Origin of the sequence: Pseudomonas sp. CROZ-RG-20F-R04-15 (assembly GCF_022662375.1) — a bacterium.
Taxonomy (GTDB): domain Bacteria; phylum Pseudomonadota; class Gammaproteobacteria; order Pseudomonadales; family Pseudomonadaceae; genus Aquipseudomonas.
This window is the reverse complement of record NZ_JAKNQL010000003.1, coordinates 1-230,686: the sequence shown is the minus strand read 5'-3', so window position 1 is coordinate 230,686 and position 230,686 is coordinate 1. Positions and strand designations below refer to the sequence as shown.

General features: G+C 58.4%; 204 protein-coding genes, 3 pseudogenes and 1 riboswitch (1 of these 208 cut by a window edge). Of the genes and pseudogenes, 98 read left to right on the top strand and 109 right to left on the bottom strand.

Features of this window, described 5'->3' with window-relative positions; genetic code table 11:
* The 3 genes and pseudogenes from L8H52_RS07145 to L8H52_RS07135 all read left to right on the top strand — a co-directional run.
* Positions 1 to 512 (top strand): annotated as a pseudogene (locus L8H52_RS07145) (DUF2931 family protein) (it extends 149 nt beyond the left edge of the window).
* Positions 513 to 543: 31 nt separating this feature from the next.
* Positions 544 to 1,200 carry a DUF2931 family protein gene (locus tag L8H52_RS07140; protein ID WP_242206356.1) on the top strand — a complete coding sequence of 219 codons (657 nt, stop codon included), beginning with the start codon at positions 544 to 546 and terminating at the stop codon, positions 1,198 to 1,200.
* Positions 1,201 to 1,397: 197 nt separating this feature from the next.
* Positions 1,398 to 2,033 carry a hypothetical protein gene (locus L8H52_RS07135; RefSeq protein ID WP_242206354.1) on the top strand — a complete coding sequence of 212 codons (636 nt, stop codon included), beginning with the start codon at positions 1,398 to 1,400 and terminating at the stop codon, positions 2,031 to 2,033.
* A gap of 114 nt (positions 2,034 to 2,147) precedes the next feature.
* Here the strand turns inward: L8H52_RS07135 and L8H52_RS07130 are convergent, their stop codons facing one another.
* The 4 genes from L8H52_RS07130 to L8H52_RS07115 form a co-directional block, all read right to left on the bottom strand.
* Positions 2,148 to 5,291, bottom strand: coding sequence for a DEAD/DEAH box helicase (locus tag L8H52_RS07130; RefSeq protein ID WP_242206353.1), 3,144 nt, complete (start codon positions 5,289 to 5,291; stop codon positions 2,148 to 2,150).
* Positions 5,281 to 6,111, bottom strand: coding sequence for a Hachiman antiphage defense system protein HamA (locus L8H52_RS07125; protein WP_242206351.1), 831 nt, complete (start codon positions 6,109 to 6,111; stop codon positions 5,281 to 5,283). Before L8H52_RS07125 ends, L8H52_RS07130 begins: the two co-directional genes overlap by 11 nt.
* A 233-nt stretch (positions 6,112 to 6,344) precedes the next feature.
* Positions 6,345 to 7,451, bottom strand: a complete 1,107-nt coding sequence (locus tag L8H52_RS07120) for a DNA alkylation repair protein (RefSeq protein ID WP_242206350.1) — start codon at positions 7,449 to 7,451, stop codon at positions 6,345 to 6,347.
* Between the two features lie 2 nt (positions 7,452 to 7,453).
* On the bottom strand, positions 7,454 to 8,059 hold the full coding sequence (locus tag L8H52_RS07115; protein WP_242206348.1) for a glutathione S-transferase: 606 nt from the start codon (positions 8,057 to 8,059) through the stop codon (positions 7,454 to 7,456).
* Between the two features lie 366 nt (positions 8,060 to 8,425).
* On the opposite strand from L8H52_RS07115, the gene L8H52_RS07110 reads away from it, so the two are divergent.
* Positions 8,426 to 9,652 carry a hypothetical protein gene (locus L8H52_RS07110; RefSeq protein WP_242206346.1) on the top strand — a complete coding sequence of 409 codons (1,227 nt, stop codon included), beginning with the start codon at positions 8,426 to 8,428 and terminating at the stop codon, positions 9,650 to 9,652.
* A gap of 56 nt (positions 9,653 to 9,708) precedes the next feature.
* Here the strand turns inward: L8H52_RS07110 and L8H52_RS07105 are convergent, their stop codons facing one another.
* The gene (locus tag L8H52_RS07105; RefSeq protein WP_242206345.1) at positions 9,709 to 10,617 is read right to left on the bottom strand and encodes a MurR/RpiR family transcriptional regulator; all 909 of its coding nucleotides are present in this window, start codon (positions 10,615 to 10,617) and stop codon (positions 9,709 to 9,711) included.
* A 402-nt stretch (positions 10,618 to 11,019) separates the two neighbouring features.
* On the opposite strand from L8H52_RS07105, the gene L8H52_RS07100 reads away from it, so the two are divergent.
* From L8H52_RS07100 to L8H52_RS07090, 3 genes are all read left to right on the top strand, one after another.
* A complete protein-coding gene (locus L8H52_RS07100; protein ID WP_003225981.1) occupies positions 11,020 to 11,424 on the top strand; it encodes a TraR/DksA family transcriptional regulator in 405 nt (134 codons plus the stop codon).
* Positions 11,425 to 11,653: 229 nt separating this feature from the next.
* Positions 11,654 to 13,258, top strand: coding sequence for a methyl-accepting chemotaxis protein (locus L8H52_RS07095; protein ID WP_242206343.1), 1,605 nt, complete (start codon positions 11,654 to 11,656; stop codon positions 13,256 to 13,258).
* Between the two features lie 113 nt (positions 13,259 to 13,371).
* On the top strand, positions 13,372 to 13,575 hold the full coding sequence (locus L8H52_RS07090) for a hypothetical protein (protein ID WP_016982990.1): 204 nt from the start codon (positions 13,372 to 13,374) through the stop codon (positions 13,573 to 13,575).
* Positions 13,576 to 13,582: 7 nt separating this feature from the next.
* Here the strand turns inward: L8H52_RS07090 and L8H52_RS07085 are convergent, their stop codons facing one another.
* Positions 13,583 to 13,819, bottom strand: coding sequence for a DUF2789 family protein (locus tag L8H52_RS07085; RefSeq protein ID WP_242206341.1), 237 nt, complete (start codon positions 13,817 to 13,819; stop codon positions 13,583 to 13,585).
* Between the two features lie 46 nt (positions 13,820 to 13,865).
* A complete protein-coding gene (locus L8H52_RS07080) occupies positions 13,866 to 14,117 on the bottom strand; it encodes a hypothetical protein (protein WP_242206339.1) in 252 nt (83 codons plus the stop codon).
* Positions 14,118 to 14,517: 400 nt separating this feature from the next.
* Between L8H52_RS07080 and L8H52_RS07075 the strand changes: the two genes are divergently transcribed.
* The 3 genes from L8H52_RS07075 to L8H52_RS07065 all read left to right on the top strand — a co-directional run bounded on the left by L8H52_RS07075 (position 14,518) and on the right by L8H52_RS07065 (position 16,326).
* On the top strand, positions 14,518 to 14,988 hold the full coding sequence (locus L8H52_RS07075) for a hypothetical protein (protein ID WP_102902075.1): 471 nt from the start codon (positions 14,518 to 14,520) through the stop codon (positions 14,986 to 14,988).
* A complete protein-coding gene (locus L8H52_RS07070; RefSeq protein WP_242206337.1) occupies positions 14,985 to 15,182 on the top strand; it encodes a hypothetical protein in 198 nt (65 codons plus the stop codon). The genes L8H52_RS07075 and L8H52_RS07070 overlap by 4 nt, the downstream gene beginning before the upstream one ends.
* Positions 15,183 to 15,309: 127 nt before the next feature.
* Complete coding sequence (locus L8H52_RS07065) at positions 15,310 to 16,326, top strand: ABC transporter substrate-binding protein (protein WP_242206334.1); 1,017 nt, start codon at positions 15,310 to 15,312, stop codon at positions 16,324 to 16,326.
* Positions 16,327 to 16,425: 99 nt separating this feature from the next.
* Here L8H52_RS07065 and L8H52_RS07060 read toward each other — a convergent pair whose 3' ends face one another.
* Together L8H52_RS07060 and L8H52_RS07055 are read right to left on the bottom strand one after the other, a co-directional pair.
* Complete coding sequence (locus L8H52_RS07060) at positions 16,426 to 18,558, bottom strand: TonB-dependent receptor (RefSeq protein ID WP_242206332.1); 2,133 nt, start codon at positions 18,556 to 18,558, stop codon at positions 16,426 to 16,428.
* 91 nt (positions 18,559 to 18,649) lie between these two features.
* Positions 18,650 to 19,039 (bottom strand): DUF2946 domain-containing protein, encoded by a 390-nt coding sequence (locus tag L8H52_RS07055; protein ID WP_242206331.1) that lies wholly within the window; start codon positions 19,037 to 19,039, stop codon positions 18,650 to 18,652.
* 94 nt (positions 19,040 to 19,133) lie between these two features.
* Here L8H52_RS07055 and L8H52_RS07050 point away from each other — a divergent pair, with 94 nt between their 5' ends.
* Positions 19,134 to 19,574 carry a DUF3995 domain-containing protein gene (locus tag L8H52_RS07050; RefSeq protein ID WP_007910751.1) on the top strand — a complete coding sequence of 147 codons (441 nt, stop codon included), beginning with the start codon at positions 19,134 to 19,136 and terminating at the stop codon, positions 19,572 to 19,574.
* A 157-nt stretch (positions 19,575 to 19,731) separates the two neighbouring features.
* On the opposite strand, the gene L8H52_RS07045 is transcribed toward L8H52_RS07050, so the two are convergent.
* The 7 genes from L8H52_RS07045 to L8H52_RS07015 form a co-directional block, all read right to left on the bottom strand.
* Positions 19,732 to 20,094: a Na+/H+ antiporter subunit G gene (locus tag L8H52_RS07045; protein ID WP_007910752.1), complete on the bottom strand. Its 363-nt coding sequence runs from the start codon at positions 20,092 to 20,094 to the stop codon at positions 19,732 to 19,734.
* Entirely contained in the window at positions 20,091 to 20,369 is a 279-nt protein-coding gene (locus L8H52_RS07040) for a K+/H+ antiporter subunit F (protein ID WP_007910754.1), read from the bottom strand. The genes L8H52_RS07045 and L8H52_RS07040 overlap by 4 nt, the downstream gene beginning before the upstream one ends.
* Positions 20,366 to 20,854, bottom strand: a complete 489-nt coding sequence (locus L8H52_RS07035) for a Na+/H+ antiporter subunit E (protein WP_242206329.1) — start codon at positions 20,852 to 20,854, stop codon at positions 20,366 to 20,368. Before L8H52_RS07035 ends, L8H52_RS07040 begins: the two co-directional genes overlap by 4 nt.
* Positions 20,851 to 22,530: a monovalent cation/H+ antiporter subunit D gene (locus L8H52_RS07030; protein ID WP_242206326.1), complete on the bottom strand. Its 1,680-nt coding sequence runs from the start codon at positions 22,528 to 22,530 to the stop codon at positions 20,851 to 20,853. Before L8H52_RS07030 ends, L8H52_RS07035 begins: the two co-directional genes overlap by 4 nt.
* The gene (locus L8H52_RS07025; protein WP_007910763.1) at positions 22,527 to 22,871 is read right to left on the bottom strand and encodes a Na+/H+ antiporter subunit C; all 345 of its coding nucleotides are present in this window, start codon (positions 22,869 to 22,871) and stop codon (positions 22,527 to 22,529) included. Before L8H52_RS07025 ends, L8H52_RS07030 begins: the two co-directional genes overlap by 4 nt.
* Positions 22,871 to 25,789, bottom strand: a complete 2,919-nt coding sequence (locus L8H52_RS07020; RefSeq protein ID WP_242206324.1) for a monovalent cation/H+ antiporter subunit A — start codon at positions 25,787 to 25,789, stop codon at positions 22,871 to 22,873. The genes L8H52_RS07025 and L8H52_RS07020 overlap by 1 nt, the downstream gene beginning before the upstream one ends.
* 247 nt (positions 25,790 to 26,036) lie before the next feature.
* Positions 26,037 to 26,972, bottom strand: coding sequence for a DMT family transporter (locus L8H52_RS07015; RefSeq protein ID WP_242206322.1), 936 nt, complete (start codon positions 26,970 to 26,972; stop codon positions 26,037 to 26,039).
* Between the two features lie 85 nt (positions 26,973 to 27,057).
* On the opposite strand from L8H52_RS07015, the gene L8H52_RS07010 reads away from it, so the two are divergent.
* On the top strand, positions 27,058 to 27,621 hold the full coding sequence (locus L8H52_RS07010) for an XRE family transcriptional regulator (RefSeq protein WP_242206320.1): 564 nt from the start codon (positions 27,058 to 27,060) through the stop codon (positions 27,619 to 27,621).
* Positions 27,622 to 29,022 (top strand): FAD/NAD(P)-binding protein, encoded by a 1,401-nt coding sequence (locus L8H52_RS07005; protein ID WP_242206318.1) that lies wholly within the window; start codon positions 27,622 to 27,624, stop codon positions 29,020 to 29,022.
* Positions 29,023 to 29,075: 53 nt separating this feature from the next.
* Here L8H52_RS07005 and L8H52_RS07000 read toward each other — a convergent pair whose 3' ends face one another.
* Positions 29,076 to 30,017, bottom strand: coding sequence for a polyprenyl synthetase family protein (locus L8H52_RS07000; RefSeq protein ID WP_242206316.1), 942 nt, complete (start codon positions 30,015 to 30,017; stop codon positions 29,076 to 29,078).
* Between the two features lie 448 nt (positions 30,018 to 30,465).
* On the opposite strand from L8H52_RS07000, the gene L8H52_RS06995 reads away from it, so the two are divergent.
* Entirely contained in the window at positions 30,466 to 31,437 is a 972-nt protein-coding gene (locus tag L8H52_RS06995) for a hypothetical protein (RefSeq protein ID WP_242206315.1), read from the top strand.
* A gap of 58 nt (positions 31,438 to 31,495) precedes the next feature.
* Here the strand turns inward: L8H52_RS06995 and ppnN are convergent, their stop codons facing one another.
* Complete coding sequence (gene ppnN / locus L8H52_RS06990) at positions 31,496 to 32,869, bottom strand: nucleotide 5'-monophosphate nucleosidase PpnN (protein ID WP_242206313.1); 1,374 nt, start codon at positions 32,867 to 32,869, stop codon at positions 31,496 to 31,498.
* A 223-nt stretch (positions 32,870 to 33,092) separates the two neighbouring features.
* On the opposite strand from ppnN, the gene L8H52_RS06985 reads away from it, so the two are divergent.
* Positions 33,093 to 33,620: a DUF3087 domain-containing protein gene (locus L8H52_RS06985; RefSeq protein WP_242206311.1), complete on the top strand. Its 528-nt coding sequence runs from the start codon at positions 33,093 to 33,095 to the stop codon at positions 33,618 to 33,620.
* Here the strand turns inward: L8H52_RS06985 and L8H52_RS06980 are convergent, their stop codons facing one another.
* Positions 33,621 to 33,995: a DUF2784 domain-containing protein gene (locus L8H52_RS06980; protein ID WP_242206309.1), complete on the bottom strand. Its 375-nt coding sequence runs from the start codon at positions 33,993 to 33,995 to the stop codon at positions 33,621 to 33,623. It abuts the gene before it with no gap.
* Positions 33,996 to 34,047: 52 nt separating this feature from the next.
* Positions 34,048 to 34,983, bottom strand: coding sequence for a diguanylate cyclase (locus L8H52_RS06975; RefSeq protein ID WP_242206307.1), 936 nt, complete (start codon positions 34,981 to 34,983; stop codon positions 34,048 to 34,050).
* Positions 34,984 to 35,021: 38 nt separating this feature from the next.
* On the opposite strand from L8H52_RS06975, the gene L8H52_RS06970 reads away from it, so the two are divergent.
* The 4 genes from L8H52_RS06970 (at position 35,022) to L8H52_RS06955 (ending at position 36,387) form a co-directional block, all read left to right on the top strand.
* Positions 35,022 to 35,183: a hypothetical protein gene (locus L8H52_RS06970; RefSeq protein WP_242206305.1), complete on the top strand. Its 162-nt coding sequence runs from the start codon at positions 35,022 to 35,024 to the stop codon at positions 35,181 to 35,183.
* Complete coding sequence (locus L8H52_RS06965) at positions 35,168 to 35,866, top strand: AzlC family ABC transporter permease (RefSeq protein ID WP_242206303.1); 699 nt, start codon at positions 35,168 to 35,170, stop codon at positions 35,864 to 35,866. Before L8H52_RS06970 ends, L8H52_RS06965 begins: the two co-directional genes overlap by 16 nt.
* A complete protein-coding gene (locus tag L8H52_RS06960) occupies positions 35,866 to 36,177 on the top strand; it encodes an AzlD domain-containing protein (RefSeq protein WP_174244501.1) in 312 nt (103 codons plus the stop codon). Before L8H52_RS06965 ends, L8H52_RS06960 begins: the two co-directional genes overlap by 1 nt.
* A gap of 63 nt (positions 36,178 to 36,240) precedes the next feature.
* Entirely contained in the window at positions 36,241 to 36,387 is a 147-nt protein-coding gene (locus L8H52_RS06955) for a hypothetical protein (RefSeq protein ID WP_242206301.1), read from the top strand.
* 47 nt (positions 36,388 to 36,434) lie between these two features.
* On the opposite strand, the gene L8H52_RS06950 is transcribed toward L8H52_RS06955, so the two are convergent.
* The 4 genes from L8H52_RS06950 to L8H52_RS06935 all read right to left on the bottom strand — a co-directional run bounded on the left by L8H52_RS06950 (position 36,435) and on the right by L8H52_RS06935 (position 39,568).
* The gene (locus L8H52_RS06950; RefSeq protein WP_242206298.1) at positions 36,435 to 36,707 is read right to left on the bottom strand and encodes a hypothetical protein; all 273 of its coding nucleotides are present in this window, start codon (positions 36,705 to 36,707) and stop codon (positions 36,435 to 36,437) included.
* A gap of 267 nt (positions 36,708 to 36,974) precedes the next feature.
* Positions 36,975 to 37,655: an SOS response-associated peptidase family protein gene (locus L8H52_RS06945; RefSeq protein ID WP_242206296.1), complete on the bottom strand. Its 681-nt coding sequence runs from the start codon at positions 37,653 to 37,655 to the stop codon at positions 36,975 to 36,977.
* Positions 37,656 to 37,683: 28 nt separating this feature from the next.
* Entirely contained in the window at positions 37,684 to 38,526 is an 843-nt protein-coding gene (locus L8H52_RS06940; RefSeq protein WP_242206294.1) for an ABC transporter permease, read from the bottom strand.
* A gap of 61 nt (positions 38,527 to 38,587) precedes the next feature.
* Positions 38,588 to 39,568: an aliphatic sulfonate ABC transporter substrate-binding protein gene (locus tag L8H52_RS06935; RefSeq protein WP_242206291.1), complete on the bottom strand. Its 981-nt coding sequence runs from the start codon at positions 39,566 to 39,568 to the stop codon at positions 38,588 to 38,590.
* Positions 39,569 to 39,862: 294 nt separating this feature from the next.
* Here L8H52_RS06935 and L8H52_RS06930 point away from each other — a divergent pair, with 294 nt between their 5' ends.
* The 3 genes from L8H52_RS06930 (at position 39,863) to L8H52_RS06920 (ending at position 42,185) form a co-directional block, all read left to right on the top strand.
* Positions 39,863 to 40,810, top strand: a complete 948-nt coding sequence (locus tag L8H52_RS06930; protein WP_242206289.1) for an ABC transporter substrate-binding protein — start codon at positions 39,863 to 39,865, stop codon at positions 40,808 to 40,810.
* A gap of 131 nt (positions 40,811 to 40,941) precedes the next feature.
* On the top strand, positions 40,942 to 41,841 hold the full coding sequence (locus L8H52_RS06925; RefSeq protein WP_242206287.1) for a polysaccharide deacetylase family protein: 900 nt from the start codon (positions 40,942 to 40,944) through the stop codon (positions 41,839 to 41,841).
* A 101-nt stretch (positions 41,842 to 41,942) separates the two neighbouring features.
* Entirely contained in the window at positions 41,943 to 42,185 is a 243-nt protein-coding gene (locus tag L8H52_RS06920; protein WP_242206285.1) for a DUF1652 domain-containing protein, read from the top strand.
* A 4-nt stretch (positions 42,186 to 42,189) separates the two neighbouring features.
* On the opposite strand, the gene L8H52_RS06915 is transcribed toward L8H52_RS06920, so the two are convergent.
* Positions 42,190 to 42,552 carry an NUDIX hydrolase gene (locus tag L8H52_RS06915; RefSeq protein ID WP_242206284.1) on the bottom strand — a complete coding sequence of 121 codons (363 nt, stop codon included), beginning with the start codon at positions 42,550 to 42,552 and terminating at the stop codon, positions 42,190 to 42,192.
* Between the two features lie 224 nt (positions 42,553 to 42,776).
* On the opposite strand from L8H52_RS06915, the gene L8H52_RS06910 reads away from it, so the two are divergent.
* Complete coding sequence (locus tag L8H52_RS06910; RefSeq protein WP_242206282.1) at positions 42,777 to 42,974, top strand: DUF2188 domain-containing protein; 198 nt, start codon at positions 42,777 to 42,779, stop codon at positions 42,972 to 42,974.
* A 68-nt stretch (positions 42,975 to 43,042) separates the two neighbouring features.
* Here the strand turns inward: L8H52_RS06910 and L8H52_RS06905 are convergent, their stop codons facing one another.
* The gene (locus tag L8H52_RS06905) at positions 43,043 to 43,282 is read right to left on the bottom strand and encodes a hypothetical protein (RefSeq protein WP_008085812.1); all 240 of its coding nucleotides are present in this window, start codon (positions 43,280 to 43,282) and stop codon (positions 43,043 to 43,045) included.
* A 184-nt stretch (positions 43,283 to 43,466) separates the two neighbouring features.
* Here L8H52_RS06905 and L8H52_RS06900 point away from each other — a divergent pair, with 184 nt between their 5' ends.
* Positions 43,467 to 43,802, top strand: a complete 336-nt coding sequence (locus L8H52_RS06900) for a hypothetical protein (RefSeq protein ID WP_242206280.1) — start codon at positions 43,467 to 43,469, stop codon at positions 43,800 to 43,802.
* Positions 43,803 to 43,880: 78 nt separating this feature from the next.
* Here L8H52_RS06900 and L8H52_RS06895 read toward each other — a convergent pair whose 3' ends face one another.
* Complete coding sequence (locus L8H52_RS06895) at positions 43,881 to 44,429, bottom strand: Rrf2 family transcriptional regulator (RefSeq protein ID WP_242206278.1); 549 nt, start codon at positions 44,427 to 44,429, stop codon at positions 43,881 to 43,883.
* Positions 44,430 to 44,721: 292 nt separating this feature from the next.
* Between L8H52_RS06895 and L8H52_RS06890 the strand changes: the two genes are divergently transcribed.
* The 5 genes from L8H52_RS06890 to L8H52_RS06870 all read left to right on the top strand — a co-directional run bounded on the left by L8H52_RS06890 (position 44,722) and on the right by L8H52_RS06870 (position 50,661).
* Positions 44,722 to 45,927, top strand: coding sequence for an NAD(P)/FAD-dependent oxidoreductase (locus tag L8H52_RS06890; RefSeq protein ID WP_242206275.1), 1,206 nt, complete (start codon positions 44,722 to 44,724; stop codon positions 45,925 to 45,927).
* A gap of 283 nt (positions 45,928 to 46,210) precedes the next feature.
* The gene (fae, locus tag L8H52_RS06885; protein WP_093437400.1) at positions 46,211 to 46,723 is read left to right on the top strand and encodes a formaldehyde-activating enzyme; all 513 of its coding nucleotides are present in this window, start codon (positions 46,211 to 46,213) and stop codon (positions 46,721 to 46,723) included.
* 10 nt (positions 46,724 to 46,733) lie between these two features.
* Entirely contained in the window at positions 46,734 to 47,768 is a 1,035-nt protein-coding gene (locus tag L8H52_RS06880; protein ID WP_093437404.1) for an aldo/keto reductase, read from the top strand.
* The gene (locus L8H52_RS06875; protein WP_242206274.1) at positions 47,765 to 49,198 is read left to right on the top strand and encodes an NAD-dependent succinate-semialdehyde dehydrogenase; all 1,434 of its coding nucleotides are present in this window, start codon (positions 47,765 to 47,767) and stop codon (positions 49,196 to 49,198) included. Before L8H52_RS06880 ends, L8H52_RS06875 begins: the two co-directional genes overlap by 4 nt.
* A 98-nt stretch (positions 49,199 to 49,296) precedes the next feature.
* The gene (locus L8H52_RS06870) at positions 49,297 to 50,661 is read left to right on the top strand and encodes an MFS transporter (protein ID WP_242206271.1); all 1,365 of its coding nucleotides are present in this window, start codon (positions 49,297 to 49,299) and stop codon (positions 50,659 to 50,661) included.
* A gap of 189 nt (positions 50,662 to 50,850) precedes the next feature.
* Here the strand turns inward: L8H52_RS06870 and L8H52_RS06865 are convergent, their stop codons facing one another.
* Together L8H52_RS06865 and L8H52_RS06860 are read right to left on the bottom strand one after the other, a co-directional pair.
* Entirely contained in the window at positions 50,851 to 51,726 is an 876-nt protein-coding gene (locus L8H52_RS06865) for a LysR substrate-binding domain-containing protein (protein ID WP_242206270.1), read from the bottom strand.
* A 208-nt stretch (positions 51,727 to 51,934) separates the two neighbouring features.
* Complete coding sequence (locus L8H52_RS06860) at positions 51,935 to 53,113, bottom strand: hypothetical protein (protein ID WP_242206268.1); 1,179 nt, start codon at positions 53,111 to 53,113, stop codon at positions 51,935 to 51,937.
* Between the two features lie 186 nt (positions 53,114 to 53,299).
* Between L8H52_RS06860 and L8H52_RS06855 the strand changes: the two genes are divergently transcribed.
* From L8H52_RS06855 to L8H52_RS06830, 6 genes are all read left to right on the top strand, one after another.
* Complete coding sequence (locus tag L8H52_RS06855; RefSeq protein ID WP_242206266.1) at positions 53,300 to 54,232, top strand: LysR substrate-binding domain-containing protein; 933 nt, start codon at positions 53,300 to 53,302, stop codon at positions 54,230 to 54,232.
* A gap of 141 nt (positions 54,233 to 54,373) precedes the next feature.
* Positions 54,374 to 55,798, top strand: a complete 1,425-nt coding sequence (aldA, locus tag L8H52_RS06850; protein WP_242206264.1) for an aldehyde dehydrogenase — start codon at positions 54,374 to 54,376, stop codon at positions 55,796 to 55,798.
* 82 nt (positions 55,799 to 55,880) lie between these two features.
* Complete coding sequence (locus L8H52_RS06845; protein WP_242206262.1) at positions 55,881 to 57,200, top strand: MFS transporter; 1,320 nt, start codon at positions 55,881 to 55,883, stop codon at positions 57,198 to 57,200.
* Between the two features lies 1 nt (position 57,201).
* Positions 57,202 to 58,419, top strand: coding sequence for a mandelate racemase/muconate lactonizing enzyme family protein (locus L8H52_RS06840; RefSeq protein ID WP_242206260.1), 1,218 nt, complete (start codon positions 57,202 to 57,204; stop codon positions 58,417 to 58,419).
* A gap of 66 nt (positions 58,420 to 58,485) precedes the next feature.
* On the top strand, positions 58,486 to 60,099 hold the full coding sequence (locus tag L8H52_RS06835; protein ID WP_242206258.1) for a GMC family oxidoreductase N-terminal domain-containing protein: 1,614 nt from the start codon (positions 58,486 to 58,488) through the stop codon (positions 60,097 to 60,099).
* Positions 60,100 to 60,201: 102 nt separating this feature from the next.
* On the top strand, positions 60,202 to 60,807 hold the full coding sequence (locus tag L8H52_RS06830; protein WP_242206256.1) for a DUF6338 family protein: 606 nt from the start codon (positions 60,202 to 60,204) through the stop codon (positions 60,805 to 60,807).
* Positions 60,808 to 60,946: 139 nt separating this feature from the next.
* On the opposite strand, the gene L8H52_RS06825 is transcribed toward L8H52_RS06830, so the two are convergent.
* Positions 60,947 to 61,846, bottom strand: coding sequence for a LysR substrate-binding domain-containing protein (locus L8H52_RS06825; RefSeq protein ID WP_242206255.1), 900 nt, complete (start codon positions 61,844 to 61,846; stop codon positions 60,947 to 60,949).
* 119 nt (positions 61,847 to 61,965) lie between these two features.
* On the opposite strand from L8H52_RS06825, the gene L8H52_RS06820 reads away from it, so the two are divergent.
* Entirely contained in the window at positions 61,966 to 63,333 is a 1,368-nt protein-coding gene (locus L8H52_RS06820; RefSeq protein WP_242206253.1) for an MFS transporter, read from the top strand.
* A gap of 30 nt (positions 63,334 to 63,363) precedes the next feature.
* Entirely contained in the window at positions 63,364 to 64,638 is a 1,275-nt protein-coding gene (locus L8H52_RS06815) for a glucarate dehydratase family protein (protein WP_242206250.1), read from the top strand.
* Positions 64,639 to 64,750: 112 nt separating this feature from the next.
* Here the strand turns inward: L8H52_RS06815 and L8H52_RS06810 are convergent, their stop codons facing one another.
* Positions 64,751 to 65,635, bottom strand: coding sequence for a LysR substrate-binding domain-containing protein (locus L8H52_RS06810; protein ID WP_242206248.1), 885 nt, complete (start codon positions 65,633 to 65,635; stop codon positions 64,751 to 64,753).
* A 157-nt stretch (positions 65,636 to 65,792) separates the two neighbouring features.
* Here L8H52_RS06810 and L8H52_RS06805 point away from each other — a divergent pair, with 157 nt between their 5' ends.
* Complete coding sequence (locus tag L8H52_RS06805) at positions 65,793 to 68,819, top strand: FAD-binding and (Fe-S)-binding domain-containing protein (RefSeq protein ID WP_242206246.1); 3,027 nt, start codon at positions 65,793 to 65,795, stop codon at positions 68,817 to 68,819.
* On the opposite strand, the gene L8H52_RS06800 is transcribed toward L8H52_RS06805, so the two are convergent.
* Complete coding sequence (locus L8H52_RS06800) at positions 68,752 to 69,438, bottom strand: paraquat-inducible protein A (RefSeq protein ID WP_242206244.1); 687 nt, start codon at positions 69,436 to 69,438, stop codon at positions 68,752 to 68,754. The two genes, L8H52_RS06805 and L8H52_RS06800, sit on opposite strands and share 68 nt — an antisense overlap.
* A complete protein-coding gene (locus L8H52_RS06795) occupies positions 69,435 to 70,031 on the bottom strand; it encodes a paraquat-inducible protein A (protein ID WP_242206243.1) in 597 nt (198 codons plus the stop codon). The genes L8H52_RS06800 and L8H52_RS06795 overlap by 4 nt, the downstream gene beginning before the upstream one ends.
* Before the next feature lie 209 nt (positions 70,032 to 70,240).
* On the opposite strand from L8H52_RS06795, the gene L8H52_RS06790 reads away from it, so the two are divergent.
* The gene (locus L8H52_RS06790; protein WP_242206241.1) at positions 70,241 to 71,410 is read left to right on the top strand and encodes a DUF1624 domain-containing protein; all 1,170 of its coding nucleotides are present in this window, start codon (positions 70,241 to 70,243) and stop codon (positions 71,408 to 71,410) included.
* 249 nt (positions 71,411 to 71,659) lie between these two features.
* Here the strand turns inward: L8H52_RS06790 and L8H52_RS06785 are convergent, their stop codons facing one another.
* Positions 71,660 to 73,051, bottom strand: coding sequence for an aldehyde dehydrogenase family protein (locus tag L8H52_RS06785; RefSeq protein WP_242206238.1), 1,392 nt, complete (start codon positions 73,049 to 73,051; stop codon positions 71,660 to 71,662).
* Positions 73,052 to 73,154: 103 nt separating this feature from the next.
* On the opposite strand from L8H52_RS06785, the gene L8H52_RS06780 reads away from it, so the two are divergent.
* The 4 genes from L8H52_RS06780 (at position 73,155) to L8H52_RS06765 (ending at position 75,684) form a co-directional block, all read left to right on the top strand.
* Positions 73,155 to 74,033, top strand: a complete 879-nt coding sequence (locus L8H52_RS06780) for a LysR family transcriptional regulator (protein ID WP_026000443.1) — start codon at positions 73,155 to 73,157, stop codon at positions 74,031 to 74,033.
* Between the two features lie 83 nt (positions 74,034 to 74,116).
* Entirely contained in the window at positions 74,117 to 74,797 is a 681-nt protein-coding gene (locus L8H52_RS06775) for a M24 family metallopeptidase (RefSeq protein ID WP_242206236.1), read from the top strand.
* Between the two features lie 9 nt (positions 74,798 to 74,806).
* On the top strand, positions 74,807 to 75,160 hold the full coding sequence (locus L8H52_RS06770; RefSeq protein ID WP_242206234.1) for a gamma-glutamylcyclotransferase family protein: 354 nt from the start codon (positions 74,807 to 74,809) through the stop codon (positions 75,158 to 75,160).
* A 95-nt stretch (positions 75,161 to 75,255) separates the two neighbouring features.
* Entirely contained in the window at positions 75,256 to 75,684 is a 429-nt protein-coding gene (locus tag L8H52_RS06765; RefSeq protein ID WP_077573316.1) for a TOBE domain-containing protein, read from the top strand.
* Between the two features lie 58 nt (positions 75,685 to 75,742).
* Here the strand turns inward: L8H52_RS06765 and L8H52_RS06760 are convergent, their stop codons facing one another.
* Both L8H52_RS06760 and L8H52_RS06755 read right to left on the bottom strand, forming a co-directional pair.
* Positions 75,743 to 76,366 (bottom strand): glutathione S-transferase, encoded by a 624-nt coding sequence (locus L8H52_RS06760; protein WP_242206233.1) that lies wholly within the window; start codon positions 76,364 to 76,366, stop codon positions 75,743 to 75,745.
* A gap of 99 nt (positions 76,367 to 76,465) precedes the next feature.
* Positions 76,466 to 77,881 carry a cytosine permease gene (locus tag L8H52_RS06755; RefSeq protein ID WP_242206230.1) on the bottom strand — a complete coding sequence of 472 codons (1,416 nt, stop codon included), beginning with the start codon at positions 77,879 to 77,881 and terminating at the stop codon, positions 76,466 to 76,468.
* Positions 77,882 to 78,116: 235 nt separating this feature from the next.
* Between L8H52_RS06755 and L8H52_RS06750 the strand changes: the two genes are divergently transcribed.
* Positions 78,117 to 79,028, top strand: coding sequence for a LysR family transcriptional regulator (locus L8H52_RS06750; RefSeq protein WP_150773892.1), 912 nt, complete (start codon positions 78,117 to 78,119; stop codon positions 79,026 to 79,028).
* 17 nt (positions 79,029 to 79,045) lie between these two features.
* Here the strand turns inward: L8H52_RS06750 and argE are convergent, their stop codons facing one another.
* The 10 genes from argE to L8H52_RS06700 all read right to left on the bottom strand — a co-directional run bounded on the left by argE (position 79,046) and on the right by L8H52_RS06700 (position 87,612).
* Complete coding sequence (argE, locus tag L8H52_RS06745) at positions 79,046 to 80,194, bottom strand: acetylornithine deacetylase (RefSeq protein WP_242206228.1); 1,149 nt, start codon at positions 80,192 to 80,194, stop codon at positions 79,046 to 79,048.
* Positions 80,191 to 80,868 carry a DUF1028 domain-containing protein gene (locus tag L8H52_RS06740; RefSeq protein ID WP_242206226.1) on the bottom strand — a complete coding sequence of 226 codons (678 nt, stop codon included), beginning with the start codon at positions 80,866 to 80,868 and terminating at the stop codon, positions 80,191 to 80,193. The genes argE and L8H52_RS06740 overlap by 4 nt, the downstream gene beginning before the upstream one ends.
* A gap of 119 nt (positions 80,869 to 80,987) precedes the next feature.
* Positions 80,988 to 81,404, bottom strand: a complete 417-nt coding sequence (locus L8H52_RS06735; RefSeq protein WP_127926852.1) for a RidA family protein — start codon at positions 81,402 to 81,404, stop codon at positions 80,988 to 80,990.
* A gap of 59 nt (positions 81,405 to 81,463) precedes the next feature.
* Positions 81,464 to 82,783, bottom strand: a complete 1,320-nt coding sequence (locus L8H52_RS06730; protein WP_242206224.1) for an NAD(P)/FAD-dependent oxidoreductase — start codon at positions 82,781 to 82,783, stop codon at positions 81,464 to 81,466.
* Positions 82,784 to 82,990: 207 nt separating this feature from the next.
* Positions 82,991 to 83,257 carry a DUF4880 domain-containing protein gene (locus L8H52_RS06725; RefSeq protein WP_242206222.1) on the bottom strand — a complete coding sequence of 89 codons (267 nt, stop codon included), beginning with the start codon at positions 83,255 to 83,257 and terminating at the stop codon, positions 82,991 to 82,993.
* 58 nt (positions 83,258 to 83,315) lie between these two features.
* Positions 83,316 to 84,686: an ATP-binding protein gene (locus L8H52_RS06720; protein WP_242206219.1), complete on the bottom strand. Its 1,371-nt coding sequence runs from the start codon at positions 84,684 to 84,686 to the stop codon at positions 83,316 to 83,318.
* Positions 84,662 to 85,327 carry a response regulator transcription factor gene (locus tag L8H52_RS06715; RefSeq protein WP_242206217.1) on the bottom strand — a complete coding sequence of 222 codons (666 nt, stop codon included), beginning with the start codon at positions 85,325 to 85,327 and terminating at the stop codon, positions 84,662 to 84,664. The genes L8H52_RS06720 and L8H52_RS06715 overlap by 25 nt, the downstream gene beginning before the upstream one ends.
* Before the next feature lie 95 nt (positions 85,328 to 85,422).
* Positions 85,423 to 85,872, bottom strand: coding sequence for a hypothetical protein (locus L8H52_RS06710; RefSeq protein ID WP_242206216.1), 450 nt, complete (start codon positions 85,870 to 85,872; stop codon positions 85,423 to 85,425).
* Positions 85,873 to 85,899: 27 nt separating this feature from the next.
* Positions 85,900 to 86,664, bottom strand: a complete 765-nt coding sequence (locus tag L8H52_RS06705; protein WP_242206214.1) for a hypothetical protein — start codon at positions 86,662 to 86,664, stop codon at positions 85,900 to 85,902.
* Positions 86,665 to 86,793: 129 nt separating this feature from the next.
* Positions 86,794 to 87,612 carry an alpha/beta hydrolase gene (locus tag L8H52_RS06700; RefSeq protein WP_016987065.1) on the bottom strand — a complete coding sequence of 273 codons (819 nt, stop codon included), beginning with the start codon at positions 87,610 to 87,612 and terminating at the stop codon, positions 86,794 to 86,796.
* Positions 87,613 to 87,797: 185 nt separating this feature from the next.
* Here L8H52_RS06700 and L8H52_RS06695 point away from each other — a divergent pair, with 185 nt between their 5' ends.
* From L8H52_RS06695 to L8H52_RS06625, 15 genes and pseudogenes are all read left to right on the top strand, one after another.
* The gene (locus L8H52_RS06695) at positions 87,798 to 88,247 is read left to right on the top strand and encodes a helix-turn-helix domain-containing protein (protein ID WP_242206212.1); all 450 of its coding nucleotides are present in this window, start codon (positions 87,798 to 87,800) and stop codon (positions 88,245 to 88,247) included.
* Between the two features lie 97 nt (positions 88,248 to 88,344).
* Positions 88,345 to 88,893 carry a hypothetical protein gene (locus tag L8H52_RS06690; RefSeq protein WP_242206209.1) on the top strand — a complete coding sequence of 183 codons (549 nt, stop codon included), beginning with the start codon at positions 88,345 to 88,347 and terminating at the stop codon, positions 88,891 to 88,893.
* A gap of 48 nt (positions 88,894 to 88,941) precedes the next feature.
* Positions 88,942 to 89,352 carry a lipocalin family protein gene (locus L8H52_RS06685; protein WP_064117520.1) on the top strand — a complete coding sequence of 137 codons (411 nt, stop codon included), beginning with the start codon at positions 88,942 to 88,944 and terminating at the stop codon, positions 89,350 to 89,352.
* A 155-nt stretch (positions 89,353 to 89,507) separates the two neighbouring features.
* Positions 89,508 to 91,214, top strand: a complete 1,707-nt coding sequence (locus L8H52_RS06680; RefSeq protein ID WP_242206207.1) for a ShlB/FhaC/HecB family hemolysin secretion/activation protein — start codon at positions 89,508 to 89,510, stop codon at positions 91,212 to 91,214.
* 24 nt (positions 91,215 to 91,238) lie between these two features.
* Positions 91,239 to 101,666 carry a filamentous hemagglutinin N-terminal domain-containing protein gene (locus L8H52_RS06675; RefSeq protein ID WP_242206206.1) on the top strand — a complete coding sequence of 3,476 codons (10,428 nt, stop codon included), beginning with the start codon at positions 91,239 to 91,241 and terminating at the stop codon, positions 101,664 to 101,666.
* Positions 101,666 to 101,968 carry a hypothetical protein gene (locus tag L8H52_RS06670; protein WP_242206204.1) on the top strand — a complete coding sequence of 101 codons (303 nt, stop codon included), beginning with the start codon at positions 101,666 to 101,668 and terminating at the stop codon, positions 101,966 to 101,968. Before L8H52_RS06675 ends, L8H52_RS06670 begins: the two co-directional genes overlap by 1 nt.
* Positions 101,969 to 102,787: 819 nt before the next feature.
* Positions 102,788 to 103,195 carry a hypothetical protein gene (locus tag L8H52_RS06665; RefSeq protein ID WP_242206202.1) on the top strand — a complete coding sequence of 136 codons (408 nt, stop codon included), beginning with the start codon at positions 102,788 to 102,790 and terminating at the stop codon, positions 103,193 to 103,195.
* Positions 103,196 to 103,343: 148 nt separating this feature from the next.
* The gene (locus tag L8H52_RS06660) at positions 103,344 to 104,087 is read left to right on the top strand and encodes a hypothetical protein (protein ID WP_242206200.1); all 744 of its coding nucleotides are present in this window, start codon (positions 103,344 to 103,346) and stop codon (positions 104,085 to 104,087) included.
* 430 nt (positions 104,088 to 104,517) lie between these two features.
* Positions 104,518 to 114,072 carry a DUF637 domain-containing protein gene (locus L8H52_RS06655; protein WP_242206198.1) on the top strand — a complete coding sequence of 3,185 codons (9,555 nt, stop codon included), beginning with the start codon at positions 104,518 to 104,520 and terminating at the stop codon, positions 114,070 to 114,072.
* Between the two features lie 10 nt (positions 114,073 to 114,082).
* A complete protein-coding gene (locus L8H52_RS06650; protein ID WP_242206196.1) occupies positions 114,083 to 114,439 on the top strand; it encodes a hypothetical protein in 357 nt (118 codons plus the stop codon).
* 150 nt (positions 114,440 to 114,589) lie between these two features.
* Positions 114,590 to 115,003 (top strand): annotated as a pseudogene (locus L8H52_RS06645) (IS4 family transposase); the annotation flags it as partial.
* Between the two features lie 565 nt (positions 115,004 to 115,568).
* Positions 115,569 to 116,576, top strand: a complete 1,008-nt coding sequence (locus L8H52_RS06640) for a glycosyltransferase family 2 protein (RefSeq protein WP_242206194.1) — start codon at positions 115,569 to 115,571, stop codon at positions 116,574 to 116,576.
* A 288-nt stretch (positions 116,577 to 116,864) separates the two neighbouring features.
* On the top strand, positions 116,865 to 117,398 hold the full coding sequence (locus L8H52_RS06635) for a hypothetical protein (protein ID WP_242206192.1): 534 nt from the start codon (positions 116,865 to 116,867) through the stop codon (positions 117,396 to 117,398).
* A gap of 72 nt (positions 117,399 to 117,470) precedes the next feature.
* On the top strand, positions 117,471 to 117,689 hold the full coding sequence (locus L8H52_RS06630) for a hypothetical protein (RefSeq protein ID WP_242206190.1): 219 nt from the start codon (positions 117,471 to 117,473) through the stop codon (positions 117,687 to 117,689).
* 11 nt (positions 117,690 to 117,700) lie between these two features.
* On the top strand, positions 117,701 to 118,090 hold the full coding sequence (locus L8H52_RS06625) for a hypothetical protein (RefSeq protein ID WP_242206189.1): 390 nt from the start codon (positions 117,701 to 117,703) through the stop codon (positions 118,088 to 118,090).
* A gap of 467 nt (positions 118,091 to 118,557) precedes the next feature.
* Here the strand turns inward: L8H52_RS06625 and L8H52_RS06620 are convergent, their stop codons facing one another.
* Both L8H52_RS06620 and L8H52_RS06615 read right to left on the bottom strand, forming a co-directional pair.
* Positions 118,558 to 119,601, bottom strand: a complete 1,044-nt coding sequence (locus tag L8H52_RS06620; protein WP_038368014.1) for an LLM class flavin-dependent oxidoreductase — start codon at positions 119,599 to 119,601, stop codon at positions 118,558 to 118,560.
* 159 nt (positions 119,602 to 119,760) lie between these two features.
* Positions 119,761 to 120,246, bottom strand: coding sequence for a flavin reductase family protein (locus tag L8H52_RS06615; protein WP_242206188.1), 486 nt, complete (start codon positions 120,244 to 120,246; stop codon positions 119,761 to 119,763).
* Positions 120,247 to 120,570: 324 nt separating this feature from the next.
* Here L8H52_RS06615 and L8H52_RS06610 point away from each other — a divergent pair, with 324 nt between their 5' ends.
* Complete coding sequence (locus L8H52_RS06610; protein WP_242206185.1) at positions 120,571 to 121,977, top strand: cytosine permease; 1,407 nt, start codon at positions 120,571 to 120,573, stop codon at positions 121,975 to 121,977.
* 249 nt (positions 121,978 to 122,226) lie between these two features.
* Positions 122,227 to 123,327, top strand: a complete 1,101-nt coding sequence (locus L8H52_RS06605) for a polyamine ABC transporter substrate-binding protein (protein WP_242206184.1) — start codon at positions 122,227 to 122,229, stop codon at positions 123,325 to 123,327.
* Positions 123,328 to 123,347: 20 nt separating this feature from the next.
* Here the strand turns inward: L8H52_RS06605 and L8H52_RS06600 are convergent.
* Together L8H52_RS06600 and L8H52_RS06595 are read right to left on the bottom strand one after the other, a co-directional pair.
* Positions 123,348 to 123,458 (bottom strand): annotated as a pseudogene (locus tag L8H52_RS06600) (metal ABC transporter ATP-binding protein); the annotation flags it as partial.
* A complete protein-coding gene (locus tag L8H52_RS06595) occupies positions 123,451 to 124,425 on the bottom strand; it encodes a TerC family protein (RefSeq protein WP_242206182.1) in 975 nt (324 codons plus the stop codon). The pseudogene L8H52_RS06600 and the gene L8H52_RS06595, both read right to left, overlap by 8 nt.
* Positions 124,426 to 124,590: 165 nt before the next feature.
* On the opposite strand from L8H52_RS06595, the gene L8H52_RS06590 reads away from it, so the two are divergent.
* Positions 124,591 to 125,535 (top strand): Dyp-type peroxidase, encoded by a 945-nt coding sequence (locus tag L8H52_RS06590; RefSeq protein WP_242206179.1) that lies wholly within the window; start codon positions 124,591 to 124,593, stop codon positions 125,533 to 125,535.
* On the opposite strand, the gene L8H52_RS06585 is transcribed toward L8H52_RS06590, so the two are convergent.
* Entirely contained in the window at positions 125,536 to 126,324 is a 789-nt protein-coding gene (locus L8H52_RS06585; RefSeq protein ID WP_038368029.1) for a helix-turn-helix transcriptional regulator, read from the bottom strand.
* 84 nt (positions 126,325 to 126,408) lie between these two features.
* Here L8H52_RS06585 and L8H52_RS06580 point away from each other — a divergent pair, with 84 nt between their 5' ends.
* Positions 126,409 to 127,407 (top strand): bile acid:sodium symporter family protein, encoded by a 999-nt coding sequence (locus L8H52_RS06580; RefSeq protein ID WP_242206177.1) that lies wholly within the window; start codon positions 126,409 to 126,411, stop codon positions 127,405 to 127,407.
* Between the two features lie 10 nt (positions 127,408 to 127,417).
* Here the strand turns inward: L8H52_RS06580 and L8H52_RS06575 are convergent, their stop codons facing one another.
* The 12 genes from L8H52_RS06575 to L8H52_RS06520 all read right to left on the bottom strand — a co-directional run bounded on the left by L8H52_RS06575 (position 127,418) and on the right by L8H52_RS06520 (position 142,541).
* Complete coding sequence (locus L8H52_RS06575) at positions 127,418 to 128,173, bottom strand: ABC transporter ATP-binding protein (RefSeq protein ID WP_242206176.1); 756 nt, start codon at positions 128,171 to 128,173, stop codon at positions 127,418 to 127,420.
* Positions 128,167 to 129,228 carry an iron ABC transporter permease gene (locus tag L8H52_RS06570; RefSeq protein WP_242206174.1) on the bottom strand — a complete coding sequence of 354 codons (1,062 nt, stop codon included), beginning with the start codon at positions 129,226 to 129,228 and terminating at the stop codon, positions 128,167 to 128,169. Before L8H52_RS06570 ends, L8H52_RS06575 begins: the two co-directional genes overlap by 7 nt.
* Complete coding sequence (locus L8H52_RS06565; RefSeq protein WP_242206569.1) at positions 129,225 to 130,406, bottom strand: ABC transporter substrate-binding protein; 1,182 nt, start codon at positions 130,404 to 130,406, stop codon at positions 129,225 to 129,227. The genes L8H52_RS06570 and L8H52_RS06565 overlap by 4 nt, the downstream gene beginning before the upstream one ends.
* Positions 130,407 to 130,468: 62 nt before the next feature.
* Positions 130,469 to 132,883, bottom strand: a complete 2,415-nt coding sequence (locus tag L8H52_RS06560) for a TonB-dependent receptor (protein WP_242206171.1) — start codon at positions 132,881 to 132,883, stop codon at positions 130,469 to 130,471.
* Positions 132,884 to 132,980: 97 nt separating this feature from the next.
* A complete protein-coding gene (locus L8H52_RS06555; RefSeq protein WP_242206169.1) occupies positions 132,981 to 133,958 on the bottom strand; it encodes a FecR domain-containing protein in 978 nt (325 codons plus the stop codon).
* Positions 133,959 to 134,474 carry a sigma-70 family RNA polymerase sigma factor gene (locus L8H52_RS06550; RefSeq protein WP_242206167.1) on the bottom strand — a complete coding sequence of 172 codons (516 nt, stop codon included), beginning with the start codon at positions 134,472 to 134,474 and terminating at the stop codon, positions 133,959 to 133,961. It lies immediately after the preceding gene.
* Positions 134,475 to 134,559: 85 nt separating this feature from the next.
* Positions 134,560 to 135,744 (bottom strand): aminotransferase class V-fold PLP-dependent enzyme, encoded by a 1,185-nt coding sequence (locus tag L8H52_RS06545; RefSeq protein ID WP_242206165.1) that lies wholly within the window; start codon positions 135,742 to 135,744, stop codon positions 134,560 to 134,562.
* A gap of 13 nt (positions 135,745 to 135,757) precedes the next feature.
* A complete protein-coding gene (locus L8H52_RS06540) occupies positions 135,758 to 136,999 on the bottom strand; it encodes an MFS transporter (RefSeq protein ID WP_242206163.1) in 1,242 nt (413 codons plus the stop codon).
* Positions 137,000 to 137,012: 13 nt separating this feature from the next.
* A complete protein-coding gene (locus tag L8H52_RS06535) occupies positions 137,013 to 138,863 on the bottom strand; it encodes an IucA/IucC family protein (protein WP_242206161.1) in 1,851 nt (616 codons plus the stop codon).
* Between the two features lie 36 nt (positions 138,864 to 138,899).
* Entirely contained in the window at positions 138,900 to 140,060 is a 1,161-nt protein-coding gene (locus L8H52_RS06530) for an NAD/NADP-dependent octopine/nopaline dehydrogenase family protein (protein ID WP_242206158.1), read from the bottom strand.
* Between the two features lie 28 nt (positions 140,061 to 140,088).
* The gene (locus tag L8H52_RS06525) at positions 140,089 to 141,132 is read right to left on the bottom strand and encodes a cysteine synthase family protein (RefSeq protein WP_242206156.1); all 1,044 of its coding nucleotides are present in this window, start codon (positions 141,130 to 141,132) and stop codon (positions 140,089 to 140,091) included.
* A gap of 14 nt (positions 141,133 to 141,146) precedes the next feature.
* Positions 141,147 to 142,541: a Y4yA family PLP-dependent enzyme gene (locus L8H52_RS06520; RefSeq protein ID WP_242206154.1), complete on the bottom strand. Its 1,395-nt coding sequence runs from the start codon at positions 142,539 to 142,541 to the stop codon at positions 141,147 to 141,149.
* Between the two features lie 613 nt (positions 142,542 to 143,154).
* On the opposite strand from L8H52_RS06520, the gene L8H52_RS06515 reads away from it, so the two are divergent.
* The 4 genes from L8H52_RS06515 to L8H52_RS06500 all read left to right on the top strand — a co-directional run bounded on the left by L8H52_RS06515 (position 143,155) and on the right by L8H52_RS06500 (position 147,312).
* Positions 143,155 to 144,045, top strand: coding sequence for a CoA ester lyase (locus L8H52_RS06515; protein WP_242206152.1), 891 nt, complete (start codon positions 143,155 to 143,157; stop codon positions 144,043 to 144,045).
* Positions 144,035 to 144,472: a ParB N-terminal domain-containing protein gene (locus L8H52_RS06510; protein ID WP_242206149.1), complete on the top strand. Its 438-nt coding sequence runs from the start codon at positions 144,035 to 144,037 to the stop codon at positions 144,470 to 144,472. Before L8H52_RS06515 ends, L8H52_RS06510 begins: the two co-directional genes overlap by 11 nt.
* A gap of 110 nt (positions 144,473 to 144,582) precedes the next feature.
* Complete coding sequence (locus tag L8H52_RS06505) at positions 144,583 to 146,799, top strand: TonB-dependent siderophore receptor (RefSeq protein WP_242206147.1); 2,217 nt, start codon at positions 144,583 to 144,585, stop codon at positions 146,797 to 146,799.
* 132 nt (positions 146,800 to 146,931) lie between these two features.
* The gene (locus L8H52_RS06500) at positions 146,932 to 147,312 is read left to right on the top strand and encodes a fe2+ zn2+ uptake regulation protein (protein WP_242206144.1); all 381 of its coding nucleotides are present in this window, start codon (positions 146,932 to 146,934) and stop codon (positions 147,310 to 147,312) included.
* 14 nt (positions 147,313 to 147,326) lie between these two features.
* Here L8H52_RS06500 and L8H52_RS06495 read toward each other — a convergent pair whose 3' ends face one another.
* A complete protein-coding gene (locus L8H52_RS06495) occupies positions 147,327 to 147,932 on the bottom strand; it encodes a response regulator transcription factor (protein WP_242206142.1) in 606 nt (201 codons plus the stop codon).
* Positions 147,933 to 148,046: 114 nt separating this feature from the next.
* Between L8H52_RS06495 and L8H52_RS06490 the strand changes: the two genes are divergently transcribed.
* Complete coding sequence (locus L8H52_RS06490) at positions 148,047 to 149,663, top strand: hybrid sensor histidine kinase/response regulator (RefSeq protein WP_242206139.1); 1,617 nt, start codon at positions 148,047 to 148,049, stop codon at positions 149,661 to 149,663.
* Between the two features lie 102 nt (positions 149,664 to 149,765).
* On the opposite strand, the gene yecR is transcribed toward L8H52_RS06490, so the two are convergent.
* From yecR to L8H52_RS06470, 4 genes are all read right to left on the bottom strand, one after another.
* Positions 149,766 to 150,074 (bottom strand): YecR family lipoprotein, encoded by a 309-nt coding sequence (gene yecR / locus L8H52_RS06485; protein WP_242206137.1) that lies wholly within the window; start codon positions 150,072 to 150,074, stop codon positions 149,766 to 149,768.
* Between the two features lie 192 nt (positions 150,075 to 150,266).
* Positions 150,267 to 150,914, bottom strand: coding sequence for a hypothetical protein (locus L8H52_RS06480; RefSeq protein WP_242206135.1), 648 nt, complete (start codon positions 150,912 to 150,914; stop codon positions 150,267 to 150,269).
* Between the two features lie 552 nt (positions 150,915 to 151,466).
* Positions 151,467 to 152,639, bottom strand: a complete 1,173-nt coding sequence (locus L8H52_RS06475) for a cystathionine gamma-synthase (RefSeq protein WP_242206133.1) — start codon at positions 152,637 to 152,639, stop codon at positions 151,467 to 151,469.
* On the bottom strand, positions 152,636 to 154,012 hold the full coding sequence (locus L8H52_RS06470) for a pyridoxal-phosphate dependent enzyme (RefSeq protein WP_016987096.1): 1,377 nt from the start codon (positions 154,010 to 154,012) through the stop codon (positions 152,636 to 152,638). The genes L8H52_RS06475 and L8H52_RS06470 overlap by 4 nt, the downstream gene beginning before the upstream one ends.
* Before the next feature lie 423 nt (positions 154,013 to 154,435).
* On the opposite strand from L8H52_RS06470, the gene metE reads away from it, so the two are divergent.
* Both metE and L8H52_RS06460 read left to right on the top strand, forming a co-directional pair.
* Positions 154,436 to 156,724: a 5-methyltetrahydropteroyltriglutamate--homocysteine S-methyltransferase gene (gene metE, locus L8H52_RS06465; RefSeq protein ID WP_242206567.1), complete on the top strand. Its 2,289-nt coding sequence runs from the start codon at positions 154,436 to 154,438 to the stop codon at positions 156,722 to 156,724.
* A gap of 221 nt (positions 156,725 to 156,945) precedes the next feature.
* Complete coding sequence (locus L8H52_RS06460; RefSeq protein WP_242206566.1) at positions 156,946 to 157,497, top strand: GNAT family N-acetyltransferase; 552 nt, start codon at positions 156,946 to 156,948, stop codon at positions 157,495 to 157,497.
* On the opposite strand, the gene L8H52_RS06455 is transcribed toward L8H52_RS06460, so the two are convergent.
* The 11 genes from L8H52_RS06455 to phnD all read right to left on the bottom strand — a co-directional run bounded on the left by L8H52_RS06455 (position 157,436) and on the right by phnD (position 168,707).
* The gene (locus tag L8H52_RS06455) at positions 157,436 to 158,200 is read right to left on the bottom strand and encodes an ABC transporter ATP-binding protein (protein ID WP_242206131.1); all 765 of its coding nucleotides are present in this window, start codon (positions 158,198 to 158,200) and stop codon (positions 157,436 to 157,438) included. The two genes, L8H52_RS06460 and L8H52_RS06455, sit on opposite strands and share 62 nt — an antisense overlap.
* The gene (locus tag L8H52_RS06450; protein ID WP_242206563.1) at positions 158,197 to 159,201 is read right to left on the bottom strand and encodes an iron ABC transporter permease; all 1,005 of its coding nucleotides are present in this window, start codon (positions 159,199 to 159,201) and stop codon (positions 158,197 to 158,199) included. The genes L8H52_RS06455 and L8H52_RS06450 overlap by 4 nt, the downstream gene beginning before the upstream one ends.
* Positions 159,202 to 159,209: 8 nt before the next feature.
* Positions 159,210 to 160,223 (bottom strand): ABC transporter substrate-binding protein, encoded by a 1,014-nt coding sequence (locus L8H52_RS06445; RefSeq protein ID WP_242206129.1) that lies wholly within the window; start codon positions 160,221 to 160,223, stop codon positions 159,210 to 159,212.
* Between the two features lie 143 nt (positions 160,224 to 160,366).
* Positions 160,367 to 160,561: riboswitch (cobalamin riboswitch) on the bottom strand.
* 42 nt (positions 160,562 to 160,603) lie between these two features.
* The gene (locus L8H52_RS06440; protein WP_242206128.1) at positions 160,604 to 161,539 is read right to left on the bottom strand and encodes a Ppx/GppA family phosphatase; all 936 of its coding nucleotides are present in this window, start codon (positions 161,537 to 161,539) and stop codon (positions 160,604 to 160,606) included.
* 277 nt (positions 161,540 to 161,816) lie between these two features.
* Positions 161,817 to 162,644 (bottom strand): phosphonoacetaldehyde hydrolase, encoded by an 828-nt coding sequence (gene phnX, locus L8H52_RS06435; protein WP_242206125.1) that lies wholly within the window; start codon positions 162,642 to 162,644, stop codon positions 161,817 to 161,819.
* Between the two features lie 78 nt (positions 162,645 to 162,722).
* The gene (locus tag L8H52_RS06430; protein WP_242206123.1) at positions 162,723 to 163,592 is read right to left on the bottom strand and encodes a LysR substrate-binding domain-containing protein; all 870 of its coding nucleotides are present in this window, start codon (positions 163,590 to 163,592) and stop codon (positions 162,723 to 162,725) included.
* A 10-nt stretch (positions 163,593 to 163,602) separates the two neighbouring features.
* On the bottom strand, positions 163,603 to 164,898 hold the full coding sequence (locus L8H52_RS06425) for an MFS transporter (RefSeq protein ID WP_242206121.1): 1,296 nt from the start codon (positions 164,896 to 164,898) through the stop codon (positions 163,603 to 163,605).
* Positions 164,899 to 165,029: 131 nt separating this feature from the next.
* A complete protein-coding gene (gene psrA / locus L8H52_RS06420; protein WP_242206120.1) occupies positions 165,030 to 166,121 on the bottom strand; it encodes an iron-containing alcohol dehydrogenase PsrA in 1,092 nt (363 codons plus the stop codon).
* A gap of 110 nt (positions 166,122 to 166,231) precedes the next feature.
* The gene (phnE, locus tag L8H52_RS06415; protein WP_242206118.1) at positions 166,232 to 167,050 is read right to left on the bottom strand and encodes a phosphonate ABC transporter, permease protein PhnE; all 819 of its coding nucleotides are present in this window, start codon (positions 167,048 to 167,050) and stop codon (positions 166,232 to 166,234) included.
* A gap of 2 nt (positions 167,051 to 167,052) precedes the next feature.
* Positions 167,053 to 167,844 carry a phosphonate ABC transporter ATP-binding protein gene (gene phnC, locus L8H52_RS06410; protein WP_242206116.1) on the bottom strand — a complete coding sequence of 264 codons (792 nt, stop codon included), beginning with the start codon at positions 167,842 to 167,844 and terminating at the stop codon, positions 167,053 to 167,055.
* Entirely contained in the window at positions 167,841 to 168,707 is an 867-nt protein-coding gene (gene phnD, locus L8H52_RS06405; RefSeq protein WP_242206115.1) for a phosphonate ABC transporter substrate-binding protein, read from the bottom strand. Before phnD ends, phnC begins: the two co-directional genes overlap by 4 nt.
* 109 nt (positions 168,708 to 168,816) lie before the next feature.
* Between phnD and L8H52_RS06400 the strand changes: the two genes are divergently transcribed.
* The 3 genes from L8H52_RS06400 (at position 168,817) to map (ending at position 170,754) form a co-directional block, all read left to right on the top strand.
* Positions 168,817 to 169,674, top strand: a complete 858-nt coding sequence (locus tag L8H52_RS06400; protein WP_242206114.1) for a LysR substrate-binding domain-containing protein — start codon at positions 168,817 to 168,819, stop codon at positions 169,672 to 169,674.
* Positions 169,675 to 169,738: 64 nt separating this feature from the next.
* The gene (locus L8H52_RS06395; protein ID WP_003225727.1) at positions 169,739 to 169,966 is read left to right on the top strand and encodes a ParD-like family protein; all 228 of its coding nucleotides are present in this window, start codon (positions 169,739 to 169,741) and stop codon (positions 169,964 to 169,966) included.
* A complete protein-coding gene (map, locus tag L8H52_RS06390; RefSeq protein ID WP_242206113.1) occupies positions 169,963 to 170,754 on the top strand; it encodes a type I methionyl aminopeptidase in 792 nt (263 codons plus the stop codon). Before L8H52_RS06395 ends, map begins: the two co-directional genes overlap by 4 nt.
* 200 nt (positions 170,755 to 170,954) lie before the next feature.
* Here the strand turns inward: map and L8H52_RS06385 are convergent, their stop codons facing one another.
* The 5 genes from L8H52_RS06385 to ribBA form a co-directional block, all read right to left on the bottom strand.
* The gene (locus L8H52_RS06385; RefSeq protein WP_242206112.1) at positions 170,955 to 172,109 is read right to left on the bottom strand and encodes an ABC transporter ATP-binding protein; all 1,155 of its coding nucleotides are present in this window, start codon (positions 172,107 to 172,109) and stop codon (positions 170,955 to 170,957) included.
* Between the two features lie 16 nt (positions 172,110 to 172,125).
* Positions 172,126 to 172,935, bottom strand: a complete 810-nt coding sequence (locus L8H52_RS06380) for an ABC transporter permease (RefSeq protein WP_007918021.1) — start codon at positions 172,933 to 172,935, stop codon at positions 172,126 to 172,128.
* 6 nt (positions 172,936 to 172,941) lie between these two features.
* Entirely contained in the window at positions 172,942 to 173,889 is a 948-nt protein-coding gene (locus L8H52_RS06375; protein ID WP_242206562.1) for an ABC transporter permease, read from the bottom strand.
* A complete protein-coding gene (locus tag L8H52_RS06370) occupies positions 173,886 to 174,911 on the bottom strand; it encodes an ABC transporter substrate-binding protein (RefSeq protein ID WP_242206111.1) in 1,026 nt (341 codons plus the stop codon). Before L8H52_RS06370 ends, L8H52_RS06375 begins: the two co-directional genes overlap by 4 nt.
* Before the next feature lie 375 nt (positions 174,912 to 175,286).
* On the bottom strand, positions 175,287 to 176,396 hold the full coding sequence (gene ribBA, locus L8H52_RS06365) for a bifunctional 3,4-dihydroxy-2-butanone-4-phosphate synthase/GTP cyclohydrolase II (protein ID WP_242206109.1): 1,110 nt from the start codon (positions 176,394 to 176,396) through the stop codon (positions 175,287 to 175,289).
* A gap of 68 nt (positions 176,397 to 176,464) precedes the next feature.
* Here ribBA and L8H52_RS06360 point away from each other — a divergent pair, with 68 nt between their 5' ends.
* Positions 176,465 to 176,761, top strand: a complete 297-nt coding sequence (locus tag L8H52_RS06360; protein ID WP_242206108.1) for a DUF1330 domain-containing protein — start codon at positions 176,465 to 176,467, stop codon at positions 176,759 to 176,761.
* A gap of 114 nt (positions 176,762 to 176,875) precedes the next feature.
* Here the strand turns inward: L8H52_RS06360 and L8H52_RS06355 are convergent, their stop codons facing one another.
* From L8H52_RS06355 to L8H52_RS06325, 7 genes are all read right to left on the bottom strand, one after another.
* The gene (locus L8H52_RS06355) at positions 176,876 to 177,439 is read right to left on the bottom strand and encodes an NUDIX hydrolase (protein WP_242206107.1); all 564 of its coding nucleotides are present in this window, start codon (positions 177,437 to 177,439) and stop codon (positions 176,876 to 176,878) included.
* A gap of 1 nt (position 177,440) precedes the next feature.
* A complete protein-coding gene (locus L8H52_RS06350; protein WP_242206106.1) occupies positions 177,441 to 178,193 on the bottom strand; it encodes a GntR family transcriptional regulator in 753 nt (250 codons plus the stop codon).
* Between the two features lie 42 nt (positions 178,194 to 178,235).
* The gene (locus L8H52_RS06345) at positions 178,236 to 178,640 is read right to left on the bottom strand and encodes a carboxymuconolactone decarboxylase family protein (protein ID WP_034155594.1); all 405 of its coding nucleotides are present in this window, start codon (positions 178,638 to 178,640) and stop codon (positions 178,236 to 178,238) included.
* A 132-nt stretch (positions 178,641 to 178,772) separates the two neighbouring features.
* A complete protein-coding gene (locus L8H52_RS06340) occupies positions 178,773 to 179,258 on the bottom strand; it encodes a flavin reductase family protein (RefSeq protein WP_007917997.1) in 486 nt (161 codons plus the stop codon).
* Positions 179,259 to 179,270: 12 nt separating this feature from the next.
* Entirely contained in the window at positions 179,271 to 180,752 is a 1,482-nt protein-coding gene (locus L8H52_RS06335; RefSeq protein ID WP_242206103.1) for an aldehyde dehydrogenase, read from the bottom strand.
* The gene (locus L8H52_RS06330; RefSeq protein WP_008088048.1) at positions 180,749 to 181,582 is read right to left on the bottom strand and encodes an alpha/beta fold hydrolase; all 834 of its coding nucleotides are present in this window, start codon (positions 181,580 to 181,582) and stop codon (positions 180,749 to 180,751) included. The genes L8H52_RS06335 and L8H52_RS06330 overlap by 4 nt, the downstream gene beginning before the upstream one ends.
* 31 nt (positions 181,583 to 181,613) lie before the next feature.
* Entirely contained in the window at positions 181,614 to 182,204 is a 591-nt protein-coding gene (locus L8H52_RS06325) for an amino acid synthesis family protein (protein WP_242206102.1), read from the bottom strand.
* A gap of 462 nt (positions 182,205 to 182,666) precedes the next feature.
* On the opposite strand from L8H52_RS06325, the gene L8H52_RS06320 reads away from it, so the two are divergent.
* Both L8H52_RS06320 and L8H52_RS06315 read left to right on the top strand, forming a co-directional pair.
* Entirely contained in the window at positions 182,667 to 183,710 is a 1,044-nt protein-coding gene (locus L8H52_RS06320; protein ID WP_242206101.1) for a YCF48-related protein, read from the top strand.
* Positions 183,707 to 186,091, top strand: coding sequence for an RND family transporter (locus L8H52_RS06315; RefSeq protein ID WP_093437794.1), 2,385 nt, complete (start codon positions 183,707 to 183,709; stop codon positions 186,089 to 186,091). The genes L8H52_RS06320 and L8H52_RS06315 overlap by 4 nt, the downstream gene beginning before the upstream one ends.
* A gap of 411 nt (positions 186,092 to 186,502) precedes the next feature.
* On the opposite strand, the gene L8H52_RS06310 is transcribed toward L8H52_RS06315, so the two are convergent.
* Complete coding sequence (locus L8H52_RS06310; RefSeq protein WP_242206099.1) at positions 186,503 to 187,222, bottom strand: FadR/GntR family transcriptional regulator; 720 nt, start codon at positions 187,220 to 187,222, stop codon at positions 186,503 to 186,505.
* Between the two features lie 199 nt (positions 187,223 to 187,421).
* Positions 187,422 to 189,158 (bottom strand): IlvD/Edd family dehydratase, encoded by a 1,737-nt coding sequence (locus tag L8H52_RS06305; protein ID WP_242206097.1) that lies wholly within the window; start codon positions 189,156 to 189,158, stop codon positions 187,422 to 187,424.
* Between the two features lie 193 nt (positions 189,159 to 189,351).
* Between L8H52_RS06305 and L8H52_RS06300 the strand changes: the two genes are divergently transcribed.
* From L8H52_RS06300 to L8H52_RS06280, 5 genes are all read left to right on the top strand, one after another.
* Positions 189,352 to 190,674, top strand: coding sequence for an MFS transporter (locus L8H52_RS06300; protein WP_008088041.1), 1,323 nt, complete (start codon positions 189,352 to 189,354; stop codon positions 190,672 to 190,674).
* Positions 190,675 to 190,820: 146 nt separating this feature from the next.
* Positions 190,821 to 191,813, top strand: coding sequence for an AraD1 family protein (gene araD1, locus L8H52_RS06295; protein WP_242206095.1), 993 nt, complete (start codon positions 190,821 to 190,823; stop codon positions 191,811 to 191,813).
* A 9-nt stretch (positions 191,814 to 191,822) separates the two neighbouring features.
* A complete protein-coding gene (locus tag L8H52_RS06290) occupies positions 191,823 to 193,403 on the top strand; it encodes an aldehyde dehydrogenase (NADP(+)) (protein ID WP_242206093.1) in 1,581 nt (526 codons plus the stop codon).
* A 179-nt stretch (positions 193,404 to 193,582) separates the two neighbouring features.
* Positions 193,583 to 193,894, top strand: coding sequence for a DUF5629 family protein (locus tag L8H52_RS06285; RefSeq protein WP_242206091.1), 312 nt, complete (start codon positions 193,583 to 193,585; stop codon positions 193,892 to 193,894).
* Positions 193,881 to 195,056 (top strand): lactonase family protein, encoded by a 1,176-nt coding sequence (locus L8H52_RS06280; protein ID WP_242206089.1) that lies wholly within the window; start codon positions 193,881 to 193,883, stop codon positions 195,054 to 195,056. Before L8H52_RS06285 ends, L8H52_RS06280 begins: the two co-directional genes overlap by 14 nt.
* Positions 195,057 to 195,152: 96 nt before the next feature.
* Here L8H52_RS06280 and L8H52_RS06275 read toward each other — a convergent pair whose 3' ends face one another.
* Positions 195,153 to 195,821, bottom strand: a complete 669-nt coding sequence (locus tag L8H52_RS06275) for a glutathione S-transferase (RefSeq protein WP_102356529.1) — start codon at positions 195,819 to 195,821, stop codon at positions 195,153 to 195,155.
* Positions 195,822 to 196,386: 565 nt separating this feature from the next.
* On the opposite strand from L8H52_RS06275, the gene L8H52_RS06265 reads away from it, so the two are divergent.
* From L8H52_RS06265 to L8H52_RS06245, 5 genes are all read left to right on the top strand, one after another.
* Positions 196,387 to 197,427 (top strand): iron-containing redox enzyme family protein, encoded by a 1,041-nt coding sequence (locus tag L8H52_RS06265; protein WP_242206085.1) that lies wholly within the window; start codon positions 196,387 to 196,389, stop codon positions 197,425 to 197,427.
* Positions 197,428 to 197,438: 11 nt separating this feature from the next.
* Positions 197,439 to 197,720 carry a 2OG-Fe dioxygenase family protein gene (locus L8H52_RS06260; RefSeq protein WP_242206082.1) on the top strand — a complete coding sequence of 94 codons (282 nt, stop codon included), beginning with the start codon at positions 197,439 to 197,441 and terminating at the stop codon, positions 197,718 to 197,720.
* Between the two features lie 506 nt (positions 197,721 to 198,226).
* Positions 198,227 to 198,406, top strand: coding sequence for a hypothetical protein (locus tag L8H52_RS06255; protein WP_242206079.1), 180 nt, complete (start codon positions 198,227 to 198,229; stop codon positions 198,404 to 198,406).
* A gap of 348 nt (positions 198,407 to 198,754) precedes the next feature.
* Complete coding sequence (locus L8H52_RS06250) at positions 198,755 to 198,967, top strand: hypothetical protein (RefSeq protein ID WP_242206077.1); 213 nt, start codon at positions 198,755 to 198,757, stop codon at positions 198,965 to 198,967.
* Positions 198,964 to 199,221 (top strand): hypothetical protein, encoded by a 258-nt coding sequence (locus L8H52_RS06245; RefSeq protein WP_242206075.1) that lies wholly within the window; start codon positions 198,964 to 198,966, stop codon positions 199,219 to 199,221. The genes L8H52_RS06250 and L8H52_RS06245 overlap by 4 nt, the downstream gene beginning before the upstream one ends.
* A 138-nt stretch (positions 199,222 to 199,359) precedes the next feature.
* Here L8H52_RS06245 and L8H52_RS06240 read toward each other — a convergent pair whose 3' ends face one another.
* From L8H52_RS06240 to L8H52_RS06230, 3 genes are read right to left on the bottom strand one after another with little or no spacing between them, the layout of a single operon-like run.
* On the bottom strand, positions 199,360 to 199,944 hold the full coding sequence (locus L8H52_RS06240; RefSeq protein WP_242206073.1) for a glutathione S-transferase: 585 nt from the start codon (positions 199,942 to 199,944) through the stop codon (positions 199,360 to 199,362).
* Positions 199,941 to 203,582, bottom strand: coding sequence for an SbcC/MukB-like Walker B domain-containing protein (locus L8H52_RS06235; RefSeq protein WP_242206071.1), 3,642 nt, complete (start codon positions 203,580 to 203,582; stop codon positions 199,941 to 199,943). The genes L8H52_RS06240 and L8H52_RS06235 overlap by 4 nt, the downstream gene beginning before the upstream one ends.
* Positions 203,579 to 204,823 (bottom strand): exonuclease SbcCD subunit D C-terminal domain-containing protein, encoded by a 1,245-nt coding sequence (locus tag L8H52_RS06230; RefSeq protein ID WP_242206069.1) that lies wholly within the window; start codon positions 204,821 to 204,823, stop codon positions 203,579 to 203,581. The genes L8H52_RS06235 and L8H52_RS06230 overlap by 4 nt, the downstream gene beginning before the upstream one ends.
* A gap of 270 nt (positions 204,824 to 205,093) precedes the next feature.
* Here L8H52_RS06230 and L8H52_RS06225 point away from each other — a divergent pair, with 270 nt between their 5' ends.
* The 10 genes from L8H52_RS06225 to L8H52_RS06180 all read left to right on the top strand — a co-directional run bounded on the left by L8H52_RS06225 (position 205,094) and on the right by L8H52_RS06180 (position 210,715).
* Positions 205,094 to 205,591, top strand: a complete 498-nt coding sequence (locus L8H52_RS06225; protein ID WP_242206067.1) for a hypothetical protein — start codon at positions 205,094 to 205,096, stop codon at positions 205,589 to 205,591.
* 144 nt (positions 205,592 to 205,735) lie between these two features.
* On the top strand, positions 205,736 to 206,200 hold the full coding sequence (locus tag L8H52_RS06220; protein WP_242206065.1) for a hypothetical protein: 465 nt from the start codon (positions 205,736 to 205,738) through the stop codon (positions 206,198 to 206,200).
* A gap of 164 nt (positions 206,201 to 206,364) precedes the next feature.
* Positions 206,365 to 206,682: a hypothetical protein gene (locus L8H52_RS06215; protein ID WP_242206063.1), complete on the top strand. Its 318-nt coding sequence runs from the start codon at positions 206,365 to 206,367 to the stop codon at positions 206,680 to 206,682.
* A 264-nt stretch (positions 206,683 to 206,946) separates the two neighbouring features.
* The gene (locus L8H52_RS06210; protein WP_242206061.1) at positions 206,947 to 207,249 is read left to right on the top strand and encodes a hypothetical protein; all 303 of its coding nucleotides are present in this window, start codon (positions 206,947 to 206,949) and stop codon (positions 207,247 to 207,249) included.
* A gap of 61 nt (positions 207,250 to 207,310) precedes the next feature.
* The gene (locus L8H52_RS06205; RefSeq protein WP_242206059.1) at positions 207,311 to 207,679 is read left to right on the top strand and encodes a hypothetical protein; all 369 of its coding nucleotides are present in this window, start codon (positions 207,311 to 207,313) and stop codon (positions 207,677 to 207,679) included.
* A 23-nt stretch (positions 207,680 to 207,702) separates the two neighbouring features.
* Positions 207,703 to 208,101 (top strand): HEAT repeat domain-containing protein, encoded by a 399-nt coding sequence (locus L8H52_RS06200; RefSeq protein ID WP_242206057.1) that lies wholly within the window; start codon positions 207,703 to 207,705, stop codon positions 208,099 to 208,101.
* A 99-nt stretch (positions 208,102 to 208,200) separates the two neighbouring features.
* The gene (locus L8H52_RS06195; protein ID WP_242206054.1) at positions 208,201 to 208,599 is read left to right on the top strand and encodes a hypothetical protein; all 399 of its coding nucleotides are present in this window, start codon (positions 208,201 to 208,203) and stop codon (positions 208,597 to 208,599) included.
* A gap of 334 nt (positions 208,600 to 208,933) precedes the next feature.
* Positions 208,934 to 209,407: a hypothetical protein gene (locus L8H52_RS06190; protein ID WP_242206052.1), complete on the top strand. Its 474-nt coding sequence runs from the start codon at positions 208,934 to 208,936 to the stop codon at positions 209,405 to 209,407.
* Between the two features lie 71 nt (positions 209,408 to 209,478).
* Entirely contained in the window at positions 209,479 to 209,919 is a 441-nt protein-coding gene (locus L8H52_RS06185) for a hypothetical protein (RefSeq protein WP_242206051.1), read from the top strand.
* A 493-nt stretch (positions 209,920 to 210,412) separates the two neighbouring features.
* Positions 210,413 to 210,715, top strand: a complete 303-nt coding sequence (locus L8H52_RS06180; RefSeq protein ID WP_242206049.1) for a hypothetical protein — start codon at positions 210,413 to 210,415, stop codon at positions 210,713 to 210,715.
* Positions 210,716 to 210,827: 112 nt separating this feature from the next.
* Here L8H52_RS06180 and L8H52_RS06175 read toward each other — a convergent pair whose 3' ends face one another.
* The 7 genes from L8H52_RS06175 to L8H52_RS06145 all read right to left on the bottom strand — a co-directional run bounded on the left by L8H52_RS06175 (position 210,828) and on the right by L8H52_RS06145 (position 218,298).
* Positions 210,828 to 212,465, bottom strand: a complete 1,638-nt coding sequence (locus L8H52_RS06175) for a BatD family protein (protein WP_242206046.1) — start codon at positions 212,463 to 212,465, stop codon at positions 210,828 to 210,830.
* The gene (locus L8H52_RS06170) at positions 212,462 to 214,201 is read right to left on the bottom strand and encodes a tetratricopeptide repeat protein (RefSeq protein WP_242206044.1); all 1,740 of its coding nucleotides are present in this window, start codon (positions 214,199 to 214,201) and stop codon (positions 212,462 to 212,464) included. Before L8H52_RS06170 ends, L8H52_RS06175 begins: the two co-directional genes overlap by 4 nt.
* Entirely contained in the window at positions 214,198 to 215,277 is a 1,080-nt protein-coding gene (locus L8H52_RS06165; protein ID WP_242206043.1) for a VWA domain-containing protein, read from the bottom strand. Before L8H52_RS06165 ends, L8H52_RS06170 begins: the two co-directional genes overlap by 4 nt.
* Entirely contained in the window at positions 215,270 to 215,767 is a 498-nt protein-coding gene (locus L8H52_RS06160; protein WP_242206041.1) for a DUF4381 domain-containing protein, read from the bottom strand. Before L8H52_RS06160 ends, L8H52_RS06165 begins: the two co-directional genes overlap by 8 nt.
* Positions 215,764 to 216,708, bottom strand: coding sequence for a DUF58 domain-containing protein (locus L8H52_RS06155; protein ID WP_242206039.1), 945 nt, complete (start codon positions 216,706 to 216,708; stop codon positions 215,764 to 215,766). Before L8H52_RS06155 ends, L8H52_RS06160 begins: the two co-directional genes overlap by 4 nt.
* A gap of 5 nt (positions 216,709 to 216,713) precedes the next feature.
* Positions 216,714 to 217,673, bottom strand: a complete 960-nt coding sequence (locus L8H52_RS06150) for a MoxR family ATPase (protein ID WP_007913915.1) — start codon at positions 217,671 to 217,673, stop codon at positions 216,714 to 216,716.
* A 271-nt stretch (positions 217,674 to 217,944) separates the two neighbouring features.
* Positions 217,945 to 218,298 carry a hypothetical protein gene (locus L8H52_RS06145; RefSeq protein WP_007913918.1) on the bottom strand — a complete coding sequence of 118 codons (354 nt, stop codon included), beginning with the start codon at positions 218,296 to 218,298 and terminating at the stop codon, positions 217,945 to 217,947.
* A 287-nt stretch (positions 218,299 to 218,585) separates the two neighbouring features.
* On the opposite strand from L8H52_RS06145, the gene L8H52_RS06140 reads away from it, so the two are divergent.
* Positions 218,586 to 219,821, top strand: a complete 1,236-nt coding sequence (locus L8H52_RS06140; protein ID WP_242206037.1) for a hypothetical protein — start codon at positions 218,586 to 218,588, stop codon at positions 219,819 to 219,821.
* A 639-nt stretch (positions 219,822 to 220,460) separates the two neighbouring features.
* Entirely contained in the window at positions 220,461 to 225,356 is a 4,896-nt protein-coding gene (locus L8H52_RS06135; RefSeq protein ID WP_242206035.1) for an NAD-glutamate dehydrogenase, read from the top strand.
* A 61-nt stretch (positions 225,357 to 225,417) separates the two neighbouring features.
* Here the strand turns inward: L8H52_RS06135 and L8H52_RS06130 are convergent, their stop codons facing one another.
* The 5 genes from L8H52_RS06130 to L8H52_RS06110 all read right to left on the bottom strand — a co-directional run bounded on the left by L8H52_RS06130 (position 225,418) and on the right by L8H52_RS06110 (position 230,514).
* On the bottom strand, positions 225,418 to 226,716 hold the full coding sequence (locus L8H52_RS06130; protein ID WP_242206033.1) for a hypothetical protein: 1,299 nt from the start codon (positions 226,714 to 226,716) through the stop codon (positions 225,418 to 225,420).
* 365 nt (positions 226,717 to 227,081) lie between these two features.
* Complete coding sequence (locus tag L8H52_RS06125) at positions 227,082 to 227,795, bottom strand: ATPase (RefSeq protein WP_242206031.1); 714 nt, start codon at positions 227,793 to 227,795, stop codon at positions 227,082 to 227,084.
* 228 nt (positions 227,796 to 228,023) lie between these two features.
* Positions 228,024 to 228,428, bottom strand: coding sequence for a cupin domain-containing protein (locus L8H52_RS06120; RefSeq protein WP_242206029.1), 405 nt, complete (start codon positions 228,426 to 228,428; stop codon positions 228,024 to 228,026).
* Positions 228,429 to 228,663: 235 nt separating this feature from the next.
* On the bottom strand, positions 228,664 to 228,957 hold the full coding sequence (locus L8H52_RS06115) for a putative quinol monooxygenase (protein WP_016984406.1): 294 nt from the start codon (positions 228,955 to 228,957) through the stop codon (positions 228,664 to 228,666).
* Between the two features lie 123 nt (positions 228,958 to 229,080).
* Positions 229,081 to 230,514: a PLP-dependent aminotransferase family protein gene (locus L8H52_RS06110; RefSeq protein WP_242206027.1), complete on the bottom strand. Its 1,434-nt coding sequence runs from the start codon at positions 230,512 to 230,514 to the stop codon at positions 229,081 to 229,083.
* Between the last annotated feature and the right edge of the window lie 172 nt (positions 230,515 to 230,686).

Below are 230,686 nucleotides of genomic sequence, written 5' to 3'. Positions count from 1 at the left end.
TTCTGTTCAAGACATTCAACGGCAGGATTTTCTACAAAACCGGCGGCGGCACCGCTGCGGGGGGAGAGCCTGAAGATGGCACGGAGTCCGCCCGAGGTTGGACAGGTGGGGTAGGCGGCAGCGGAAGGAGAGTAGTGGGAGCAGATTTACCTGTTCGCATCTGGGTCCGTTGGCAATCGATTGTCGAACAGAAAACGTGGCAGGCATGGGTAGAAATCCCAGAGGAAGCCAGGCAGTTGATGGTGGCGTCCGTCAATCAACGTTGCCCGCAGACGCCTGATCAGGAAGCGAGATTTATGGCGTCGGTTTATTTAGGGTTGGCCCCCGGTGGTGTTGTGCAGGTTTGGGTAAGAGACTCTTGCCACCACCCGGTCAAAGTCGCTCGAGCGCAGGCAGAAATTGAGCCGCTAGGGCCGAGCCAAGGTAAGAACGAAGGGCGTTACGCTTATCCGGTGAGTGAAAAGGCAAAGCGGTATATCGACAAATATGGCATTCCGTACGGAAGTTGGTAGTCGTGACACTTAACTGAATGGATCTTTTGTAATGAAAGCAAGGATTGCGCTGCTGGGCGCTTTATTTTTGTCCGGCTGCCAAATCACAGGCCCAGAAACCGGCGAAAATGACCCTAAATATCCATGGTGGGAGTTAGTGTTCGTTGAGCCGAATTACATGAAGGTCTGGGTAGAGGACAGCTCCGTCCAAGACATCAATAACAGAATTTTCTTTCGCGCTGGCAAGAGCACTGCTGCTAGCGGCGAGCCCGATATCCGCACAGAGTCTGCTCGTGGTTGGGGGAAAGTAACGGGTACCGGGAGACCTGTGACGGGCGCTGATCTTCCAAAACAGATCTTTGTCCGCTGGCAATCCATAACAGAGCAAAAAACCTATCAAGGTTTCATCGAGATTCCGGAAGAGGGCAGGCAACTGATGGTGAAGTCAACACACCAGCGTTGCCCGGAAACACCGGAGAAAACCGCTCGGTTTATGGCGTCGCTCTACGTGGGTCTCGCTCCGGGCGGCGTACTCCAGGCATGGGTTAGAGACTCATGTCGAAATCCGATTGAGGTCGCCCGTGGTCAAGGTGAGATAGAAGTTTTGGGGCCGGAACAAGGGAAGCACGGTGGTCGTTATGCCTATCCGGTAAGTGAGAAGGCTAAGCGATATGTGGAAAAGTACGGCATTCCGTATGGAAGCTGGTAGGAGGCAGGCAGAAGATATTTCTCCTACCTAGCTTCCAGTACCGTGGTTTTGAGTAACTAGTTTTGACAGCTGCCGCGTCAATGCTGGGTTCAACCGAGGTCCGCTTTCGGCCAAAGGCGGCCACTCGGGTATCTATCAAAGAACGAACGATTCAGCTAGGCTGACCAGCTGACGTAGTATTGAAATCAGGAGTGTTTATGAAAAAGGAAAAGTTCGGGATAAAAATACGGGACCGAGACGGAAAACCTGTCTTGGAAGTCGGTTCGCATATTATTCAGGAAGCTCCAGAGTTCTCTAAAAAAATAGGTGCAATCGCTGCACTATGGGCGCAAGCAGAAGTAAACTTAAACTGTCTATTTGCAGTTTTACTTGATACCACTCCTGATGACGCTAAAAAGCAGCTTAAGAAGTACAATGGTGCTGCAAAGACTACAAATGCAGCGAGAGAACTCGCAGCCGAGTACTTAGAAGCAGAGGAGCTACAATCAGTTACAGATGTATTGACTCGTCTCGACCTGTCAAGATCAAAACGAAATAGAGTGCAGCATGATGTGTGGGCTAAAAAAGGTGACACCACTCAAACACTATTTGCAATTCACTCGAACGAGTACTTTGAGTTCACAACAAAACTTTTGGCATTAACAGAGTCAACTACTCAAGATAACGAAAATTATGAGGCAATCACAAACTTAGCAGCCGGATTTTCCGAGAAAGTCTCTGTAGGATATACCATTGCAGACTTTCTCCGTATCGAAGACGAGTTAAACTTAATAAACGGCTTACTCATGAAGGCTATGTTCTTCCGCCTTTCTCAGCGATCTGAAGGGAAGTAGCTTGAATCTAGCCGGACTTGGGGGAAACGTTCTTGTTCTGGTTACTGGACGTAATAAATAATCAGCTTTCGGCCAAAAGCAGACGTCTGCGGCGCATATGTTAGATAACGGGAACTACGACTGCGGCGCGATAATCCTTTGGAAAACATCTTCAAAATAAGAGGGATAATTGTCGAGGACTAGCTCAAATTCCGCCTGATTGTCACGTATCAAATTTCGGGCCTCATAGCTCGTCTCCGCAGTATCCAAGATCGTAAAAGCCATGCGCTGTGCTATTACTCGCTCAGAAAACCCTGCCTCGTAATACGAGATAGACTCTTCGCCAGGAAGCCCGTATTTCAAGCGTTTCTGAAGAAGATCTGCATACCATCTAAATTCATCTCCAATCTCCTCTACCGCCAGAGCTAAGAACGCCTCTTTGACAGCAGCAAGGAGCAAAGCGAACTCAAAGCCGAATGTCTGCTCACAAAGGTCTACGACCAGATCAAGATCGAATGCCCTAAAATTAGCTCCATGAGGGTACTTCGCACCTATGTCATCGAGCTGTTGCTGAAGAACTGCGAAAGAATGTCCTTCGAGCCATCCAGTAGCTAATCCATCCAATGCCACATCAGGGATGGTGTCATGAAGCCTCTTCTCGGTCGAAAGCGAAACCAACAGTGGCCAAACTCTCTCAAACAGCTCGGTTGCCGACGAGACATGCTCCAGAGATTGCACATTGGCGCGAACCCAAGTATCAATTGCCAACGCGTGATCGATTCCCAGTAGGGTGCGTCCAAAGCGATGTTGAGTCGTCGTCTCCGGCACAAGCCTTTCAATCCTGCGTGCTACAGACTCGAAAATACCCGACAGCAACATCTGCTGATCTGGAGTGGCAAGTGAATAGGCCAACGTCTCACTTGAAAGGACTTTGGCATTTGCTACAAACGTCTCTGAGTCCACATCACTTCGGTAGGTCATCAGAAAGCTTTCTACGGCTTCGACAATCTTCTTTTTTCCCTCCATTTGTGCACGAAGGGAGGCGACTGAATATCCGTTTCGAATGAGCTCCTCAGAAATGTTTCCTACGGCAGCCCACAGGCCGTCCCAATTATCGACAATCTGGGTAGCGATCTCAGACGGGCTCGGTGAAGTTATGGAATTTCTGCCTGATTCGTTCGTCATCGGATCGAACAGAGAAAGCAACGTGCTTCCTGTGGGCTCCGCAGTATCTGGCTTTATCAGATTCACCGTATCCCGCCAGCGGTACGTCTGAGTGGTACGTTCATCGTACAGTCGGTGATCTGTGAAAATTACCGTGCCCTCACCATACATTCCTGCTCGGCCCGCTCGCCCCATGAGGTTATGGAAATCTCGAACTCGAATGGACTCCCGCCCAACCATTGCACTTGTGACAAGCAGATATCGGATGGGGAGATTTACCCCTTGAGCAAGAGTGGAGGTACAGACGATCAGACGGATCAAACGCTGCCTCATTGCATGTTCTATAGCGAGGCGAACTCCTTGAGGGGTGTTTCCATGATGAGCAAAAATACCTATCGCAGCTGCCTTAGTTAAGTAGGCACCTTCGCTGAAGTTCTCAATGTATAGTCGAACGAATCGACGAATTTCTTCTGGGTCACTGTACTCCAGCGGTGAAGGGAGGGAGACTCCACGGAGAAAAGTGTCCTCGACTGCATCCTTCACAATTTTTGCGGCGGACGCTTTTTTACCTGCATAGATAGCGACACCACCATTCCTCAGAAGCAATAACGCGAGGTATAACGCAATAGAGCCGCTTTCCTTGGTAGGGAAAAATCTGTCCTTTCTCTCTCCTTTTAGGCGGGGCATTTTTTCAGCAACGATCACACGAGGCACATAAAAGCTCTGTTCACTGTCCGATAGGACGTTGAACTGCAACTGCCCATCCGTGACATTTTTAGGAATACTCGCAAAAGCGACCAGACGTCTCGATTGCATTGAGTTATCAGTCACTACCTTCGACTGATCTTCCAAGAGCCAATTAGCAACGGCGGACGCATTCTGTATTACCGCCGAAATCAACACGCTTTGCGAATCTTCCGATAGCATCCGTTTGATGGAAGTCAGCAACAATTCGTACGTCACCCCGCGAGTGCCGGTATCGAATTGATGGCCTTCGTCATAAACCACCAAACCCGCATTCGAAATGATATCTGGTTCTTGCCGTAACAAGAAAAGAAGCTTCTCCGGTGTCAAAACAACGACCTGTGGCTTTGTTTCAATCTCTAACCCGAAAATATTGAGATCAATATCGGGCTGCAACGCATCACTGACCTGATTAACGCTGTAACCGTCATCCTTAAACGCTTTATCCAGATCACTCGCTATCTCTTGGCAAAGCGCCCGAAATGGCGCAATCACTAATGCCAATTTCGTTCGAGATGAAAGGAAAGCTGATCGAATTACCAGTTCTGTTGCTCGAGACTTGCCGGTGCTGGTTGGCATCTGAACAACGCCAGACTGTCCCCTGTATAGACCTGCTTCCCCAAGCATCCGCTGAGAAGGCCACATTTCCTTAATAGACAGGGCGCGAGATAGGTAGGGTCTCCATGTTTCTGATGTCAGATCGCTATATTGAGGCATCAACGTCCACGCGGAATTAGCGATCCGAGTCACTGCCACTGCACCAAGCAAATCAGACATCAACAACTCATGAGCGGTAGCCGATGAATACGCCCAATGTCGCAATACTCTAATTTCGTTGAAGACCGTGCCACCCTCCTTTCCTGTCGCGTAATGCCTTTCAAGCGCGACCAGAATAGACCTCGCACGGAGAAGTTCTAACGCCGCTCGAGATCGGACCCATGGTTTGTCCAGGGCCAGACTCACTGCCCTAGCTAAAGGGGCAGCTTCAGACTCTGGAAGCTGGCGTAACCGAGATATCTGCACTGCGGCATTACCGGGGATATTCCCTAGATAGAAACCAGCCGCAGACAGCAAACGCAAATTGAACGAAATACTCTGATTCAGCAGGGACTCATCAAAAGCCTGAAGCACCTGGGATGCAAAGATAACCTCATCGTGGGGAGTCTCGAGGGCATCTACCGATCCAACAACGCGGCTTACTGTTTCGGATGCGAAGTCCCCCAGTGTTCCGATAGCCAAAGGAAACTGCATTTCAAGATCGAGACCTTCGGGGAACTCAAGATGGTCCTCCGCGGGAATCCCGTATTCATACATTTTGCCTTTTGAAAGAGTTATAGCAGCAGCAAAACGGGCTCGATTTTCAGGCTTCATTTGCGGCCCTTTCATAAAGAGAATGTACGAACGCCATTAATGTCTTGGCGTGCACAACGACGAGCATGAGGTTGTCGACATTCTCGTGACCTGCACAATCGGTCGTCTCAGAAATATAGGCTGAGTCGTAAATGCTTGAGCAGAAAACTGCGGCAGCGCCCGTCATTCGAATGTAGGGGATTTCTAGACCTTCTTGGAAACGCTCAATACGGTCAGCACCGTCCTCATCGCCTCGGTTAATCAGGCGCCGCTTGATAGCGTTTAAGGATTCTGAAATACGATAAACATCTTTGACGGAGTCGTTCACTGCATCTTGCAGACGTGGCATAGCCTTCTTGCCGCTAAGTTGCGCCTTAGATTCAAAAGAAACCAAAACGTCTTTACGGGAAGGGTTTGAAGGACTTGCACCATGAAACTTGAACGCCAACACATCCGTGCCTTTTGGTGACTCGTTACGAACAAGCTTATCGTCATAACGCGTTCTAGGTGCCCAGAATCCAAACTGACTTTCAAGAAGGTCAGCAATGAGGATTTCCGCAAAATCTCCGGAGCGTGTCGCTGGCCCGAAATCGTGCGATTTGTCTGGAAATACCATGTGTGTTAGGTATTCAGCGCGAGACTTACCGGTGCCCCTTCGGAGTCGGTCTATCTGCGCGTCAAGGCAGTAGTGCTCGCGAAAAGCCTTCGCCCAAGCGCTGAGAATTGGAGTCGAACTAAGCTCTACTCGAAGCTCAAAAACGTCGACAGACACACCATCTGATGTTGTGACTTTATGGCCAGCTTTTTTCAACCAAGCCGCATATGGAAGCGTTGCAGACATCTAGGCTCACTTCGCTCGTTCTTGAGCAACTGTATCCATCCATAGGATGAGTATTGTGAAATTACGGTGCCACTGAAAAAATCAGGGATTTTAGGAGACTAAACTCAATCCCTGCATTTCGACAAGAACAATGAGACGGTCTCATCCGAACGGCAACTATTGGCCGAAAGCAGCCCCATTCGTAACTCTCTATCAGTCCGAGTATTGCCAGATCAACGAATCCAAATACGGCCTCATCCGGCAACAATGTCAAACGCAACAATACCCAACACCTCCCCATTCACCATTAACCTCACCCCATGCCGCCCCACAAAATGCTTCCGCGTCGTAAAATCCCTAATCACCTGCCGCCTCCCCACAACCACACTCCCAAACCCCGCCAACTCCACCGTCTTCAACTTAAAAACCTTCCCCGAAACCCCACCATTCGCCTTCACATAGTCAATCGCATAATCAATCACCAACCGCTGCACATGCGCCGCCGTCGACTTCACCACAAACGACAACGTAATCGCTTCCCCCAACCGCACCACCGCCGGTTCAACCCGCACATCCAACAACTCAACCTCAGCCTTCGCCCCGGCACCAATCACCGTCAGCGCCCGCAAATCCCCCCGCTTAATCAAACTCCGCAACGCATGCTTCGCAATCCAGCTCGTATGCTTGTTCTCCAACGACCAACCTTCAATCGTGTCCAACACCCACCCCGGATGCACCTTCGTCACATCATTCAAATGATTCGCCACGGACTTGCGCACGTACAAACTCTCATCCGCCTTCAACCGATCCAGTATCCCCGCTGCCAACTGCGGATCGGCCTGAACCGCTTCCAACCGAAACGACCAAGGCAGGCGAGGTCGGCTGCCTTCGCTGGCGAGTCGGCGAACGTGGTGGTTTTCGTCTCGGGTCCAGTCGTGCATTAGTTCCAGCGAGCGCTCCAGGTCGCTGCGCAGAAAGTGGCGGATGGCGAATTCGGAGGAGCCGAAGGTGGTGAAGTACTTCAAGGCGTCCATGGAGGTGTCGAACGCATGCCCGCCGTAACTCGCGACGTAATGCGGCAGGCACATGCTGACGAATCCGCTGTTCAGCCTTGGCGCGAGTTCACGCAATACATCGAGGGAATCTTCGTAGTCCAGCGGCAACACGGCGTGCAGGCTTTCGCTGACACGCGCCATGCGTTGCATCACTGATAATTCAGCGAGTCCATCTTGGGCGTGTTTGAGAAACGCCTTGGCCTTGAACGCCGGGTACACGGCGCTCATTTCGCGGGCGATGTGCTGCAAGCGCTCGGCGTTGAAGATTTCCTTTAACGCCGGGGCGGCGGTGTCGGTGGTGCTCATGGTCAGGTCATCGGGGTGCTGACGAACGCTTCGAGGGTTTCGGCGTAGGCGGTGTATTGGGCGATGTGGGGGTAGCGGCGGGTGTCGATCTGGTCGGGGACGACGAGGTCGGTGAAGCTCCAAGCAACCGCGAGGCTGATGCCGGCCTGGGTGAGGGTACCGTCGGTGGGCAGGCCGGTTTTTTCCAGTTCTTGCTCTAGGGCGGTGAAGGCGGCGGCGAGTTGGCCTTCGACGCGTTCGACCCACGGTTGGTATTGAATGTCGGCTGGGCGCAGGTTGCGCTCGTAGTAGAGCTGCACGGCTTTTTCGCAGGCGGCGAGACTGAGGCCGATCAGGCGCAGGGCGTGGGCGCGTTGTTTCAGGTCGGTTGGTAGCAGGCTTTTGCCGGCACTGGCTTCGAGGTAGTCGAGGATGAGGGTCGAGTCCATCAGGACCACGCCGTCATCAAGGATCAGCGTCGGGGCTTTGACCACCGGGTTGATCTGCTGGAATTGCTCGAAGTGGCGGAACACCGAGACCGACTCGTGTTCGAGGTCGATGCCCAGGCGTTTGGCGGAGATCGCCACGCGGCGCACGTAAGGGGAGTCCAGCATGCCGATCAGTTTCATGTGCAATTCCTTGGCGTGACTGCCTGCAATCGTCGATGGATGCCGAATGTAGCTGGAAAGGTTGTCGATTGACTACTGCCTCGGCGGGCGCGCAAGCCCTGTAAGCGACTGAAGCGAAATCTGTAACGCCTGCGAAACACCTGCAAAGAAAGGCTTTCAAGGGCTTGTTGGTTGCTTGTGTGGATCTATAGTCAAATTGCCAGCACCGACCAGGGATGGAACAGTTAAGCGAGCTCAGGCCCTCTGATTCAGTACTCGTTTGTATTACTCCCTTGCAGTCCATCAACCCTAGAGCGATGAGGCACTGCCGTGCGCGCAGTAAGAGTGCGCGCCGTCGGTCACATAAAAGGGTCCGAGGGGCATGTCATGAACAATTTTCATCGTTTGACGATTTGTGCGTTGTGTATTGGGTTGGTCGCTTGCAGTAGCCGCCCGGAACGCGGGGCGGTCGTGCAGCAGTGGTCGGCCAATACGGAGCAGTTGAACTTCAAACCGATATTTCCGCCGCGTGGCAACTTTGAAGTAGGCGATTTTTATGTGGTAAGAGCCGCGAAGGCCGGTAACAAAATGAAAACCGCTGATTACTACATGAGTTCGGTCTGGTTTGATCGGATGAGGCTGGATGAGGAACTGAAGAAGGCCGCGCCTTACATCACCGCGCAGAAAACTCCGGTGGACAAGTCCGGACTTGTGACGGCGACCAGTGTTCCGGACCTTTTTGTACCGAACACCAACGTGAAAATGAATGCACTGGTGGCTTTTCCCGGCTTCACCTTTGCTTCACTGGCTGAGAGTGATATCGGGCTAGGGGTCAGCAATAGCGCGATCGGCGCATTTTTTGGGGGCGCGCGCAAGTCGGGATATTCGGTGGCGTACTCGGTGCCATTGGCGGAAACATATGGGGTGCTGTATAGCGATGCCCATCTTGCGGCCGACAAATATTTAAGCAAATACACCGACGCTCAACGCAACAAGCTGACAAATGCGGTGGTTTCGCTGAAAAACGATGCGAAGGTCAACGACAAGAATGACACGACGTCTGTGCTTGTACTGGTAACCCAGGTTTATCTGGCGCGCTCGTTGGATGTGGTGGTTTCCTCGACCGAAAGCAACGGTGCGCAATTGGCTGCGGTTACACGGGCACTGACAGATCTGGATGAGCGCAAAACGGCTATTGAGAACCAGCTTCGCGCGCTAAAGCCAACTGCCAAGGGGGATGGCGCGGGAGACGGGAAGTCCGCAGTGGCCAAGGCAGGCGATACCAAGGCGGCTGCCGACAAGCCAGCGGCCGTCGTGCCGGCGACCAATCAGGCGCTTGTTAAACAGAAAGAGGCGGAACTGGCGCAGGTCAACGCCGATATCCGTAAACGGGTGGAGTCCGTAACGCCTGCGATGCCGGGTGTGACCGGTTCAGTGGTGAAGTCCTCCGCGACGAGTCTGACGTTGCGTCAAGTTTTCGATACACCGGTGGCTATCGGTTATTCGGGCATCAACATTGATATCGACACGTTAATCAACGATCGCAAAGTCGTCGAAGCGGCGAATATTGATACCTTTCCGTTGAAACAGATCATCAAGGTCAATCTCGAGTAGGTGGCAGCAAATCACAGCGTCGATCTGTTCGGGCAGGTCGTCGCTGTATTGGGTTGTCAGTCGTCAAATCCGGCTTGTTCGTGAATCTCATCAACATTCAGCTCAAGCCGATACGCCACCGCCACAAACAACGCCTGACACAAACACAACGTCGCACTCAGCGAACGAAAGGCAAGGGCGCTGCCTTCGTTGACCAGCAATACGCTGTTGGCGAGCTTCGCCAGTGGCGAGAGGTGGCTGTCGGTGAGGATCAGGGTGTTAGCCTGTTGCTGTCGGGCGAAGCGCAGACAGTGTTGGGTTTCCTTGGCGTAGGGTATGAAGCTGATGGCGATGACCAGATCGTTGGCGCGCACGCTGCGCATTTGCTCGCGATAGCTGCCGCCTAGCCCGGACACCAGATGAATTTTTTTCTGAGTGTGTTGCAAGTTGTAAACGAGGTAGTCGGCGACGGCGAAGGAGCGGCGCACGCCGACGACATAAATGTTATCGGCGTTGACGATCAGCTCGACGGCTTTTTCGAACGCGGCATCGTCGAGTTCGCGGCCCAGGCGTTCGATGCCGGAGCGGGTGGCGTCGATGCATTCGCGGGCGAGGTCGCCGGCGCTGGCTTGCTGCGACTGGTTGGCGATCATGCTGCGGATGCGTTGCTGGTAGTTCTGCACCGGCGAGGCTTTGTGCGTGTAGGCGCTGCGGAACAAGGCCTGCATTTCGCTGAAGCCGCTGAAACCGAAGCGTTGCGAGAAACGAACTATGGCGGACGGGTGGACTTCGCACTCGCGGGCGATGTCGCTGATGCGGTCGACCATGATGCGGTCGCTCTGTTGGCTGATGTAGCTGGCGATGCGTTTGAGCTGGCGCGGCAGGGCGTCGTATTCGTCGGTGATCAGTTGCAGCAGGCGCTCGGCATTGATCGGGGGGCTGGCGAGTGAAACCTCGTCGGTGGCCGGCAGATCGGGGCGGGGCATAGGTCTTCCTTCAGGCTGTTTGATCTCACGATGGGCCTGATAGTAGGGGGGCTTTTGCGGTTCTGCTTTGCTGAAACGATGCAGTGCGTGGTAAAAAATTACGTCTGAGCGCTGCGTGGTTAGCCGTTTGTCTTCTATATACAGCCGCTCGACTGAATTTCTTGCTATAAACGCACTCCGATGGCCGGTGTGAACCCTGTGTCAGAGCAGTTTCCGGACGTTGTCGGACAAATTCCCTGTATTTACAGTTGCTGAGGCCTCGATCGGGCCTTAGACTGCCGCCCCTCGTAAATTGAGTGCCGGGTGGCATTTGCAATAAACGATGCCTTTTCGCCGACCGCACGCGGTTCGCCGAAACGCTCCCTAATTCGCCTTAATGCACGTTTTTTTATAGAGATATCAATGACAAAGGACAAGTTGCTGGCCATGCCGGCAGATGACTACATGAATGCCGAGCAGCACGCTTTCTTCACTGAGCTGTTGCAGAACATGAAAGTCGAAACCCACGAGCGCATTGAGCAAAATCGTATCGCCATCGAAAGCCTGGACACCCCGGCTGACCCGGCGGACGCGGCTTCGGTTGAAGAAGAGCGCACTTGGCTGGTGAACGCGATCGATCGCGACCAGCGTATGTTGCCGCAACTGGAACAAGCCCTTGAGCGCATCAAGGAAGACAGCTTTGGCTGGTGCGATGACAGCGGCGAGGCCATTGGCCTGAAACGCCTGCTGATCAGCCCGACCACCAAGTACTGCATCGAAGCTCAAGAGCGTCACGAGCAGATCGACAAGCACCAGCGTCAGGCCTGATTCTGTGAGGTGACCCCTTTCAATAGGGGCGCCTTGAAAAGATCGCAGCCTTCGGCAGCTCCCACACGGGCGTTGCTGAAGGCTGCGATCTTTGTTTTTGCTCGTCTTTAATAATCCCGAGCCGTTCCATTGACCTGCCACAGACCCCACGACTAACGGACCATGGATAATGGCGTTGTAGTGGCGTTTAATGCAGTCACAATAATGAGAACAAGCGTGGGGTGTTGATATGACGAGAGATGGATCTCTGGTTGGGGCTTTGCCTGCACCAGTGCTTTTGCCGAAAAACCGCTGGATCGCTCCGACCCTGCAAAGCATCGCCCTGATGCTGTTGCTGGCCGGCATGACTCTGGGTGAGTGGTCGCTGTACATTGGCATGCCGCTGGCGGTGCTGATTGTCTGGCTGCCACGCCTGCGTTCCCGAACTCTCCCCGATATACAACCTGCCGAGACTGGCAGCGCAATGTCTGAGCTGACCCGCGACCTTTCCTACACCACCAGTCATAACGCCTTGTCTGCGGCGGGTGTGGCGTTTTCGGTCAAGGAACTGGCGAGCAAACTCGAATCGCAACTCGATGCGGCGGCGCAAATCGTCAGCAATGCCGAGGTCATGATCGCCACAGAACATGCGACTTCGCAGCTCAGCCGTGCAGCGCTTGAGGCGGCCAGCCAGGCGCATCACAGCAGCGCGGCGGGGCGCACGGAACTGGTGGATTCGATCGCGCGCATGCATCAGCTCAGTCAGCGCGCCAATGCCAGCCGTGAATTGATCGAAGCCTTGAGTCTGCGCAGCGACGACATTCAGCGCGTGACGCTGGTCATTCAGTCGATTGCCAGTCAGACCAATCTGCTCGCGTTGAACGCGGCGATCGAAGCGGCGCGGGCTGGTGAGCATGGTCGCGGTTTTGCCGTGGTGGCGGATGAAGTTCGTGGGTTGGCGGCGCGTACGGCGTCGGCAACCGGTGAAGTCGGTGAGATGGTCGCTGACATTCAACAGCGCACGGCGCAGGTGGTTGAGCAGATTCGCGAGCTGTCCAGCGATCTGCAAACGGGCGTCGAGCAGGTCGAGCACACCGGCCAGCATCTGCAGAACATTGCGCGATTGGCAGCCGGGGTGGAAAGTCAGGTCGGTGAAATTGCCCAAGGTGCGGAAACCAATCGCGAACAACTCGACAGCCTGTTCAAGGCGATCGAGCAGATGCGCAGCGATCTGGCGATCAGCGATCAACAGACGCGCCGCCTCGCAGAAGCCGCCGTGCAAATGGAAGGGCAGGCGGAAACCATCAGCGAACGTCTGGCCGAAGTCGGGCTGGATGACTATCACCAGCGCATCTACGATCTGGCCCGCGAAGGCGCGAGCCAGATTGCTGCGCGGTTTGAGGCGGATGTCGAGCAGGGCCGGATCAGCCTCGAAGATCTGTTCGACCGCCAATACCAGCCGATCCCGAATACCCAGCCGGCGAAATTTCAAACCCGTTTTGACCGTTACACCGATCAGGTGCTGCCGGCGATTCAGGAGCCATTGTTGCCGCGTCACGAGGGGCTGGTGTTTGCCATCGCCTGCACGCAGCAGGGTTATGTGCCGACGCACAATCAGCTGTTCAGTCAGCCGTTGACGGGCGATGCGCAGCTCGACGCGGTGAACAATCGCACCAAGCGCAAGTTTGCCGACCGCACGGGTATTCGCTGCGGCAGCCATCAGCAACCGGTGTTGTTGCAGACCTACACCCGCGACACCGGTGAGCTGATGCATGACCTGTCGGTGCCGATCATGATCAAGGGCCGGCACTGGGGTGGTTTGCGCCTGGGCTATAAGCCGGAAAGTCCGCGCTGAGGGATTGTTACGCCCGATGCAATGAATCTGTGCACCGAGCTCGCTGTTTCCGCTCGAAAGAAACCATTAACCTGACCACTTAGTTAGGTTGCTAATGATTTCGGGAGGGCTGCATGCAGTGCAGAGTTGATGTCGCCGTGATGATCGGCAGTGGCGTGCCTGCCGGTTTGCGCGCAATGGGCCGCAGCGTCTGCTGGGTGGTGTTGCTTAATGGCGAGCGTCGCGGCACGGCGTTTGCCAGTCGCGACGAGGCCGAAGAATGCAAGGCTGCGTGGCTCGCGCAGTTGCACGCCGAGCCGGGTGACAGCCTTCACTGATCCGGGATTACTTGCCTCGGTGCAGGCGCACATTCAGTTCATCGACCATGACCGCTTCTTCACCGTCCGCCCGTAACCATTCCTTGAGCAATTGCGCCTGTTGCGGTGACCAGAAGTCAGCGTCGATCAGTTTGGTGTTGGCGTCCAGTGGATGCGCCTCGATGAAATCGTCGATCGCGTTATCTTCTGAATCTAGCCCCAGTTGATCGAACAGGGTTTTCAGATCGTATGCTGGCAATTCCATCGTGTACTCCTTCGGTGGGCGCCGGTCTGGCGTGGTAGGTCTCTCTTTATCTGAGGCAACCGCTCGCCAGGAGTTCGATTTTCGATTCAAGTGAGCGGGCGAGGGCGCAGGCTTCGTTGTGATCTTCACGGAAACCTCTTACGCGCCCGGTCGAGGTTTCCTTGATGTGGAAGAAGGCATTGCCGGCCGGTACGACTTGAAAGCGTGGGCAATGGTCGTTTATATCAGTGGCACGCAGGATCAGCGGCGATTCGATACGGGCGTCTGTGGTCATGGCAAAGTGAGTCCGAGTGCACATATGAAGTCCTTTTCATCAGTTGGCCGATATTTACAGGCCGTTTCGGGTAGTCGGAATGAGCATCGCTGCTCTAGAATCGCCAGTACCTGTTGACGACAGGGCTTATCTAAAGCAATTTTTCGCCAGCGATATGTCGGAAAAGTGCTTTTTTTCGTGAGAATTTTCCCTAAAGTTCGTAGTCAGACAGCTCTTGCCAGCGGTGAGGATTTTTCCTTCAAGCTTTGGCGAAATCTGGATGAGTTTCGCGAGTGACAATCCAGTAGTCTTGGGGGCCTCGCGCTGAATCGGCACTCTGCTCGATTCGGCTATTTATTTGAGTCAATTGGTAGTTGCATCGGCCTGGCTTTTTTTGCCGTGCGCGTTTTCCGTGTGCGGTTTTTTCAGATGTGGGGATGTTTCTTTGGCAGTCAGTAATCTCGATATGCATGCTTTGTTCGTGTTGGGTGATTTGCGTGCAAAGCTGGTCAAGCTGTTCCAGTCGCGTTTTGTTTACATCACCGAGCAGAACGCCGAAGGTATTTACGTGGCCGAAATCGACACCGAAAGTGCCTTGGTGGTCGATGACAAACCGGGGCTGAAGCTCAAGGTCGGCGATCATTTCAGTGCATCGGTCTTGCCCAGCCGTGAAGGTGGCAAGATGGATATCCGTTTCCGCGAAATCAAACTGACGGTCTATGGACTGGGCGATTACGCCTTTGTCGACACTGCCGACGGGCACGCGATCCTGTTCAAGGAAGGCCACAGCGTGGTGACCGTGTTTGCGGCCAACCAGCAATTGCAGGAAGGCCTGACCAAGACCCTCAAAGCCGTTACCGCCAAAGCCGCCAAGTGGCGCAAGGGCGAGTTGGTGACGTTCAAGGCCAGCGAGTGAGCCGCGCGGATTTCCATTCGCAGAATCTCGACACTGCACGCGAGGAGGCCCGGCGCTTGTTTACCGCCAAGGCCGAATTGCAGGGCGCCTGGCTGAACTGGGTGGCTGCGCAGATCTACCAGTTACGTCCCGCGGAATACGCCAGCATGGTCAGACGTGAGCTGCAAAGCTTGCAGGAAAAGTCTGATTCGTAACCTCGTCCGGGGCATGGCCCGGAAAAAGCAGGAACCTCGGCTACAGTCAGTTGACTGAGTATTCAGAGGCTTGCGGTCTTCTGTCAGGCCATCCTGCCATTGCTGTGAACAGCACGAGGTGCAATGCATGAACGGATTTCGACGGTTACTGGCCGCCAGCGTGGCCACGTTCGGTTTGCTGACATCAGCGCAATCGGTGACCGCTGCCCAGGCGCCGATCCATTTTGCCGACCTGAACTGGGAAAGCGGCAGTCTGATTACCGATGTGTTGCGGATCATCGTCGAGAAGGGCTACGGACTGCCGACCGATACGTTGCCCGGTACCACCATCACGCTGGAAACCGCGCTGGCCAACAATGACATCCAGGTCATTGGCGAAGAATGGGCCGGGCGCAGTCCGGTATGGGTCAAGGCCGAGGCCGAAGGCAAAGTTGTCAGCCTGGGCGATACGGTCAAGGGCGCTACCGAGGGCTGGTGGGTGCCGGAGTATGTGATCAAGGGTGATCCGGCCAAGGGCATCAAGCCGCTGGCGCCGGACCTGCGCAGTGTCAGTGATCTCAAGAAGTACAAGGACGTGTTCAAGGACCCGGAAGCTCCGAGCAAGGGGCGGTTCCTCAACAGCCCGATCGGCTGGACTTCGGAAGTGGTCAACAAGCAGAAGTTGACCGCTTATGGTCTGCAGGACGATTACACCAATTTCCGCAGTGGATCAGGCGCGGCGCTGGACGCCGAGATCAGTTCTTCGATTCGTCGCGGCAAACCGGTGCTGTTTTACTACTGGTCACCGACGCCGTTGCTCGGCAAGTTCAAACTGGTGCAACTGGAAGAGCCACTGTTTGATGCTGAAGCGTGGAAGACCCTGACTGACGCCGATAATCCCAATCCGAAACCGACGCGGTCGCTGGCCTCGAAGCTGTCGATTGGTGTGTCTACGCCATTTCAAAAGCAGTATCCGCAGATTGCCGAGTTCTTCAGCAAAGTGGATTTCCCGATCGAACCGTTGAACAAGGCGCTGGCGGAGATGAGCGAGAAGCACACGGCGCCACGGGAGGCGGCAGTGGCGTTCATGAAGGCGCACCCGGACGTTTGGCAGGCCTGGTTGCCGAAGGATGTGGCGGAGAAGGTTTCGGCTGATCTGAAATAGAGGCTGTAGCGGCCGGCCTCTTCGCGAGCAAGCTCGCTCCCACATTGGTTTTATGAACGACACATATCCACTGTGGGAGCGAGCTTGCTCGCGAAGCTTTTAGAACTTGGTAGCCACCGCCAATTCAAAGGTACGCGGTGATCCGAGGTAATACGCCGGCGAAACGTGTGCAAATTCGGCATACACCTCATTGGTCAGGTTACGCACGCGCCCGGTCACGGTGGTGTGCGAATCGACCTTGTAGCTGAGGAAGCTGCCAAACAATGTGTACGACGGCACGGTCATGGTGTTGGCCGTGTCTGCATATACCGATGCCACATATCGCGCATCAACCCCACCTTGCCATTGCGGCGAAAAGTCATACGTCAGCCACAGATTGCCGACCCGATCCGGCACGTTGGTCGGCGTGTTGCCTTTGCGCGACACCACCACACCGGCAGCATTCTTTTCAGTGAAATCATCGTACTGCGCATCGACCCAGGCGAAGTTGCCTTCGGCCAATAGCTTGTCGGTGATCCGCAAGGAGCTGGCGATCTCAACGCCTTTCGAGGTCTGCTGGCCGACCGCAATGCTGCTGGTCGGGTCTAGCGGGTCAGTCACGGCGAAGTCCTTTCGCTCAATGGTGTAGGCGGCAATCGTCGCCGAGCCGCGCCCGTTCAGATAATCGAATTTGCTGCCGATCTCCCATTGCTTGCCGGTCGAGACATCAAAGTCCTGCGTGCCGTTCGGTTGCTCGGCGGCGGTGCTGTATTGCACGTAGACGTTGGCCGAGGGAATGAACTGGTAGCTCAGGCCGGCTCGTCCGGTGACTGGCTCCCAACTGCGTTTTAGGTGCTTGGGATTGGCAGCTGTCACGGTGCGATGGTTGGTCACATCGAGGTCAATGTCGTCATAGCGCAGACCGGTGAGCAGCGACAGTTTGTCGGTCAACGCCAAACGGTTTTCCACAAACAATGCCTTGGTGGTGACCTCGTTGGTCTTGTCGCTGATCAGCTTGGGGTTGGTGCCGGGAATGTCGTAGAAGTGCCCCGGACGGTAGTTGTTCGGGTCAATCGTGCTCGCACCTTTGATGTTCAGCGGCGAGTTGGTGGTCTGGTTGACCTTGTATTCGAAGCCCCCCGACCACGTCGTGTCGAGACCGAACAGCGTGTTGTCGTGGCGCAGTTCGAACTGGTTGCCGTTCTGCTCGCCCTGATGACGCACTTGATACGCGGTGGAGCGGTTTACCGCGGTGTTGTCGGCGTTGTACTGGTAGGTTTCGAGGTTGCGGTAATCGCGTTGACTGTCGAGGTGATACAGCGTGTTGCGCAGAGTAGTGCTGTCGTTGATGCGGTAATCGATGATCGAGCGCACCCAGATCGTTCGCTGCTCGTAACGACCGTCCTCGACGTTGTAGTTGTTGAAGCGGTTGTGTTTATCGATCTTCAACTCGCCGGCCTTGGGATTGAGTACGGGTGTACCCCAGTACGGACTGTCTTCATGTTCGTCCTGATATTCCAGAGCCAGGGTGTGCGACAGGTCGGGCGTCAGGTCGCTGAGCAGCGAGAACGCCACGCTCCAGGCATCGCGCTCTTGGCGGTCGATGTAGCCGTTGCTGGTGTTGTGGCTGACGTCGAGGCGCGCGTAGTGCTGCACGTCGGCGCCTGGCTCGGTGAGGGCGTGGTTGAGGCCGAATGCGGTTTCGGTGGTGTCGTAGGTGCCGTAGCTGACCCGCCCTTCAACTGCTTGTTCATCACGGCTGGCCAGTTTGGTGACGTAGTTCAGCGAGCCGCCAACGGAGCCTGCGCCATTGATCAGCGATGACGGGCCGCCGACCAGTTCAACGCGGTCATAGATCCACGAATCGACGGGGCGGGCGAGACCGCCGGAAACGTTGATGCCGTTGAACATCTGGGTGATCTGGCTGCTGGTGAAACCACGGTAGGAAACGAACCCACCGAAGCCGGGCGGCGCGCTGGCGTTGACCCCGGGCAAGGTGTTGGCGGCGTCCTGGAAGTTTTGCGCGCCATGGCGCTCGATGTCGTTGCGATTGGCGATGGCCACCGAAGCCGGTGTGTCACGTACGCTCAAACCCAGGCGCGAGGCCATGCCGCTGGATTGGTCGAGGCTCAGCCCCGGTTCTGCGCCGGACTCGCCATCGATGGTGATCGGCGCCAGATCCACGGTGGATTGCGCCCAGACGTTAACGGACAGGCAGCCGCACAGGCTCGCCAGTAGAGTGAGTTGTTTCATCATTGAATCCTGAATGCTTGTCTAGGAGTCAGCGCACAGGCGAACGCCGCGCGTTGGCGCAGTGGGCTGACAAATCAAAAGGTAGAGACACTCAGGCGAGCGGAGGGGCGCGGGGGTTGGCCGAAGGCCAGGTGAAGCGGGCAGGGAGGTCGGCGCTGACAATGGGTGCCAGCGGTGGGCTGCGTTGTTCCGGCAGGATCGCCAGGGTCAGGCTGGAGTTGAACGCCGGGCCCATGCCACCGCCGACCGAGCACAGCGGGCAACCAAACGCTTTGGACAGCGTTGGCAGTGGTTCTTCGGTGGGGTTGCTGGCGAGCGGCGCTTGAGTGGCCGGGTCGACTGTACAGAACTGGCCGCCGATACCGTTCAGCTGCATGCCGACCATTTGTCCGTGACCGATGCTGCAGGCGAACACGTTGAACAGGACGCAGCAATAAAGCATCCAGGCCAGCAGTGAGCGATCGGAACGGGAGAATTTCATGGGGCGGCACTTTACCTTACCGCTGATCGGTCGTGCACTTGAAAAAAATCCGACTAGGATGGTTTGTTCAAATCCCTTTCCAAGGATTTCAACCATGACCTTTGTGTTGGCTCAATGGCTGGTGACAACGTTTGCGGTGATTGCTTTGATGCACGTGTATTGGGCGTTGGGTGGGCAATGGGCGGCGGCAGTAGTCGTGCCGCAGGTGCCGGTGCGCGGATTTGTCGCAACGGTGCGACCGGCGTTCAAGCCGTCGGGCTGGCTCACGTTGATCGTGGCGGCGGCGTTGCTGGTGATTGCGGCGTTGGTGTGCATGCGGGTTGGCTGGGGAATGCCGGCGGTGACGCACAAGGCGCTGCAATGGGTGATCAGCGCGATTGCGCTGTTGATGTTTGCCCGGGCGATTGGTGATTCGAATCTGGTCGGGTTTTTCAAGGAAGTGAAGGATTCGCGGTTTGCGCGGCTGGACACCTGGGTGTATTCGCCGTTGTGTGCGGTGTTGGGGGCAGGGTTGTTGGCAGTGGCGTGGGTTTGAAACAGATCTGAAATTTGCGATGACTTGGCTGGCCCCTTCGCGAGCAAGCTCGCTCCCACAGTGATTTTGGGTGTTCACAGATATGTGACTTCACCCCAACCCCTGTGGGAGCGAGCCTGCTCGCGAAAGGGCCAGTCCAGACACTGAAAACTCTGAACTAACTACCACTCTCAGTGCGGCGGCTACTGACCTCAGCCGGCACATCATCCCCAGCCATGCGCTTACGGAACAATGCCGCCCGCGCCAGCAGCAATGTGGTCACCGGTACGGTAATCGCCAGCAAAATCGGGATCAGCCAGGCATGTATGACCGGCCCGGATTTCAGCGCCGAAAAGCAGATGATCGACGCCAGTGCGACACACCAGGCGCCCAGCGTCGAAGCCAGTGCTGGCGGGTGCATGCGTTGGAAGTAATCTTTCATGCGCAATAGCCCGATCGCACCGATCAGCGCGAACAGGCCACTGAGCACCAGCAGGATCGCCACCGGAATCTCGATCCACAGAGACAGTTCAGCATTCATTCGATCACCTCGCCACGCAGCAGGAATTTCGCCAGGGCAAACGAGCCGACGAAGCCGAACAGCGCAATCAGCAGCGCCGCTTCGAAGTAAGTGTCACTGGAATAACGAATGCCCAGGGTCAGCATCATCAGCATGGCGACGATGTACAGGTAATCCAGCGCCAAGACCCGATCCTGCGCCGACGGCCCTTTGAACAGGCGTACCAGCGTCAGCACCATCGCCAGCGAGAACAGGAACAGCGTCAGCAGAATCGCGTTCGACAGTAATGGGCTCATTCGAAAATCTCCATCAACGGCCGCTCGTAGGTGCTCTTGAAGTGCTCGATGAATTGCGCTTCGTCATCCAGATCCCAAACGTGCAGCAACAGAATGCTGCGATCCAGCGCCAGTTCCGACCACACCGTGCCGGGCACCACCGTGCAGATCATCGCCAGGGTCGCCAGACCATGGGCGTCGCGCAGGTCCAGCGGCACTTTGACAAAGCCTGAACGCGGCGGGCGACGACCCGCATTGAGCACACCCCAGGCGACGATCAAGTTGGACATCACCACGTCACGACCGACGACCAGGAACAGCCGCAGGATCGTCACCGGCCGGCGAATGCGCGCGCGTTTCGGGCGCAATTTGCGCATCATCAGTGGTGCAGCAAATCCCAGTATCGCGCCGAGCAAAAGGTTGCCCGGGCTGATCGACAGGTTCAGGGTCAGCCACAGGGCGCACAGTGCCAGCGACAACAACGGTGCAGGCAACACACGGTTCATGGCTGCACCTCCAGCATCGCGGCTTTGGCTTCCGGACTCGGTACGGCACGGGTGCCGAGCACCGCCATGACGTATTGCTGCGGGTTGTTCAGCGCGTCGGCGGTGGCCTGGGTGTAGCGCAGCAGGGGTTCAGCCTTGAAGGTCAGGACCATGCTCAGCCCCAGCAGCAGGAAGATCGGCGCGCATTCAAGTTTGCGCAGCAGTGGTGAAGGGCGCTCTTCGGGTGTCCAGAAACGCTGAATGCCGAGGCGCGAGAATGCCATCAACGACGCCAGCCCGGAAAGGATCAGCAGCGCCAGCAACGCCCAGGCCGCGTTGGAAATCGGCGCGCCAGTACCCAGGCCCAGAGGGTTAAGCAAGGCGCCGATCAGGCTGAGCTTGCCGATAAAACCGGACAGCGGCGGCATGCCGATGATCAGCAGGGCGCAGGCGATGAAGCTCAGGCCGAGAAACGCCATGGTCCACGGGATGACCTGACCGACCACGGCTTTCTGCTCGTCATCAAGGTTGATGCCTTTCGGTGGTTGCAAGGATTCCTGCGGGCGCGGCAGCAATTCGCTTTCGTCTTCCAAGGGGATCTCGTTGGCCGAGCGCGAACGTTCGATCAACTCGGCCAGCAGGAAAAGCGCACTCAGTGCCAGCGTCGAGCTGACCACATAGAACAGCGCGGCGCCGATCAGGTTCGGCTGGGCGAACCCGATTGCCGACAACAGAATCCCTGCCGACACCAGAATGCTCAGGCTGGCCATGCGCTCCAGGCGTTGTGCTGCGAGAATTGCCAGCGCCGCGCAGGCCATGGTCGCCATGCCGCCGTAGATCAGCCAGTCGCCGCCAAAGAACGCGGACGCTCCAGCCTGGCCTGAGAACAGAAGGGTCCACAGGCGCAGCAGGGTGTAGACGCCGACCTTGGTCATTATCGCGAACATCGCCGCCACCGGTGCACTGGCCGAGGAGTAGGCCGGCACCAGCCAGAAGTTCAGCGGCCACATGCCAGCCTTGGCCAGGAACGCGACGGCGAGAATCCCCGCACCGGCGTGGAGCAAGCCACGGTCGGCTTCCGGCACCAGCGGAATCTTCAGCGCCAGATCGGCCATGTTCAGCGTACCTGTCACGCCATAGATCAGCGCGGCGCCAATCAGGAACAGCGATGAGGCAAGCAGGTTGATCGAAATGTAATGCAACCCCGATGACACCCGCGCCCGACCCGATCCATGCAACAACAAGCCATAGGACGCCGCCAGCAGCACTTCGAAGAACACGAACAGATTGAACAGGTCAGCGGTCAGGAACGCGCCATACAAGCCCATCAACTGAATCTGGAACAGTGCGTGGAAGCTCGACCCGGCGCCGTCCCAACGGGCCATGGCAAACAGCAAAGCGCTGACGCCGATGATCCCGGTCAGCACCAGCATCAGCGCCGACAGGCGATCGACTACCAGCACAATGCCGAACGGCGCCTGCCAGTTGCCCGGCAGGTAAACGCCGATCGAACCGGGCACGCCGGTGGTTTGCGTCCATTGCAGCAGCATCACCGAAATGAACAGGCCTACGAGGCTGGAGAACAGATTGATTTTCGCCTTCAGCGGTCGGTGCCGTTCGCCGAGCATCAACATGATGGCGGCGGTCAGCAGCGGCAGCAGAATCGGTGCGGCGATCAGGTGAGTCATCGCCATCATTCTTTAGGCTCCCGGCCGTCGACGTGGTCGGTGCCGGTCAGGCCGCGCGAGGCGAGCAGAACGACGAGGAACAGCGCGGTCATGGCGAAGCTGATGACGATCGCGGTGAGTACCAGTGCCTGTGGCAACGGGTCGGTGTAGTGCAGCAAGTCTTGCGTCACGCCATCCTTGATCACCGGCTCCTTGCCGATGAACAGGCTGCCCATGCTGAAGATGAACAGGTTGACGCCATACGACAGCAGACACAGGCCCATGACCACCTGGAACGTCCGTGGGCGCAGGATCAGCCAGACGCCGGACGCGGCGAGCACGCCGATGGCGATTGCGATGACTTCTTCCATCAGACGGCTCCTTTACTGGCGACGGATTTTGGCAGCGATGCAGTCTTGTGACCTCGCACCGATTGGTGGGCGAGGGCAGTGAGGATCAGCAGCGTCGAACCGACCACCACGCCATACACGCCAATGTCGAAGAACAGCGCGCTGGCGACGTGGATGTCACCCAGCAGCGGCAAGGTGAAATGCCAGGTGTGCGTGGTCAGGAACGGATAACCGGCGACCATCGCGCCCAGACCTGTAGCGGTGGCGAACAGTAATCCGGTGCCCATCCAGCGCAGCGGCCGCAGACTCATTTGCGCCTCGACCCACTGCGTACCGGCGACCATGTATTGCAGGATGAACGCCACCGACATCACCAGCCCGGCAACAAAACCGCCGCCCGGTTGGTTGTGCCCACGCATGAACAGGTAGAACGACACCACCAGCGCAATCGGCAACAGCAGGCGCACCAGCACGGCCGGCACCATCATGAAGCCGAGTGCGGTGTCGCTGGCCGAACGCGGGTTGACCAGGTCGGTGACCACGTCCGGCGCCAGCAAGCGTTGCTGGGCTGGCAACTGCAGGCTTTCTTTCGGCGGGCGGAAGCGGCGCAGCAGGGCGAATACGGTCAGGGCCACGGCGACCAGTACGGTGATTTCACCGAGGGTGTCGAAGCCACGGAAATCCACCAGCATCACGTTGACCACGTTGCTGCCGCCGCCCTCGGGCATGGCGCGGCTGAGATAGAACGAGGAAATGTCGTTCGGTGTCTGCCGCGTGAGCATGGCGTAAGACAGCAGCGCCATGCCGCCACCTACGGCAATCGACAGCAGCAAGTCGCGCAGACGACGAATCCGCGCCTTGCGCAGGCTGCTTGGCAGTGGCGAGACTTCTTCGATACGGCGTGGCAACCAGCGCAGACCGAGCAGGATCAGCACAGTGGTGACCACTTCGACTGCCAGTTGCGTCAGCGCCAGGTCGGGCGCGGAGAACCAGACGAAAGTTACGCAGGTCATCAAGCCGCAGACGCTGACCATGGTCAGGGCGGCGAGACGGTGATACTTGGCCTGCCACGCGGCGCCGAGGGCACAGGCAATCGCCAGTAGCCAAAGAGTCACGAAAACGATCGATCCGGGAATCTTCGGCCGGTCGCCCCAGCTCAGGCTGCTGTGCAGCATCGGAATCAGGCCGGCGAGTACCGCCGCCAATACCATCAGGAACAATTGCATCTGCAGACGCTTGGTGCCCAGACGCCGCTCGACGCGTCGGGCCATGCGCATCATCACCACCAGACTGCGCTCGAACAGGCGCTTGCCGTTGAAGCGGCCTACCAGCGGCGGGTATTTGAAACGGCCGAGTTTGAACTGGTTGCGCAGCAACAGGTAGACGACGATGCCGCCGGACATGGCGATCAGGCTCATGATCATCGGCGCGTTCAGGCCGTGCCAGATTGCCAGGCTGTATTCCGGCAGCGTGCCACCAACCACGGGCAACGCGGCGGCGGCGAGCAACGGGCCGACGATCTGCGCAGGGAAAATACCCACCAGCAAGCAAGTGAACACCAGCAATTCTACCGGTGCCCGCATCCAGCGCGGCGGTTCGTGCGGGGTGTGCGGCAGATCAGTGGCTGGCGGACCGAAGAACACATCGACGGTGAAACGCAGCGAGTAGGCAACGCTGAATGTACCGGCGATGGTCGCGACAATCGGCAGCGCCGCTTCAACCCACGCCGTGGCGTTGATGAACACGGTTTCGGCGAAGAACATCTCTTTCGACAGAAAGCCGTTAAGCAGCGGCACGCCTGCCATCGAGGCGCTGGCAACCATGGCCAGCGTCGCGGTGAACGGAATCAGTTTGATCAGGCCGCTGAGTTTGCGGATATCGCGGGTGCCGCTTTCATGGTCGATGATGCCTGCGGCCATGAACAGCGAGGCTTTGAACGTAGCGTGGTTGAGGATGTGAAACACCGCCGCCACGGCGGCCAGCGGACTGTTCAGGCCCAGCAACAGGGTGATCAAGCCGAGATGGCTGATGGTCGAGTAAGCGAGCAGACCTTTGAGATCATTCTGGAACATCGCGCAATACGCGCCGAGCAACAGCGTACACGCGCCGGCCCCGCTGACGATGTAGAACCATTCTTCACTGCCAGACAGCGATGGCCACAGACGCGCGAGCAGGAACACCCCGGCTTTGACCATGGTTGCCGAATGCAGATAGGCAGAAACCGGTGTCGGCGCCGCCATTGCGTGCGGCAACCAGAAGTGGAAAGGGAACTGCGCACTTTTGCTGAGTGCGCCGATAAGAATGAGGGGTAAAAGAATAGGGTAGAGGGCATGTGCGCGAATTAGATCGCCGGCGGCCAGGACCTTGTCGAGGTCATAGCTGCCGACGACATGGCCGAGAATCATCACCCCCGCCAGCAGGCATAATCCGCCGGCACCGGTGACCATCAACGCCATGTAGGCACCGCGACGGGCGTCGGCGCGATGGTGCCAATAGCCGATCAACAGGAATGAAAAGAGACTGGTCAGCTCCCAGAAAAACACCATCTGAATCAGATTGCCGGAGATCACCAGACCGAGCATGGCGCCCATGAACGCCAGGAAAAACGCGAAGAAACGCGGCACCGGATCGTCCGGCGACATGTAATAACGGGCATATAAAGAGACAAGGGTGCCGATGCCCAGCACCAGCATCGAGAACAGCCAGGCGAAACCGTCCATGCGCAGAACGAAGTTCAGACCGAGGCTGGGCAGCCACATGAACTCTTCACGAATCACACCGCCGTGGGCAATTTGCGGGTACAACATCGCGACCTGAACGGTACCGATCAAAGCGACCAGACCTGCCAGCAGGGATTCGGTATTACGCGCGTTGTGTGGCAGCACCGCTGCCAGACAGCTGCCAATGAATGGCAGAAGCAGTAGAACTATCAGGGACATAGGCTTCTAATCTGCGGAAGTTTGTGAAGCATCATACGTGCCAGCTCCCCGATCACCAAACGCCAGGATGTCTCAGAATCCTACAAAGTAGTCTGGAATTTTCTGTTTGGCATTGTTTCAGGGGCAGCGATGTTGTGGCAGATGGCCCTTTCGCGAGCAAGCTCGCTCCCACATTGGAATGTATTTCAAAATGTGGGAGCGAGCTTGCTCGCGAAAGCGTCGGGTCAGACGCTGAAGATGTTGCGGATCAACCCTGCGTTTCCCGCTCCAAGTCAGCTTCGGCTTCCGCGACCTTACCCTTGGTCTTCAACTCACTGACAATCACCGCCGCAACAATCAACCCTGCGCCCACCAGCGCAATCGCTGGCAAACGTTCCCCGGCAATTCGCCCGACAATCCCGGCCCACACCGGCTCACCGGCATAGATCAACGTCGCCCGGGTTGGCGAAACACTCTTCTGCGCCCAGTTCATCGCCACCTGAATCGCCGCACTCGCTGCGCCCAGCCCCAACGCGGTCACCAGCAGAGTCCAGGAAAAATCCGGAAGCATTTCCCCGGTCGGCACCACCAACAGGAACGACAGCACGGACGTGGTTGCCAGTTGCACGACGGTGACTCGACGCACATCGACCTGGCCGGCATAAGTGCTGATCAGAATGATCTCGGCCGCGATCGCAATGGCGCTGATCAACGTGGCTATTTCACCCGGACTGAAATTCAGCGCAGCCCCGGACGGCCCCGACAGCAACATCAGCCCGGTAAACGCCAGCATGATGCCGATGCTCGGCATCAACCCGGGGCGCCGCCCGAGCACCAGCCATTGCAGCAACGGCACGAACGGCACATACAACGCGGTGATGAACGCCGACTGACTGCTCGGGATCGTTTGCAGTCCGACGGTCTGCAGGCCGTAACCAAGCATGATCGCCACGCCGATAAACGCGCCGGCCCTGAGTTCGAACAGGGTCAGTTCGCGCAGATGCCGCCACGAGAACAGCGCCACGATACAAGCCGCCGCCGCAAAACGCAGACCGACAAAAAACATCGGCCCGCTGACCGTCATCGCATGCTGAACCAGCAGAAAGGTGCCGCCCCAGATCATGGTGATCAGCACCAGCACGCACTCGGCTTTGCTGAAACGAGAAAAACGAAGGGGAGTGGGAGAGCTGTTCTGCGACGTCATGACCTTGCGCACTATAAAAAGGAGGTCGCACAATGCGCCCAACGTTGCGCAGTATACTGCCCAACCTCACCGAGTGAGCAATATAGTGCACAAAGATTCAACGCAACGGGCGTCCGTCCTGCAACACGTCAGCCTGAATGTGCGACGTCTACGCCATGCCGCTGACATGAGCCAGACCGCGCTGGCGAAAAAGTCCGGGGTCAGCCGGCGCATGCTGGTGGCGATCGAGGCGGGCGAAAAGAACGTCAGCCTGACCACGCTTGATCGTGTTGCCGAGGCGCTTGATGTGGCGTTCAGCGATCTGATCCAGGCGCCGGATGCGCGTGATCCCAGCCGCATCAACGAGGTGGCATGGGCGGGCACGATCCCGGGGAGCAAAGCGGTGCTGCTCTCCAAAGCCACGGCCACACGCGAAGTCGAGCAGTGGGAATGGTGTCTGCAACCTGGCGAGGTCTACCCGTCGCAAGCGGATGCCGAGGGCTGGAGCGAGCAGATTTTCGTCTTTGAAGGTTGCCTGACGCTGATGCTCGGCGATCAGCCGCAGCACATCGGCACTGGGGAGTTTTTCATGTTTGCCAGTAACCAGCCGCATTCCTATCGCAACGATGGCGATGTTGCGGTGCGGTTTGTGCGTAATGTGGTGATTTGAATGAGTCAGAGCGCAGACATCCTGATTATCGGCGGCGGCCTCAGCGGCACGATGCTGGCGGTGCAGTTGTTGCGTCTACCCGTCCGGCGCAAGGTCCTGATCATTGAGCCGCGTAATGAATTGGGACGCGGCGAGGCCTACAGTGCAGTCGAGTTGGGCCACACACTCAACGGCAATGCGGCGCGCATGAGCGTCGATCCGGATAATCCTGATGATCTGACGCAATGGCTGACCGAGCACATTGCCGGCGGAGGCTGGCCGGAGTCTGCGGAGCAGAACGTACCGGTCAGCGAACTGTTCCCGCCGCGTGGTTTGTTTGGTGTCTATGTGCAGCAGCGTCTGGTTGAAGCGCGGCGGGTCGGGGCGCGTTATGGTTCGAGCGTTGAACACATTCGAGCGGAAGTCGTCGATCTGCAGGTCGATGCCGATTCGGTGCAGCTCACGCTGAGCAATGGTCAGTCATTGTCTGGATTCTGCGCAGTGCTGGCGACCGGCATGTTCCCTGCCGCACGAACTCCGCAGAAAGCTTCCAGTGGCCTCAACGCCGCCGCCCTCGATCCCTGGGATGTCGCGGCCATGCGCCAACTCGATCCGCAATCCACCGTGATGATCATCGGCTCCGGCCTGACCATGGTCGATGCCGTGGTTTCGCTGGAACAGGCCGGGCATCGCGGGCCGATCGAAGTCTTTTCCCGACATGGCTTGCTGCCCCACGTGCGCCGACAACCGCCAGTCTGGATCGACTTTCTTGGCAGCGATCACAGCCTGCGTACGCCACGACAGTTGTTGCGTGAATTGCGTCGGCAATGCCGGGCAGCCATCGCACAAGGTATCGATTGGCAGGCGCCGCTGGACACGGTGCGGGTGCACATAGCCCGGCTGTGGAGTCAGGCGACTGACGTGCAGCGTCGACAATTCGTACGGCATGTTCGGCCGTGGTGGGAGAGTCATCACCACCGTTCGCCGCCGTTGAGCGCGAAACTGGTTGAGCGATTGCACAAAGAAGGGCGATTGCGGATTCACGCGGCGTCGTTCAAAGGACTTGAGCCAAGAGAGGATGGCAGTGTGGGCATTCGTATAAGAAGGCGTGGTGAGTCTGAAACGTGCGTAGTGCAGGGCGCCGCGCTGATCAACTCCAGTGGCATCGAATACGACTGGCGCCGCGTGGCACGACCGTTGCCGCAGCAGTTGCTGGTGCGTGGTCTGGTGCAGTCGGGGCCGTTGGCATTGGGAATCGCGGCGGCAGTGGATGGCGCGGTACTGGATGCCGAGGGGCGTGCGGCTAGCCGATTGTTTGCCATGGGACCACCGTTGCGCGGGATGTGGTGGGAGAGTACGGCGGTGACGGATGTGGCGTTGCAGGCCAAGGCATTGGCGGCGCGCCTGTCGGGCCGTGGTTGAGGCAGTTCTGCTTGCAGTGCACGGCGACATGGGTTTTTCGAAGAAACGTTTTTTCAAATATTCAACTGAAGTGATGCATAGAAATTATCCTGCGGGTTTTGTTCGAAGTGCACGTGATGGAGAAAACTCTCAAGTTGACTGAAGTCCAGCTCATTGAACTGTTGCTGTGCGAGTTGGAAAAAGCCTAGCAGGTTTGCATAGCTGTCTTCCATGATTGTTAATGCTTTGGAGAATACCTCAGCGTTTCCCCAATTAATTATTATCTGTCGTTTCTGCATTTCGCTTCTATTGCGCTTGTGCAGTGGCTGATTTGCAATAATCATCAGGAACGATTTGGGGCCTCCTTCAAGATCGGGCGCAAATCCTTTTTTCGCATAATGCGGAATGTGATTGATGTCGCAATAGTCGTTAATAAAGCGATAGTAGACGGAAAGCTCAAGAAGCATTGATTTCAGAAAGTTGTAACATTGCTCTGGCAGGGGCTTAAGTTGTTGGCAGGCTTTCAGAATGAATATGAAAAAACATCCGGTATTCGCTTGAGCAACATAGCGGTACTGCTCCATGGTAGGCAAGTCCGTTCCCTCGCTGAAGAGGGTGTCGAGATGCTGGCCGATGTGCAACTCCTCCAGGCTATCGAGGCCTGCTTGAACTAATGTCATAGCTCCTGATTCACTGAGCGATTTCAACCCTTGAATGTAACCATACATGCCCGAAATCAGCGCTGTGGCCACGCCATATCTGACCCACACCGAGTCGGCTCCGCGACGAACCCGGTCTTGGTCGATGATGTCATCGTGTATCAGAGAGGCAGTGTTAAAACGCTCGACACAGTCGCAGATAATTCGGGTTTTATCGGTAGAAAGTCGGTACACACTCGCCAACGCCTGTGTCAGGTCTGTTCGGACTTTCATGCCCGCATGTTGCTCCTGATACTCGAATGCAACAAACCAGCTTTTTTTGGCAGCCGCATATTGCTGAGGGTTTGAAGGGAACATGGCAGATTACTCCCGGTGCCAATCAGAGCGGCGTTTGAATAAATGTTTGCAAGGGTGTCGCAGTCAGCGTCTCTAAAAAATAGCGTAAAAATTATTGGGTGTTTGTTTTTTTTTAGGACTTATTAATTATAGAGTTTTCGCGATTGCGTTCTATATCAGGTTGACCGTGATAGTCGATGGGCGGTAGCGGGGAGAGTTGAAGCCTTGTTTTGATGAACTAACGTTAGAGCAACTGTGTAAGTTCGCCTCTCTGCGCAGGCGAACACCTTGGTGTTCGTCTTGGCTCTCGCGGAGTACACCGTATAGCTACAAATGATTGTTCAACTGCAAGGTATCTACGGTTTCAGCGTATGTGACGATGGTCGTTCATCGAGGATGACGATATGTTTATCCCGCTCTTTTTCAGCGCGCTGCGTGATATTTCACCTGATAATCACGGAGTTGCCCCATGAGTTACTCACTGCCACCGATCTTGCAACTGATTGATGTTGCACCGAGTCCTATGGCTGACCAGGCCGAACAACAAACGCGTGCTTGGCTTGAAAGTCTGGGGCTGACAGATTCCGTCAAGGCGATACACCAGTTGGATATTTATCTACCAGGCAAATACGCTGCCTTCATGTGGCCCCATGCGAACGCGCAAACGCTGAATGTACTTTCTGATCTGACCGGGTGGTTCAGTTGTCAGGATGACTTGGCCGATGAGGATCTGAGTTGCTCTCCTGATGCGCTGGAGAGGGCGTTGCGACAAGTGCACGAAGTTGCGACCGAGCATGACGGAGGTCAGTGCGGAGGACTGCCCGGGGGATTGAGGGACATTATTCGTCGGGCGGGGGCGTCAATGCCTGATCAGTGGGTACGACGGACACTGGATCAATACAGCAGCTATTTGTATTGCTGCGTGAATGCCTCGACGCATCGCATCGGCGGAACCCAGCCTGGACTGGCCGATTATGAAAGTGTGTGGCGCAATGCCGGAGGTTTTCAGGTGTGCTTTGAGTTTACGTACTTTGCCTGTCGGATAAATCTTCCCGCAACGGTTTATTACTGTTCGCTATGGCAGGAATTGCGCAGGCTATCACTGAATCTGATGAAAGCGGTCAACGATGTGCTGTCGTTCTGCATCTTGGCTAATCCTGATGAGGACGTTTACAACCTCCTGACTCACCTTCGACATCATCATGGACTGAGTCCGGATCAGGCAGCGGCTGAAGTGAATCAGAGAATTGAGGTGTGGATGCGACAGTTTCTCGACCTGCAGGCGCGACTACCCGACGAGCTTGATCGAATGAGGTGTGAAACCGACGTACGTGAGCAAGCATTGCGATGTGCCGAGGCGTTCAGAGTGCAATGGCTCGGCAACGTCGGCTGGCATCGGTCGGTACCGCGCTATCGGGAAATACGTTTCAAGCCAAATTGAGTCGGTCGAACCGCCACGAAGACCCGAAGCAAAATCTTCGGATCTTCATGCTTGTGGATTACGCGACCACGCGATAGCACGGCACATACGCCGCGCCACCCGGCAACTTCATCCGGTGCTGGGCGACGAAGGCTTTGAGCAGCGCATCGAGCGGTTGCATGATCGCCGCATCACCACGGATCTGGTACGGCCCGTGTTCTTCGATCAGGCGAATGCCCTTGTCCTTGACGTTACCGGCGACGATGCCGGAGAACGCCCGACGCAGGTTCGCCGCCAGTTCGTGCGGTGGCTGGTCGCGGTGCAGTTTCAGGTTGGCCATGTTTTCGTGGGTCGGATCGAACGGGCGCTGGAAGCCTTCGTCGATTTTCAGCAGCCAGTTGAAGTGGAACGCATCGTTGCGCTCGCGACGGAACTGCTTCACCGCTTTCAGCCCCTGAGTCATCTGCCGTGCCACTTCGGCCGGGTCGTCGATGATGATTTCGTAATGCTGCTTGGCCGCTTCACCGAGGGTGGCGATGACGAAAGCGTCGAGTTGTTCCAGATACGGCGCGGCGTGCTTCGGCCCGGTGAGGATCACCGGGAATGGCAGCCCTGCGTTGTCCGGGTGCATGAGGATGCCGAGCAGATAAAGGAACTCTTCGGCGGTACCGGCGCCGCCCGGGAAGATGATGATGCCGTGGCCAACCCGTACGAACGCCTCCAGACGTTTTTCGATGTCAGGCAGGATCACCAGCTCGTTGACGATCGGGTTCGGCGCTTCGGCGGCGATGATGCCCGGCTCGGTCAGACCCAGATAACGACCGCCGTGAATACGCTGTTTGGCGTGGGCGATGGTCGCGCCTTTCATCGGGCCTTTCATCACGCCGGGGCCGCAACCGGTGCAGATGTCGAGGCTGCGCAGGCCCAGTTCGTGGCCGACTTTCTTGGTGTATTTGTATTCTTCGGTGTTGATCGAGTGACCGCCCCAGCACACGACGATTTTCGGCTCGACGCCCGGACGCAAAGTGCGCGCATTGCGCAGCAGGTGGAAAACGTAGTCGCTGATGCCTTGCGAGGTGCTGAGGTCGATGCGCTGGCTGTCGAGTTCGTTTTCGGTGTAGACGATGTCGCGCAAGGCGCTGAAGAGCATTTCGCGGGTGCTGGCGATCATTTCGCCGTCAACAAAAGCGTCGGCCGGAGCGTTCAGCAGCTCCAGGCGTACGCCGCGGTCCTGTTGGTGAATGCGGATTTCGAAGTCCTTGTAGGCTTCGAGGATGGTCTTGGCATTGTCGACATGGGCGCCGGTATTGAGGATAGCCAGGGCGCACTGGCGGAAGAGGGTGTAGGTACTGCCGGATCCGGCTTCGCTCAGTTGCTGGACTTCACGTTGAGAAAGGGTTTCCAGGCTGCCTTTCGGGCTGACCGAGGCGTTGATTACGTGTCGTTGGGTCATGCAATGATCCTTAAAACGATGTCATCTCAAGACTAGGCGATGGCATCCGAATAGTGTGTATCCATGAATGAAGATGGCACGATCTGCGCTATACCGCCATGTCCCCTTTGGACGCTGAAAAGATGAAGAGGAGCCCCAGCATAGCTAAATCCGTCGCAGAGGCGATAATGCGCCGGCCGGTTTTTTCAGTTAGCCCTTTTGTCGCCCAAGGAAGTCATTTGTGATGTTCGAGATTCAGCCGATGGATGCCGCTACCTTTCGCCAGCAGACCCGACGCAGCACGATCATCATCGCCGTGCTGTTCCTGGTGCTGGCAATGTTGTTTTCCAGCGTGGCGGTGGCGCTGTTCGGCGAACCTGGCGGCGATAACCTGCGCTTCAATGTCGGCGGGGTGTTTGTGGCGTTTCTGCTGACGGCTGCGCTGTTGCGCGGGCGTTTCTGGAATCAGAGCTGGATGGCGCCAGCGGTATACAGCTGGCGGCTCAAGCGCAGCCTGATGAGTATCACCAATGTGATGCATCAGGTGACGGCGGCGGTGGAGCAGAATGATCCGACGGCGATGAAGGTGCTGCGCTTCTACCATCTCGGGCTGACACAAATGCACGAACTGGACGGCAACTCCAGCGATCACGGGCAACTGTGGCGCGAAGTCGAAGCGCACAAGGAGCGGATGCAGGCGCTGGGGCTCGACATTGAGCAGACGCGTCTGGATCCGGTCTGGCTGGAAACCTTGAAGCAGACGCGGCGCTGATTACAGCGCTCGACGCAGCCTCCACGAACGGATCAAGCGACCATACACCAGCAGGTTGACCGCCAGCACTACGCTGCCGAGCGCCAGTTGAATCTGCGGGGTGAGCCCGGCCGGGTAGATGACCGGCCAGATGTAATGCTCGATGAAGCCGCCGGCGTATTCAGTCTGCCCGGCCGCATGGCGCATGAGATTTTCCCAGTAAGTCAGCGGACAGGTCAGGTGCAGTACCTCGACCATCACGCCCCAGGTGGCGGCGGGTAAATGCAACCACATCAAACGTGGCCATTTGAGCACCAGCAGCCCGCCAAACAGCACGAACAGAATAAATGACAAATGGAACAGCACCAGCCCGTCGGCTGCGATTCGGTACAGCATGTCGTCTCCCTGACGCGATTGTGAATGGCGCTATGTTACGCCGGTCAGGGGATTAATCGTCAGTACGAAAATCAGCGAATTCCGCGCGCATCCGACCGTTGTGTTTGGCCTGGTAGAGCAGTTTGTCGACGCGCTCGACAAAATGCAGTGGATCGCTTTCGGCGCTCGCCTGCGTAGTGCCCACGCCGAGGCTCAGACTCACCAGCGACGACACTGGTGATTGAGCATGAGCGATCTGCTGTTGGCGGATCAGGTGCAGGCATTTTCGGGCGACCAGACGCGCCGATTCGGCATCGGTTTCCGGCAGCAGCCAGACAAACTCTTCACCGCCGATCCGAGCGATGAAATCCCGAGGACGATTGGCCGCCAGCGCCAGGGTCTTGGCCACCTGGCGCAGGCATTCATCGCCTTTGATGTGGCCGTAATGGTCGTTGTACTGCTTGAAGTAGTCGATATCGAGGATCAGCAGCGACAGCGGCAATCCCGTGCGTTGGGCGTTGAGCCATTCGCGTTCGAGGACGGTGTCGAACATGCGCCGGTTGGCAATGCCGGTCAGACCATCCTGAAACGAATACTCTTCCAGTTGTTTCTGCAGGCGGATCAGGTGTTCTTCGGTTTTCTTGCGCTCGCTGATATCGAACATGAACCCGACCAGCGCTTCGACTTCGCCGTCCTTGCGCACCACGTGCACGACGTCACGGATCCACACGTAGTCGCCGGTGCTGGTGAGGGCGCGATAATCGGCTTCGTGGTCGACCCCGGCACGCGACTGCGACACACAAAACTCCACCACATAATCGCGATCATCCGGGTGCATGCGCTCGACCCAGTCGTTGACCCCGACCCAACTGTCCTGCTGCCAGCCGAGCAGGGTTTCGATCTGCGGGCCGATGTAGCTGAAGGTCATGGTTTTCCAGTCGATTCGCCACGGGATGGCTTGGGTCGATTCCAGCAGAGTCTTGTACACGTCGCTGTCGATGGCGGTCATGGCAGGGCATGGTCTCGTGGGGAAAATGCAGCGCCAGCATGTTGTTGGCCATCCTCGGTTGCAAGCGGCTTGCCGATGAACGGTTGCATTCGGCTGATTTCCCACAAGTGCGCAAGATTGTTCAAGCCAGAAAAGCGAATTTGCTGGCACAGTCGCCGACCGTTTTCCTGGTTGAAGAACGTTTATGTCTGACTCAGTAATGCCACGCAGTGCGTTCCTTCGTGGCGCTGTGGCGATCATGCCGTTGTCTCTGGCCACCGCGCCGTGGGGGCTGCTGGCCGGTTCCATGGCGATCGAAGCCAACCTCACGCCGCTGCAAGGTCAAGGTCTGTCGAGCATCGTGTTTGCCGGTGCCGCGCAGTTGGTAGCGATCGGCATGCTCAAGGGCGGCGCGGGGATTTTCTCGATTCTGCTGACCACGTTGCTGCTGACGTCGCAGCACTTGCTGTATGGCATGAGCATGCGCTCAGTGATTTCACCGCTGCCGGGGCGCTGGCGAATCGGTTTGGGCTTTTTGCTCACCGATGAGTTGTTTGCGCTAACCAGTCAGCATGACCGTCAGCAGTTCAATCGCTGGTATGCGTTGGGCGTCGGCCTGACGTTTTACCTCGCGTGGAATCTGTTCACCCTGGCCGGCATTGTCCTCGGCAGCAGCATTCCGGGGCTTGAGCATCTGGGACTGGACTTCTCGATTGCCGCCACGTTTATCGCTTTGATCACGCCGGTGGTGCGTAACGTGCCGACGGTGGTGTGTGTGGCGGTTTCGTTGTTCTGCTCCGTGCTGTTCAGCTATTGGCAATGGGGCTCGGCACTGGTGTTGTCCGGGCTGGCGGGAATGACCGCCGGGTTTGTCTGCAACAAGCTGTATCGGGAGCGCACATGATGGTTTGGGCCGTTATTTTTGGCATGGGTATTCTGGTTTTTCTTAACCGCTATGTGTTTCTCGAGCCTCGCTTACCGGTACGTTTAAGTAGCAACGCGCGGCAGTTTCTCGGGTTTGCGGTTCCCGGAATGCTCACCGCCATTTGCGGGCCGATTGTCTTCATGCCCGACAAACAGCTGAATCTGCAGTGGGATAACCCGTATCTGCTTAGTTCGCTGGTCGCGATCGCACTGGTGATATATACGCGCAGCACTTTGCTCAGCATGTTGCTGAGCATGGCGTTCTTCTTTCTGCTGCGCTGGTGGTTGTAAGTGGTCCGCTTGAAACTGTTCTACGCTTTAGGGATGAAGGTTTACTGATAAAAGGAGGTGCGCATGGCGACTGAGCAAAAGCATCCAGAGACGGATGAGCAAGAGACTGATGAGCCGACTGAGGAGGAAATCGAGCGGGAGAAGCACAGGGAGCAAACCTGGAAGCATGATGACGGTCGGGACCTGTCAGATCCGGATCGCAAGTTTTAATTGATTTATACGAAAAAGCCCCGCATTTACGGGGCTTTTTCGTGGTTTCAAAGATCGTCCAGCTGCGTGAAATCGGGGTGTGAAGCCCGAAATCCCAAGGTTCGATCGATCCACGCATTGAGCTCGTTGACCATTACCGGCGGGTGGCCGGGATACGCTTCGAGGGTGGTGCGCAGGGTCTGTTCGATATCGGGTACGGAACGCAGGTTTCGGGTCTTGATGTAGTGGCCGATAAAACAGTCGAGTTCAAAGCGTTCTGTCATCGACAGATAAATACACTCCAGGCCGCTGACCTGTTTGATTGCAAAATCGTCGCGCAACTTATTTCTCTGCAAGGCTTGTAGAAGTTGTGGGGGATTCCTGATTTGTTGACTCTTTGGTCAACTGGTATACCAATCGGAAATGCGGCGCGCATGCTATCCGTAGTGATTCTAAATGTATGTATGACGGTTGAAATGTCAGACAGGCGGTTAGTTCATTCGAACGTCTGTTTCATCATCGGTGTTTCGTCGTTGAAACACCCGGTGTAACGCTGTGGATTCAAAGCTTTGGCCGTTTTTTTTAGAACGTGCCGCTCCGGGAAATATTTAGCCGGCGGGTTCAATCAATTCGGCGCCCTGATTGCGCGAGTTACCGACAGCTTTGCCGACTTTGTGCCACTCGAACACTTCGCTGCCTTCACCTTCGAACAGCAACATTTGTTCGGCACGCTCGATGGGCGTCGCTGGATCGAGCCATTCGTGCACTCGATCTGCGCGCAACACCACCGGTCGGCGATCATGGATATCGAGCATGCCGCCGACGGCATCGGCGGTGATGATGACGAAACCGTCGTCATCCCGAGCCGCTGTTTCGGCTGTCGGAAATTGTCCGATGGCCGCGCAGAAAACTGGCCCGTGATCCGCGCGACGGATCAGCCACGGTTGGCGGGTTTTGTCCTCGGCGTCGACCCATTCAAACCAGTTATCGACCGGCACAATCAAACGATGGCGCCAGATCGCCCGGAAGAACGGGCCATGGGCGACCTTCTCCACCCGGGCATTGATGGGGGCGGGGCGATCCCTGGCCCAGTGCGGGCGCCAACCCCAACGCAGATTGTCGGCATGCAACTGTTGCCCTTGTTGATGCAGGACGGCCAGCGCGGTGGTCGGCGCCGCGTTGTAGCGATCAAGCGGTGCATCGCCGACGTGATTGATCAACGCGTCGGGAATGCTCAACACCGCGACAAAGTCGTGAATGCCACGGTACTGCGAGAGTCTTCCGCACATGGCTGAATCTCCGGTGGGAGATTTCAGCTTAGTCGTTGGCGTCCTGACCGGTGAACGTGTCGCGCCATTTCAACCAGCGACGTTCGAGCATGGCCAGCAAGCCGTCACTGAGTTTGCCGAGCAAGGCGAGCACGATGATCGCGGCCAGCACGATGTCCGGCCGCGAGGTTTCCCGGCCGTCGCTGAGCAGGTAACCCAGGCCCTTGGTCGCCGCGATCAACTCCGCCGCGACGAGAAACATCCACGCCAGGCTCATGCCGCTGCGTAACCCGGTGAACAGGCCGGGCAGGGCGGCCGGCAGCAAGATCCGTCGTACCAGTTGCAAGCGGCTGAAGCCGTAGATGCGGCCGACTTCCACCAGTTTGCGGTCAATATTGCGAATGGCCGCGACGACGTTGACGTACACCGGAAAAAACGCGCCGATGGCAATCAAGACGATTTTCGACGTCTCGTCGATGCCCAGCCACAACAGCAGCAGTGGCACCCAGGCCAGGCTCGGAATCGAGCGCAGGGCGGCGAACGTTGGCTCCAGATAGGCCTCGGCTTCTCGGCTCAAACCGACCCAAGCAGCAAACACCAATGCCAGACTGGCGCCAATGGCAAAACCCAGCAACACCCGAATCAGGCTGGCGCCAATATGCTTCCACAACGCGCCTTCGGCGAGGTCGGTGAGGGTCAGGGCGATCTCGCTCGGCGCTGGCATCTGGTAGGACGGCAGCCAACCGATGCGTACGATAATTTCCAGCGCGACGATGATCAGTAGCGGCAGGGCCAGGCCTTTGCAGCGGCGTTGCCATGTCGAATTCAAACTCGCAGGACGCAGGCGCGGTACGGCAAGTGGCGCGGGCAAGTCTTTGCTGTGAGTGGTCATGGTCTTGGCTCCGCTCACGACAAATCCGCGACAGGCGCGGATTTATCGTGAGACTGATCGATTACTGGTGGGTGACGGCTTGCTGCACACCGCTGTCGAGCAATTGATCGATGACTTGATCGACATTCACCCCTCGGCGCACCAATTCCTCGGAGACCAGAATCGGCGCCGCTGCCTTGGAGGCGCTGATGTCCTCACGGGTCAGTTGCGGGCTGCTCAGGTCGGTGCGTGACAGTTGCAACTTGGCCACGTCCAGCGGCAAACCGGATTCCTTGGCCAACAGGGCGGCGAATTCATCGGGGTTTTTCAATGCCCAGTCGCGCGCCTGTTCATAGGCCTTGATCACGCTGTCGATGGTCTGCGGGTGTTCCTTGGCGTACTGCTCGGTGACGCTGACCACGCCGTAACTGTTGAACGCCGGGTTGCGGTAGAGCAGGCGCGAACCGGCCTGCACCTGACTGGCGGCCATGTGCGGATCGAGTCCGGCCCAGGCGTCGACATCGCCTTTTTCCAGCGCGGTGCGGCCGTCCGGATGTTGCAGGTGAACCAGTTCGACATCGTCTTTTTTCAGTCCGGCCTGTTGCAGGCTGCGCAGGGTAAACAAGTACGGGTCGGTGCCTTTGGTGGCGGCAATCTTTTTGCCTTTGAGGTCGGCGACGGTCTGATACGGCGAATCCTTGCGCACCACCAGCGCTGTCCATTCGGCGCGGCTGTAGACGTAGACGGATTTGATCGGGCTGCCATTGGCCCGACTCAGCACGGCCGCCAGGCTGGCGCTGGAAGCGAAATCCACGCCGCCACTGTTGAGGTATTCCAGCGAACGGTTGCTGCCTTGGCTCAGTACCCAGCTGACCTTGGTTTGCGGCAAAGCCTTTTCGAGGAAGCCGAAGTGCTTGAGCACCAGACTGACCGGCGAGTAATAGGCGTAGTCGAGATGCACTTCCGCTGGCGCGGTCTCAGTCGCGTGGGCGAACGGTTGCAGACTCAGCACCACGGCGCTGGCGGCCAGCAGTGTTTTGAAATAAGCAAAGAACGATGTCATGGAGCGCTCCGGCAAAGGCACAGGTTTCTTATGTCCAAAAAAATATTTTTATCGAATGCTTCCTGCATGAATGGAATATTGCAGGCTCTGTGCCATGTGCTTGGAAGTGCCTGTTTATAAGGGTTTTACGGCAGGATGCAGGGACTCAGCTGTTGCATGGCCAACAGTGTGGTTAGCCACTGTTGCCACGCGAACAGCGGGCATCGAGAGTGATGAGCTTATGCTTTAATCGAATTTCAAAACCAAGAAATAACAGCGTTATGGTCTATGCAATTTCCCTCTGCAGGTCAGCCCATGAAGCTTTCTCGTTTCCTACGCAGTGCGCTACTCACAGCGCTGTTCACCTCGCCGCTTTCCTACGCAGCCGAGCCATTGGTCCTGCATGTGGGCGATCAGAACTACTACAACATCCGTGCTTCGGTGGAAGCGTCCGGCGTGCTGAAAGACGCGCCTTATACCGTTGACTGGAAACACTTCCAGGCCGCAGCACCCTTGGCGGAGGCCTTGCAGACTGGGTCGCTGGATCTGGGTTTTCTCGGTGATTCCGGCTTTTTGTTTCTGGCCGCCAAGCAGGCACCGGTGAAACTGATCGGCGTCTCGCGGCAGAATCCGGAGACCATCGCGTTGCTGGTGCCGAAGGATTCGCCTGTCAAAACCATCGCCGACCTGAAAGGCAAGAAAGTCGCCTACTGGCCGGGTGCCTGGAGTCAGCAGTTAACCTTGCGCGCCCTGGAGCAGAGCGGTCTGCCGGACAACTATGTCGACTTCGTCAAGCTGATGCCGATTGATGCCGCCGCCGCGTTGCCACAAGGCAGCATTGACGCCTTCCCGGTGTGGGAACCGTACATTTCCCAGCAGATCGTGTTCTCCGGCGCGCGACCAATCCTGACCGCAAAGAATCTGATGCCGGGGCTCAGCGCGATCGCGGCGTCGACACCGTCCATCGACAGCAAGCGTGCCGCCATTGCGGATTTTCTCGGTCGTTTGAAACAGGCGCGGGCCTGGGTCGATAGCCACACCGATGAGTACGCTGATCTGTGGGCCAAGAAAGCCAATCTCGACCAACAAGTGTCGCGGCACTGGTTGCGTCAGGCGCACATGACGGTCGGGCCGGTGGATCAGCAGGCTGCGACGGACCTGCAAAGCACTGCCGACTTCCTGTTCAAAGTGAAAGCGCTGCCGGCCCCGTTGGCCACGGCAGGGATTATCGACAGTTCTTTTCAGCAGGCATTGACGCACTGAGCGAGCGCCGGAACCAAACCCTGTGTACCTTATCCAACCTCCGCTCGTGTATCGGAGCGCAGGGATGGATAAGGGCGAGGGAGTTTTGCCAATCGACCACATGACGGCCGTCGCCGTGCTCAAGGCAAAACATGAACTCCGGATTCAAACTTCTCTGTGCCGCACTCATTGCTCTTGGGCTGGCTGGTTGCATCGCCGCCCCGATTGAAATGACCGCGCAAACCGAAACACGGCTGAAGACCCAGGCGCCGGTGCGCTTTCTGTTGACCTTCGACGATGGCCCCAGCGCCTCGAGTTTGTGGAATCCGTCGGCCACGGTGCTCGACAGTCTCAAGGACAATCCGCTGATGCCGAATATCAAAGCGGTGTTCTTCGTGCAGACGCGTGCGCCACGAGCGGGCAACAGTGACATTGGCCGCAGCATCATGCGTCGTGAACATGAGGAGGGGCACATTCTCGCGTTTCACACCGCGACCCATTGGCACACCAATCATCGCTTGCTCAACCCGCAAGAACTCGAAGAGTCGCTGAGCAACGGCACGGCTGATATCGCCGCCATCACCGGCGCGCCACCGACACTGTTGCGGCCACCGTTCTGGAATTACGACAAACGCACCTTCACCGCCTATCAGCAGCACGGTTTGCACGTTTTGCTGACGGACCTGAGCGCCAACGACGGCAAGATCTGGGGCTTCAATGCCAGCCCACGGCGCCGGGCCAACATGCTGCGGCAATTATCGGAAGTCCGTGAACGTATTGCCCTCGGTGAGTTGCCGACCGTAGACGGCGTCATTCCAGTGGTGGTGACCTTTCATGATCTCAACCGCTATACCGCGCGGCACACCCGCGAATACCTGCAGATTTTGCTGGATAGCGCTGCCGCCACGGGAGTGAGACTGGCGGACAAGCCTTTCTATGATGATCACGCTGAACTCGAGAAAGCCGCGCTGGCGCGTACCGTGGAAAAAAGCTCGGAAGCGGTGAGTTTGCCGGGGATGTGGAACTGGATCTGGGATCATGACGCGCACTGAGGAAGTTGTGACGCGCTTGGCATTTTTGTGTCGAGCAAGACACAAATTGCTCATCTATGCTCTACGGATTCATCGAACCATCGCCTGTGAGGCGTCCACCCATGCTTGTCATTGCCGATATTTGCCGCATCGTCGAGTCTGGCTTTCCGGCACGTAAATGTGACTGCACCCCATCAGCGCAGGGGCTCCTGCAGATCAAGGTTTATGACCCTGAAAGTGGACGGGTGGATTTATTGCTCAATGGCGTTTCCCCCGAGCATCTCGTCACCATCCGTGACATTTCCAACTTCATCGGTGAATTACGCACCGAAATGAGCGCCGGTCGTCGCGCATTCGCTGGCTAAGCCCTCATAACCGTCGCTGAAACGCTTGAACGATGCGCAGCGTCGCTTCGCTGGTGTTCAAATTGCCCACCGCGTCCAGCGGATGCCAGATGCAATCGATGATTTCGTTTTGCGGGCGCACCTGCTCAAAGTCCTGCACCGACGCTTCGTAAACATGATGCCGGGTGCTGCCGCTCTGCAGTTCCATCAGATACAAGACATCTTCGGCATCCAGGCCGGTTTCTTCCTGCAATTCGCGCACGGCAGCCTGCGCCCGGGTTTCCCCTGGCTCGACCTTGCCGCCGGGCAATGTCCAGCGGCAGCGCGGTTTGCGCACCAGGAGAATGTGGCGATCCTGTTCGCATATAACGGTTGCACGTACTTTCATCTGTTACCTGTTTTGCTGACTGTCACAAAATAGAAATAAAACTGCAATATTTGAGCCGGGCCTTGAGGCAAAGGTTTCATGGGGATTTGGAGGGCTGATGTCCGGGAAAAGTGCCGGATCCTTGACCGCCGGGCTGGCGACACCCGGTCGGCCATTCGCGTGGATGAGGGTGTAAGGTAAAAGCGTGAAGCTGGATCTGACCGTTAGCGAAAATGGAGGTGTCCATGAGCATGCCGATGTTGAACAAGATGCACATGAACGGCTATGACGTGCTTAGCGTGAACAATGGCCCATGGCGGGTTTGCACCCAGGGCGATCGGCTGGCGTCGTTTGGTAGCCGGGAGGAAGCGCTGGCCTATGCCGCCGCACTGCCCGGCTACAAAAAACGCTCGACGCGCACGCAAAGTCACAAAAGCCACTGACTGAACGGCTGCAATGAAAGAGCCCCGGCACTTGTCGGGGCTTTTGTTTGGGGGAAGGGATGCAGGTCTCAGTGGACCTTGGTTCGGCTGATGGCGCGGGCTTTCACTTCCTTGGCATACAACTGCAACCGCTCTTCATCGCTTTGCAGCACCTCGCAGGATCTCAGCACGGTTTGCGCATCCGCCTCGTTGCCGGATTTGCGCAGTTGTTCGGCGATACGTTTCAGGTCGACCGCCGACCATCGCAAGTCCGATGCGACGCTTTGCAGGTCGCGTTGAAGTTCGTGTTCGTATTCATTGAGCCGCATGATCACCTCCAGAACATTCTCGGTAGAAAAGAGTAGTCGCATTTTCAGGCGATGGACAAAGCGCATTCGTCAGTACGCCCAGCGGTTGTGAAAAGTTGTGCAGATTGCGCCAAGGGCGCAGTGCCACGATGGATGTAGAGCCGCTTACACGCTACATTCACTTTTTTCAGATCAGGAATACACCATGCGGATATGGATCGGGAGTCTGGCGTTGGTCATGTTGGCAGGTTGCTCGTTGCCGGCCTCGCTGGTGCCGGGTGAGCCGAATATCAGCAAGACCAGTACCAAGTCGCCCAAGGACTATGCTGCGTGTTTATTACCGTTGTGGCAGAAGGATGTGGCCAAGACTTCGCAGACGTCGATTTCCAACGGCTACCGTATCACCGCGCCAAGCATCATCACGGCCGATGAGATTCTCGATATCGTCAAGTACAAGGACGGCAGCCGGGTTTCGTTGTATCAGGGGCCGCCGTGGGCGAAGTCCGGTTCGTTGCGCCAATCGGTACGTGACTGCCTGTAAGCATTTCGTCAGAAGCAAAAAAGCAGAAACCGGTTAAACGGTTTCTGCTTTTTTTTTGAAGTTTTACCGGTCGCTACGTCAGTCGGAAATGTCGGTGAGAGGGATGCTGCCGACGTTGCCCTTTTTCTCCCGCCGATCCTGCATCCAGTCTTCCACTTGCTGACCGAACTCTTTCGGTGCCTTGCGTCCTACCTTCCTTGCGATGTCGAGGATGGTCTGTTGGGCGAGGGCTTCTTCCATGCGTTTTTGCGCGGTCATCATCGCCCCGTGAATCGAGCAAGTGCCGTCGACGGCCCACTCTGGTGGATTGCCGTCAAACAACGCGCAGCGTCCGCGAATGTCGCGGCACTCGAAAATATTCTTGCGCCCGTCGATGGCGTTAACGATGTCGAGCAGGCTGATTTCATCGGCCGGCCGCGCCAGGCTGAATCCGCCGCGCACGCCTTCTGAAGCCACCACCAGTTTGCCCTTGGCCAGTTTGGTAAAAATTTTTGCCAGGTATTCCAAAGGCACGCCTTGCAATTCCGCGAGGTCACGCACGCTGGCCTCACGGGTATCGCCGTTGCTGGTGACCAGAAAAGCCAGGCAATGGATGCCGTATTCGACGCCTGCACTGTAGAGAGACATAAATAAGTCCGACTTGATTTGTCGTAAATACTACCAGCCAGATCGGTCCCCGGCAATCCGCTCGGTTGAACAGAACACCATGAATATCAGCTGTATTACCTGTAAATACCAGAGATGACTGCGGCGTTGCGTTGGATTTGATATCTATAAATCCGATCAAACCTATCGGATAATCTGACTTGTTGGTTTTATATCCGACCAATAGAGTCGGCGCTATTGAGTCGGGATGACCGGCTCACGACGAATTCGATTTCACCTCTTTCAATCGCTGGGCGTTTTCTGGAGAAACACAATGAAGCAGCAGATTCTGATTGTCGGCGCCGGGTTTGGCGGCATGTGGTCGGCGTTGAGCGCTACGCGTCTGGTCGACCTGCACAATCGCAACGACGTCGAAATCAGCGTACTCGCACCGCAAGCCGAGTTGCGCGTGCGTCCACGTTTCTATGAACCCAATGCGCATCAACTGGCCGCACCGCTGCATGAACTGTTCGAAGCAGTCGGCGTTCACTTCATCAAGGGCACGGCGGAAACCATCGACGTGGCGAACAAAACCGTCGGTTACTCCGATGCTGCGGGCGGCAAGCAAGTGTTCCACTACGACAAACTCGTTCTGGCCAGCGGCAGCGGTCTGGCACAGTCGGCCACGCCAGGAGTCGCTCAATACGCCTTTGACGTTGACCAGATCGAAGCGGCGATTCGTCTGGAGGCCCATCTGAAAGCCCTGAAAGACCAGCCTGACAGCAAGTCACGCAACACGGTTGTCGTAGCTGGCGGTGGTTTCACCGGGATTGAAACGGCCACCGAGATGCCGGGGCGTCTGCGCGAGATTCTTGGTGAGCGGGCAGATATCAAGGTGATCATCGTTGATCGCGGCGCGAAGATCGGCGCGTCGATGGGCGAAGAGATCAGCCAATCGATCCTCGAAGCCAGTGAAGCGTTGGGCGTTGAATGGCGTTTGGCTGTGTCGGTACAGTCGGTGGATGCCAACGGCGTGACGCTTTCGGATGGCCAGCACATCGAAGCGAAAACCGTGGTCTGGACCACCGGTGTACGCGCCAGTTCGCTGACCGAGCAGATTCCCGCTGAACGCGACAAGCAAGGTCGCCTGCACGTCGACGCACACCTGAAAGTCATCGGTCAGGACGACATCTTCGCCACCGGCGATGTCGCCTACGCCGCCACCGACGACATCGGCAACTATGCACTGATGACCTGCCAGCACGCGATCTCGCTGGGCCGGCACGCCGGTAACAACGTCGCGGCGCAGATTCTTGGTGTCGACCCGACGCCGTACAGCCAGCCGAAATACGTCACTTGCCTCGACCTCGGCGCTTGGGGCGCGGTGTACACCGAAGGCTGGGATCGTCAGGTGAAGCTGGTCAAGCAGGAAGGCAAAACCCTGAAGACGCAGATCAACACCCAGTGGATCTACCCGCCGGCGGCTGATCGCATTAGCGCGCTGGCGGCGGCAGATCCGCTGATTCCTGTAGTCGCGTAACAAACGCCGCAGCCATCGATCCCGCTCCCTGAGCGGGATTTTTTTGCACTCGCAAAAGGGCTATGACTAAAACTCATTGCCCCATGATTTTTAATGGTTACGGCCGGCTCCAGCCCCGGTGTTAAAAAATCGCAAACACAGCTCATCAATAACAACCAGAGAGCGTTTGCAGCCATGTCCCGTTTCTTCCGCCGTCTCTCCCCACGCCTGTTATTGACCGCGCTCGCCGTCCGGCCTGCGTGAGCTATCGAACATCCCTCGTATCGCACAAGAGTAATGACTGATGAAAGAACTCGACCTGTACATCGGTGAAGGTTTCGAAGGCCCGGGCGTCAACGCCGCACACATCAATATTCTGATCGGCCCGCGCAATGGCCCGGCGGGGCAGGCGTTCGCCAACAGCCTCGCATCGCCTAGCCAGGGCCACTGCCCGTTCATGGTGATTGCGCAACCGAACATCCCGGTCAAGCCGATGACCCTGTACGTGAACAAAGCCGCGATCAGCAGCGACCTGCACGGCAACGCCACGTGGGGTGCCTCGCAAGCCGGGATCGCCAAAGCCGTGCTCGAAGCGCTGCTCGACGGCACGCTGCCGCCGGAAGCCGAAGACGAGTGGGCGATCGTCACCGCCAACTGGGTCAACCCGGCTTGCGACGACCTCGACGCGGTGTACCTGAACAACTACAACGCCTGCCGCACGGCGATCCGCGCGGCCCTGACCGGCAAGCCGGAAACTGCGCAATTGAAAGATGTCGTTGCGCACATCAGCAACCCTTTCTATACGCCAAAAGCCTGAGGTCGACGCCATGCAATACATCCGTTTGGGCAACTCCGGCCTGCAGGTTTCGCGTCTGTGCCTGGGCACGATGAACATGGGCACGCCGGACTGGAAACCGTGGATCTTCAACGAAAAACAGAGCGAGCCGATCGTCGCCCACGCCTTGGATAACGGCGTGAATTTCATCGACCTCGCCGACTTCTATTCCGCCGGTGTCGGTGAAGAAGTGGTCGGGCGCATCGTCAAGCGTCTGGCCCGCCGCGAAGACCTGGTGATCACCACCAAGGTCGGTTACGGCACCCGCAGCGGCATCAATGCCAGCGGCCATTCGCGCAAGCACATCATGGACAGCATCGACGCCTCGCTGAAGCGTCTGGACATGGATTACGTCGATGTGTTCATGCTGCATTACTTCGATGTGAACACCCCGGTCGAAGAAACCATGGGCGCGCTGAACGACATCGTGCGCTCGGGCAAGGCGCGTTACATCGGCGTGTCGACCATGCTCACCGGGCAACTGGCGAAAATCCTCATGGCCTGCGAGCGCAACGGCTGGGTCAAGCCGATCAACATGCAGCTGCAACTGAACTGCGCCTACCGCGAAGAAGAGCGCGAGATGATTCCGTTCTGCCGCGATCAGGGGATTGGCGTTTCGGTGTTCAGTCCCTTGGCGCGCGGTCTGTTGACTGGCGACGTGCAGTCGACCCGTAACCAGACCGACTTCTTCACTCAGCAGATGTACAGCGACGAAGCCTCGTTCGAAATCGCCCACTCGGTGCAGCGCGTAGCCCGTGCTCGCGGAGTGTCGAATGCGCAGATCGCCCAGGCGTGGGTGGCCAATCATCCAGGTGTTGATTGCATGCTGGTTGGCGCTGACACCACCGCGCAATTCGACAGCGCATTGGCTGCACTCGAGACCCGACTTGATGCTGATGAGCTGCATGAACTGGAGCGCAATTACACCCCATGCGATGTGATCAACGACTACACCGCCGGTAAACGCATCCTGCGCTCGGCGCGTCCGGGGCTGGAGCGTTTCACTTTGCAGGGAGCGGTGGCATGAGCGATTTGATCCGACACGGCAACTTCATTGATGGCCAGTGGGGGCAGGGCGGTGCGACCTATCCGGTGCGCAACCCGGCCAACGGCGAGCTGATCACGGAGGTGCAGAAGGCTGGCACCGAAGAAACCAACCGGGCCATCGACGCCGCCCACCGCGCACTGCCGGCGTGGCGCAAATTGACCGCGAAGGAACGCAGTCAACGCCTCAAGCGCTGGAGCGAGTTGATGCTCGCCAGCCAGAAAGATCTGGCCACGCTGCTCAGCCGCGAACAAGGCAAGCCGCTGGCCGAGGCAATGGGCGAAGTGGTTTACGCAGCGAGTTTTCTCGAGTGGTTTGGCGAAGAAGCCAAGCGTGCCTACGGTGATGTGATCCCGAGTCACAAGGTCGATGCGCGGATCATTGTGGTCAAGGAAGCCATCGGCGTGGTCGCGGCGATCACGCCGTGGAACTTCCCGTTGGCGATGGTCACCCGCAAAGTCGGCCCGGCGCTGGCGGCGGGTTGCACGATGATTCTCAAGCCTTCGGAAGAGACGCCGCTGTCGGCATTTGCCTTGGCCGTATTGGCCGAGCAAGCAGGGATTCCGGCGGGTGTATTCAACATCGTGTCCGGCGATGCCGTCGCTATCGGCGGCGCGCTGCAGGCGTCCAGTGTTGTGCGCAAACTGTCGTTCACCGGCTCAACCCGCACCGGCAAACTGCTGATGCGCCAGGCCGCCGACACCTTGAAAAAAGTCTCGCTGGAACTGGGTGGCAACGCGCCGTTCATTGTCTTCGACGATGCCGATCTGGATGCTGCGGTCAAAGGCGCGATGGCCTCGAAGTTCCGCAACACCGGGCAGACCTGCGTCTGTGTGAATCGCTTCTTTATTCAGGACGGCGTTTACGAGGCCTTCACCGGCAAGCTCGCCGAAGCGGTGGCGGCGATGCGCGTCGGCAATGCGCTGGACGGTGAAACCGAACAGGGGCCGCTGATCAACAGCGCGGCGCTGGCCAAGGTCGAAAGCCATGTCAGCGATGCTCTAGAGAAGGGTGCGACGCTGTTGTGCGGCGGCCGTCGCCACGCCTTGGGCGGTACGTTCTATGAGCCGACCATCCTTACCGAAGTCAGCGGCGACATGTTGATTGCCCAGGACGAAACGTTCGGCCCGGTGGCGGCTTGCTTCCGTTTCAAGGACGAGGCCGAAGTGCTGGCGCGGGCCAATGACACGCCATTCGGTTTGTCGGCGTACTTCTACAGCCGCGACATCGGCCGGGTCTGGCGCATGGCTGAAGGGCTGGAGGCGGGCATGGTCGGGATCAACGAAGGGATCATCTCCACCGAGGTGGCACCGTTTGGCGGGATCAAGGAATCGGGCCTCGGCCGCGAAGGTTCGAAGTACGGGCTGGATGACTATCTGGAGATCAAATATCTGTTGATGGGGGGGCTGTAACCCTCAGCGAAATCTCCTTGTGGGAGCAGGCTTGCTCCCACATACAACCAAGCAAGAGCAATCGGTTTCTCCGTCAATAACAACAATTGGAGACGAACATGTCCGCTCAACCCATAAAAATCGACGACCTGCCGATCGGCCGGTTCCACATCAAGATCGCCGGTCTGACCTTCGGCGCGCACTTCACCGACGGCTACATTCTTGGCCTGATCGGCATCGCCTTCACCTTGCTCAGCCCGCAAATGCAACTGGACGCGTTCTGGCAAGGCTTGATCGGCGCGTCGGCGTTGATCGGGCTGTTTCTCGGCAGTCTGTTTTTCGGCTGGATCTCGGACAAGGTCGGCCGGCAGAAAATCTTTCTGGTCAGTTTTGTGCTGATCACCGTGGCCTCGGTGATGCAGTTTTATGTCGAAACAGCGATGAGTCTGTTTCTTTGCCGAGTGCTGATCGGCATCGGCTTGGGCGGTGACTTCAGCGTCGGCCACGCGATGCTGGCCGAGTTCTCGCCGAAGAAACATCGCGGCGTTTTGCTGGGTTCGTTCAGCGTGATCTGGACCTTTGGTTATGTTGCCGCGACCTTCGTTGGCACGGCGATGCTCAGCCTTGGCGATGACGCCTGGCGCTGGATGCTGGCCTCGTCGGCAATCCCGGCAGCGTTGATTCTGATTGCGCGCATCGGCACGCCGGAATCGCCACGCTGGCTGGTCAATCAGGGGCGCATCGCCGAGGCGCGGGCGATCGTCAAAAAGCATCTGGGTGACAACGTTGAACTCGACGAAACCCGCTCCACGGAAACCCGATCGGGTTATGCGGTGCTGTTCAGCCGTGAATATCGCAAGCGCACGGCGTTCAACTGCCTGTTTTTCGTGTGCATCGTGATGCCGTACTTCGCCATCTATACGTTCCTGCCGTCGATCCTGCAGAAGATGGGCCTGGCCGAAGGCTTCGGCACTGAGTTGATGTTGAACATGTTGCTGATCCTCGGCGCGCTGATCGGCATCTGGTGCACGATCAAATTCACCCGACGCGGATTTCTCATCAACTCGTTCATCATTCTGGCGCTGGCGTTGTTTCTGCTGGCGGTACTGCCGGGCAGTGCGGCGTGGCTGATGGTGCTGGTGTTTGGCCTGTTCACCTTGGTGCTGTCGGCGGTGAGCAATCTGGTCGGGGTGTTTCCGGCGGAGAGCTTTCCGACTGAGGTTCGCGCCAGTGGTATCGGGCTGGCAACGGCGGTGAGTCGCTTGGGTTCGGCCTTCAGTACGTTTCTGTTGCCGGTGAGTGTGGCCGGGATCGGCTTGAGTCCTACCATGGGCATTCTCGCGGCGATTCTGGCGATTGGCGCATGGCTGTCGTGGGCGTGGGCGCCGGAGACCAAGTCGCTGACGTTGAGCCAGGCGTGCAAGGCGCAGAGCCCGGTGGAAGGGAGTTCGATTGTCGTGAGTAAAGTCGCCACGCCGATTTGATGTGCAAGGCTTGAAACCTCCCCCTCACCCCAGCCCTCTCCCCAGAGGGGCGAGGGCTGGGGTGAGGGGGCCGATCTATGTTGTATTCAGAATCTACGTTCGACTCGGTATCTCAGGTCGGCGTAGTTCGAATAATCACCTCGGTCAGTTCCCTCTCCCTCCGGGAGAGGGCTAGGGTGAGGGGCTCTTTCAGGGGTTACTCACCATACTCAGCCAGTCAGTAAACAGCTTCACCTTCGACAATCCCTGCTTGTCATTCGCCACATCCAGCCAGTAGCCATAAGGCCCGATCACTTCAATCGGAGTGATCGGCACAAGGCTGCCATTGGCCAGTTCCTTCTCGATCATCTGCCGATCAATCACCGCCAGTCCGCCACCGGCCAGCGCGGTGTGGATCACCTGATCGAGCGTGCTGAATTCCAGCCCCTGTCCCGCATCGATATCCTCGCGACCCATCGCCGCCAGCCAGTTTTCCCAGACCTTCAGACGCTTGCCGTCATGCAGGATGTGCAGCAATGGAAACTCGCGCAGATCCGGCGCTTGATCGCCATTGAACAGTTCTGGACTGGCCACGGCGATGTGCCGCTCCATCACCAGCAATTGACTGGCGCACTGGGTGGACGCCGCGAGGCCGAAACGGATGTGACAGTCGATTTCCGCGAGGCTGTCGTGGCTGGCCTGATTGGTCACGCTGAGGCTGATGTCCGGGTAGCGCTGGCAGAACGCGCGCAGGTGTGGCGACAGCCAGCGCGTCGCCCAAGTGGGCGGAGCGAGTACGCGCAGACGCTGGCGCAGGTTGGGCACGCGTACGGCTTGCAGGGCGCGTTCCATGTGGTCGAAGGCTTCGGCCAGATGCGGCTTGAGGTTGCTGCCGGCTTCGGTCAGCGACAGGCCTTGCGGGGTGCGCACGAACAGGGCGACGCCGAGGTAGTCTTCGAGCTGTTTGATCTGACGACTGACTGCGCCCTGGGTGACGTTCAGGCCGAGTGCGGCCTGGCTGAAACTGCGATGACGCGCGACTTCTTCGAACACGCGCAGGGTGTTGAGGGAGGGCAGTTGACGCATGGAGGCAGAACCCCGGATCGAGCGTTTGGCTCGGTTTGTTTTTGTAGGTTTTGTTTGTAGGGGGTATCTGACTATTGGTGAGGGTTTGATGCAAGTGGAGTTTGTGCGGGCGCCTTCGCGAGCAGGCTCGCTCCCACATTGAAATGCATACCAATGTGGGAGCGAGCCTGCTCGCGAAAGCTATCTCATCGGCGCAATCATGTCGGGATCAGAAGTAGTAACCAACGTTCACATACACCTGGTTCTCCCACTGATCCAGCCCGCCCGCACCCAGGCTCTGGGTATAGCTGCTGCCGCCAATGTACGGATCATTGCGGCCAAACAACCACTCGGCCGCGACCCACAGTTTGCTGACCGAAAACGAGCTGCCGAGGATCATCCGCTCTGATGTCTTGTAGCCGCTGGCGGATTTGTCGAAGGCGCTGTAGTTGGCGTAAAGCTTGACCCCGCTGACCTGATCGAAGAGGTATTTGCCCGCCACGTCATAGCTCAAGTCCGCGACGTACAGATTGCCGCGACTGGCGACATTGTAAGTACCGTCATACCCGCCCAATGTCACCACTTCATCACTGCCGGGATTGCGCGGTGACATCTGCTGTCGCGCCGCTTGCAGTTGCACGCCCCACGGGCCGTTCTTGCCCAGATAGTGGATGGCCACGGCGTTGCGCCGGCCATCGCTGTTGGTGTCGCGGTTCTGCAGGCTGGAAGTCAGGCCGGAGATGCCGACTTCGGACTTCCACGGGCCCAGATCAAGTGCCTTGGCGACGCGCAGCACCACGGTGTTGCGTTCCTGATTGTCGCTGCCGTCGGCCACGTAACTGTCGGCTTCGGAGACAATGCTGGAATAGCTCACGCCATTGCTGGTGCCTTTGCCTTGCCATGCCGGGCGCAGGTAGTAGCCGGCCTGGAGGTTCCAGTCGCCGCTTTGCTGGATGTACTTGGCGCCGACTTGCTGCACGTCTTCAAGACCAATGACGTTGCCGAGGGTTTCGTAAAAAGTACTGCCGAAGTACGGCTGCAAACCGAACGGCACGGTGTTCAGGCCGACTTGTACTTGCTGATCGGGATTGAACTTGTAGCCGGCCCAGGCGAACTTGGCGAACTGGATATCGCCGTAGTTTTTTGTGTACTGGTAAGGGTAGGAACGACCGTAGAAGCGGTACTGCGCCTCACCGATCCAGCTGTCGGAATTGTACTTGGCGCTGAGGAATACCGTGTCGAGGCCGAACTTCTGAATGTCGCGATCCGGGTCGAGATCCCAGCGCGCACGAATGGCGCCGCCCAGATCGAGATTGTCGGTGACCTGCACGGCCATCGCCGGGGCGGCAATGCTGCAGAACAGAGCGATGGAAGTGCTGCGCAAGCGCAAGGAAGCAGAGAAGGGCATGGAGCGGCTCTCGATTGTTTTTATTAGAGATGCCGCGCAGTTTTGCCATCCGGTGTGTGTTGAACAAACGATAAAAACGGTGAACAAACCTGCATCGAATGCATGTTACTCGCAAATTCCTGTAGGACAGTCCGGCACACTCATGGGATGCTTTGCGCCTTGTCAGTGGTTTTCGAGTGCCTTGATATGAAACGCAAAATGCCCGGCCTGAACGCGCTCAAGGCGTTCGAAGTGGCCGGCAGCACCGGCAGTTTTACCCGCGCCGCCGAGTTGCTCAATGTCACCCAGAGTGCGGTCAGTCGTCAGGTGCGGCAATTGGAGGAACAGCTCGGCGAGAGTCTGCTGGAACGCCGTCACCATCATCTGGAACTGACCGCTGCCGGCAAGATTCTCCTGCGGGCGCTGCACCAGTCGTTCGACAAGATCGAGCTGACGGTGCGCAGCATTCAGCAGAAAACCCACTCCAACCGATTGCATATCAATGCACCGCCGACCTTTACCAGTCGCTGGTTGATGCCGCGTCTGGGCCGACTGCGCGAGCAACATCCCGAGCTGGAACTGAGCATCACCACGCGCTTGCAGGACAGTCTGGCGGAAACCAGCACGCTCGATTGTGCGATTCGATTTGGCAATGGCGAATGGGACGGTCTCGACAGTTCGCTACTGGTTCAAGAGCGCCACATCGCTGTGTGCGCGCCATCGTTGTATGCCCGCGAGAGTGGCGAGCAAGGCATCGACCTCAATCGCCTGACGTTACTCCACGTTCTGGCCAGGGAAGACCAGCGCTACCTGACCTGGAATCACTGGCTCGACGCGGCGCGCATCACCGGGGTGGATACCCAGGGCGGTTATGAGTTCGATCTGCTGGACCTGGCGATTCAGGCGGCGACCGATGGCCTGGGCATCACCATTGCCGACTGGCACATGGTTGCGGCAGAACTGGCCAGCGGGCAGTTGACGCAAGTGCTGAATGTGCATGTGGAAGGGCATCAGTCGTACTGGCTGGTGACCCGGCCGGAGCAGACGGATATGCCGCAGTTGCAGGTTTTTGCTCAATGGCTGCAGGAGGAGATCTGGCTGGCGCAGCGCCAGTTAGAACCCTCGACCGCAGCTACTTGAGTCAGCCCGGATGCCCTGTGGGAGGTCATTGGGGGTAACCTGCGTTTTTCGAATGTTTAACCGCCCGATAAATCGTTTGTTCAACCCGCCATCGATGCCAAGACTGGCGGCATTGATAAAAACAAACGATGGGCGATGCACATGCGAATCGAGCGAAATTTTGTTAACGGCCAATTCATCGAGCCTGCCAGCGCGGCGCTGATCGCGGTCTACAACCCGGCTACCGAAGCGTTGCTCGGCCATGTCTCGGGTGCTACCGCCGAGGAAGCCAGCGCAGCGGTCGATGCGGCGGCAGCGGCGCAAAAGGTCTGGGGCAAACTCACCAGCATCGAGCGCGCCGAACATCTGCGGGCCTTTGCCGCAGCGTTGGAAGAGCGTGCCGAAGCCATCGGCAGCGCACTGGCCGCCGAGTCTGGCAAAAGCGTCAGCGATGCCAGCAACGAAGCCCGTTATGCCGCGCAGATCACTCGCTACCACGCCGAATGGGCGCGGCGCATCGAAGGCGAAATCATCCCCAGCGACAGCCCTGACGAAAACCTCTTTCTGCACCGCGAACCGATCGGCGTCGTTGCCTGCCTGATCCCGTTCAACTACCCGGTTTACACGTTGCTGCGCAAAATCGCCCCGGCGCTGATTGCCGGCAACACTGTGGTGGTGCGCCCCAGCAACAACACACCGACCTCGGCATTCGAAATTGCCAAAGCGGTGCAGCAATCGGGCATGCCGGCCGGTGTGATCAACATCCTGACCATGGATCACGCCACGGCAGCAACCGTCTGCACCCATAAAGCCGTGGGCCTGATTACCTTGACCGGCAGCGTCAACGCCGGGCGCATCGTCCTCGATTACTGCAAGGCCAATATCGCCAAGCCGTCGCTGGAACTGGGCGGCAAGACCCCGGCGATCATCGAAGCGGATGCCGACCTGGATGCGGCCGCGACCGCGATCGTCGCCTCGAAAACCACTCATTGCGGGCAGTTGTGCACAGCGGTCGAGCGCGTCTACGTGCAAGAAAGCGTCCACGACCGATTCCTTGCGCTGCTCAAGGCGAAAATCGCTGAAGTGAAATTCGGCGACCGCGCCACCGACGCCAGCCTGATGGGCCCATTGGTCAACGCCAGTTCGCAGCAGAACATTCACGCCATGGTCGAGCGCGCCATCGCTGCCGGCGCGACGCTCGAAAGCGGTGGTGTGTTGCCGCAAGGGCCGGGGCATTTCTATCCGCCGACGCTGCTCAGCGGTTGCCGCCAGGACATGGAAATCGTCCAGGAAGAAATCTTCGGCCCAGTGCTGCCGGTGCTCAAGTACCGCAACATCGACGACGCGCTGGCCATGGCCAACGACCATCAGTTCGGCCTGTCGTCGGTGCTCTACACCGAGAACTACCGCACCGCGCAGAAAGTCGCCAACGCCATCGAGGCCGGCGAGTTGTACGTCAATCGCACCCCGGCTGACCCGTATCAGGGCTACCACGCCGGCTGGAAACGCTCCGGCCTGGGCGGCGATGACGGCAAGCACGGCATGCTCGAATTCACCCAGACCCGACTCGTGGTCATGAAGTACTGATCCACTGCAACACGCCTCACGCTGCACCTATAAAAACAATTATCAGGGGCGCCCGGAGCACGGGTCGCCCGAGGTCACTTCAATGTCCAAGCATGCATCCTCTGCTGCCGCTGTTCAGGGTTCCGATTCGGCTGTGAAAAGCCAGAGCGACAAGGGAAGTCGCTATTTCCAATTGATGTTGCTGGTGCTCGCCGCCGGCGCGATCTATCCGATTCTCTACCTGCGTCAGGTCTATCAAACGACCATGCTCGAGGTGTTCCAGATCAACCACAGCGAGCTGGGTTATCTGTACTCGATGCTTGGCACGATCTTCCTGCTCAGTTACTTGCCGAGCGGCTGGCTGGCCGATCGCATTGCACCGCGCTTTCTGATTTTCTTCTCGCTGGTGGCCACTGGTGCCTTGGGCCTCTGGTACTCGACCGCGCCGTCGATGACCGGGTTGATGATCATCTTCGGCTGCTGGGGTTTGACCACCGGTTTGACCTTCTGGGCCTCGGTACTCAAACGCGTGAAAATGATTGCGCATCACACCGAACAGGGCCGGTTCTTCGGCATTCTCGACGGTGGTCGCGGCTTGGTCGAAGCGTTGCTGGCGACGGTTGCGCTGGGCTTGTTTGCCTTCGCCACGGAGACCCGTGGCGAGTCGACCGCCGAAGGCTTCAGACATGTGGTTTACCTGTACGCCTTCACCTGTATCGTCATCGGTTGTCTGCTGGTGCTGATCAAGGACCCGAAGTCGATGGAAGACACGCCAGCGGTGGAGAAGGGCAAGTTCAATCTGCTCGCCGACCTGACCACGCTGGTGAAAATCCCTGAGCTGTGGCTGGTCACCGCCATCGTGTTCTGCGGTTATCACATCTTCTGGGCCACCTACAGTTTCTCCGACTATCTGCAAGGCAGCGGCATGACCGCCGTCATGGCTGGCACGATTACCACGATCAAACTCTGGATGCGTCCGATCGGTGGCATTGGCGGCGGCTGGCTGGGCGACAGGTTCTCGAATATTTCGGTGCTGATCGTCGCGCTGTTGCTGGCGAGTCTGGCGATCGTCGGGCTGATCGTGTTTCCCGCGCTCAACAGCATCGGTCTGTTGATTGCCACGGTGATTTTCATCGGCCTGATGACTTATGCAATTCGTGGTCTGTACTGGGCGATTCTCGACAGTTGCAACATTCCGCTGCGCATCACCGGTCTGGCCATCGGCATCGTCTCGGTGGTCGGCTACATGCCGGATGCCTTTATTCCGCTGATCAACGGCTACCTCACCGAGCACTTTCCCGGTGCCCTCGGCTACAAGCTCTACTTCGGCTACATCGCCACTATCGGTCTGGTCGGCACCCTCGCTGCCGTGACCCTGCGTGCCCGAATCAATCGTCAATCTTCGAAAAAAGCAGGTGCCTGAGATGAAAATCATCGCCCTTGAAACCCATATCGTTGCCGTACCGCCACCGCACATCGGCGGCATGTACTGGCTGTTCGTCAAGCTCAAGACCGACTGCGGAATCGAAGGTGTTGGTGAGATCTACGCCGCGACCTTTGGCCCGAAAGCGATGCTGCCGATCATCGAAGACGTGTTCGAACGCTACCTGCTCAATCATGATCCGCACCACATCGAACGTTTCTTTCGCCAAGCCTATTCCAGCGGATTCACCCAGCGTCCCGACCTGACCATGATGGGTGTGGTCAGCGGTCTGGAGATGGCCTGCTGGGACATCATCGGCAAAGCGGCGAACAAGCCGGTGTACGAACTGCTCGGTGGCAAGGTCAACGAACGCCTGCGTTCCTACACCTACCTGTACCCGGTCAACAGCCGTGGCGAGTACGACTACGACGACCCGGATCTGGCCGCCGAGTGCGCGATCGAGAACATGAACAAAGGCTTCACCGCCGTGAAGTTCGATCCGGCCGGGCCTTACACCGCGTACTCCGGGCACCAGATTTCCCTGGAAGTGCTGGAACGCTGCGAAACCTTCTGCCGCAAGATCCGTGAAGCGGTGGGCGACAAGTGCGATCTGCTGTTCGGCACCCACGGGCAGATGGTGCCGTCGTCGGCAATCCGCCTGGCCAAGCGCCTGGAGAAATACGACCCGCTGTGGTTCGAGGAGCCGGTGCCACCGGGCCAGGAAGAAGCCATGGCGCAAGTCGCGGCGAAGACCAGCATCCCGATTGCCACCGGCGAACGCCTGACCACCAAGTACGAATTCTTCAAGCTGTTGCAGGCCGGCGGTGCGTCGATTCTGCAGATGAACGTGGCGCGCTGCGGCGGCCTGCTCGAAGCCAAGAAGATCGCCAGCATGGCCGAAGCCTACTACGCGCAAATCGCCCCGCATCTGTACAACGGACCGATTGGTGCGGCGGCGAGTTTCCAGTTGGCGACCTGCACACCGAACTTCCTGATTCAGGAAAGCATTGAGACCTGGGGCGGCTTTCACGCCGAAGTACTGACCAAACCGTTGCAGTGGGAAGACGGCTACATCATTCCGTCCAGCGAGCCGGGTCTTGGGGTCGAGCTGAACATGGACGTGGTGCGCCGGCATTCGCCGTACACCGGTGAGCGGCTGCACTTGCAGATGGCGCCGACCCCGGTGGATGTGAAAGACACCTCGCCAGCTCGCGGCTGACACGGCAGGCGCAGTTCCTGTGGGAGCGAGCCGAATTTTGTATAACGACTTACGCGGTAACCGTGCATGACATACGACTACATCATCGCTGGCGCTGGCGCCGCTGGCTGCGTGCTGGCCAACCGGCTCTCGGCCTCGGGCAAACACACCGTGCTGTTGCTGGAAGCCGGCGGCAAAGACAGCTCGCTGTGGTTCAAGATCCCGGTCGGCTTTGCCAAAATGTATTACAACCCGACCTTCAACTGGATGTATTACAGCCAGCCACAAAAGCAATTGGGCAACCGCGAAATCTACGCCCCGCGCGGCAAAGTGCAGGGCGGTTCCGGGTCGATCAACGCGATGATCTACGTGCGTGGCCAGGCTCATGACTTTGATGACTGGGCCGCCAATGGCAACGACGGCTGGGGCTTCAAGGATGTGTTGCCGTACTTCCGCAAACTGGAAAACCATCCGTTGGGTGACAGCGATTATCACGGTGGCAGCGGCCCGATCAGTATTACGCCGATGAAGGGCCAGACTCACCCGATCTGCGATGTGTTTCTTGAGGGCTGCTCGGAAATCGGCTATCCGCGCAGTGAAGATTTCAACGGGGCAAAGTTCGAAGGGGCGGGTCTCTACGACGTCAACACCAAGAACGGTCAGCGCTGCTCCAGCAGCTTCGCGCATCTGCATCCGGCACTGAAACGGCCGAACCTGACCGTCGAGCATTTCGCGCTGGTGGATCGGGTGTTGTTTGATGACGCGCAACAACGTGCGACCGGAATCTCGATTACTCAGCATGGTGTGGTGAGAACCTTCACCGCACGCAAGGAAGTGATCTTGTGTGCGGGTGCCGTCGACACGCCGAAAATTCTGCAATTGTCCGGCGTGGCGGACAGCGCGTTGCTGGCCAGGCACGGCATTCCTCTGGTCAGACACCTGCCGGCCGTGGGGCAGAACCTGCAGGATCACCTGTGCGCCAGCTATTACTACAAGGCCAATATCCCGACGCTTAACGATGAGCTGAGTTCGCTGTTCGGTCAGTTCAAACTCGGCGTGAAATACCTGCTGACGCGCAAGGGCGCCCTGGCCATGAGCGTCAATCAGGCCGGTGGTTTTTTCCGTGGCGACGCGCAGCAGAATCATCCGAACCTGCAGCTGTATTTCAACCCGCTGTCGTACCAGATTCCAAAAAACAACAAGGCCAGCCTCAAGCCCGAGCCGTATTCCGGCTTCCTGCTGTGCTTCAATCCGTGCCGGCCGACCAGTCGTGGGCATATCGAGATCGCCTCGAAAAATCCCCGGGACGCGGCGCTGATCGATCCGAACTACCTGAGCACGCAAAAGGACATCGACGAGGTCATTCAGGGTAGTCGTCTGATGCGCAAGATCATGAACGCCCCGGCGCTCAAGAGCATCACGGTAGATGAGGTTTTACCGGGGCCAGCGGTGGAAACTGACGAGCAGATGTTGCAGTACTTCCGCGATAACTGTGGCTCGATCTATCACCTCTGTGGTTCGTGCGCGATGGGCGCTGACGAGCAGACGTCGGTGGTCGACAAGCGGCTGAAGGTGCACGGTTTCGACGGGCTGCGGATTGTTGATGCGTCGATTTTTCCGAATGTGACCTCGGGCAATACTCACGCAGCGGTGTTGATGGTGGCGGAGAAGGGCGCGGATCTGATTTTGCAGGATGCGTAATGAGTGGTGACAGTTGCGCGCGAGGGTTTTCAGCGGTGTGCACTAGGCTTTTGAGGGGCGGTCGATAGTCAGATCGGCCGGTCTTTCAAGGAGCCTCGGATCATGGATGATCTGGTCAAAGAAGTTATTCCGCTGTTGCAGTACCTGATTCCCGGTTTTTTGTCGGCGTGGATTTTTTATTCGCTGACGGCTTTCAAACGACCCGATACGTTTGGGCAGATCGTGCAGGCGTTGATTTTTACGTTTGTGATTCAGGGCGCGGTTTTGGGGATTGGGGCAATTTGTCTGTGGGTGGGTTCGAAAGGCTTTTCTGTAGGGAAATGGGATGCTCGGGCGGAAGCGTTGTGGGCATTTATTGTTTCAGTATGTCTCGCCGGGCTTTTCTGTTATTTGGCTTCAAACGGGATGTTGCATGTGTGGCTACGCAAGCGACACCTGACACGCAAAAGCTCCCATCCTAGCGAGTGGTACAGCGCTTTTGAGCGACAGGATCGCCTTGTCACTTTGCAACTGAATGACGAGAGGCGATTGTTTGGCTGGCCTTTGGAGTGGCCCTCAGGTCCATCGGAAGGGCAATTTATCTTGCTAAATCCACAATGGCTTGGCGATGGTGGCGAGCTGATCACTTTTGGCGCCGAATTAATGGTGATAGATTCCTCAAAAGTTCAGTGGGTCGAATTCAATTCTGTCGAGGAGGTTGTTTCATGAGCGCAAAAGCACCCAATCCCATGCCACCTCACGTGGCGCGTCTCTTCGTGGGCCCAGACGGCAAGCCATTGGCAAAACCGCTGGTCAAAGGGCCGAGCGCGCCCCCTCCACCAAAGCGCTGATCAGCACCGTCAACCTTTCAGCCCCACCCCTCAGCCACCGCCCGGCGAATCGCTTCCAGCAACATCGCAAACGCCGGGTTGTCGTTGTTCTCCCGCCAGATCAGATGCAGCTCGCTCTGCACCCCTTCGCCCAGATCGATATCGCGAAACACCACATTTCTGAACACCACACTGGTCGCACAACGCGGCACCAGCGCCAGACCCATGCCCGCATTCACCAGTGCCAGAATCGTCAGCGACGACCCCAGCCACTGCACGTAATCCGGTGCAACCCGGGCCGAGCGCAGCATGCCGGTCAGCAGTTCGTTGAACGGCGGATAAGCGGCGTGGGAATACATCAGAAATGGCTGCTTATCCAGATCGCTTACGGCCACTTCAGCCGCGCTCGCCAATGGATGACCACTCGGCACCGCCAGTACAAACGGCTCGCGCACCAGACATTCAGTGGCATATCCCGGCTCGAGTAATGGCGCACGGGCGATGCCCAAATCGATGCGTCGCGCGCGCAGGGCTTCGTGCTGCTGGTAAGTGTTCATCTCCGACAGATCGATTTTCACCTGCGGCTGTTTCAGTCGCGCCTCGGCGATGACCTTGGGCAGAAACTCATACACCGCGCTGCCGACAAAACTGATGTTCACCGACCCGATATCACCTTCGGCAAACCGTCGGGCGGTGACCGCCGCTTGCTGCGCGCGCTCCAGCAGGTTCTGTGCTTCGATGAAAAAAGCCCGGCCGGCGGCGGTCAGCGCGACGCTGCGGGTGCTGCGGGTAAACAGTTCGACGCCCAAGTGATGCTCAAGCAACTGGATCTGCCGGCTCAGTGGCGGCTGGGTCATGTTCAGTCGCTCGGCGGCGCGGCGAAAGTTGAGTTCGGTGGCGACAGTGGTGAAGCAGCGCAGTTGAGTCAGTTCGAACATTGATCTAATCCGGGTATCAATCGAATGCCAAGTTAGATTAGACGGGATCAATGATCGCCGTCCATGATCGGTCCATCGCTTTACGCCATCCCTAAAAAAACAAGATCGGGAGTCGCCCCTTGAAAACCCTCCAGAGTCCGCTGGACGTCACGGTACTCGCCCGTGCCGCCGCCAAGGTCAAGCGCCACGTGCTGCCGCTGTTCGTGGTGATGTTCATCGTCAACTACATCGATCGGGTCAACATCGGTTTCGTGCGCAGCCACATGGAAACCGATCTGGGCATTGGCGCGGCGGCTTACGGCCTCGGCGCCGGTTTGTTCTTTGTGGGCTACGCACTGTTCGAAGTGCCGTCCAACATGCTCCTGCAACGTTACGGCGCGCGGGTCTGGCTGACGCGGATCATGTTCACCTGGGGCGCCGCCGCCATGGCCATGGCCTTTGTCAGAGGTGAAACCAGTTTCTATGTGCTGCGCTTTATTCTCGGCGCGGCCGAGGCGGGGTTCTTTCCGGGGATCATTTACTACTTCACGCAGTGGCTGCCGGCCTCCGAGCGCGGCAAGACCATGGCGGTGTTTCTCAGTGGTTCGGCGATTGCTTCGGTGATCTCCGGCCCGGTCTCCGGTGCGCTGCTGCACATCAGCGGGTTGGGCCTGCATGGCTGGCAGTGGATGTTCTTGATCGAGGGCGCGGCGTCGGTGGTGCTTTGCGGGTTTGTCTGGTTCTGGCTGCAATCGCATCCGCGTCAGGCCAAGTGGCTGAGCGAAGAAGAGCGCGAAGCGCTGGTGGCGGCGATTGCCGAGGAGCAGCGCGCTCGTGAGGCGGTGCAAGTGGCCAAACCGTCGATGTTCAAACTGTTGGCGGATCGGCAGATCGCGCTGTTCTGTTTCATCTACTTCTCCATTGCCCTGACCATTTACGGCGCGACGTTCTGGCTGCCAAGCATGATCAAGAAGATGGGCAATCTCGGTGACTTCCAGGTTGGCCTGCTCAATTCGATTCCGTGGATCATCTCGATTGTCGCCATGTACGGTTTCGCGGCGATGGCCGGCAAGTGGAAATTCCAGCAAGCCTGGGTTGCGCTGACGCTGGTGATTGCGGCGATCGGCATGTTCATGTCGACCACTGGCGGGCCGATTTTCGCCTTCGTCGCGATCTGCTTCGCCGCCATCGGTTTCAAGGCAGCGTCGGCATTGTTCTGGCCGATTCCGCAAAGCTATCTGGATGCGCGCATCGCCGCTGCGGTGATCGCGCTGATCAACTCTATCGGTAATCTCGGCGGTTTCGTCGCACCGACTGCATTTGGTTTTCTTGAACAAACCACCGGCTCTATCGAGGGCGGCCTGTATGGCTTGGCTGGCACGTCGCTGATCGCGGCAGTGGTGATCTTCTTCGCCCGCACGGCGCCTGGCGCGAAAGGCAAAAACCTCGCAAAGCCGCATGAGGTCACCGCCGTTGTCGCGACGGCCGGCCCGGCTGCGAGCCATTGAATTGATTGTTGATCTGTCAGGAGCGTTATCTTGAAAATCACCCGTGTCACCGTGACCCCGATTGCCTTCCGCGATCCGCCGCTGCTCAACGCCAGCGGCATCCACGAACCCTTTGCGCTGCGCTCGATCATCGAGATTGAAAGCGACAACGGCTACATCGGCCTCGGCGAAAGCTATGGCGATGCCCCGGCGCTGGCGATCCAGCAGCAGTTGCAGTCTCAGCTGATCGGCCTCGATCCGTTCAACCTCAACCAGTTGCGCGCGATCGTGCAGGCCACCGTTGCCGCCAATAAACCTGCGAGCCTTGCCGGTGCCGAACTGGCGCCCGGTTCTCACGCCAGCAAAGCGGTGAGCAATGCCTATTCGGCGTTCGAAGTGGCGTTTCTCGATTTGCAGGCGCATTACCTGAATGTGCCGCTGGTGGACCTGCTCGGCGGTGCTATTCGTGATGAAGTGCCGTTCAGCGCCTATCTGTTTTTCAAGTACGCGCAGCATGTCGATTCGCCGTACAAACCGGACAATTGGGGCGAGGCGCTCAGCGAGCAACAAATCGTCGCGCAGGCTGCGCGGATGATCGAGGCGTACGGGTTCAAAAGCATCAAGCTCAAGGCCGGCACGTTGCCGCCGGAGCATGAAGTGGCATGCATCAAGGCCTTGAAAAAAGCCTTCCCGGGCTATCCGCTGCGCATCGATCCGAATGGCAACTGGTCGCTGGAAACGTCTATTCACATGGCTGAATTGCTCGGCGACGACCTGCAGTATTACGAAGATCCGACCCCGGGCCTCGATGGCATGGCCGAACTGCACAAACGCACCGGCCTGCCACTGGCGACCAACATGGTGGTCACCGACTTCGACGAGTTCCGTCGCAGTGTTGCGCAGAACAGCGTGCAGATTGTTCTCGCCGACCACCATTACTGGGGCGGCCTGCGCGACACGCAGACGCTGGCGAAGATGTGCGACGTGTTTGGTCTCGGCGTGTCGATGCATTCCAATTCACACCTGGGCATCAGCCTGATGGCGATGGCGCATGTGGCGGCGGCGGTGCCGAATCTGGATTACGCCTGCGACACCCATTACCCGTGGCAGGAGCCGGATGAAGAGGTGATCAAGGGCGGCAAACTGCCGATTGTTGATGGCTGCGTGAAGATCACCCGCGCGCCGGGGCTTGGCCTGGAACTGGATCATGAGCAATTGGGCAAGCTGCATGATCAGTACCTGACGTGCGGGATTCGTCAGCGTGATGATGTGCGGCAGATGCAGCGCTATAAGCCGGACTGGCAGGCGGTCAAACCGAGGTTTTGAGGTTGTCTCTGCTGGCCCCTTCGCGAGCAAGCTCTCTCCCACATTTGATCTGTGGCGTTCACAAATCCTTTGTGGGAGCGAGCTTGCTCGCGAAAAGGGGCGACTCATTCCTTCAGAGTGTATGAATCAGCCAATCGCGAAACGCTTTCAGCGACGGTAAATTTTCATTGCGCGGCGGATACACCAGGTAATAGCTGCGCCGACTGGTAATCGGCTCGCCCAGTTGTAGCAACTCGCCGCTGAGCAACTCATCCTCCACCAGAATCCTCGGTACCAAACCGACACCAATATTCGCCCGCACCGCCTGAATCAAGTGCGAGGTCATTTCAAAGCTCGGCCCGATGCGCATGCTACGGTGCGGCAAACCGTGATGGCTGAACCATTCCGCCCACGCTTGGGCATTGCTGCTGACATTGAGCAGCAGTTGCCCGGCAATCTGCTGTTCGGCGTCATTGCGCTCGGCGTCAGACAGCTGCGCACTGGCGATCACCACCAGTTCTTCAGTGTGCAAGGGCAGGGCGGTCAGCCCCGGCCATTCACCGCCCCCGACGCAGATCGCTGCGTCGATTTCGCTGGTATCGAAGTCGATTGCGCCGATACGCGAATGCAAATGCACGGTCATGCCCGGGTGCGCGGTGTAGAAATCCTTGAGGCGCGGCAGCAACCATTTCGAACCGAAGGTCGGCAGCGTCGCCAGGCGCAAGCTGTGAATGCCCGAACCAAACGCCATCGCCTGCAAGGTCGCGCTGCGAATCTGCCCCAAGGCTTCGGCGAGCTCGCGCTGATACATGCGCCCGACGTCGGTCAGCACCACTTGCCGGCCTTCGCGGCTGAACAAGCGCATGCCGAGCATTTTCTCGAGAATCTGCACCTGACGGCTGACTGCACTTTGCGTCAGCGACAGTTCGTGGGCTGCGCGGGTGTAGCTTTCGTGACGCGCGGCCGCCTCGAAAGCCAGCAATAACGACATGGATGGGGTGAGCGTGCGCGGATTCATTCGTAAAAGTCATCAATAGCGGGTCGAATTTACGGTTGTCCCAGCGTCCTCCAGCAATGAACATGGGCACCCTGAGATGGCGGAGCCTGACGCAATCATTCGTTGCGTACAACTGTTCACCGCCACACGGCCCGATTTGACCGAGATAACCTGACCGATGATTGCCCAGCTGTCCCCCGCCAAAGCCCTGACCAGCGATTACCAGCAGTTCCTCAAAGCCCTGAAGGCCAGCGGCTTTCGCGGTGAAATCAGCGCCGATTACGCCAGCCGCGTGGTGCTGGCGACCGACAACTCGATCTATCAGCGTCTGCCGCAAGCAGCGGTATTTCCGCTGGATGCCGATGACGTGGCGCGGGTGGCCCGACTGATCGCCGAACCGGCGTACCAGCAAGTGGTGATTACTCCGCGCGGCGGTGGCACCGGCACCAACGGCCAATCGCTGACGGACGGCATCGTCGTCGATCTGTCGCGGCACATGAACCGCATCCTCGAAATCAACGTCGAGCAGCGTTGGGTGCGGGTCCAGGCCGGGGTGGTCAAGGATCAGCTCAACGCCGCGCTGAAATCCGCCGGGCTGTTTTTCGCCCCGGAACTGTCGACCTCCAACCGCGCCACCGTCGGCGGCATGATCAACACCGATGCCAGCGGCCAGGGCAGTTGCACCTACGGCAAGACCCGCGACCATGTGCTCGAACTCGACATGATCCTGCGCGGCGGCGAACGTCTGCACGCTCAGCCCCTGGAAGAAAACGAGCTTGCAACGCTGTGCGCTCGCGAGGATCGCGTCGGTGAAGTCCATCGTTGCGCGCGGCAGATCATTGATGAGCAGGGCGAGCTGATCAAGGCGCGTTTTCCCGATCTCAACCGTTGCCTGACCGGTTACGACCTCGCGCACCTGCGTGAGGCGGACAATCGTTTCAACCTCAACAGTGTGTTGTGCGGCGCCGAAGGCTCGCTGGGATTTGTCGTCGAGGCGCGGCTGAATGTGCTGCCGATCCCCAAACACACGATGCTGGTGAACATCCGCTACGCCGGGTTCATGGACGCGTTGCGCGATGCGCGGGCCTTGATGGCGCTCAAGCCATTGTCGATCGAAACCGTCGACTCGAAAGTGCTGTTGCTGGCGATGCAGGACATCGTCTGGCACGGCGTCGCCGAGTATTTCCCGGAAAGCGCCGAGCGCCCGACTCTGGGTATCAATCTGGTGGAGTTCTGCGGCGACGATCCCGAGGATTTGCAGCGCCGGGTCGAAGCATTCGTCGAACACCTGAGCCGCGATCAAACCGTTGAGCGCCTGGGTCATACGCTGGCGGTCGGTCACGCGGCAGTGAACAAGGTCTACGGCATGCGCAAACGTGCGGTGGGCCTGCTCGGCAACGTCGCCGGGGAAGCGCGGCCGCAGCCGTTTGTCGAAGATACTGCGGTGCCGCCGCAACACCTGGCCGAATACATTGCCGAGTTGCGCGACCTGCTCGATAGCCACGGTTTGCAGTACGGCATGTTCGGCCACGTCGACGCGGGCGTGCTGCACGTGCGGCCGATTCTCGACATGAAAGACCCGCAGCAAGCGGCATTGGTGCGTCCGGTGTCTGATGGCGTTGCCGCGTTGACCCAACGTTATGGCGGCCTGTTGTGGGGCGAGCACGGTAAAGGTCTGCGCTCGGAATACTCACCGGCATTCTTCGGCGAGTTGTATCCGGCGCTGCAAGCGCTGAAAGCTGCATTCGACCCGTTCAACCAGTTCAACCCAGGCAAAATCGCCACGCCGGCTAACAGCGACGCGGCGCTGCTGAAAATCGATGAAGTCACTTTGCGCGGTGAACTCGATCGGCAGATCGACGAAAAAGTCTGGCAAAGCTACGGCGCGGCCATGCACTGCAACGGCAACGGCGCCTGCTACAACTTCGATCCCGATGACGCCATGTGCCCGTCGTGGAAAGCCACCCGCGAGCGTGCGCAGTCGCCCAAGGGCCGCGCCTCGTTGATTCGTGAGTGGCTGCGTTTGCAGGGCGAAGCGGGCGTTGATGTATTGTCCGATGTGATTCGCCAACCGGCATTTTTCAGCTCGTTGTGGCAACGCTGGCGTAACAGTCGCTCGGCTTCTGCAGACTTTTCCCATGAAGTCTACGACGCCATGGCCGGTTGCCTGGCGTGCAAGTCCTGCGCGGGGCAGTGTCCGGTGAAGGTCAATGTGCCGGAGTTTCGTTCGCGTTTTCTCGAGCTGTATCACAGCCGTTATCTGCGTCCGGCGCGGGATTATCTGATTGCCTCGCTGGAGTACAGCATTCCGTACATGGCGCGGATTCCGGCGCTGTACAACGGTTTGATGGGTGCTTCGTGGGTGCGCGGCCTGCTGGAAAGGGTCGGCGGCATGATCGATGTGCCGTTGCTCAGCCGCTTCGATTTTCACACTGCGATGCGTCGCTGGCAGGTGCAACCGGCAACGGTTTCGACGTTGTCGGCGCTGACCCCGGCGCAACGCGAGCGCAGTGTGGTCATCGTGCAGGACGCCTTCACGCGTTACTTCGAAGCGCCGTTGCTGGCGGATCTGGTCGAACTGATTTCACGGCTTGGCTATCAGGTGTATCTGGCGCCGTTCAGCGCCAACGGCAAGCCATTGCATGTGCAGGGCTTCCTCTCGGCGTTCAACCGCGCGGCGTTGCGCAACGCTCGGCAACTGCGTGAGTTGGCAGAGGTGGGCGTGCCGTTGGTGGGGCTCGATCCGGCGATGACCTTGGTGTATCGCCAGGAATACCTGAAAGTCCCCGGTATGCAGGATTGCCCGGAAGTGGCGCTGGTGCAGGAGTGGTTACTCAAGGTCATGCCGGAGCAGGCACCGCAGGATGCAACCGCGTCGTTCCGGTTGCTCGCGCACTGCACCGAAAAAACCAACGCCCCGGCCGCGACCCGGCAGTGGGAACAAGTGTTCGAGCGTGCTGGTTTGAAGTTGGCCACACAAGCCACCGGCTGCTGCGGCATGTCCGGGACTTACGGCCACGAGGCGCGCAATCGCCAGACGTCAGCGGTGATCTACGAGCAGTCGTGGGCTCGTCAGATAGAGGCGCCGGCAGAGCAGGGTGAAGCCTTGGCGACGGGTTATTCCTGCCGCAGTCAGGTCAAGCGCCAGTCGGATCAGGCACTGCGTCATCCGTTGCAGGTGCTGCTTGAGGTTCAACGTCGCTGAGGTCGTCGCCCGTGTTCTGGTCCCAGATCAGGCGCGGGTCGAAGCTCATCGCCGCGAGCATGGTGAACACCACGACCAGGCCGAAAAACAGAATGCCCGGTCGTGGCTCGATATCGCCCAGCGCCTGAAACTTCACCAGTGCCGCGACCAGCGCCACCACCAACACGTCGAGCATCGACCAATAGCCGATCAGCTCGACGAAACGGTACAGCTTCGAGCGCTCCTTGCGCGCCCAGGCGCTGTCGCGCTTTACCGTAATCAACAACAGCGACAGGGCGACGAACTTGATTCCCGGCACCGCGATACTGGCGATGAAAATGATCAGGGCGATGTCCCACGCACCCGCCTCCCAGAACTCCAGCACGCCGCTCATGATCGTGCTGTCGGCGCCATTGCCGAGCATCACCGTATTCATCACCGGCAGCAGATTGGCCGGCACGTAAAACGCCAGAGCGGCGAACATGTAAGCCCAGGTGCGCGTCAGCGAGTTGGTCTTGCGTCGATGCAACGGGGCGTCGCAACGCGGGCACTCATGCGGCTCGTCGCTCATGTCGCAGGCCAGCCCACAGCTGTGGCACAGGCACAGGTTGAGCTCGCTGGCGGTCGGTGGTCGCTTCATAGAATGTCCCAGAGGTCGCGGATGTCGCGGCCAGCAATCCTGATCATCATCAAACTCAGTGCCGCCAGCGCAAACAGGCCGATGCCGGGCAACACATCGAGCAGCCCGGCGAGTTTGAACACCGCCACCATAGCGCCAAGCAAACATACTTCGAGCATGCTCCACGGGCGCAGGGTTTCCAGCCAGCGCATGCACACCTTGAAACCCGGTGCGCGTTGCGATGACAGGGCGAAACTCAGTACCCAGACCAGCAGCACCAGTTGAAATGCCGGGGCAATGATGATTGCAATGGCTGCGACCATGGCGATAAAGGTAATCGGTCCCTGACTCAGCGCCAGCACCGAATCCCACAGCGTCGCGCTGTTTTTCAGGCCCTTCATGCTGATGCTCATCACCGGGTAGAAATTGGCGAACAGCCACAGCACCGCCGCCGTGAACGTCAGGGCCAGACGCTGTTCCACGGTCAAACCGTTGAAGCGCTGCAATACGCCGCCGCAACGCACGCACGAGGTTTTCTGGTGTTTGGCCAGCACGACTTTTTCGTACACGCAGTCGCAGTGCTCGCAAATGATCAGGTGTTCGGTGTTGACCATGGACAACGCTCGACAGCAGGCCGCAAAGGCGCGGCAGACCTGATCACTATAGAAGCCTGAGCCTATTGGGCAACTTGCCGGGTCGAGGTTTTTTTGAGAATCACTTTCGTTTGAACGTGGTTATTTGCTTTTTAGTGTTATAAGGTAACGCAAATTTCAGGGCGATCTTTGTAGGCGCCTGCGGTTATCCCTTCGATTGCGAAACGCTCATGACGATTGTGCTTCCTCGTTCTGCCCCTTTGACCACTGGCCGGCTGCTGTCCATTGATGCCCTCCGAGGCCTGGTCATTCTGTTCATGCTGCTGGATCACGTGCGTGAAACCTTTTTGCTGCACCGGCAGGTCAGCGACCCGATGGACATTGCCAGCACGGAACCGGCGCTGTTCTTCAGTCGCACCCTGGCGCATTTGTGCGCGCCGGTGTTTGTGTTGCTGACCGGATTGTCGGCGTGGTTGTTCGGCGAAAAGTACGCAGGCAAGGCCGACGTCAGTGCGTTTCTGTTCAAGCGTGGGCTGTTTCTGGTACTGCTGGAATTCACCCTGGTCAACTTCGCCTGGACCTTCCAGTTGCCACCGAGCGTGATTTATCTGCAAGTGATCTGGGCGATCGGCTTGAGCATGATCGCGTTGTCGTTGCTGGTCTGGCTGCCGCGCGGATTATTGCTGACATTGAGCCTGGTGATCATTGCCGGGCACAACCTGCTCGACGGCCTGCATTTCCCGGTGGAATCCGCGCTGCATGTGCCGTGGGCGATTCTGCACGATCGCGGCTGGATCGAGGTCAGCGACAGTTTGCGTTTGCGCACGTCCTATCCGTTGTTGCCGTGGATCGGCGTGATTGGCTTGGGTTATGCGCTCGGCCCGTGGTTTGCTCGCGGTGTTGAAGCCGGTGTGCGTCAACGGCGCTTGCTGATCGCGGGGAGCGCAGGGCTACTCGGCTTTGTCGCGCTGCGGCTGATCAATGGCTATGGCGAAAAACCATGGGCCGTGGGCGACACCCTGGTGCAAACCCTGATGGGTTTTTTCAACATCACCAAGTACCCGCCGTCGCTGCTGTTTATCGCGCTGACCATCAGCGCCGGGCTGTTGTTGCTGTTGGCATTCGAGCGTGTACAGGATCGTCGCTGGATTCGCGTTTTGACCGTGTTCGGTTCGGCGCCGATGTTTTTCTATCTGCTGCACCTGTACGCGTTGAAGGTGTTGTACCTGATCGGCGTGGCGCTGTTCGGGCTGAATCAGGGCAGCTATTTCGGATTCTCTTCGGTGGCGGCGATCTGGCTGGCGGCAGTCATTCTGGCGATCGGGCTGTTCCCGGCCGTGCGCTGGTTCTCGGCGTTGAAGGCCCGTCGCCGTGACATCGCCTGGCTGAAGTATTTGTAAGCAGCCGATTGTGGGAGCGAATCTTCTCGCGAAAGCGGTGGGTCAGTGGCAATTAAGCTGCCTGACTTACCGCCTTCGCGAGCAGGCTCGCTCCCACATTGGATGGGGTTGAATCAGTTGAATTGACGTGGCGCACCCCCATGTGGGAGCGAGCTTGCTCGCGAATACGGTGCGTCTGCAACCGATGTGTTGGCTGACACTACGCTTTCGCGAGCAGGCTCGCTGCCACAGGGTTTTACGGTGTCTGGATTATTTGCGATCCAGCCACACGGTCTGCGCATTGCAGAACTCACGCACGCCGAAGTGCGACAGTTCGCGGCCGAAACCGCTTTTCTTCACGCCACCAAAGGTCACACGCGGATCGCTGGCCGAGTAGCCGTTGATGAACACGCCGCCAGTCTCCAGTTCGCTGGTCAGTTGCTGGGCCAGTGCCACGTTGGCGGTGTAGATCGTCGCGGTCAGGCCGAAATCGCTGTCGTTGGCCAGGGCCACGGCATGCGCACAATCGCGGGCGGTGATGATCGAGGCCACCGGGCCGAACAGTTCCTGTTTGAACGAGGTCATGCGGTCGGTGACGTCGGCCAGCACGGTCGGCTCGTAGTAGTTGCCCGGGCCTTCGGACTTGCCGCCGCCGAGCAGCAGGGTGGCGCCTTCTTCCAGGGTGTCGCGCACTTGCTGATCGAGTTCGTCACGCAGGTCGAAACGCGCCATCGGGCCGATGTAGGTCTCTGCGGACAATGGATCGCCGACCTTCAATTTGCGCGTAGCCTCGACGAACTTGCGGGTGAATTCTTCAACCACGCCTTCTTCGATGATCAGCCGTTTGGCTGCCGCGCAGACCTGACCGGAGTTCTGGTAACGACCAACGACCGCCGCTTGCACAGCTTCGTCCAGATCGGCGTCGTTGAGCACGATAAACGGATCGGAACCGCCCAGTTCCAGCACGCATTTCTTCAATGCGGCACCGGCCTGAGCGCCGATGGCCATGCCGGCACGCACGCTGCCGGTCAGGGTCACGGCGGCAATGCGCGGGTCGGCGATGGCGGTGGACACACCTTCAGGTGTGACGTTGATCACTTCAAAAACGCCATCGGCGAAACCGGCGCGGGTGAAGGCGTCGCGCAACAGATAGGCGCTGCCCATCACGTTCGGCGCATGTTTGAGCACGTAAGTGTTGCCGGCGATCAGCGCCGGAACGGCACCGCGCAGCACTTGCCAGATCGGGAAGTTCCACGGCATCACCGCGAGAATCGGGCCGAGCGGACGGTACTCGATGCGCGCCTTGCCACCTTCAACCTGCGTCGGCTCAGCGTCGAGCATCGCCGGGCCGTGTTCGGCGTACCACTCGCAGAGCTTGGCGCATTTTTCGATTTCGCCGCGAGCCTGGGCGATTGGCTTGCCCATTTCCTGAGTGATCATGGTGGCCATGGCCTCGCTGGTTTCACGCAGCGCAGCGGCCAGCGCGGTCAGCAAGCGCGAGCGATCCTGCAGTGGCTTGCGCTTCCATTTGCCAAAACCGTAAGCGGCGCGGGTCAGCGCGGCGTCGAGGGCTTGCGCGGATTCAAACGCGTAATGACCGATCTGCTCGCCAGTGGCGGGGTTGATCGAGATGGCGTGGGTCTGGCTGGAAATCTGGCTCATGGCTTTGTCCTGCATGTTCGTCGGATGAGCCTAGAGTAGGGTGGTGTTTGTTTTCTGGAAACTGAATAATAAAGATCGTTTCTTTCACGATTGGAGAATAACTGTGGATCTGGTGCAGCTGGAAATCTTCAAAGCGGTTGCCGAGCACGGCAGCATCAGCGCCGCCGCCGCGCAGATCCATCGCGTGCCGTCGAACCTGACCACGCGGATCAAACAGCTTGAGCAGGATCTCGGCGTTGATCTGTTTATCCGCGAGAAAAGCCGTTTGCGCTTGTCCCCGGCCGGGTGGAGTTTTCTCGAGTACGCGCGGCGCATTCTCGACCTCGTGCAAGAGGCGCGCGCGACGGTGGCGGGTGAAGAACCGCAAGGCGCGTTTCCGTTGGGCTCGCTGGAAAGCACCGCGGCGGTGCGCATTCCCGAGTTGCTCGCGGCGTACAACCAATTGCATCCGAAAGTCGATCTCGACCTCTCGACGGGCCCCTCGGGGACAATGATCGATGGCGTGCTCTCCGGACGCTTGGCCGCTGCATTTGTCGACGGACCGGTGCTGCATCCGACGCTGGAAGGCGTGCCGGCGTTCGAAGAGGAAATGGTCATCATCGCGCCACTCAATCATGCCCCCGTAAAACGTGCAGCGGATGTGAATGGCGAAAATATCTACGCGTTCCGCTCCAACTGTTCCTACCGTCATCACTTCGAAAAGTGGTTCAGTACCGACGCGGCGGTGCCGGGCAAGATCTTTGAAATGGAGTCCTACCACGGCATGCTCGCCTGTGTCAGCGCCGGCGCCGGACTGGCGCTGATGCCGCGCAAAATGTTGCAGAGCATGCCGGGCAGCGCCACAGTCAGCGTTTGGCCTTTGGCGGCGGACTTTCGTTATCTGACCACCTGGCTGGTGTGGCGGCGGGGCACGGTGTCGCGCAGTCTGAGCATGTTTGTGCGCTTGCTCGAAGAGCGCGGAGTAGTGCGGGCAGAAGAGTAATTGACACGTTATGTCATGGCTGTATCTTTATCGGCGTTTCGCAATATAAAAAACTATACAGCGCAGCCATGAGGAACAAGGAAATGACCACAGCCCTGAGCGAAAAAGCAGTTCTGAGCGGCAAAGAAGCCGTCGGCGAACGGTTTGTGCTGGAAACCATGCGCCATGCCCAGCAATTGACCTGGAAGGCCGTCGACGCCATTGCTGCGGTGATCAAACCGGGCATGCTCGAGTCCGAAGCGGCGGCGCGCGGCAAGGAAATCCTCGCTGAACTGGGCATGGACCGGATCTGGCATCCGCTGCTTATCCGCTTTGGCGCTAACACGCTGAAGACTTTCAAACAGCGTTCTGACGGCGATCCGGTGTTGGGCGAAGAGGATATTTTCTTCATCGATATGGGCGTGGTCTGGCAGGGCCATGAAGGTGATGCGGGCGCGACTTACACCACCGGTTCTGATCCGGAAATGATCGCTTGCGCGGCAGCCTCGAAAGAACTGTTCGATCGGGTCGAAGCCTTCTGGCGTCAAGGTGTTTCCGGGGTGGAGCTTTATCGCTATGCCAGCGATCAGGCCGAGGCGATGGGCTGGGTGCTGAACCTGAATATCAAGGGCCATCGGGTCAGCGATTTTCCTCATGCGATTCACCGGGGCGGCGATCTGGGGGACTTCGATCAGGCGCCGCATGCTGGCGTGTGGATTCTGGAAATCCAGATCGCTCACCCGTCGCGGCCGTTTGGCGCGTTTTACGAAGACTTGCTCATCTAAGGACAGTTCATGACCACCTCGACACAACAAAACGTGCGGCTGTTTTCCTACGGCACTCTGCAGGATCGCGCCGTGCAACTGGCCAATTTCGGCCGTGAGTTGCAGGGGAGCGCAGACAGTCTGCCCGGCTACAGACAGGAAATGGTCGAGATCACCGATCCTGCCGTGTTGGCGACTAGCGGCAAAACCCATCACCCGATCGTGCAGGCCAGCGGCAACCCGGCGGACGAGATTGTCGGAACGGTTTTCCAGATCACCGTGCGGGAGTTGGCGGCGGCGGATCAATACGAAGTGGCGGACTACAAACGCGTCAGCGTGCTGCTAAAGTCTGGAGTCGATGCATGGGTTTACGTGCAGGCGTGACAACCGGGCGCAGCGCTGTAGTTGTTTTTATATAGCGTCAACTTTGATGATGCACGCCGTTTCCTAACTCTAAAGTCAAAAAAAGGACGTCCAGCATGAAAGTCAGTGCACGCAACGTATTCAAAGGCAAAGTCAGCAATGTTCAGGCCGGCGCGGTCAACGCCGAAGTGGTACTGACCCTGGCGGGCGGTGAGCAGTTGGTTGCCGTCGTGACCATGGAAAGCATCAAAAACCTCGGCATCGCTGTCGGCAAAGAAGCCGTCGCGCTGGTCAAGGCGCCATGGGTCATGCTGATGACCGAATCCAGCGACATTCGCCTGTCGGCGCGCAACTGCCTGGAAGGTAAAGTGCTGAGCGTGACCGATGGCGCGGTCAACGCCGAAGTGGTCATCGAGCTGGCCGGCGGTTCGAAGGTTTACTCGATCGTGACCCGCGATGCCGTTGCTGAACTGGGCCTGGCCAAGGGCGTCAGCGCCACGGCGGTGATCAAGGCTTCGCACATCATTCTGGGCGTTCCGGCCTGATTATTTCAGGCAAATTAAAACCGCTGATTCCGCGATTCGGGATCAGCGGTTTTTTGCGTTATGGCGTGCCGTTTCGCCCGTACAGGCGATAGCCGTCGCGTTGGCTCAGGCGGTCGTAGTAGGCGCTGACGGCAGGCAAGTGCGGATGTTCAAGCGGTGTTTCGAACCAGCGATTTACTGATAACCCGATCGGGATATCCGCCAGAGAAAACTCAGTGCCACTGACGTAAGCCCCCGTTGAATCCAGCTGTCGGTCGAGGATTTTCATGTTCTTCGACCATTGTATGATCCCGGCAGCCAATGCCGTGCTGTCCTGATGCTCCGGCGACTGACGCACCAGCGCCAGAAACGCATACGACCACGAGCGATTCAGCTCCGAAGCCTGCCAGTCAATCCACTGATCAACCCGCGCCCGCGCCATCGACTCAAGGGGATAAAGCCGCGAACCATCATAGCGCGACACCAGATACCGAATGATCGAATTGGATTCCCACAACGTGAAGTCTGCGTCCTGAATCACCGGCACCATGGCACAAGGATTGAGTGCGAGAAACTGCGCATCATTGGTCGATTTGAACCCCGAACCCCAATCTTCACGCGTGAAGGGAGTCTGCAATTCAGCGCACGTCCACAGGACTTTGCGCACGTTGATCGATGAGGCTTTACCGAGTATTCGCAGCATTGGAAATCCCTTACCCAACAGTCGTCAGACCGACACAAATACCACAGCGCAATAGATAAGGCCCGCACAGTGCGGGCCTTCATTTTCAGCGTATCAATCTCACAAACTGCTCGCCAGTTTCCCGCCCATCATCCGCCGACGATAAGACGTGTCGCGGTTAGCCAGCCAGAAATACAACGGTGAAGTCACCAGCAGCCCCACCAGCCACGACAGATCCGCACCGTTGATGTGTGCCGAGACCGGGCCGACGTACAGCGGCGTGTTCATGAACGGGATCTGCACGGCGATGCCGATCGCGTAGGCCAGCAGCGCTTGTGGGTTGTAACGGCCGTAGATACCGCCATCGACCTGGAAGATCGACTGGATGTCGTACTTGCCTTTGTGGATTGCGTAGAAGTCGATCAGGTTGATCGCTGTCCACGGCACCAACACCACCAGCAGTACCAGCACCATGTCGACGAAGTGGCCGATGAAGTCTTTCGAGGCGCCGACAGCGGCGAAGCAGCAGGTCAGCAAGACGATGATCGAGATCACCGCGCGGCTCTTGGCGGTGGGGATCCAGCGGTAGGCGAAGGTCTGCACCAGGGTGATCAGCGACAGCACCGCGCCGTACAGGTTGAGGGCGTTGTGGCTGATCACGCTGAGCAGGAACAGCACCAGCATCAGCGGGCCAATCGAGCCGGTGGCGAGTTTGACCGCGTCCATGGTGTCCATGCCCACCGGTGTTGCGAGCACGGCAACGGCACCGAAGATGAACGCCAGGCTCGAACCCAGCGCCGAACCCAGATAGGTGGTCCAGAACGTCGACGAAACTTTGACGTCGGCCGGCAGGTAACGCGAATAATCAGACACGTAGGGCGCAAACGCGATCTGCCACAACGCCGCCAGCGACACCGTGGCCAGCCAGCCTGACAGGTTGAAGCTGCCGCGAGTGAGGAAGTCATCGGTTTGAATGTGGGTGAAGATGTAGCCGAAGCCGACCACGATTCCGATCCCCAACACCCAGGTGCCGATGCGGTTGAGCACGTGGATGAAGCGGTAGCCGATGATGCCAATGATTCCCGAACCGACTGCGCCAATGACGATACCGACCGGCACGGGAACGCTGTCGACCACACCGTGCAGCGACTTGCCGGCGAGGACGATGTTGGAAGCGAAGAAACCGATGTACATGACGCCGGCGATCAACACTACCAACAGCGCGCCGAGGGAGCCGAATTGCGCACGGCTCTGGATCATCTGCGGGATGCCCATCTGCGGGCCTTGTGCCGAGTGCAGCGCCATCAGCACGCCGCCGACCAGATGGCCGACGAGAATCGCGACGATGCCCCAGAGCAGATTCAAGTGAAACAACTGCACGCCCAGCGCACCGGTGACGATGGGCAACGGTGCGATGTTGCCGCCGAACCAGAGCGTGAACAGATCCCTGACCTTTCCGTGGCGATCTTCGGGGGGCACGTATCCTATCGTGTGTTTTTCAATCAGCGGAGCGGAGGATGCTGCAGGGGTAGCCATGACGAACTCCAAGGCAAGGATGAGTACGTGGACGTACTTCGGCAAGCGCCGGCACGGGCGGCGCATTTCTTGTTGAAGTGATCATGTGCAAAGCGTCGGGATAGATAAATTAGTAAGTTTGTTGCTTCAGACCTTAAAAAAAATATGCTTCGGCTGGTGCGCGTGTCCGGTATGTTCAAACCTGATCGTGCGCCAGGGAAACAGGGCGAACACTCGCGCTCTTTTGGAGACTCATATGGCCGCCTACAACCTGCGCCAGCTCAAATATTTCGTCACCACCGCCGACTGCGGCAGCGTTGCCGAGGCCTCGCGCAAGCTCTACATCGCGCAGCCCTCGGTCTCCACCGCGATCAAACATCTGGAAGAAAGCTTCGGTGTGCAGCTGTTCATCCGCCACCACGCCCAAGGGGTTTCCCTGACGCCCAGTGGCTCGCGCTTTTATCGCAAGGCGCTGGAGCTGCTGCGGGTCGCCCATGAGTTCGAGCAGAACGCTTTGGCCGACAACGACGTGGTGGCGGGGCAGATCGATATCGGTTGTTTTGAAACCGTCGCGCCGCTGTACCTGCCGCGTCTGATCGCCGGGTTCAAGGCGCGTTGGCCGGGGGTGGAAATCCGTATTCGTGATGGCGAACAGCAGGAACTGGTGCAGGCGCTGACCGCCGGCAGCATCGACGTGGCAATGATGTTCGAGCACGATCTGGACAGCACCATCGAAACCGCACCGCTGATGCCGCCGCAACAGCCTTATGCGTTGCTGCCGGCCAGCCACCGCTTCGCGCAACAGGCGAAAGTCTCGCTGCATGATCTGGTGCTGGAACCGATGATCCTGCTCGACGTGGTGCCGAGCCGCACCTATTTCGTGAGCATCTTCGAGGAACGCGGACTGACGCCGAATATCGTCTTCAGTTCACCGTCGATTGAAATGGTGCGCGGCATGGTCGGCAACGGTTTCGGCTTTTCGATTCTGGTGACCAAACCGTTCAGCGACTACACCTACGACGGTCAGCAAGTTGTCTGCGTGCCGCTGGCGGAAAACGTCACCGGATCGGGATTGTCGGCGGCCTGGCTGCGGCGGGTGCAACTGACCAAACCGGTGCAGTTGTTTGTCGATCATTGCCGTGAAGAACTGGCCCGACTGCACCCGTGAGGGCGGTCGGGCCGGGTTCAAGCTCTGATAAACGCAAGCACGCGCTGGAGCATCTGATCGCAAGCCTGCAACTGATCGAGGCTGACAAACTCATCGGGTTTGTGGCCCTGATCCATGCTCCCGGGACCGCAGACCACCGTGGGAATCCCCACCGCATCAAACAGTCCACCTTCGGTACCAAACGCTACAGTGCCGAAATCCTTTGAGCCGCAGAAGGCTGAAATCAATTCTGCCGCCTGACTGTGCACATCAGTGGCCAGCCCCGGATACGCCGACAAGGCGCTGAAGCGGATATCACTGTGCGCACTGACCGCACGCATGCGCGGCAGCACTTCGCGCTCGGCATAGTCTTTCAATGCTTCAGCAACCAGTGCCGGATCCTGTGAGGGCAGGGCGCGGATTTCGAAATCGAAACGGCAATCGGCCGGGACGATGTTCAAGGCTTTGCCGCCGCTGATCACACCGGTCTGCACCGTGCTGTAGGGCGGATCGAAGCGCGCATCGTGATGCTCCGGCGCTTTCAGTTGTTGGCCGAGGCGCCCCAGTTCGCCGATCAGTTCGGCGGCGTATTCGATGGCATTGACCCCGAGCGGCGCGTAGGCCGAGTGGCACGGATGGCCCTGCACATCACAACGCATCGCCAGTTTGCCCTTGTGGCCGAGCACTGGTTTGAGTTCGGTCGGTTCGCCAATGATGCACAGCAACGGTTTGATCGGGCGTTGCTGCAAGACCTTGAGCAGCGAGCGCACGCCGAGGCAGCCGACTTCTTCGTCATACGACAGCGCGATGTGCACCGGCAGGCGTAACGGTGCCTGCACCAGCGCCGGCACCAAGGCCAGCACGCAGGCGATATAACCCTTCATGTCCGCCGTACCGCGCCCGAACAGTTTGCCGTCGCGTTCCGTCAGTTCGAACGGCGGCAGCGTCCACGGCTGGCCATCGACCGGCACTACATCGGTGTGCCCGGACAGCACAATGCCCGGTTGATCCACCGGGCCGATCGTGGCGAACAGGTTGGCTTTGCTGCGCTCATCGTTGTAGATCAGCGCGCACGACACGTCGAAACCTTCGAGGTAATCGCGGACGAATTCGATCAGCTGCAAGTTGGATTCACGGCTGGTGGTGTCGAAACCCACCAGCGCCTTGAGCAACTCGACGCTGTTCATCGGTCATCACCGGCCACGCCATAACCCGGTGCCTTGGCCGGATCGAGGGCGCGGTCGATGTAGTCCTGAAGCTGCGGCTCGTAGGCACCCCAGAGCTTTTGCAACTGACCGATCGGGTCTTCATCGGCCCAATCCACGCGCAGGTTGACGATTGGCCAGGTCTGCTCACCGACCACCACGACAGCGGCCGAATGCACCGGACCGGCTTCACCGCCGAGGGCTTGTGCGGCGTGCAGGGCTTTAAGCAAACGATCGGCGAGTTGACCTTCACCGTCTTCAAAGGCACTGACCATGGCTTCGATCACCGAACGCCCGGCGAGCATGTTGCCGGCGGCAACGCATTGTTCGCCGGTGACGGCATTGTGCACGCCGAGGGTCTGCGCACCGCTGAAATGCGCGGTCTGGCCGAGGTGGTTGATCGCGGTGATCTGCCGGTACTGGCTGTAGCCGTTGCGCGTGAGCACTTTGTCCAGTGCATCGTCCGGCGCCAGACCCTGCTCCATCAGCGCAAGAACTTCCGGGCCGAGGGAGGGCAGGGTGATGTTCTGGCTCGACACTGCGCCAACGCCCGGCAGCAGCCACGGACAGCGGGCGCCGACGGCGATGCTGGAGGAACTGATGGCGACACCGAACTGGCCGGTTTCGGCGCAGCGGGCTGCGATTGAAAAGGTCATCTATTGAACTCCTTGTGTGTCTGGGCGGGTCTCTTCGCGAGCAGGCTCGCTCCCACATTGAAATACATTCCCCTGTGGGAGTGAGCCTGCTCGCGAAGGCCGCGACTCGGTTTCCTGACTTACTCAGGAATCACCGCAATCACATCAATTTCCATCAGCCACTGCGGCTGCCCCAGCGCCGACACCACCAGGCCGGTGGAAATCGGGAACACACCCTTGAGCCACTTGCCGACTTCGCCATACACCGCCTCGCGATAACGCGGATCGATCAGGTAGGTGGTGGTCTTGACGATGTGGCTCATGTCGCTGCCGGCTTCTTCGAGCAGTTGCTTGACGTTGCGCATCGCTTGTTCAGCCTGCGCGCGCGGATCGCCAAGACCGATCAGATTGCCGTCGAAATCCGTACCGACCTGACCCCGGACATACACGGTGTTGCCTGCACGCACGGCCTGGCACAAGTCGTTGTCCAGTGTCTGGTTCGGGTAAGTGTCTTTGGTGTTGAACATGCGGATGCGCGTGTGGGTTGGCTTGCTCATGTGCAGCTCCTGAAGAAGGTGAGCCCCGGCGCAATCGGCGCCGGAGCGAAAGAGGGATATCAAGCGTCGACGGTATCGGCGGCTTTGCTGTGGGTACCCGAGTGCAATGCGGCTTCACGCTGCTCGGCATCGCGATAGTCCAGATACTTGCGCTGGGTGGCGATGTGATCGGCGACGTGCTTGGCGTCGTGCCATACGCCCCAGATAAACGACGAACCCCGGCGCGACTGCCACGGCAAACCGAGGAAATACACCCCCGGCTCACTCGACACGCCGCGCTGATGCACAGGCTTGCCTTTGTCATCGAACGCCGCGACTTGCAGCCACGAGTAATCCACGGCAAACCCGGTGGCCCAGATGATCGAAGTGACGCCAGCCTCGGCCAGATCCAGATCGGCCAATGGATTTTTCACGCACTCAGGGTCGGGATAGGTTTCGCGTGCTTCCGGTTCTTCCGGCAGATCCAGCCCGTTGCGCTCGATGTAGGCATCGGCGGCATCCAGCAGCGCCAGATAGTTTTCATCGCCGCGATTGAGGTTGCCGAGCAGATCCTGCTTGAAGGTCACCACGCCGTTATTGAACGACTCGGTGACGCCGACCAGGGTCATGCCGCGATGGGCCAGACCACGGAAATCGATGGTGCGCCCGCCATGGGCGCCGCTGACTGCGATGGTCACGTGCTCGCGCCCCGGCTTCATCGCCGCTTGGTCCCACTCGCCGAGCACGCCCAGCCACCAGCAGAAATCACGGTTGCGGTAAGCACGCGGAGGACGGTCGTGAGCGCCGACCGACAGGTAAACCTGTTTGCCCGAGCGCTGCAGTTCATCGGCGATCTGCACGCCTGACGAACCGGCGCCAACCACCAGCACCGCGCCCTGCGGCAGTTGCTGTGGATTGCGATAGTCAGCGGAGTGGATCTGCAACAGACGTCTGTCTTGCGGGGCAATCGCCGGGATCACCGGTTTCTGGAACGGGCCAGTCGCGGCGACGACGCGGCTGGCTTCGATCACACCTTCGGACGTCTCGACAGTGAAGCCCGGGCGACCGACATTGCGCACCACGCTTTTGACTTCAACGCCGGTACGGATCGGTGCATTGAATTTCTTTGCGTAAGCTTCGAAGTAGTCAGCTACACGTTCTTTCGGGGCGAAACCGTCGGGATCGACATCATCGAATTCCAGACCCGGGAAGCGGTCGTGCCATGCCGGGCCGTTGGCAACCAGCGAGTCCCAGCGCCCGGTGCGCCAGCGTTCGGCAATGCGACTGCGCTCCAGCACCAGATGCGGCACGCCGAGTTTGCTCAGGTGCTCGCTCATCGCCACGCCCGCTTGGCCGGCACCCACGATCAGTGTGTCTGTTTTTATTATTTCAGGGGTCATCTCTACATCCTTCCTAGCAAGGCAGTGGGATTCGGGCCGCTGTTGGCTTGTCCGTTTTGCTTGAGGTCAGACTAGGGAGAGGGGGGATATCGGTAAAATATTATTAAGCTGGGATGTGAAGATAAAATTCTGATGCAGAGGGGCGAAAGCCTTTGAATCCGGTGGGTTGAGCGCTATGAAGGGGAGTAGAGGGGGCAAAACCTGCCCCTACATTTCGCGACTGCCTTTGTGCATCGATGCATCACCGGTCAGGAGCTTTTTCGCCGTCCCGGGTTCTTCCGGCAATTGTCCGCCAAGATCCCAGATTTCAAGCATCTTTGCGTACTCGAAAGCGTGGCGCGGATCGAGCTGAATCCAGTCCTGAAATTGCTGGCGATCATCAGACGGGCAATGATCGTCGTGCAAGCGCATGCACCAATCGGCGGCTTGGGTAAGGATGTCTTCGTCCATTTCGTCAGGGGTGGAAGAGGTCATGAGCGGGTTCCTGATTAGTCGAATAACGCACCCTACGAAGCGAATTGGGAAAAAAATGTCAAAACGACGTGATGGTTTTCGAGGCGCATTTGAAGTGGACCGTCACGCACAGCCCGCGCTGGTTGCTTTCATCGGTAAAACTCAAACGAATTTCAGCGCCAGTGCGCTCGGCTATCGCCCTGACGATGGACAGACCCAGCCCGGAGCCGGATTGTTCGGTGCCCAGACTGCGATAAAACGGATCGAACACACGCTGTTGTTCTTCGGCGCTGATACCTGGTCCGGAGTCCTTGATCTGCACGACCGCAGCGTCTGCGGTGCACGTCACCGACAAATCGATCTGGCCGCCCTCAGGGGTATAGCGGATTGCATTGTCGAGCAGATTGCGGATCAGCATCGTCAGGTCCATTTCATTGATCAAGACCTGCACGTCTTCAATACTTTCTACGCCGATGTCGATGTTTTTGCGCTCGGCCAACGGCATTGAGTCTTCAAGCACTCGGCGAAACACTGCATGCACCGACATGTGCGTCTGTGGCCGCTCCACGCTCGACTGCGCTGCCGCCAATGCGAGCAATTGATCGATCAGTTGGCGGCTGCGTTCAATGCCCTGAGTCAGTGGCAGCAAGCGCTGGCGAGCCGCCGTCGGCATGTCGCTGGTCGCCAGACGCTCGGCCTGCAACGACAACGCGGTCATCGGAGAACGCAGTTCGTGCGCGGCGTCAGCGACGAAGCGGCGTTGGCTTTCCATCGACGTCGCGACGCGTCCCAGCAAGCGATTGATGGCTACCACGAAAGGGCGGATTTCGCTGGGCAGATGTTGTTCGTCAATCGGGTGCAGCGCTTGCTGGTCACGCTGGTCGATCTCATCGGAAAGGACCGCGATGGGGCGGAACAGCTTGCGCACCAGATCGCCCACGACCAATAGCAATACGGCAAACAGAATCAAAAACGGCAACAGACTACGCCACGCGCTTTCCCGCGCCTCGCGGTTACGAATGCCGGTTTCCTGAGCAACGACAATGCGCTCGCCACGGGCGGTGGTTCTGACCATCGCGCGGAAATCTTCACCGGCAATGTTCACGGTCGACAAGCCATCGGCAAGGGTGGCGGGAAAGGGCAGTGGAATGACGTTGTCGTCGTTGCCGTGCGCCAGGCGACCGTCGGCAAGGTACTGGATGATGACGCGTGATTCCTCATCGTCACCCGCCAACGGCTCGGCAGCGGGATAGCGCAGGGTCATCTGCTGGCGGTCAAACAGCATGGCCACCTGCTGCAGGTGCGCGTCCTGCATTTCGTGGGCTTCGTCGAGCGCGGAGAAAAACGCAAAGACCCCGGCCAGTACCGCAACAATCAGGATGGCAACGGACAGCGTCACCGACAATCGCAGCTGCACCGAATCGTTCAGGCGCTTTTTGAAACCATCCATCCCATTCCCCTGACGTTCTTGATCACGTGGTTACCGAGTTTTCGCCGCAGCGCATGGATCAGAAACTCCACCGCGTTGCTTTCCACTTCATTGCCCCAGCCATAGATGCGATCCTCCAGTTCGCTGCGCGACAGAATCGCCCCCGGTCGGATCAGCAAGGCTTGCAGCAGGGCAAATTCACGGGCGGAAAGTTGCACCTCGTCCGCCTCGGCGGTGCGCGCTTGTTTGGATAGCAGGTCCAGCGACACCACGCCGTTGTCCAGCACCGACTGCGCGCTGCCGCCCTTGCGCCGTAACACCGCACGCATGCGCGCGAGCAGTTCGGCCATGGCAAAAGGTTTGAGCAGGAAGTCGTCGGCGCCGCCATCCAGTCCGCGCAGGCGGTCATCAAGACCATCGCGGGCGGTAATGATCAACAGCGGCACAGGATTGTTGCGCGCGCGAATGCTGTCGAGCACATCGAGGCCGTCCTTGCCGGGCAGACCGAGGTCGAGCAGCACCATGTCGTAGGCTTGTGTATCCAGCGCCGCGAGGGCGGTGAGGCCGTTTTTCACCCAGTCGGTGGCGTAGCTCGCATCGTCCAGTGCGCTCTGTATCGCATCACCAATCATCGGGTCGTCTTCGACCAGCAATATCCGCATGTCTTGCTCCGCAAAAAAGGCGCCACGGTCGAGACCGTCGCGCCTGTATTGAAGCACCTGAGCCAGCGTTTGTCCGCCACCGGCTCAGCGCACGGTCATGATTGACCTTTCATCGAATCGAATGCCTTGACCACGTCGTCGATCGCCGCTTTGCAGTCGCTCTGCTTCGGCGAGCTGGCCCGCAGGGCGTCGAGGGCGCGGTCGATGGCTTTGTCGAGCATGTGCCAGTCGCTTGCTGCACGTGGCTTGATCCCGGCTTCGGCGGAGTCCCAGGCCGATTCCAGATCCTTGATGCGCGCCTTGGCGCCGGGCAAGTCGTTTTTATCGACGAGGGCGGCGACGTCGGCGGCGATGCTGCGGAACTCGCTCAGGTCGCCGAGCTTCGAGCCTGATTGCGTCGGCGCGCTCATTGACGTCGTGGCGGCACTGCCCGCCGGTTTGTCCGCCGGTTTGTCCGCCGGTTTCGAGCAGCCTGCGGCGATGCCCAGCAGAAAGATCGAGGTGACGATGGCAACGTGACGAATGGCATTTTGAAAGGGACGCATGATGATTCCTCGAATAGACATTGAAGGTTACTGAGTAAGGGTTTTGCGGTTGCCGACGCTGATCTGCGCTACAGCCACGAGCAGAACGATGACGGTCAGAAAAATCGCACTGGTCCAGGCCGCGCCCATACCGAGGCCGCCATAGGTTTTCGCCTGGGTCAGCAGATCGCCCAGAGAAGCGCCGAACGGGCGGGTCAGGATGTAGGCGACCCAGAAGGTCAACACCACATTGGCGCCCATACGCCAGGCGATCAGGGTGGCGGCAATCAGTGCGCCGAAAATCACTGCGCCAAGGGTGAAGCCCAGGCCCAGTGCTTCGGTGGCAAGATCACCGGCGGCGGTGCCGAGGGCGAACGTACACAGCACCGTGGTCCAGTAGAAAAGCTCCCGGCGCGGGGTGTTGATTTCACGGATCGACAGACTGTGTTCGACCCGATACCAGAGCACAAAATTGATCGCCAGCAGCACTGAAAACACCGCGGTGCTGACGTACAGACTGATATCGAGCATGTCGGTCATGATGTCGGTGATCTGCGTGCCGACGATGCTCACCAGCACCACGGTCAGCCAATAGATCCACGGCGTGTAGGTGACTTTGCGCATTTGCAGGAACAGCGCGCCGCCCAGCAGCAACGCCATGCCGAGGCTGGTCGGGCCGGCGCCGAAACCGACGTCCACGGCGAGAAAGTCCGCACCGGTTTCACCGACGGTCGTCGACAGAATCTTGATCACCCAGAAGGCCAGGGTGACCTCGGGTACTTTGTTGAGCCATCCGGCTTTCGCGGAATTCATGGGCGGGGGCCTCTCCTGAGCAGCGCTGAAGGTGCGCAGGAGAGACAGTAGCGAGGCAAACTTAGCTGAGACTGAGGGGAGCACAAAGTCCGTCAAACGGATGTTGACGGACTTTGCTGCGCTGAGTTTTCAGCGCTTGAGGAACGCCAGCAAGTCCTCGTTCAATGCCTGCGCATGCGTCACCGCAAAGCCGTGCGGCGCCCCGGCGTAAACCTTCAGCTCGGCACCTTTGATTTGTGCCGCAGCCTGTTTGCCAGTGGTTTCGAGCGGCACGATCTGGTCGCCGTCGCCATGAATGACCAGCGTCGGTACATCGATCTTGGCCATGTCCGGGCGGAAGTCGGTTTCCGAGAACGCCGTGACGCAATCCACGGTGCCTTTGAGCGAGGCCATCAGAGCGATATTCAACGTTTGCGTGAGCACGCCGTCGGAGACTTTCTGACCTTGATTGGTGCCATAGAACGGCGCGGCGAAATCGGCGATGAACTGCGCGCGATCCTGCAGCAGGCCGGCCTTGATCCCGTCGAATACCGAGCTGTCGACGCCCTGCGGGAAATCGGCTTTCTTGCCGAACAGCGGCGTCACCGCACCTAGTAGCACCAGACCGGCAACCCGCTCGCTGCCATGCCGGGCGATGTAGCGGCTGACATCGCCGCCGCCCATCGAGAAGCCCACCAGCGTCACGTCGCGCAGGTCCAGATGATTGATCAGTTGCGCGATGTCATCGGCGAAGGTGTCGTAGTCGTAACCGGTCCACGGCTGATCAGAGCGGCCGAAACCACGGCGATCGAACGCAATGGTGCGATAGCCACGGCTGCTCAGGTATTCCATCTGGTATTCCCACATGTCGGCATCCAGCGGCCAGCCATGGCTGAACAGCACGGGTTTACCGCTGCCCCAGTCCTTGTAATAGATCTCGGTGCCGTCTTGCGTGGTGAAGGTGCTCATGGAAACTCCTTGCTTCAGGGTTCGCGGTAGTGCCGGAATGGCGGCATTCACTATCAGTGCAAAGCGTTCCGGCTACTTGTATGCAGGTGCTGGTTTTGCGCAGTTCAGCCGTCGATCGGCGATAGAGTTGTATGATGCAACCCTGAGCCGCACAGCCGCCCACTGATTCGAGGGAGTACATTTACGTGAAACGCAAAAGTTTGCAGGGCAATGCCTGCCCGGTCGCCCGCACGCTGGACCTGATCGGTGACTGGTGGTCGCTGCTGATCATTCGTGATGCGCTGGATGGCATCCGGCGTTTCAATGATTTCCAGAAGAGTCTGGATATCGCGAAAAACATGCTTAGCGCCCGCCTCAAGGGGCTGGTGGAGCAGGGGATTCTGCAGGCGATGCCAGCCGCCGACGGCGGGGCCTATAAGGAATACGTGCTGACTGAGCGTGGCAAAGCCTTGCAGACCGTGATCGTCGCACTGTCGCAGTGGGGCGGAGAATTCATGTACGCGCCGGGTGAGCCGGGGTCGGTGATGGTTGATGCAAAGGATCGTCAGCCGATTCGCAAGCTGGAATTGACGGCGGCCGATGGTCGCGTGCTGGCACCGGCGGACGTTGCGACGCGACTGGGTGTTGAGCACTGACCAACAAAGGTTTGACGCCAAAATGATGGCCAACTAATATCGCGCCACTATTTTGATGCCATTCCTGGCGCCCTTCCTTAATCGAGAAAATTCGTCCGTGAACAAACGCGCATTACTGCCTCTGGCTGTGATTTTTACGCTGGCAGGCTGCCATTCCAATGTTCGGGATTCTTCTCCAAGCCTGCTGAAAGACGGTGTTCAACTGGGCCAGAACAAAGTGGCCACGGATGACCAGCACGCCAAGGTCATCATGAAAGCCTCCGGTGGCACCCATCCGGTGGAGTTTTCCATCCGGCGCGCGGATGATCCTGACCGCCGCATGGAAGTGCTTGGCACCGTCGTTGATTCAGGTCGGGGCCATGTTTTCGGCTGGATCGCCAAACTCAATGAAGTGGCCAACAGCGCCACGGTCAAGCGCTTCCCGCAAGTGGAGGCACAAGCGGATGCCGGTAAGCCCTTTGAGGTTTCGGGGTATTCGAACAGCCGGGTTACGGGAGGTATTTATACCTGCGGGCCGCTGACCACTGTTTTCACTCCCGAGCGCGGCAAGGTCTACCAGGTGGAGTTCCAGTTCAGCGGTGAGCATTGCGAACAGCATGTTTATGACGTTACTCAGCCTCGGCAGCGCACGCTCGTAAAAAGTTGAGTCGGCATGCACAGCGCACTGAATTTATCGAAAAAAAGGAAACACCCTGTGAAACGGAATCTCTCCCTGGCACTTATTATTCTGGCCGCGACATTGTCTGGCTGCGCCACTAATAAGCCGGTCGTTGACCCATCGCTGGTCGGTTCATGGAAAGGTCAGCGCGACGAAAACGGTAAATGCCAGTTCATGTCCTGGAAAAACCAGTTCAACGCCGACGGTACGTTCTCCATCACCTTTTTCCGCGACGCCAAGCAGACACAGAAGGTGCAAACCGAGCATGGCACCTGGACAGCTACCAATGGCAAGAGTGTGCTGAGAACCAATGGCGTCACTGCGCCTGATGTTTACACCTACAAGTTTACTGATGCTGACACGGTACATTACGTCAATGTGGAGAAAGGTCCTTCGGCTGATTGCCAGGAAGATTATGCTTTTGATGAGCACCGTATTCGCGGGTAAGCCACTCAGAAGCATTGCGGGGCTGCAACGGCCCCGTTTGTACATTCCTCGTTACAAACCCGACAAATGGTCGAAACGATTGTTTGACGTCAAAATGATGGCCATCTAATATCGCGCCACTATTTTGATGTCACTTTCGTCTCGAGGGATCGAACATGTCCTCACCCGCCCTCGTGGCGAGGTTGTGCGTAGCTTTGCTGTGCCTGTCTCCACTTCAGATTGCCGTCGCCGCTCCCACTCCCGGTGACACCGACCTTATCCGTGACCGCCAGAACCGCCTGCTCGAAGAGCAGCAGCGACGCCTTGAGGAACTCAAGGATCTGCCCGGCAAGGACGCCAAGCGTGCACAACCGGCAGCCCCCACCGATACCCGCTGTTTCCCGATCAAAGATATCGAGCTCAAAGGTGCCGACAGCCTCTCCGAGCGCGACAAGACCCGCCTGCTCAAACCCTATATCGGCGAATGCCTGGGCGTGCCGCAGTTAAACGAACTGCTCAAAGTCATCACCGATCACTACATCGAGAAAGGCCTGGTCACCAGCCGCGCTTATCTGCCGCAGCAGGATCTGTCCACCGGGCATCTGCAAGTGCTGGTGGTCGAAGGCAAACTGGAAGGCATGAAGGGCGCGGAAAACAGCCAGCTCTCGGCGCGCGAACTGGCCATGGCCTTTCCCGGCAACACCGGTGAACTGGTCAACCTGCGCGAGATCGAGCAGATGGTCGATCAGCTCAATCGTCTGCCATCGAATCAGGCAAAAATGGAACTGGCGCCCGGCCAGAACGTCGGCGGCAGCGAAGTGCTGGTCACCAACACGCCGCAGAAGCCATGGCGAGTCGGGCTGTCGCGCAACAACGACGGCCAGCGCAGCACCGGCGAACAGCAGTGGGGCACCACGTTTGACTGGGACAGCCCGCTCGGCCTGGCGGATCAGTTGAGCCTGCGCGGCGGTCACGATGCGATGACGGATCATCAGCACACCTCCAACAACGCCATGCTCAATTACAGCTTGCCGTGGGGCTGGTGGACCTTCAGCTACACCTACAGCCAGAGCGAATATCGCTCGCAAATCGCCGCCAACCTCTACAACTTCAAACAGACTGGCGACAGCGAAAACCATCAGTTGCGCGCCGAGCGGGTGATCCATCGCGACGCCGTCAGCAAGACCTCGCTCAGCGCGGGTCTGTCGTATCTGCGCACCAACAACTTCATCGAAGACAGCAAACTCAAACTGAGCAGCAACCGCATCAGCGAAGCGCAGTTCGGCTTCAACCACGGTCGCCGTGTCGGCAGTGCCTTCGTCAACTTTGACGCCGGCATGCAAGAGGGCATCGGTGCCTTCGATGCGCAGGGCAGTCACGATCCCGGCCCCGGCGAGCCTGATGCACGCTACCGCAAATACACCGCCACCCTGAGCTACCTGCAGCCGTTCAAGTTGTGGGGCGAGTCGTTCAGCTTCAGCAGCCTGATGACCGGCCAGCGCAGTGAAGATGTGCTGTTCAGCCCGCAGCGCACCAGCCTTGGTGGCTCGTCGTCGATTCGTGGTTACAAGGACCAGTCGCTGTCCGGTGACAGTGGCGGTTACTGGCGCAACGATCTGCGTTGGTCGCGTCCGGTGACTATCGAATGGCTGCAACCGGTGTTCTCCGAATACGGCACCAGCCTCGGTTACGACCAGGGTGTGATCCAGAACGGTCGCTACAACGGCGATCAGCACGGGCGCATGTCGAGCAACTCGCTGGACCTGTTTGCCCGTGGTCAGCACGTCGCCGCCAGCGTGACCTTTGCCCATTCCCTGGAGCGCCCGGACGCGTTGACCGAGCGTGAAGCACCGATCTATTTCCGTCTGGATTTCTTCCTCTAATAACAACTTTCCGAGAACACCGACATGGACGTTCGCCAGTTTGCCTTTCTTGCACTCCAACCTTCTGCGGCCGTAAAAGACCGTGAACGTTTTTTGGGCATGCCCAAGCGCGGGGTGGCGTTTTTGCTGGCCAATGTCATGTTCTGGCAACCGATGTGGGCGCAGGCTGACGGTATTGTCGTGGCCAACCCCAATACCTCGCTGGATCGCGCCGGCAATGGCGTGCCGATCATCAACATCGCTACGCCCAATGCCAGCGGCCTGTCGCATAACCAGTTCCACGATTACAACGTCGGTGCGCAGGGGCTGATCCTCAACAACGGCTCGACGCAGAATAATCTCACCCAGTTGGGCGGGCACATCATCGACAACCCGAACCTGAAAAACAGCGGTTCGGCGCAGGCGATTCTCAACGAAGTCATCAGCGGCAATCCGAGCCAGTTGCGCGGTTACACCGAAGTGGCGGGCCAGTCGGCGCGGGTCATTGTTGCCAACCCTTATGGCATTACCTGCAACGGGTGCGGTTTTATCAACTCGCCACGGGTAACCCTGACCACTGGCAAACCGGTGCTCGACAACGGTCGGCTGGATCGCTTTCAGGTTGATCAGGGTTCGGTGGCCATCGAGGGCGCGGGCCTCAACGCGACCAACGTCGACCGTTTCGAAATCATCACCCGCAGCGCGAAGATCAACGCCGAGATTCAGGCGCAGAACCTGACGATTGTGGCCGGGCGTAACGACGTCAACGCACAAACTCTGAATGCTACGGCCCGTGCTGATGACGGCAGCAGCAAGCCGCAACTGGCCATCGACTCCTCGGCACTCGGCGGCATGTATGCCGGCGCGATCAAACTGGTCGGTACCGAGGCCGGGGTCGGGGTGAAACTTGACGGCAAACTGATTGCCAGCGGCGGCGATATTCAGCTCGACGCCAATGGCCAGTTGAGCCTCGCAGAAACCTCGGCCACTGGCGCCGTCAACGTCAAGGCTGCCAGCCTCGATACCCAAAGCGCGATCTATGCAGGCACCGCGCTCAACGTGCAAACTCAGGGCAACCTGACCAACCGCCAGACCCTCGCGGCCCGCGACAGCATCACCCTCAGCGCCGGCGGGCAACTGACCAACGCCGGCACCATCGAAGCCGGCGTCAACGCCGACGGCAGCCGCAATGCCAGCGGCGATCTGAGCCTGACCGCTCAGCATCTGGACAACACCGGCAAGAGCTTGCTGGCCAGCCGTAATCTGACGGTCAACGCCGCCACCCTGAACAACCAGAACGGTTTGCTCAGTGCAAAAAACATCGCCCTCACCGGCGGGGCTCTGGACAACCGCAGCGGTCAGATTCTTGGCGATCTCGGGTTGAATATTGATCTGAGCGCAGCGCTGGACAACCGTGATGGCGTGCTCGGTTCCGGGTGGGCGGTAGACCTCAAAGCCGCCAGTGTCGATAACCGCGATGCGGGCTCGGTGGTCAGCGATGGTGGTCTGACTCTGCGCGTCAGTGGCTTGCTCGACAATCGCAACAGGGGCGAGATCACCGCCAAAGGCGCGACGATCCTGACCGGCCAAAGGCTGGACAACAGCGGCGGCAACTTCAGCAGTCTCATGGGCTTGGTGATTACGCTTGATGATGCGCTGACCAATGCTGGCGGCGTCATCAGCAGTGAAGGCACGCTGACCCTCAACGCCGGGCGTATCGATAACAGCACCGGCAACCTGAGCAGTGCCGGCAAGCTCACGATCACCAGCGCGGGAGTATTGCTGAATCGGGCAGGTTCGATCAGCACCGATAGCCTATTGGCCGTCAACAGTGCAAGCCTGGACAACAGTCAAAAAGGCCTGATCATCAGTAAACAAAACAGCCGGATCGATACTGGCCTGTTCAACAACAGCAATGGTCAACTCCTCGGACAACAAGGCTTGACGCTACGCATAGCGCAAGCATTGAACAACGTCAAAGGTGTGATTTCCGGCGCCACTGTGGACAGCCACAGCGCCAGTCTCGATAACCACGAAGGCCTGATCAGCAGTCGCGGCGTGTTGCAGTTGACCACCGACAAGACGTTGGATAATCAGTCGGGCACGGCGATTGCCGACGGTCAGCTCTCGCTTACGGCGGGTATTCTGGACAACCGTGGCGGCAACGTCGCCGGCAAATCGGACGTCAGCGTGCTGGCAGAGAACGCCGACAACCAGAACGGTAAGTTGATCGCCACCGGTGTGCTCAAACTCAACGCCGGTCAACTTGATAATCGTCAAAACGGTCTGTTGGGTTCAACCAAAGCCATGACCCTGACCGTGGGTGAAATGGATAACCGTGGCGGCGAAATCAGCACCAACAGCGATCTGCTGCTCACCGGTAAAAAACTCGACAACAGCGATGGCGGCAAGCTGTTCTCCGGCAAGGCGCTGAAGCTGACCATCGATGAAGTGCTCAACCGCAACAAAGGCCTGATCGATGCGGGCACGCTCTTGACTGTGCAAGCGCGCACTCTGGCCAACAACGGCGGTGAATTGCGCAGTCAGCAAACCATGCACCTGACTGCCGACGACGCCTTCGATAACACTCAGGGCAAGGTCAGCAGTGAATCGACGTTGACGGTCGACACTGCACAGATGAACAACGTCCAGGGCAGTCTTTCCAGTGCCGCCGATTTGAAACTGGTCAGCCGTGGTGGCATCGAGAACCAGGGCGGCAAGGTTGTTACTGATGGTGCACTCGTCATTGAAAGCGGCAGCCTCGACAACCGTCAGCAGGGCACGCTCAGCGGTAAAGGTGCAGTCACCGTTACCACCGGCGCATTCGATAACAGCAATGGCCTGCTCAGCAGTGCCGACACCCTGAACCTCATCGCCGCTCAGGTCACCAATACCGGTGACGGCATTATCGGTAGTCAAGGCGCTCTGACAGCTTCGGTCACAGGTCTCGATCAACAGGGCGGCAAGCTGTTCAGCAACACGCGTCTTAGCCTGGATTTGAATCACGGTCAGTTGAACAACGGCGGTTTGATCAACGCCCCCGGCGCGCTGCTGCTCAAACAACTCAACGGCGTCAACAACCAGGGCGGCACGATCTCCAGCGCGGAAGCCTTCACGCTGACCGCGCAAAGTCTGGATAACGGCAACGGCAATCTTTTGAGCAATCAGGGCCTGACTCTGCGCATTGCCGCAGCACTGGATAACGTCAAGGGCATGATCGGCGCCGCTTCCATTGATGTCCGCGCGGGAAGCGCGAACAACGGCGGTGGTGGCCTGATCAGTCGTGGCGATCTGGACATCACCGTCGACGGCCAATTGCGTAACGACGCCAGAGGGCTGATCAGCGCTGCACAAACGCTGCACATCGACAGTGCCGAGCTCAATAACCGCGACAGTGGTTTGATCAACAGCAAAGGCAACCTGACGCTGAAGGCGACCGGTCTTGACTCCAGCAACGATGGCGAAGTCTCCGCCAACGGTGACGTTGATCTGACACTGACCTCGTTGACCCAGAACGGTGGGCGACTGCTGAGTGACAAATCGCTCACCGTGGATCTGGTCAACGGCGACCTCGACAACCAGAACGGTCTGCTCACCGCCAAAGGCCCGCTGACCCTCAAGCGCCTGCGCGATCTGAGTAACCAGAACGGCGAAGTCTCCAGCAACCTCGGTTTTGACCTCATCGCCCGAACGATAAACAACAGCGCCGGTAAAATCATCAGCGGTGAAAAACTGTTGGTGCGCGGCACGGATCTGATCAACCAGAAAGGTCTGCTGTCCGGCTGGCAAGGGCTCACGGTCAGCGGCGACAGCCTCGATAACCGCGACAGCGGCACGCTATCCAGCAAGTACGCCGATGTCAGCGTTGATCTCAGCGGCAAGCTGCTCAACAGCGGCGCGGGCGCGGTGGTCGCGCAAGGCAATCTGAGCATCAACGCCGGCAGTCTCGATAACAGCGACAAGGGCAACCTCAGCAGTGGAGCAGGGCAGACCCTGACGCTGGCCGGTGCGCTTAATAACAATCAGGGCGGCCTGATTGCCAGCGGTGCGGCGCTGGATATCGTCAGCACCGCGTTCAGCAATATCGGCGGCGCTATCAATGCGCAGCAGGTCATCAATGCCACGGCTTCAAGCCTCGACAACAGCGGCGGACAGATCGCCAGCAACGATGCGATCACCCTTAACCTGAGCGGTGACCTGAACAACAACGCCGGTAAACTCGCGGCTGCCGGCCCGCTGCTGATCAAGGGCGTAACCGATCTGCACAACCAGAACGGTCAGCTCGCCAGCCAGAAAAATCTCGACCTGCGCACCGGTTCGCTGGACAACAGCAACAAGGGCACCATTGCCGCCAATGACCAGTTGCTGATCACCGCCACGGGCGCCGTCAGCAACCAGGCCGATGGCCTGATCTACAGCAAGAATGCCGATGCGCAACTGAAAGCGGCCCGCCTGCTTAACGGCAAAGGCTCGATCCAGACCGATAGCGGTCTGACCCTTGAGATCAGCGGCGACTTCGATAATCAGAGCGGCAAGGTCATCGCCCAGAACGGCGATGTGCTGATCACAGCCGCCAACATCGATAACCGTGGCGGCACGCTTTCCAGCATCAAAGGAGCCTTGGAGGCGCGCACGGTTGGCGTCCTGCGCAACGGTTTCGACCTGAACAACAACCGTCAGGGTGGCATCATTCAGGCGCAGAGCCTGACGCTGTCGGCATTGGCGGGCCTGAACAACAACGGCGGGCGCATTTCGGCGCAAGCGGCAGACAGCAGCATCACCACGGCTGCGCTGACTAACGGCAGTGGCGTGCTTTATGCGAAAAAGCTGTTGGGCGTTACCGGCGCAAGCCTCGATAACAGCGGAGGCCAGATTGCCGCCGAGCGCATCGATTTCAGCCTCAGTGGTGCGCTAAGCAATGGCGCGGGCGTCATCGAAAGCGACACACAACTGAGCGTCAAAGCGGGAACGCTCGATAACCAGAACGGGCGCCTGCGCTCGCTGGGCACCACCGGCAAAACCGAATTTCAGATTGCAAGTTTGCTCGACAACCGCAATGGCATACTGGAAACCGCTAACACGGACTTGACCTTGGCGGTCGGCAGCTTCCTCAACAGCGGCGGGCAACTCAACCACGTTGGGCGCGGCAAATTCGATATCTCCACGGCCAATGTGCTGGGCGCGGGTGGCAGCATCGTCACCGGCGGCCTGCTGGAACTAAATGCCGATAGCTGGAACAACACCAGCGCGATTCAGGCCGGTCGCCTGAACGTGAACGTGCGCGAATTCAGCCAGAGCGCCAGCGGCAAACTGCTGGCTTCGGAGTCTTTGCAGGCCCGGGGCGGCAACTGGACCAACAACGGACTCATCGCCAGTGATGGCACCCTCGACATGCAGTTGGGCGGTGTTTATGCGGGCACCGGCCGCTTGACCAGCCTGCGTGGCAGCGAACTGACCGTCGCACAGATGAACATTGGGGCAGGCGGCAGTTTCGCTGCAGGCGCGACATCGACTCTCCGTGTCGGCGGGCAATTGCTCAATTCGGGACGCATGTCCTCTAGCGAAGATCTGACCGTCAACGCCGGCAGCGTTGTCAACTACGGCAGCCTGGGTGCAGCGCAGAACCTGTCCATGAACACGTCTTCGTTGCTCAACGATCGCGGGTTGATTTTCAGCGGCAATGACATGACGCTCAGCGTCGGCAATCTCACTAACCAGAACGGTGATTTCTACGGGCTGGGTAACGTGACCATAAAGGGTTACGGTACCGCGCAAGCCAGCCAGGTGTTGAACCTGTCAGGTTCGATGGAGAGCGGCAAAACCTTCAAGATCGACGCTGCCAACTTCGCCAACCGCACGTCAGGTGACGACGGTACCCAAAACTTTGCCCTGAATCGCAAGCTGGTTTCCGGGTTTATCGCCGTTCAGTGTGGCGATTGTTCGGGCGGCACTTACGACGTCAATCTCATTGCTCGTGAAGTCTTCGAGGGTGGTCAGGACAACGACACCACGGCCTCTTCCTTGCTGACTGCCGGTGGCGATTTCGTCTTCAACGGCGGTGAGTTCCTCAACAGCAAAAGTACGCTCAGCGCTTCCGGCAACATCACCATCAATGCCAATAACCTGAGGAACGTTGGCGCGGTCAGCGGCAGCATCGAGCGCACCCGTACCTACCGTACTGGCGCAATTGATTCTGGCTCTTTCAATGTCTTCATGCCTGAGGTGATTGGCTACAACCAGCGCAATAACCCGGACTTTCCGAACGTCTATTACATCGACGGCAGCGGGAATTTTGCCCGAGGTGTCGTTTCATCGGCGAAAGGGCGAGAGCCTGGCCATGATGGCGGCACGACCTATGTCGTCGAAATCAAGGATACGGTAACCAACAAGTCCGTCTCCTCCTTGACCCTGTCCGGATATTCATGGGGAAACACCAGTCCTCAATCCCAATACGACCCCAACAACCTCGTGGAAATGCCCACCAGATTGCAGGGGTTCACGCTGACCGATGATAAAGAGCGTCCCTTGGACGGCGCGAACACTGTTGCCGGTCGCAATGCGGTTATCCAGGCAGGCGGCAAAGTCGCGATCACGGCCACTCGGACCATTGAAAACGCCGTTATCCATGAGGACTACGGCTCAACTGGCGGAACCAACAAAGTTGCCGACACCAAAGTCGGCAGCAGTGGCACCACGGTTATCCGTATCAATAGCCAGCTGCCACCAGACCTCGCGCAGCAGCAAGTCAATCCGCTGAGCTTGCCGGGCTTCTCCCTGCCCACCGGTGAAAACGGCCTGTTTCGTTTGAGCGGGCAGGGCAGCAGCACCGCGTCGTCCGGCAACGGCCCAGCGCCGACCTGGACTGTCGGCAGTGGCGCGATCAGTGCTCAGGACCATGTGGCCGTCGCGACCACTGGCGGCCCGCGCAATCTGTTTATTGACGCGCCGGCTCAGGTCTCCGACAGCACCCGCGCAGTCGATACATTCCGTCGCACGCCGAGCGTTGGCAGCGACGCCAAAGACTCGATCGACAACCGCCCGGTGACCCGCGTCACCGGCCTGCCGGACACCAAGGCACCGTCCAACGCGCACAAATACCTGATCGAAACCAACCCGGTACTCACCGACCTCAAGTCGTTCATGAGCTCCGACTACCTACTGGAAAAACTCGGCTATGACCCCGACCAGAGCGCCAAGCGCCTAGGCGATGGTCTCTACGAGCAGCGCCTGATTCAGCAAGCCGTCACTGCGCGCACCGGTCAGGCCTTCCTCGACGGCCAGACCTCTAACGAGGGCATGTTCAAGTACCTGATGAACAACGCCATCGCCAGCAAGGACGCGCTCAACCTGTCCGTCGGCGTCGGCCTCACGTCGCAGCAAGTCGCCGCGCTGACGCACGACATCGTCTGGCTCGAAGAGCACGAAGTGAATGGCGAAAAGGTGCTGGTGCCGGTGGTGTATCTGGCGCAGGCCAATGGCCGCCTGGGTCCAACCGGGGCGTTGATTGCCGGTAGTGATGTGACGTTGATTGCGGGTGAAAACCTCGATAACGTCGGTACGTTGAAGGCCACGAATAATCTGTTGGCGACGGCGGGTAAGGATCTGGTCAGCAGCGGGTTGATTGAGGCAGGTAATCGTCTGGATCTATTGGCGACCAATGACATCGTCAACAAGTCTGGAGGGATTATTACAGGTCGCGATGTCAGCCTGACCACCCTCAAAGGGGACGTGCTTAACACCCGGACGATAACGACTTCTGCCAATGCCACCCGATTTGGCATTCAGATGCATGACTATGCCGATAACGCTGCAAGAATCGAAGCCTCGAATAACCTTACTGTTAAAGCTGCTCAGGACATCAACATTCTTGGTGGTGTCATGCAAAGTGGTCGCGACATGGTGCTGAATGCCGCTCGTGACTTGAATATATCCTCGGTGCAAGTATCCAATAGTGTTTACCAGGACGCGAAGCACAACAGCAGCGATGTGACCCAATTGGGCGCTGAAATTGATGCTGGAGGCGATTTCAAAGCTGATGCCAAACGCGATATCAATGTCATTGCCAGTCAAATCGATGCCAAACGTGATGTGACGATGAAGGCAGTCGGCGATATCGTCATCACGTCGGCTGCGGATGAAGAACACTCACTGTCCAAAAACAAAAAAGTCACCCGTCAGGAAGATCATGTCAGCCAGGTCATGTCCGGGGTTTCGGCAGGTGGCGACGTCAAGCTGGACGCAGGCAATGACCTCAGCGTGATCTCCAGTCGGGTTACCGCAGGTGACGAAGCCTATTTGGCGGCAGGCGACAAACTCGAAATACTTGCATTGCAAGACTCTGACTATTCGCTCTATGACAAGAAGAAAAAGGGTAGTTTCGGCAAGCTTCAAACCAAACGTGACGAAGTGACCAAGAATACTCATATTGGCAGCGAAATCTCGGCTGGAGGTGACCTGACCCTGAAAAGTAAGGGCGACCAGCTGTATCAAGTGGCGGAACTTGAAAGTGGCAAGAACATCATTCTGGACAGCGGTGGCTCCATTACATTTGAAGGTGTGAAAGACCTGCATCAGGAAAGCCACGAGAAAACCAACAATAACGCGGCATGGGTGTCATCGAAAGGTAAGGGTAATACCGATGAAACGCTGCGTCAGACCCATATGACGGCAGGCGGGATAATCACGATCAAAGCAGTTGAAGGACTGAAGATCGATATCAAGGACGTCAACCAGCAATCCGTTAGTCAAACCATCGACACAATGGTCAAGGCTGATCCGCAACTGGCCTGGTTGAAAGATGCTGAAGCACGGGGTGACGTCGACTGGCGGCTGGTCAAAGAAATTCACGAGTCGTTCAAATACGACAATTCAGGTCTCGGTCCGGCTTCGCAAATGATCATCGCGATCGTCATGGCCGCAGTGGTTGGACCGGCGGTTCTCGGTGCCTTGAGCGGAACAGTTGGAACGGCTTGGGCAGCTGGTATTGCTGCCGTTGCTTCCGGTGCGGCAACAAATGCGTCGGTCAGCTTTATCAATAATGGTGGCAATCTTGGAGCGGTATTTGCTGACGTTACTTCCTCCGACGCTCTGCAGGGATACGTTATTTCCGGTCTCACCGCAGGGTTGACCTCTGCCTATTTGAATGACCTGACAGGCATAAAAGTCGATCCAGTTACCAACAAAGTGATATCACCGCCATTGACCACTTGGACGGGTGTGGGGCAATTCGCTGGAAGTCAAGTATTGCAGGGCGGTACGTCTGCACTGATAACCAAGGCTCTGGGTGGCGATGCAAATGTCAGCGATGTACTGAAAACTGCGTTGTTCAATACATTGGCGGCAGTCAGTTTCAATCTTGTAGGTGATCTCACCAAAGATGTCATCGATGACGGATCTGCGACAAAGGTTGTCATTCACGCAATGGTAGGAGGGCTCCTTGCCGAGGCGACCGGAGGTGATTTTGCGACGGGTGCGCTTGCCGCCGGTGCAAACGAAGCATTGATTGGTTACCTGGATAATCTGGTTAAAGGCAATCCGAATCTCCTGACGATGAGTTCTCAAATCATTGGAGTTCTGGCCGGCTCGGTTCAAGAGAATGTCACTGCAAACACATTGGCGAATGCCGCCTGGGTCACAAAGTTTGCTACGCAGTTCAACCGTCAATTACACAAGGAAGACAAGGACCTTGCTGCCCAATTGGCCGCGCGTAGTGGTGGCAAATACACGGTTGAGCAGATTGAAGCACAACTGAGATTGTCCTCTGTCAATGGCACTAATATCACGGCCGCAACAGACATAGTCGTGCCAAGCGGCGGGATCTACGATACCGGTGGCAATTGGATTGATTTGGGCAATGGCATGTATTTGCAGAACTTTGCACCTGCTGATAGAGACATTATTGCCTTTATCAAAGAAAGTACTGGTGCGTACTCATGGGCACTATCGGCCGAGACAGGATTCGGCTCTTTGAATGACAAGCATGATTGGTCGAAGACACCGAGCGGACCGGGTAAACGAGACGCTTTGACTGGCTATCCTCTGGACGAAGACGGTGGCTACAGAGTGCCGATAGCTATCGACGGAAAGCTCTATACTCCGAAATTTCAGTCGTGTGCTACTGCAGAATGCATTGCGTCCGGAGCGAACATTGATTTAAGCGATATCAATACGCTCAAATGGATCCGGGCAGCGAATGTGAAGATGGCCAGCGATGTCTCGGACCTTACCTCGCTCCTGGCGATTTTTACCCCTGCAGGTATCTCGGTGACCATGTCAAATACATCAATGGCAGCTTCACTACTTGCGGGCTATCTCAATGACGAAACAGTCACCGCTGTGACAAGTACTGTGTTAAGTATCGGATTTGAACGTTACGCGAGATCGAAAGGCGTGGATGAAATCACGGCAGGCAGAATATCAAACGCTTTGGGGCTGGCAAAAGTTTGGGATAAGTTGGCAAAGGGGGAGTTTTAATGCCCGGGCGTATGAGTTTTTTGGTGGGGCTTTTATTCAAATATCCCAACTGTGTAGGTCTGATTTTGTTGGGTGCCAGTTTTGCTAACGCGGTGCTGAGATTTGATGGAAGCTTCAAGCGTTTTTTTACAATGGTCGTTGTTCAGATTTTGTTTGGTCAGGGCGTATGGAACTACTTGTGCGGCCGTCGAATTGCCATAGGTCCCAGTAGTTTGGGGAAGAGTTCAAATCCGGAGTGGCGTGCGCTGTTGGCGTCATTTGCATTCGGCCTTTATATGATCGTGTTTTTTTTGGGGTTTTAAGCGATGTGCTTTTGAAGAGGTAAATGGGCTGTCCCCGTTTATCTCCCGGAAATTGCAGGGAACAAATGAGGACAGACCACGTTTAGAAAGCACTCCGAAAACATGGTCTGTCCCCGTTTTACCCCAGACTGCAGGGGGCGGCGGCTCTCTGACAGGTAGCGTGATAAAGGGGGAGGATTCGATCCCTCCAGTAGTAGGATCAGTTGCCGGCACAACTCTCGGTTTTCTAAGGGGGACCCGTGATCTCGAATATGTTGAAACCCATTGTGCGGGAATCCACATCATCGGTTTTGGGCAACATGGGCGGTTCTTATGGATCTGAAGCGCTTTCAGACTGGATTCAAACTGTGGTGGGTAAAAAGTGAGTCCAAAAAAAATAGGAGTGGGAACCTTTCTTCTGGCTTCCAGCCTCTGTTATCTGCTGTTTGTTGCAGTGGGTTTAGTCTCCGTGTTGTGCGGTGCGATTTTCGTTTTTCTGAAAGACGGAGTCTGGTTGTACAGTTATGAGAGCGTATGGCGTGTACTGAAAGGTGCTGGAGCCTACGCGATGGCGGCAGTGGTTTACCTGGTGATCAAAACGATCCACGGGATATGGAAAGCCAGGCAACAGAACAAGCATGGTGGTTAACCAGCTTTCTTCTCTGTGGATAAATGGGGACAGACCACGTTTAGAAAGTACTCCGAAAACGTGGTCTGTCCCCGTTCTACCCGTTCTACCCGTTCAACTCTTCAAAGGGTCCGTTGATTGAAGGAGGGCACCATGGCTGGGCTATTAGACATCGTATTTGAGAACGTCAAACAGAATGTGGTTTGCCCTTGTTGGAAACAGTTATTACCAATGCAGCCTCAGTAATCGGCGCTGAGTGTTCAGAGGTTTTTTCAGTCTGGAACGATGGGAAGCTTGAGCTTGATGCTGTCGACGCCGCACTTGATTTCAATGGCGCAGTGAGTGTACTTATCAATGTTCGAAGTCTGAAGTTTATAGATGTGAGCGTAAACTCGGCACTCATTCGAATTCTTAAGTATCAAGGTGGTTTTGATCTTGATATTAGTTTTGATGAGGATGATGACGGGTTGGCGGATGTCGATGGTGTTGGTGCTTTTTTTGCGTTCTCGAAGGAAGTGGCCAAGAAATTCGAGTTTGGTAATTGCTACTTTGGAATGGAGCCAGCCTCGGAGGAGAATACACGATTTTTCACCAATGACGTGTTGGGGCCGCTGAAGTAAAGCGAGCTGACGAGTTTTTCTTATTATCAAACGCTTCCTGGCTCGAATGGGGGCAGAGCATGTTCAGAAGCACTCCGAAAACGTGGTCTATCCCCCGTTTCACCCATTTTGCCTTTAATCTTAACGAAAGTGAAAAAGGACGTTTTAAGTGTTAAAAATTTCAATCAAGATATGTTTCGCTATTGCTTCCGTTTTTTTTATAGCCCTCGCAAACGCAAGCAACTTTAAAATATCCGAAGAAAGTGAAGCACTGTACTTCAAGGCGCTACCTTACCTGGTGAAAATTGATGAACTGACTAGCAATTTGTACGCTGCTCGTGATCAGTTACCTATTAACGAGAAATTCCCTGAACAAAAGAAACAACAATATAAGGATGAAGTGCAAGCGCTTTTAAAAGAAGGAATGCCTTTGCTCAAGCGCTCAGCTGAGGATGGCAACCCAGCTGCGCAGTATCGTCTAGTATTTATGTCGTCGATCGTTCAACTTTCCGAAGAAGAAACCTGCAACCTGCTGAGGTCCAGTTTGAGCAATGGATTTACTCCGGCGGGATTACTAATGTTTTTCGAATGCTCCGATGAGGTTAAAACGCTTGGGTTCCGCTCACTCATCGAGGCCCTTCCTAAAAATGAAACCATTTATAAAAAATACTACCCTCAACCGACAATGCTACCGACATGTAATATCTTCAGCGATAGACGATCTTTATTTACGATCGTACCGCTAGACGAAAGAAGCTTTCGCGCCAACCTTTATATGCGCTTATCGGTTCAAATGTCGACGCCAAACCTTAATGAAGAACAGCTCAGGTATCTCAACAAAGCCGCCGAGAATGGATGCGCCGAAGCAATAATGTGGCTAAACGCTAAAACCGGTAATTCGTTGGGTGGGTAATAGATGAACAGGTGTCGGCGCAGATGTTCGTTTGGTTCCCACGGCTATAAACCAAGCCTACCCCGCCGCCCGTTGGGTCGCTGAGCATGTCAAGGAGGCAGGGGGACAAATGGAGACAGCCCACGTTAAAAAATGTGTCCTGTCCCCATTTCTCCAGCCTTTATTGAGCCGAACGCAACGTTCGGCAGGCAGCCAATTGGGCTCAGGCATCGTGAAGCACGAGTCTCATCCATTAATTGACGCCAGAATTATGCCTCTCTACAATAGTGCCACTATATTGATATCACTGCTTCGTCGCGCCTAGCCTGCCTGCCGTCGACGTGACATTCGCTTATTTCCTGAACGATCGCATCCGCTGACGTCGTCTGCCTTGCCGGTCGGTTTTTGCGTGGATTTCCCCCCCGACCGTTGCCCGCCCCGAGATTCTGATATGGACGTCCTTCAACTGGCTCTTCTGGCCAGTCAGCCTTCTGCTGCCGAAAAAAACCACGAACGTTTCCTGGGCATGCCCAAGCGCGGACTGGCGTTCCTGCTGGCGAACGTCATGTTCTGGCAACCGATGTGGGCGCAGGCCGACGGCATCGTGGTGGCCAATCCGAATACCTCGCTGGATCGTGCCGGCAACGGTGTGCCGATCATCAACATCGCCACGCCCAATGCCAGCGGTCTGTCGCATAACCAGTTCCACGATTACAACGTCGGCGCGCAAGGACTGATCCTCAACAACGGCTCGACCCAGAACACGATCACGCAGTTGGGCGGGCACATCATCGACAACCCGAACCTGAAAAACAGCGGTTCGGCGCAGGCAATTCTCAACGAAGTCATCAGCGGCAATCCGAGCCAGTTGCGCGGTTACACCGAAGTGGCGGGCCAGTCGGCGCGGGTGATCGTCGCCAACCCTTATGGCATTACCTGTAATGGTTGCGGTTTCATCAACTCACCGCGTGTGACGTTGACCACCGGTAAACCGGTGCTCGACAACGGCCGACTGGATCGCTTTCAGGTTGATCAGGGTTCTGTAGCCATCGAGGGCGCGGGACTCAACGCGACCAACGTCGACCGCTTCGAAATCATCACCCGCAGCGCGAAGATCAACGCCGAGATTCAGGCGCAGAACCTGACGATTGTTGCCGGGCGCAACGACGTCAACGCACAAACCCTTAACGCCACCGCGCGCGCCGACGACGGCAGCGGCAAACCACAACTGGCGATCGACTCTTCGGCCCTCGGCGGCATGTATGCCGGCGCGATCAAACTGGTCGGCACCGAGGCCGGCGTCGGGGTGAAGCTCGACGGCAAACTGATTGCCAGCGGCGGCGATATTCAGCTCGATGCCAACGGCCAGTTGAGCCTCGCAGAAACCTCGGCCACTGGCGCCGTCAACGTCAAGGCCGTCAGCCTCGATACCCAAAGTGCGATCTATGCAGGCACCGCGCTCAATGTGCAGACTCAAGGCAACCTGACCAACCGCCAGACCCTCGCCGCCCGCGACAGCATCAGCCTCAGCGCTGGTGGTCGACTGACGAACGCCGGCACCATCGAAGCGGGCGTCAACGCCGACGGCAGCCGTAATGCCAGCGGCGATCTGAGCCTGACCGCTCAGCATCTGGACAACACCGGCAAGAGCTTGCTGGCCAGCCGCAATCTGACGGTCAACGCCGCCACCCTGAACAACCAGAACGGTACGCTCAACGCCAAAGCCATTGCCATCGGCGGTGGGGCTCTGGACAACCGCAACGGCCGGATGCTCGGCGATCTGGGCTTGAACATCGATCTCAGCGCGGCGCTGGACAACCGTGGCGGCGTGCTCGGTTCCGGTGCAATGGTCAATCTCAAAGCGGCCAGTCTCGATAACCGCGGTGCCGGTTCATTGGTCAGCGATAGCGGGCTGACGGTGCGCGTCGATGGCTTGCTCGACAACCGCGACAAAGGTGCGATCACCGCCAAAGGCGCAACAAGCGTTTCCGCCGGCACACTGTTCAACCAGGCAGGCTTGATCAGCGGCCGCAGCGCGTTGCAGCTGACTGCCGACCAGACCCTGGATAACCAGCTCGGTACGGTGATTGCCGACGGCCAACTCACGCTCACCGCCAAGTCTCTGGACAACCGCAGCGGCAACCTCGTTGGCAAGTCGGATGTCAGCGTTCAGGCGCAAAACGTCAACAACCAGAAAGGCAAGTTGATCGCCACCGGCGTGCTCAAACTCAACGCCGATCAACTCGATAACCGTCAGAATGGCCTGCTCGGTTCGACCAGCGCCATGACCCTGACGGTCGCTGAGCTGGATAATCGCGGTGGCGAAATCAGCACCAACAGCGACCTGCTGCTCACCGGCAAAAAGCTCGACAACAGCGACGGCGGCAAGGTTTTCGCCAGCAAGTCAGCGACGCTGACGGTTGATCAAGTGCTCAACCGCAACAAGGGTCTGATCGATGCGGCCACGCGGTTCACGCTGCACGCGCGCACGCTGGCCAACAACGGCGGGGAATTGCGCAGCCAGCAGGCCATGCAGTTGACCATCGACGATGCTTTCGATAACGCTCAGGGCAAAGTCAGCAGTGAAGCGACGCTGACAGTCAACGCCGCGCAGCTGATCAACAACCTGGGCATTTTCTCCAGTGCCGCCGATTTGAAGCTCGTCAGCCGTGGTGGCCTCGATAACCTCGGCGGCAAGATTGTCACCGACGGTGCGCTCGTCATTGACAGCGGCAGCCTCGACAACCGTCAGCAGGGCACGCTCAGCGGTAAAGGTGCGGTCACCGTCACCACCGGCGCATTCGATAACAGCGAGGGCTTGCTCAGCAGTGCCGACACCCTGGACCTCGTCGCCGGGCAAGTCACCAACAATGGTGCTGGCAGTATCGGCAGTCAGGGCACGCTGACGGCGTCGGTCAAAGGGCTTGATCAACAGGGCGGCAAGCTGTTCAGCAACACGCGCCTGAGCCTGGATCTGAATCATGGGCAACTGAACAACGGTGGTTCGATCAACACCCCCGGCGCGCTGCTGCTCAAGCAACTCAACGGCGTCAACAACCAGGGCGGCACGATCTCCAGCGCGGAAGCGTTCACACTGACCGCGCAATATCTTGATAACAGCGACGGCAGTCTCTTGAGTAATCAGGGGCTGACCCTGCGCATCGCGGCGGCGCTGGATAACGTCAAAGGCATGATCGGCGCGGCAGCCATCGATGCCCGCGCGGGGAATGTGAACAACAGCGGCGGCAGCTTGATCAGCCGTGGTGATCTTGAGCTGAACGTCGACGGCCAGTTGCGCAACGACGGCAAAGGCTTGATCAACAGCAAGGGCAACCTGACGCTGAGGGCGACCGGTCTTGACTCCAGCAACGATGGCGAAGTCTCCGCCAACGGTGACGTTGATCTGACACTGACCTCGTTGACCCAGAACGGTGGGCGACTGCTGAGTGACAAATCGCTCACCGTGGATCTGGTCAACGGCGACCTCGACAACCAGAACGGTCTGCTCACCGCCAAAGGCCCGCTGACCCTCAAGCGCCTGCGCGATCTGAGTAACCAGAACGGCGAAGTCTCCAGCAACCTCGGTTTTGACTTGATCGGCCGAGCGATGAATAACAGCGCCGGCAAAATCATCAGCGGTGAAAAACTGTTGGTACGCGGCACGGATTTGATCAACCAGAAAGGTCTGCTGTCCGGCTGGCAAGCGCTGGCGGTGAACGGCAACAGCCTCGACAACCGCGACGGCGGTACGCTGTCGAGCAAATACGCTGATGTCAGCGTTGATCTCAGCGGCAAGCTGCTCAACAGCGGCGCGGGCGCGGTGGTCGCGCAAGGCAATCTGAGCATCAACGCCGGCAGTCTCGATAACAGCGACAAGGGTAACCTCAGCAGTGGAGCAGGGCAGACCCTGACGCTGGCCGGTACGCTCGATAACCATCAGGGTGGCCTGATTGCCAGCGGTGCGGCGCTGGATATCGTCAGCACCGCGTTCAGCAATATCGGCGGCGCTATCAATGCGCAGCAGGTCATCAATGCCACGGCTTCAAGCCTCGACAACAGCGGCGGACAGATCGCCAGCAACGATGCGATCACCCTCAACCTGAGCGGTGAGCTGAACAACAACGCCGGTAAACTCGTGGCTGCCGGCCCGCTGCTGATCAAGGGCGTGACCGATCTGCACAACCAGAACGGTCAGCTCGCCAGCCAGAAAAATCTCGACCTGCGTACCGGCTCGCTGGACAACAGCAACAAGGGCACCATTGCCGCCAATGACCAATTGCTGATCAGCGCCACGGGCGCCATCAGCAACCAGGCCGATGGCCTGATCTACAGCAAGAATGCCGATGCGCAACTGAAAGCGGCCCGCCTGCTTAACGGCAAAGGCTCGATCCAGAGCGACAGCGGTCTGACCCTTGAGATCAGCGGCGATTTCGACAACCAGAGCGGCAAAGTCATTGCCCAGAACGGCGATGTGCTGATCACAGCGGCCAACATCGATAACCGTGGCGGCACGCTCTCGAGCATCAAAGGTGCCTTGGAGGCGCGCACGGTTGGCGTCCTGCGCAATGGTTTCGACCTGAACAACAACCGTCAGGGTGGCATCATTCAGGCGCAGAGCCTGACGCTGTCGGCATTGGCGGGGCTGAACAACAACGGCGGGCGGATCTCGGCGCAAGCGGCAGACAGCAGCATCACCACGGCTGCGCTGACTAATGACAGTGGCGTGCTTTATGCGAAAAAGCTGTTGGGCGTCACTGGCGCAAGCCTCGATAACAGCGGCGGACAGATTGCCGCCGAGCGCATCGATTTCAGCCTCAGTGGTGCGCTAAGCAATGGCGCGGGCGTCATCGAAAGCGACACACAACTGAGCGTCAAAGCGGGAATGCTCGATAACCAGAACGGACGCCTGCGCTCGCTGGGCGTCTCCGGCAAAACCGAATTTCAGATTGCAGGTTTGCTCGACAACCGCAATGGCGTACTGGAAACCGCCAACACTGACCTGACCCTGGCGGTCGGCAGCTTCCTCAACAGCGGCGGGCAGCTCAACCACGTTGGGCGCGGCAAGTTCGATATCTCGACAGCCAATGTGCTGGGCGCGGGTGGCAGCATCGTCACCGGCGGCCTGCTGGAACTCAATGCCGATAGCTGGAACAACACCAGCGCGATTCAGGCCGGTCGCCTGAACGTGAACGTGCGCGAATTCCGCCAGAGCGCCAGCGGCAAACTGCTGGCTTCGGAGTCTTTGCAGGCCCGGGGCGGCAACTGGACCAACAACGGCTTGATTGCCAGTGATGGCTCCATCGATATGCAGTTGGGCGGAACCTATGCGGGTAGCGGTCGACTGAGCAGTCAGCGCGGCACCTATCTCTCCGCTGCACAAATGAACCTCAGTGCGGGCGGCAGTTTTGCCGCTGGTGCGACATCGACCATCAGCGTCGGTGGGCAACTGCTCAACGCGGGACGCATCACCTCCAGCGAAGACCTCACCGTCAACGCCGGCAGCGTTGCCAACTACGGCAGCCTCGGGGCGGCGCAGAACCTGTTCATCAACACGCCCACATTGCTCAACGATCGCGGGCTGATTTTCAGCGGCAACAACATGACACTCGGCGTCAGCACGCTGACCAACCAGCACGGCGATTTCTACGGTCTGGGCAATGTGCTGATCGGTGGATATGGCGGCGCGGCGCGGGCTGCCGGGGTCTACAACATTTCCGGTTCGATGGAGAGCGTGAAGGATTTCACGCTGAACGCCGATGTGTTCGAGAACCGTACGGAAGGCCCGTCGGCGTCGGTCGAGCGCAAGCTGATATCGGGGTTTATCGCGGCTACGTGTGGTGACTGTGTTGGCGGCACGTTCAACAATTTCCTCGCCACGCGCGAGACGTATCAATTTGTCGACAGTGATACCAGCGCTTCCGCCGTACTTAACATCGGCAAGGATTTTGTTTTCCAGGGCGGCACGTTCCTCAACAGCAAAAGTACTGTGGCGGCGGGTGGCAACATCACCGTCACTGCTGACTCCCTGAAGAACATTGGCGCCAAAAGCGGAGTTATCGACGTTACGCGCCAGTACAACTTTGAAATGGGGACTGGCAGCACGGCAAAGTTCATGGCCGAAGTCGTGATGCCCTATAACCAGCGCAACAATCCCGATTTCCCTTCTGTGTATTACGTGATCGCGCCGCAAGGTTTGATCCGCAAAGCCACAGCCACGACAGTGGGCGGCGGCATTGTCATCACCGACGACGAAACCGGTGAAAACGTCGGCAGTCGCAAATATGGCCGGGCCATGTCTGGATTCAGCGCCGGTTTCGAAACCTCGACTCCGTCGCAGTACGACCCCGATAACCTGCTGGCGTTGCCGAGCGAACTGGCGCAGTACCAGAAAGGTTTTGCGGATGAAACGCCAAGTACCAGTGCGGGGCTGCCTGGTGCCGCGACCGGTCGCAACGCAGTCATCCAGGCCGCTGGCAACGTCTCGATCAACGCCACCAAGGAAGTGGTAAACGCCGTCATCCACGAGGATTACAGCTCAACCGGTGGCACCAATAAAGTCGCCGACACCAAGGTTGGTAACAGTGACACTGTCGTTGTCCGTATCAACAGCCAACTGCCGCCAGACCTCGCCCAGCAGCAGGTCAATCCGTTGAGTCTGCCAGGCTTCTCCTTGCCCACAGGCGAAAACGGCTTGTTCCGTTTGAGCGGGCAGGGCAGTAGCGTTGCATCGGCTGGTAACGGCCCCGCGCCGACCTGGACGGTGGGCAATGAAGCGATCAGCGCTCAGGATCATTTGGCCGTCGCCACCAATGGCGGCCCGCGCAATCTGTTTGTTGACGCCCCGGCTCAGGTTTCCGACAGCACTCGTGCGGTCGATACGTTCCATCGAACCTCGAGCACTGGTGATGACACCCGTCCGGTCACCCGCGTTACCGGCCTGCCGGACACCAAGGCACCGTCTAACCCGCACAAATACCTGATCGAAACCAACCCGGTACTCACCGACCTCAAGTCCTTCATGAGCTCCGATTACCTGCTGGCCAAACTCGGCTACAACCCCGACCAGAGCGCCAAACGCCTGGGCGACGGCCTCTATGAACAACGCCTGATCCAGCAAGCCGTGACCGCCCGCACCGGTCAGGCCTTCCTCGACGGCCAGACCTCCAACGAGGGCATGTTCAAGTACCTGATGAACAACGCCATCGCCAGCAAGGACGCGCTCAACCTGTCGGTGGGCGTCGGCCTCACGTCGCAGCAAGTCGCGGCACTGACCCACGACATCGTCTGGCTCGAAGAGCACGAAGTGAATGGCGAAAAAGTCCTGGTGCCGGTGGTGTATCTGGCGCAAGCGAATGGCCGCCTCGGCCCGACCGGGGCACTGATTGCCGGTAAGGATGTGACCCTGATCGCCGGGGAAAACCTCGATAACGTCGGTACCTTGAAAGCGACCAATAACCTGTCAGCGACGGCGGGCAAGGATCTGATCAACAGCGGTTCGGTCGAGGCGGGTAATCGGCTGGATCTGTTGGCGACCAACAACATCGTCAACAAGGCCGGCGGGATCATTGCTGGACGCGATGTCAGCCTGACCACGCGCACGGGGGATGTGATCAACGAACGGACCATCACCTCGATGGACGACCAGTACGGCACCGTCACCCGGCATCAGGATTTTGCCGATAACGCAGCGCGGATCGAAGCGGCCAACGACCTGACTGTCAAAGCGGCCAACGACATCAATATTGTCGGTGGTGTGATGCGCAGCGGTCAGGACATGGCATTGAATGCCGGGCGCGACGTTAATGTTTCGTCCGTGCAGATTAATAACAGTGTTTCGTTGGGTTCAAGGGCAAGTAGCAGCGATATCACTCAACTGGCCGCCGATATCGATGCCGGACGTGACTTCAAGGCCGAGGCCAAGCGCGACATCAATGTGATTGCCAGTGAGATCGATGCCAAGCGTGATGTGTCGATGAAGGCTGCCGAGAATCTGGTGATCAGCTCGGCGGCGGATGAAGAGCACTCTAAATCCAAAAATAAGAAAGAGAAGCGCCAGGAGGATCATGTCACTCAGGTTATGTCCGGGATTACCGCGGGTGGCGACGTCAAACTCGATGCGGGCAAAGACCTCAGTGTGATTTCCAGCCGCGTTACTGCGGGTGATGAAGCCTACCTGGTCGCGGGAGACCGTCTCGAACTCCTGGCCGCGCAAGATACGGACTACTCGCTATATGACATGAAGAAAAAAGGCAGCTTCGGCAAGCTGAAGATGCAGCACGATGAGGTGACCGACATTAAGCACGTCGGCTCCGAAATCAAGGCCGGTGGCAACCTGACGCTGTCGAGCAAAGGTGATCAGCTGTATCAGGTCGCCAAGCTGGAAAGTGGCAACAACATCACGCTGGACAGTGGCGGGGCGATTACTTTTCAGGGGGTCAAGGACCTCCATGACGAAAACCATACCAAGACCAACAACAGCGCTGGCTGGGTGTCCTCCAAAGGTCGCGGCAATACCGACGAGACCTTGCGCCAAACCCAGATGATCGCCAAGGGCAATATCGTTATCAAGGCAGTCGACGGCCTGAACATCGACATCAAGGATGTGAATCAGCAATCCGTCAGCCAGACCATCGACGCTATGGTCAAGGCGGATCCGCAGCTGGCCTGGTTGAAGGATGCCGAGGCCCGGGGGGACGTGGATTGGCAGCGGGTGAAGGAGATTCACGAGTCTTTCAAATACGAGAACTCGGGACTGGGCCCGGCGGCACAAATAGCAATCGCGATCATGATGTCTTTCGTCATGGGGCCGGCAGGGCTGGGCCTGGTCGGCGGTGGCTTCGGTGGGGCAATCGCAACAAGTCTGGCAACCACGGGCGTTACCAGCACCATTAATAACAAGGGTGATCTAGGGGCCGCGTTCAAGGAGACCTTCAGTGCCGGTAGTTTGAAAAATGCGGCTATCGCCGGGTTTACGGCGGGCATGCTCGACTATGCAGACACCAACTGGTTTGCGGCTGGTGGCAGCAAAACTGCAAATATCCTGACCAGCAGCAATATTACTGATGTCGCTATCCGCACGACGGGGCGCGCGATTATCTCCAGCGGAATTTCCACCACCATTGGTGGCGGTAGCTTTGGTGACAACTTTGGAGCGGCGTTGCTGGGTGAGGCGAGCAGTGTCGCCATGGCGACCGGGTTCAACTGGGTTGGCGACAAAACAATCAGATTTCCGGATGGCAGTGTGGAGAAAGTTGCCGCGCATGCGCTGATGGGTGGTTTGATTTCTCAAGTGATGGGAGGAGATTTCGCTACTGGTGCGGCAGCAGCAGGATTGAACGAAGCGGCAATAAATGCGCTTATTTTCATGGCTGGTGACAATCAAGAACTTCAAAAATCGCTCTCTCAACTTACCGGGTTGATTGGCGCTGCGGCTGTGAGCGGGGATCTCGCCTTAGGCTCGGAAATTGCGAAATACGCGACGGAATACAACACACAGAATCATTCCCATATAGACCAGATGCAGGGTCACAATTCTGTACAGGAGGTGGATGAGGAGTTAAGGCACACACTCAGGGAGCATATTCCACTCCAGGAGCAGGAAGCGCAGGGGGATGTAACTATTCCGATTGATCCGGGTATCAGCCCGGTAATCGCAGGCTCTATACTCGGCCTCAAGGTTCCTCCTGGTGGACCAAAGGTGCCTCCAAAGCTTGAGGCATTCACCAATCCCCCCCAAAGCCCCGTAATTCCTTTAACGTGGACAAGTAAGCCAGGAAAAACGTCAGGGAGTACTATTTATTTTCCGCCGGGTACGGATCCATCAGCACCGGGAAGTACGTATATCCGATTAATGCCTGCTGGCTCCACTCCTGTTCCAGGGTTGGAAAATGGTTATTGGATCTCGGTGAAAAATGGGCAACCGATTAACCCGGCGACAGGCGGAACCGGCACGAGAGGACATACGCATGTGCCTTTGGCACCTGATACCTTTCCGCCAAAAAGATGAGGTGGTAATAATGATTGAACAGAGAGATTTGGCTGAGTTTAAATCAGCAATTCTTACAGGCGTGATTGTCGGAATAGGATCGTTTGTTCTGATTTTTGATAATAGTGTGTCAGTGCTGATTCAGTGCCCCTTCGCCTGCGGTGATGAGGGGGCGTTGAAATATGGGCACGGCGAACATCTTCATAGTGCTGTCGTCCTTTTTGAACTATTGAATCGTCGTGTGAAAGAGGCGGGTTTAGAAAAAGGAGAAAAGTTGGTAATAACGTTTGATGATCGTAAGTTGCTTGAGATAATTCCTGAGGAAAATGGTCTTGAATCCTATGTTCTCACAACTCGACATGGAATTTGTCCCATTTCAATCAGTTAGGAGGGCTTGAGTAGAGAGCGAGTGATAAATGTACAGACCCTGGGGAATCCCCGATTTTTTCTTACAGAAAATCAAGAAGTTGGAATATTGAAGAGACCTGCATGAGTCGGCAACTTGGTTTGCACCACACAAATACAAGAAACCTAACCCATGCAGGCCATCCGATTTTTACACAGAGCGCTCGCTCAAGCACTGCCCTCTATCCATTCTCGCCGCCTGACATCACTAATGAGTTGTGTCAGTTCGTTACTGCATGGACGTCGCCTGACACTGACTGCTCTTGGGCGCTTCATGAAGGGGCGTGCTTACCCCAAGCATTCGATCAAGCGCGTGGATCGCTTGCTGGGCAATTAACGCTTGAGATCAGAGCGCCCATCGTTCTATTGGGTAATGCTTCGGGTATTGCTGAGTTCGTTGAAGCATCCTTTGATCCTGGTCGACTGGTCTCGAATTGACGCTTCAGGCACAGCCTATTTGCTAAGAGCATCGATCCCTCTTGCGGGGCGCTCATTTCCTGTTTATGAAAGCGTTCATGAGCGCGAGAGCTGCCCCAAGTACCAAAAACCGCCTACAAGGGTAAAGGGGGACAGACCCTGAGGGATCCCCACAAACTAATCCTACACCTGCGCCTGCGCCTGTTGATGTACCTCGGCTAGATAAATTGGGACAGACCACGTTTAGAAAAAATTCCGAAAACGTGGTCTGTCCCCGTTTTACCCGAATGGGGATGAATAAATGGGGCAGACCTTGAGGAATCCCCAATTTTTCTTACGGAAAATCAAGAAGTTGGAATATTGAAGAGACCTGCATGAATCGGCAACTTGGTTTGACCACACAAATACAAGAAACCGAACCCATGCAGGCCATCCGATTTTTACACAGAGCGCTCGTTCAAGCACTGCCCTCTATCCATTCTCGCCGCCTGACATCACTGATGAGTTGTGTTAGTTCGTTACTGCGGTCGTCTCCCTTTGACGCCTTAACCATCGGCCATTATCATGTGCCATCATATTGGCATCGCTCTGCCTCAGTGCGTTGAAAACGTGCCTTCGTTCGCCCTGTGCACGTCAACCTTGCCTCACAAATTCCCGTCTATCGGCATACGCCGTCGTCACAGGTGTTCAACAACGTGTCAGTCCCGAAAATTTCCGTCATCATCCCCACGTACAACGTTGAATCCTACATCGCCGAAACCCTTGATTCGCTGATTAATCAACCCGTGCCGTTGCACGAAATCATCTTGATCAACGATGGCTCGACCGACGGCACGCTTGACGTCATTACGTCAGGGTTCGACCATCGTGCGGAAGTCAAAGTCGTCACCCAGGATAATCAGGGTGTTGGTGCTGCACGGCGCAATGGTTTGGCATTGGCGAGCGGGGAGTATGTGTTCTTTTGCGACCCCGACGATGTGGTCAGCCCAGAGATGTTTTCGACGTTGGTGGAGCAGGTGCAGTCCAATGCCGCGCTTGAGTTGTTTTATTTCTCCAAGCGTTCGTACACCGAAGTCAACGGCGAGAAGCAGCTGTTGCGGCGCAACACCGCGGCCAGCCGCAATGGTTGGTTCGACGCCGGACGTGACTTGCTTGAGGATCTGATCTTGTCCGGCAAGTATCACGCTGCAACGTGGCAGTACATTTTCAAGCGCTCGGTGTGCGAGCGTTTCGCGGTTCGGTTGGAAGGGCGAGCTCATGAGGATCATGTGTTCAGCATGAACATCTATCTGCACAGCCACGCTACTTTTGCCACCTCGGCGGATTTTTACTTTCAACGGGTCAGGAGCGGTTCGCTTACGCAGAGCCATAAAGATGTCGAGTACGTGATGGGCAGTTATGCCGCGTACCGCGACACCCTGGCAGCGTTGAAGAAACACGTTAGGTCGTTCAATGCTGGACGGGACGTTGCGCTGAGTTTCATGGAACGCAATGTTGATGCACTGATCACCAAGTGCATCAAGTACGGTGTGCCGTTGCCGCAACAGATCACTTCGATGACCCGACAGGACAGCCGTGATTGCGGAGTGGTCCTGCATCCTCGCTGGACATTGCTGTTTCCGCGTATTGCTCACGGGATGCGCAAACTGCGCTTCAATCTCAAGCAAATGCGCAGGAATCGAAAAAGCCCGGTTCAGGGTTAGTTTTTGACTCATGACCAATGCAAAAAAGGGGCGAATTCAATTCGATGAATTCGCCCCTTTTTTGTGAGCCGCATGACTCCTCTTGATATTGTAGGTCCGCTGTTCTGCCGGAATACTCCCATTAAACCTGGTGTGGGGCTTCGTGAGGGGAACGTGGGTGATATGTGGGACGCAAAAAATGGGATTCGGTTGCCGGGATGTGGTCATCAGGCTAATTTTATGGATAAGACTCCCCGAACTAATCCAAGAGCTTTATGAAGTTAATATGAAGTCGGTGAGGACATTGCAGTGAATCAGTTGATCAGCGAAATTAGAACGAGGTGGGAGTGCGATGATGGAGCGCTCTCCGAGTCGTTTGTCAGCTGGAACGGAACCTCTACCAGTTTCGAAGACACAAAAAAAAATATGCTATATGCGCAAGAGCACCCAGTCGTACGATTAGAACAATATCTGGCTCTTGAAAGTGGCGTTGAAATACGCCTTCAAATCGGTGAGACGCCCTATATTCTTGAAGACAGAAGAGGGGTTTTGGTGGTTTTTAATGAGAAACCTTCAAAATTTAGTACGCCTGGATTTCCTTGGTTTTTTGACTGTCCTAATAATGCGGCGATTTACAATGCTGATGGCTCTTTGCGTTTTCGATTGCAAAGTTCCTGCGGTATAGGAAGCTATATTGGAATAGTGCACTACGCGGATACACCAGCGAACCCAAACGCGTTAGGTGTTTTGGTAGGTACATTAGGGCATGATCCGGAATGGCTCTATTTGGTTGATCCTAATAGCCCGGAATTGATACCTACAGGGAAATGGATTCGCTATTAGTTGTATAAAAAGTCGGATCTGAACGGTGTTTACTTAACAACTGCCCAATTGAGCTCAAAAAGAGCGGGATAAATGGGGGCAGACCACGCGGATATATGGGGGAAAGTCACAGGTTCAATGAAAACGTGGAACGAGCAGGCAATGATGCATTTACGTGAAATTACCCGTGCCCCCGGAAACTTTGTGCCTGTCACGACGGATAAAGGCCATACCTTCCTTGAGAAAAGGCTGGCGGATGGTCGAGGCGTAAGATTGAATGTGGACGGCACATTTAAAGGATTCATTGATTGAAGGAGGGCACCATGGCTGGGCTATTAGAAATCGTATTTGAGAACGTCAAGCAGAATGTGGTGTTGTCCTTGTTAGAAACAGTTATTACTAACGCGGCCTCCGTAGTTAGTGCTGAGTGTTCAGAGGTTTTTTCAGTCTGGAATAATGGGAAACTTGAGCTTGATGCGGTCGACGCCGCACTTGATTTCAATGGCGTAGTGAGTGTACTTATCAATGTTCGAAGTTTGAAGTTTATAGATGTGAGCGTAAACTCGGCACTCATTCGAATTCTTAAGTATCAAGGTGGTTTTGATCTTGATATTAGTTTTGATGAGGATGATGACGGGTTGGCGGATGTCGATGGTGTTGGTGCTTTTTTTTGCGTTCTCGAAGGAAGTGGCCAAGGAATTCGAGTTTGGTAATTGCTACTTTGGAATGGAGCCAGCCTCGGATGAGAGTACACGGTTTTTCACTAATGACGTGTTGGGGCCGCTGAAGTAAAGGGAGCTGGTTAGTTTTTCTTATTATCAAACGCTTCCTGACTCGAATGGGAGCAGAGCCTGAGGGATCCCCACAAACCTACTCCAGGCTGTGCGCCTGATGATGCACCTCATCACGCAGAGTTTTCTCCAATGTTTCCCAGTCTCCGCTGCCTCCGAACTCTATGCATCTACGCCAATACTCGAGGCCCAGTCGCCACAATGAGAGCTCGCGTCTTTCTCTGAGGTCGCTGCTTTGATAGCGCCGTCCCAGATGACTTTCACTCGCCTTAAGGGAGGCCGGGATCTGGTCGATTCCGGGAGTCGTAGTGTCTTGCCGATAGCCAAAAAATAAAACGCCCCGAACACTGTCGGGGCGTTTCATGGGTCAAGCTCAATCAGCAGAATACTTACCGAAACGCCGGCACCACATGCTTGATAAACAGCTCCAACGACTTCTTCTTCTCCTCATGCGGCAAGCTGTTGTCACACCAGAAGCTGAACTCATCCACCCCCAGTTCCTGGTAGTACTTGATCCGCGGAATGATCTCTTCCGGCGTACCGATCATCGCCGTCTTGTGCAAACTCTCCAGTTCAAACTCCGGACGCCCGGCAAACTTCTCTTCCGGGCTCGGTGCGAGGAAGCCATTGACCGGTGTCTGCTTGTTGCCGAACCACGCATCGAAGGTGCGATAGAACCGAGAGATGGCTTTCGCGCCGACTTTCCAGCCGTCCGGGTCATCAGCGGTGTGCACGTGGGTGTGACGCAGCACCATCAGTTGCGGGCGTGGCACGTCGGGGTTGTTGTCCAGCGCGGTCTGGAACTTGTTCTTCAGGTCGAGGACTTCTTCGTCGCCCTTCATCAGCGGCGTGACCATTACGTTGCAGCCGTTGGCCACCGCGAAGTTGTGCGAATCCGGGTCGCGGGCGGCGATCCACATTGGCGGGTTTGGCTGCTGGATCGGTTTTGGCACGCTGGTGGAGGTGGGGAATTTCCAGATGTCGCCGTCGTGGGCGTAGTCGCCTTGCCACAGGGCGCGGACCACCGGGACCATTTCGCGCAGTGCCTGGCCACCGCTGGAGGCAGGCATGCCGCCGGCCATGCGATCGAATTCAACCTGATAGGCGCCACGGGCCAGGCCGACTTCCATGCGCCCGTTGCTGATCACGTCGAGCAACGCGCATTCACCGGCGACCCGCAGCGGGTGCCAGAACGGCGCGATGATGGTGCCGGCGCCGAGGTGAATGGTGGTGGTTTTGGCGGCGAGGTAGGCGAGCAATGGCATCGGGCTTGGCGAGATGGTGTATTCCATCGCGTGGTGTTCGCCAATCCACACGGTGCTGAAACCGCCGGCCTCGGCCATCAGGGTCAGTTCGGTGAGGTCTTCGAACAGTTGGCGGTGGCTGACGCTTTCGTCCCAGCGTTCCATGTGGATGAACAGGGAAAATTTCATGACGCTTCCTCGGATCTTTTGTTGTTGAGGCTACAAAAATCGGTGGGAGTGAGCGGTTCGCGATCGCGCTGTGTCAGTCGCTTGCTGCGTGGCCTGTAACACTGCCTTCGCGAGCAGGCTCGCTCCCACATTTGATTTGCATAGGGCTGGAGGTTTTGATCAGGCCACGACGGGCAGGGCGCCCATCTTGCCGTGGCAGTACACCAGCGGCCCGGCGATTTGCTCGGGGACGATCAGGTTCTTCACCGCGCCGACCATGATGGCGTGGTCGCCGCCTTCGTATTCGCGCCACAGCTCACATTCGATGATAGCCGTCGCGTTGGCGAGGATCGGGTTACCCAGTTCGCTCAAGGTCCATTCGATGCCTTGCGCCTTGTCCTTGCCTTTGCGGGCGAAGGCGTAGGCTTCGTTTTGCTGGCCGCCGGACAGAACGTGGATGGCAAAGCGTTTGTTCTTGATCAGCACCGGGTAGGAATCGGAACTGTAGTTGGGGCAGAACAGCACCAGCGCCGGGTCCATCGACAGCGAGCTGAACGCACTGGCGGTCAGGCCGACGATCTGCCCGTCATCGTCCAGCGTGGTGATAACGGTTACGCCGGACGGGAACGAGCCCATGACTTGTTTGTAGATGGCGGCATCGATCATTGGTCGGTCCTCGGGTGTGGTGCTGCTGTTTTTATGTGTTTGTTGGTCTGATGGTATACCAGTATTCGATCTTTGCAAGGGCTTTTAAGCTGAACCGATAAACGTGCCGCGTTCGTCGGAAACTCAGCGTTTACGGGGCTTGTGGCTGGTCTGCAAGCCGCGGTTTCAGCGACGATGGCGTATCAGATAGCACCGAAAACTACGGATCAGTCTTGTGAATTGTTTGGAATACCATAATATGGTCTGCATCTGAGGGACGGCCAGAGAGTCCCCCCGGTTTGGCTTCATACAACGATAAGAACAGACAAACTCGAGTTCATGCATATGTCCCAGATGTCCCGGCAAGATCAGTTGATCGAGAACCATACGGTCGACTACGTCCCACTCGCGGAACGCCACGGGAAGGCCCGCGACCTATTCACCCTTTGGTTCAGCACCAACATTGCGCCACTGCCCATCGTCACCGGCGCCATGGTGGTTCAGGTGTTCCATCTCGATCTGCTCTGGGGGCTGTTGGCGATTGCGCTGGGGCACATGATCGGCGGCGTGGTGATCGCACTGGCGTCGGCTCAAGGTCCGCGCATGGGCATTCCGCAGATGGTCCAGAGTCGCGGCCAGTTCGGCCGTTATGGCGCGCTGTTGATCGTGTTTTTCGCGGCGATCATCTACATCGGTTTCTTCATTTCCAACATCGTGCTGGCCGGTAAATCCATCGTCGGCATTGCGCCGTCGGTGCCGGCGCCGTTGAGCATTCTGATCGGCGCACTGGCGGCCACGGCGATCGGCGTGATCGGCTACAACTTCATTCACACGCTGAACCGCATCGGCACCTGGGTGATGGGCAGCGCGTTGCTGGCCGGGTTCATCTATATCTTTGCCCATGACTTGCCGGCAGACTTTCTCACTCGCGGCAGTTTCAACCTGTCCGGCTGGCTGGCGACGGTGTCGCTGGGGATTATCTGGCAGATCAGTTTCTCGCCGTACGTGTCCGATTACTCGCGATACTTGCCGGCGGATATCGGCATCGCCAAGCCGTTCTGGGCGACTTATCTGGGCGCGACGCTGGGGACGATTCTGTCGTTCAGCTTCGGTGCCGTTGCCGTGTTGGCGACCCCGGAAGGCACCGAAGCGATGGTCGCGGTCAAGCAATCGACCGGTTGGCTAGGGCCGATTCTGATGGTGTTGTTTCTGCTGAATATCATCAGCCATAACGCGCTGAATCTGTATGGCGCGGTGCTGTCGATCATCACCTCGATTCAGACGTTTGCCAGCCAATGGACGCCGAGCATCAAGGTGCGCGTGGTGTTGTCGAGCGTGGTGCTCGCCGGTTGCTGCGTGGTCGCACTCGGTGCGTCGGCGGACTTCATTTCCGAGTTCATCGGTTTGATTCTGGCGCTGCTGCTGGTGCTGGTGCCGTGGGCGTCAATCAACCTGATCGACTTCTACCTGATCAAACGCGGCTGCTACGACATCACCTCGATCTTCCGCGCTGATGGCGGGGTTTACGGGCGCTTTAATCTGCACGCGATCATTGCTTACTTCATTGGCATCCTCGTGCAACTGCCGTTCGCCAACACGTCGCTGTATGTCGGGCCTTACGCCAATCTAGTTGACGGCGCGGACTTGTCCTGGCTGGTCGGCCTGGTGGTCACCGTTCCTTTGTATTACTGCCTGGCGACACGCGGCCAGACTCAGCAGAGCAGGGCGGCGAGATTGGGTTACACCGACTGAGCTGATCCGTTACCCGACAATGCCCGGCCAAATGCCGGGCATTGTCGTTTACGCATCCCGACGGTCAATCAAATTGGCCACATCGATCCCCTTTTGGCCCATCCCCCACTGTGCTCCAGCTACGCTGTCAGCAAGAATCAAAACCACAACAAGACGCTCGCCCCTTTTTACCCTTGGCTACCTTTACAGCCGCTGCCGTGTACAGAACATAAAAACCATCGAACTCACGCTGCCTTTTGGGGAACAACCATGGTCACGATGAAACGCATTTTGGGTGCCACTGTGTGCGGGCTGACGCTGTTGGCCGGCGCCGTCCAGGCTGAGCAACGCGAACTGCGCGTGTACAACTGGGCGGACTACATCCTGCCGTCTGTGCCCAAGGATTTCGCTGCAAAAAGCGGCATCAAAGTGACCTGGGACACCTTCGACACCAACGAATCCCTGGAAGCCAAACTGCTGACCGGCAACTCCGGTTACGATCTGGTGGTGCCGTCGAACCAGTTCCTTGAAACGCAGATCAAGGCTGGCGTCTTTCAGAAACTCGACAAGTCGAAACTGCCGAACTGGAGCCACCAGGATCCGGAGCTGTTGAAACTGCTGGGCAAGAACGACCCGGGCAACCAGTACGGCGTGCCTTACATGGTCGGTACCGTGCTGATCGGCTTCAACCCGGCCAAGGTCAAGGCTGCACTGGGCGACAACGCGCCGGTGGACAGCTGGGATCTGGTGTTCAAACCGGAGAACATGGAAAAACTAAAATCCTGCGGCGTGGCGATGCTCGATTCGCCGACGGAAATCCTCCCCCTGGCTCTGCATTATCTGGGCCTCGACCCGAACAGCCAGAACCCTGCCGACTATGAAAAAGCCAAGGAGTTGATGCTCAAGGTTCGTCCGTACGTGACCTATTTCAACTCGGCCAAGTACATGACCGACATCGCCAACGGCGACATCTGCGTGGCCATCGGTTACTCCGGCAGCTTCTATCAGTTCGGCAACCGCGCCAAAGAAGCCGGCAATGGTGTGGTGGTCGACTGGCGCTTGCCGAAGGAAGGCGCGCCGATCTGGTTCGACACCTTCGCCATTCCGAAGAGCGCGAAAAACGTCGCCGAGGCCCACGAGTTCCTCAACACCTTGCTCGATCCGAAAGTGATCGCGCCGATCAGCGATTTCCTTGGTTACCCGAATGCGAACAAGGATTCGATGCCACTGATCAACAAGGAAATCACCGGCAACCCGAACCTGACGCCGACACCTGAAGCGCTGAAAAACCTCTACGTCGTGCAGCCATTGCCGCAGAAACTTGAGCGTGTGCGGACTCGCGTATGGACCAGTATCAAGTCCGATAAGTAATCATCACCGCAATCCAAATGTGGGAGCGAGCCTGCTCGCGAAAGCGGAGTGTCATTCAACGTCGATGTTGACTGGTCCGACGCCTTCGCGAGCAAGCTCGCTCCCACAGGTTTATGTAGGGTGTCATTCAGTGCTGCGTTCGCTTTCTCGGGTGACCACCAGGCTCAACAACACCGACCCCAGAATCACCCCACACACCACCGCCAACGACCACTCCACCGGCATGTGCAGCCACGGCATCAACACCATCTTCCCACCGATAAACACCAGCACAATCGCCAGCCCATACTTGAGCAGATGAAAACGGTCGGCCATGTCCGCCAGCAGGAAATACAGCGCACGCAGGCCCATGATCGCGAAGATATTCGAAGTGAAGACAATGAACGGGTCAGTGGTCACGGCGAAGATCGCCGGGATGCTGTCGACCGCGAACATCAAGTCACTGGCCTCGATCAGCACCAACACCAGAAACATCGGCGTGGCCCAGCGCACGCCGTTCTGCAGGACGAAAAAGCGTTCGCCATGAAAGCTGCTGGTGATGCGCATGTGACTGCGCACCCAGCGCAGCAACGGATTCTTGTCCAGGTCCGGCTGGTGCTCGGCAAACACCAGCATCTTGATCCCGGTGAAGATCAAAAACACACCGAACGCATACAGCAGCCATTCGAACTGCGACACCAGCCACACCCCGGCAAAAATCATCACCGCGCGCATCACGATCGCCCCGAGCACGCCGTACAGCAGTACGCGCCGCTGCAGCTCCGGCGGCACGGCGAAGTAGCTGAAGATCATCACGAAGACGAACATGTTATCGATCGACAGCGATTGTTCGATCAGATAACCGGTGAGGAATTCGAGGGTTTTCTCGCGGGCGATTTCCGCGCCGAACGCACCGTGCAGATACCACCAGAGCAGGGCGGCAAAACTCAGTGCCAGCAAGCACCAGGCGATGACCCAGGACAAGGCTTCGCGAACCGACACCCGATGCGCCTTGCGCCCACCGAAGACAAACAGGTCCAATGCCAGCATCGCAAGCACGAAGACGATGAAGGCGCCCCACATCCACGGTTCGCCGATATTGATATTGGTGGCTGGCATGTCACGCTCCCTGTCTATTATTTGGATTGGGGTCAGACGGGGCCATGCTAGCGACGAGTTTGCGGCAAAGAAAAATCGTTTATTTCTGCGCAACAGTTCGTTAAAAACGAAGTATCAGCCCTCGTTCACAGCTCGGGCACTTTTTACGGAGCAATGTTTTCAGCGATGAATACCGACATTCTCGAACCTCAAGCGGTGTGCAGCCCGATCACCAGCAGCGCAATATTCATCGTCGCGACGCTGAATGCCGGGCCGGAAGCCGCGCAAACCGTCAAAGACTGGTGCGCCGATGTCGCCGGGCTGGTGCGCTCGGTTGGCAAGCGCGTCCCGACCGGCAATCTGACGTGCATCTGCGGCTTTTCCTCGAATGCTTGGGATCGCCTGTTCGGTCATCCACGGCCAGCATCGCTGCACGGTTTTCGCGAATTTGGCGGGGAAGGGCGGCACGCTCCGGCAACCCCGGGCGATCTCCTGCTGCACATTCGCGCGGATCAAATGGACCTGTGTTTCGAGCTGGCCACGCAAATCATGGCGGTTCTCGGCGATGCGGTGACCGTGGTCGACGAGGTTCAGGGTTTCCGCTATTTCGACATGCGCAGCATCATCGGATTTGTCGACGGCACGGAAAACCCGGTCGGGCGCAAAGCGGTCAACTTCACTATCGTCGGTGATGAAGACCCGGATTTCAGCGGCGGTAGCTACGTGCTGGTGCAGAAGTACCTGCACAACATGACCGCGTGGAACGGCTTGAGTGTCGAAGCGCAGGAGCGGGTGATCGGTCGCACGAAACTGTCCGATATCGAACTGGATGACGCGGTCAAACCGAGCAATTCACACAGTGCGCTGACCACCATCACCAACGCAGCCGGGGAAGAAGTAAAGATCCTCCGCGACAACATGCCGTTCGGCCGGCCGGGAGCAGGGGAGTTCGGTACCTTCTTCATCGGCTACGCGCGTTCGCCCGAGCCGATGGAGCAGATGCTGGAAAACATGTTTGTCGGCATACCACCGGGCAACTACGACAAGTTGCTGGATTTCAGTACTGCGGTCACTGGCAGTTTGTATTTCGTACCGTCAGCGGACTTGCTGGAAGAACTGGCGGATCGTTGATCAGCGAAAAAACTCCCCCGGCGTCTCCCCAAACTGCTGTCGAAACGCCGCAATAAACGCCGACGTCGAGTCATACCCGCAAGCCAGCGCGACATCGGTTACCCGTTCACCTTTTTCCAGGGGCGTCAGCGCGCCGAGCAGGCGCAGGCGCTGGCGCCAGGCGCGGAAGGTCAGGCCGGTATCGCGCAGAAACAGGCGGGTGAGGGTCTTTTCGGTGACGCCGAACTTCTCGCTCCAGTGGCTCAGCGTGGTTTGCTGTTCCGGATGGTGTTCCAGGCTCTGGTAGATCTGCTTCAAGCGCGCGTCTTGCGGCAACGGCAGCATCAGGTCGATCTGCGGCGCTTCGGCCAGTTGATCGAGGATGACCTGGGCGAGGCGTCCATGCGGGCCGCTCTGGTCGTATTCCACCGGAACCTGACTGAACGCGCGGATCAGTTCCCTGAGCAGATCGCTGACGCCGAGCACATGACAGCGCTCGAGCGCCCATCCGGCGACGCTGCAATCGATGTAGAGGCTGCGCATTTCCGTGTGCGGCGAGCTGAACACCCGATGCGGCACGCCCGCCGGGATCCACACGGCGCGCTCCGGCGGCGCGACGAAGCGGCCGACGCTGGTCTGGATTTCCAGCACACCCTGAATCGCGTAGGACAACTGCACCCACGGGTGGCTGTGGCGCCGGGTCAGGGCGCGATTGGGCAGCGATTCGGTACGGCCGTAGAGTGGACGCGGCAGGCTGGGCAGCCCGGGAATGCTGCGGCGAACGCTCTTGTCATGTCCTTTAGGCGGCATCTTGTGGCTCTTCGGCGTTAGTCGGTAGTTGGCAGTCACGTTAGAGTCGTCAGCACGCACTGGCAACCCCCGGATGAACCGACCATGACTCGCCCACGTTTTTTGCCCGATAACTTCACCCTGACGCTGATCGGCGTCGTGCTGCTGGCCAGTTTCCTGCCGGCCAGCGGCCAGGTCGCCGTCGGCTTCGGCTGGCTGACCAACATTGCCATCGCGCTGCTGTTTTTCCTGCATGGCGCCAAACTGTCCCGCGAATCGATTATTGCCGGCGCCGGTCACTGGCGCCTGCATCTGCTGGTGTTCGGTTTGACGTTTGTGCTTTTCCCGTTACTGGGCCTGGCATTGAAACCGCTGCTGTCACCGCTGATCGGCGACAAGCTGTACATGGGCATGCTTTACCTGTGTGCACTGCCGGCCACGGTGCAGTCGGCGATCGCCTTCACCTCGCTGGCGCGGGGCAATATTCCGGCGGCGATCTGCAGCGCGGCGGCATCGAGCCTGTTCGGGATTTTCCTCACGCCGTTGCTGGTGACGTTGCTGCTCGATGTCCACGGTGATGGCGGTTCTACGCTGGAGGCGATCCTGAAAATCAGCGTGCAATTGCTCCTGCCATTCATTGCCGGGCAGATCGCCCGTCGCTGGATCGGCGCGTGGGTGGGGCGCAACAAGAACTGGCTGAAGTTCGTTGATCAGGGTTCGATTTTGCTGGTCGTCTACGGCGCATTCAGCGAGGCGGTCAACGAAGGCATCTGGCATCAGATTCCGGTCGTTGATCTGCTGGGATTGGTGGTGGTCTGCTGCATTCTGCTGGCGCTGGTGCTGCTGGCGTCGACGCTGCTGGGCAAGGCATTCGGCTTCAGCCAGGAAGACCGCATCACCATTCTGTTCTGCGGTTCGAAAAAGAGCCTGGCCACCGGGGTGCCGATGGCGCAGGTGTTGTTTGCCGGTAGCACGATTGGCGTGCTGATTCTGCCGCTGATGCTGTTCCATCAGATTCAGTTGATGGTCTGCGCTGTGCTCGCTCAGCGCTACGCCAAGCGCCCGGAATCGGTGCCCGAGCTGATGGCGCAAGTCGATCCGTGATCGCCGCAGATCAGACGATATCGTCGATCAGGATATGCGACAGCCCTTTGCTGCACTGCTCGATCCGCGCCTGGACCTTGTAGACGTTGCGCAGCATCTGTTCGGTGATCACTTCACTGCTTGGGCCGCTGCCCTGCGCCGTACCATCGGCAATCACCAGCACCTGATCGGCGAAGCGCAACGCCTGATTCAGGTCATGGATGGCAATGAACACAATCACTTCACGCTTGCGCGCCAGGCTGCGCATGAAGTTCAGCACTTGCACTTGTCGATGCATATCGAGGGCGCTGGTCGGTTCGTCCATCAGCAGGATTTCCGGTTCACGCACCAGGGTCTGCGCGATGGAGACCAACTGCTGCTGACCGCCGCTGAGTTCACCAAGGTTACGGAACGACAGCCCGGTGATGCCTAGCGCGGCGAGAATCTCGTCGACCAGTTTCAGCTCATCATCGTGGACCACCCAGCCCGGCGTCAGTTGCTTGCGCGCCAGCAGCACGGATTCGTACACCGTCAATCGTGCACTGGCATTCAGGCCTTGCGGCATGTAGCTGATACCGGTCGGGCCTTTTTTCGAGTCCTGCAAAATCACCTGACCGGGGCCATCGATCAGTCCGGCCATGCGCTTGAATAACGTCGATTTACCGGCCGCATTGGGCCCGACCACGGCAACCACCTGACCGCCAAAAAACGTCGCCGTCGAGACACCGCGAATTATTTCGCGCTGACCGTAGCGGGCGCCGAGATTCTCCAGTTGCAGCTTCACCATGAGTTTTTCTTCCCGCCGAGAATCAGAGAAATGAAGAACGGCACGCCGATCAGCGAGGTGACCACGCCGATGGGGAAAATGGCGCCGGGGATCAGGGTTTTGCTGACCACCGAACTGGCCGAAAGAATCAATGAGCCGGTGAGCAAAGAGGCCGGCAAAAAGAAGCGCTGGTCTTCACCGATCAGCATGCGCGCGATGTGCGGCCCGACCAGACCGATGAAACCGATGGTGCCGACGAACGCCACGGGAAACGAGGCGAGCAGGCTGACCATGATCAGCGTCTGGAAGCGCAAGCTGCGCACGTTGATGCCGAAACTGGCAGCCTTGTCGTCGCCCAGGCGCAGGGCGGTCAAGGCCCAGGCGCGTCTGGCGAAAATCGGCAGGGTGATGAGGATCACCAGGCAGATCACCCCGAGTTTCGGCCACGTGGCTTTGGTCAGGCTGCCCATGGTCCAGAACACCACGGCGGCGACGGCTTGCTCGGTGGCGAAGAACTGCACCAGCGCCAGCAGCGCATTGAAGGTGAACACCAATGCGATGCCGAGCAGCACGATGGTTTCGGCAGTGACGCCACGGCGCATGCTCAGAAAGTGAATCAACAGCGCCGAAAGCATGGCCATGATGAAGGCGTTGAGCGGCACCATGAATTGCGCCGCCAGCGGGAACAACGCCACACCGAAGGCCAGGCCCAATGCTGCGCCGAAACTGGCGGCGGCGGAAATGCCCAAGGTGAACGGACTGGCCAACGGGTTGTTGAGGATGGTCTGCATCTGCGCGCCGGCCAGCGACAACGCCGCGCCCACGGCCACGGCCATCAGCGCCACCGGCAAACGAATATCCCACATCACCACGCGCACTTGTGGCGAAGCACTCTCCGGCGAGAACAGGGCGCCGAGCACTTCGCTGAAACTGTAACTCGCCGGGCCCAGTGCCAGATCGAGCAATACGCTGCACAGCAACAGAATCACCAGCCCAGCGAGGATCAGGCGTTTACGCAGCACCAGTCGCCGGTAGGTTTCGCGCTGCACCTCGACGGTGTCGGTCAACGAACTCATGGTTTGACCTCAGGATTACGCAGGCTGACGAAGTAGCCCGGCTCATACGGAACGGGCAGGAAGCGCTCATGCAATTCGCGGAAGGAAGCGTCAGGGTCGAGATCGGCAAACAACTCCGGGTGAAACCATTTGGCCAATTGCTGAATGGCCACGAACTGGTAAGGGCTGTTGTAGAACTGATGCCAGATGGCATGAAAGGCTTGCGTCTCCTGAGCCTTGATCCCGGCGTAGGCCGGACGCCGGGTGTACCACGCGAGTTTTTTTCGCGCCTCGGTCATGTTCGCACCGGGACCGACACCGACCCAATGGCCACCGGGCGCAAAGGCTTCCCAGTTGGCCGTGGTGATCACCACGTGCGCCGGATTGGCGACGATGACCTGCTCGGGATTCAACTGGCCGAACGTGGTCGGGATGATCCGCCGGGCAATATTGTTGCCGCCGGCCATGTCGACGAACAGGCCGAAATTTTCATTGCCGAAGCTCAGGCAGCAATCGTCGGTGTAGCCGCCAATGCGCTCGATGAACACGCTCGGGCGCTGTGGATGTTGTTTCTCGATGACGTCGGTGACGCGGTGAATCTGCTGGTTGCGAAAATCAATGAAGGCCTCCGCGCGTTGTTCTTTACCGAACAGTTTGCCGAACAGGCGCATGGTCGGTTCGGTGTTCTGCATCGGGTTGTTACGAAAGTCGACGTACACCACGGGGATGCCCAACGCGTCGAGCTTCTCGATATAGCGCGCGTCTTCGGTGGCATGCTGTGCCTCGATGTTGAGGACGATCACATCCGGGCGCTGCGAGATCGCTTGCTCGATGTCGAAGGTGCCGTCTTCAAAGCCGCCGAAGGTCGGGATTTTGGCAATGCCGGGGAATTTGCGCCGGTAGGCGTTGTAGGTGTCCGGGTCGGACTGGATCAGGTCCTTGCGCCAGCCGACGATGCGTTCGATCGGGTTTTGTGTGTCCAGCGCGGCGACCAGATACAGCTGCCGGCCTTCACCGAGGATGACTCTTCTAACCGGCAGATGCACCTTGACCTTGCGCCCGAGCAGATCGGTCACTTCGGTGCGCGCCGTATCCACTTCGGTGGCGTTTGCATTGCTCGGCGCCAGCGTCAACAGGCTCAGCAGTCCTGCCAGTAACAGCGCAGCCAAGGCGAGGCTGCGTCGATCGAAAATCACCATGGTCAAAGCCTTTGCAAAGGTCAGTTCGGCCAACGGCTCACACCGCTGGCCGACTGAACGTTTCAGAAATCGACAGTCGCCGACAGTAATAAGGTGCGCGGTGAGCCTTGGGAAAACGCCCCGTAGGAGGCGACGCCCGACCAGTACTCGTGGTCGAACACGTTCTGCACGGTGGCGCGAAATGTGGTCGGTCGATCATCGATGCGTGTGCTGTAGCGGGCGCCGACGTCGTAGCGCGTCCAGTCATCGAGTTTTTGTGTGTTGGCCTGGTTCACGTACTGGCTGCCGGTGTGGATCGCGCCACCGGTCAGCGTCAGGCCCTCGACCCACGAGGTGTCCCATTCGGCCCAGAGGTTGGCCTGAACCTCGGGCACGCCGACCGGTTTGTTGCCGCGGTTGGCGGCCACGCCTGTTTTCGTCAGTTCGGCATTGAGCAAGGTCACGCCACCAAGCAGGCGAGTGCCCGGCGTGACTTCGCCGAACACGTTCAGCTCCAGCCCGCGATTGCGTTGTTCGCCCTGCACCGAGAACACTCCGGAGGCCAGTTCGCCGCTGGGTTTGGTGATCTGAAACAGGCTGATGGTGGAGGTAAACGTGCCGTAGTCGGCCTTGACCCCGAGTTCGTGCTGGCGGGAAACATAAGGGGCAAAGATCTCGCCAGCGTTGGACGCGGTGGACGGCGCGATGTCGCCCTTGCTCAAGCCTTCGAGGTAGTTGTAGTAGAACGAAACGTGATCCCAAGGCTTGATCACAGCGCCGAACAACGGTGTCGTCCGGCCGTCGTCGTAGGACGTGGTCACCACGCCGGCGGCGTTGTAGTTGTCGGATTTGATGTTCTGTTTGCGCAAGCCCAGGGTTACCTGGGCGCGGTCGTCGAGAATCGACAGCGTGTCGGCCAGCGCCACGCCAGTCAGTTCGCTCTCCGAGACTTTCGGCGTATCCGGCTTGGGGATGTAAGGTTGCGGGCGATCCACCGGGTGATAAATGTTCGACAGGATCGATGCGCCGGAAATGATCCCGCGCGACAACACATCGCGATAGCGACTGACTTGCACGGTGGTGCGGTGACTGATCGGCCCGGTATCGAAGCGCAGCCGCGCACCGGCATCAACGGTGTAACGCTCGACTTCGAACTTGTAGTAACCGGGGATCGACGAGGTGTCGCCAGCGGCATTGATAATGGTCGGCGTTTGATCGGACATCCGCGCGACATCCGATTTGCCGCCGCCGGCATGGGCGAACACCGTCAACGCATCGCTGAGGTCGTATTCGCCGCTGAGCAGCGCAGACTTGTCTCGGGTGGTCGACCAGCCCCAGTCCTGACTGACGTTGGTACGGCCGTTGGCGGCGGAAGGAATCTCCACGCCCGAGGCAATCAGGAACGGCCGCGAAGCCGCGTCGAAGCTTTCTTTCTGGTTGAGCCAGTCGAAGGTCGTGCGCAGGCGTTCGCCCTGATAGTCGAGGGAGATCGCGCCGATGTCGACGTGGCGCGATTGATCGTCGATCGCCGTGTTGCCCAACTGCGTGCTGCCGTTGAAGCGCACACCGAAGCGGCGTTCTTCGCCGAAACGCCGACTGACGTCGAGATGGCCACCGGCCTGGGAATCCATGGCGTAACTGGCGGTGAAGCGGGTCAGGTCTTCATCGAGAGAGCGCTTGGGCACCACGTTGATCACGCCGCCCACCGCGTTGTTGGGTGACATGCCATAGAGCAGGGCGCCGGGGCCTTTGACCAGTTCGATGCGTTCGGCGTATTCGGTAAAAACCCGATAGTTGGGCGCTACACCGTAAACGCCGTCGAAGGCCAGTTCACCGAGGTTGCCTTCGCCGACGGGGAAGCCACGAATGAAGAATGAATCGACGATCCCCCCGGTCTGGCCGGTGGAACGCACCGAAGAATCACGTTCAAGCACATCGCCGACGGTGACGGCTTGTTGATCCTTGATCAGCGCCGAAGTGTAAGTGCTGACGCTGAATGGCGCGTCCATCACATCGGTATTGCCAAGAATGCCCAGACGTCCTCCGTTGGCCACCTGACCACCGGCATAGACGTCTGGCAGGGCATCGCTGCGCTTGTCGGTGCCGATCACGGCGGTTTCATCCAGCGTTACCCGGCGCGGCACCAGCGTGTAGCTGCCGTCACTGCGCAAGACCATGTCCAGACCACTGCCCTCCAGCAAGCGATTGACCGCCTCTTGCGTAGAGAACTTGCCGATCAGCGCAGGACTGTTCAGGCCTTCGGTCAACGAGGGCTGGAACGACAAGGCAATACCAGCGTCCACGGCAAAACTCGACAGGGTCGCACCCAGCGGCCCGGCGGGAATGTTGTAGACGCGAACCGCGACAGCGTCCAGCTGCACAGGCACGCCAGCCAAGGCAAACGGGCAAAACACACCGATCAGGACAAGGCTTAGCAACGCACTGCGAACAACTGGTTTGAACTGACGATCCGGGCGCAGGTGGCGTGCAGCAAGCATGGATGAATGAGCCTATGAACAGGACGGAAAGGTGCTTCTCCCCATTTGCCAGTCGAGATCAGAAAAAGTATCACCGGGACGGTAAATATTTTTTCACTCAGGCCGGGGAGAGCATGACCCAGTAGCCATTCAGATGGCCGCTGACGAGGATCGGGTAGGTTTGCGCCAGCATGTTCAAGGTGCGTTGACTGTCGCTGATCGGGTAAGCGCCGGAAACGCGCAGATCGGCAAGCGCCGGATCGAGGCGCACGAAGCCACGGCGATAGCGCGTCAGTTCCTCGACGAAGTCGGCCAGGCGCATCTTGTCGGCCATCAGCATGCCTTGCGTCCAGGCACCGACATAACGGTCGGCAACGCTGAGCTGGCCAAAGGTGTGGGACGAGAAGTCGGTGCGTTGACCGGCGTTGACGATCAGCGGCGTGCTCTGTTGATTGTCCGCGAGTTCGACTTTTACCGCGTCTTCCAGCACCGCAAGGTGGGTGCGCGGTTGCAGTTCGCGCACGGTGAAACGTGTGCCCAGTGCCTGCATGCGGCCCTGACGGGTGCTGACCATAAAGGGCCGTGCCAGCGGCGAAATGTCCGGGGCGGTCTGCACCAGTATTTCGCCTTCGCGCAGGTGAATGAGGCGTTGATCAGCGTCGAACAGCACGTCGATGGCGGTGTCGGTGTTCAGGGTGATTTTCGAGCCGTCGGCCAGGGTCAGCTCGCGTTGCTGGCCAATTGCAGTGTGGTAGTCGGCTGACCATTGCTGCGACTCTGCCAGCTTCCAGCTGCCCCAACCGGCCGGCAGGATGGCCAGAATCATCGCCAGTTTGCCCATTGCCGCACGCCGTTCCGGGCTGCTTGGGCGGTCGAGTGCCGACATTGCCAATGACGGTGGCAGGCCGCCGAGTTTGGTCTGTAACAGCTGCGCACGAGCCCAGGCACGAGCCCGCTCTGGCGTGCTGGCTTTCCAGCATTCCCACTCGCCGCGCTCGCTGTCAGTGAGTTCGCCATCACTCATGCGGATCAACCAGTCGGCGGCTTCCTCCAGCGCCTGCTGATCGAGGTGTGGTTCATTGCGCCGTGCGAGCATTCACTCCACCAGCAACAGACACTGCACGAAGGCTTGCTTCATGTAGCGTTTGACGGTGATCAGCGACACACCCAGCTGTTCGGCAATGTCGTCGTATTTCAAACCGCTGATTTGCGACAGCAGAAAGGCACGTTTGACCAGCGGCGGCAGGGCATCGAGCATCGCGTCGATTTCGTGCAGGGTCTCCAGCACCATGAAACGCAATTCGGGCGAAGGTACTTCCAGCGCCGGCACATGGGCGAGGGCTTCGAGATAGGCGCGCTCCAGCGCCTTGCGCTGATACCAGTTGACCAGAATGCCCTTGGCCACGCAGCTCAGATAGGCGCGGGGCTGTTCAATGACGGTGACTTTCGAGGCGAGGATGCGCGTGAAAGTGTCCTGCGCCAGATCCGCCGCATCCATGGCGTTACCCAGTTTTTTTCTCAGCGTTGCGTACAGCCAGCCGTGATGGCCGCTGTACAGGGCTTCGATCGCGCGCAGGTGATTGGCATTATTCGCGGGAAGGGTTTCGCTCATGGCTGCAGATTTTCATGCAATTGAGAAGTATTCCCAATGCTAGTTTACAAAGCCTGTGTGACGCAAGCGCCGATTGGTGTCCAGTTCAGGCTCGCGGCAGACGGTGCAGCGCGGCGATCAGCGTGTCGATTTCCACCTCGGTGTTGTAGGCGTGCAACGAGGCACGGCTGACCTCCAGCAAGTCTCTGTGTTGCATGTCGAGCAGGGTTGAGCGGAAGGTCGATGTGCTAACGTTGATGCGCTTTTTCTGGCCGGCCAGCCATTGCTGAATGTGTGCGGCGCTGCTGTCGCGATGCGTAAACGTGACGATGCCGGACTTCTGCACCCCGAGGTCTCGCGGCGTGATACCAGCAATATCTGCCAGTTGTCGGCGCAGGTAATCAGCCAGTTGCTGAATCCGCAGCCACATCGGTTCGATGCCTTGCGCCAGCGCGTATTCCACTGCCGCACCGAGACCGAGTTTGGCGGCGACGTTGCATTCCCAGTTCTCGAAACGTCGTGCATCGGTGCGGATCTTGAATATCTCGGCGTTCTGTAAAGACGCCGCATGCAGGTCGAGAAACGCCGGTTCCAGATTCTGGCACAGAGACTTTTCGACATACAAAAATCCCATCCCCCGTGGCCCGCGCAGGTATTTGCGGCTGGTGGCGGCGAGCATGTGGCAGCCGATTTTCTGCACATCGATCGGCATCTGCCCGACACCCTGGCAAGCGTCGAGCAGAAACAGCACGCCGGCCGCGCGGGCGAGGGCACCGATCTGCTCGATGGGTTGCACCGGGCCGCCATTGGTGGCGATCACCGGCAGGGAAATCAGCGCAACGCGATCGTCGTCGAGCATGTCCTTTAAGGCCGGCAGTGAAACCTGGCCGTGCTCATCGTTGGGGATGACCCGAATCTCGATCCCCCGGCGCTGCTTCATTTGCAGATAAGGAATGTAGTTGCCGGCGTACTCGGTGGTCGACGTCAGCAGCACATCGCCGGGTTGCAGCGGTAACGAATAGAACGCCATGTCCCAGGCACGGGTCGCGTTTTCGATGATCGCGATTTCATCGGGTCGAGCGTTGAGCAAACGGCCGATAGCGGCGTAAACGTTTTCCACTTCGGCCGACTGCTGCCCGGCCGCTTCGTAGCCGCCCAGACTCGCTTCAAGCTGAATATGTCGGGTCATCGTTTCGATCACCGGCGCGGGCATCAGCGCCGCGCCGGCATTGTTGAAGTGGATCAGTTGCGCGACGGCAGGAGTGTCGGCGCGCAGTTGTTCAATGTTCAAAAGCAGACTCCTTTCATTCCCCGTCCGGGGCAGGGCTCGGCTGCATCGCCGCCGGCCAGTAGCGCAGGGCGACAATCGGGATCAGTGCGACGACGTAAGCGAGGCAAACAAACAGATAGGTGTACTGCAAGCCGTAGACCTGACTGAGCAGACCACCGGCAGAAATCCCCGCAATCGAAGCGAATTGCGCAGTGCCCTGAGCGATGCCCAGCACATGGCCTTGCTGTGAGCTGTCAGCGGTTTTCGAGATCAGCGCCATCAGCACCGGTGTGGTTGCACCCAGCAGCACGCCCCAAATGAAGTAGGCAATAACAAACACCACCGGGTTGTGAGTCACGCCCGCCACAGCGGTCAGGACGATGCAGCCGATGACCACGTAAGTCATGCGTTGCAGGGTGTCCTGCTGACCACGGTGTTCGAAATAGCGCGACCACGCCGTGGCCGACAGAATGAAGCCCAGGGCCAGTAAGCCGTAGCAGAGGCCGACCACCGAATTGCTGACCTCGAACACCGAGCTGACATACAGCGAAAACGAAGTCTGCGGCAGCATTCGCGCCAGCAACAGAATGCCCATCACACCGAGCAGCGAGAGCAATGGCGAGCCTTGCCAGAGACTGCCGGAACGAACCGGCGCAGCCTTGTCGACGACCACGGCTTTCTTCACCGGCGGCACGTCCGGCAAGGTCACGGCGGCGATCACGGTACACACCGCACACAGCGCCGAGGCGATGATGTTGATCCAGAAGAACGTCGCGTAATCGAGGATCAGACCGCCGACCACCGCACCCAGCAGCGAGCCGACATTGGTCGAGATTTGCAGAATGGCAAACAGCCGTGCCCGTCGCGACGGCGCTTCAATACTGACGCCATAAGCCTGTGCCGGCGCGATATAGCCGGCAAACGCGCCTTGCAGAAAACGCAGGATCAGAATGACCCAGATATCACTGAAGAGGGCCAGCCCCAGTTGGGTCAACGCCAAACCGGCGAGCGCGCGGATCATCATCAACTTGTGGCCGTAGCGATCGCCGATGCGGCCCCAGAAGGCACTGGTGAGAATAATGCCCAGCATCGGCCCGACGTACACGGCGATGCTGGCGAAGCTGAAAACCGACTCGGAGGCGGTCAGCCCACGCAGGTGGACAGGCCAGAACGGCCCGCTCATTTCCATCGCGCCCATCGACACCAACTGGATCGCAAATAGAAGATAAATCAGGATTCTTACTCTCGAACCCTGGATGGCACCTGCATGGGACATGAGTCAGCCTCGGTTAAACGCTAGCGAGCGGGTTGGTCAGGGTGTGCTGCAAACGATAGTTGCTGTACTGCATCATGTGCATGCGCAGCAACGAACGAGTCGGCCATGGGTCTTCGACGAACGCTTTGTGTTCGACTTCCCAGACATCAGGCGCGACACGATCACGCACGGCCTCGAAGGCAAGGTCGGTTTCCTCGCGCAGAATCTGCCACAACCGTGTGTTATTGAAGCCGTACTCTTTGGTCAGCCACAGGGCGATCTCATGCAGGTGCGTCAGGAACGCCGCGTCCAGCACAAACATGCGCACCGGCTCGATATCACCGGAGAACACCGTCGGCAGAATGCCCGGCTGTACGTGCGGTTGCAGGCTGAATCCACGGCCTTCCAGCAACGGCGCGTAAGTGCGGCCATCGCCGAAATCGCGGATCAGCAGACTACGTGCTTTGCCGTCCGGGGAGAACAGCACCATGGTGTTTTGCTGGTGCGCCTCAAGGCCGATGCCGTACATCAAGTAGATCGCCACCACCGGATGGGTGACCACTTTCGCGTACTCGCGGAACCAGTTCTCGACCTGCGCAGCATTGGCGCGCACGCCGTCGCGCTCGATCAGATCAGTGAGCAGCGGACGACCACTGCCCGGCAAACGGGTGAACAGCGATGCGACGGTAATCGGCAGGCAATCATCCTCGCGTTCGAACGCTGGAGCACTGGTGCGATAGACCACAGACAGATGCCGGCCCGGATGATCGTCCTGAGTGACGGCGTTTTTGTAGCGCACACCGATTTCTTCCGGGAAGATTTCCAGGCGTTGATCGAAGCCGTTTTCCGCCTGCAAAATCTGGCTGATCACCGTGCTGATGCGCGGCCCCATGTGAATCGACTTGGCTTGCAGGCTGCGCAGTTCGCTGGTCATCCACACGGCGATGGGCAGTTTGATCAGCGGCGCGCTTTCATCCAGCACCGGCATCATCGTGCGATACGACATGGTCGGCAGGGTTGGCAGGTCTGGACCGTCGGTGATCAGAATGCCATCGGCGATTTCCTGCGCGAAGGTTTCCAGCACGTAGGCTTGTAAATGCCAGCTGTGGATCGGCAAGGGCAACCACTGGTTTTCGTCCAGCCCCTTGCTGTTGAGCGAGGCTTTCCATTGCGTCCATTGCGTCGGGAAGTTTTCAGCGAACCAGGCGCGGTAATCAACCACGTGCGGCATGCTTTCGCTTTTCGCGTTGTCGGCACGCAACGCGGCGATGCGCAGCGGCACTTGTGCGTTGAACTCCGGTGACAGCTGCTCGACTTCCTCATCGGTGAGGCCCGGGCGCGCCTTCCACGTCGGGTAATAAGGATGACCTTCCAGCGAACCCCACTGGTCGAGCAGAATGGCGGCATCCTTGGTTTTGGCGTGCTGGCGCAGATAGTCGGTGAAGCTGCTCAGCCCATGATCCTTGGCCGCTTGCTCCAGTCGGGCGTTCCATTGCTGACGATGCTGGCGGGCGTGGGCGTCGTTGGTCAGGCTGTTTTCCATGTCGGATTTGAGCCCCGCGATACCGTCGTCGGTCGGCGCGAAGTCGAAGCTGTCGCGCAGCACATCAAGCATGTCCTGGTGGCTGGTGATGACCTGGCGTACGCCTTCATCGGTCACCAACACCACGTCACCGTCGTTGACCACGGTATCGGCCGGGCCTTTGGCGATGGCGGAAAAGGCCAGATGGGCGCGACCGCCCTTGAGCGGGTAAGTCGCCTCGTGGCCCTCGACGGAAAAGCTCAGGGCCGAACGGTCGAGGATGTTTTCCGCAAACAGGCAACGCACCAGACGGCGCATGGCGTTTTTGCGGGAGTAGGCGATCAGTGTCTTGAAGTCATCCATATCAGCGGTCTGCTCGTCGAAAATTGAATAGAGGGATCAAGCGGCGGCGCTTGTCGTGTGTGGCCATTGGCGCGGGAAATAGTCGAGTGCCGAGCCGCGCAGGCCATCCATGTAGGCCACGCTCCACTGCAGGACTTCCTCGATGTAAGGCACCTTGAGGTCAAAACGCTTGGCCATTTCCACCAGCAGCACCAGGCCGTAGGCGACGTCTTCGTTGAAGGCGCGACTCTCGCGCTCGATCACGTAACCGGCGCGGTTGTCCGCGGCCGGCACCATCGGTGCGAGGATGTCGTTGTAGGCCTGATTGGTACGCAGGATCGAGAGCATGCTGCTCTGGTCGCGGATCTGCTCGCCGTAGGCCTCGACGATTTCCTGTTTCAGGGATTTCACCGAAGACAGGTCGATGCCCAGACGCTGGCTGATCACCGCGCACAGTTGCTGGCTTTCCTGATCCATGCGTTCTAGGAAATACGCGCCGAGTTCCGGGCACTCGGTCCACCAGCACATGCGTTGCGGGAAGATCTTGCGATGCCATTGGCCGTAAGGGCCGATGAGGCCGTAGATCACCGAGCTGTGCATGATCGGGTTGCCCGGCGTCAGGGTGATCTCCAGAAAGTGGTCAAGCATCGTCACGCACGGGCCGTACAGCCGCGTGAGTGTTTTCTCCAATTGGCGGCGCGCGGTTTGCGGCTCTCGGGCATGGGTCGCGACATACAACTGGCTCTTGCCGCCGCCCATTTTGATCGAACGTCCCGGGGTCAATTCGAACGCTGTGTGCGGGACATCCTTCATGCCCCAGATCACCACATTCGGCCGGTCGGGCAGGGTTGCTTCGGCCAGCCAGTCGAAACCGCAGAAGCCGGGAATGGCGCCGATGAATACCGGTTTGCTGGTGGTCAGATGCGGTGCGATGTCCTTCAGGGTTTGCGAGCGGGCATGGGCCGGCACGGTGATGATGACGATGTCAGCATCTTCCACCGCAGCCCTGGCATCGCTGGTCACTCGATCCAGTCGGGCGCTCAGCGTCGAGCCGTCCGGCAACAAGGCCTGCATCGGCGTTTGGCGGGCGTGCTGTTCGATGACCTCCTGATTGTGGGTGTGCAGCGAAACCTGAACATCGGGCAGTTGCTTGAACAGGATGGCATTGAGATGGCCGGTCCTGCCGCCACCACAGATGGCGACTTTCAACAGATTCATCGAGAGGCGTTCCTGTGTGAGAAGTGGGTCATGCGACGCTCAGTTGCAGCGGCGCGGAAACGGCGTCCAGCCATTGGGTCTTGCCCAGCCAGGCATCCAGTTGCGGGGCGATGCTCGGGTCGATCAGGTCGCGCTCTTGCAGCCAGTTGTCGTCGAACACGGTGTGCAGGTATTTCTCGCCGCCGTCGGCGATCGGCACCACGACGTTGCCGGTCAGCACGCCTTTGTGGATCAGCTCCAGCGCCTTGAAAATCGCACCGCCAGTCGAGCCGCCGACCAGCAAGGCAAAGTTTCGCGCGATGTAGCGGGCGGTTTCGAACGCCTGCGAGTCGCTGACTTGCACGCCCAGATCGATGCAGCTGTAGTCGAGCACCAGACCCACGGTGTCGCCGGCCGGCGTGCCGGTGCCGGATTGGTAATACGGATAGCCAGGGTGACCGAAGACAATCGAACCGGCTGGTTCCACCGCGACGGTGACGGTGTCCGGGTTGTGCACTTTCAAGCCGCGAGCGATGCCGGTCATCGAACCGCCAGTGCCGACACAACCGACGTAAGCGCCGACCACGCCTTCAGCCTGCACGATGGTTTCGCGGACGAAATCACTGTAGCCGCCGGCATTGGCGGCGTTGTCGGACTGGTTCATGAACACCGCGCCGGGAATCTCGCTCGCCAGTTCGGCGGCCATCTGTTGGCGCTCGACCACTGCCACTTCATCTTCGCGATAGGTGCCTTTGACGAAACGAATGTCGGCACCGAGGGCTTTCATCACGGCGATCTTGTCTTGCGCGGCGTGGTGATCGACCACGGCGATGAAATGCAGACCGAACTCGACGGCTGCCATGGCCAGACCAATCCCGGTATTGCCCGACGATGACTCGACCACCACGCCACCGGGTTTCAATCGACCGGACTTGAGCGCCGCCAGCACCATGTTGCGCGCCATGCGATCTTTGATACTGCCGCCGGGGTTGTTCTTTTCAATCTTCAACAACAAACGGGCATCAGTATCCGGAATATCAATACCCAACATTGGCGTATTGCCAATAAGGTCAGAAACTTTAGTCAAGATCATTGCAATTGTTCCCTTTAGTAGTCAGGTGAAAACGCATAGTTACCTTCCGTACAACAGGTCGCCGTCAACCGCCGGGGCAGGGGATGGCGATGAAACTCGTTTTCCAGCAAATCCATCTGATAGCCGGCGGTATTGATGTAAATCAATAAGTCACCGGCGTGCGGTGCCGTCGCAAAGTTGATAAGGCGATGGGTGATGACGTCATCGTCCAGGCAACTATGGCCGGCGATATAAGCTTGAATCGGAGGGTGTGGCTGGTGTGTGCTGCTGACAAGTATCGGATCTATCAGGTATTCCGAGGCAAACCAGGTTTCGCAGGCGCTGAAACTGCTGCCCTCCACGAAGATGACGGTTTTGTTGTCGGCCAACTGTTTGCTGCGCGTGACGCGAAATATTGAAATGGCTGCTTGGTTAACCAGACTTCGGCCGGGCTCGAGTGCCAGTGTTATTTGCTGGGTCTTCAAGTAATTGGCAATAGACAATCCGTGAGAATGCTCGGCTTCGAGTAATAACGTCAGCCATTGTGTCGCGGTCAATTCACTGCCGTAAGGGTAATAAGAGGCTGGAACTTTGTGGTTGTAATAGTGGCTGGGGTTATTGTCGTTTTGCAGGAATCGAGCATAGGCCTGCGGTTCGACATAACGAATTGGCAAGCCGCCACCGATGTCGATCATCTGCGGATTCAGGCCCATTTCCCTGGCAGCCTCGATGAATCCGGTGACCTCACGAAAGGCTTGCGCACGAGATTCGAATCCATAGCCGCCGAGGTGGAAATGGAAACCTTCCAGGTGAAAACACTCAGGTTGCCTGGTCAGCCGTTGCAGGCAATCGAGCAGATCTTCCGCGCCCATTCCGAATCGGCTTTTCTGGCTGCTTTTCGGCCTGTAACGCAGTAAAACTCTGGCTTTCGTGGGCGCTTCCTGTGTTGCGAGCGCATCGTGCAGGTGATCGAATTCCTCCAGCGAATCGACACAAATCAATGAACCGGCACTGATCAATGCCTGATGAAAAACGGCTGTTTTAGCCGGTCCTGTGGCGCAGATTTTTGTGCCCGACACGCCTGCGCGCAGGGCGGCATGCAGCTCGTGAATGCTCGACACATCGACGCCGATCGCCGAATTTGCGGCAGCGCCGAGCATGCTCTGCGACTTGTTGGCCTTGGCGCCGTAGAAGAGCGCATGCGCTACGTTGTACTGCTTCAGTACCGTCAGCAAGGCTTGCGTGTTCATTTCAAAGGCATGGGGCCAGACCACATTCAATGGCGAACCATATTGTTCTACCAAGTCCGCAAGTGTGCTCGGGAACTTGTTGATAAACGTGGAAATAACCGGGTCGATCAGCGGCGTTAACATCTCCGGATGATGAACTTTATATGGTTGTTCAGTAGCAGGTTTATTTGCTCTAGACATAGTTAACCCCTAGCGTCGAAAAATACGTCGCCATTGATAGTTCGATCACCGATCTTTCTCGGTGTATAGAGTCTTTTTTTTGCTCGTCAGATACGAGGCTTTAAAAACTCGGGGGCGGATGCCAAATGAAATCCGCTATTGGATCCGAAGGCCTGGTCGTAATAAATGGTTCACAAAACAATTGCATGAGAACCCCTTTCCATAGGTTTGTACGAGTGTTCGAATTGGCCGCTAGTTGCTGGCCAATCCCCTGTAAAGACCCGTGTCTGATGTTCAAGTGATATCAGCGACAGGTATTTCCCGAGATAACGATAACGTGCTTTGAAGCGAGGATAGTTCCTCTTGGCGGCGTGAACAATATTGCGAACAGGAACGATTATCAAGTAAGGTTTTCAAATATTTTTGAATAAAGACCTGCTCAAGGCGAATCCATGAACGTGTATTTACACGCTCAAGGACGCGTTCGCCCCGAGATAAAAAAGTCCGTTAATTCCTTGAACAATAAGGCGTTAAGGGCTGTTGCGATAAGTCCCGGAACGGCAGGTAAAACCGCCGCTCAAGGGGCCTGAAAATTTTCAGAAACCACGACTGGTTCACGCCAAGGAGCAACGCCATGCAATCCGATCGACTCAGCCGCAAAGCGCCACTCGCGATCAGCTACCTGTTCGTGCCGGGCAATCGTCCCGAGCGATTCGCCAAAGCCTGCGAAGCAGGGCCGGACGCGATCATTCTCGATCTTGAGGATGCCGTTCATCCGGACAGCAAGGCCGCCGCCCGTGACGCCATTCGGGCGTGGCAGGAGAAAACGCCGAACGTTGCCTGTGAGCGTTACATTCGCCTCAACAGCGTCAGCAGCGCGTTGTTTGACCAGGACCTGAGCTGGCTCGGCGACACGCGTTACCCCGAGCGCTGCGACGGGATTTTCCTGCCCAAGGCCGAATGTCCCGAAGCCCTGACGCGGGTGGTCGAGGGCCTGCTGGCGTGGCAGCCGGCACTGAAGATCGTTGCGATCATCGAGACCGCCAAAGGCCTGCAGCAGGTTGAATCAATCGCCGCGATTGCGGGGCTGACGCGGCTGGCGTTCGGCTCGCTGGATTTTTCGCTGGACATCAACTGCAGCCAGACCCCGGAGGCGTTTTTGTTCGCCCGCAACCGCATCGTGCTGGCTTCGCGCACGGCGGATCTGCCGTCGCCGATCGATGGTGTGACGCCGGCCATCAGCGATTTGGCGGTGGTCGGCAAGGACTCGCATTACGCCCGTTCGCTGGGCTTCGGCGCCAAGCTGTGCATCCATCCCGGTCAACTGGCCACGGTGCAACGCGCCTTCCTGCCGGACTCACGCCAGTTGGCCTGGGCCGATCGCGTGATGCGAGCGGTGGCGACGGGCAGCCACGCGGTGCAAGTGGACGGCGAGATGGTCGACTTGCCGCTGATCGAACACGCTCAGCGACTGCTCGAGGTGGCCAGCCTGCACGCGCCGGTTGACCGCGCCGATGCCTGCTGAATCCCCGGCGAATCAGGAGATCACCATGGAACACGGTTATCAGATTGCGCTGCGGCCACTGTGCGAAGTGTTGCAATCGGAGCAGGTCGACCCGGCCAACGTGACGCTGCTGCGCGAGTCGATTGTCCGTGCCGGGCATTGGCTGGAGCCGATCATCGTCGAGCGTTCGCGTGGCATCGTCATGGACGGCAATCACCGGTTCAACGCCGCGTTGCAGCTGGGCTTGAAACGGGTGCCGTGCATCCAGCTCGATTACACCGATCCGCGAGTCTGCGTGCGGCACTGGCAAACCGGGCAGGCGTTCGAGGTGGCGCGGATTTTCACCACCATCGCTCGCGGCGAGATTTTCCCTTACAAGACCACCCGGCACGCGTTTGACCCAGCGTTGCCGCTGGTCGCGATTCCGCTGGAGCGCCTCTACGCCTGAGCCTGCTCGAGCCACGGCAAAAAAACTTTACTGCGGGTGATACTTTTTCGCAGATCGACTGGCAATAGGAGTGATTACCATTTTCCCTCGATGAAAAGGATCCTCACGTCATGCCTGTTGTCAGTCGTCCTTGCGGTGAGCGGGTGTTAGCACTCGCCGTGCGTACCGCCATGCTGAATTTCGTTTTGGTCGCAGGAAGCGCCAACGCTTGGGCCGCCAGCCCCGAGCAACCAGGCGTGACTGCCGACCCGACTTCGAACGCCGCGCCGGACGCGCTGACCCTCGACACCACCAACGTCAACGCTCGTTACAACAGCGCGACGGCGTTGCCGGAAACCCTCGCCGGTGGCCAGGTGGCGCGCGGTGCCCGGTTGGGCATGATGGGCAACAAGGACGTGATGGACACACCGTTCAGCGTCACCAGTTACACCGCCAAAACCCTCGCTGATCTGCAAACCGTGACCGTCGCCGACGCCCTGGAACGCGATCCTTCGGTGCGCTCGACCGGGCAGACTGGCGGTATCGTCGATTCGTTTTTCATCCGTGGCTTCCCGATTGGCGAAGGCAACCTTGGTGAGCTGGCATTCGACGGCGTCTACGGTGTCGCGCCGAATTATCGGGTGTTCACCGACTACGCCGAGCGCGTCGAAGTGCTCAAGGGGCCGGGCGCGCTGATGTACGGCATCTCGCCCAACAGCGGCGTCGGCGGTGTGATCAACATCGTGCCCAAGCGGCCGCTGGATGAAGACCTGACCCGATTCACCGGCACCTATGCCTCGGACTCTCAGGTCGGTGGGCATCTGGACCTGAGTCGTCGCTTCGGTTCGGAAAACCAGTTCGGCGTGCGCTTCAACGGCAATTTGCAAGGCGGCGACACGGCGATTGATGATCAGCATCGCGATCTCGGTATCGGCGCGATCGCTCTGGATTATCGCGGCGAGCGTCTGCGCTTGAACCTCGATTACCTCAGCCAGAAAGAAAGCTGGGAGGGCGCTTCGCGGCCCTTCACCATTGCGCCGGGCGTTGATGTGCCGTCTGCGCCGAACGGCCGCACCAACCACTCGCAGGACTGGGGCTGGTCGGACACCAAAGAGCAGTCAGCCTTGCTCGGTGGCGAATATGACCTGACGGATAACGTCACCGTGTTTGCTCATGCCGGTGGCGGCAAGTCCGACGTCAAGCGGCTGTCCGACCAGGTGCCGAGAATCCTCAATGACGCCGGCGATACCAGCAACATTCCCGGTTACTACAAATTCAACGTTGATCGCTCGACGGCAGACGTCGGTATGCGTGGTGTGTTTGCCACTGGCCCGATCACTCACACCACCACGGTCATGGCGACCCGGTATCAGGATGAGCTGTCACGCGGCATCAACAACGGCACGCCGATCCTGTCGAATATCTACCATCCGGTCGACAGGCCGCAGCAGTACATCAACTCGCCAAAAGTGTTGCGCGTTTCCGAGTCGGAGCTGTCCGGTGTGGCGCTGACCGACACGATGTCGATGCTCGATGACCGCTTCCAGTTGACCCTTGGCGTGCGTCGTCAGGACATCGAATCGCGTAACTACAACGCGGCCGGTGCGGTCAGTTCGAAATACAAGGACAACGCCACGAGCCCGCTGGTCGGCGTGGTGGTCAAGCCCTGGCAAGACATTTCCCTTTACTACAATTATGTAGAAGGCCTGAGCAAGGGCGACATCGCCCCGGGCACGGCGTCCAACGCCGGCGAAACCTTCGCCCCGTACGAGTCCAAACAGCACGAGATCGGCGTCAAGTATGAACACGGCACGTTCATGACGACGTTGGCGTTGTTCCAGATCGAGAAGCCAAGCGGCGAAGTCGGTGCCGACAACGTGTTCTCGGTGCAGGCCGAACAACGTAACCGTGGTATCGAGTTGAGCATGTTTGGCGAAGTGGCGCCGGGCACGCGGTTGATGGGCGGTGTGACGGTGCTCGACGGCGAGTTGACCGATTCGGCGACCAAGGCTAACCGTGGCAACAAACCGGTCGGCGTACCGGACGTGCAGGCCAATCTCTGGGCCGAATGGGACACGCCATGGCTTGAAGGCTTTACCCTCACCGGCGGTGCGATCTACACCGACAGCCAGTACGTCAACCAGGCCAACACTCAGGAACTGGATGCCTGGACCCGCTTCGACGCCGGCGCGCGTTATGCGACAAAAATCGAAGGCCGGCCAACGACGTTCCGCGCCACCGTGCAGAACGTGTTCGATCGTGAGTACTGGTCGGGCGTGGCGTCCTACGGGGCGTTCTCGCCGGGTTACCCGCGGACCTTGCAGCTGTCGGCCACGGTCGATTTCTGACGGGGCGGGAAGGGCGGCGCTGTCGTCACCTTCTCTATAGAAAGTCACGATCACGTTGCCTGTTCGACACGTGGTTGGCAGGCGGGAAGCAGCTGCAACCCGCCTGAACATTTCAGAAAGGGAGTATTCGCCATGTTTAACCACCCAGGCGTTGGCGCTGTAAACGCACCTTCAGCGTTTCGGACAGCGAACAACCCGTTGGCCTTTGAGTTTGATCGCAGCGCCAATGCGCATATTCGCGAACTGCTGCGCCACTTCGGACTGCGCACCAGCCTGATCCGCTTCAAAGTGATCAATGCACTGGTTGTGGCCGGCCGTGACGGACATGGGGTCGGGGTCAATGGCGTGCATGCTTTTGTCGAGTCTTCATCGCCCGAGCTGTCGTTTGTCAGCGTGCGCGAAGTGCTCAAGCGTCTGGGGGAGGAGGGGCTGATCGTGCTCGGGAGCGACAAGACCTACCGATTTTCCTCTGAGGCCATGGAATTGCTGCAGCAATACACCGATCATCCGTAGGCGCTGCCGAACGCCTACAGAGTCCCCGTATATTTCACGGCGGCCGCTGCCCGGGAGGGCACGTTCAGCGTGCGTAATAAAGAAGAGACATGAATGCGCACCGTGAACGGTGAGATATCCAGTTCGCGGGCGATTTCCTTGTTGGTCTTGCCTTGAGCGATCAAGCGCAACACATCCTGCTGACGAGGTGTGAGGGCGGCGCCGGTTTCCAGCGGCAGCAGGCCCGACGGCGCAAACTTCACCAGCACTTCACCTTGGCGAATCGCCAGAATCGCCTGGCCGATTTCATCCGGGGCGATGTTCTTGCCGATAAAACCGTCGATCCCGGCGGCCATGACTTCGCTGATCAGCGACTCATCATCAACCATCGACACCACGATCAACGTGGTGCGCGGCAGGCGCCGACGCAGGTCGGCGAGCTGGCTGACACAGGTGAGTCCGGGGAAACGCAGGTCGAGAATCAAGGTGTCTGGTTCGTCACCCAAGGGCAGCAGAGCCAGCACCGCGTCGAGGTCGCCGGCTTCGTCGATAACGGCAGCGGGCAGCAAACGCTGGACTGTGCGCAGCATCGCTTCGCGAAACAGCGGGTGATCGTCGGCTATGATAATTCGGCATGTCATGGCGTGACCCTCCCTGGGTCAGGCGTTGCTCAAGGCCTGCACATTAGCACCGGGCGCGCCTGTTGCCTGTAGATTCCTTCTGATTTTGACGAATGCCGCACAAGGACGTTTACCATGAAGTTCGAGAAAAACACCGAACTCGACCAAGCCAATCTGCGCATTATCATTGCCACTATCGCCGTGGTTTATATGCTCATACTGGGGTTTTTGCCGGGCCAGCGCTTCGATACCTATCTGCCGGTAATCACCTACATCATCGTGTTTTTGCTGGCCTCGATTGCACTGCGCCAAGCCATTGCGCGCTGGCCGGGGCATTACCCGGCGCGGCGGATTTTTGCCATGGTTCACGATTACACCGGCACCTGTTTTGGCCTGGTGGTCGGTGGCGAGGCGGCGTTGCCTCTGTATGCGGTGATTATCTGGGTCAATCTGGGTAACGGCATGCGCTATGGCTCGCGTTATCTGGCGATTGCCACGGCGCTGGCATTAGTGGCGTTGCTGTGTGTCTATCGGCTGACGCCGGTGTGGCAAGCGCAACCGTTCATGGTGTTGATGCTGATGCTCACCAGCACGGTGATCCCGTTCTATGCGCACTTGTTGCTGGAACGCACGCGCAAGGCCTCCGAAGAAGCCGTCGCAGCGAATCTGGAAAAATCGCGATTTCTCGCTCAGGCCAGTCATGATTTGCGTCAGCCGATTCATTCGATTGGTCTTTTTACTGCGTGTCTGCGTGAGTCGCGGTTGGGCGAGGAGGAGCGGCGTCTGGTCGATAACATCGACCGATCGCTGCTCAACGTCTCGCAATTGTTCCGTTCGATTCTCGACCTGTACACCCTCGATAACGGCCGGGTTCTGCCTAAATTGCAGGTGTTCAATTTAGGTCAATGGCTCGCGGAGCTGATTAACCAGAATGCCGAAGCGGCGCGTTGGGCCGGCGTGGAGTTGCGTTTGCGCCCCTGTGAATATTGGGTGCAAACCGATCCGGCGTTGCTCGCGACCATGGTGCAGAACGTGCTTTCCAACTGCTTCAAATATGGCGCGCAGCGGCCGGTGCTGATCGGCGTGCGCCGGCGCGGAGCGGGGCTGGCCATCGTGATCTGCGATCAGGGCAACGGCATTGCCGAAGAGCATCTGGCCAAGGTGTTCGAAGAGTTTTATCGGGTGCGGCAAGTGCGCGACAAAGACGTCGAAGGCGTGGGGTTGGGGTTGTCGATCGTCAAGCGATTGGGTGAATTGATCGGAGTCGGCGTTGCCTTGCGCTCGCGGCTCGGGCGGGGAACGGCGGTGACTTTGTACGGCTTGCCGATCACCGCGCCGCCGCAGGTAATGGACAATCGTGATGACGCACGTCAGGTCGGTTTGCTGACCGGGTTGAAGGTATGTCTGGTGGAGGATGATCGCAACGTATTGCTCGCGACTTCGGCGTTGCTGGAGCGTTGGGGCTGTGTGGTTCAGGCCGAGCTGAGCGGGCAGGATCTGATGACCGACTGCGACATCATCGTCGCCGACTATGACCTCGGCACCCACGCCACTGGCATCGAGTGTATTGACGATGTGCGCAAGCGCAGAGGCAGGGCGGTTCCGGCGATGATCATCACCGGGCACGACGTCGAGAAAATCCAGGCAGCCCTGCAAGACCGTGACATTGCCATTCTGTCCAAACCGGTTCGCCCGGCCGAACTGCGCGCAACCCTGCGAGCGCTGCGCGACTGCGAAACCCAAACCCTGTAGGCGCTGCGGCACGCTGCGATCTTTTGATCTTCATTTTCAGGATCAAAATCAAAAGATCGCAGCCTCGTTGCACTCGACAGCTCCTACAGGGTTAGTGCTTGTTCAGCGCTTGCACAGGTAATCCTGGGTGATGGTGGTCTGCAGGCAGTTGTATTGCCCCATGGTGCGGCAGTTGTTTTTCTCGGAGCCGGTGACCTCGGCGTTTTTGTAGCCCCAGGTCTTGCAGCGTTGCGCGGCGACGGTCAAGCCTTGTTCGGCGCTGGTCTGGCCGCTTTCGAATTGGCCCAGGTCATAGGAGACCTGAACGATACCATCGTTTTTGCTGCCGCCGGTGGCTTCCCATTGTTTGGGGGTGGCGCAGCCGGTCAGGAACAGGGCGCTGAGGGTGAGTGTTGCGATCAGGGATTTCATGGTGTTTCTTCCTTGGTGTTGTTCTGTTTTCCAGGCACAACGATCCCGCGCATTGCGAACAGGCAACGCTGGGGAACATCGGGGGTTGCGGGGGAATATAACGTCAGGGGAGAGGGCGGTCGATTAGCACAAATGTGCTAGTGCGGCGCGCAACAGACGGCTCGCCGGAGCCGCCCGTTGGGCCAAGGAAGATTATTGTGGGCTGTTGAACTGATCGGAATAACTGCCCGTCATCAACGCGGAGGCAACACGATCAGAACCGACCCCGACGCGGGAATAGGCAACCCGGTTGACGCCGGTGCGATCGGCGCCATCCGCAGCCAGTGCGCCCGCCCCGACATGGTCGGCGCCATCAGAAGCCACCGCGCCTGCACCGACATGATCAGCACCATCAGAAGCCATGGCACCCGCACCGACATGGTCGGCGCCATCAGAAGCCACGGCGCCCGCACCGACATGATCAGCACCGTCAGAAGCCACGGCACCGGCACCGACATGGTCGGCGCCATCAGAAGCCACCGCGCCTGCACCGACATGATCGGCGCCATCAGAAGCCACCGCGCCTGCACCGACATGATCAGCACCGTCAGAAGCCACGGCACCCGCACCTACATGGTCGGCGCCATCAGAAGCCACCGCGCCTGCACCGACGTGATCAGCCCCGTCAGAAGCCACCGCACCTGCACCGACATGGTCAGCGCCATCAGAAGCCACCGCCCCGGCACCCACATGATCCGACCCGTCGGACGCCAACGCCTGCGGCTGCGCCGCCCAGACATTGGGCACCACAACGGTCGCCACGACCGCCAGAAGCACGCCTGACAACAGCTTGTGTTTCATAGTTTTCTCCAAGACCCGGCAGCCACAAAGCGACAAGGCATCGCTCGTCGTATGCTCGCTGGCACTGCGACTCATTGGCCTGGGTCAGTCTGGTTGGCGAAAGGCACGGGCACACCATCAGGCGTGCGGGTGTCGACAAATAATGATCTGACCGATTGAGTATAGATCGCGATATCGAGGTGTCGCGGCGGGGGGATCGGCGGGCGTTAGGCGCTTCGCTTCCTGCCCGATTCGGGCAAAGCTCAAATTGGTCTAAAAACGCTGGGGCGCTCGGGCGAGCCTTTGCTAGGCTCAAAGATGTAGGCGAAGACGCAGACTGATGCGCAATCGGATAGCAAGGGGGCGTGGGGCGCGCTCCGAAAGGTACACGGTTAGAAAGATCTCCGCGCTGAGATCCTGCCCTTATGCCGTGTGAAGCAGCCGAGGCCGTACCTTTTCAATGTGGCCCGGTACTGTGGGAAGCCCGATAAACCTTGTAAGCCAGAGACCAGCACTGGCCGCCTGCTCGAACACCAAAGCCCGCTTCGTGCGGGCTTTGTCGTTCCTACAAGGTCAGATCGATTGCAGCGCCTGCGCCAGGTCGGCGCGCAGGTCTTCGACGTCTTCAACGCCCACCGACAGCCGCACCAGACCATCGCCGATGCCCAGTCTGGCGCGGGTATCCGCCGGAATGGTCGCGTGAGTCATGATCGCCGGGTGCTCGATCAGGCTTTCCACGCCACCGAGACTTTCCGCCAGGGCGAAGATCTTCACGTTCTCGAGAAAGCGCCGCGCGCCATCCAGATCGCTGTTCAGATCCACGGAAATCATCCCGCCGAAACCGCGCATCTGACGCTTGGCCAATTCATGCTGCGGGTGTGAGGCCAGCCCCGGGTAGTAGACGCGCTTGACCTGCGGCTGTTGTTCCAGCCACTGCGCCAGATTCAGCGCGTTGCTGCAATGACGTTCCATGCGCAGTGCCAGCGTCTTCACCCCGCGCAGGGTCAGAAACGCATCGAACGGACCGGCAATCGCACCGACCGCGTTCTGCAGAAAGCCGAGTTTTTCGGCCAGTTCTTCGTTCTGGCCAACCACGGCGATACCGCCGATCACATCGGAGTGGCCGTTCAGGTACTTGGTGGTCGAGTGCAGCACGATGTCGAAACCCAACTCCAGCGGCCGCTGGATATATGGGCTTGCGAACGTATTGTCGGCCACGCTGATGATCCCGCGGGCGCGGCAGATACGGGCGATAGCGGCGAGGTCCGACAGGCTCAGCAACGGGTTGGTCGGTGACTCGACAATCACCAGGCGTGTGTCGTCCTGCAGCGCCGCTTCGAACGCCGCCAGGTCAGTCAGATCGACGTAGCTGAAACGGTGTCCGGCACTGCGCTGACGGACCTTGTCGAACAGGCGGAACGTGCCGCCGTACAAGTCATTGCCGGAGATGACGTGCGAACCGGCATCGATCAGTTCGAGCACCGTGGAAATCGTCGCCAGCCCGGAGGCGAACGCGAACGCCTGAGTGCCGCCTTCAAGATCCGCCACACAACGCTCCAGGGCAAACCGCGTCGGGTTGTGCGAGCGGCCGTAATCGAAACCCTTGTGCACGCCGGGGCTGTCTTGCAGGTAGGTGGAGTTGGCGTAGATCGGCGGCATCAGCGCGCCAGTGGTCGGGTCCGGCGTCTGCCCGGCGTGGATCACCCGGGTCGCGAAGCCTTGGGATTTATCGTCGTGCTGACTCATGCGAGGGATCTCCGTAATTGGTTGAGCATGTCGGTGCGGGTGATCAGGCCATGGAAGCCCGATGCATCGGCAATGATGGCGACGAGGCCACGGCTGAGCACCGCTTCCAGCTCGGCAAGGCTGGCGCCGGGCGCCAGGGTTTGCAGCTTGTCGGTCATCACGCTGGACACCGATTGGCTGAAGCGCGCGGCGTCTTCGTGCACCGGCAGGAGGATGTCCGATTCGTCGATCACACCGACCAGTTGCTTGCCTTCCACCAGCACCGGCAATTGCGAGACATCGGCCAGACGCATGCGCTGGAACGCGGTGAGCAGGGTGTCGTCAGGGCCGACACTGATCACGCGGCCATCCTCGAAACGGCGGGCGATGAGGTCGCGCAGATCGCCATAGCCTTTGCGCTGCAACAGGCCTTGATCGGTCATCCACTGATCGTTGTAGACCTTCGACAGATAGCGCGTGCCGGTGTCGCAGACGAAACTCACCACGCGTTTCGGCTCGGTCTGTTCGCGGCAATAACGCAGCGCGGCAGCGAGCAGGGTGCCGGTCGACGAACCGCCGAGAATACCTTCAGCCTTGAGCAACTGGCGGGCGTGATCGAAGCTTTCTTCATCGCTGATCGAGTAGGCGTGGCGCACGCTGGAGAGGTCGGTGATCGACGGAATGAAGTCCTCGCCGATACCTTCCACCGCCCATGAACCGGGCGTTGGCAGAGAGCCGTCGCGGCTATATTGCGCCATCACCGAACCGACCGGATCGGCCAGGACCATTTCCAGATCCGGCTGCACACGCTTGAAGAAGCGACTCAGGCCTGTCAGCGTTCCCGCCGAACCGACACCGACCACGATCGCATCCAGATCATGCTCGGTCTGCGCCCAAATCTCCGGCGCAGTGCTGCATTCATGAGCAAGCGGGTTGGCCGGGTTGTTGAACTGATCGGCGAAGAATGCGCCGGGAATGTCTTTCGCCAAACGGGCGGCGACGTCCTGGTAATACTCGGGATGGCCCTTGCCGACGTCGGAGCGGGTGATGTGCACTTCGGCGCCCATGGCCTTCAAGTGCAGGACTTTCTCGGTGGACATTTTGTCTGGCACCACCAGCACCACGCGATAACCCTTGGCGCGGCCAACCAGTGCCAAGCCCAGGCCGGTGTTGCCGGCGGTGGCTTCGACGATGGTGCCACCGGGTTGCAGACGACCATCACGCTCGGCGGCGTCGATCATGGCCAGACCGATGCGGTCCTTGATCGAACCGCCGGGGTTCTGCGATTCGAGTTTGAGAAACAGTGTGCACGGCCCGGTATCGAAGCGGGTGACTTGAACCAGCGGAGTGTTGCCTATCAGCCCAAGGACGGCAGGGCGTGATTCCTTTGACATTTCTTCACCTCTTAATGGTGTTGATCGCGTTCCAATCGCGGGGAAAAGACTCGCGTGCAACATAGGCTCAGACATCGGCTGTCGCAACCTTTAGTCGGTCGCCAATACAGCCATTTCGATCTAACGATAGATCGAAATCAGAGACCTGCCGGGGCGAGTTCGGGGGCGTTTACACAGAGGCGTCATCGAATTTTCAAAGGGCGTCTTCATAGCGACGAACAGCTTGAATTGCCGAGAAACTTCCTGCTGCAAAAAACGTTCAGCTGTCGCGCGCTGTCTTGGCTCGGCAGTGTTTCCAGGTGTCAGGTTCTTATTATTTGATCATGAGGGAAACTCGTGTTGATCGAGATTAAATTGAGTTTGTCTCACTAGCGACCGATGCCGACAATGGCCGCCATCAACAAGACATTGGAGTTGTTTGTTATGGCACTGGCCCATTCCCTTGGATTTCCGCGCATCGGTCGCGACCGCGAACTGAAGAAAGCGCAAGAGGCGTTCTGGAAAGGAGAACTGAACGAGGCCGGCCTGCGCGAAGTGGGTCGCGAGTTGCGCAAGGCTCACTGGGATTTGCAGAAAAACGCCGGCATCGAACTGCTGCCGGTCGGCGATTTCGCCTGGTACGACCAGGTCCTGACGCATTCGCTGATGTTCGGTGTGATTCCTGAACGCTTCCGTCCGCACGACGGCAAAGCCAATCTGCAGACCCTGTTCGGCATGGCTCGTGGCGTCAGCGACAGTTGCTGCGGCGGTGCACACGCCCAGGAAATGACCAAGTGGTTCGATACCAATTATCACTATCTGGTCCCGGAATTCAGCGCGGATCAGCAGTTTCAGTTGGGCTGGGAGCAGTTGTTCGAGGAAGTCGAAGAAGCCCGTGCACTGGGCCACAACGTCAAACCGGTGATCATCGGCCCGCTGACTTATCTGTGGCTGGGCAAGGCCAAAGGCGCCGAGTTCGACAAGCTCGAATTGCTTGATCGCCTGCTGCCGCTGTACGGCCAGATTTTCTCGCGCCTCGCCGCGCAGGGTGTCGAGTGGGTACAGATCGACGAGCCGATTCTGGTGCTGGATCTGCCGCAGGAATGGAAGAACGCTTTCGAGCGTGCCTACAACCAGATCCAGCGTGATCCGCTGAAAAAACTGCTGGCCACGTACTTCGGTGGCCTGGAAGAAAACCTCGGTCTGGCGGCCAACCTGCCGGTCGACGGTTTACACATTGATCTGGTGCGCGCACCGGAACAGTACCCGACCATTCTCGATCGTCTGCCGGCTTATAAAGTGTTGTCCCTGGGTGTGGTCAACGGCCGTAACGTCTGGCGCTGCGATCTGGAAAGTGCCTTGGCGACGTTGCAGCATGCCCATGAGCGTCTGGGTGAGCGGCTGTGGGTCGCGCCGTCCTGCTCGCTGCTGCACAGCCCGGTGGATCTGGGCCGTGAAGACAAACTCGATGCCGAGTTGAAAAGCTGGCTGGCCTTTGCCGTTCAGAAGTGTGAAGAAGTGGCTGTTCTGGCGCATGCCGTCAATGAGCCTGAGGCGCCGAAAGTGTTGCGCGCACTGACTGAAAGCCGTTCGGTGCAGGCGGCCCGCGCGGCCTCGCCGCGCATTCACAAACCGGCCGTTCAGGCGCGTGTTGCCGCGATTACGGCCAAGGACAGTCAGCGTCAGTCGCTGTTCGCCCAGCGCATCGCCAAGCAGCGCGCCGGACTCGATCTGCCATTGTTCCCGACCACGACGATCGGTTCGTTCCCGCAAACCGCTTCGATCCGTCTCGCGCGTCAGTCGTTCAAGCAAGGCAAGTTGAGCGCAGCTGAATATACCGAAGCGATGCACAGCGAAATCCGCCACGCGGTGGAAATCCAGGAGCGTCTGGGCCTCGATGTGCTGGTGCACGGTGAAGCCGAGCGCAACGACATGGTCGAATATTTCGCCGAGCAACTGGACGGCTATGTGTTCAGCCGTTTCGGCTGGGTACAAAGTTACGGTTCGCGCTGCGTCAAACCGGCAGTGATTTTCGGCGACCTCAGCCGTCCGCAAGCCATGACCGTGGAGTGGATCCGCTATGCCCAAGGCCTGACCGACAAGGTCATGAAAGGCATGCTGACTGGCCCGGTGACCATGCTGATGTGGTCGTTCCCCCGTGAAGACGTCAGTCGTGAAGTGCAGGCGCGGCAATTGGCGCTGGCGATCCGCGATGAAGTGGTGGATCTGGAAGCCGCCGGCATCAAGATCGTGCAGATCGACGAAGCGGCGTTCCGTGAGGGGCTGCCGTTGCGTCAGGCGCAGTGGCAGCATTATCTGGACTGGGCGACGGAAGTGTTCCGCCTGTGCGCCTCCGGTGTGCGCGACGAAACGCAGATCCACACGCACATGTGCTACAGCGAGTTCAACGATGTGATCGAGTCGATTGCGGCGATGGATGCCGACGTGATCACCATCGAGACTTCGCGTTCGGACATGGAATTGCTGGACGCCTTCGAAGCCTTCGCTTACCCGAACGAAATCGGCCCGGGCGTCTACGACATCCACTCGCCACGCATCCCGGATGCTTCGGAAATGGCTAATCTGCTGCGCAAGGCTGCCAAGCGGATTCCGGCCGAGCGGCTGTGGGTCAACCCGGATTGCGGTTTGAAAACCCGTGGCTGGCCGGAAACAGAAGCGGCGCTGGTGCACATGGTCACCGCTGCCCGGCAACTGCGTAAAGAGCTGGCCTGACACTCTGGCTGCATGAAACACAACACCTGTGGGAGCGAGCCTGCTCGCGAAAGCGGCCTTTCAGTCAACATCAATGTTGGATGATCTGCCGCCTTCGTCGGATCGCCGCCCGGAGCAAGCTCGCTCCCACAGGGTTTTGGGCAAGTCATGAAATTCTGGATGGCCTCACGGGACCTGTTATTGCTAATGTGACCAGCCGCATCCTAGGTGTTTGCCGCTACGTGAATCATCAATACATCATTCAGGCCGTGTCAGACGCCGACATTCCTGAAGTTCTTGATTTTGTTCTAAAGGCCCGCGCCGAACTTTTCCCCAAGCTCAGCGCGACCGGCATGCCCGACGATCTGGCGCGCTTTGCCGAGGTTTATCTGCGTGGGGCAGGGCGCTTTCTGATTGCTCGCCATGAAGGGCAGATCGTTGCCTCCATCGGCTATCTCGCCTATGACCGGCGCTTCCGGCACTTGCTCTATCCGGACCTTAAGGTGGTGGAAATCGTCCGTCTGTTTGTCCTGCCATCGCAGCGCCGCTCAGGTCTGGCCGGTTCGCTATATCGATCAATCAAGGATCTGGCACTCGCCAACGAAGTAGAGGTGATCTACCTGCACACCCATCCGTTTTTACCGGGCGCCATCGCGTTCTGGCAGCGACAGGGTTTCGAGATTGTCGACGTCGACGCTGACCCGGTGTGGCAGACCACACACATGCACAGCCTCATGAGTGAAATCGAAGAATCTGCGCCCCATCGAACGGGTCCGTCAGATAGTGCGCCCTGACGCCGAAGGTCTCCTGTAACCGCTGCGGTGTCAGCACCGCCAACGGTTCGCCCAACGCTACCAGCCGCCCGCGCTCCAGCACTGCCAGGCGATCACACTTCAGCGCCTGATTGAGATCATGCAAAGCGATCAGCGTGGTCACCGGCAACGCCTGCACGACGTTGAGAATGGTCAGTTGATGCTGAATGTCGAGGTGATTGGCCGGCTCATCCAACAGTAGAATTTGCGGGCGCTGCGCCAATGCCCGGGCAATGTGTACCCGTTGCCGCTCGCCGCCGGACAGGCTGCGCCACAGACGCGTGCGCAGGTGCATTGCGTCAACGTCGGTCAGCGCCTGCTGAACAATCGCGTCGTCGGCCGCCGACCACGGTTGCAGCGCCGACAGCCAAGGCGTGCGCCCCAGTGCCACCGCATCGAACACGCGAATGCCGTCGTCGGTATCGGCCTGTTGTTCGACCACCGCAAGCTTTTGCGCAATGCTGCGCCGGGCCATTTTGCCGAGGCGCTGCCCTTCAAGCAGCACCTCGCCAGCGCTCGGTTCGCGCAATCCGGCCAGCAATTTCAACAGGGTAGATTTACCCGAACCATTCGGCCCGACGATGCCCAGTGTTTCGCCGCGCTGCACCTCAAGGCTGACACCGTTGAGCAACTCGGCGCCGCGCACCTTGAAGGTCAACCCGGAGCAACTCAGAACACTGTTCATCGCGCTGATCTCCGACCCACCAGAATCAGGGCAAACACTGGCGCGCCGACCAGTGCGGTAATCACTCCGACCGGAATCACCTGACCCTTGATCAGCGTCCGCGACAGCACATCAGCGGCAATCAGAAACACCGCGCCGCCCAATGCACTGGCCGGTAGCAACCGCGCGTGACCGGTGCCGAGCAACAGCCGCGCCGCGTGGGGGATCACCAGACCGACAAAACCGATCGAGCCGACAATCGACACCATCACTGCCGTCACCAGCGCCGCGCAGCCAATCAGCAGAATCTGTACGCGGCGCACCGGAATACCGAGGGATGCCGCCGAGTCCGCACCAAAGGTAAACGCATCCAGCGCGCGCCGATGCCACAGACACACGACCAACCCGAACACGGCCACCGGCACCGCCAGCCATACCGACGGCCAGCGCACGCCGCCAAGATTGCCCAGCAGCCAGAACATGATTCCGCGTGCCTGCTCGGAGCTGGCCGAGCGGGTAATCAGAAACGCCGTGAGCGCGTTGAACAACTGCGAGCCGGCGATCCCGGCGAGAATGATTTGCCCGGTACCGCTCGCCGAGCCGCTGACCCGCGCCAACAGAATCACCAGCACAAACGCTGTCACTGCGCCGGCGAAGGCACCGACGGATAACGAGATCATTCCGGCGCCCACCCCGAGCAACGCCACCATCACCGCCCCGGTCGAAGCGCCGGCAGAAATCCCCAGCAGATACGGATCGGCTAACGGGTTGCGCAGCAACGACTGCAGAATCACCCCGCACGTCGCCAGACCGGCACCGCACGCGGCCGCGACCAGTGCGCGGGTCAGGCGGTAGTTCCAGACGATGCCTTCATCGATAGGATCCAGCGCGTACCCGGCGCCCCACAATTTGTTCGCCAGCACTTGCACGACCACGCCCGGTTCAATCGAGGTTTCACCGATGGCCACGCCAGCAACCACGGCAATCAACAGCGTCGCCAGGGCCAGCAACGTACGGATCAGGCTGGCACTCATTGCGACAGGTCATAGCCGTTGATGGCCGTGGCCAGTTGCTCGATGCCATCGAACATGCGCAGGCTCGCCTGCATGGCCATGGCATCAAGAATGATGATGCGGTTGTGTTTCACCGCGTCCATGTTGCGCGTCACCGGGTCGCTGCGCAGGAAGGCGAGTTTCTTTTCATAGTCGTCAGCGGGGAAGCGTCGGCGATCCATGCGCGCGATGACGAGGAAAGTCGGGTTGGCCTTGGCGATGGTTTCCCAGCCGACCGTTGGCCACTCTTCATCGGACTCGACCACGTTGCGCACGCCGAGGGTGCTGAGCATGAAGTCGGGAATGCCTTTGTGCCCGGCCACGAATGGCTCGATGTCCATTTGCGCGCTGGAGAACCACACCAGTGCGCTGGCGTCCTTCAGCTTTTTGCCTTGGGCGGTGGCAATCGAATGGGCGAGGCTGGCCTTGAGTTGGTCGTTGAGCTGCTGGCCACGCTCCTGCACATCGAAGATCTGCGCCAGTTGGCTTACGCTCTTGTAAATCGTGTCGATGCGAAACGGCGCCAGTCGCGTACCGTCGGCGCCGACCAGGTTGTCCTTGGCTTCGCAATCGGAAGGCAGCAGGTAGGTCGGAATCTTCAGCTCATGAAACTGCTCGCGGGTGCCGACCGCACCTTGCGGGCCGACCATCCATTCCAGCTCCACGGCGACCAGTTCCGGGCGCTTGCCGATCACCGATTCGAAACTCGGCTCGTTATCGGCCAGGCGCTGGATCTTGTCGTTCTGTGCCTTGTACTTGTCCAGCACATTGTTGAACCACAGCGAGGTGCCGACGACTGTGTCGCTCAGGCCCATGGCATAGAGCATTTCCGTGCCGGCCTGGCCGATGGTCACGGTGCGCGTCGGGGCGTGCTGGAAGGTCAGGCTGCTGCCGCAGTTTTCCACCGTCAGTGGATAGACAGTCGGTGCCGCCTGCGCCATGGCGCCAAGGCTCAGGCCGGTGATCAGGGTGGCGATGCGGGGCAGCAGCATGGGGCAGTCTCCAGGGGAACCGTACGGGGAGCGGGAGAGTACGGTCTGGAAACACACCATCGAACGCGGTCAGGAAAACAGCGCAAGGCCGGGCATCAAGCGTTGATGCGCACGGCACGATGTCCTTCCCGGACACCCCGCCGGTTAGTAGTCACTGTGCCGGCAGGTCTCCTGACTGATGCGTCATCGCCTGGCTCCGGCCTTCCCGGGTTTTACCCAGTGGCAGTCGTGGAGCAGGCTCGGCACCTACAGTTGCGGGGGCAGTTCCGATCAGTGCTGAGCAAGCACCTCGGATTCCCTATTAGTCCCGTTCGGGAACCGACGGCGGCATGGTAGTCGATCGAGCCGCTGAAAGGGAGACGAATCTGCCTTGGCGAGGATTAGTGCTGGCTCATCAAACCGTGCAACACGCCTAAACGCAGGCCCGGTTCGGAGGGCAGCATTTGTGCGATGCCGAACACTTTGAAGGCGGCCAGCATCAACACCAGACCGCCGGGCAGAATGCTCTGGCGATGAGGTTGCAGCCCGGCCAGTTTCAGTTGCTGGACGTTGTTCACCTTCAGCAGAAGCAACGACAGGCGCAGGAGCCCGCCGTAGGTGATGCCGTCCTGGCCGAAGTCGTTGAGACGATTGGCCTTGAGCACTTTGGCGAGCATGCGCGCGGTGCCGGAAGAGCCTATGGTTTGCTGCCAGCCTTGAGCGCGATAGCGCCGGGCAACCTTTTCAAACTGCAGGATGGCGAAACGTTCGGCTTCCTGTAACGCAGCGGCGGACAGGTCGCCGCCGCGAAAGAAGCGTGTGCTCAAGGTGCCGCTGCCGATGGCGATGCTTTCGGTGAGCAACGGCTGCGCGCCCTGGCCGAGGATCAGCTCGGTGGAACCGCCGCCGATGTCGACCACCAGGCGCAGGTCTTCAGCGCTCGGCAAGGCATGAGTCACGCCGGCGTAGACCAGCCGCGCCTCTTCATGGCCGCAAATGACGTCAATGGGAAAGCCCAGATGCCGTTCGGCACTGGCGAGAAACAGCTGCGCATTGTCCGCCTCACGCACCGCGCTGGTGGCCACCGCGCGCACCCGGCCGGCCTCGAAACCGCGCAGTTTCTTGCCGAACCGCGCCAACGCCTGCCAGCCGCGATCCAGTGCCAGTGCATCCAGCGCACCACCGTCAAAGCCCTCGGCGAGGCGCACCGGTTCGCGCAGGGTTTTCACTTCCTGAATCTGCAAGCCCTTTCGACTGCGCACTGACTGGCCGATCATCAGGCGAAAGGCATTCGAACCCAGGTCGATGGCGGCAAACAGCGAGGCGTCGTCTTTCATGGGAATCCTTGCAAAGCACCCGTCGGGAGGCGCGAGACGGTTTGCGAGGATTCTGCCGTGATCTTGATGACATCCTGATGACGGGGCAGTGGCGGTTCAATGAATGTGTGGCTGTCATGACACTGTCATTATCCGGCGTCTATGCTGAGGCCAATACATCGCGTGTTCTTAAAGTTTTTGCTGCCAGTTTTGGCAGCTTTTTTTTGCCCGCGATTTGGCCCCTGATCGTTCCCACGCTCTGCATGGGAACGATCAGCGCGGAGGGGGGGACGATCAATCAGCAGGACTGCGGGGTTTCGCCGCGCGCCAGACGCGCATTGATGTCTTCGATCACTTCGGGCAACTCGGCGATGGTGTCGATCAGGTAGTGCGGGCGCGAGGGGGCGAACATCTTGCCGATCCGCGCACGCTCTTCCGCCAGCCGATCCGACGGCAACGCCTTGTATTGCTCATAGGTCAGGCCCAGTGCATTGCCGGAGCAGGTCAACGCCACCGTCCACATGCCGGCGGCGCGCCCTTCGAGAATCCCCGGCCAAGTGTCATCAACCTTGACGCACGCCGCCACGTCATCGATGCCCAAAGCAATCACGTTAGCCAGCGCCTGCGCCGGATGCGGCCGGCCATTCGGCACTTCATCGGTGGCGACGACATGGTCGGCGATGTAGCCATTTACCCGCGCCAATTCGACAACCTTGGCCATCACCACCGCCGGATAACCGGAGCACGAACCGATTTTCAAACCCTTGTTGCGCAACGCCGCAATCGCCTCGAGCGCGCCCGGGATCAACGCCGAATGCAGGGCGATTTTCTCGATCTGCAACGGCATGAAGCGCTCGTAGATTGCCGTGACATCGTCGTCACTCGGCAAGCGATCAAACGCTGCACGATAGCGTTCAGCGATCTGCGGCAGGTTGCACAGCGTGCGAATGTGATCCCACTTGCCCATGCCCATCGGGCCGCGCGCTTCTTCCAGCGACACCGCGACGCCGAACTCGGCAAAGGCTTCGACAAAGATCTGCGTCGGCGCAAACGAGCCGAAATCGACAACGGTGCCGGCCCAGTCAAGGATCGCGGCTTGCAGATGAGTCGGTTGCTTGTATTGCATTGTCAATCTCCGTTTTCGGGTAAGCGTGGGCCGTCCCTCGGCAATGAGGTAGGCGGTTTCAAGGTTCGATTTTGCTGATCAGCTCAGCGGTGGATTCGAATCAAACAGTTCGGCAATCACCGGTCGGTTCCTGCGGATGCCAAGGCAGCACAGGTGGTATTCGATAAAGAACGGGTGGTCGACAAAGGTGATCGGCGTGGTGCCCGGGGTTTCGGCGTACTCGACGGCCGAGACAAACCCGATACCGATGCCTTTGACGATCGCGTGCACGATGGCTTCGCGGCTGTTGAGTTGCATGACGCGGTTGAGGTCGATGTCGAGGCGCTTGCAGCTTTCTTCCACCAGTTGCCGGGTGCGCGCACTTTGCTCGCGCATTACCCATTTCTCGCGGCTGATTTCGCTGATGTGAACCTGCGCCTGACTGGCCCACGGATGGTCATCGCGCACCACGGCGATGATCGGATAACGGTGATACAGCCGCGTATGGAAGCGCTCATCGAATTCCGACAAGGCCAGAATCGCCACGTCGATATCGAAGTTGAACAGCCGCGCCAGAGTGTCCTTTTCCGAGGAAAACGAAGTTTCCAGTTCGATATCCGGGTGGCGCTGCATCAGCTCATAGGTCAGGTTCATGGCAATCGGCGGCGACACCGCGCCGAGGCGCAACATGCCGTTTTTACGTTGTTTGAAACTCTGCAGCAGTTGCACCGCTTCATCTTCCTGGCCGAACAGACCTTGAGTGATTGCGTAGAGCTTGTGCCCGGCAGCGCTCATCTCGATGTAGCGGCCGCGACGATGGAACAGCTCCACCGAGAAGGTTTTCTCCAGCGCATTGACCTGCTCACTGACGGTCGGCTGGCCGACGCTGAGGTACTCCGCCGCGAGGGTGAAGCTGCCGGTTTTCGCCACCGCATGAAACGAACGCAACCACTTGTGATACTGATACATGCAAGCCCCGTCAGCGTCGAATGAACAATGCCACTGCTGCGCTGCACAGGCAGGCGCTGGTGACCACTATGAAGATGAGAGACGTGTTTGCCGTGGTGTCAAGCAAACGACCGATCATTGGCTCGGCCAGGCCGGCGAACAGGTAGGACGAGAAGTTCATGATCCCGGTCGCGGTGCCGGCACGTTTGGCGCCAACCAGATCAGGACACAGCGCCCAGAAACTCGAGGCCGGGCCGTAGACGAAGAAGCCGCAAAGGAACAGCGCCACCAGGCCGATCACGCTGTGCGGCGGCAGGCTCCACATCCACAGACTGGTCGCCGCCCCCAGCACCATATAGAGCATGATCGCCAGGTAACGCTTGGAGCCGAACAGCTTGTCCGACACCCAGCCGTTGCTCAGTGCACCGACCGCCATGCCGACGGGGAGGGCGACGGTGATCCATTTCGGATCGACCATGCTGTCGCCGCTTTTCCAGTTGGCGCCGAGAAAGTGCACCGGCACCCAGACGATCAAGCCGTAGCGCGCCGCGTTCTGGAAGCCCAGTGACAGCGCAGCGATCAGCAGCCGGGGATTCCTCAGCACGGCTTTATAGCGTTGTGCCGAGGACTCGACTTCGCCATGGGCGGCTTCTTGATGTTTGTCGTCAGCGTTGGCCACACCAGTATCGCCCACCGGTTCGAAGCCCAGATCCTGCGGCCGTTCGCGGGCGACCAGATAGAAAATGATCCCGCCGGCGAGCATCAGCAGCACCGGCAAGCGGAAGATCCAGCGCCATTCCAGTTGCAGCACTTCAAGCACGACGATGGAGGTGACGTACGACAGAATCGACGCGCAACCGGCGGCGAAGGTGTAAAAACCATAGACCTTGCCGCGCTCACCCGCTGCCCACCAATTGGCAATCAGCCGACCGCCCGGCGCCCAGCCCAAGGCCTGAAAGTAACCGTTGACGCCCCACGGCAGAATCAGGCTGGTGAAACCACCGGCAAAACTGGTCACCCAGTTGGCGCCGCAGGACAACACCGCACCCAGCGTCATGATCCGCCGGCCACCGAATTTGTCGGCGAGGTTGCCGTTGATCGCCTGACCAATCGCGTAGGCCCAGAGCATCGCCGCAGAAGCCCAACCGAGGGTTTCCTTGCTCAAACCGAACTCGGCCTGAATCCCCGGAATGGCAAAACCGAAGGTCTGCCGGCCGGTGTAGAAAAACAGGTAACAGAACATCGCCGCCAGCAGCATGCGCCACTGCGCGACCCGGAACGAGGTAGAACGTACGGCGAGACCAGGCATGGTTTGGGCACGATTCATGATCTTTTCCTTATTGTTGTGGAGTCCCGCCGTTTGTCGTCGGCGGGTGCACTCTTTTTCGGTGCGACAGGAAATCACCGCAGCGTTGTACGCCGCCGGCTGTGCGTGTGTCGTTGAGTTTTCGGGCGACGTCAGGCGGCTTGCGAACCGATGAAGTTCTTGCCGCGCGCGCCCTGCATCGCGAGCTGGATGATGTCTTCGGCATCCTTGGCCGAGACGCCGTAATCGGCGAACTCGGTTTTCACCCCGAGGCTGTGGAGGAACTCGCGCAACTGCTGTTGTGCGCTGAGCAGATCTTCGCCGAATACCCGTTGCAGGATGCGGTCACGCGTTGCGTCATGACCCCAGGCCAAGCCGAGCACCAACGGCAAGGTGAAGGAGCAGGCGATGCCGTGGGGCAAGCCATGGCGCAAGGTCATTTCATAGGAAATCGAGTGTGCCAGCGCGGTTTTGGTGTTGGAAAACGCCAGCCCGGCCTTGAGTGCGGCGAGTGCCATGCGCGTGCGCAACTCTTGGCTCGACAGATCTTTTTGCAGATGCGGCAGGCATTCGAGAATGTCTTCAATCGCAGAAATGGCGAAAGTGTCGGAGACCGGGTTGGCGTTGACGTTCCAGATCGCTTCCAGCGCGTGGGACAGCGCGTCGAGCCCGGTGGAGACGGTGACGCTGGCCGGCACGGTGAGCATCAGTTGCGGGTCGATGATCGCCACGCGCGGCCAGGTGCAATCCAGATGCAGCGAGTATTTCTTCTGGCTGGCGCTGTCCCAGATCGTCGCCCACGGCGTGACTTCGCTGCCGGTGCCGGCGGTGGTCGGCGCGGCGATCAGCTGTTTGCAACGGGCCGGGGTGAACGGTTTGCCGCTCGCCAGCAGGCTCAACAGCTCATCGAAATGGCCGGATTCGGTGCCGACGATCAATGCTTTGGCGGTGTCGATGGCGCTGCCGCCACCGACCGCGAGCACCACGTCGCAAGCAGCGGCGTGCTGCCAGAAATGCTCGTAGGTGTTGCGCAGATGGGCGACGTCGGGGTTGGGCTGAACGTCTTCGAACACGTAGACCAGGCGCTCACCGAGCAAGGCTTGCAGGCGATCGACCAGCCCCAGCCCGCGGGCCTCAGGGAAGGTGACGAGGGCCACGGTTTGCTGTTCGGTAATGGCAGCGAGGTCTTGCAGGCTGCCCCAGCCGAAACGAGTATCGACGGGGTTCTGGAAGCGGGCAGTCATGGTGGATCCTTCTTGTTGTTGTCGTGTGGCGCCATACTCAGCGCCCGTCGGCAACGGCTCAAATCGATAATTCGCAGGTTTGAATCGGCTCAGCCGATAGCAGGCCGACATCAGTGCGTCGAACCGCTCTGGATCGCCGCGCGCAGGCGACTGGAGATGGTGTCAGCGACAATCACCATGAAGGTAATGACGATGATGCAGGTCGCGGTTTCCGGGTATTTGAACAGTTTCAGGCTGCTCACCAGTTCGAAACCCAAGCCGCCGGCGCCGACCATGCCGAGCACCGTGGCCGAGCGCAGATTGACTTCGAAGCGGTACAGAATCACGGCGATCCACGCGGTGATGACCTGCGGCAAAACACCAAACACGATCACCTGCAACGGTCGCGCACCGGTCGCTTGCAGCGCTTCAATCGGGCCCTGGTCGATCTCTTCGATGCTCTCGGCGAAGAACTTGCCGAGCATGCCCAGCCCATGCAGCGCCAGCGCTAATACGCCGGGGAACGGCCCGAGGCCGACCGCCGAGACGAAGATCAGCGCGAGGATCAGTTCGTTGATGCTGCGGGTGAAATTCAGCGCCTGACGGGTGATGTGAAACACCCAGCGATTGCGGCTCAGATTGCGCGCGGCGAGAAACGACAGTGGAATCGTCAGCAACACGCCGAGCAGGGTGCCCCAAATGGCGATCTGCAAAGTCTCCACCGCTGGCGCGACCAGACGCGGAAGAATGCTCAGGTCCGGTGGGAAGGTGCGTGAAAGGAAATCACCGATCTGCGGCAATCCTGCTGCCAGTTCTCCGAGACTGAGTTGAGCACCTTGCGCGCTCCAGTTCAGTGTCCACAGCACAATCAGGACGACGGCGCCCGTAGTCAGCCAACTGCGCGGGCCACGAGGGCGATCGCCGACCCACTGATAGTTTTGCGATTGCATGTTCAAGCCCTCGAGGCAGCGCGATAGGTCAGAGTGGGCGTCGGGATGTCGGCGGAGGAGTCCGCCAATTGCCCCGGATAGATTCGCGCCAGATCGGCTTCAGTCATGCTTGACGCTTTGCCATCGAACACCAGATTGCCGTGCGCGAGGCCGACCACGCGGTCGCCGAATTCGCGGGCGTATTCGACCTGATGCAGATTGCACAGCACGGTGATGCCCAGTTCGCGGGTGGCGTCGCGCAAGTACTGCAACACCAGGCGCGCGGTTTTCGGGTCGAGGCTGGCGATCGGTTCATCGGCCAGAATCACCTGCGGCCGCTGCGCCAAGGCGCGGGCAATGCCGACGCGCTGCTTCTGCCCGCCAGACAATGAATCGGTGCGCTCACCGGCCTTGTGCGCCAGTTCGACGCGCTCGAGGCATTGCATCGCCAGCGCCACATCGTCGCGCCGGAACAGCTGCAGAATCGAGGCGAGAGTGCCGACGGAGCCTAGGCGGCCAGTCAGCACATTCTTCAACACACTCAGGCGCGGCACGACGTTGTGGTGCTGAAAAATCATCGCCACTTCACGGCGCAGAGCGCTGGTGTCGGGGCAGGCGAGGGCGTCGATACCGGCGACGTTCAGCGTGCCGCTGTCGGCCTGCGCCAAACGATTGATACAACGCAGCAAGGTCGATTTGCCAGCGCCGGACTGACCGAGCACCACGACGAATTCGCCCGCAGCGACTTCAAGGTCGATGCCGCGCAACACCGGGTTGCTGCCGTAGTGTTTGGTCAGTTGGCGGATGCTGATCATTTCATGCTCCGCAAATCGAGATCGAGCACCTTGGCGGTTTCGCGCACCACGTCATACGACGCGTCGGTGGTCGGCTGGAAGCCATTGAGCACGCCCTGATCGCCCCACGGTACGTCCTTGATCGAAGCCAGCGCGTCGGCGATTTTTTTCTTCAGTTCCGGATCGAGCGCCTTGCGCCAGACCATCGGCGACTCAGGGATCGGCTTGGAACTCCAGACGATTTCGAAGTCATCCTGCTTGACCACACCTTTGGCCACGGCGCTGGCGAAGATGCGGTCAGCCACGGCCGCCGCGTCGACTTTCTTGTTCTCGACCGCGAGGATGCTGGCGTCGTGGGAGCCGGAGAAAATCACCCGTTTGAACAGGCTGTCCGGAGCAAAACCGGCTTGCTCAAGGCCAGCCTTGGGAAACAGATGCCCGGACGCCGAACTCGGGTCGACGAACGCGAACGTATGGCCCTTGAGGTCGGCCAGCGAATGAATGCCGCTGTCCTTGCGCGCCAGAATCACGCTTTTGTACGCGCTCTGACCGGTCTTCTTGGTCACCGCCACGGAGAACGCTTCAACGTCCGCCACCGAGGTCGCCAGCACATACGAGAACGGCCCGAGGTAGGCGACGTCGAGTTTGCCCGAGCGCAGCGCTTCGATGATGCCGTTGTAGTCGGTGGCCACGAACGGCACCACCGGCATGCCGATCTTGGCCTGCAGATCGTCGAGCACCTGTTTGCTCGATTCGATCATCGCCTGGGAATCTTCCGAGGGAATCAGGCCGATGGTCAGTTTGTCCTTGGCCCAGACCTGGCTGGCGCCGAGGGCAAGTGCGGTGAGGCTGACGACACGCAGAAACTGTTTGATTGTTTTCATGGCATTCCACGGTGTGGTTGGGAGTTGCCACAGGCTAGGTCTGTCACGTGACAGTCATTCAATCAATTCAATATGCGAAACCGCAGCTAACTATTGATGGAGTCTATGGATGTCGAGCGCTAAATTGCGGGCCTTTCTCGCCGTCGCCCGTCACGGCAGTTTCAGTGCCGGGGCGCGGGCGTCAGGCTTGAGCCAGCCGACGCTGACCACGCAAGTTCAAGCCCTGGAACGTCAACACAATGTTGAGCTGTTCCATCGCCGTGGGCGGCGCATTGAATTGTCGGATGTCGGCCGGCAATTGCTGCCCATCGCTCAGCGCATCGCCTTGCTGGAGCTGGAAGCGCACAACCTGCTGCGCGACTCCGGGCGGCTCGACAGCGGCCAGCTCAAGGTCGGTGCGGTGGGGCCGTTTCATGTGATCGAAATGGTCGACAGCTATTTGCAACAGCATCCGAATATTGACGTGTCGATACGCGTGGGCAACTCGGCGCAAGTGCTGTCGGATCTGGAAAACTACGTCACCGACATTGCGGTGCTGGCCGGGCGTCAGGATGATCCGGCGTTGTGTGCGGTGCGTTATGCGCGGCACGCGATCATTCTGTTTGCGCACCATGAGCATCCACTGGCCCATCGTGGCAGCGTGCGACTGGAGGAATTGGAAGGGCAGCGTTTGTTGCAACGCGAACCCGGTTCAACTACCCGATTGGTGTTGGAGCAGGCATTGAATGCGGCGCAGGTGAAACCGCGCATCGCCATGGAAATCGGCAGCCGTGAGGCGTTGCGGGAAGCGGTGGTGCGAGGGCTCGGGTTGGGCGTGGTGTCGGAAGCTGAGTTCATTGCCGACCCGAACATCCGCACGATCAGAATCGAGGGCGAAGAGCTGTTTACCGAGACCTATCTGTACTGTCTGGCCGAGCGGCGTTCCAGTCGGCTCATCTCATCGTTTTTCGACGCGGCGCTGAGTTGATTTGCAATTTTGCGTGAGGCTTGGCTAATATACGATCCATATACACATCGTATCGGATTCATATATGGGCATCGTAAAGATTTCAGAGGACATGCACGAGAACCTGCGGATCTCCAGCAACGCCCTCAGCCGCTCGATCAACGCGCAGGCCGAGCACTGGATGCGCATCGGCATGCTCGCCGAACTGCACCCCAACCTCGACCACAGCGCCATTTGCCGCTTGCTGATCCGCGCCGAACAGAACGGTGGGCTGGATCTGCATCAACTGACTCAGGAAGCCGTCAGCGCATGAGAAACCAGATCAAGATCAACACCCCGGCCGACATCGCCCAATCGTGCGCTGCCGGCAAACTCGCCGCCGAGGTGCTGGCGATGCTGGTGCCGCATGTGAAGGCGGGCGTCACCACCGATCAGCTCGATCAACTGTGTAACGACTACATCGTCAACGTGCAGAAAGCGGTGCCGGCCAACGTCGGTTATCACGGCTTCCCGAAAACCGTCTGCGCCTCGGTCAATGACGTCGTGTGCCACGGCATTCCGTCGGGCACGCCGTTGAAGGATGGCGACATCGTCAACCTCGACATCGCGGTGATCAAGGACGGCTGGTTCGGTGATACCAGCCGCATGTACGTGGTCGGCGAGGCGACGCCTGAGGCGCAGCATCTGATCAAGACCACTTATGACGCCATGTGCGCGGGTATTAGTGTGGTGAAACCGGGCGCCACGCTGGGCGATATCGGCCATGCGATCCAGAGCCTGGCGGAGAAGGAAGGCTTCAGCGTCGTGCGCGAGTACTGCGGGCATGGCATCGGCAAGGTCTATCACGATGAGCCGCAGATTCTGCATTACGGCTTTCCCGATCAAGGGATGAAGCTCAAGGCCGGGATGATTTTTACCGTTGAACCGATGCTCAATGCCGGCAAGCGTCATGTGAAAAACATGCCGGATGGCTGGACCGTGCTGACCAAGGATGGCTCGTTGTCGGCGCAGTGGGAGCATATGGTGGCGGTGACGGAGACGGGGTTTGAAATTCTCACCGCCTGGCCGGATGAGATTGAAGGCTACCGACCCATTACTTGATACCGCGTCGTCTGTTTCCCTCACCCTAACCCTCTCCCAGAGGGAGAGGGGACTGACCGAGGTGGTCTTTCGAGGTACGCCGACTTGGGATACCGAGTCGAATTCGGGTTTCGAACAGCACGGAGATCGGCTCCCTTTCCCCCTCGCCCCCTGGGGGAGAGGGCTGGGGTGAGGGGGTAAATCTCACAGACAACACGCTATCAGTGGGCACCCGCAGCCTTGTTCAGGTCGCTTTCAGTCCACTCCGTGTAGACGCAGGCGTCAGCAGTCGCCCAGCGCACTTGCACCGGATCGCCAGCCTTGAGCGGCATGCCAGCAGCCGACAACGCTTTCACCGTCATTGATGTGCCGCCCGAAGTGACCACGCTGCACGTCTGGCTCTCACCGAGAAACAGCACTTCCACAACCTTCGCCGCAACCTCATTCCAACCCGACGGCAACGGCTCGCTGATCGCCTGCGCCACGCTCAACGCCAGTGCCTTTTCCGGCCGCACCATCAGCAACACATCCTGATCGGTGTGCAAACCAGCGGTCAGGCGAATCGACAATGACTGTCCTTCAAACGAAGCCGCCGCATTGCCCTGGGCCTTGAGCTTGAGGAAGTTCGAATTGCCCAGAAACGACGCCACAAATGCATTCGGCGGATTCTGATAAAGGTCATAACCGCTGCCCAATCCCACAATCTTGCCGTGACTGAAAATCGCGATGCGCTGCGACAAGCGCATGGCTTCTTCCTGGTCGTGGGTCACGTAAACGATGGTGATGCCCAGACGACGATGTAGTTGGCGCAGTTCATCCTGCAAATCCTCGCGCAGCTTTTTATCCAGCGCACCGAGCGGTTCGTCCATCAGCAAAATGCGCGGCTCGTAGACCAAGGCACGGGCGATGGCGACGCGTTGTTGCTGGCCGCCAGACAGTTGCGAAGGGCGGCGATGCGCGAACTGCTCGAGCTGCACCAGTTTCAACATCGCATCGACGCGCTTGTCGCGCTCGGCCGCAGCCAGTTTGCGGATCGCCAAAGGAAACGCGATGTTGTCGCGCACCGACAGATGCGGGAACAGCGAGTAGCGCTGGAACACCATGCCGATGTCACGCTTGTGCGGCGGCACATTGACCAGCGATTGACCGTTGACGAGGATCTCGCCACTGCTCGGCGTTTCAAACCCGGCGAGCATCGACAGCGTGGTGCTTTTGCCCGAGCCGCTGGAGCCGAGGAAGGTCAGGAACTCGCCGTCCTTGATGTCCAGCGAGATGTTGTCGACGGCGGCAAAGTCGCCGTAGTGCTTGTTCAGGTTGCGCAGGCTGACCAGCGGTTTGTCGTTCTGCTGGGAGGCGTCTTTGATCACGGCACTCATGTCGTACTCCTGGCGCTCAGGCGCTGATTTCGTTGCGCCGGCGCAGCGCGGCGGCGATGACCATGACCAACACCGACAAGCCGATCAGCAGCGTCGAAGCGACGGCGATCACTGGCGTAAGGTCCTGGCGCAGGGTGGTCCACATTTTCACGGGAAGGGTTTGCAGGGTCGGGCTGGCCATCATCACGCTGAGCACTACTTCGTCCCACGAAACCAGGAAGGCGAAGAGGGCGCCGGCGACCATGCCCGGACGGATCGCCGGGAAGGTCACCTTGAACACCGCTTGCAGGCGTGAAGCACCGCAGATCACCGCGGCGTCTTCAATCGACTGATCGAACAGCTTCAACGAGTTGATGATCGAGATGATGGTAAACGGCAGCGCGACAATCACATGGCTGACCACGAAGGCGAACATCGTCCCGGTGTAGCCGAGCTTGAGGAACAGCGCGTACACCGCCACGGCGATGATCACCAGCGGCACGATCATCGGCAGGGTGAACAGGCCGTAGAGCATTTCCCTACCAGGAAAACGTCCGCGCACCAGCGCAAATGCAGTCGGCAAACCGAGGGCCACGGCGCAGATCGTGGTCAGCACGGCAACCTTGAGACTGGCCGCTGCGGCGTTCATCCAGTCGGGGTTGGAGAAAAACTGGCCGTACCATTTCAGCGTCCAGCCCGGTGGCGGAAACACCAGCCACTGCGAGGAGCCGAACGACAGCAGCACGATAAAGACGATCGGCAACAGCAGGAACAGACCGATCAGCCCGGTGGTGGCATACAAGCCGAAACGCATGCGCCGGCTCATCGCATTGGGGGTCAGGAGCATGTCGGCTTACCTCGCGTTACTGGCGCCAACCGGGGATTCCGGCTGAAGCTTCAGGTAGAAGTAGAACAGCACCAAAGTGATCGCGATCAGCAACGCGGCGCCGGCACTGGCCAGGCCCCAGTTGAGGAACGATTGCACCTGCTGAATGATGAACTCCGGCAGCATCATGTTCTGCGCGCCGCCGAGCAGCGCCGGGGTCACGTAGTAACCGAGCGACATCACGAACACCATCAAGCCACCGGAGGCCAGACCCGGCCGGCACAGCGGCAGGAACACCCGGAAGAAGTTGGTCCACGGACTGGCGCCGCAAATCGAGCCGGCCTGCAGAATCATCGGATCGATGGCCTGCATCGTCGCCTGCAACGGCAGCACGATGAACGGGATCATGATGTAGCTCATGCCGATCACCACGCCGGTGAGGTTGTGCACCATCTCCAGCGGCTGATCGATGATGCCCATTGCCATCAACGCCTTGTTGATCACGCCGGACGCTTGCAGCAACACCAGCCACGAATAGGTGCGCGCGAGCAGGCTGGTCCACATCGACAGCAGCACGATGTTGAGAATCCAGCGACCCCAGCCGCGCGGCACCAGAGTGATCGCCCAAGCCAGCGGAAAGCCCAGCAGCAGGCTGAACAGCGTCACCAGCCCGGCCACCGAAAAGGTGTTGAGCAGCACGCGGGCATAGGCCGAATTGGCGAACAACTGTTCATAGTTGCCAAGGCCCGGCGTCGGTTCGAGCACGCCGCGCAGCAGCAGGCCAATCAACGGCGCGAGAAAGAACAGGCCGATGAACAGCAGCGCCGGGGCAAGGTTGCCGGCGCCGCGCCAGCGTTGTCTGAGGGACGGGGCTTGCTGCATCGCAACCGCCTGTGTTCCGTGGGCCGAACCGGCAGCGCAGCTAGCGCTCCCGGTGGCAGTGGAGGGACGGGACGCGGTGGCCGCCATTTTCATTTGACCAGCCATTCGTTCCACCGTGTCGCGATGGCCTGGCCGTTTTTGGCCCAGTACGCGAAATCAAGAGTGATCTGATCCTTAGCGTAGGCAGTCGGCAGGTTGGGGGCCAGCGTCGAATCCAGACGCTCCAAACTGTCGAGGTTGACCGGGGCGTAGGCGGTCAGATTGGAGAAGTCGGCCTGGCCTTTGGCGCCACTGGCATTGGCGAGAAACTTCATCGCCGCGTCCTTGTTTTTCGAGCCCTTCGGAATCACCAGAATGTCGGCCATGACCAGGTTCTGTTTCCAGCTCACGCCGACCGGTGCACCGTCTTCTTGCAGGGCGTGAATGCGACCGTTCCAGAACTGGCCCATGCTCGCTTCACCGGACGCCAGCAGTTGCTGCGACTGCGCGCCGCCGCCCCACCAGACGATGTCTTTCTTGATGGTGTCGAGTTTCTTGAAGGCGCGATCCAGATCCAGCGGGTAGAGCTTGTCAGCCGCTACGCCGTCGGCCAGCAGCGCCAGTTCGAGCACGCCAGGGCTTGGCCATTTGTACAGGGCGCGTTTGCCGGGGTAGGTTTTGGTGTCGAACAGCGCGCTCCAGTCCTGCGGCTTGCTGGCGCCGAGTTTGCCCTCGTTGTAGCCGAGGACGAAGGAGAAGAAGAACGAGCCGACGCCGTAATCGCTGACGAAACGCGGGTCGATCTTGTCGCGCTGGATCACTTTGAAATCGAGGGGTTCGAGCAGGCCTTCAGCGGCGGCGCGCAGAGCGAAGTCGGCTTCGACATCGACCACGTCCCACTGCACGTTGCCGCTCTCGACCATGGCTTTGAGTTTGCCGTAGTCGGTCGGCCCGTCCTGCACGACGGTGATGCCGCTGGCCTTGCTGAACGGATCGGCCCAGGCCTGTTTCTGCGCATCCTGGGTGCTTCCGCCCCAGCTGACGAAGTTCACGCTTTCGGCAGCCATTGCAGCCTGGCCGGTGACGCTGAGCAGTCCCGCAAAAAAGATCGCGGTTGCAGCTTTGTTCAACACCATTTTTACGCCCTCATTGTTGTGTTTTTGAGCGGGCTTGCGTTGTTGCCCGCCTGTCGGGAGCAGTAGCTGGACGTTCGTAGGAGTGTCCGGTCTATGGAATATCATATTATGGTATTCCAAACTTTGTGCAAGCACTTTGCCTTACCGGTTATCTGGCGAATCTGGTTTTTTGAAATGTTTGGTTTGAGAGATGTGAAGAAATTTTAGATCCAGCCCCTCACCCCAGCCCTCTCCCAATAGGAGAGGGGGAAAGGGAGCAGATCTTTGTGCTGTTCAAAATCTGAGTTCGACTCGGTATCTCAGGTCGGCGTATAGCGACTAAACACCTCGGTCAGCTCCCTCTCCCTCCGGGAGAGGGCTGGGGTGAGGGCAGCTTTATTCAGTGAACGGAATACTTTCGACCACCTCCAGGTCATACCCGGTCAGGCCAGCGTATTTCAGAGGAGGGCCCAGGTGCCGCAGCTTGCCAACCCCCAGATTCTGCAAAATCTGCGCCCCAGTCCCCACTTCCGAATAAATCCGCGATTGCGAACGGCTGAACTGCCGAGGCGGCTGAGTCAATTGCGGCACGCGCTCCAGCAACGCCTGCGACGATTCATGATTGGCCAGCACCACCACAACCCCATGCCCCTCAGCAGCGACCCGTTGCAACGCCGCCCACAGCGTCCAGTTCGTCGGCCCGCTATATTCCGCGCCAACCAGATCCCGCAGCGGATCGATCACATGCACGCGCACCAGCGTCGGTTCTTCACGGCGTAAATCGCCCATGACCATCGCCATGTGCACGCCGCCCTCGATGCGGTCCTCAAAGGTGATCAGGCGAAAGGTGCCATGCACCGTCGGCAATTCACGTTCGCCAATCCGTTCGATGGTGTGCTCGGTGCTCAGCCGATAGTGAATCAGGTCGGCGATGGTGCCGATCTTGATCCCGTGCTTGCGCGCAAACACTTCCAGATCCGGGCGACGGGCCATGGTGCCGTCGTCGTTCATCACCTCGACAATCACCGAGGCCGCTGTGAACCCGGCCAGACGCGCCAGATCGCAACCCGCTTCGGTATGCCCGGCGCGGGTCAGCACGCCACCTTCCTTGGCCCGCAGCGGAAAGATATGGCCCGGTTGCACCAGGTCTTCCGCGCGGGCGTTCGGGGCGACGGCAGCGGCAACGGTGCAGGCGCGATCCGCCGCCGAAATGCCGGTTGTCACGCCAACCGCCGCTTCGATCGACACGGTAAACGCGGTGCTGAACACGCTGCCATTGGCCGGGACCATTTGCTCCAGGCCCAAACGCTGGCAGTGGTCGTCGGTGAGCGTTAGGCAAATCAGCCCGCGCGCTTCGCGGGCCATGAAGCTGATCGCCTCAGGCGTGCAACGGTCGGCGGCCAGCAACAGGTCGCCTTCATTTTCGCGGTCTTCGTCATCGACCAGCAAAACCATTTTGCCGAGACGATAATCTTCGATGATTTCTTCGATGCTGTTGAAGGCCATGCTGGACTCTCAGGGTTCGTTGGAAATATATTGGTATACCATAATACAAAATCAACAAAGAGGTCACTATGAAGGCGTACTGGATTGCTCATGTGGATATAGCCGATACCGATCACTACAGCCAATACACCCAGCGCGCACCGGCGGCGTTTGCCGAATTCGGTGCGAAGTTTCTGGCCAGAGGCGGGCGCAGCGAGGCGATGGAAGGGCGCCAGACGCCGCAGCGCAGCGTGGTGATCGAGTTCGAGAGTTACGAAAAAGCCGTGGCGTGCTACCACTCGGCGGCGTATCAGGAAGCGAAAAGTTATCGCGAAGAATGGGCGAGGGCGGAAATCATCATCGTTGAAGGCATCGCCCCAATTTAAGCAACACCACGTCCCCCTGTGGGAGCGAGCCTGCTCGCGAAGGCGTCGATACAAATGTTGAATGAACGACCGCTTTCGCGAGCAGGCTCGCTCCCACAGGGGGATAGGTGGTGATCAGCGGATAAAGTGAATCTTGCCGCTATCGTCATTGCCCATATAAATCCCGTACACCCCAGCCTGGCGCTCTTCGATATAGCGCTCGAGAATCTGCCGGATCGCCGGGTAATAGATCTGTTCCCACGGGATCTCTTCCGGCGCGAAGAATTTGTAATCCATGGTCTCCGGCCCGTACTGCCCGGTGATCTCCAGCGCGATCGCACGGAAGATGATGTACACCTCGCTGATCTTCGGCACGCTGAAAATCGAGTACGGCGAGACGATTTCCGCGCGCACGCCGCTTTCTTCCCAGACTTCGCGGACCGCCGCTTGCTCGGTGGTTTCGCCGCTTTCCATGAAGCCGGCCGGCAGCGTCCAGGTGCCCGGGCGCGGTGGGATCGCCCGTTGGCACAGCAGGTATTTGCCGTCCTGCTCGATGATGCAGCCGGCAATGATCTTCGGATTGACGTAGTGGATGTAGCCGCAGCCGCGACACATCAGGCGCTCGTGCGTATCGCCCGCCGGTATCTGCTGACCGAGGTCAGGGCCACCGCATTTCGGGCAATAGCTCGGGCTGAACATATCAGTTACCTATACGGGGTTCTTTCAAGGCGATCGGCAGGGTGATTGGCGGGGTAGCACCAGTCTCTTCCTGCTTGCGCTTGAGGTAATCGAGGGCCACGGCAGCAGCGGCGCGAACGTGGTCGACACAGGCCTGATGCGCCGCCAGCGGATCGCCGCTTTTGATCGCCTCGACCATTTTTTCCATTTCGTGGTTACTCGCGCCGCGACGGTTTTCCTGCGACACCGAGGTCGCGCGCAGGTAGCTGATGCGTGCCTGCAACTGACGCAACTGAGTCGCCGCGACATGGTTGCCCGAGCCTTCGAGCAGCACGTCGTAGAAGCCCTGCACCGAGTCGATCACCTGTTGCAGTTCGCCGTCCTTGAGCGCCTTGCGGTTGTCGTCGAGGGCTTTTTCCAGGGCTTTGATGTCCTTGGCCTTGGCGCGCAGGGTGAACAGCTGCACGATCAAACCTTCCAGCACGCAACGCAATTCGTAGATATCGACGGCGTCGGCCAAGGTGATGATGGCGACACGCGGACCTTTGGCATCGGCGAACTCGACCAGGCCTTCGGATTCGAGGTGACGCAGGGCTTCACGCACAGAGGTGCGGCTGACACCCAGGCGATCGCACAGATCGCGTTCGACCAGACGATCCCCTGGCATGAGCTGGAAATTCATGATCGCGCTACGCAGTTTATCCAGCACGATTTCGCGCAGGGTAACGGGGTTGCGATTGACCTTGAAGCTGTCGTCGAGTGGCTGGCGTTTCATGGGGTCCGCTCTTTCGGTTGGCTGTCCATGCCAGACGGGCATCTAAACAGCCGAGGGGTTGACTGAGGCTTCGGCGTCGGCTTCGGCAAACGCTTCACGGGCCAGCCGGAAACTGTCCACGGCTGCCGGAACGCCGCAATAAATGCCGACCTGAAGCAGAATTTCGCGTATTTGCTCACGACTCAGGCCGTTACGCAAGGCGCCGCGCACATGCAGCTTGAGTTCGTGCGGGCGGTTAAGCGCCGAGATCATCGCCAGGTTGATCATGCTGCGCTCCTTGAGCGACAAACCCTCGCGGCCCCAGACATGACCCCAGCAGTATTCGGTGACCATTTCCTGGAGTGGGCGGGTGAAGTCGTCGGCGTTCTCTATCGAACGTTGCACGTAGGCTTCGCCCAATACTTGAGTGCGGATCTTCAGGCCTTTTTCGTACTTTTCGTTACTCATGAATCCTCCTCACACCACTATCCCCTGTGGGAGCGAGCCTGCTCGCGAAGGCGTCGTGTCAGTCGATGCAAATGTTGAATGATCGACCGCTTTCGCGAGCAGGCTCGCTCCCACATGGGATCTGGGTGGCAATCAGGCCAGGGTCGGCAGGGGCCCGAGCTTGCCCTTGTGGTAAATCATCGGCGTCACCGGTTGCGCGGGCAGGATCAGATTCTTCACCGCGCCAACAATGATCGCGTGATCACCACCGTCGTATTCACGCCACAACTCGCACTCGATAATCGCCGTGGCCTTGGCCAGAATCGGATTTCCGAGTTCGCTCAGATGCCACTCGATGTCCTTGGCCTTGTCCTTGCCTTTACCGGCAAACGCATAGGCCTCGGCGGTCTGGTCAGCCGACAGCAAATGGATCGCAAACTTCTTGCTGTCACGCAACACCGGATACGTGTCGGAAGCATAGTTGGGACAGAACAACACCAGCGCCGGGTCAATCGACAACGCGCTGAAGGCGCTGGCGGTAATGCCGACGATGCCGCCATCCGGGTCGAGGGTGGTGACCACCGTGACGCCGGACGGGAACGAGCTCATGACGTCTTTGTAAATGCCGGGTTCGATCATTTCGCAGGACTCCTAGCGCATCACAAACGGATCAGGCATTGGCGCCTGAGAAAGGTTGATCCACACCGTTTTCAGTTCGGTGTAGGCCAGCACCGAATCGATGCCGCTTTCGCGTCCATAGCCACTGTTCTTGAAGCCGCCGATCGGCGCCATTGCCGACACCGCGCGGTAAGTGTTGACCCAGATGATCCCCGAGCGCACATCACGAGCGAGGCGATGAGCCCGGCCCAAATCACGCGTCCAGATGCCAGCGGCAAGGCCGAACTGCGAGTCGTTGGCGATCGCCAGCGCTTCGGCTTCATCTTTGAAACGGATCACCGACGCCACCGGGCCAAAGACTTCTTCCTGCATGATCTTCATCGAATTGCGGTCGCATTCGAACAGCGTCGGCTCGTAGAACCAGCCGTCGCCGAGATCGGTCGGACGCTTGCCGCCAGTGCGCAAACGCGCGCCTTCGGCGATGGCATCAGCCACCAGACCTTCGACCACCGCCAGTTGCTGCGCGGTGGCCATCGGGCCCATCTCGCTGTTGTCTTCCTGCGGGTTGCCGATGCGGATGCGCTGGGCGCGTTCGACCAGGCGATTGACGAATTCATCGTAGATTTCGTCCTGCACCAGCAGGCGCGAACCGGATACGCAGCTCTGCCCGGACGCCGCGTAGATCCCGGCAATCGCGCCGTTGATCGCGCTGTCCAGATCGGCATCGGCGAAAATGATATTCGGTGACTTGCCGCCCAGTTCCAGCGACAGCTTGGCGAAGTTCTCGGCGCTGCTGCGCACCACATGCCGTGCCGTCGCCGCGCCGCCGGTGAAGGCGATTTTGCGGATCAGCGGATGGCGGGTGAGGGCGGCGCCGGTGCTTGGACCGTAACCGGTGACGACGTTGACCACGCCCGGCGGAATCCCGGCTTCGAGGGCCAGACGCGCTAGCTCAAGAATGGTCGCCGAGGCGTGCTCGGACGGTTTGATCACAATCGTGTTACCGGCGGCGAGGGCCGGCGCCAGTTTGATTGCGGTCAGGTACAGCGGGCTGTTCCACGGAATGATCGCGGCAACCACGCCCATCGCTTCATGCACGGTGTAGGCAAACAGGTCGGGCTTATCCAGCGGCAGCGTGCCGCCTTCAAGTTTGTCGGCCAAACCGGCGGTGTAGTGGAAGAACTCCGGCAGATAGCTGACCTGGCCACGGGTTTCGCGGATCAGCTTGCCGTTGTCGCGGCTTTCCAGCTGCGCCAGTTGTTCTTTATTTTCGGCGATCAAGTCGCCGAGACGGCGCAGCAATTTGCCGCGCGCGGTGGCAGTCAGGCCACGCCATGCCGGGCTGTCGAAAGCAATCTGTGCCGATTGCACGGCACGTTCGACGTCCGCTTCATCCGCGTCAGGCAGTTCGGCCCAGGCTTGTGCCGTGGCCGGGTTAAGGCTTTCGAAGGTTTTGCCGGAGAGGGCGTCGACCCATTCTCCGCCGATGCACATCTGGAAGCGTGCGAGTGTCATGCAACGATCCCCTTTATATGGTTTTGTCGGGAGTGTGCGAATTGGAGAAATTCCAGCAGCGTCTGATTGACCAGACGCGGCGACTCTACCGGCATCATATGCCGTTGCTCGGGCAGCACGGCAACCTTCGCACCGGGGATGCGTCGGGCCAGTTGCTCGGCCATTTCCGGGGTCGAACCCGGGTCGAGTTCGCCAGTGGCGATCAGCGTCGGCGCCTGAATGCTGCCCAGGTCGTCGGCGCGGTACATGTCTTGGGTGGCGAACAATTCGTAGGTGGTCAGGTAACCCTGAGGATCATTATTGGCGAGGGTCTGGCGCAATGCGGCGATCTGCGCCGGGTTGGCCGCCTGATATTCACGGCTGAACCAGCGTGAAAGCGCCGCTTCGGCATTGGCGTCGGGGCCATGTTCGGCCGCTTGCGCGGTTCGGGCGATGACGCCGGCACGCTGTTCTTCGCTGCGATTGAACACACTGTTCAACACCACCAGGCTTTGCAGGCGCTGCGGGTAATGCAGGGCAAAGGCCCGCGCGACCAGACCGCCCATGGAGAAACCGATCACCGCTGCCTGCGGCAGATTCAGGTGATCGAGCAGCTCCAGCAACTGATCGGCGTAACCGAGCAGGTTGGTGCCGCTGGCCGGTCGCGGGCTGGCGCCATGGCCGAGCATGTCGTAGGCGATCACTTGATATTGGCTGGACAGGCCGACAATCTGGCCGCCCCACATTTCTTTATTGAGGCCCACGCCGTGGATCAAAACCACGGGCTGGCCTTGGCCGGTCGCCAGGTAACTGGTGCCAGCCGGGGTGAGTTCAGCGGTGAGCCGAATCATGGAGCGCTCCTGCAATGCCTTTTTATTGTGATTACTGGGCTTTTTCGGCGGCCAGTTCTTCCAGATCGATGTAGCGGTTACCGATGCGCGGGTGCAGGCGGCCACCGTCGGCGCAACCCAGCACGACGACGATTTCGTCGGCACGCGGTGCGTCTTCGATCTGCATTTCCAGAGTGATGTAGTGCGAACGCTGACCTTCGTCGTCCTTGTGCATCATCGGGATCTGGATCGATGTGCCCGGGCCGCCGCGTTTGTTGGTGAAGCTCAGGTAGCTCTTGGCGTTGACCGCTTCGCGGTAGTGGTTGCCGAAGCGCAGGGTGTGGATCACGGCGGAGGCGTGTTCGATCTCGCCATCGGCACCGACCACGGCGGCTTTGCCGTAAGCCTCGATTTTTTCCGCACCGCCGATGATGCCGACCAGGCGCTCGACCATCAGTGTACCGAGGTCTGAGCAGTTGGCGCGGATCTGCGGCTTGAGGTCTTCGACGAAACCGTTGCCCACCCAAGGGTTTTTCATCACCACGGCCAGGCCGACCATGGTCACTGGCTTGTCAGTGGCCTTGCCGCCTTCAATGAAGGTTTCTTCGACATAGCTGACGATCTTGCGAATTTCGAAACTCATGAGCTGCTCCGTTGGGGGATTGAGAGTGTCTGTGCGTCTGATGGTATACCATAATACCGATCGTGCAAGTCCCCCTCGCAAGAATTGCGTCATACATCCGGCGAATGGCGCTGCATTCACTGACAACCACAAATTCCAAGACCACCTCTAACCCCTGTGGGAGCGAGCCTGCTCGCGAAAGCGGTGGGTCAGCCAATAAATAGAGTGACTGTTACCTCGCATTCGCGAGCAAGCTCGCTCCCACAGGGGAATTTCTTCGTAACAGAAGGCCGCTTTCGGTTAACAAAAGATAACGTGGCGCCGATTGTCAGACGTTTCTAAAGCCCGATAGGATGAGCCAGCTTCCGAAGTGGCTCTGGATTGCGGGTTTCAGGACTATGCTCCTGAGCAGCCATCAACGGAGCACACTTGCGGCGCCCTTGAAGGCCAGATGGCCTAACAATAATAAATAGGGGAAGGTCTATGAGTCGTTGCCGCCCGCCGGCGTTACGCAACACCGCGTTGCTGGCCACAGCACTCTCTCTGCTGGGCTTTGCCACGTTATCGGCACCGGTGATGGCCGCCGAGCCGCCTGCCGACGTGGTCTATGCCACCGAATCCGCCAAAGCCGCGAAAAGCCTTATTCTCGATGTTGTCCACGCCGGCAAACGGTTGGTGGCGGTCGGGGATCGCGGGCACATTCTCTATTCCGATGACCAGGGCAAAACCTGGACCCAGGCCAAGGTGCCGAGCCGGCAACTGCTGACCGCTGTGTACTTTGTCGACGACCAGCACGGCTGGGCGGTCGGGCACGACGCGCAAATCCTCGCCAGCACAGACGGCGGTCTGACCTGGAGCAAACAATTCGAAGACCTCAAACGTGAATCGCCGCTGCTCGATGTCTGGTTCAAGGACGTCAACAGCGGCCTCGCCGTGGGCGCTTACGGTGCACTGCTGGAAACCACCGATGGCGGTAAAAACTGGCAAGACGTCAGCGACCGCCTCGACAACGAAGACCAGTTCCACCTCAACGCCATCGCGGCGGTGAAGGACGCCGGGCTGTTTATCGTCGGCGAGTCGGGCAGCATGTTTCGCTCCGCCGACTGGGGCCAGACCTGGGAAAAACTCGAAGGCCCGTACGAAGGCTCGCTGTTCGGCGTGATCGGCACCGCGCAACCGCAAACTCTGCTGGCCTACGGCTTGCGCGGCAACCTTTATCGCTCCACGGATTTCGGCAGCACCTGGGAACAGGTCGAGCTGAAAGCAGCGCGCGGATCGCTGGAATTCGGCTTGTCCGGCGCGACCCTGCTCGAAGATGGCTCGATCGTGATCGTCGGCAACGGCGGTTCGGTGATCAGCAGCAGCGACAATGGCGAAACCTTCAGTGTGTTCAACCGTCCAGACCGCATCTCGCTGTCATCGGTCACCGCTGCCGGCGACGGCAACCTGATTCTGAGTGGGCAGGGTGGCGTTCACACCACGCTGCCAAACGGTGCCGAGATCAATAACAAGAAGGCGGGGCTATGACTTCCTTGATCACTCCTCAGCAGGACAAGGCGACGTTTCTTGAGCGCCTGATTTTCAACAACCGCCCGGCAGTGATCCTGATCTGTCTGGTGGTGAGCATTTTCCTGTTCTGGCAGGCGACGCTGATCCGGCCGTCGACCAGTTTCGAAAAAATGATCCCGCTCAAGCATCCGTTCATCGAGAAGATGATGGAGCACCGCAACGATCTGGCGAACCTGGGCAACACCGTGCGCATTTCGGTGGAAGCCAAGGACGGCGACATCTTCTCCAAGGAGTACATGGAGACCCTGCGGCAGATCAACGACGAGGTGTTCTACATCTCCGGCGTTGATCGCTCCGGCCTGAAGTCGCTGTGGAGCCCGAGCGTACGCTGGACCGAAGTGACCGAAGAGGGTTTTGCCGGCGGTGAAGTGATCCCGCAGAGCTACAACGGCTCGCAGGACAGCCTCGATCTGCTGCGCAACAACGTACTCAAGTCCGGTCAGGTCGGGCGTCTGGTGGCCAACGACTTCAAGTCGAGCATCGTCGATATCCCGCTGCTGGAGTCCTACCCGGACCCGGAAGACCAGGGCAAGTTGCTGGCGCTGGACTATCGCAAGTTCTCCCATGAACTCGAAGACAAGATCCGCAACAAGTTCGAAGCGCAGAACCCCAACGTCAAGATCCACATCGTCGGTTTCGCCAAGAAAGTCGGCGATTTGATCGATGGTCTGGTGATGGTCGTGCTGTTCTTCGGCATCGCCTTCGTCATTACCCTGATTTTGCTGTTGTGGTTCACCAACTGCGTACGCAGCACCATCGCTGTATTGAGTACGACGCTGGTGGCGGTGGTCTGGCAACTCGGCTTGATGCACTTCTTCGGTTTCGGGCTCGATCCGTATTCGATGCTGGTGCCGTTCCTGATCTTCGCCATCGGTATCTCCCACGGCGTGCAGAAGATCAACGGTATCGCCCTGCAATCCAGCGAGGCCGACAACGCGCTGACCGCCGCGCGGCGTACGTTTCGGCAACTGTTCCTGCCGGGGATGATCGCGATTCTCGCGGATGCGGTGGGTTTCATCACCCTGCTGATCATCGACATCGGAGTGATCCGTGAACTGGCCATCGGCGCGTCGATCGGCGTGGCGGTGATCGTGTTCACCAACCTGATTTTGCTGCCGGTCGCCATCTCCTATGTCGGCATCAGTAAACGCGCGATTGCCAGGAGCAAGAAGGACGCCAACCGCGAACATCCGTTCTGGCGCCTGCTGTCGAACTTCGCCAACCCGAAAGTCGCCCGCGTCTCGGTGGTGCTGGCGCTGATCGCCTTCGGTGGCGGTCTCTGGTACAGCCAGAACCTGAAAATCGGTGACCTTGACCAAGGCGCGCCGGAACTGCGTCCGGATTCGCGCTACAACAAGGACAACAACTTCATCATCAACAACTACTCGACCAGTTCCGACGTGCTGGTGGTGATGGTCAAGACCAAGGCTGAAGGCTGCTCGCGCTACGAAGCGATGGCACCGATCGACGAGTTGATGTGGAAGATGCAGAACACCGAGGGCGTGCAGTCGGCGATCTCGCTGGTGACCGTGTCCAAGCAGATGATCAAGGGCATGAACGAGGGCAACCTGAAATGGGAAACCCTGTCGCGCAACCCGGACGTGCTGAACAACTCGATTGCCCGCGCCGACGGTCTGTACAACAACAGTTGCTCGCTGGCGCCGGTGCTGGTGTTCCTCAACGATCACAAGGCCGAAACCCTCGATCGTGCAGTGCACGCGGTGCAGGAATTCGCCAAGGACAACAACAAGGACGGTCTGGAATTCATCCTCGCCGCCGGTAACGCCGGGATCGAAGCGGCCACCAACGAAGTCATCAAACAGGCTGAGCTGACCATCCTGATTCTGGTGTACATCTGCGTGGCGGTGATGTGCATGATCACCTTCCGTTCGTGGGCGGCGACCTTGTGCATCGTCCTGCCGCTGGTACTGACCTCGGTACTCGGCAACGCGCTGATGGCGTTCATGGGCATCGGCGTGAAGGTGGCGACCTTGCCGGTGGTGGCGCTGGGTGTGGGGATTGGTGTCGACTACGGCATCTACATCTACAGCCGTCTGGAGAGTTTCCTGCGGGCCGGGCTGCCGTTGCAGGAAGCTTATTACCAGACGCTGAAATCCACCGGTAAAGCGGTGCTGTTTACCGGTCTGTGCCTGGCGATTGGCGTGTGCACGTGGATCTTCTCGGCGATCAAGTTCCAGGCCGACATGGGTTTGATGCTGACCTTCATGCTGCTATGGAACATGTTCGGCGCGCTGTGGCTGTTGCCGGCACTGGCGAAGTTCCTGATCAAGCCAGAGAAACTGGCGGGGCAGAAGGGCAATTCGCTGTTTGCGCATTGATCTGAAGGGCTGAAACGAAAAAGCCGCACCTTGAGGGTTGCGGCTTTTTTTGTGTTTTAAGATCAAGAGCCCCTCACCCTAACCCTCTCCCGGAGGGAGAGGGGACTGACTGGGGGAGATTGGCGATTTACACCGACGTGAACGATTTGCTGTGAATCCATAATCGACTCGGTTTTTCAGGTCGACGTATGACGAAGCACAACTCGGTCGGTCCCCTCTACCTCTGGAGGGAGAGGGGACTGACTGGGGGAGATTGGCGATTTACACCGACGTGAACGATTTGCTGTGAATCCATAATCGACTCGGTTTTTCAGGTCGATGTATGACGAAGCACAACTCGGTCGGTCCCCTCTACCTCTGGGCGGTCCGACGTTTCGGGAGGGCTAGGGTGAGGGCAGAAGATCTCAAACGTTAAGAGAGTTCAGCGCCGAGCACAACGCTGAGCGCACTACGCGCATCATCCAGCTGCACCAACGTCGCATGCCGAGCACCCAGCGCATCGCGATTTTCGATCGCCGTCAAAATCGCCTTATGCCTCGGCAACGCCAATTCATGCAGATTCGGCCGCTGATTCGAATGCTTCAACGCCTCGGCAATCGCCACCGACAACATATTGCACAGGTTCGCCAGCAAATCATTGTGCGTCGCATCGGCAATCCGGCTATGGAAGTCCAGATCCGGCTGCAACAACGCTTCCGGCGTCGGCGCCGCTTCCATGCGCTGGTACGCCTCACCAATCGCGGCAATATCCGCCTCGGTCGCATGCTGAGCGGCGAGGGCGGCGGCGGCCGGCTCGATGATGCTGCGCACACTGGTCAGCACATTGAAGAATTCATTCTGCGGGCTGCTTTGCATCAGCCAGTGCAGCACGTCGGGGTCGAGCATGTGCCATTCGCGGCGGGCTTTGACAACGGTACCGACGCGTGGTCTGGAATACACCAACCCCTTGGCCACCAACACCCGCGTGGCTTCGCGCAATACCGGCCGACTGACCGCGTATTCCTCGCAGAGCAAGGCTTCGGCGGGCAGTTTGTCGTCGGGCAAAAAGCGTCCGGAGACGATCTGCATGCCCAGTTCCTGGACGATGCGCGAGTGCATGCTTTTACGGTCGGAAGGTTTGCGGTAATCCATGGGGAGCGGGGCAATCCTGAGCGATGGAGATGCCGCGCATCATAGCAGGCACGGCACAATCTTGAGGCAGGCAATGATCGTTCCCACGCTCTGCGTGGGAATGCAGCCCGGGACGCTCTGCGTCCCATTTCAGAGCTGGCACGCGGAGCGTCCCTAGAGGCATTCCCACGCAGAGCGTAGGAACGATCAGTGGAGAAGGTTAATGGGAGTGGCGCGGCACATCAGCCCCTCGGCAACCAACGAGGAAGTCAAAGTCACAGCCCTGATCCGCCTGCAGCACATGGTCGATGTACAACTGGCGATAGCCGCCCACCAACAACTGCTGCGGTGGCTGCAGATCGGCCATGCGCGCCGCGAGTTCGGCGTCCGGAATATCCAGGTGCAAACGCCCGGTGGCGCAATCCAGTTCGATCCAGTCGCCTTCCTGCACCGTCGCCAAAGGCCCGCCGGCCGCCGCTTCCGGCGCCACGTGCAAGACCACCGTGCCGTACGCCGTGCCGCTCATTCGCGCATCGGAGATGCGCACCATGTCGGTCACGCCTTGCGCCAGCAACTTGGCCGGCAAGCCCATGTTGCCGACTTCAGCCATGCCCGGATAACCCTTCGGCCCGCAGTTCTTCATCACCAGAATCGAATCCTTGTCGACATCCAGCTCCGGATCGTTGATCCGCGCCTTGTACATGTCGAAGTTCTCGAACACCACCGCACGGCCGCGATGCTGCATCAGTTCCGGGGTCGCGGCGGACGGCTTGAGCACGGCACCGAGCGGCGCCAGATTGCCGCGCAACACGCAGATGCCACCGTCGGCGCGGATCGGATTGTCGAGGGTACGGATCACTTCGTCCTCGCCATAGATCGGTGCGTCCTTGGTGTTCTCGCCGATGGACTTGCTGTTGACGGTCAGTGCATTCGGATGAGGAATCAGATTGGCTTCACCGAGACGACGCAGCACCGCTGGCAAACCACCGGCGTAATAGAACTCTTCCATCAGGAAACGTCCGGACGGTTGCAGATCGACAATGGTCGGCATGCCGCGACCGATGCGCGTCCAGTCGTCCAGATCCAGTTCGACGCCGATGCGCCCGGCGATGGCTTTCAAGTGAATCACCGCGTTGGTCGAACCACCGATGGCGGCGTTCACGCGGATAGCGTTTTCGAAGGCTTCTTTGGTCAGAATCTTCGATAGCTTCAAATCTTCGCGCACCATCTCCACCGCACGCATGCCGGACATGTGCGCCAGCACATAACGCCGCGCATCTACCGCCGGAATCGCCGCGTTGTGCGGCAGCGAAGTGCCGAGTGCTTCAGCCATGCAGGCCATGGTCGATGCGGTGCCCATGGTGTTGCAGGTGCCCGCCGAACGCGACATACCACCCTCGGCCGCGAGGAAATCGTCGATGGTGATGGTGCCAGCCTTGACCTGCTCGCTGAGCTGCCAGACCACCGTGCCCGAGCCGATGTCCTTGCCCTTGTGCTTGCCGTTGAGCATCGGCCCGCCGGTGACGACGATGGCCGGTACATCGCAACTGGCCGCGCCCATCAGCAGCGCCGGGGTGGTTTTGTCGCAACCGGTCAGCAGCACCACGCCGTCGATCGGGTTGCCGCGAATCGCTTCTTCAACGTCCATGCTCGCCAGGTTGCGGGTGAGCATGGCGGTCGGGCGCAGGTTCGATTCGCCGTTGGAGAACACCGGGAATTCCACTGGAAAGCCACCGGCCTCGATCACCCCACGTTTGACGTGCTCCGCGATCTGGCGGAAGTGCGCGTTGCACGGGGTCAGTTCCGACCAGGTGTTACAGATGCCGATGATCGGCTTACCGTGAAACTGGTGGTCGGCGATGCCCTGATTCTTCATCCAGCTGCGGTACATGAAGCCGTTCTTGTCGGCCGTGCCAAACCATTGGGCGGAGCGCAGGGTGGGTTTCTTATCAGACATGATCGATTCTCTTATTGTATGACTATAGTGTTCCAGCTACGGCTTAATCTAAGCGCAAAATCCTAGGTTTGGAAGTGTTGTTGGTGAATTAGTAATACTATATAGTCGTTTTCGACGGAGGGATGGCCCTGACGGTTTTCCGTGAGAGGCGTCCCCCGAGGTTCTATAAAAACAACAATCGGAGACCGATCTCATGAGCCAGGAACTGCGGCTGATACGGCGCATCACGCTGAAACTGATTCCTTTCCTGATCCTGCTGTACCTGATCGCCTATGTGGATCGCTCCGCTGTCGGCTTCGCCAAGCTGCACATGGGCGCCGACATTGGCATTGGCGATGCGGCTTACGGCCTCGGCGCCGGGCTGTTCTTCATTGGTTACTTCCTCCTCGAAATTCCCAGCAACCTGATGCTCGAACGTTTCGGCGCACGACGCTGGTTCGCGCGAATCATGATCACCTGGGGCGCGATCACCATCGGCATGGCCTTCGTTCAGGGCCCGCACAGTTTCTACGTGATGCGCTTTCTGCTCGGCGCGGCCGAGGCGGGGTTCTTCCCCGGCGTTCTCTACTACATCACCCAGTGGTTCCCGGTGCGCCATCGCGGCAAGATCCTCGGGCTGTTCATTCTTTCCCAGCCGATCGCGATGATGATCACGGGTCCTGTGTCCGGCGGTTTGCTCGGCATGGACGGCGTCCTTGGCCTGCATGGCTGGCAGTGGCTGTTCATTGTCATCGGCACCCCGGCGATCCTGCTCACCTGGCCGGTCTTGCGCTGGTTGCCGGACGGTCCGCAGCAAGTGAAATGGATGGATCAGGCCGAGAAAGACTGGCTGACCGGCGAGCTGAAAAAGGATCTGCAGGAATACGGCCAGACACGCCACGGCAACCCGCTGCATGCGCTGAAAGACAAACGCGTGTTGCTGCTGGCGCTGTTTTATCTGCCGGTGACGTTGAGCATTTATGGCTTGGGTTTGTGGCTGCCGACGCTGATCAAACAGTTTGGTGGCAGCGATCTGGTCACCGGTTTCGTCTCGTCGGTGCCGTACATTTTCGGGATCATCGGTTTGCTGATCGTGCCGCGCAGTTCTGACCGTTTGAATGATCGTTACGGGCACCTCGCCGTGCTTTATGTGCTGGGCGCAATTGGCTTGTTCATGAGCGCTTGGCTGTCGTTGCCGGTGGCGCAACTGGCGGCGCTGTGTCTGGTGGCGTTTGCGCTGTTTTCCTGCACAGCGGTGTTCTGGACCTTGCCGGGGCGGTTCTTTGCTGGCGCGAGCGCGGCGGCGGGGATTGCGCTGATTAATTCGGTGGGGAATCTGGGCGGGTACATCGGGCCGTTTGTGATCGGGGCGTTGAAGGAATACACCGGCAATCTGGCGTCAGGGCTGTACTTCCTCTCGGGGGTGATGGTGTTTGGCTTGATTCTGACCGGCATCGTCTACCGTGTGCTGGAACGCAAACACGTGCTGCCGGTTGACCAATTTGCCGCCAGCGCCCGAGGCGCCACCCGAACCTGACTGACCACCACTGACCCATGTGGGAGCGAGCCTGCTCGCGAAGAGGCCGGTACATTCAACATTTGAGGTGACTGACACACCGCTTTCGCGAGCAGGCTCGCTCCCACAGTGGGTCGGCGGTGTTTTTGAGGGAATAGGAGAAAATCATGCATCTGGTTCAATTCGAATTAAGCAACCGCGAACGCCGCGTCGGCGTGGTCGACAACGGTCTGGTGCGCGAAGTCCAGGACGCCCGCACTGTGCGCGATCTGGCGCTCGCCGCCATCGAAGCCGGCAACACCCTCGAGCAGCAAGTGCAAACCCTCGGCCTCGGCATCAGCCACGACTACGCCGAGTTGCTGTCGCAACTGCGCATCCTGCCGCCCCTTGACCATCCGGACCCGGCGCACATGTTGATCAGCGGCACCGGCCTGACCCACCTGGGCAGCGCCTCGGCGCGGGACAAAATGCACCAGCAGGCCGGCGACGAAGCGACGATGACCGACACCATGCGCATCTTCAAATGGGGCGTGGAGGGCGGCAAACCGGCGGCGGGGCAGGCCGGTGTGCAGCCGGAATGGTTCTACAAGGGCAACGGCAGCATTGTCGTGCGTCCGGGCCAACCGTTCCCGGTGCCGCCGTTTGCGGAGGATGCCGGTGAGGAACCGGAGATGGCCGGCCTCTACATCATCGGCAACGACGGCAAGCCCTATCGCCTGGGCTTCGCAGTCGGCAACGAGTTCTCCGACCACGTCATGGAACGCAAGAATTACCTGTACCTGGCGCACTCGAAATTGCGCAGTTGCAGTTATGGTCCGGAACTTCGCACCGGTGAACTGCCTCAACATCTGGCAGGCACCAGTCGCATCCTGCGTGAAGGCGAAGTGCTTTGGCAGAACGAGTTTCTCAGCGGCGAGGCGAACATGTGCCATAGCCTCGCCAACCTCGAATACCACCACTTCAAGTACAGCCAGTTCCTCCGTCCGGGCGACGTACACATTCACTTCTTCGGCACCGCGACCCTGTCGTTCGCCGATGGCATTCGCACGCAGCCGGGCGACGTTTTCGAGATCAGCCAGGCCGAATTTGGCGCGCCGCTGGTCAATGGCATCGTTCCGGTTCCAGCCGCTTTTGCGCCGGACAGCATCGGCACCCTTTAAGGAGATCCCATGACTCAGATTCTCGGTCACAACTACATTGGCGGTCAGCGCAGCGCCGCTGGCTCCGTCAAACTGCAATCCGTCGACGCCACGACGGGCGAACAGCTGCCGCACGATTTCATCCAGGCCACGGCTGAAGAAGTCGACGCCGCCGCTAAAGCCGCCGCTGCCGCGTTTCCTGCTTATCGCAGCCTCAGCGCCGAACGCCGCGCGCAGTTTCTCGATGCGATCGCCGATGAACTGGATGCGCTCGGTGATGATTTCGTCGCCGTGGTCTGCCGCGAAACGGCGTTGCCGGCCGGACGCATTCAAGGTGAGCGCGGGCGTACCAGCGGCCAGATGCGCCTGTTCGCCAAAGTGCTGCGCCGTGGCGATTTCTACGGTGCGCGGATTGATCTGCCACTGCCGGATCGTCAGCCTTTGCCACGTCCGGATCTGCGCCAATACCGCATTGGTCTTGGCCCGGTGGCGGTGTTCGGCGCCAGCAACTTTCCGTTGGCATTTTCCACCGCTGGCGGCGACACCGCTTCGGCGCTGGCTGCCGGTTGCCCGGTGGTGTTCAAGGCCCACAGTGGTCACATGGCCACGGCTGAACTGGTCGCTGATGCACTGATCCGCGCCGCTGAAAAAACCGCCATGCCGGCGGGCGTGTTCAATATGATCTACGGCGGTGGCGTCGGTGAGTGGCTGGTCAAGCATCCGGCGATTCAGGCCGTGGGTTTCACCGGTTCGCTCAAGGGCGGTCGGGCACTGTGCGACATGGCAGCTGCGCGGCCGCAACCGATCCCGGTGTTTGCCGAGATGTCGAGCATCAACCCGGTGATCATCCTGCCGCAGGCACTTGCCGAGCGTTCGGAAACCGTCGCCCGCGACCTGACCGCTTCGGTGGTCCAAGGCTGCGGTCAGTTCTGTACCAATCCGGGGCTGGTGATCGGTATTCGCTCTCCGCAGTTCAGCGCGTTCGTGCAGCAAGTCGCCGGTTTGATCGGCGATCAACCGGCACAAACCATGCTCAACGCCGGCACCCTCGGCAGCTACGGCAAAGGCTTGCAGAAACTGTTGGCGCATTCCGGCATTGAGCATCTGGCCGGTAATCCGCAGCAGGGCAATCAGGCGCAGCCGCAATTGTTCAAGGCTGATGCCAGCCTGTTGATCAATGGCGATGAAGTGCTGCAGGAAGAAGTGTTCGGCCCGACCACGGTGATTGTCGAAGTGGCGGACAAAGCACAACTCAGCGCTGCGCTGCATGGTCTGCACGGGCAACTCACCGCGACGATCATTGGCGAGCTGGCGGACTTCGAGCGTTTCCCTGAATTGACGCCACTTCTTGAACAGAAGGTCGGGCGGATCCTGCTCAACGGCTATCCGACCGGTGTCGAAGTGTGTGATTCGATGGTGCACGGCGGCCCATACCCGGCAACGTCTGATGCTCGTGGCACCTCAGTCGGTACGCTGGCCATCGACCGTTTCCTGCGCCCGGTGTGCTTCCAGAACTACCCGGATAGCTTGCTGCCGGAGCCACTGAAAAACGCCAACCCGCTGCGCATCCAGCGCCTCGTCGACGGCAAACCCTCACGCGACGCGTTGTAACTGACAGCCAATATCCCTTGTGGGAGCGAGCTTGCTCGCGAATGCATTCTTTCAGTCAATTATTCATTGCCTGACACAGCGCTTTCGCGAGCAAGCTCGCTCCCACAGGGTGAGTGCCAAGGCCTCAGGTTAACAATGAGCTATCATTGCCGGTTTCCCCCCTGAAAGACTTTACTGCCATGACTGCCCAAACCCTTCTCGACGTCCTCGAACACTGCGATATGGTCGAAATCGACGGCTTGCACGCCTTCGAATTTGCCCTCGACGAAGACGACAACCTGCACATCGAATGCATCGATGGCCGATTGGCCAAGCATTGGGAGTTCACGCCGGCGCAGGTTGCAGCAGCAACGTTTGATGACTCCCTGCAGAGCTGGCTGATCGTCGGCTATTTCAATGAAACCAAAGCGATCGGCGAACACCGCCTGGTTTGTCATGGTGATGTAGTCAGCAGCAGCGACGATGAGGATGACACTGATGAACATGCGTAAATTCTGGCCGCTGCTGATGGCTGGCAGCGTCGGCGCCATGGGCCTGTCCACGGCATCGGCAGAAAGCTTCCAGTTGCTGGTCGGCTCCTACACCGCCAACACCAGCCAGGGCCTCTATCGAATGAACTTCGACAGCGCCACTGGCCAGATCGCCGCCAAACCGCTGCAAGTGGTCAAGAGCGAAAACCCGTCGTGGCTGACCCTGTCCAAAGACCAGCATCGTCTGTTTGTGGTCAATGAAAACGGCCCGGGCCAGAAAGACCCGGTCGGCCGCGTCAGCAGCTATTCGATCAATCCGAAAACCCACGCCTTGACTCTGATCAATCAGGTCCAGAGCCTGGGCAACGAACCGACCCATTCGAGCCTCAGCGGTGACGCCAGCCACTTGTTCGTCAGCAACTATTCGGTGGTGGAAGATCCGGGTGGAACGCTGGCGGTATTGCCGGTCGCTGCAGACGGCAAGCTCAAACCTGTCGTGCAGATGAGCGCGCACCCGGCGAGCCGGGTCAATCCGGAGCGTCAGGTCTCCAACCACGTGCACTCGACGGTTTCCTCGCCGGACGGACGCTATGTGTTCTCCAATGACTTGGGCGCGGACAAGGTGTTCATTTACCATTTCGACCCGAAAGCCAACCCGGAGCTGCCGTTGACCCCAGCGAAAACCGCTTCGGTCGCCATGCCCGCTGGCAGCGGCCCGCGCCATCTGCTGTTCAGCGCTGATGGCAAACACGCCTGGCTGACCATGGAAATGAGCGCGCAGGTCGCGGTGTTCGACTATAACGACGGCGTGCTGACCCAGACGCAGCTGGTCGATCTGGCTGCCGGCCAGCCGACTTCGGACAAGGCCGGTGCGGCGCTACACGCCTCGGCGGATGGCAAGTTCCTCTACGTCAGCAACCGTGGCACTGCCAATCAGTTGGTGGTGTTTGCGATTGATCCGGCGAGCGGCCAGCTCAAAGAGCTGCAAAAACGCTCGGTGGAAGGTGATCACCCACGCGAGTTCAGCCTCGACCCAAGTGGCAAATTCCTGCTGATTGCCAACCAGAAGAGCAACGAAATTGTCGTCGTCGAGCGCGATGGCAAGACCGGTCTGCTCGGCAAAACCGTGCAAAAACTGCCGATGGATGCGCCGAGCGATCTGAAATTTCTGCTCGGCAAGTAATCGCTCGCGCCAAGATTGTAGACACAGCAAAACGGGCATCAACTGATGGGTTGATGCCCGTTTTTATTGCACGTGAAATACCGCAGAAGCTGACTACTAATCGAATAACTTCAAATCAATGCCCTCTGTCGCCAAGGCACGTTGCACCGCAGGTCGCTCGATCACCGATTGCACGAGGCGATGCCAGGCGGGAAACGACTTATTCATATCCAGATCAATCCACTTACCCCAGATCCAGAAAACCAACAACACCGGGTGGACAACGTTATATCCACGTAATACCGATGGGCCCTGTGCCTCGACAATGTGCTGCTCGATAAACCTGTAGTTATCCATGACATTGCGCCGGCCCTTTTCGACAATGGCGGGGAATAGATTTTCATCGTCAACAAACCGCTGTGGTCGCCAGACCTGACCATAAGAAAGACTGTGCACTGTTCCGGATAACCAGTTCAGCCATTCGAGGCAACGGCCCAACTCCCCAGGCGTGCCGGGAATAAAACGCCCGGTTTTTTCTTCAAGCGCAAGATAGGCAAGGATGGCGGGTAACTCCGTCAACACCCCGGCTTCTTCCCCAATCGGACTGTCCAGACAAAGCAGGGCAGGGACTCGTCCCTTCGGATTAATGCTCAGGTACTCGGGTGTTTGGGTACCAATGCCCTTCAGGGCCGAGCGCAATTCAAGTTTGAACGGCTGTGCCAATTCTTCAAGAAGGATATGGGCGGCCAGTGAACAGGCGCCCGGCGAGTAATAAAGAAGGTACATACAGGCCTCGGGTAAACGTCGTTGTTTTTAATGGAAATCCCTATCGCGGCCGAGTCTATCACTGTTCCAGAGGTGCGGGTAAGGCGCCGCGATAGTTGCAGAAAACGTTGAAGGCACGAACAAGAATTTTATGCACCTGTAGTTTCCTACAGTGTACATAAAGTTGAAATAACGACTAAATGGCTGCGCTTTCCGGAGATCTTGGCAATTGCCGGATTTTCCAGGTTGGCGTGATTCGAAGATGAACGACGAAGGAACGTCCAGATGCCATACGTAGTTGGGAAAGAGTGTCTCTCGTGCAAATCTACAGTCTGTGTAGATGTCTGTCCTGTCGACGCATTTCGCGATGCCGACTACCAACTGGTCATTTGTCCGGATACCTGCATCGAATGCGGTGTATGTGAGCCTGAGTGTCCTGTCGACGCAATAATCAATCCCGAAGAGTACTCGGGTGAAAACCAAGACGTGATAACCCTGAATTCAGAGTTGTCGAAAACGTCGCCGGTGATTTTTAAATCAGTCACTGCACAGTAACTACGGAAAACAACTTATAAGGATGTTCAAAATGAAGGTGGAAGGGTTGAACCTGCTTGAATGGTTTGTTGCGATGGAACGCAACCCTGATGAATGGAACTTCGTTAACGAAGATTTCGATATTCGCAGGAACGTTAATCAGTTGGCTCGATTGCTGGTGCACGACGCCTATGTCAATAAAAACCAGGATGCGCTCGCCACGTTGCATGAGTGCCTGGCGATCATTTATCGAAACGAGTTCGAGTGCACCCGTATTGAACAAGTCAATGCGGACCGTCGACCGATTGTCAGCGACGTTCAGTCGGTGCTGGAGGGCGCCATGCTCCAGTATGAAATGCAAGGTCTGTCGGATGCCGACGTCAGCGGTTTTCCGGCCAATGGCAAGGAATATGTCAAATGGCTGAAAAAACTGGTGTCAAAGAGCCCATCGAGTGTGCATCCGTTTTACACGCACTTTCTCAGTGAGGAAGCAACAGCGACGGACGTTAAGTACTACTTGATTCAAGAGACCAATCTTGATCCGAAGTTCGACGATATTCTGGCGTTTATGCAGATCGGTTTGCCGGTTGGGCAAAAGCTCGAACTGGCGAAGAATTACTTCGATGAAATGGGTAATGGCGTCGAGGCCGACGTACATTCCAGAATGTTTGCACAGACACTGAGGGCTGCGGGTGTGGACGATTCCGATATGTCCAGCGCGATGCTGCTGCAATCGATCGTTTCCGGCAACGTCAGTTCCTGCCTCGCATTGTCTCGTCGGCATTACTTCAAAGCGGTTGGCTATTTCGGTGTGACTGAATATCTGGCACCACGCCGATTCAAGCATGTGATCAAGGCTTGGGAGCGAAACAACATGCCCGCGCACGGGATTGAATATCACAAGCTCCATGTCTACATCGACACGGAACATGCCAATGGCTGGTTTAACAATGTGGTTGTGCCGTTGGTGGATCACGACCCGCGTATCGGTCGCGAAATCGCCATTGGCGCACTTATTCGCATCAACTCTTCCGCGCGCTATCTGGACGAACTGAGTGTTCGTCTGGGCAGCAACGCAACGACACCGGCTTAAGGAGTGAGTCGATGCCTTTCAATCAGGATGGCTTCAGTATTGTCGATCTTGGGGTAATACCCGCCGATGTAATCGACAGTTTTTCACGCTTGGCACTCGATCAATACATGGGGGGTGGCAACCGCTACCGGCGCTTTTCCCAGTACAAGATGATTTCCAGCGCCACGGGCTGGAACTTTGAATTGCTGGCCCATCGTCCGTACATGACGTTTTCCAAATACAACCCTGTTGCAGGCGGAATCCAGCGGTTTTATGCCCGTTGCAACGCCGGGTCGGAATCTACAAAGTTATGAGTTTCATAATGTTCGTTCCAGCGGGGGTCGTAGTTGTTTTTCGAAAATGATCTTGGAGCGGTGATGGGAAGGGCGTATCTGAAGTGATAGTTGATGTAGTCGAAGCCTAAAAGGCGTGATTTTTTTTTAGTACTTCAAAAGCCAGTTCAATGTTCCTGTTTTTTACAGCATCCATTAGCTCAAAGTTACACTCGCACATTCAAACGTCCTGTTATTCTGGCCAGAAAAAAGCGCCGGAATTATACTGATATAATTTTGTCGGTATAAAGATGTTTTATGTCGCATTTATGAATTTATTTTCATGAATATAGATTTACGCACCATATTGGTGCATTCGTGGAATTTTCACGGTTCCCGTCTCGTGATCCCAGGCGTGCGCGGTGCGTTATCAATCCCGTTGATAACTGCTACTGCTACAAAGCATTTCAAGCGAGCAACCCTGAGCGTTAAGTTTGCTTCACGGCCCACCCGGGCAAGCAAGCCAACCGAACACGAGGAATACCGCCATGAACTTCAATCTCTTCTCTGTCATCGCCGCTTCCGCCATCTCTGCCGCCGTGGTACTGCCAGCCGGCGCCAACGTTGAAATCACCAGCAAAAAATCCCACACCCAGAGCTACACCCAGAAATACCTGCAACAGAGCGCCAACTTCTACGCCGCCCTGGATCACAAAGCCCAACACTGAAAGTCTGCACACAACGACCTTGCAGGCGCTGCCGAAGGCTGCAGTCTTGATCTTGCCCTTGGGATCGTTCCCACGCTCCGCGTGGGAACGCAGCCCGTGACGCTCCGTGTCACTGGACGCAGAGCGTCCCAAGAGGCATTCCCACGCTGAGCATGGGAACGATCAGATCGCAGCCTTCGACAGCGCCTACACGTGTGTTTTTCGCAAACCGATAGGTTTCTTCAAACGCGCAAATAGACTGGCTAAATAATCAACGAAGCTGATGTTTACTATGGAAAACCCTGAGTGGTTGCCACGGCTTTTTTGATCGATTCTGTGGGCATCGAAACATGCCCACGGGAGAACACCATGGCCAGCGCAATCATTCATTCAGCCAAACGCGGCGCCTACCTGGCCATTGGTCTTTACCTGGCCGTGGTGCTGGTCGTCAGCATTGCCTCGCAAATGGAACACAGCTTCGACGCACCGATTCAAGTCGCCCATCCCGGCATCCAGTTCGAAGTCCGCTCACAAAGCGTGATGGTCGACCGGGCTGAACTCGCGGGAGTCGGCGGAGCATGAAAGGCTACAGACTCTGGGTAGTCGCCGGTTTGGCGTTTTTCACCAACGGCGCTTCATTATTGGGTATCGGCCAAGGCTCGGTGGGAGCGTTGGCCCGGGCCATAGAGGCCAATCACAGCATCGCGCACAACATCGAACGGGCGAATACGCTGGGGTTGATGGCCGGCAATCCACCGGTGAAAGTCTCGGCCGATTTTCTCGGCCCGTTCGAAGTGGATTGCATGGCACTCGGCATGTGCAATGCGCTGGCTTGACCCTGAGTTACTTGATCGTTCCCACGCTCCGCGTGGGAATGCAGCCCCGGACGCTCCGCGTCCGATTGGAACGCAGAGCGTTCCTTGAGGCATTCCCACGCAGAGCGTGGGAACGATTATCAAGCGGGGGGATAAGGTTTACTTCTTCATGATGGTGGTGAAGAGCTCGGATTCGAGGAAGCGCTGCAACCAGGCTTGTAAGCGAACATAAGGCGTCTGCGCAAACCACTCGCGATCCACATGGGCAAACTGCCGAACGAAGGGCAGCAGGGCGATATCCGCTAGGCTCGGATGATCGGCCAGAAGATAATCGCGATCGTTGAGCAGCACTTCCAGCCGCTGCAAATACACCGCGCCTTCAGCCCGATAAACCTCCATCGGCTGCTCGGGATAACGCTCGGCATACTTGTAGCGATTCAACTGCACCTTGAACCCCTGATCATTCGCCTCGATCAATTCAGCAATCCGCGAGTCGCCAGCAAGCAACCAACCCTGCGGATCATTCTGCGCCAACGCCCAGCGCATGATCTCCAGACTCTCATCAATCACCCGCCCACCCGCATCCAGCACCGGCACCGTGCCCTTGGGCGAGATTGCCAGCATCTCGGCCGGTTTGGCCTTGAGGCTGACTTCAACGATCTCTACCGGTACGCCCGAATAACGCAACGCCATCCGCGCCCGCATTGCGTAAGGGCAGCGGCGGAAGGAATACAGCGTGTTCATTTCACCTCCAGCGTGCTCAAACCGTTGCCTTGGCGCTGCACCTGAATCTGCACCGGAATCCGTTCGTGCATTTCCTGCACGTGGGAAATCACCGCGACCTTGCGGCCCTGCGCCTGCAAACCATCGAGTGCATCCATCGCCAGTTGCAGCGACTCCGGATCGAGGCTGCCGAAGCCTTCGTCGATAAACAGCGATTCGATTTTCAGCGTACTCGACGCCATCGATGCCAGGCCCAGCGCCAGGGCCAGCGACACCAGGAACGTCTCGCCACCAGACAACGAATGCACCGAGCGCAGTTCGTCACCCATTTCCGTGTCCATCACCAGCAGACCAAGCATGCTGCCGCCGCGCTTGAGGCGATAGCGTTTGACCAGTTGGCGCAGTTGCACGTTGGCGTGATGCACCAACAAGTCGAGGTTGTAGGCCTGAGCGATCTTGCGGAAAGTGTCTCCGGTGGCCGAGCCGATCAAGGCACTCAGTCGCGCCCAGCGTTGATACTCGGCGTAGGCCTCGGCGATCTGCTGCGCCAGCGCCTGATTGGCGTTTTGCCGGCGCTGATCTTCGACCTGTTCGGCGCGCAATTCGGCGCACTGCTGTTCGCTGACGGTGAACTGGTTCTGCACATCTGTGAGGGCGCTGGCCAGTTGTTCGGCATCAAGATTGCCGTTGTGCTGCGCCTGATGATCGAGCAGACGCTGGTCACGCTCCTGCAACAAAACCTTGGCCTGTTCGATGGCTTTTTCATTGAGCTGCAAGCGCTGGCGCAATTGCGCGACTTGCTCATCATCGACTCGCAGCAGGTCTTCGAGGCCGCCGTCATCCAGCTCCGGATGACGAGCGCGCCAGTCGGCAATCTTGCTCGCCAGATCCTTTTCCTCGCTGTCCAGCGCCTGCAAACGCTGTTGCTGCGCCTTGAGTTCAGCGGCGATCTGCACAATCTGCGTGCGTACGTTTTGCAGATCCTGAGCCGTGCCGGTTTCCGCCGCGCGCGCTTGTTCCACAGCCTGTTCCAGTTGCTGCTGCCAGTGCTCGGCGCTGCGGTGGTCGCCAAGCAATTGCGCAAGTTTCTGCTGGCAGAGTTGCTGCTGTTCGGCCAACGCATTGAACTGTTGCTCAGCCGTTTGCGCTTGCTGGAGGCGGGTCTGCTGTCGGTCCTGCTCTTTCTCCAGCGTTTGCTGACGCTGTTGCTGCTCGGTCAGTTCTTCCTTCTGCTGCTCGAGTTGCGCCAGACGCTCGGCGATCTGTCGGTCGAGTTGCATGAAGGTCGCCGCCGGCTCGCGACGCAAGGCCTCAAGGGTCTCGGCCGGCAGCACATTGCCGAACGCCGTGAGTTCTTCGTCGAGGCGCTGACGGTCGCTGCTCAATTCGCGTTGCTGATTATTGAGGTTCTGCGCGGCCTGCTGATGTGCGGTTTCGGCCTGACGCAATTGCTGGGTCAGACGCGCGGCATCCTGTTGCAGGGTGAGCAGGGCGCTCTGGCGTTGCTCGTCCTGAGTAATGCTCTGGTTCAGTTGCTCGTTTTGCCGCGCGAGCCAGCCATCGCGCTTGTCGGTGTCCTGATTGAACAACTGCGCGGACAGCGGATGCGCGTCGAGGCTGGGCGCCAACGCTTGCTGTTGGGTGGCCAACTGTTCCTGCTGTTGCAGCAGTTCTTTCTGCTGAGCAATGACGCCACCGACTTCGGCACGCAGCTCGATGAGCTTTTCCTTGAGCTGATCGACCACCTGCTGAGCATTGGCCTGCTCGCTTTCATCATGCCGACCGAGGCTTTGCAGCAGCGCTTCGGGCTGATGATACGGATGCTCGTTGCTGCCACAGACCGGGCACGGCTGATCGTCCTGCAACTGCGCGCGCAATTCTTCGACACTGGCACTGCGCGCCAGCCGCTGGCGTTCAAGCAGCTCGCGGGTGACGTTTAGGGTTTGTTCGGCGATGGTCAGTTCGGCTTTGCTTTTCACCCCGTCCTGGGTCAGGCGCTCGCGTTCCTGCTGGGCGTTGAGTTGACGCTGTTGCAACTCGGCGTTGCGTTTGTCCAGATCCTGTTGCGTGGCCCACAGGCGCGACAGATCCTCGAACAGCCGCAGTTGTTTACGGTTGTCCTGCAGCAGCGTGCCAAGGATGCCGATCTGCTCGGCGACCGCATCCGGTTCGGCGCCAGCTTCTTTGAACAGCACTTCTAGTTGCTGCTTCTGCGTGGTCAGTTCTGCGGCGCTGCGCGTGGCATTTTCTTCGAGGCTCGCCAGCTCGGTCTGGCCCTTGTTCAAGCGATTGCCGATCAGCATCAACTGTTGCAGGCGATCGCGATAGGCATTCCACGCGTCGCTCAACGGCGCCAGATGAGCGCTTTGTTCCAGTTCGGCGGCGATGCGCTGCAGGCGCTCGCCGACCTGGGTCTGTTTTTCCAGCAAGGCTTGAATGGCGTTCTGGCCCTCGGTACAAGCCTGCTGCGCATTGGCTTTGGCTTCAGCGCACGCGGTGACTTCTTTGGCCAGGCGGGCGAGGGTGCTTTGTTCTTCGAAGGCCTGACGCAATAGCGGCGCGTTTTCCGACTGGCGCTGCTGCGCTTCGCTCAGGGCGACTTTTGCCGCTTCGAGATTCTGTTCCAGTTGCGTCTGACGCTCGGTCAGCTCGCTGTGTTGCTGCGTGTGCGCAGCAATCTGTGCAGCCAACGGCGCCAACAGCGCATCGAGTTCGGTTTTACGCGCGAACTGGTGCCGCTGCGGGCCGAGCTGCTCCAGTCGCGTCAGTTTCACCCGTTCGCCGGCCAGACTTTCCGATTGCTGTTGAGCGCTGTGCAGTTGCTCGGTGGCGGCTTGCTGCGCGTCCTGCAATACACGCAAATCCTTGAGCCAGCCGTGCTGTTGCTCAAGCTGTTTGAGCTGCGCCTGTTGCAGTTTCAGCTGTTGTTGCGCAGCGTTGAAGCGCTCGTCCAGTTCGGCTCGGGCTTCGGGCGCCAGCGGCGTGACGCCAGTCGCTTGATCCTGCAACAGCTTGTGCGCCTCGCGGGCTTCTTTGGTCTTGTCGAAGGCGCGGCGGCCGAGGCGGGTGTACAGCGCGGTGTCGGTGAGTTTTTCCAGCAGTTCGCTGCGGTCGTTGTCGTCCGCTTTGAGGAATGCGCTGAACTCGCTCTGCGCCAGCAACACGGCGCGGGTGAACTGTTCGAAGTTCAGGCCGAGTGCGGCTTCCAGCTGAGTTTTGTATTCGCCTTTCTGGCTGGCGAGCAGTTGATCCTGATCGATATCGCGCAGGCTCTGACGGCTGGCTTGCAGCTTGCCGCCGGCCTTCTCGCGTGCGCGGTTGGCTTCCCAGCGTGCCCGATAGCGACGGCCATCGACACCGACGAAATCCACTTCGGCATAACCTTCGCCGGTGCCGCGTCGCAGCAGGGTGCGCGGGTCGCCGGTGGCGATTTCGCCGTCAGCGTCCGGGACTTTGGCGTCACGCCCGGTGTTGTTCAGGCGCGGCACCGCGCCAAACAACGCCAGGCACAATGCATCGAGCAGGGTGCTTTTACCGGCGCCGGTCGGGCCGGTGATTGCAAACAGACCAGCGCTGGCCAAAGGCTCAGCGGTGAAATCGATCTCGAACGGGCCGGCCAGCGAGGCGAGGTTCTTCAAGCGAATGGCGAGAATCTTCATGGCTGCTCGCCCTCCAGTTGCACGTCTTGCAAAAGTTCGCCGAAGTCCTGCAACGTCTGCTCATCGACCTCACTGCCGTAGTTGTCGAGCCAGGCGCGGCTGAACAGTTCCTGCGGAGTGAGCTGGTCGAGTTCGATCAGTGCTGTGCCGTCTTCGACCCCGTCAGCGCCACGGTTGCCGGCGTATTCAGCAGCGATACGCACCAAGCGCACGGCTTTGCCTTGCAGGGCGCTTTCGACTTGATGGCGCAGATCCGGCTGCGGCTCGTCGAGGGTTACGCGCACTTCGAGCCACGGCTGACGCTGGGTTTCGGCGAGCAGATCGATATTCGGCAGATCGGCCAGTTGCAGCAGGATCTCCGCCAGCGGTGCCGGGCCGATGCGTTGCAGATTGACCGAGCGCGGGACCAGTTTCGGCTCGACGCTGACCAGGGTTTCGCCATCTAGGCTGATATCGAGAATCTGGTGCTGATAACCAATCTCCGAGAACGACAACGGAATCGGCGAGCCGCTATAACGAATGCGCTCCTCACCATTGACCTTCTGCGGCTTGTGCAAATGCCCGAGGGCGACATAGCTGATGCTCGGCCCGAACAGACTGGCGGGCAGGGCTTCGGCGTTGCCGATGATCAGGCTGCGTTCGGAGTCTTCCGACACCGAACCGCCAGCCATGTGCGCGTGGCTGATGGCGATCAGCGCCTGACCGGGTTGGCGCTTGGCGTTGGCCGCTTCGATCAGCCATTCATGCACCTGACCGATGCCGCGCAGATAGTTGTCGCCCAGATGCGCGCCAGTCACTTCCGCCGGGCGCAGGAACGGCAGCGCCAGGCACCACGCGGCAATTTCGCCTTGGGCATTTGGCAGTGGCAACAGCAAGCGTTCGGCATCCAGTTGCCCGTCATCCAGCCATAGCACCCGCCCCAGCGCATGCGTGCGCAAACGGCGCATCAGCGGCGCGGGCAATTCGATCCGTGAACCGGAATCGTGGTTGCCAGCGATCATCACGATGGTCAGCAACGGCTGCTGTTCGTGGGCGCTGACGATGAAATCGTAGAGGCGTTCCTGGGCTTTGACCGGCGGATTGACCGTGTCGAAGATGTCCCCGGCTATCAGCAGCACATCCGGCTGCGCCAGTTGCAGTTGGCGCAGCAGCCATTCGAGGAAGCACGCATGCTCGAAATCGCGCTCCTGGCCGTGCAGGTTTTGCCCAAGGTGCCAGTCGGAGGTGTGAAACAGACGCAAGGTGGACTCCGCAACATTTAAAGAGGTGATGGCCGCAGGTGAAATGAGGGCGGCGAAAGAGGGGAGAGTTTACAGATTATTGCGGTGCGAGGGCTTGTCCGGACCGGACGTAGCCGGGCATTTCGACGAATCCCTTCATTGACGACCCAACGCCGGTTACCTACCATTGAGCCACTATATTGATATCATTTTGAAGTCGAACAATCCGTCGGGCTTCTACCTCCGCGCCACGATAGCTCACACAGCGATATAGAGTTTGGAGCAAGTGCAATGAAACGGGTCAATTCGATACCTTCTGTTACTGACACCCAAGCGTATTGTTACTGGAAAAAACAATGGTCTAGCCAAGAAGATCTGGATGTTCATTCGTACATCTTTGATCAATGCAGGCCCGACCATGTATTGATGTTTTCCACTATGCTCTTCCCTGACTTTGTGGTAGCCGAGGGTGGTGTTTTTTTAGGACGAAATTTTTCAGACGAAGTGTTCGACACGTGTTTTGCCCTTGCCTCCGGTGATCTTTCAAAGACTGAGCAGTTATTGAATGTTGTGAGGATCTATGACGTTTTTGGTCAGGGTGCCCGTGATGTTTCGGATGATGTTTTTCTTCAATTGTGCAATGTGATTGGTTTTTCGTGGCGCATGGTGCTGAAAGAGAAGTTTCCAGAGAAGATCTTCTGTGTAGAGGTGTCGAACTCAGAGCAGAACTATGGCCCGGATATTACTTTCTACCAGGTTGGGCCACTGAGTTTGGGAGCCGGAACATGAGACGTCAGGACTTGGAGCAAGAGGCGGATTTTTATGGGACTTCGAGAAAACTCTCGTCTTTGGATGAGTGGCATCTATCCGTGCGCTATACACCCGTGCAGCACCTGGTGCTTGGCGGAGTGGCGTGATGCTTGAGGGAAGTGTGTGAAACTTAACAGTGAAATGGAGCAAATGCTCGTTCGTGCGGGACGTGCTTCTCTGGACGGCGAGTTGGCGGATATCGCAAGGTCCGGTTTCGTGGAACGGGATGGCTGTGTTTTTCTGGCGAGTCTGGAGAGCTTCCAGAAGCACGTAAGCCTGAAGAGTTTCCTAGATAAAACGGGATATGAATGTTTCGTAAACTCGATCCATGCCGATGATTTTGTAAACGCTGATTTTTTGGCATGCGCGTGCTCCTATCTGTCTTTAGTGTTTGAGACGTGGAACAAGTCATGTATGCCGGGAGTTCTGCAGGGAGTCATTTCGGGTGACGAATTCGATGCGACGGTGAAGTTTCATCTGCTGCGCCCAGGGGAAACCTGGCTGAGCGATGACCTTGAGGGGTATGAGGACGCAGTGCTTACCGTTGAATCGAATGACAAGGGGTTTCTTGAGGCATACGGAGTATGAACATCTAACGGGGGTAAATGGGACAGACCACGTTTAAATAAACGTGGTCTGTCTGCGGTTCTGCTCCGAATTTTTGTCTAGCTTTCGTGTCAGTCAGCAAGAAACCAACTGATCAAAAGCGCTGAGAAAGGCCTGCAGCGCTCGCAATAAAAAGGAAGCTTGTGTTGACCAATAGATACGCAGTTGTTGTGGAATCAGGATCTGACTTGCCTGACAGAGAGATTCTGGTCAGTCGGGCATGGGGCGACGTTCCCGTCTCCTACATCCAGGATCAAGAGGCTTTTAACGACTGCAGTTTCCTCGATTTAAAAGTCAATAAATGGGAACTCAACAGGGAATGGAGCGCTAAGCAGAACAGCGAACTCTTGATAAGAATTGAAAAGCTTAAAGGGACAGCGCTCGATGACTTTCTGCATAGAGACGGCTCTCTTTGGCCTGTCGATTTGGCAGAAAAAACGCTCATGATTATTGAGTTGGACTAGGGCAGGAGTGCGCTGGACCATTGTCTGTTGCTGCGTTTGGTGTCGGTTTTTATGGGGCAGTTCAAGGTCTACAGATGGTCTGACGGTATCGTAGAGGTGAGTGAAGAAATTGCCGCTTCGTTACCCGCTCAACAGGCTGTTCTAGAGCGATTGATCAGATGTGAACAGGCTGCCAGCGGCGAGTAACGTGAAGAATTTGGTTAAAGAGGGAATATGAATGGCTCTGATAAAACTCCGCCTTCCCCCAGCCCCGAGGGATAAAGAGTGATCACTGAAGATATAAAGATTGTCCAGGAAATTTTCCAATTGGTCGAAGCAGGCATCGTCCATGGCTATGACGCGTTCCGATATGGTGTGGAGCTCGGAGAGGGCTACATAGAAACGGAATTGGCCGTCGAGAAAGACGGGGTTGAGGACTGGAATGTCGAAACCGACATAAACGATGCGAAAATTCTTCGTTTGGTCGACCAGTTGCAAGCAAGCGCTATCAACCGTGGCGAACCCTGGAAGTCTTTCGTTCTCTCCTACCGCGAAGGCGAACAAGTGAAAACGAAATTTAACTACTGATTTGATAATGCGCGTGGTCTGTCCCGGTCTAATTGCGGGCGGAAACTGCTGGAGAATGGAAATGCGGGTTGAAAGCTTGTTCAATCAGGCCCGAAGCATGGTTAAAGGGCTTTATTTTCACGCGATGGATGAGCTCGGGTTTCGTCCGGAGCAAGCTTTTGCCTATGCTCAGGATGAGCTGGAGCGCCTGATGCGCAAAGACGCACCAGGTCCGAATGCAATCCTGCAGACGGCCATTTATATGGAAGGTAACCGACGAGGCCTGAAGTTGTCGAAAGACAGCCCTTACGCGATTGATATGTTGGATATTTTGATCGATACGTACAATCAGTGCAGTGTTGAGAGTCTTGTTGAGGCTGGGGTCGATGACGAGGAACTGAGAGCCATTCAGTTGGGCATGGACACAGTGCGCAAGGTGTTTCTTTCTTAAGAGAAACGGCGAGTACGACAACGATGTTTATCAAGTTTGATAAGTTTATAGAGATGTTCGCTGGTGAGGAGTATCCAAAGGACTATTGGTCTGACGTCGCCATAATCAGCGCCTCCGAAATGTTGGTTGGCTTTTCTGAGGGTGATTGGCTGGATCTCTTCGCAGTTGTAGACAGTAAAAGCGATTTTTGGGCGTTGCGTCTCTGTGAGACGCTGGGAGATTCCCCGGATGAAAGAGCACTGCTCGTATTGTTGAAGATGAGCTCACGCAATGGCAGCGTGATTTACGCTGCACTGGAATCCATCAGATCTTTGATCAGTCTTGGCCTCGATGTGTCGGCGTATGCGGATCAGATCAATGCTGCGACTGAACGTGCGCAGCATGTGACGGGTAAAGTGGGTTTGCTTCCGGCTTTCCTATAGGTCTGAAAGGCGCAGATGAGGTTGTGTTAGTCCAACTGCCATAAAAAAGTAGATCCTCAGCGTACGAACTGAGGAGTAGTCGTAAATTCCAAGGCATTTATGGAACTGAAATTTTATCAAACCGCCGGCGGTACCTACCCCGAACGACAGTTGTTTCACGCGATCGGTGAAGTGAATTCTGATCAGGAAGACGCTGAACGATATCAGCTTTATGTGTGCAGCGTTCTTGATGCCATCGCACAAGTTCCGGAGGATTGTGATCGTCTGCTGGCAGCTATTTCATCTGTAGAGGCGGGCGTGCAAGCTTCAATCACTGATGGGGGAAACGATGTCCTGTTGAATATGAGTGATGAGGGAGTACAGGTCGATATTCTGGTCAACGATGACTGGACTGGACTGGGCAGCCGCAAAGCTGGTTTACGTTGCAGGAGTGGAGGAAAGTTCTGGAGCAATGGAAGTGGCTTCTCGAATTGCCGGATGGTTCTGACGAGGTCGTGATACTGAAATTGCCATAGGTCATCACTGAAACGGAAGAAAGGGGCTGAGATTAGAATCGATAAGGATTTGATGAGCAGTCGGTACGCTGTTGTGTTAGGTCGAGGAAGCTATAAATAGGACAGACCACGTTTAAGTAAACGTGGTCTGTCCCCGATTCTGCCCTCAGAAGGCACCATTCGACTCCCATGGGCAACCGGTATTCTTTGATGGAAAAAAATACATCACGCCTAATGTGGATGGACATAACGTAACGGGCGGATGGAAAGTATTTGATAAAAAGGGCAGGCGTGTCGGTACGTACGATAAAGATTTGAATTGGGTGAAGGATTAAATAATGAGCTTTGAAATATTACTGGAAAAAGAGCCTTTCGAGCACTTTGGTACCCAGGCTTTACGTGGATTGATACGACTGGGTGAGGAAGAGGAAAGCTTCTTTGCTCCGATCTCTTTCTGGGACAGGCAGGAATACTTGAATAGCTGGTACTCATCGCTTTGTCTCGGTCTCGAAAGAAGACAGCATTCAGTATTAGTCACTTCAATGCTTGATCCAGAGTCCGCAAATTTCCTGATGGTCTGGGTTTTGTATTTTGTTGGAGAGTCTGTTCACATTCAGAATAGTGTCGTTTTTCTTGACGACGTTGTTCCTGGGTTTAATGTGGACGATGTCAATACTTACGTCGGTGTGCGCGAGGTCGCTAACGAAGATGGCGACAGGATTTCCGAATGGGTCGTGCCTCTGTCGGAATTGCTCGGATTCAAGGAAAAGTTGAAGATGGAAGTAGAGTCTTCAAAGACGAAGAACGACTGAGCTTGGGAAAAAAGGACAGATCCCGTTTAAATAAACGTGGTCTTTCTCGAGGCATCAAAGGTCTTTAATTTGTGACAGTTGAAAATGAAGAAGGCCATCTCCTGACTGTGATTGCTGAAATTGGCGTATTGGAGTGGCAAAAGTATCAACAGCGTTTTCCAAAAGTAAGGGTTGGGAATGAAATGCAGCGGGAGGATCATTCTGCGCTGCCACCCTTCATCGCTTTCAGATTTGAGTGTATTAGCAAGGTTGATATCGACAAGTTGAAGGCCGCCGTGGAAGGGTACAAGGGGGCTTTATCATGGTCGCTTATTAGCCGGTCACGCGAAGGGCTACCCGGGATTAATTGGATGATTGCACCGTCAAGGTTGTGGGAGGTGGGAGAATTTGCTTTGCAAGTAAACATGACGGCAGCGGTCTATTTGTCCATTCATGAACCTTTACTTGGTCCAGTGGCATACGAGGATTTAATTGGACTGACGGAACATGTCCGTTCTGTGTTGGATCACTGAGGATAACGGGACAGACCTCTTTTAAAAAACGTGGACTGTCCCTGAGGGATCTTTCGTGGGTGTGACTCCAAAATCGCCATAAGGCAAAACTTGAACAGAAAAAGGACGCTTCAGTAGTCATGCCAAAGTTTGCTTGTGTATGCGGTCACGTCATTAACCTGTCTCAAGGGACGTCCGAGTGTGAAATGTCTCTGGTCCCTGAAACTAAGATCGATGAAATTGGCTATGCGCTATCAAATCGCTGGCTGTCTGAAGACGAATTTTACGAAGCGATAGACCAAGGGGCTGTTACGGTTTATCGATGCCAGCAGTGCGGGCGGCTGCACGTGGACCAAGGTGGTGGACAGTTTTCTTCCTATATAAAGGAAGTGAATTAGTTGCTTGGGATTGGGCGATTGAAGTTGACAGGATGTCGAGGCCAACTGTGTCGAGCTTTTCCGCGCACACTTAGAAGAGAGGATGATTGGAACAATAAATTTCCGGAGGTGAGAGAGTGATTGCTGAAGATTTTGAACTTGTGGCAGCCATTTTTCAGCTGGTTGAGGCCGGAATTGTTCACGGTTATGACGCCTTTCGATACCGCGTTGAATGGGGGGGGAACTATATGGAGGCAGACCTCGCCGTTGAAAAAAATGGCTCAGAAATCTGGGGCGCTGAAACTGATTTCAATCATTCGAAAATCTATGCGCTTGTAGAAAAATTACACGAGCATGCAGTCGCTCGCGGTGAGCCCTGGAAGGCATTTGTTCTCTCCTATCGCGAAGGCGAACAAGTGAAAACGAAATTCGACTATTGATTCCGATTGTCTTCAGCCTTTTTTCCCTAAAGCAAAATCGAAAGATCGCAGCCTTCGGCAGCGTCTACACATACCCTCTGTAGGACCTGCCGAAGGCTGCGATCTTTTGCTTTTACTTCGGATAAAGCGGCGGCAACCCGCTATCACCCACCGGATCCTGCACCCGTTCCGCCGCTGGAATCGTGCGGATCGCCCGCCACAAATCCTCACCCTGCCAATGCTGCCCCGTCTCGCTGTACAGCGCCCCATTCAACCCATCCAGCGCATCCGACAACGGCACAAACCGCGCCGCCATATCCGCCAATGTCTCCGGCTGTTGCCGCGCCCACGCATCCAGTGCCTGCCGTGTTGCTTGCGGGTCATTCGCTTGGCTCGCCCGCTTGATGTCATCCATCAAGGTGCGCGGGCTCGGACCGGTTTGGGCGGCGCGATGCACTGCCGGTTGCCAGCGTGCGCGCCACCACAGGCCGAAGCCGAGCAGGGTGGTGCAAGCGAGGATCAGGGTGCTGAGTTTCCACCACCACAACACATCATTATCGACGATGCTCGGCTGCAGGTTGCCGGTTGGGGTATCGACTTGCAGGCTTGGGTTGTTGGCTACTTGCAGGGTGCGTGCGGGCAGGCTGCTGTGTTCCAGATGGTCTTCGAAGGTGTTCCACCAGACCACGTCCACGGTCGGCAATTCGATGGCGCCGCTGCGACTTGGCACCAGCGCTTCGCGTTCTTCGCGGCTGCCGACAATGCCGCGGTCGGTGCTCTGGTTGCTCAGTACCGGTTGATCGGGGTAGCGGCGCAGGCCGTTGGCCTCGGTGGCGGGTAGCGCTGGCAGTTGCGAGCTGGCCAGGCCTTCGACTTTCAGGGTGAGGCTGCGCGTCATCGAGTCGCCGACCTGGATATGTTCCGGTTCCGGGTTCCAGCTTTCGCTGAGGCTCAGGCTGCGCGCGGGCAGCCATGGCGCGTCGACCGGGTAGGTCAGCGGTTTGGGTTTGACGGTCAGAGGGATTTCGGCGGAACTGACGCGCATCAGTTTGCCCGGTTTCGGCCCCTGCGCATTGGCATCCTGTGACGGCTGCGTATCGACCAGTGTCGCGCTGAAGGTCTGCGGCGCAATGGTCAGCAAACCGCTGTGCTGCGGGTAGATCGCGTAGCGCATTTCGATGACGCCATGGCGCACGCCGTTGAGGTCTTTTTCGTAGGTGCGCGTGTCGCCGAGTTGTTCGATGCGCGCATCGGCGATTTGCAGGGGCGTCAGGCTGCTGTCGTCGTACAGCGACACCGAATGGTAGATGCGCAGGGTCAGAATCGCTTGCGCCTGCACGTAGACGCTGGACTGATCGAGGCTGGCTTCGATGAACACCGGATCAAGGCTGTTCTTGTTCTCGCGGGTATCGCTTTCGACCACTTGTACGGTGATCGGCTGGCTCTGCGCGTCGCCCAGTTGCAGCGGCGGGATCACCACGCTGCCGTTCTCTTTCGGCAGCAGGGTGATGATCCAGCGCGTGGTCGCGCGGTTGTCGCCGTTGAGGGTGTTGAGCTGGTTGACCTGGCGCGTGCCGCGTACTTCGAACAACGCTTCCAGCGCGGTCAGGTCAGGTTTGCCGAACTGGGTGACGTCGCTGGTTTCGAGGGTGAGTTCGACCGTCTCGCCGGAGTTCAGGCGACTGCGATCCACACTGGCGGTCAGCTCGGCCGCCTGGGCGGTGGCCGTGCAGAGCAGCAGGGGCAGCAAGAGAGCGGTGAAGCGGGTCATCGAGTGTTTTCCTGATCCTGATGTTGTTGCTGTTCGTACCAGAATTTTCGTCGCAGCAGTTCGCCCGGGTCATCCCGGATCTTGCCCAGCCATTGTTCCAGTGCCTGGCGTTGCTCGCCTTCGAGGTTGTCCTCGCTCGGGCGCAGCGTCGGCACGGTGTCCGTTTGTTCTTCCTCGTCGCTGCCCGGCACTTCGTTGGGGCCTGGCTGCGGCGGCGTGGTCGGGGGCGGTTCGCTGGCCGGTTCGACAGGCTGCGACGGGCTCTGGGTTTCACTGTTCACGGCGGGCGGCGGCGTGGTCGCAGGCGCTGGTTCGTCGCCCGGCAGACTTTGCTGCTCGCTCGGTTGGGTGTCCGGTTCGGCGGGCGGCGGCGTATTTTTCTGCTTGAGCAGATTTTCCACCAGCGTCTTGTTGGTCTGCGCCGGACGTAAATCCGGTTGCTGTTCCAGCGCCTGCTCATAGGCATCGATCGCCGCTTCCAGCTCACCGCTTTTCGCCAGCGCGTTGCCACGATTGTAGTGGGCGCGGGCATCGCTGCCTTCGGCGAAACGCTGAGCGGCGCCACTGTAGTCGCCGGCCTCGTACAACGCCACCCCTTGCCACTGGTGATCTTCGAAATGTTGCGCCGCCTCGGCCGGGCGCTTCTGTTTGAGCAGGTGCAGACCCTGTTGATCGGGGCGCAGCCACAAATCCTCAAAGTCAAAAGCGTAGCTGGGCTGCGGCAGGCAGAACAGCAACGGCAGGCAGAACAACCAGCCGCGCCGCCCGGCGCACGCCGCGAGCAGCAACAGTGGCAACAGCAGCCAGTAACCCTGATCGGCCCAGGTGTCGAGGCGCACGGTCTGGCCATCGTCGCGCAAGCTGCGCGGACCGTTGAGCAGACCGAGCGCGCCGAGATCCGCTTCGTCGAGGCGGGCAGGGTGGTATTCACCGCCGACGCTGTTGAGGAATGCGCTCAGGCCCGGACTGTCGAGTTGCGGCACGCGAATCGCGCCCTGTTCGTCCTTGAGGAAACTGCCGTCCTCCTGAGCAATCGGCGCACCTTCGGCGGTGCCGACGCCGAGCATCAACAGTTGCGTCGATTGCCCACTCAGCGCGCGGCGAATGCCTTGGCGTTCCTGTTCATCAAGCGACGAGCCGATCAACAGAATCCGCCCCTGACCGAGCGCGCCTTGTTTGAGCAAGGCCAGCGCTTTGCTCACCGCGAGATCGGCACGGTGGCCGCTTTCCGGCATCAACGACGGTTTGAGCGCATCGAGCAGATTGCGACTGGTCGCCAGGTCATCCGACAGCGGCACCAGCGTGTGCGCGCTGCCGGCATAGACGACGATGGCGGTCTGCGCATCGCTGCGCGCCTGCAGCAGATCGAACAGCTTGCGCCGCGCCTGTTCCAGGCGCGTCGGTGGCGAATCGGTGGCGAGCATTTCCGGGGTCAGTTCCAGCACCACGACCAATGGATCGGCGGGCTTCTGGCTGGTCTGTTCGACGCGCTCCCAACTCGGCCCGAGCAGCGCCAGAATGGTCAGCAACCATGCCACGCCGAGGGCGACCCACGGCAGTTTGCTGTCGCGACCATTGCCGCCACTGAGCAGCGTGGCATGAAACGCCGGTGGCAAAATCATCTGCCAGCGCCCGGCGCGTTTCTGCCGGTGCCAGAGTTGCCAGATCAGCCAGCCCAGCAGCGGCAGCAACAGCAGCCACCACGGACGGAACCAGTGCGGCCAGAGCGCGATCATCGGCGCCTCCGCAAACGCAGGCGCTTGAGGCGCTCGCGCCAGTCAGGCAGCGGACTTTGCAGGTACAGCTCCTTGGTAAACAGGCGTTGCAACGGGTTGTCCGGCCACAATTCACGGCTGACCAGTAACAGACTCAACCACAGCGCCAACGCCAAAGGCCAGTGATACAAGGCCTGTGCCGGGCGCGCCTGGGTCGGTTGCTGGGTGACGGGTTCGAGCTGGTCGAGGGTGTCTTTGATCGCTTGCAACTCTTTGCCATCGTGGGCGCGGAAATACTGGCCACCGGTGGCTTCGGCGATGGCTTTGAGCGCTGGCTCGTCGAGGTCCAGGCTCGGATTGACGCCAAGCAGGCCGGTTGAACCGCTGTCTTCCGGGTTGGCGCCAATGCCGATCGGGTAGATTTTCACGCCCTCTCTGGCGGCCAGTTTTGCTGCGGTCAGTGGATCGATTTCGCCACCGTTGTTGGCACCGTCAGTGACTAGAATCAGTACACGACTTTGCGCCGGACGCAGGCGCAGGCGTTTCAGGCCCAGACCGATGGCGTCACCGATGGCGGTGTTTTTGCCGGCGATACCGATGCGCGCTTCGTCGAGCCAGACGCGCACGGTGCGGCGATCAAAAGTCAGCGGCGCTTGCAGATAGGCCTGACTGCCAAACAGGATCAGGCCGACACGATCACCCTCGCGGCTTTCGAGGAAGTCGCCGAGCAGATGCTGAACCAGCGACAGGCGACTGACTTCTTCGTCCTGCCACTGCATGTCGGGGAAGTCCATCGAACCGGAGACATCCACCGCTACCAGCAGATCGCGACCACTGGCGGCAATCGGCAACGGCTCGCCAAGCCATTGCGGACGGGCGGCGGCGGTCAGCAGCAACAGCCACAGCAGCATGAACGGCGCCTGTTGACGCCACGCCGGCAGATTGGCGCGAGCGCGACGGCGGGCGAGACCCTCAAGGTCGGCGAGGAAACTGACTTTCAGCGCTGGCTCGCCGCTGTCGGCCACTGGCAGCACCAGACGCATCAGCCACGGCAGCGGCACCAGCGCGAAGATCCACGGCCAGGCGAACTCAAACATGTTTGCGAATCCATGTATCGACCGCTTGGGTCAGGCCGGCGATGGCTTTGTCATCGAGTTTGCATTCCGGTTTATAGGCGCCTTCGACCAGAACCATCCAACGGGTGAGGCCCGCCGCCGGGCAACGGTTGTCGAGAAAGGCCAGCCATTTACGGCCGTTGAGGGTGTGGCTCTGGCTGTAGGGATAGTGGTTGCGGCACAGGCGCTTGAGCAGGCCGTTGAGTTGTTGCAGCCACGCCCCGGCCGGGGCGCCGTCGTAGGGTTTGGGCATTTGCGCCAGTTCGGCAAGGGCGGCGATGCGCACCGGGTCGAGTGGCTGTTCGGCGCGAACGATCGGGCGTTTCTTCATCGGAATGAAACGGCGCAGGCGCCACGCAGCGAACCCCAGCGCCGGCAGCAAAAGAAGCAGCAGCCACCAGCCCGGCGCCGGCGGCCAGAAGGCAATCGGTGGGGGCGAGATCAGCGGTTGCAGTTGTTCGAGGCCGTTCATCGACTTTTACCCGGACGCTGCGGATTGAGGAATTCGCGCATCTGCTCGACCATTTCACTTTGCGTACTCAGCGGCATCAGCAATACCCGCAGTTTTTGCGCGAGCAATTCCCAGCGGGCGATGCGTGCTTCGGCCTGGGCGCGATAGGTCTGGCGCAGCTCGAAATTCAACGTGTCGAGTTCCAGTTGCGCGCCGCGTTGGGCGAATCGCAAAAGTCCGGCGGCGGGTAGGGCGTGATCCAGCGGATCGGACAGCGGCAACATCAGCAGATCGCAGTGGCGCGAGAGCAGGCTCAGTTGCTGCTCGGCACTGTCGGACAACGCGCGCTCGTCGCAGATGACAATCACCAGACTGCCCGGGCGCAACACTTCACGGGCACGGCGCAACGCCACGCCGAACGCATCGCGATCCGGCTCACGCTCGCTGTGCAGCGACTGATTGACCTTGACCAAGCGGTTGAGCAGTTGCAGCAGGCTCTGTTTGCTGCGCCGTGGCTTGATTTCGTAATGCTCGTTGTCACCGAAGACCAGTCCGCCAACGCGATCGTTATGGCCGAGCGCGGCCCAGCCGATCAGAGCCGCCACTTGCGCCGCGAGTACCGATTTGAACATCAGCCCGGAACCGAAAAACAGCCGCGTGCTTTGCTCGACCATAATGAAAATTGGCCGTTCGCGCTCTTCGTGGAACAGCTTGGTGTGCGGCTCTTGCGTGCGCGCGGTCACGCGCCAGTCGATGGTGCGCACGTCGTCGCCGGCCTGATAGACCCGCACCTGATCGAAGTCGACGCCGCGACCACGGAATTTCGAGTGATGCAGGCCGATCAGCGGGCTGCGCTGACTCGGCGTGGAAAACAGTTGCACTTCACGCACGCGGTGGCGCATCTCGATCAGCTCGGCGAGGCTGACGCGAATACCGGGTTCGGAAGGCTGGGGGGCGTTCATGGGGGTCAAGCGACGGCTACGACGTCGAGAATCCGCTGCACCACCCGATCCTGATCGATGCCGGCGGCTTCGGCTTCAAACGACAAAATGATGCGGTGACGCAACACATCGAACAGCACCGCTTGAATGTCTTCCGGGCTGACGAAGTCGCGCCCGGCCAGCCACGCGTGGGCGCGGGCACAGCGGTCGAGAGCAATCGAACCACGCGGGCTGGCGCCGTAGGCGATCCACTCGGCCATTTCCGGATCGAACTTGGCCGGGTTGCGCGTGGCCATGACCAGTTGCACGAGGTATTCCTCCACGGCGTCGGCCATGTACAGGCCGAGGATTTCCTTGCGCGCGGCGAAGATCGCCTGCTGGCTGACGCGGCGTTCAGGCTTGGTTTCACCGTTCAACGCTTCGCCACGGGCCTGCTGCAGGATGCGGCGCTCGACGGCGGCATCCGGGAAACCGATTTTCACGTGCATGAGGAAACGGTCGAGCTGCGCTTCCGGCAGCGGATAGGTGCCTTCCTGCTCGATCGGGTTTTGCGTGGCCATTACCAGAAACAGCGGCGACAGCTCATACGTGCTGCGACCGACACTGACCTGACGCTCGGCCATGGCCTCGAGCAGCGCCGATTGCACCTTGGCCGGGGCGCGGTTGATTTCGTCCGCCAGTACCAGGTTGTGGAAGATCGGCCCTTGCTGGAACACGAAACTGCCGGTTTCCGGGCGATAGATCTCGGTGCCGGTGATGTCGGCCGGCAGCAGGTCCGGGGTGAACTGAATGCGATGGAACTGGGCTTCGATGCCCTCGGCGAGTTCTTTGATCGCTTTGGTCTTGGCCAGACCCGGCGCGCCCTCGACCAGCATGTGGCCGTCGGCGAGCAGGGCGATGAGCAAACGCTCGATGAGTTTTTCCTGGCCGAGAATCTGCGTTGAAAGAAAGGTTCGCAGCGCCAGCAGCGCTTCACGATGTTCCATCGGTGACTGTTCCTGGAAAGGGGTGGCCACAGGCGTTCGGATAACGCCGGGGCTGGGGGCGTTACTTTAATCCATCGCGGGGGGTGGCGACTAACGGCATTTTGCGCAAAGTGCGGGAAATGACTGGGGGAATTGTTGGAATTTTGTAGTGCCGAGGAAGGGCGGTGTTCTTTCGGGCCTCTTCGCGAGCAGGCTCGCTCCCACATTCGAGCGGCGTACATCCGTCAATGTGGGAGCGAGCCTGCTCGCGAAGGGGCCAGCCCAGGCGCAATCAAACTTCGTTAATGAAGGTACCCGTCCCATCAAGAATATTCGTCAAGGTTTCGACAACCTCATCCAGATCCACCATGTCCGGATTAAAGCTGATCTCCAGCACATCATCCCCATTCAACGCATCAGCATCCGCCGCTGCAATCTCGATCTTCAGCAGCGTCGAGGTCAGGGTGACTTTCACACCGTCGAGGGTCGAAGGCTCGCCATCCAGGGTGATCTCCAGCTCATCCTCATCCGGATAGCGGCTCATCAGGAACATGTCGCCCTTGTCGCTATGGCAGCAGAGCATGGCCATGTTGTCTTCTTCGTCATCGCACGGGTTGACGATGAGTAGGGCGGTGGTCATTTGCATGGGCAGTTCCTGGTTGGGCGGGCGCGTCTTCTGACGGTGCGCAAAAAAGCCGATTTTGCCAGCCTGAGGAAAATTCTGCTGCACATCGTTGAGCCCGGGCGTGCTCTTAAGGATGTTTCATCTAAACAGGTACGAAACATCCGACGGCCTCGTAGGGTTTTTGAAAAGCCGATAGATGGCGTGAGTTAGACGTGTTTTCGCTTGTTTTGGCGGCTTTTTGCCGTCAGATTTTACTGCTCAAGCGCAAGGGAGTGCGATGGACAACATGAAAAAAAGGATCTCTTTTGATGAAGCAGTATTTCGAATGGGCGCAAGAAATCCGGCATCTGTCCGAGGAACAGGTTGAAGCGCTTTACCAGCGCTATCTCAACGGCGAGAAAACCGCAGACTTGATCGCCGAATACAAGCTCGCGGACACGGTACGCAGTGTACTGAAAGTGCTGCCGCCGATTGTCAGTGCCGACCTGAGATGCCCGTATTGCGATTTGCCGATGTGGATGCGCCGGCCCGCCCGCGGGACGCCGGTTTCCCTGCGCAGCACTTACAAGTGTGTGAAGTGCGAGCATCAATATTTCACCGTCGGTACTGGCTCGCGACGCACCGTGTGTGGTTGTGACGCCTGTTCGCGATTGCGCAAGCAGCAACTCGCCGATCAAGCCGAGCGTGACCGCAGTGATTTAGCCATGCGTTACGGCACGCCAACCCCACCGGTGGCCTTTGCCAGTCTTGGATTTCAGCAAAAACTGGCCTTGCTCGCGTTGCTGGATGACGGCGGCCATGGCGCAGGCGAATGCATTGCCGCGCTTGATGCTGAACTCAGAGGGGAAAAGCTCACGTCCACTGACACTTTCAGTGAAGAGTTGCTGAAAGGTCTGCACGAGGCGGGCGCCTTGCAGGTAGATACGGCATCGGACATTCGCGCGTTCAATCGGGCGGACGATTTCAGCATCAGCGCTTATCCGGCGGTGTACTGGCAGGCCAACGTCGCGCTGGTCGACGGCGTGCGCTGCACGCGCGATACGCTCTATCTGGCGCTGTACGAAGAGCTGTCCGGGCCTGTGCTGCCAGGGTGGAAGCGTGAGTTGTACGCAATGATCTTCAGGCTTGCGCGGGAGGAATCGATTCAATACGTGCACCTATTAGCCAATCAGGTCGGTATGGCGTTCACCGCCGAAGCCCGCGCCGACTCGGTGATCGGCACGTTGCTGCAGAATTTCTCGGTCAGCCAGATCTATTACTTCGCCAAAGTGGCGGTGAAAAGTGCCGCGCACTTCTATGCCACCGGCAACTCCAAGGGCCGCACCCACGCCTCCAACACGATTCCGCGCAACATGCAGAGCACCGCGCAACTCGCCTTGGCGGAGAACTGGCGCAAGGACAGCTACCGCGATTCGCGCGTGCCGCAGCCGGCCATGACCCGTCTGCTTTACGACGTCGTGCTCAAGGACAGTGGTGCCGGTTTTTCCAAGTCGCCGGGGCTGTTCTGGCGAGACGATTTTGTGCCTCGGTTCCTCACGGGCTAGCCGGTCGCCGCGCTGCAATTCGACCATCCGCAGCTGTTCTGCCGCGAGTGCGACTCCAGCAACATCGACGCCAGCATGGATAAATTGACCCTGCAGATGCAGTGCTACGACTGCGGCACCGTGAGCAAATTTCGCGCTTACGAAGAGTTGCCCGACTGATCCGCGTCAACCGCGGGCGCTGAACCCGATGCCACGCTCAAGGTCGATAAAACGGCCTTGGGCGTTTTCGTTTCTGGATATGTAAGGGCAAAAGGTCTGCATCTGGGACGAATGTCCCGTAAATACGGGCATGCAACCCGGCGTTTTGCGCCACGAGTGCTAGTGTTTATCGTTGCCAAACCCTCGGTTTACGTGCCAATGACCGAATATGTCGCAGCACCGCAAGCAGACACATTGTCGCACCCTTTAAGCTGCGCAACGGATGAGCACCCGTAAAGGCATTGTCGGTGACGCTGACAGTCGTTTTTGCAGATGCTCATTCTATGGAAGGTGAATGTGACCTGAGTGTCCCGTCCAGCTTCACCCACCTGTCCCCCTGTTTCCTCTGCCCGAGAATCAGGAACAGGGCGACACAGGCCCCGAAAGGGGTGTTGCACGCGACGCTTTCCATCAATAACAAGCTTAAGCGGAGTACCACAGATGGCGTTCTTCACCGCAGCCAGCAAAGCCGACTTCCAGCACCAACTGCAAGCGGCACTGGCGCAGCACATCAGTGAACAGGCACTGCCACAAGTGGCGCTGTTCGCTGAACAATTCTTCGGCATCATTTCTCTGGACGAGCTGACTCAACGTCGCCTCTCCGACCTCGCTGGCTGTACTCTCTCTGCGTGGCGCCTGCTTGAGCGCTTCGATCACGCGCAACCGCAAGTGCGCGTCTACAACCCTGATTACGAGCGTCATGGCTGGCAGTCGACCCACACCGCGGTCGAAGTCCTGCACCATGACCTGCCATTTCTGGTCGACTCGGTCCGCACCGAACTGAACCGTCGCGGCTACAGCATCCACACCCTGCAAACCACCGTGCTCAGCGTGCGTCGTGGCAGCAAGGGCGAGTTGCTGGAAATCCTGCCGAAAGGCACCCAGGGCGACGACATTCTGCAAGAGTCGTTGATGTACCTGGAAATCGACCGCTGCGCCAACGCGGCCGAACTGAATGTGCTGAGCAAAGAGCTGGAACAGGTTCTCGGTGAAGTCCGCGTTGCGGTCGCCGATTTCGAACCGATGAAAGCCAAGGTGCAGGAAATCCTCACCAAACTCGACAACAGCGCGTTTGCCGTTGATGCCGACGAAAAGAACGAAATCAAAAGCTTCCTGGAATGGCTGGTGGGCAACCACTTCACCTTCCTCGGCTACGAAGAATTCGTGGTCACCGATCAGGCCGATGGCGGCCACATCGAGTACGACCAGAGTTCCTTCCTCGGCCTGACCAAACTGCTGCGCACTGGCCTGACCTACGACGACCTGCGCATCGAAGACTACGCGGTGAACTACCTGCGCGAACCGACCCTGCTGTCGTTCGCCAAGGCTGCGCATCCGAGCCGTGTGCACCGTCCGGCTTACCCGGATTACGTGTCGATCCGTGAAATCGACGCCGACGGCAAAGTCATCAAGGAACACCGCTTCATGGGCCTGTACACCTCGTCGGTGTATGGCGAGAGTGTGCGGGTTATCCCGTTCATTCGTCGCAAGGTCGCCGAAATCGAACACCGCTCCGGCTTCCAGTCCAAGGCTCACCTGGGCAAGGAACTGGCGCAGGTGCTGGAAGTGCTGCCGCGTGATGACCTGTTCCAGACCCCGGTCGACGAACTGTTCACCACCGTGATGTCGATCGTGCAGATCCAGGAACGCAACAAGATCCGCGTGTTCCTGCGCAAAGACCCCTACGGTCGTTTCTGCTACTGCCTGGCCTACGTGCCGCGCGACATTTATTCCACCGAAGTTCGTCAGAAGATCCAGCAAGTGCTGATGGAGCGCCTGAAGGCTTCCGATTGCGAATTCTGGACGTTCTTCTCCGAGTCGGTTCTGGCGCGCGTGCAGTTGATCCTGCGTGTCGACCCGAAAAACCGTCTCGACATCGACCCGGTGCTGCTGGAAAAAGAAGTCGTACAAGCCTGCCGCAGCTGGCAGGACGACTACGCCGCACTGACCGTCGAGAGCTTCGGCGAAGCCCACGGCACCAACGTGCTGGCCGACTTCCCGAAAGGCTTCCCGGCCGGCTACCGCGAGCGTTTCGCCGCGCATTCGGCCGTGGTCGACATGCAGCACCTGCTGAGCCTCAACGAAAAAAATCCGCTGGTGATGAGCTTCTATCAGCCGCTCGGTCAGGTTTCCGGCCAACGCGAGCTGCATTGCAAGCTGTACCACGCCGACACGCCGCTGGCGCTATCCGACGTCTTGCCGATTCTGGAAAACCTCGGCCTGCGCGTACTGGGTGAGTTCCCGTACCGTCTGCGTCACACCAATGGCCGCGAGTTCTGGATTCACGACTTCGCGTTCACTGCCGCTGAAGGCCTCGACCTCGACATCCAGCAACTCAACGACACACTGCAAGACGCCTTCGTCCACATCGTTCGCGGCGACGCTGAAAACGATGCGTTCAACCGTCTGGTACTGACCGCCGGCCTGCCATGGCGCGACGTGGCGTTGCTGCGTGCTTACGCGCGTTACCTGAAGCAGATTCGTCTGGGCTTCGATCTGGGTTACATCGCCAGCACCCTGAACAACCACACCGACATCGCTCGCGAGCTGACCCGGTTGTTCAAGACCCGCTTCTATCTGGCGCGCAAACTCAGCGACGACGATCTGGAGGACAAGCAACTGCGTCTGGAACAAGCGATTCTGACCGCACTGGACGACGTCCAGGTGCTCAACGAAGACCGCATCCTGCGTCGTTACCTCGACCTGATCAAAGCGACCCTGCGTACCAACTTCTATCAGACTGATGCGAACGGCCAGAACAAGTCGTACTTCAGCTTCAAGTTCAATCCGCACGCGATCCCTGAACTGCCGAAGCCGGTGCCGAAGTTCGAAATCTTCGTTTACTCGCCACGTGTTGAAGGCGTGCACCTGCGCTTCGGTAACGTTGCCCGTGGTGGCCTGCGCTGGTCCGACCGTGAAGAAGACTTCCGTACCGAAGTCCTCGGCCTGGTAAAAGCCCAGCAAGTGAAGAACTCGGTCATCGTGCCAGTGGGTGCGAAGGGCGGCTTCCTGCCGCGTCGCCTGCCACTGGGCGGCAGCCGTGACGAGATCGCGGCCGAGGGCATCGCCTGCTACCGCATCTTCATTTCCGGCCTGTTGGACATCACCGACAACCTGAAAGACGGCGCGCTGGTGCCGCCATTGAACGTGGTTCGCCACGACGATGACGACCCGTACCTGGTAGTAGCAGCGGACAAGGGCACTGCAACCTTCTCCGACATCGCCAACGGCATCGCCATCGACTACGGCTTCTGGCTGGGTGACGCGTTTGCGTCCGGTGGTTCGGCCGGTTACGACCACAAGAAAATGGGCATTACCGCCAAAGGCGCGTGGGTTGGCGTACAACGTCACTTCCGTGAGCGCGGCATCAATGTTCAGGAAGACAGCATCACTGTGGTCGGCGTCGGCGACATGGCCGGTGACGTGTTCGGTAACGGCCTGTTGATGTCCGACAAGCTGCAACTGGTCGCGGCCTTCAACCACATGCACATCTTCATCGACCCGAACCCGAATCCGGCCACCAGCTTCGTCGAGCGTCACCGCATGTTCGACCTGCCGCGTTCGGCCTGGACCGACTACGACACCAGCATCATGTCCGAAGGTGGCGGTATCTTCTCGCGCAGCGCGAAGAGCATCGCGATCTCCCCGCAGATGCAGGAACGCTTCGACATCAAGGCTGACAAACTGACCCCGACCGAACTGCTGAACGCCTTGCTCAAGGCACCGGTGGATCTGCTCTGGAACGGCGGTATCGGTACTTACGTCAAGGCCAGCACCGAAAGCCACGCCGATGTCGGCGACAAGGCCAACGATGCACTGCGCGTGAACGGCAACGAGCTACGCTGCAAAGTCGTGGGCGAGGGCGGTAACCTCGGCATGACCCAACTGGGTCGTGTGGAATTCGGTCTGAATGGCGGCGGCTCCAACACCGACTTCATCGACAACGCCGGTGGCGTCGACTGCTCCGACCACGAAGTGAACATCAAGATCCTGCTGAACGAAGTGGTTCAGGCCGGTGACATGACCGACAAGCAACGCAACCAGTTGCTGGCGAGCATGACCGACGAAGTCGGCAATCTGGTGCTGGGCAACAACTACAAGCAGACTCAGGCGCTGTCGCTGGCGGCGCGTCGTGCCTACGAACGCATCGCTGAGTACAAGCGTCTGATGGGCGATCTGGAAGGCCGTGGCAAGCTGGATCGTGCCATCGAGTTCCTGCCGACCGAAGAGCAACTGGCCGAGCGTATTGCCGAAGGCCACGGGCTGACTCGTCCTGAGCTGTCGGTACTGATCTCGTACAGCAAGATCGACCTCAAAGAGCAGCTGTTGGGCTCCTTGGTGCCGGACGACGACTACCTGACCCGCGACATGGAAACGGCGTTCCCGCCGTCTCTGGTCAGCAAGTTCTCCGAAGCCATGCGTCGTCACCGCCTGAAGCGCGAGATCGTCAGCACCCAGATCGCCAACGATCTGGTCAACCACATGGGCATCACCTTCGTTCAACGACTCAAAGAGTCGACCGGCATGAGCCCGGCGAACGTCGCTGGCGCTTACGTGATCGTGCGCGACATTTTCCACCTCCCGCACTGGTTCCGTCAGATCGAAGCGCTGGACTACCAGGTCAGCGCTGACGTCCAGCTGGAACTGATGGACGAGCTGATGCGTCTGGGCCGTCGCGCTACGCGCTGGTTCCTGCGTGCTCGCCGCAACGAGCAGAACGCTGCCCGTGACGTCGCGCATTTCGGTCCGCACCTGAAAGAGCTGGGTCTGAAGCTCGACGAACTGCTGAGCGGCGAAATCCGCGAAAACTGGCAGGCGCGTTATCAGGCGTACGTCGAAGCCGGTGTGCCGGAATTGCTGGCGCGTATGGTTGCGGGCACCTCGCACCTGTACACCTTGCTGCCGATCATCGAAGCGTCCGACGTGACCGGGCAGAACCCTGCCGAAGTGGCCAAGGCTTACTTCGCCGTGGGCAGTGCGCTGGACATCACCTGGTACCTGCAACAGATCAGCGCGCTGCCGGTTGAAAACAACTGGCAAGCCCTGGCCCGTGAAGCGTTCCGTGATGACGTCGACTGGCAGCAACGTGCAATCACCATCTCCGTCCTGCAACAGGGCGACGGCACTCAAGACGTGGAAGCACGTCTGGCGCTGTGGATGGAACAGCACGAAAGCATGATCTCGCGCTGGCGCGCCATGCTGGTGGAAATCCGTGCTGCGAGCGGCACGGACTACGCCATGTATGCAGTGGCCAACCGTGAACTGCTGGACCTGGCGTTGAGCGGGCAAGCGGTCGTGCCTGCTGTAGCTGCGAATGCCGAGCTTGAACTGGCGTAAGTAGTGGTTGAATGAGAAAGCCCCGCTCTCGGATGAGGCGGGGCTTTTTCTTTGTTCTTATTTACACCAGTTCCGAACAACGAAAGGCGAAACCGCGTACGCCATCGGCATGAGGCAAGGAAGTGCCAGCCCCGATAATCTGATCGTTTTGGGTGGCTATGGATACGCCTAAATCGAGAACATCAGTTAGATTAATGGACAAAAAACCTTTATCTGCGAAATTGGTGTCTTGAGCACCGTCCAGGTCGAACTTGGCAATAATCGTTTTTGAGTCTTCCTCTCCTAAGGTGTCGGCGATAACCATTATGTGCTTGCCCTGTCGCAGGGTGCCTTGATGCCATTGAATACCCATCGGCGCTCGTGGATATGCGGTAATCAATGGCTTACCTTGATTAAAGGAAGAGACCAATGCGCCTTTGTTGTCGATACAAAACAATAGGCCACTTTGAATGGTGTGTGACGACGTGCTACCAATACCCAGGATATTACCGTCAAGTAATTCTATAAGTTGACTTGTATCGCCACGATGCTGATCAGTTTCAATCACAACAAAGCCTTTGTTTCCGAACTCTTTAACGATCTCACCCTGTGCATTGTAGCGAGCAATCATCGGCATCATTTTGCCGTTCACGGTAGTGCTTCCACCAACGGCAAATGATCCGTCCTGGAGCCTTATCAGTGAGGTGGTCGTTGTGTAATTAGCAAGATACTGGACAGCGACGTAACCTTTTTCATGAAAATTCATGTCCAGTGAACCGTTCTTTTCCAGCCTGATTAATAAACCGATATTGTCGCTGAAGCTATATAGATGATTGCTGATAATCATCAGCTTGCCGTCTGGCAATTCAATGGAGTGTCCACCTTCGCGGGACGTCGATGCGTCTTTATTGGCGATCTCTTCTTTGGACAATCGGTAGGCGGGTGTCGAGATGGGATCAACGATCAGTACCCCATCGTTTCCAAATGCCTTGACGGGGAATCCCTTATCGTCAAAGAGAGCCAAACCACGCAGCGGTGGGGTCGAAGGATCGTACTCGAACCAACCTTCAAGCAGTATTGTCTTGTCTTTGAGTACGCGAACACCTCTGCCCGTCGATAGATCGCCGACTGCGAACTCGCCGATGACACTTCCTTGATCTCCGAAATCGGGATCTTGTCGACCATCAGTCTTCAGGCGCACGATTGAGAAACGTTTTCCAGCTCTGCCTGCGATCAACAGTTTGTCGTCCGGCGCGACGGTGATGCCCCACACAAATCCATTGGTGTCATCCGGATATTTTAACCAACTCACACCTGAATCATCAGATCCGAAAGTTGGGTCAAGAGCTTCCACGTTGGCGCTATTGATAATGTTAGACATTGCCTGCTCCTCAACCTGTGGTTTCTGCATACGCTGATAACCGACCTACGATCTCGAGATCAATACAGTCATCTTATTGGAGGCCAATTTGGAGAGACGGTCTACTGTCAGGGTTGACAGTAGACAGATGAGCATATGTGTGAAGTTCGAGGGCGCGGTATCTCGCCTTTGCTGCAAATGCCGAATTTTACTTGGCTTGTGCAGTGGTTGAATGAGAAAGCCCCGGTGTCGTGAGATGCCGGGGCTTTTTTATGTCTGAAGGATTTATGTTGTTTGGTCCGGCCCCTTCGCGAGCAGGCTCGCTCCCACAGGGGAATTGCATTTCAAATGTGGGAGCGAGCCTGCTCGCGAAAGGGCCCTTACATTCAATACAACTTCTGATCTTGTTTACTATCGAGCATCGACACTTTGTCCGCAGGACTGGCGACTAAATTGTTGAGCGACTGGTCAAACTTCTGCAGCGCCCTAACTTGCACATCCTGCTGTTGATTAATGTCGGCAACTATCTCTTCCGAACGTTTGAAGTCCGCCCACACTGGCGTCAGTTCCCGCGCCTCCGAACCTTTCGCCGTACCGATGTAGTTCAACTGAGCATCATAAAAGTCGGCACTGACATCGGCCTTGATATCGGAACTGCGCGAGGTGATCAATTGGCTGTGGGTGTCGACGATCGCCACCACATCGGGCTTGGCCGCACGCAGGCTTTGCATGTCCGGATACACCGTCACCGAGCCGAACTGGCGTTGCAGCGAGGCGTTGACCCATTCCACGGCCATGTCCGGTTTCGAGCTGGCGACGTAGGCGTCATGGATCGGCTGGACCAGCAGGCTCTGGCCGAAACCGGTGCCGGCGTTGGCCTGATAGTCACGCAGGTATTCGCGGTTGGTCTGCGTGCTTGGGCTATAGACCACGCCGAGCGACACGCCGGGACCACTTTTCACTTGGGCGGCACTGCTGCGGCCGACCGGTTGGGTGAAGAGTGTGTCGAGGGACGAAACCGCTTTCGGCGCGGTGGGGACGGAACAGGCGGACAAGGCTAAAACCGATATCGCCAACGTACTGGCAAACGCAAGTTTCATGGTGTTTCTCCCGTGAAACAACATCAGTCGGAAAGTTCGAGTTGTCGTCGTCGACGACCGTTAATTCAGACTAAACCCGCGAGGCTGTAAGCAAGCTGACAATTTGCTGTCTGGTTTGCCGTTGAATAGTTTTATTTGCTGTAAACCGAGGCGGTTAATTGCGCCCGGAAATAAAAAGGCGCAAATCATCGATTTGCGCCTTTTTATTTATGGCTGATTAAACATCCATCAGTTTTTCAGCGGGATCAACACTTGCTCATCCGGGGCCAGCACCATGAACACCAGCAACTTGGCGGGTTTGCTTTTGCTGGCATTTTTCGACACCAGATGTTCCGAGCCGGCGGGTTCGTACCAGAACTGGCCCTTCTTGTAGGTAATCGCCTGTTCGCCTTTCACTTGGGAAATCACTTCGCCTTCCAGCACGTAGGCCATCGCCGTGCCGTCGTGTTTGTGGGCGATCGAGGACTGACCGGGTTTGTAGTCGACTTCGATCATCATGGCTTTTTTGCCGGGGGCGTTTTTCAGCATCTGGTCTTGGAGGACGGTGACTTTTTCCGAGGGATCGTGAGCGAAGGCGGCCGAGGTGCAAAGGCTCAGGGCGAGGGCGGCGGCGAAGAAGGGCAGGGCTTTCATGGCGGGTTACCTGTGATGACGAGGGGTGCAATTACAGTAGTCCGCGAGGCTAAGCATTCAAACGGCCAATATTCGGGAAGATCAGGTGACCAATCGGCGGTGTTTCAGAAAGGTTATCGGTGTGGCGGAATGCGCTTTCGCGAGCAGGCTCGCTCCCACAGGGTTCAGCGTCGTTCGATAATTAATGTACGACACAAAAACCTGTGGGAGCGAGCTTGCTCGCGAAGGGGCCAGATCAGACGATGGGGAAGCTGTTGAAGTCGACGCTATTGGCCAACCGGCTATCGATCAGGTCGATAAACCCCTGCGCCTCGGGCCGGTTGAAATGCGCCTGCATCGCCGCTTCCGACTGCCAGCGGGCACTGACCGTCCAGCGGTGGCTGTCCTCGGGGCAGCGGTCGACCAGATAGGAATCGCAGCCCGGCGTTTCGCGCAGGGTTTCGACGATCTTCTGCAGTTGCCTGCCCAATTCATCCGAGCGGCCGGCCGCAGCCTGCACCTGGACCGTATTGATCACTTCGTTGGACATTGCTCACACTCCTGAATCAGGCCGGACGAATCCTGCTCATTGAGGGATAACGCCTGTGCAGAATAGGCCTGCACCCCCTGAACACCAATAACCAATCGGCGGTTAAATCTTTAGGCCAATCATTCAGGCAACTTGTTGCAGGATGTCGCGCAGGCGATCCAAAGCGATATCGATGTCGAGGGTTTCGATGGCGCCAAAGCCGAAGTACAGGCCGTTTTTCGCCGGTTGCTGATAATAGAAGCCGTTGATCGAGTACAAACCGACTTCGACTTTTTTCGCCAGTTCGATCACCAGCGGCAGGTCGATCGGCACTTTGCAGAACACCGCCATATGAAACCCGGCGCTGGCCGGCACCGCCTCAAGCCATGGCGCCAGATCGGTGGCCATGCGCGCGAGAATCCGCTCGCGGCGCTGCGCATAAATCGCATGACAGCGGCGGATATGCTTGAGCAGGCAACCCTCGGCGATGAACTTCGCCAGCGCCCATTGCGGCAGAGTCGAGGCGTGCAAATCGGTGAGCTGCTTGGCGCGGATCACCGCTTCGAGAATCGCCGGCGGCAGAATCGCATAACCCAGGCGCAACTCCGGCAGCAGGGTTTTCGAGAAGGTGCCGACGTAAGCGACGATGCCGCGCTGGTCGAGGTTGAACAGCGAATCGGTCGGCCGGCCTTCATAGCGAAACTCGCTGTCATAGTCGTCCTCGATGATGATCGCGCCCAGCTCATGAGCGCGAGCGAGCAAGGCTTCGCGGCGCGCCTGACTCATCGGCATGCCCAGCGGAAACTGGTGCGACGGCGTGACATAGATAAGGCGCGTGCCATCGGGAATGTGCTCGACCTGAATGCCCTCGGCATCCACCGGAATCCCGACCACCTCGGCGCCATGGGTGCCGAACAACAGGCGTGCCGGCGGATAACCGGGATCTTCCATCGCCACCAGACTGCCGGGGCGAATCAGCACGCGAGTGATCAGGTCCAGCGCCTGTTGCGCGCCGTTGCACACGACGATGTCTTCGTCCTGGCAATTGATCCCGCGGGAAAACGCGATGTGCCGGGCAATCGCATTGCGCAGCGCCGGCAGGCCTTCGGCGACACTGTAGAAACCCTTGGACTGGCCCATCTGGCGCATTGCATGGGCGACGCAGCGGCGCCAGTCATCCTGCGGAAACTGGCCCTTGCTCGTCGCGCCACCGATGAAGTCATAACGCAGCGAGCCTTCCAGCGTCGGGTGACGCAGAAACACCGGCAGATTGCGCCAGCTCTCGATCACCTCGGCACTGGCCAGCTCGGTGTGGCTTTGCTTGCGCTGGACCTGCGCCGGGCGCGCATTCACGTACGTGCCTTTGCCGATTACCCCGGTGAGGAAGTTTTCGTAGGTCAGTTGCGCGTAGGTGTCGGAAATGGTCTTGCGCGAGATGCCCAGTTGCTCGGCGAGCAGACGGCTGGGCGGCAACTGCGTGCCAGCGGCCAGACGCCCGGACTCAATGGCGCCGCGCAGTTGCTGATACAACTGACCGGCAAGATCCTTGCGGCCGTTGATCACGACGTGAAGTTCCATACCGACGAGGCTCCCGAGACTATTTGGCGTGCCTGCCAGATTACCGCTGTTGCGGGATCGGCAATAGTTGCGCACCCCAAAAACCCGAAATTGGCCCCCAATTCCCTGTAGGAGTGAGCCTGCTCGCGATCACGATGGCACATCCGACAACAATGTTGCCTGACACACCGCT

Excerpts from the sequence above, each read along its gene's own strand:
- L8H52_RS06130 (WP_242206033.1), bottom strand. The coding sequence starts at position 226,716 with ATGTCTAACATTATCAATAGCGCCAACGTGGAAGCTCTTGACCCAACT.
- L8H52_RS06760 (WP_242206233.1), bottom strand. The coding sequence starts at position 76,366 with ATGCTGCGAATACTCGGTAAAGCCTCATCGATCAACGTGCGCAAAGTC.
- L8H52_RS06540 (WP_242206163.1), bottom strand. The coding sequence starts at position 136,999 with ATGTCCCATGCAGGTGCCATCCAGGGTTCGAGAGTAAGAATCCTGATT.
- L8H52_RS07090 (WP_016982990.1), top strand. The coding sequence starts at position 13,372 with ATGCAGTGCAGAGTTGATGTCGCCGTGATGATCGGCAGTGGCGTGCCT.
- L8H52_RS06585 (WP_038368029.1), bottom strand. The coding sequence starts at position 126,324 with ATGCCGCCTAAAGGACATGACAAGAGCGTTCGCCGCAGCATTCCCGGG.
- L8H52_RS06385 (WP_242206112.1), bottom strand. The coding sequence starts at position 172,109 with ATGAGTGCCGTGATCAAAGACGCCTCCCAGCAGAACGACAAACCGCTG.
- L8H52_RS06400 (WP_242206114.1), top strand. The coding sequence starts at position 168,817 with ATGTCGAGCGCTAAATTGCGGGCCTTTCTCGCCGTCGCCCGTCACGGC.
- L8H52_RS06375 (WP_242206562.1), bottom strand. The coding sequence starts at position 173,889 with ATGAAAATGGCGGCCACCGCGTCCCGTCCCTCCACTGCCACCGGGAGC.
- L8H52_RS06125 (WP_242206031.1), bottom strand. The coding sequence starts at position 227,795 with ATGAAACTTGCGTTTGCCAGTACGTTGGCGATATCGGTTTTAGCCTTG.
- L8H52_RS06190 (WP_242206052.1), top strand. The coding sequence starts at position 208,934 with ATGAGCTTTGAAATATTACTGGAAAAAGAGCCTTTCGAGCACTTTGGT.
- metE (WP_242206567.1), top strand. The coding sequence starts at position 154,436 with ATGGCACTGGCCCATTCCCTTGGATTTCCGCGCATCGGTCGCGACCGC.
- L8H52_RS06930 (WP_242206289.1), top strand. The coding sequence starts at position 39,863 with ATGAAGCTTTCTCGTTTCCTACGCAGTGCGCTACTCACAGCGCTGTTC.
- L8H52_RS06525 (WP_242206156.1), bottom strand. The coding sequence starts at position 141,132 with ATGATCTTGACTAAAGTTTCTGACCTTATTGGCAATACGCCAATGTTG.
- L8H52_RS06675 (WP_242206206.1), top strand. The coding sequence starts at position 91,239 with ATGGACGTTCGCCAGTTTGCCTTTCTTGCACTCCAACCTTCTGCGGCC.
- L8H52_RS07000 (WP_242206316.1), bottom strand. The coding sequence starts at position 30,017 with ATGTTCCCTTCAAACCCTCAGCAATATGCGGCTGCCAAAAAAAGCTGG.
- L8H52_RS06720 (WP_242206219.1), bottom strand. The coding sequence starts at position 84,686 with ATGGATGGTTTCAAAAAGCGCCTGAACGATTCGGTGCAGCTGCGATTG.
- L8H52_RS06335 (WP_242206103.1), bottom strand. The coding sequence starts at position 180,752 with ATGACACTCGCACGCTTCCAGATGTGCATCGGCGGAGAATGGGTCGAC.
- L8H52_RS06535 (WP_242206161.1), bottom strand. The coding sequence starts at position 138,863 with ATGGATGACTTCAAGACACTGATCGCCTACTCCCGCAAAAACGCCATG.
- L8H52_RS06265 (WP_242206085.1), top strand. The coding sequence starts at position 196,387 with ATGAAGGTGGAAGGGTTGAACCTGCTTGAATGGTTTGTTGCGATGGAA.
- L8H52_RS06810 (WP_242206248.1), bottom strand. The coding sequence starts at position 65,635 with ATGAATCCGCGCACGCTCACCCCATCCATGTCGTTATTGCTGGCTTTC.
- L8H52_RS06520 (WP_242206154.1), bottom strand. The coding sequence starts at position 142,541 with ATGTCTAGAGCAAATAAACCTGCTACTGAACAACCATATAAAGTTCAT.
- L8H52_RS06580 (WP_242206177.1), top strand. The coding sequence starts at position 126,409 with ATGACTCGCCCACGTTTTTTGCCCGATAACTTCACCCTGACGCTGATC.
- L8H52_RS06440 (WP_242206128.1), bottom strand. The coding sequence starts at position 161,539 with ATGAAAGACGACGCCTCGCTGTTTGCCGCCATCGACCTGGGTTCGAAT.
- L8H52_RS06490 (WP_242206139.1), top strand. The coding sequence starts at position 148,047 with ATGAAGTTCGAGAAAAACACCGAACTCGACCAAGCCAATCTGCGCATT.
- L8H52_RS06515 (WP_242206152.1), top strand. The coding sequence starts at position 143,155 with ATGCAATCCGATCGACTCAGCCGCAAAGCGCCACTCGCGATCAGCTAC.
- aldA (WP_242206264.1), top strand. The coding sequence starts at position 54,374 with ATGCGAATCGAGCGAAATTTTGTTAACGGCCAATTCATCGAGCCTGCC.
- L8H52_RS06110 (WP_242206027.1), bottom strand. The coding sequence starts at position 230,514 with ATGGAACTTCACGTCGTGATCAACGGCCGCAAGGATCTTGCCGGTCAG.
- L8H52_RS06805 (WP_242206246.1), top strand. The coding sequence starts at position 65,793 with ATGATTGCCCAGCTGTCCCCCGCCAAAGCCCTGACCAGCGATTACCAG.
- L8H52_RS06355 (WP_242206107.1), bottom strand. The coding sequence starts at position 177,439 with ATGTTCAGCCCGAGCTATTGCCCGAAATGCGGTGGCCCTGACCTCGGT.
- L8H52_RS06790 (WP_242206241.1), top strand. The coding sequence starts at position 70,241 with ATGACGATTGTGCTTCCTCGTTCTGCCCCTTTGACCACTGGCCGGCTG.
- L8H52_RS06770 (WP_242206234.1), top strand. The coding sequence starts at position 74,807 with ATGACCACCTCGACACAACAAAACGTGCGGCTGTTTTCCTACGGCACT.
- L8H52_RS06505 (WP_242206147.1), top strand. The coding sequence starts at position 144,583 with ATGCCTGTTGTCAGTCGTCCTTGCGGTGAGCGGGTGTTAGCACTCGCC.
- L8H52_RS06880 (WP_093437404.1), top strand. The coding sequence starts at position 46,734 with ATGCAATACATCCGTTTGGGCAACTCCGGCCTGCAGGTTTCGCGTCTG.
- L8H52_RS06935 (WP_242206291.1), bottom strand. The coding sequence starts at position 39,568 with ATGACATCGTTCTTTGCTTATTTCAAAACACTGCTGGCCGCCAGCGCC.
- map (WP_242206113.1), top strand. The coding sequence starts at position 169,963 with ATGAGAAACCAGATCAAGATCAACACCCCGGCCGACATCGCCCAATCG.
- L8H52_RS07045 (WP_007910752.1), bottom strand. The coding sequence starts at position 20,094 with ATGAATGCTGAACTGTCTCTGTGGATCGAGATTCCGGTGGCGATCCTG.
- L8H52_RS06195 (WP_242206054.1), top strand. The coding sequence starts at position 208,201 with ATGGAACTGAAATTTTATCAAACCGCCGGCGGTACCTACCCCGAACGA.
- L8H52_RS06350 (WP_242206106.1), bottom strand. The coding sequence starts at position 178,193 with ATGAAACGCCAGCCACTCGACGACAGCTTCAAGGTCAATCGCAACCCC.
- L8H52_RS07015 (WP_242206322.1), bottom strand. The coding sequence starts at position 26,972 with ATGACGTCGCAGAACAGCTCTCCCACTCCCCTTCGTTTTTCTCGTTTC.
- L8H52_RS07030 (WP_242206326.1), bottom strand. The coding sequence starts at position 22,530 with ATGATGGCGATGACTCACCTGATCGCCGCACCGATTCTGCTGCCGCTG.
- L8H52_RS07035 (WP_242206329.1), bottom strand. The coding sequence starts at position 20,854 with ATGAACCGTGTGTTGCCTGCACCGTTGTTGTCGCTGGCACTGTGCGCC.
- L8H52_RS06875 (WP_242206274.1), top strand. The coding sequence starts at position 47,765 with ATGAGCGATTTGATCCGACACGGCAACTTCATTGATGGCCAGTGGGGG.
- L8H52_RS06715 (WP_242206217.1), bottom strand. The coding sequence starts at position 85,327 with ATGCGGATATTGCTGGTCGAAGACGACCCGATGATTGGTGATGCGATA.
- L8H52_RS06605 (WP_242206184.1), top strand. The coding sequence starts at position 122,227 with ATGGTCACGATGAAACGCATTTTGGGTGCCACTGTGTGCGGGCTGACG.
- L8H52_RS06945 (WP_242206296.1), bottom strand. The coding sequence starts at position 37,655 with ATGTGCGGAAGACTCTCGCAGTACCGTGGCATTCACGACTTTGTCGCG.
- L8H52_RS06705 (WP_242206214.1), bottom strand. The coding sequence starts at position 86,664 with ATGAATTCCGCGAAAGCCGGATGGCTCAACAAAGTACCCGAGGTCACC.
- L8H52_RS06200 (WP_242206057.1), top strand. The coding sequence starts at position 207,703 with ATGTTTATCAAGTTTGATAAGTTTATAGAGATGTTCGCTGGTGAGGAG.
- L8H52_RS06865 (WP_242206270.1), bottom strand. The coding sequence starts at position 51,726 with ATGCGTCAACTGCCCTCCCTCAACACCCTGCGCGTGTTCGAAGAAGTC.
- L8H52_RS06920 (WP_242206285.1), top strand. The coding sequence starts at position 41,943 with ATGCTTGTCATTGCCGATATTTGCCGCATCGTCGAGTCTGGCTTTCCG.
- ppnN (WP_242206313.1), bottom strand. The coding sequence starts at position 32,869 with ATGACCCAACGACACGTAATCAACGCCTCGGTCAGCCCGAAAGGCAGC.
- L8H52_RS06835 (WP_242206258.1), top strand. The coding sequence starts at position 58,486 with ATGACATACGACTACATCATCGCTGGCGCTGGCGCCGCTGGCTGCGTG.
- L8H52_RS06575 (WP_242206176.1), bottom strand. The coding sequence starts at position 128,173 with ATGGTGAAGCTGCAACTGGAGAATCTCGGCGCCCGCTACGGTCAGCGC.
- L8H52_RS07110 (WP_242206346.1), top strand. The coding sequence starts at position 8,426 with ATGAACAATTTTCATCGTTTGACGATTTGTGCGTTGTGTATTGGGTTG.
- L8H52_RS06550 (WP_242206167.1), bottom strand. The coding sequence starts at position 134,474 with ATGAGCGAAACCCTTCCCGCGAATAATGCCAATCACCTGCGCGCGATC.
- L8H52_RS06895 (WP_242206278.1), bottom strand. The coding sequence starts at position 44,429 with ATGTCTCTCTACAGTGCAGGCGTCGAATACGGCATCCATTGCCTGGCT.
- L8H52_RS06980 (WP_242206309.1), bottom strand. The coding sequence starts at position 33,995 with ATGCTGTACCGAATCGCAGCCGACGGGCTGGTGCTGTTCCATTTGTCA.
- L8H52_RS06560 (WP_242206171.1), bottom strand. The coding sequence starts at position 132,883 with ATGCTTGCTGCACGCCACCTGCGCCCGGATCGTCAGTTCAAACCAGTT.
- L8H52_RS06910 (WP_242206282.1), top strand. The coding sequence starts at position 42,777 with ATGAGCATGCCGATGTTGAACAAGATGCACATGAACGGCTATGACGTG.
- L8H52_RS07125 (WP_242206351.1), bottom strand. The coding sequence starts at position 6,111 with ATGTCTGCAACGCTTCCATATGCGGCTTGGTTGAAAAAAGCTGGCCAT.
- L8H52_RS06255 (WP_242206079.1), top strand. The coding sequence starts at position 198,227 with ATGAACTTCAATCTCTTCTCTGTCATCGCCGCTTCCGCCATCTCTGCC.
- L8H52_RS06445 (WP_242206129.1), bottom strand. The coding sequence starts at position 160,223 with ATGCTGCTGCCCCGCATCGCCACCCTGATCACCGGCCTGAGCCTTGGC.
- yecR (WP_242206137.1), bottom strand. The coding sequence starts at position 150,074 with ATGAAATCCCTGATCGCAACACTCACCCTCAGCGCCCTGTTCCTGACC.
- L8H52_RS06480 (WP_242206135.1), bottom strand. The coding sequence starts at position 150,914 with ATGAAACACAAGCTGTTGTCAGGCGTGCTTCTGGCGGTCGTGGCGACC.
- L8H52_RS06630 (WP_242206190.1), top strand. The coding sequence starts at position 117,471 with ATGGGGGCAGACCACGCGGATATATGGGGGAAAGTCACAGGTTCAATG.
- L8H52_RS06475 (WP_242206133.1), bottom strand. The coding sequence starts at position 152,639 with ATGAGTCAGCACGACGATAAATCCCAAGGCTTCGCGACCCGGGTGATC.
- L8H52_RS06965 (WP_242206303.1), top strand. The coding sequence starts at position 35,168 with ATGTCTGACTCAGTAATGCCACGCAGTGCGTTCCTTCGTGGCGCTGTG.
- L8H52_RS06500 (WP_242206144.1), top strand. The coding sequence starts at position 146,932 with ATGTTTAACCACCCAGGCGTTGGCGCTGTAAACGCACCTTCAGCGTTT.
- L8H52_RS06325 (WP_242206102.1), bottom strand. The coding sequence starts at position 182,204 with ATGAGTTTCGAAATTCGCAAGATCGTCAGCTATGTCGAAGAAACCTTC.
- L8H52_RS06940 (WP_242206294.1), bottom strand. The coding sequence starts at position 38,526 with ATGACCACTCACAGCAAAGACTTGCCCGCGCCACTTGCCGTACCGCGC.
- L8H52_RS06235 (WP_242206071.1), bottom strand. The coding sequence starts at position 203,582 with ATGAAGATTCTCGCCATTCGCTTGAAGAACCTCGCCTCGCTGGCCGGC.
- L8H52_RS06280 (WP_242206089.1), top strand. The coding sequence starts at position 193,881 with ATGAACATGCGTAAATTCTGGCCGCTGCTGATGGCTGGCAGCGTCGGC.
- L8H52_RS06315 (WP_093437794.1), top strand. The coding sequence starts at position 183,707 with ATGACTTCCTTGATCACTCCTCAGCAGGACAAGGCGACGTTTCTTGAG.
- L8H52_RS06960 (WP_174244501.1), top strand. The coding sequence starts at position 35,866 with ATGGTTTGGGCCGTTATTTTTGGCATGGGTATTCTGGTTTTTCTTAAC.
- L8H52_RS06775 (WP_242206236.1), top strand. The coding sequence starts at position 74,117 with ATGACCACAGCCCTGAGCGAAAAAGCAGTTCTGAGCGGCAAAGAAGCC.
- L8H52_RS06755 (WP_242206230.1), bottom strand. The coding sequence starts at position 77,881 with ATGGCTACCCCTGCAGCATCCTCCGCTCCGCTGATTGAAAAACACACG.
- L8H52_RS06455 (WP_242206131.1), bottom strand. The coding sequence starts at position 158,200 with ATGAACAGTGTTCTGAGTTGCTCCGGGTTGACCTTCAAGGTGCGCGGC.
- L8H52_RS06360 (WP_242206108.1), top strand. The coding sequence starts at position 176,465 with ATGAAGGCGTACTGGATTGCTCATGTGGATATAGCCGATACCGATCAC.
- L8H52_RS06845 (WP_242206262.1), top strand. The coding sequence starts at position 55,881 with ATGTCCAAGCATGCATCCTCTGCTGCCGCTGTTCAGGGTTCCGATTCG.
- L8H52_RS06725 (WP_242206222.1), bottom strand. The coding sequence starts at position 83,257 with ATGACCTCTTCCACCCCTGACGAAATGGACGAAGACATCCTTACCCAA.
- L8H52_RS06700 (WP_016987065.1), bottom strand. The coding sequence starts at position 87,612 with ATGAGCACCTTCACCACGCAAGACGGCACCGAGATCTATTACAAGGAC.
- phnX (WP_242206125.1), bottom strand. The coding sequence starts at position 162,644 with ATGCAATACAAGCAACCGACTCATCTGCAAGCCGCGATCCTTGACTGG.
- L8H52_RS07025 (WP_007910763.1), bottom strand. The coding sequence starts at position 22,871 with ATGGAAGAAGTCATCGCAATCGCCATCGGCGTGCTCGCCGCGTCCGGC.
- L8H52_RS06530 (WP_242206158.1), bottom strand. The coding sequence starts at position 140,060 with ATGAATCTGTTGAAAGTCGCCATCTGTGGTGGCGGCAGGACCGGCCAT.
- L8H52_RS07130 (WP_242206353.1), bottom strand. The coding sequence starts at position 5,291 with ATGAAGCCTGAAAATCGAGCCCGTTTTGCTGCTGCTATAACTCTTTCA.
- L8H52_RS06985 (WP_242206311.1), top strand. The coding sequence starts at position 33,093 with ATGTTCGAGATTCAGCCGATGGATGCCGCTACCTTTCGCCAGCAGACC.
- L8H52_RS06730 (WP_242206224.1), bottom strand. The coding sequence starts at position 82,783 with ATGACCCCTGAAATAATAAAAACAGACACACTGATCGTGGGTGCCGGC.
- L8H52_RS07115 (WP_242206348.1), bottom strand. The coding sequence starts at position 8,059 with ATGAAACTGATCGGCATGCTGGACTCCCCTTACGTGCGCCGCGTGGCG.
- L8H52_RS06140 (WP_242206037.1), top strand. The coding sequence starts at position 218,586 with ATGAAGCAGTATTTCGAATGGGCGCAAGAAATCCGGCATCTGTCCGAG.
- L8H52_RS06425 (WP_242206121.1), bottom strand. The coding sequence starts at position 164,898 with ATGAATCGTGCCCAAACCATGCCTGGTCTCGCCGTACGTTCTACCTCG.
- L8H52_RS06710 (WP_242206216.1), bottom strand. The coding sequence starts at position 85,872 with ATGCGTCCCTTTCAAAATGCCATTCGTCACGTTGCCATCGTCACCTCG.
- L8H52_RS06570 (WP_242206174.1), bottom strand. The coding sequence starts at position 129,228 with ATGAGTTCGTTGACCGACACCGTCGAGGTGCAGCGCGAAACCTACCGG.
- L8H52_RS06825 (WP_242206255.1), bottom strand. The coding sequence starts at position 61,846 with ATGTTCGAACTGACTCAACTGCGCTGCTTCACCACTGTCGCCACCGAA.
- L8H52_RS06615 (WP_242206188.1), bottom strand. The coding sequence starts at position 120,246 with ATGATCGATGCCGCCATCTACAAACAAGTCATGGGCTCGTTCCCGTCC.
- L8H52_RS06555 (WP_242206169.1), bottom strand. The coding sequence starts at position 133,958 with ATGCTCGCACGGCGCAATGAACCACACCTCGATCAGCAGGCGCTGGAG.
- L8H52_RS06510 (WP_242206149.1), top strand. The coding sequence starts at position 144,035 with ATGCCTGCTGAATCCCCGGCGAATCAGGAGATCACCATGGAACACGGT.
- L8H52_RS06275 (WP_102356529.1), bottom strand. The coding sequence starts at position 195,821 with ATGTACCTTCTTTATTACTCGCCGGGCGCCTGTTCACTGGCCGCCCAT.
- L8H52_RS06735 (WP_127926852.1), bottom strand. The coding sequence starts at position 81,404 with ATGAGCAAGCCAACCCACACGCGCATCCGCATGTTCAACACCAAAGAC.
- L8H52_RS06955 (WP_242206301.1), top strand. The coding sequence starts at position 36,241 with ATGGCGACTGAGCAAAAGCATCCAGAGACGGATGAGCAAGAGACTGAT.
- L8H52_RS07085 (WP_242206341.1), bottom strand. The coding sequence starts at position 13,819 with ATGGAATTGCCAGCATACGATCTGAAAACCCTGTTCGATCAACTGGGG.
- L8H52_RS06740 (WP_242206226.1), bottom strand. The coding sequence starts at position 80,868 with ATGACCTTTTCAATCGCAGCCCGCTGCGCCGAAACCGGCCAGTTCGGT.
- psrA (WP_242206120.1), bottom strand. The coding sequence starts at position 166,121 with ATGACTGCCCGCTTCCAGAACCCCGTCGATACTCGTTTCGGCTGGGGC.
- L8H52_RS06855 (WP_242206266.1), top strand. The coding sequence starts at position 53,300 with ATGAAACGCAAAATGCCCGGCCTGAACGCGCTCAAGGCGTTCGAAGTG.
- L8H52_RS06305 (WP_242206097.1), bottom strand. The coding sequence starts at position 189,158 with ATGTCTGATAAGAAACCCACCCTGCGCTCCGCCCAATGGTTTGGCACG.
- L8H52_RS06250 (WP_242206077.1), top strand. The coding sequence starts at position 198,755 with ATGGCCAGCGCAATCATTCATTCAGCCAAACGCGGCGCCTACCTGGCC.
- L8H52_RS06625 (WP_242206189.1), top strand. The coding sequence starts at position 117,701 with ATGGCTGGGCTATTAGAAATCGTATTTGAGAACGTCAAGCAGAATGTG.
- L8H52_RS06610 (WP_242206185.1), top strand. The coding sequence starts at position 120,571 with ATGTCCCAGATGTCCCGGCAAGATCAGTTGATCGAGAACCATACGGTC.
- L8H52_RS06975 (WP_242206307.1), bottom strand. The coding sequence starts at position 34,983 with ATGACCGCCATCGACAGCGACGTGTACAAGACTCTGCTGGAATCGACC.
- L8H52_RS06785 (WP_242206238.1), bottom strand. The coding sequence starts at position 73,051 with ATGAGCCAGATTTCCAGCCAGACCCACGCCATCTCGATCAACCCCGCC.
- L8H52_RS06290 (WP_242206093.1), top strand. The coding sequence starts at position 191,823 with ATGACTCAGATTCTCGGTCACAACTACATTGGCGGTCAGCGCAGCGCC.
- L8H52_RS06145 (WP_007913918.1), bottom strand. The coding sequence starts at position 218,298 with ATGCAAATGACCACCGCCCTACTCATCGTCAACCCGTGCGATGACGAA.
- L8H52_RS06320 (WP_242206101.1), top strand. The coding sequence starts at position 182,667 with ATGAGTCGTTGCCGCCCGCCGGCGTTACGCAACACCGCGTTGCTGGCC.
- L8H52_RS06285 (WP_242206091.1), top strand. The coding sequence starts at position 193,583 with ATGACTGCCCAAACCCTTCTCGACGTCCTCGAACACTGCGATATGGTC.
- L8H52_RS06135 (WP_242206035.1), top strand. The coding sequence starts at position 220,461 with ATGGCGTTCTTCACCGCAGCCAGCAAAGCCGACTTCCAGCACCAACTG.
- L8H52_RS06430 (WP_242206123.1), bottom strand. The coding sequence starts at position 163,592 with ATGTATCAGTATCACAAGTGGTTGCGTTCGTTTCATGCGGTGGCGAAA.
- L8H52_RS06995 (WP_242206315.1), top strand. The coding sequence starts at position 30,466 with ATGAGTTACTCACTGCCACCGATCTTGCAACTGATTGATGTTGCACCG.
- L8H52_RS07005 (WP_242206318.1), top strand. The coding sequence starts at position 27,622 with ATGAGTCAGAGCGCAGACATCCTGATTATCGGCGGCGGCCTCAGCGGC.
- L8H52_RS06330 (WP_008088048.1), bottom strand. The coding sequence starts at position 181,582 with ATGATTCGGCTCACCGCTGAACTCACCCCGGCTGGCACCAGTTACCTG.
- L8H52_RS06870 (WP_242206271.1), top strand. The coding sequence starts at position 49,297 with ATGTCCGCTCAACCCATAAAAATCGACGACCTGCCGATCGGCCGGTTC.
- L8H52_RS06245 (WP_242206075.1), top strand. The coding sequence starts at position 198,964 with ATGAAAGGCTACAGACTCTGGGTAGTCGCCGGTTTGGCGTTTTTCACC.
- L8H52_RS06115 (WP_016984406.1), bottom strand. The coding sequence starts at position 228,957 with ATGTCCAACGAAGTGATCAATACGGTCCAGGTGCAGGCTGCGGCCGGC.
- L8H52_RS06300 (WP_008088041.1), top strand. The coding sequence starts at position 189,352 with ATGAGCCAGGAACTGCGGCTGATACGGCGCATCACGCTGAAACTGATT.
- L8H52_RS06750 (WP_150773892.1), top strand. The coding sequence starts at position 78,117 with ATGGCCGCCTACAACCTGCGCCAGCTCAAATATTTCGTCACCACCGCC.
- L8H52_RS06225 (WP_242206067.1), top strand. The coding sequence starts at position 205,094 with ATGAAACGGGTCAATTCGATACCTTCTGTTACTGACACCCAAGCGTAT.
- L8H52_RS06165 (WP_242206043.1), bottom strand. The coding sequence starts at position 215,277 with ATGTTTGAGTTCGCCTGGCCGTGGATCTTCGCGCTGGTGCCGCTGCCG.
- L8H52_RS07140 (WP_242206356.1), top strand. The coding sequence starts at position 544 with ATGAAAGCAAGGATTGCGCTGCTGGGCGCTTTATTTTTGTCCGGCTGC.
- fae (WP_093437400.1), top strand. The coding sequence starts at position 46,211 with ATGAAAGAACTCGACCTGTACATCGGTGAAGGTTTCGAAGGCCCGGGC.
- L8H52_RS07055 (WP_242206331.1), bottom strand. The coding sequence starts at position 19,039 with ATGAAATTCTCCCGTTCCGATCGCTCACTGCTGGCCTGGATGCTTTAT.
- L8H52_RS06260 (WP_242206082.1), top strand. The coding sequence starts at position 197,439 with ATGCCTTTCAATCAGGATGGCTTCAGTATTGTCGATCTTGGGGTAATA.
- phnD (WP_242206115.1), bottom strand. The coding sequence starts at position 168,707 with ATGAAAACAATCAAACAGTTTCTGCGTGTCGTCAGCCTCACCGCACTT.
- L8H52_RS06310 (WP_242206099.1), bottom strand. The coding sequence starts at position 187,222 with ATGGATTACCGCAAACCTTCCGACCGTAAAAGCATGCACTCGCGCATC.
- L8H52_RS06840 (WP_242206260.1), top strand. The coding sequence starts at position 57,202 with ATGAAAATCATCGCCCTTGAAACCCATATCGTTGCCGTACCGCCACCG.
- L8H52_RS06620 (WP_038368014.1), bottom strand. The coding sequence starts at position 119,601 with ATGAAATTTTCCCTGTTCATCCACATGGAACGCTGGGACGAAAGCGTC.
- L8H52_RS06175 (WP_242206046.1), bottom strand. The coding sequence starts at position 212,465 with ATGACCCGCTTCACCGCTCTCTTGCTGCCCCTGCTGCTCTGCACGGCC.
- L8H52_RS06795 (WP_242206243.1), bottom strand. The coding sequence starts at position 70,031 with ATGGTCAACACCGAACACCTGATCATTTGCGAGCACTGCGACTGCGTG.
- L8H52_RS06680 (WP_242206207.1), top strand. The coding sequence starts at position 89,508 with ATGTCCTCACCCGCCCTCGTGGCGAGGTTGTGCGTAGCTTTGCTGTGC.
- L8H52_RS07065 (WP_242206334.1), top strand. The coding sequence starts at position 15,310 with ATGAACGGATTTCGACGGTTACTGGCCGCCAGCGTGGCCACGTTCGGT.
- L8H52_RS06655 (WP_242206198.1), top strand. The coding sequence starts at position 104,518 with ATGGACGTCCTTCAACTGGCTCTTCTGGCCAGTCAGCCTTCTGCTGCC.
- L8H52_RS06370 (WP_242206111.1), bottom strand. The coding sequence starts at position 174,911 with ATGGTGTTGAACAAAGCTGCAACCGCGATCTTTTTTGCGGGACTGCTC.
- L8H52_RS06800 (WP_242206244.1), bottom strand. The coding sequence starts at position 69,438 with ATGAAGCGACCACCGACCGCCAGCGAGCTCAACCTGTGCCTGTGCCAC.
- L8H52_RS06470 (WP_016987096.1), bottom strand. The coding sequence starts at position 154,012 with ATGTCAAAGGAATCACGCCCTGCCGTCCTTGGGCTGATAGGCAACACT.
- L8H52_RS07095 (WP_242206343.1), top strand. The coding sequence starts at position 11,654 with ATGACGAGAGATGGATCTCTGGTTGGGGCTTTGCCTGCACCAGTGCTT.
- L8H52_RS06120 (WP_242206029.1), bottom strand. The coding sequence starts at position 228,428 with ATGAAAGCCCTGCCCTTCTTCGCCGCCGCCCTCGCCCTGAGCCTTTGC.
- L8H52_RS06395 (WP_003225727.1), top strand. The coding sequence starts at position 169,739 with ATGGGCATCGTAAAGATTTCAGAGGACATGCACGAGAACCTGCGGATC.
- L8H52_RS06670 (WP_242206204.1), top strand. The coding sequence starts at position 101,666 with ATGCCCGGGCGTATGAGTTTTTTGGTGGGGCTTTTATTCAAATATCCC.
- L8H52_RS06590 (WP_242206179.1), top strand. The coding sequence starts at position 124,591 with ATGAATACCGACATTCTCGAACCTCAAGCGGTGTGCAGCCCGATCACC.
- L8H52_RS06150 (WP_007913915.1), bottom strand. The coding sequence starts at position 217,673 with ATGGAACATCGTGAAGCGCTGCTGGCGCTGCGAACCTTTCTTTCAACG.
- L8H52_RS06970 (WP_242206305.1), top strand. The coding sequence starts at position 35,022 with ATGTTGTTGGCCATCCTCGGTTGCAAGCGGCTTGCCGATGAACGGTTG.
- argE (WP_242206228.1), bottom strand. The coding sequence starts at position 80,194 with ATGAACAGCGTCGAGTTGCTCAAGGCGCTGGTGGGTTTCGACACCACC.
- L8H52_RS06205 (WP_242206059.1), top strand. The coding sequence starts at position 207,311 with ATGCGGGTTGAAAGCTTGTTCAATCAGGCCCGAAGCATGGTTAAAGGG.
- L8H52_RS06860 (WP_242206268.1), bottom strand. The coding sequence starts at position 53,113 with ATGCCCTTCTCTGCTTCCTTGCGCTTGCGCAGCACTTCCATCGCTCTG.
- L8H52_RS06160 (WP_242206041.1), bottom strand. The coding sequence starts at position 215,767 with ATGAACGGCCTCGAACAACTGCAACCGCTGATCTCGCCCCCACCGATT.
- L8H52_RS06155 (WP_242206039.1), bottom strand. The coding sequence starts at position 216,708 with ATGAACGCCCCCCAGCCTTCCGAACCCGGTATTCGCGTCAGCCTCGCC.
- L8H52_RS06905 (WP_008085812.1), bottom strand. The coding sequence starts at position 43,282 with ATGCGGCTCAATGAATACGAACACGAACTTCAACGCGACCTGCAAAGC.
- L8H52_RS07080 (WP_242206339.1), bottom strand. The coding sequence starts at position 14,117 with ATGTGCACTCGGACTCACTTTGCCATGACCACAGACGCCCGTATCGAA.
- L8H52_RS07020 (WP_242206324.1), bottom strand. The coding sequence starts at position 25,789 with ATGTCCCTGATAGTTCTACTGCTTCTGCCATTCATTGGCAGCTGTCTG.
- L8H52_RS07050 (WP_007910751.1), top strand. The coding sequence starts at position 19,134 with ATGACCTTTGTGTTGGCTCAATGGCTGGTGACAACGTTTGCGGTGATT.
- L8H52_RS07105 (WP_242206345.1), bottom strand. The coding sequence starts at position 10,617 with ATGCCCCGCCCCGATCTGCCGGCCACCGACGAGGTTTCACTCGCCAGC.
- phnE (WP_242206118.1), bottom strand. The coding sequence starts at position 167,050 with ATGCAATCGCAAAACTATCAGTGGGTCGGCGATCGCCCTCGTGGCCCG.
- L8H52_RS06170 (WP_242206044.1), bottom strand. The coding sequence starts at position 214,201 with ATGATCGCGCTCTGGCCGCACTGGTTCCGTCCGTGGTGGCTGCTGTTG.
- L8H52_RS07135 (WP_242206354.1), top strand. The coding sequence starts at position 1,398 with ATGAAAAAGGAAAAGTTCGGGATAAAAATACGGGACCGAGACGGAAAA.
- phnC (WP_242206116.1), bottom strand. The coding sequence starts at position 167,844 with ATGATCAGCATCCGCCAACTGACCAAACACTACGGCAGCAACCCGGTG.
- L8H52_RS06650 (WP_242206196.1), top strand. The coding sequence starts at position 114,083 with ATGATTGAACAGAGAGATTTGGCTGAGTTTAAATCAGCAATTCTTACA.
- L8H52_RS06495 (WP_242206142.1), bottom strand. The coding sequence starts at position 147,932 with ATGACATGCCGAATTATCATAGCCGACGATCACCCGCTGTTTCGCGAA.
- araD1 (WP_242206095.1), top strand. The coding sequence starts at position 190,821 with ATGCATCTGGTTCAATTCGAATTAAGCAACCGCGAACGCCGCGTCGGC.
- ribBA (WP_242206109.1), bottom strand. The coding sequence starts at position 176,396 with ATGGCCTTCAACAGCATCGAAGAAATCATCGAAGATTATCGTCTCGGC.
- L8H52_RS06345 (WP_034155594.1), bottom strand. The coding sequence starts at position 178,640 with ATGAGTAACGAAAAGTACGAAAAAGGCCTGAAGATCCGCACTCAAGTA.
- L8H52_RS06925 (WP_242206287.1), top strand. The coding sequence starts at position 40,942 with ATGAACTCCGGATTCAAACTTCTCTGTGCCGCACTCATTGCTCTTGGG.
- L8H52_RS06340 (WP_007917997.1), bottom strand. The coding sequence starts at position 179,258 with ATGATCGAACCCGGCATTTACAAAGACGTCATGAGCTCGTTCCCGTCC.
- L8H52_RS06595 (WP_242206182.1), bottom strand. The coding sequence starts at position 124,425 with ATGCCAGCCACCAATATCAATATCGGCGAACCGTGGATGTGGGGCGCC.
- L8H52_RS07100 (WP_003225981.1), top strand. The coding sequence starts at position 11,020 with ATGACAAAGGACAAGTTGCTGGCCATGCCGGCAGATGACTACATGAAT.
- L8H52_RS07040 (WP_007910754.1), bottom strand. The coding sequence starts at position 20,369 with ATGAGCCCATTACTGTCGAACGCGATTCTGCTGACGCTGTTCCTGTTC.
- L8H52_RS06900 (WP_242206280.1), top strand. The coding sequence starts at position 43,467 with ATGCGGATATGGATCGGGAGTCTGGCGTTGGTCATGTTGGCAGGTTGC.
- L8H52_RS06830 (WP_242206256.1), top strand. The coding sequence starts at position 60,202 with ATGGATGATCTGGTCAAAGAAGTTATTCCGCTGTTGCAGTACCTGATT.
- L8H52_RS06240 (WP_242206073.1), bottom strand. The coding sequence starts at position 199,944 with ATGAACACGCTGTATTCCTTCCGCCGCTGCCCTTACGCAATGCGGGCG.
- L8H52_RS06380 (WP_007918021.1), bottom strand. The coding sequence starts at position 172,935 with ATGCTCCTGACCCCCAATGCGATGAGCCGGCGCATGCGTTTCGGCTTG.
- L8H52_RS06765 (WP_077573316.1), top strand. The coding sequence starts at position 75,256 with ATGAAAGTCAGTGCACGCAACGTATTCAAAGGCAAAGTCAGCAATGTT.
- L8H52_RS07060 (WP_242206332.1), bottom strand. The coding sequence starts at position 18,558 with ATGAAACAACTCACTCTACTGGCGAGCCTGTGCGGCTGCCTGTCCGTT.
- L8H52_RS06565 (WP_242206569.1), bottom strand. The coding sequence starts at position 130,406 with ATGGTGATTTTCGATCGACGCAGCCTCGCCTTGGCTGCGCTGTTACTG.
- L8H52_RS07120 (WP_242206350.1), bottom strand. The coding sequence starts at position 7,451 with ATGAGCACCACCGACACCGCCGCCCCGGCGTTAAAGGAAATCTTCAAC.
- L8H52_RS06915 (WP_242206284.1), bottom strand. The coding sequence starts at position 42,552 with ATGAAAGTACGTGCAACCGTTATATGCGAACAGGATCGCCACATTCTC.
- L8H52_RS06890 (WP_242206275.1), top strand. The coding sequence starts at position 44,722 with ATGAAGCAGCAGATTCTGATTGTCGGCGCCGGGTTTGGCGGCATGTGG.